General features: G+C 69.0%; 187 protein-coding genes, 6 tRNA genes, 3 rRNA genes, 9 pseudogenes and 1 riboswitch (2 of these 206 cut by a window edge). Of the genes and pseudogenes, 138 read left to right on the top strand and 67 right to left on the bottom strand.

From position 1 onward, the window contains the following. The 5 genes and pseudogenes from OH809_RS13365 to OH809_RS13345 form a co-directional block, all read left to right on the top strand. Positions 1 to 115, top strand: the 3' end of a protein-coding gene (locus OH809_RS13365) for a hypothetical protein (protein WP_406422191.1). 119 nt of this gene lie to the left of the window's left edge; the window shows 115 of its 234 coding nt (coding positions 120-234); its start codon lies off the left edge, out of view; it ends in the stop codon at positions 113 to 115. Next, positions 112 to 711 carry a TetR/AcrR family transcriptional regulator gene (locus OH809_RS13360; protein ID WP_406422192.1) on the top strand — a complete coding sequence of 200 codons (600 nt, stop codon included), beginning with the start codon at positions 112 to 114 and terminating at the stop codon, positions 709 to 711. The genes OH809_RS13365 and OH809_RS13360 overlap by 4 nt, the downstream gene beginning before the upstream one ends. Positions 712 to 916: 205 nt before the next feature. Then, positions 917 to 2,251: an MFS transporter gene (locus tag OH809_RS13355; RefSeq protein ID WP_406515127.1), complete on the top strand. Its 1,335-nt coding sequence runs from the start codon at positions 917 to 919 to the stop codon at positions 2,249 to 2,251. A 278-nt stretch (positions 2,252 to 2,529) separates the two neighbouring features. Next, a complete protein-coding gene (gene cimA, locus OH809_RS13350; protein WP_406422194.1) occupies positions 2,530 to 4,137 on the top strand; it encodes a citramalate synthase in 1,608 nt (535 codons plus the stop codon). Positions 4,138 to 4,374: 237 nt separating this feature from the next. Further along, a pseudogene (locus tag OH809_RS13345) lies at positions 4,375 to 5,043 on the top strand (hypothetical protein); the annotation flags it as partial. 168 nt (positions 5,044 to 5,211) lie between these two features. Here OH809_RS13345 and OH809_RS13340 read toward each other — a convergent pair. Together OH809_RS13340 and OH809_RS13335 are read right to left on the bottom strand one after the other, a co-directional pair. Beyond that, positions 5,212 to 5,385, bottom strand: a complete 174-nt coding sequence (locus OH809_RS13340; RefSeq protein ID WP_406422195.1) for a hypothetical protein — start codon at positions 5,383 to 5,385, stop codon at positions 5,212 to 5,214. Positions 5,386 to 5,897: 512 nt separating this feature from the next. Further along, a complete protein-coding gene (locus OH809_RS13335) occupies positions 5,898 to 6,515 on the bottom strand; it encodes a YceI family protein (RefSeq protein WP_406422196.1) in 618 nt (205 codons plus the stop codon). Positions 6,516 to 6,740: 225 nt separating this feature from the next. Between OH809_RS13335 and OH809_RS13330 the strand changes: the two genes are divergently transcribed. Next, positions 6,741 to 7,265 (top strand): hypothetical protein, encoded by a 525-nt coding sequence (locus tag OH809_RS13330; RefSeq protein WP_406422197.1) that lies wholly within the window; start codon positions 6,741 to 6,743, stop codon positions 7,263 to 7,265. A gap of 66 nt (positions 7,266 to 7,331) precedes the next feature. Here OH809_RS13330 and OH809_RS13325 read toward each other — a convergent pair. From OH809_RS13325 to OH809_RS13310, 4 genes and pseudogenes are all read right to left on the bottom strand, one after another. Then, a pseudogene (locus tag OH809_RS13325) lies at positions 7,332 to 7,576 on the bottom strand (beta-1,3-glucanase family protein); the annotation flags it as partial. A gap of 157 nt (positions 7,577 to 7,733) precedes the next feature. Continuing rightward, positions 7,734 to 8,312, bottom strand: coding sequence for a cysteine dioxygenase (locus OH809_RS13320; RefSeq protein WP_406422198.1), 579 nt, complete (start codon positions 8,310 to 8,312; stop codon positions 7,734 to 7,736). Positions 8,313 to 8,393: 81 nt separating this feature from the next. Further along, positions 8,394 to 9,539: a cystathionine gamma-synthase gene (locus OH809_RS13315; RefSeq protein ID WP_406422199.1), complete on the bottom strand. Its 1,146-nt coding sequence runs from the start codon at positions 9,537 to 9,539 to the stop codon at positions 8,394 to 8,396. A gap of 69 nt (positions 9,540 to 9,608) precedes the next feature. After that, positions 9,609 to 10,535: a LysR family transcriptional regulator gene (locus tag OH809_RS13310; protein ID WP_406422200.1), complete on the bottom strand. Its 927-nt coding sequence runs from the start codon at positions 10,533 to 10,535 to the stop codon at positions 9,609 to 9,611. A 210-nt stretch (positions 10,536 to 10,745) separates the two neighbouring features. Between OH809_RS13310 and OH809_RS13305 the strand changes: the two genes are divergently transcribed. Genes OH809_RS13305 through OH809_RS13295 form a run of 3 tightly spaced genes read left to right on the top strand, consistent with a single transcriptional unit; the run spans position 10,746 to position 13,255 of the window. Continuing rightward, complete coding sequence (locus OH809_RS13305) at positions 10,746 to 11,579, top strand: ABC transporter substrate-binding protein (RefSeq protein ID WP_406422201.1); 834 nt, start codon at positions 10,746 to 10,748, stop codon at positions 11,577 to 11,579. Further along, a complete protein-coding gene (locus tag OH809_RS13300) occupies positions 11,576 to 12,430 on the top strand; it encodes an amino acid ABC transporter permease (RefSeq protein WP_406422202.1) in 855 nt (284 codons plus the stop codon). Before OH809_RS13305 ends, OH809_RS13300 begins: the two co-directional genes overlap by 4 nt. A gap of 60 nt (positions 12,431 to 12,490) precedes the next feature. Beyond that, positions 12,491 to 13,255 carry an amino acid ABC transporter ATP-binding protein gene (locus tag OH809_RS13295; RefSeq protein ID WP_406422203.1) on the top strand — a complete coding sequence of 255 codons (765 nt, stop codon included), beginning with the start codon at positions 12,491 to 12,493 and terminating at the stop codon, positions 13,253 to 13,255. 57 nt (positions 13,256 to 13,312) lie between these two features. On the opposite strand, the gene OH809_RS13290 is transcribed toward OH809_RS13295, so the two are convergent. From OH809_RS13290 to OH809_RS13280, 3 genes are all read right to left on the bottom strand, one after another. Further along, positions 13,313 to 14,080 (bottom strand): SDR family NAD(P)-dependent oxidoreductase, encoded by a 768-nt coding sequence (locus OH809_RS13290; protein WP_406422204.1) that lies wholly within the window; start codon positions 14,078 to 14,080, stop codon positions 13,313 to 13,315. Continuing rightward, on the bottom strand, positions 14,077 to 15,276 hold the full coding sequence (locus OH809_RS13285; protein WP_406515126.1) for an acyl-CoA dehydrogenase family protein: 1,200 nt from the start codon (positions 15,274 to 15,276) through the stop codon (positions 14,077 to 14,079). Before OH809_RS13285 ends, OH809_RS13290 begins: the two co-directional genes overlap by 4 nt. 145 nt (positions 15,277 to 15,421) lie before the next feature. Continuing rightward, the gene (locus OH809_RS13280) at positions 15,422 to 17,116 is read right to left on the bottom strand and encodes an AMP-binding protein (RefSeq protein ID WP_406515125.1); all 1,695 of its coding nucleotides are present in this window, start codon (positions 17,114 to 17,116) and stop codon (positions 15,422 to 15,424) included. Positions 17,117 to 17,224: 108 nt separating this feature from the next. Here OH809_RS13280 and OH809_RS13275 point away from each other — a divergent pair, with 108 nt between their 5' ends. The 6 genes from OH809_RS13275 to OH809_RS13250 all read left to right on the top strand — a co-directional run bounded on the left by OH809_RS13275 (position 17,225) and on the right by OH809_RS13250 (position 27,223). Continuing rightward, on the top strand, positions 17,225 to 18,082 hold the full coding sequence (locus tag OH809_RS13275) for a response regulator transcription factor (protein ID WP_406422207.1): 858 nt from the start codon (positions 17,225 to 17,227) through the stop codon (positions 18,080 to 18,082). Between the two features lie 23 nt (positions 18,083 to 18,105). Then, the gene (locus tag OH809_RS13270; RefSeq protein WP_406515124.1) at positions 18,106 to 18,534 is read left to right on the top strand and encodes a hypothetical protein; all 429 of its coding nucleotides are present in this window, start codon (positions 18,106 to 18,108) and stop codon (positions 18,532 to 18,534) included. A gap of 168 nt (positions 18,535 to 18,702) precedes the next feature. After that, positions 18,703 to 22,575, top strand: coding sequence for an endo-alpha-N-acetylgalactosaminidase family protein (locus OH809_RS13265; protein ID WP_406515123.1), 3,873 nt, complete (start codon positions 18,703 to 18,705; stop codon positions 22,573 to 22,575). A 148-nt stretch (positions 22,576 to 22,723) separates the two neighbouring features. Continuing rightward, complete coding sequence (locus OH809_RS13260) at positions 22,724 to 25,057, top strand: polysaccharide lyase 8 family protein (protein ID WP_406425215.1); 2,334 nt, start codon at positions 22,724 to 22,726, stop codon at positions 25,055 to 25,057. A 315-nt stretch (positions 25,058 to 25,372) separates the two neighbouring features. Further along, a complete protein-coding gene (locus tag OH809_RS13255; RefSeq protein WP_406422210.1) occupies positions 25,373 to 26,956 on the top strand; it encodes an acyl-CoA carboxylase subunit beta in 1,584 nt (527 codons plus the stop codon). A 63-nt stretch (positions 26,957 to 27,019) separates the two neighbouring features. Then, positions 27,020 to 27,223 (top strand): acyl-CoA carboxylase subunit epsilon, encoded by a 204-nt coding sequence (locus OH809_RS13250; protein WP_266981129.1) that lies wholly within the window; start codon positions 27,020 to 27,022, stop codon positions 27,221 to 27,223. Between the two features lie 127 nt (positions 27,224 to 27,350). Here OH809_RS13250 and OH809_RS13245 read toward each other — a convergent pair whose 3' ends face one another. The 8 genes from OH809_RS13245 to OH809_RS13210 all read right to left on the bottom strand — a co-directional run bounded on the left by OH809_RS13245 (position 27,351) and on the right by OH809_RS13210 (position 37,918). After that, positions 27,351 to 27,932, bottom strand: coding sequence for an ATP/GTP-binding protein (locus OH809_RS13245; RefSeq protein WP_014048542.1), 582 nt, complete (start codon positions 27,930 to 27,932; stop codon positions 27,351 to 27,353). Continuing rightward, a complete protein-coding gene (locus OH809_RS13240; RefSeq protein WP_406422211.1) occupies positions 27,913 to 28,569 on the bottom strand; it encodes a DUF742 domain-containing protein in 657 nt (218 codons plus the stop codon). Before OH809_RS13240 ends, OH809_RS13245 begins: the two co-directional genes overlap by 20 nt. Before the next feature lie 89 nt (positions 28,570 to 28,658). Then, positions 28,659 to 29,072, bottom strand: coding sequence for a roadblock/LC7 domain-containing protein (locus OH809_RS13235; RefSeq protein ID WP_006127847.1), 414 nt, complete (start codon positions 29,070 to 29,072; stop codon positions 28,659 to 28,661). 10 nt (positions 29,073 to 29,082) lie between these two features. Next, the gene (locus OH809_RS13230; RefSeq protein WP_406422212.1) at positions 29,083 to 32,268 is read right to left on the bottom strand and encodes a nitrate- and nitrite sensing domain-containing protein; all 3,186 of its coding nucleotides are present in this window, start codon (positions 32,266 to 32,268) and stop codon (positions 29,083 to 29,085) included. 359 nt (positions 32,269 to 32,627) lie between these two features. After that, on the bottom strand, positions 32,628 to 33,209 hold the full coding sequence (locus tag OH809_RS13225) for an ATP/GTP-binding protein (protein WP_073738725.1): 582 nt from the start codon (positions 33,207 to 33,209) through the stop codon (positions 32,628 to 32,630). After that, complete coding sequence (locus tag OH809_RS13220; protein WP_266981123.1) at positions 33,190 to 33,597, bottom strand: DUF742 domain-containing protein; 408 nt, start codon at positions 33,595 to 33,597, stop codon at positions 33,190 to 33,192. Before OH809_RS13220 ends, OH809_RS13225 begins: the two co-directional genes overlap by 20 nt. A 133-nt stretch (positions 33,598 to 33,730) precedes the next feature. Beyond that, positions 33,731 to 34,144 (bottom strand): roadblock/LC7 domain-containing protein, encoded by a 414-nt coding sequence (locus tag OH809_RS13215; protein WP_006127850.1) that lies wholly within the window; start codon positions 34,142 to 34,144, stop codon positions 33,731 to 33,733. A 9-nt stretch (positions 34,145 to 34,153) separates the two neighbouring features. Beyond that, positions 34,154 to 37,918: a nitrate- and nitrite sensing domain-containing protein gene (locus tag OH809_RS13210; protein ID WP_406515122.1), complete on the bottom strand. Its 3,765-nt coding sequence runs from the start codon at positions 37,916 to 37,918 to the stop codon at positions 34,154 to 34,156. A gap of 579 nt (positions 37,919 to 38,497) precedes the next feature. Between OH809_RS13210 and OH809_RS13205 the strand changes: the two genes are divergently transcribed. The 3 genes from OH809_RS13205 to gltX all read left to right on the top strand — a co-directional run bounded on the left by OH809_RS13205 (position 38,498) and on the right by gltX (position 41,058). Continuing rightward, positions 38,498 to 38,692 (top strand): hypothetical protein, encoded by a 195-nt coding sequence (locus OH809_RS13205; protein WP_327244164.1) that lies wholly within the window; start codon positions 38,498 to 38,500, stop codon positions 38,690 to 38,692. A gap of 82 nt (positions 38,693 to 38,774) precedes the next feature. Next, entirely contained in the window at positions 38,775 to 39,560 is a 786-nt protein-coding gene (locus OH809_RS13200; RefSeq protein ID WP_406422214.1) for a fumarylacetoacetate hydrolase family protein, read from the top strand. Further along, positions 39,553 to 41,058, top strand: coding sequence for a glutamate--tRNA ligase (gene gltX, locus OH809_RS13195; RefSeq protein ID WP_406422215.1), 1,506 nt, complete (start codon positions 39,553 to 39,555; stop codon positions 41,056 to 41,058). The genes OH809_RS13200 and gltX overlap by 8 nt, the downstream gene beginning before the upstream one ends. A gap of 105 nt (positions 41,059 to 41,163) precedes the next feature. On the opposite strand, the gene OH809_RS13190 is transcribed toward gltX, so the two are convergent. Then, the gene (locus OH809_RS13190; RefSeq protein WP_406515121.1) at positions 41,164 to 42,093 is read right to left on the bottom strand and encodes a LysR substrate-binding domain-containing protein; all 930 of its coding nucleotides are present in this window, start codon (positions 42,091 to 42,093) and stop codon (positions 41,164 to 41,166) included. 85 nt (positions 42,094 to 42,178) lie between these two features. Here OH809_RS13190 and OH809_RS13185 point away from each other — a divergent pair, with 85 nt between their 5' ends. The 7 genes from OH809_RS13185 to OH809_RS13155 all read left to right on the top strand — a co-directional run bounded on the left by OH809_RS13185 (position 42,179) and on the right by OH809_RS13155 (position 44,863). Beyond that, positions 42,179 to 43,294, top strand: coding sequence for a YeiH family protein (locus OH809_RS13185; protein WP_406515120.1), 1,116 nt, complete (start codon positions 42,179 to 42,181; stop codon positions 43,292 to 43,294). Positions 43,295 to 43,573: 279 nt separating this feature from the next. Next, entirely contained in the window at positions 43,574 to 44,293 is a 720-nt protein-coding gene (locus tag OH809_RS13180) for an HAD family hydrolase (protein WP_406515119.1), read from the top strand. An 87-nt stretch (positions 44,294 to 44,380) separates the two neighbouring features. Continuing rightward, positions 44,381 to 44,452: transfer RNA gene (locus OH809_RS13175), tRNA-Gln, on the top strand. 24 nt (positions 44,453 to 44,476) lie between these two features. Beyond that, positions 44,477 to 44,549 (top strand) — tRNA-Glu (locus OH809_RS13170). A gap of 60 nt (positions 44,550 to 44,609) precedes the next feature. Then, positions 44,610 to 44,682, top strand: a tRNA-Glu gene (locus tag OH809_RS13165). A gap of 12 nt (positions 44,683 to 44,694) precedes the next feature. Continuing rightward, positions 44,695 to 44,766, top strand: a tRNA-Gln gene (locus OH809_RS13160). Positions 44,767 to 44,790: 24 nt separating this feature from the next. Next, a tRNA-Glu gene (locus OH809_RS13155) sits at positions 44,791 to 44,863 on the top strand. 71 nt (positions 44,864 to 44,934) lie between these two features. Here the strand turns inward: OH809_RS13155 and OH809_RS13150 are convergent. Further along, a pseudogene (locus OH809_RS13150) lies at positions 44,935 to 45,105 on the bottom strand (transcriptional regulator); the annotation flags it as partial. Here OH809_RS13150 and OH809_RS13145 point away from each other — a divergent pair. Further along, positions 45,098 to 45,589 carry a DUF4188 domain-containing protein gene (locus tag OH809_RS13145; protein ID WP_406515118.1) on the top strand — a complete coding sequence of 164 codons (492 nt, stop codon included), beginning with the start codon at positions 45,098 to 45,100 and terminating at the stop codon, positions 45,587 to 45,589. The pseudogene OH809_RS13150 and the gene OH809_RS13145 sit on opposite strands and share 8 nt — an antisense overlap. Before the next feature lie 128 nt (positions 45,590 to 45,717). Here OH809_RS13145 and ndgR read toward each other — a convergent pair whose 3' ends face one another. Continuing rightward, complete coding sequence (gene ndgR, locus OH809_RS13140; RefSeq protein WP_014048551.1) at positions 45,718 to 46,434, bottom strand: IclR family transcriptional regulator NdgR; 717 nt, start codon at positions 46,432 to 46,434, stop codon at positions 45,718 to 45,720. Positions 46,435 to 46,609: 175 nt separating this feature from the next. Between ndgR and leuC the strand changes: the two genes are divergently transcribed. The 4 genes from leuC to OH809_RS13120 all read left to right on the top strand — a co-directional run bounded on the left by leuC (position 46,610) and on the right by OH809_RS13120 (position 49,751). Continuing rightward, complete coding sequence (gene leuC / locus OH809_RS13135; protein ID WP_406515117.1) at positions 46,610 to 48,034, top strand: 3-isopropylmalate dehydratase large subunit; 1,425 nt, start codon at positions 46,610 to 46,612, stop codon at positions 48,032 to 48,034. A gap of 5 nt (positions 48,035 to 48,039) precedes the next feature. Next, positions 48,040 to 48,633, top strand: coding sequence for a 3-isopropylmalate dehydratase small subunit (leuD, locus tag OH809_RS13130; RefSeq protein ID WP_406422220.1), 594 nt, complete (start codon positions 48,040 to 48,042; stop codon positions 48,631 to 48,633). 104 nt (positions 48,634 to 48,737) lie between these two features. Next, positions 48,738 to 48,965 (top strand): hypothetical protein, encoded by a 228-nt coding sequence (locus tag OH809_RS13125; RefSeq protein WP_406422221.1) that lies wholly within the window; start codon positions 48,738 to 48,740, stop codon positions 48,963 to 48,965. Positions 48,966 to 49,109: 144 nt separating this feature from the next. Then, complete coding sequence (locus tag OH809_RS13120; protein WP_406422222.1) at positions 49,110 to 49,751, top strand: HU family DNA-binding protein; 642 nt, start codon at positions 49,110 to 49,112, stop codon at positions 49,749 to 49,751. A gap of 111 nt (positions 49,752 to 49,862) precedes the next feature. On the opposite strand, the gene OH809_RS13115 is transcribed toward OH809_RS13120, so the two are convergent. After that, the gene (locus tag OH809_RS13115; protein ID WP_037689929.1) at positions 49,863 to 50,066 is read right to left on the bottom strand and encodes a hypothetical protein; all 204 of its coding nucleotides are present in this window, start codon (positions 50,064 to 50,066) and stop codon (positions 49,863 to 49,865) included. A gap of 10 nt (positions 50,067 to 50,076) precedes the next feature. Beyond that, positions 50,077 to 50,694, bottom strand: coding sequence for a 2-phospho-L-lactate guanylyltransferase (gene cofC / locus OH809_RS13110; protein ID WP_406515116.1), 618 nt, complete (start codon positions 50,692 to 50,694; stop codon positions 50,077 to 50,079). Positions 50,695 to 50,924: 230 nt separating this feature from the next. On the opposite strand from cofC, the gene OH809_RS13105 reads away from it, so the two are divergent. Genes OH809_RS13105 through OH809_RS13095 form a run of 3 tightly spaced genes read left to right on the top strand, consistent with a single transcriptional unit; the run spans position 50,925 to position 53,902 of the window. Continuing rightward, complete coding sequence (locus tag OH809_RS13105; RefSeq protein ID WP_406422224.1) at positions 50,925 to 51,677, top strand: lysophospholipid acyltransferase family protein; 753 nt, start codon at positions 50,925 to 50,927, stop codon at positions 51,675 to 51,677. Further along, positions 51,674 to 52,684, top strand: a complete 1,011-nt coding sequence (locus OH809_RS13100; RefSeq protein WP_406422225.1) for an NAD(P)H-dependent glycerol-3-phosphate dehydrogenase — start codon at positions 51,674 to 51,676, stop codon at positions 52,682 to 52,684. Before OH809_RS13105 ends, OH809_RS13100 begins: the two co-directional genes overlap by 4 nt. Positions 52,685 to 52,744: 60 nt before the next feature. Then, entirely contained in the window at positions 52,745 to 53,902 is a 1,158-nt protein-coding gene (locus tag OH809_RS13095; RefSeq protein ID WP_406515115.1) for a D-alanine--D-alanine ligase family protein, read from the top strand. A 7-nt stretch (positions 53,903 to 53,909) separates the two neighbouring features. Here the strand turns inward: OH809_RS13095 and OH809_RS13090 are convergent, their stop codons facing one another. Beyond that, on the bottom strand, positions 53,910 to 54,398 hold the full coding sequence (locus OH809_RS13090) for a DUF3515 domain-containing protein (RefSeq protein ID WP_406515114.1): 489 nt from the start codon (positions 54,396 to 54,398) through the stop codon (positions 53,910 to 53,912). A 20-nt stretch (positions 54,399 to 54,418) separates the two neighbouring features. Next, positions 54,419 to 54,652, bottom strand: coding sequence for an Lrp/AsnC family transcriptional regulator (locus OH809_RS13085; protein WP_406422228.1), 234 nt, complete (start codon positions 54,650 to 54,652; stop codon positions 54,419 to 54,421). A gap of 320 nt (positions 54,653 to 54,972) precedes the next feature. Here OH809_RS13085 and OH809_RS13080 point away from each other — a divergent pair, with 320 nt between their 5' ends. Together OH809_RS13080 and thiD are read left to right on the top strand one after the other, a co-directional pair. Then, complete coding sequence (locus OH809_RS13080; protein ID WP_406515113.1) at positions 54,973 to 55,944, top strand: thiamine-phosphate kinase; 972 nt, start codon at positions 54,973 to 54,975, stop codon at positions 55,942 to 55,944. A gap of 10 nt (positions 55,945 to 55,954) precedes the next feature. Beyond that, positions 55,955 to 56,770: a bifunctional hydroxymethylpyrimidine kinase/phosphomethylpyrimidine kinase gene (thiD, locus tag OH809_RS13075; protein ID WP_406515112.1), complete on the top strand. Its 816-nt coding sequence runs from the start codon at positions 55,955 to 55,957 to the stop codon at positions 56,768 to 56,770. A gap of 99 nt (positions 56,771 to 56,869) precedes the next feature. Here thiD and rpmB read toward each other — a convergent pair whose 3' ends face one another. Further along, the gene (gene rpmB, locus OH809_RS13070) at positions 56,870 to 57,055 is read right to left on the bottom strand and encodes a 50S ribosomal protein L28 (protein ID WP_030928661.1); all 186 of its coding nucleotides are present in this window, start codon (positions 57,053 to 57,055) and stop codon (positions 56,870 to 56,872) included. Positions 57,056 to 57,312: 257 nt separating this feature from the next. Here rpmB and OH809_RS13065 point away from each other — a divergent pair, with 257 nt between their 5' ends. From OH809_RS13065 to mutM, 9 genes are all read left to right on the top strand, one after another. Then, positions 57,313 to 58,950, top strand: a complete 1,638-nt coding sequence (locus OH809_RS13065; protein ID WP_406422231.1) for a DAK2 domain-containing protein — start codon at positions 57,313 to 57,315, stop codon at positions 58,948 to 58,950. 247 nt (positions 58,951 to 59,197) lie between these two features. Then, positions 59,198 to 61,471, top strand: coding sequence for an ATP-dependent DNA helicase RecG (gene recG / locus OH809_RS13060; protein WP_406422232.1), 2,274 nt, complete (start codon positions 59,198 to 59,200; stop codon positions 61,469 to 61,471). A gap of 104 nt (positions 61,472 to 61,575) precedes the next feature. Further along, positions 61,576 to 62,160, top strand: coding sequence for a 16S rRNA (guanine(966)-N(2))-methyltransferase RsmD (rsmD, locus tag OH809_RS13055; protein ID WP_406422233.1), 585 nt, complete (start codon positions 61,576 to 61,578; stop codon positions 62,158 to 62,160). 26 nt (positions 62,161 to 62,186) lie between these two features. Further along, the gene (coaD, locus tag OH809_RS13050; protein WP_366134445.1) at positions 62,187 to 62,666 is read left to right on the top strand and encodes a pantetheine-phosphate adenylyltransferase; all 480 of its coding nucleotides are present in this window, start codon (positions 62,187 to 62,189) and stop codon (positions 62,664 to 62,666) included. A gap of 98 nt (positions 62,667 to 62,764) precedes the next feature. Further along, positions 62,765 to 63,835 carry a cell division initiation protein gene (locus OH809_RS13045; RefSeq protein ID WP_406515111.1) on the top strand — a complete coding sequence of 357 codons (1,071 nt, stop codon included), beginning with the start codon at positions 62,765 to 62,767 and terminating at the stop codon, positions 63,833 to 63,835. Between the two features lie 180 nt (positions 63,836 to 64,015). Further along, positions 64,016 to 64,687 carry a YceD family protein gene (locus OH809_RS13040; protein WP_406422235.1) on the top strand — a complete coding sequence of 224 codons (672 nt, stop codon included), beginning with the start codon at positions 64,016 to 64,018 and terminating at the stop codon, positions 64,685 to 64,687. A gap of 2 nt (positions 64,688 to 64,689) precedes the next feature. Beyond that, the gene (gene rpmF, locus OH809_RS13035; protein WP_003965982.1) at positions 64,690 to 64,863 is read left to right on the top strand and encodes a 50S ribosomal protein L32; all 174 of its coding nucleotides are present in this window, start codon (positions 64,690 to 64,692) and stop codon (positions 64,861 to 64,863) included. Between the two features lie 19 nt (positions 64,864 to 64,882). Beyond that, positions 64,883 to 65,707: a ribonuclease III gene (rnc, locus tag OH809_RS13030; RefSeq protein ID WP_406422236.1), complete on the top strand. Its 825-nt coding sequence runs from the start codon at positions 64,883 to 64,885 to the stop codon at positions 65,705 to 65,707. 158 nt (positions 65,708 to 65,865) lie between these two features. Next, a complete protein-coding gene (mutM, locus tag OH809_RS13025; protein ID WP_406422237.1) occupies positions 65,866 to 66,735 on the top strand; it encodes a bifunctional DNA-formamidopyrimidine glycosylase/DNA-(apurinic or apyrimidinic site) lyase in 870 nt (289 codons plus the stop codon). Here mutM and OH809_RS13020 read toward each other — a convergent pair. After that, positions 66,725 to 67,129, bottom strand: coding sequence for a winged helix-turn-helix transcriptional regulator (locus OH809_RS13020; protein ID WP_406515110.1), 405 nt, complete (start codon positions 67,127 to 67,129; stop codon positions 66,725 to 66,727). The genes mutM and OH809_RS13020 overlap by 11 nt on opposite strands. Before the next feature lie 117 nt (positions 67,130 to 67,246). Continuing rightward, positions 67,247 to 68,179 (bottom strand): CAP domain-containing protein, encoded by a 933-nt coding sequence (locus OH809_RS13015; RefSeq protein ID WP_406515109.1) that lies wholly within the window; start codon positions 68,177 to 68,179, stop codon positions 67,247 to 67,249. 148 nt (positions 68,180 to 68,327) lie between these two features. On the opposite strand from OH809_RS13015, the gene OH809_RS13010 reads away from it, so the two are divergent. From OH809_RS13010 to OH809_RS12995, 4 genes are all read left to right on the top strand, one after another. Continuing rightward, a complete protein-coding gene (locus tag OH809_RS13010; protein WP_093778642.1) occupies positions 68,328 to 68,609 on the top strand; it encodes an acylphosphatase in 282 nt (93 codons plus the stop codon). A 439-nt stretch (positions 68,610 to 69,048) separates the two neighbouring features. Continuing rightward, positions 69,049 to 69,261, top strand: coding sequence for a hypothetical protein (locus OH809_RS13005; protein WP_018551753.1), 213 nt, complete (start codon positions 69,049 to 69,051; stop codon positions 69,259 to 69,261). A gap of 305 nt (positions 69,262 to 69,566) precedes the next feature. Then, on the top strand, positions 69,567 to 73,433 hold the full coding sequence (locus tag OH809_RS13000) for an AAA family ATPase (RefSeq protein ID WP_406515108.1): 3,867 nt from the start codon (positions 69,567 to 69,569) through the stop codon (positions 73,431 to 73,433). A gap of 207 nt (positions 73,434 to 73,640) precedes the next feature. Beyond that, entirely contained in the window at positions 73,641 to 75,059 is a 1,419-nt protein-coding gene (locus OH809_RS12995; RefSeq protein WP_406422241.1) for a sugar porter family MFS transporter, read from the top strand. Between the two features lie 252 nt (positions 75,060 to 75,311). Here OH809_RS12995 and OH809_RS12990 read toward each other — a convergent pair whose 3' ends face one another. Continuing rightward, positions 75,312 to 76,448 carry an LLM class flavin-dependent oxidoreductase gene (locus OH809_RS12990; protein WP_406422242.1) on the bottom strand — a complete coding sequence of 379 codons (1,137 nt, stop codon included), beginning with the start codon at positions 76,446 to 76,448 and terminating at the stop codon, positions 75,312 to 75,314. A gap of 58 nt (positions 76,449 to 76,506) precedes the next feature. Continuing rightward, positions 76,507 to 76,939, bottom strand: a pseudogene (locus OH809_RS12985) (cytosine permease); the annotation flags it as partial. Positions 76,940 to 77,186: 247 nt separating this feature from the next. Here OH809_RS12985 and ftsY point away from each other — a divergent pair. Beyond that, positions 77,187 to 78,398, top strand: a complete 1,212-nt coding sequence (ftsY, locus tag OH809_RS12980) for a signal recognition particle-docking protein FtsY (protein ID WP_406422243.1) — start codon at positions 77,187 to 77,189, stop codon at positions 78,396 to 78,398. Between the two features lie 159 nt (positions 78,399 to 78,557). On the opposite strand, the gene OH809_RS12975 is transcribed toward ftsY, so the two are convergent. Then, complete coding sequence (locus tag OH809_RS12975; RefSeq protein WP_406422244.1) at positions 78,558 to 79,205, bottom strand: bifunctional DNA primase/polymerase; 648 nt, start codon at positions 79,203 to 79,205, stop codon at positions 78,558 to 78,560. A gap of 425 nt (positions 79,206 to 79,630) precedes the next feature. On the opposite strand from OH809_RS12975, the gene OH809_RS12970 reads away from it, so the two are divergent. From OH809_RS12970 to ftsH, 6 genes are all read left to right on the top strand, one after another. Then, positions 79,631 to 81,106, top strand: coding sequence for a hypothetical protein (locus OH809_RS12970; RefSeq protein ID WP_406515107.1), 1,476 nt, complete (start codon positions 79,631 to 79,633; stop codon positions 81,104 to 81,106). Positions 81,107 to 81,462: 356 nt separating this feature from the next. Continuing rightward, positions 81,463 to 82,818 carry an ammonium transporter gene (locus OH809_RS12965; RefSeq protein WP_406422246.1) on the top strand — a complete coding sequence of 452 codons (1,356 nt, stop codon included), beginning with the start codon at positions 81,463 to 81,465 and terminating at the stop codon, positions 82,816 to 82,818. Beyond that, positions 82,815 to 83,153, top strand: coding sequence for a P-II family nitrogen regulator (locus OH809_RS12960; RefSeq protein ID WP_406422247.1), 339 nt, complete (start codon positions 82,815 to 82,817; stop codon positions 83,151 to 83,153). The genes OH809_RS12965 and OH809_RS12960 overlap by 4 nt, the downstream gene beginning before the upstream one ends. Positions 83,154 to 83,184: 31 nt before the next feature. Continuing rightward, entirely contained in the window at positions 83,185 to 85,638 is a 2,454-nt protein-coding gene (locus OH809_RS12955; protein WP_406515106.1) for a [protein-PII] uridylyltransferase, read from the top strand. A gap of 235 nt (positions 85,639 to 85,873) precedes the next feature. Continuing rightward, positions 85,874 to 87,424, top strand: a complete 1,551-nt coding sequence (gene ffh / locus OH809_RS12950; RefSeq protein WP_406422249.1) for a signal recognition particle protein — start codon at positions 85,874 to 85,876, stop codon at positions 87,422 to 87,424. 191 nt (positions 87,425 to 87,615) lie between these two features. Next, positions 87,616 to 89,529: an ATP-dependent zinc metalloprotease FtsH gene (ftsH, locus tag OH809_RS12945; RefSeq protein WP_406422250.1), complete on the top strand. Its 1,914-nt coding sequence runs from the start codon at positions 87,616 to 87,618 to the stop codon at positions 89,527 to 89,529. Positions 89,530 to 89,556: 27 nt separating this feature from the next. Here the strand turns inward: ftsH and OH809_RS12940 are convergent, their stop codons facing one another. Then, positions 89,557 to 90,426, bottom strand: coding sequence for a methyltransferase domain-containing protein (locus tag OH809_RS12940; RefSeq protein WP_406422251.1), 870 nt, complete (start codon positions 90,424 to 90,426; stop codon positions 89,557 to 89,559). A 228-nt stretch (positions 90,427 to 90,654) separates the two neighbouring features. Here OH809_RS12940 and proS point away from each other — a divergent pair, with 228 nt between their 5' ends. The 18 genes from proS (at position 90,655) to OH809_RS12850 (ending at position 105,083) form a co-directional block, all read left to right on the top strand. Continuing rightward, positions 90,655 to 92,070: a proline--tRNA ligase gene (gene proS / locus OH809_RS12935; protein ID WP_406422252.1), complete on the top strand. Its 1,416-nt coding sequence runs from the start codon at positions 90,655 to 90,657 to the stop codon at positions 92,068 to 92,070. Between the two features lie 226 nt (positions 92,071 to 92,296). Continuing rightward, on the top strand, positions 92,297 to 92,890 hold the full coding sequence (locus OH809_RS12930; RefSeq protein WP_406515105.1) for a hypothetical protein: 594 nt from the start codon (positions 92,297 to 92,299) through the stop codon (positions 92,888 to 92,890). Between the two features lie 157 nt (positions 92,891 to 93,047). Continuing rightward, positions 93,048 to 93,491 (top strand): 30S ribosomal protein S16, encoded by a 444-nt coding sequence (gene rpsP / locus OH809_RS12925; RefSeq protein ID WP_037689851.1) that lies wholly within the window; start codon positions 93,048 to 93,050, stop codon positions 93,489 to 93,491. 2 nt (positions 93,492 to 93,493) lie between these two features. Then, entirely contained in the window at positions 93,494 to 93,733 is a 240-nt protein-coding gene (locus tag OH809_RS12920) for an RNA-binding protein (protein WP_005311361.1), read from the top strand. Positions 93,734 to 93,812: 79 nt separating this feature from the next. After that, positions 93,813 to 94,382, top strand: coding sequence for a ribosome maturation factor RimM (gene rimM, locus OH809_RS12915; RefSeq protein ID WP_406422253.1), 570 nt, complete (start codon positions 93,813 to 93,815; stop codon positions 94,380 to 94,382). Continuing rightward, positions 94,382 to 95,203 carry a tRNA (guanosine(37)-N1)-methyltransferase TrmD gene (trmD, locus tag OH809_RS12910; protein WP_406422254.1) on the top strand — a complete coding sequence of 274 codons (822 nt, stop codon included), beginning with the start codon at positions 94,382 to 94,384 and terminating at the stop codon, positions 95,201 to 95,203. The genes rimM and trmD overlap by 1 nt, the downstream gene beginning before the upstream one ends. 128 nt (positions 95,204 to 95,331) lie before the next feature. Beyond that, positions 95,332 to 95,682, top strand: a complete 351-nt coding sequence (gene rplS / locus OH809_RS12905; RefSeq protein WP_093899094.1) for a 50S ribosomal protein L19 — start codon at positions 95,332 to 95,334, stop codon at positions 95,680 to 95,682. Positions 95,683 to 95,727: 45 nt separating this feature from the next. Next, positions 95,728 to 96,495 carry a signal peptidase I gene (lepB, locus tag OH809_RS12900; RefSeq protein WP_406422255.1) on the top strand — a complete coding sequence of 256 codons (768 nt, stop codon included), beginning with the start codon at positions 95,728 to 95,730 and terminating at the stop codon, positions 96,493 to 96,495. Continuing rightward, entirely contained in the window at positions 96,488 to 97,558 is a 1,071-nt protein-coding gene (gene lepB, locus OH809_RS12895) for a signal peptidase I (protein WP_406515104.1), read from the top strand. Before lepB (OH809_RS12900) ends, lepB (OH809_RS12895) begins: the two co-directional genes overlap by 8 nt. Beyond that, positions 97,464 to 98,357: a signal peptidase I gene (gene lepB / locus OH809_RS12890; protein WP_406425217.1), complete on the top strand. Its 894-nt coding sequence runs from the start codon at positions 97,464 to 97,466 to the stop codon at positions 98,355 to 98,357. Before lepB (OH809_RS12895) ends, lepB (OH809_RS12890) begins: the two co-directional genes overlap by 95 nt. 51 nt (positions 98,358 to 98,408) lie before the next feature. Beyond that, positions 98,409 to 99,158: a signal peptidase I gene (lepB, locus tag OH809_RS12885; protein ID WP_406422257.1), complete on the top strand. Its 750-nt coding sequence runs from the start codon at positions 98,409 to 98,411 to the stop codon at positions 99,156 to 99,158. Next, a complete protein-coding gene (locus OH809_RS12880) occupies positions 99,148 to 99,636 on the top strand; it encodes an NUDIX hydrolase (protein ID WP_406515103.1) in 489 nt (162 codons plus the stop codon). The genes lepB (OH809_RS12885) and OH809_RS12880 overlap by 11 nt, the downstream gene beginning before the upstream one ends. Positions 99,637 to 99,700: 64 nt before the next feature. Beyond that, on the top strand, positions 99,701 to 100,009 hold the full coding sequence (locus OH809_RS12875) for a DUF2469 domain-containing protein (protein WP_003965949.1): 309 nt from the start codon (positions 99,701 to 99,703) through the stop codon (positions 100,007 to 100,009). A gap of 121 nt (positions 100,010 to 100,130) precedes the next feature. Beyond that, positions 100,131 to 100,490, top strand: coding sequence for a YraN family protein (locus OH809_RS12870; protein ID WP_406422259.1), 360 nt, complete (start codon positions 100,131 to 100,133; stop codon positions 100,488 to 100,490). Then, positions 100,490 to 102,115: a YifB family Mg chelatase-like AAA ATPase gene (locus tag OH809_RS12865; protein ID WP_406515102.1), complete on the top strand. Its 1,626-nt coding sequence runs from the start codon at positions 100,490 to 100,492 to the stop codon at positions 102,113 to 102,115. The genes OH809_RS12870 and OH809_RS12865 overlap by 1 nt, the downstream gene beginning before the upstream one ends. Then, complete coding sequence (gene dprA / locus OH809_RS12860; RefSeq protein WP_406515101.1) at positions 102,112 to 103,353, top strand: DNA-processing protein DprA; 1,242 nt, start codon at positions 102,112 to 102,114, stop codon at positions 103,351 to 103,353. The genes OH809_RS12865 and dprA overlap by 4 nt, the downstream gene beginning before the upstream one ends. A gap of 241 nt (positions 103,354 to 103,594) precedes the next feature. Then, positions 103,595 to 104,431 (top strand): RNA polymerase sigma factor WhiG, encoded by an 837-nt coding sequence (gene whiG / locus OH809_RS12855; protein WP_266981018.1) that lies wholly within the window; start codon positions 103,595 to 103,597, stop codon positions 104,429 to 104,431. Positions 104,432 to 104,525: 94 nt separating this feature from the next. After that, positions 104,526 to 105,083, top strand: a complete 558-nt coding sequence (locus tag OH809_RS12850) for a TetR/AcrR family transcriptional regulator (RefSeq protein WP_406425219.1) — start codon at positions 104,526 to 104,528, stop codon at positions 105,081 to 105,083. A 206-nt stretch (positions 105,084 to 105,289) separates the two neighbouring features. On the opposite strand, the pseudogene OH809_RS12845 reads toward OH809_RS12850, so the two are convergent. Further along, a pseudogene (locus tag OH809_RS12845) lies at positions 105,290 to 105,652 on the bottom strand (murein hydrolase activator EnvC family protein); the annotation flags it as partial. Positions 105,653 to 106,005: 353 nt separating this feature from the next. Here OH809_RS12845 and rpsB point away from each other — a divergent pair. From rpsB to OH809_RS12820, 5 genes are all read left to right on the top strand, one after another. Beyond that, the gene (gene rpsB, locus OH809_RS12840; protein ID WP_406422262.1) at positions 106,006 to 106,947 is read left to right on the top strand and encodes a 30S ribosomal protein S2; all 942 of its coding nucleotides are present in this window, start codon (positions 106,006 to 106,008) and stop codon (positions 106,945 to 106,947) included. A gap of 102 nt (positions 106,948 to 107,049) precedes the next feature. Beyond that, positions 107,050 to 107,886 carry a translation elongation factor Ts gene (gene tsf / locus OH809_RS12835; RefSeq protein ID WP_406422263.1) on the top strand — a complete coding sequence of 279 codons (837 nt, stop codon included), beginning with the start codon at positions 107,050 to 107,052 and terminating at the stop codon, positions 107,884 to 107,886. 159 nt (positions 107,887 to 108,045) lie between these two features. Next, positions 108,046 to 108,822, top strand: a complete 777-nt coding sequence (gene pyrH / locus OH809_RS12830; protein ID WP_266981013.1) for a UMP kinase — start codon at positions 108,046 to 108,048, stop codon at positions 108,820 to 108,822. 181 nt (positions 108,823 to 109,003) lie between these two features. After that, entirely contained in the window at positions 109,004 to 109,561 is a 558-nt protein-coding gene (frr, locus tag OH809_RS12825; RefSeq protein WP_406422264.1) for a ribosome recycling factor, read from the top strand. After that, positions 109,561 to 110,646 (top strand): phosphatidate cytidylyltransferase, encoded by a 1,086-nt coding sequence (locus OH809_RS12820; protein ID WP_406422265.1) that lies wholly within the window; start codon positions 109,561 to 109,563, stop codon positions 110,644 to 110,646. Before frr ends, OH809_RS12820 begins: the two co-directional genes overlap by 1 nt. Before the next feature lie 226 nt (positions 110,647 to 110,872). Here OH809_RS12820 and OH809_RS12815 read toward each other — a convergent pair whose 3' ends face one another. Both OH809_RS12815 and OH809_RS12810 read right to left on the bottom strand, forming a co-directional pair. After that, positions 110,873 to 111,115, bottom strand: coding sequence for a hypothetical protein (locus tag OH809_RS12815; RefSeq protein ID WP_406515100.1), 243 nt, complete (start codon positions 111,113 to 111,115; stop codon positions 110,873 to 110,875). Positions 111,116 to 111,248: 133 nt separating this feature from the next. Then, complete coding sequence (locus OH809_RS12810; protein ID WP_406425221.1) at positions 111,249 to 111,452, bottom strand: DUF6233 domain-containing protein; 204 nt, start codon at positions 111,450 to 111,452, stop codon at positions 111,249 to 111,251. A 312-nt stretch (positions 111,453 to 111,764) separates the two neighbouring features. Between OH809_RS12810 and rlmN the strand changes: the two genes are divergently transcribed. From rlmN to OH809_RS12780, 6 genes are all read left to right on the top strand, one after another. Beyond that, complete coding sequence (rlmN, locus tag OH809_RS12805; protein ID WP_406422267.1) at positions 111,765 to 112,871, top strand: 23S rRNA (adenine(2503)-C(2))-methyltransferase RlmN; 1,107 nt, start codon at positions 111,765 to 111,767, stop codon at positions 112,869 to 112,871. A gap of 41 nt (positions 112,872 to 112,912) precedes the next feature. Continuing rightward, a riboswitch (TPP riboswitch) is annotated at positions 112,913 to 113,029 on the top strand. Between the two features lie 73 nt (positions 113,030 to 113,102). Further along, on the top strand, positions 113,103 to 114,224 hold the full coding sequence (locus tag OH809_RS12800; protein ID WP_406422268.1) for a thiamine ABC transporter substrate binding subunit: 1,122 nt from the start codon (positions 113,103 to 113,105) through the stop codon (positions 114,222 to 114,224). Between the two features lie 116 nt (positions 114,225 to 114,340). After that, positions 114,341 to 115,990, top strand: a complete 1,650-nt coding sequence (locus OH809_RS12795; protein WP_406515099.1) for an ABC transporter permease — start codon at positions 114,341 to 114,343, stop codon at positions 115,988 to 115,990. 22 nt (positions 115,991 to 116,012) lie between these two features. Then, positions 116,013 to 117,038 (top strand): ABC transporter ATP-binding protein, encoded by a 1,026-nt coding sequence (locus OH809_RS12790; protein WP_406422270.1) that lies wholly within the window; start codon positions 116,013 to 116,015, stop codon positions 117,036 to 117,038. Positions 117,039 to 117,116: 78 nt separating this feature from the next. Continuing rightward, complete coding sequence (locus OH809_RS12785) at positions 117,117 to 117,479, top strand: ArsR/SmtB family transcription factor (RefSeq protein WP_406422271.1); 363 nt, start codon at positions 117,117 to 117,119, stop codon at positions 117,477 to 117,479. Beyond that, positions 117,472 to 117,924, top strand: a complete 453-nt coding sequence (locus tag OH809_RS12780) for an SRPBCC domain-containing protein (protein ID WP_406422272.1) — start codon at positions 117,472 to 117,474, stop codon at positions 117,922 to 117,924. Before OH809_RS12785 ends, OH809_RS12780 begins: the two co-directional genes overlap by 8 nt. A gap of 24 nt (positions 117,925 to 117,948) precedes the next feature. On the opposite strand, the gene OH809_RS12775 is transcribed toward OH809_RS12780, so the two are convergent. From OH809_RS12775 to OH809_RS12760, 4 genes are all read right to left on the bottom strand, one after another. Beyond that, the gene (locus tag OH809_RS12775) at positions 117,949 to 119,133 is read right to left on the bottom strand and encodes a hypothetical protein (RefSeq protein WP_406422273.1); all 1,185 of its coding nucleotides are present in this window, start codon (positions 119,131 to 119,133) and stop codon (positions 117,949 to 117,951) included. After that, positions 119,115 to 119,852, bottom strand: coding sequence for an ABC transporter ATP-binding protein (locus tag OH809_RS12770; protein ID WP_406422274.1), 738 nt, complete (start codon positions 119,850 to 119,852; stop codon positions 119,115 to 119,117). Before OH809_RS12770 ends, OH809_RS12775 begins: the two co-directional genes overlap by 19 nt. A gap of 279 nt (positions 119,853 to 120,131) precedes the next feature. Beyond that, positions 120,132 to 121,511 carry an aspartate aminotransferase family protein gene (locus OH809_RS12765; RefSeq protein WP_266980987.1) on the bottom strand — a complete coding sequence of 460 codons (1,380 nt, stop codon included), beginning with the start codon at positions 121,509 to 121,511 and terminating at the stop codon, positions 120,132 to 120,134. Next, entirely contained in the window at positions 121,496 to 122,002 is a 507-nt protein-coding gene (locus tag OH809_RS12760) for an Lrp/AsnC family transcriptional regulator (protein WP_406422275.1), read from the bottom strand. The genes OH809_RS12765 and OH809_RS12760 overlap by 16 nt, the downstream gene beginning before the upstream one ends. A 163-nt stretch (positions 122,003 to 122,165) precedes the next feature. Between OH809_RS12760 and OH809_RS12755 the strand changes: the two genes are divergently transcribed. The 3 genes from OH809_RS12755 to OH809_RS12745 all read left to right on the top strand — a co-directional run bounded on the left by OH809_RS12755 (position 122,166) and on the right by OH809_RS12745 (position 125,551). Further along, positions 122,166 to 123,605 (top strand): gamma-aminobutyraldehyde dehydrogenase, encoded by a 1,440-nt coding sequence (locus OH809_RS12755; RefSeq protein WP_406422276.1) that lies wholly within the window; start codon positions 122,166 to 122,168, stop codon positions 123,603 to 123,605. A gap of 183 nt (positions 123,606 to 123,788) precedes the next feature. Then, entirely contained in the window at positions 123,789 to 124,952 is a 1,164-nt protein-coding gene (locus tag OH809_RS12750; RefSeq protein WP_406425223.1) for a PotD/PotF family extracellular solute-binding protein, read from the top strand. A gap of 53 nt (positions 124,953 to 125,005) precedes the next feature. Continuing rightward, positions 125,006 to 125,551, top strand: a complete 546-nt coding sequence (locus OH809_RS12745) for a hypothetical protein (RefSeq protein WP_406422277.1) — start codon at positions 125,006 to 125,008, stop codon at positions 125,549 to 125,551. A 6-nt stretch (positions 125,552 to 125,557) separates the two neighbouring features. On the opposite strand, the pseudogene OH809_RS12740 reads toward OH809_RS12745, so the two are convergent. The 4 genes and pseudogenes from OH809_RS12740 to OH809_RS12725 form a co-directional block, all read right to left on the bottom strand. Then, a pseudogene (locus OH809_RS12740) lies at positions 125,558 to 126,028 on the bottom strand (histidine kinase); the annotation flags it as partial. Between the two features lie 13 nt (positions 126,029 to 126,041). After that, positions 126,042 to 126,902, bottom strand: coding sequence for an SAM-dependent methyltransferase (locus OH809_RS12735; protein ID WP_406425225.1), 861 nt, complete (start codon positions 126,900 to 126,902; stop codon positions 126,042 to 126,044). A gap of 10 nt (positions 126,903 to 126,912) precedes the next feature. Further along, positions 126,913 to 127,617 carry a glycerophosphodiester phosphodiesterase gene (locus OH809_RS12730; RefSeq protein ID WP_406422278.1) on the bottom strand — a complete coding sequence of 235 codons (705 nt, stop codon included), beginning with the start codon at positions 127,615 to 127,617 and terminating at the stop codon, positions 126,913 to 126,915. Positions 127,618 to 127,640: 23 nt separating this feature from the next. Next, complete coding sequence (locus OH809_RS12725; RefSeq protein ID WP_406422279.1) at positions 127,641 to 128,675, bottom strand: adenosine deaminase; 1,035 nt, start codon at positions 128,673 to 128,675, stop codon at positions 127,641 to 127,643. A 133-nt stretch (positions 128,676 to 128,808) separates the two neighbouring features. Here OH809_RS12725 and OH809_RS12720 point away from each other — a divergent pair, with 133 nt between their 5' ends. Further along, entirely contained in the window at positions 128,809 to 129,537 is a 729-nt protein-coding gene (locus tag OH809_RS12720) for a DUF4190 domain-containing protein (RefSeq protein ID WP_406422280.1), read from the top strand. Between the two features lie 73 nt (positions 129,538 to 129,610). Here OH809_RS12720 and OH809_RS12715 read toward each other — a convergent pair whose 3' ends face one another. Continuing rightward, positions 129,611 to 130,171, bottom strand: a complete 561-nt coding sequence (locus OH809_RS12715; protein WP_406422281.1) for an NADAR family protein — start codon at positions 130,169 to 130,171, stop codon at positions 129,611 to 129,613. A 206-nt stretch (positions 130,172 to 130,377) separates the two neighbouring features. Here OH809_RS12715 and OH809_RS12710 point away from each other — a divergent pair, with 206 nt between their 5' ends. Genes OH809_RS12710 through OH809_RS12685 form a run of 6 tightly spaced genes read left to right on the top strand, consistent with a single transcriptional unit; the run spans position 130,378 to position 137,563 of the window. Then, positions 130,378 to 131,892 (top strand): gamma-aminobutyraldehyde dehydrogenase, encoded by a 1,515-nt coding sequence (locus tag OH809_RS12710; RefSeq protein ID WP_406422282.1) that lies wholly within the window; start codon positions 130,378 to 130,380, stop codon positions 131,890 to 131,892. A 43-nt stretch (positions 131,893 to 131,935) separates the two neighbouring features. Then, complete coding sequence (locus OH809_RS12705) at positions 131,936 to 133,186, top strand: PotD/PotF family extracellular solute-binding protein (RefSeq protein ID WP_406422283.1); 1,251 nt, start codon at positions 131,936 to 131,938, stop codon at positions 133,184 to 133,186. A gap of 55 nt (positions 133,187 to 133,241) precedes the next feature. After that, on the top strand, positions 133,242 to 134,393 hold the full coding sequence (locus tag OH809_RS12700; protein ID WP_406422284.1) for an ABC transporter ATP-binding protein: 1,152 nt from the start codon (positions 133,242 to 133,244) through the stop codon (positions 134,391 to 134,393). Continuing rightward, on the top strand, positions 134,390 to 135,322 hold the full coding sequence (locus OH809_RS12695; protein ID WP_406422285.1) for an ABC transporter permease: 933 nt from the start codon (positions 134,390 to 134,392) through the stop codon (positions 135,320 to 135,322). The genes OH809_RS12700 and OH809_RS12695 overlap by 4 nt, the downstream gene beginning before the upstream one ends. Beyond that, a complete protein-coding gene (locus OH809_RS12690; RefSeq protein WP_406422286.1) occupies positions 135,322 to 136,125 on the top strand; it encodes an ABC transporter permease in 804 nt (267 codons plus the stop codon). Before OH809_RS12695 ends, OH809_RS12690 begins: the two co-directional genes overlap by 1 nt. Positions 136,126 to 136,147: 22 nt before the next feature. Then, a complete protein-coding gene (locus OH809_RS12685) occupies positions 136,148 to 137,563 on the top strand; it encodes an NAD(P)/FAD-dependent oxidoreductase (RefSeq protein ID WP_406422287.1) in 1,416 nt (471 codons plus the stop codon). 102 nt (positions 137,564 to 137,665) lie between these two features. Here OH809_RS12685 and OH809_RS12680 read toward each other — a convergent pair whose 3' ends face one another. Further along, a complete protein-coding gene (locus OH809_RS12680; protein WP_406422288.1) occupies positions 137,666 to 138,256 on the bottom strand; it encodes a phosphatase PAP2 family protein in 591 nt (196 codons plus the stop codon). A 357-nt stretch (positions 138,257 to 138,613) separates the two neighbouring features. Next, the gene (gene gabT / locus OH809_RS12675; RefSeq protein WP_359106193.1) at positions 138,614 to 139,954 is read right to left on the bottom strand and encodes a 4-aminobutyrate--2-oxoglutarate transaminase; all 1,341 of its coding nucleotides are present in this window, start codon (positions 139,952 to 139,954) and stop codon (positions 138,614 to 138,616) included. Between the two features lie 266 nt (positions 139,955 to 140,220). Between gabT and OH809_RS12670 the strand changes: the two genes are divergently transcribed. The 3 genes from OH809_RS12670 (at position 140,221) to OH809_RS12660 (ending at position 146,036) form a co-directional block, all read left to right on the top strand. Beyond that, positions 140,221 to 142,650, top strand: coding sequence for an ATP/GTP-binding protein (locus tag OH809_RS12670; protein ID WP_406422289.1), 2,430 nt, complete (start codon positions 140,221 to 140,223; stop codon positions 142,648 to 142,650). A gap of 173 nt (positions 142,651 to 142,823) precedes the next feature. Then, on the top strand, positions 142,824 to 144,395 hold the full coding sequence (locus OH809_RS12665) for a PucR family transcriptional regulator (protein WP_406422290.1): 1,572 nt from the start codon (positions 142,824 to 142,826) through the stop codon (positions 144,393 to 144,395). A 195-nt stretch (positions 144,396 to 144,590) separates the two neighbouring features. Next, positions 144,591 to 146,036 carry an aldehyde dehydrogenase family protein gene (locus OH809_RS12660; RefSeq protein WP_037689742.1) on the top strand — a complete coding sequence of 482 codons (1,446 nt, stop codon included), beginning with the start codon at positions 144,591 to 144,593 and terminating at the stop codon, positions 146,034 to 146,036. Positions 146,037 to 146,549: 513 nt separating this feature from the next. Here the strand turns inward: OH809_RS12660 and OH809_RS12655 are convergent. The 3 genes from OH809_RS12655 to OH809_RS12645 all read right to left on the bottom strand — a co-directional run bounded on the left by OH809_RS12655 (position 146,550) and on the right by OH809_RS12645 (position 154,681). Beyond that, positions 146,550 to 147,572 carry a hypothetical protein gene (locus OH809_RS12655; protein WP_406422291.1) on the bottom strand — a complete coding sequence of 341 codons (1,023 nt, stop codon included), beginning with the start codon at positions 147,570 to 147,572 and terminating at the stop codon, positions 146,550 to 146,552. Between the two features lie 2,134 nt (positions 147,573 to 149,706). After that, positions 149,707 to 150,090, bottom strand: a complete 384-nt coding sequence (locus OH809_RS12650; protein WP_406422292.1) for a DUF6233 domain-containing protein — start codon at positions 150,088 to 150,090, stop codon at positions 149,707 to 149,709. Between the two features lie 319 nt (positions 150,091 to 150,409). Next, the gene (locus OH809_RS12645) at positions 150,410 to 154,681 is read right to left on the bottom strand and encodes an FG-GAP-like repeat-containing protein (RefSeq protein WP_406422293.1); all 4,272 of its coding nucleotides are present in this window, start codon (positions 154,679 to 154,681) and stop codon (positions 150,410 to 150,412) included. A 752-nt stretch (positions 154,682 to 155,433) separates the two neighbouring features. Between OH809_RS12645 and OH809_RS12640 the strand changes: the two genes are divergently transcribed. The 9 genes and pseudogenes from OH809_RS12640 (at position 155,434) to OH809_RS12600 (ending at position 166,411) form a co-directional block, all read left to right on the top strand. Beyond that, positions 155,434 to 157,380, top strand: a complete 1,947-nt coding sequence (locus OH809_RS12640) for an acyl-CoA dehydrogenase family protein (protein WP_406422294.1) — start codon at positions 155,434 to 155,436, stop codon at positions 157,378 to 157,380. Between the two features lie 99 nt (positions 157,381 to 157,479). Continuing rightward, a pseudogene (locus tag OH809_RS12635) lies at positions 157,480 to 157,686 on the top strand (3-phosphoshikimate 1-carboxyvinyltransferase); the annotation flags it as partial. A 23-nt stretch (positions 157,687 to 157,709) separates the two neighbouring features. Next, entirely contained in the window at positions 157,710 to 158,894 is a 1,185-nt protein-coding gene (locus OH809_RS12630; protein WP_406422295.1) for a hypothetical protein, read from the top strand. Further along, entirely contained in the window at positions 158,891 to 160,144 is a 1,254-nt protein-coding gene (dxr, locus tag OH809_RS12625; protein WP_406422296.1) for a 1-deoxy-D-xylulose-5-phosphate reductoisomerase, read from the top strand. Before OH809_RS12630 ends, dxr begins: the two co-directional genes overlap by 4 nt. Beyond that, complete coding sequence (locus OH809_RS12620) at positions 160,141 to 161,451, top strand: M50 family metallopeptidase (RefSeq protein ID WP_406422297.1); 1,311 nt, start codon at positions 160,141 to 160,143, stop codon at positions 161,449 to 161,451. The genes dxr and OH809_RS12620 overlap by 4 nt, the downstream gene beginning before the upstream one ends. Positions 161,452 to 161,732: 281 nt before the next feature. Next, complete coding sequence (gene ispG, locus OH809_RS12615; RefSeq protein WP_406422298.1) at positions 161,733 to 162,887, top strand: flavodoxin-dependent (E)-4-hydroxy-3-methylbut-2-enyl-diphosphate synthase; 1,155 nt, start codon at positions 161,733 to 161,735, stop codon at positions 162,885 to 162,887. A gap of 190 nt (positions 162,888 to 163,077) precedes the next feature. Then, a complete protein-coding gene (locus OH809_RS12610; RefSeq protein ID WP_406422299.1) occupies positions 163,078 to 163,923 on the top strand; it encodes a GNAT family N-acetyltransferase in 846 nt (281 codons plus the stop codon). Positions 163,924 to 164,061: 138 nt separating this feature from the next. Then, positions 164,062 to 164,637 (top strand): GNAT family N-acetyltransferase, encoded by a 576-nt coding sequence (locus tag OH809_RS12605; protein ID WP_406422300.1) that lies wholly within the window; start codon positions 164,062 to 164,064, stop codon positions 164,635 to 164,637. Between the two features lie 73 nt (positions 164,638 to 164,710). Then, positions 164,711 to 166,411, top strand: coding sequence for a proline--tRNA ligase (locus OH809_RS12600; RefSeq protein ID WP_406422301.1), 1,701 nt, complete (start codon positions 164,711 to 164,713; stop codon positions 166,409 to 166,411). Between the two features lie 74 nt (positions 166,412 to 166,485). On the opposite strand, the gene OH809_RS12595 is transcribed toward OH809_RS12600, so the two are convergent. The 3 genes from OH809_RS12595 to OH809_RS12585 form a co-directional block, all read right to left on the bottom strand. Beyond that, positions 166,486 to 167,391 carry an aminoglycoside phosphotransferase family protein gene (locus OH809_RS12595; RefSeq protein WP_406422302.1) on the bottom strand — a complete coding sequence of 302 codons (906 nt, stop codon included), beginning with the start codon at positions 167,389 to 167,391 and terminating at the stop codon, positions 166,486 to 166,488. Positions 167,392 to 167,563: 172 nt separating this feature from the next. Then, positions 167,564 to 168,001, bottom strand: coding sequence for a ferritin-like domain-containing protein (locus tag OH809_RS12590; protein WP_406422303.1), 438 nt, complete (start codon positions 167,999 to 168,001; stop codon positions 167,564 to 167,566). Next, a complete protein-coding gene (locus OH809_RS12585; RefSeq protein WP_406422304.1) occupies positions 167,998 to 168,612 on the bottom strand; it encodes a hypothetical protein in 615 nt (204 codons plus the stop codon). The genes OH809_RS12590 and OH809_RS12585 overlap by 4 nt, the downstream gene beginning before the upstream one ends. A gap of 177 nt (positions 168,613 to 168,789) precedes the next feature. Here OH809_RS12585 and rimP point away from each other — a divergent pair, with 177 nt between their 5' ends. The 9 genes and pseudogenes from rimP (at position 168,790) to OH809_RS12540 (ending at position 178,183) form a co-directional block, all read left to right on the top strand. Then, on the top strand, positions 168,790 to 169,287 hold the full coding sequence (gene rimP, locus OH809_RS12580) for a ribosome maturation factor RimP (RefSeq protein WP_266980914.1): 498 nt from the start codon (positions 168,790 to 168,792) through the stop codon (positions 169,285 to 169,287). A gap of 2 nt (positions 169,288 to 169,289) precedes the next feature. Beyond that, positions 169,290 to 170,330, top strand: coding sequence for a transcription termination factor NusA (nusA, locus tag OH809_RS12575; RefSeq protein ID WP_406422305.1), 1,041 nt, complete (start codon positions 169,290 to 169,292; stop codon positions 170,328 to 170,330). 217 nt (positions 170,331 to 170,547) lie between these two features. Continuing rightward, complete coding sequence (locus tag OH809_RS12570; RefSeq protein ID WP_406422306.1) at positions 170,548 to 170,826, top strand: YlxR family protein; 279 nt, start codon at positions 170,548 to 170,550, stop codon at positions 170,824 to 170,826. Between the two features lie 149 nt (positions 170,827 to 170,975). Further along, a complete protein-coding gene (gene infB, locus OH809_RS12565; protein WP_406422307.1) occupies positions 170,976 to 174,083 on the top strand; it encodes a translation initiation factor IF-2 in 3,108 nt (1,035 codons plus the stop codon). A 137-nt stretch (positions 174,084 to 174,220) separates the two neighbouring features. Then, positions 174,221 to 174,514 carry a DUF503 domain-containing protein gene (locus OH809_RS12560; protein ID WP_406422308.1) on the top strand — a complete coding sequence of 98 codons (294 nt, stop codon included), beginning with the start codon at positions 174,221 to 174,223 and terminating at the stop codon, positions 174,512 to 174,514. 101 nt (positions 174,515 to 174,615) lie between these two features. Next, positions 174,616 to 175,080 (top strand): 30S ribosome-binding factor RbfA, encoded by a 465-nt coding sequence (rbfA, locus tag OH809_RS12555; RefSeq protein WP_406422309.1) that lies wholly within the window; start codon positions 174,616 to 174,618, stop codon positions 175,078 to 175,080. After that, positions 175,077 to 176,033, top strand: coding sequence for a tRNA pseudouridine(55) synthase TruB (gene truB, locus OH809_RS12550; protein ID WP_406422310.1), 957 nt, complete (start codon positions 175,077 to 175,079; stop codon positions 176,031 to 176,033). Before rbfA ends, truB begins: the two co-directional genes overlap by 4 nt. 403 nt (positions 176,034 to 176,436) lie before the next feature. Next, positions 176,437 to 177,186, top strand: a pseudogene (locus OH809_RS12545) (serine protease); the annotation flags it as partial. Positions 177,187 to 177,229: 43 nt separating this feature from the next. Further along, complete coding sequence (locus OH809_RS12540) at positions 177,230 to 178,183, top strand: bifunctional riboflavin kinase/FAD synthetase (protein WP_406422311.1); 954 nt, start codon at positions 177,230 to 177,232, stop codon at positions 178,181 to 178,183. Positions 178,184 to 178,253: 70 nt separating this feature from the next. Here OH809_RS12540 and OH809_RS12535 read toward each other — a convergent pair whose 3' ends face one another. The 9 genes from OH809_RS12535 to eccE all read right to left on the bottom strand — a co-directional run bounded on the left by OH809_RS12535 (position 178,254) and on the right by eccE (position 189,689). Next, positions 178,254 to 179,249, bottom strand: coding sequence for an oligopeptide/dipeptide ABC transporter ATP-binding protein (locus tag OH809_RS12535; protein ID WP_406422312.1), 996 nt, complete (start codon positions 179,247 to 179,249; stop codon positions 178,254 to 178,256). Further along, complete coding sequence (locus OH809_RS12530) at positions 179,246 to 180,274, bottom strand: ABC transporter ATP-binding protein (protein WP_406422313.1); 1,029 nt, start codon at positions 180,272 to 180,274, stop codon at positions 179,246 to 179,248. The genes OH809_RS12535 and OH809_RS12530 overlap by 4 nt, the downstream gene beginning before the upstream one ends. Continuing rightward, on the bottom strand, positions 180,271 to 181,206 hold the full coding sequence (locus OH809_RS12525; protein ID WP_406422314.1) for an ABC transporter permease: 936 nt from the start codon (positions 181,204 to 181,206) through the stop codon (positions 180,271 to 180,273). The genes OH809_RS12530 and OH809_RS12525 overlap by 4 nt, the downstream gene beginning before the upstream one ends. Continuing rightward, positions 181,203 to 182,285: an ABC transporter permease gene (locus OH809_RS12520; RefSeq protein WP_398958278.1), complete on the bottom strand. Its 1,083-nt coding sequence runs from the start codon at positions 182,283 to 182,285 to the stop codon at positions 181,203 to 181,205. The genes OH809_RS12525 and OH809_RS12520 overlap by 4 nt, the downstream gene beginning before the upstream one ends. A gap of 94 nt (positions 182,286 to 182,379) precedes the next feature. Further along, entirely contained in the window at positions 182,380 to 184,257 is a 1,878-nt protein-coding gene (locus OH809_RS12515; RefSeq protein WP_406422315.1) for an ABC transporter substrate-binding protein, read from the bottom strand. A gap of 197 nt (positions 184,258 to 184,454) precedes the next feature. Continuing rightward, the gene (locus OH809_RS12510; RefSeq protein ID WP_406422316.1) at positions 184,455 to 186,995 is read right to left on the bottom strand and encodes an SCO5717 family growth-regulating ATPase; all 2,541 of its coding nucleotides are present in this window, start codon (positions 186,993 to 186,995) and stop codon (positions 184,455 to 184,457) included. Between the two features lie 327 nt (positions 186,996 to 187,322). Beyond that, positions 187,323 to 187,556, bottom strand: coding sequence for a DUF397 domain-containing protein (locus OH809_RS12505; RefSeq protein ID WP_406384356.1), 234 nt, complete (start codon positions 187,554 to 187,556; stop codon positions 187,323 to 187,325). A gap of 85 nt (positions 187,557 to 187,641) precedes the next feature. Further along, the gene (locus OH809_RS12500) at positions 187,642 to 188,352 is read right to left on the bottom strand and encodes a hypothetical protein (protein WP_406422318.1); all 711 of its coding nucleotides are present in this window, start codon (positions 188,350 to 188,352) and stop codon (positions 187,642 to 187,644) included. Next, positions 188,349 to 189,689, bottom strand: a complete 1,341-nt coding sequence (gene eccE / locus OH809_RS12495) for a type VII secretion protein EccE (RefSeq protein WP_406422319.1) — start codon at positions 189,687 to 189,689, stop codon at positions 188,349 to 188,351. Before eccE ends, OH809_RS12500 begins: the two co-directional genes overlap by 4 nt. A gap of 182 nt (positions 189,690 to 189,871) precedes the next feature. Here eccE and eccB point away from each other — a divergent pair, with 182 nt between their 5' ends. The 8 genes from eccB (at position 189,872) to OH809_RS12455 (ending at position 199,457) form a co-directional block, all read left to right on the top strand. Further along, positions 189,872 to 191,401 (top strand): type VII secretion protein EccB, encoded by a 1,530-nt coding sequence (gene eccB, locus OH809_RS12490; protein ID WP_406422320.1) that lies wholly within the window; start codon positions 189,872 to 189,874, stop codon positions 191,399 to 191,401. 13 nt (positions 191,402 to 191,414) lie between these two features. Beyond that, entirely contained in the window at positions 191,415 to 192,671 is a 1,257-nt protein-coding gene (mycP, locus tag OH809_RS12485; RefSeq protein ID WP_406422321.1) for a type VII secretion-associated serine protease mycosin, read from the top strand. A 166-nt stretch (positions 192,672 to 192,837) separates the two neighbouring features. Then, positions 192,838 to 193,311, top strand: a complete 474-nt coding sequence (locus OH809_RS12480; RefSeq protein WP_406425227.1) for a hypothetical protein — start codon at positions 192,838 to 192,840, stop codon at positions 193,309 to 193,311. A gap of 1,764 nt (positions 193,312 to 195,075) precedes the next feature. Next, entirely contained in the window at positions 195,076 to 196,335 is a 1,260-nt protein-coding gene (locus OH809_RS12475) for a S8 family serine peptidase (protein ID WP_406422322.1), read from the top strand. 79 nt (positions 196,336 to 196,414) lie between these two features. Then, on the top strand, positions 196,415 to 196,774 hold the full coding sequence (locus OH809_RS12470; protein WP_406422323.1) for a WXG100 family type VII secretion target: 360 nt from the start codon (positions 196,415 to 196,417) through the stop codon (positions 196,772 to 196,774). A 64-nt stretch (positions 196,775 to 196,838) separates the two neighbouring features. Further along, positions 196,839 to 197,141, top strand: coding sequence for a WXG100 family type VII secretion target (locus OH809_RS12465; RefSeq protein WP_406422324.1), 303 nt, complete (start codon positions 196,839 to 196,841; stop codon positions 197,139 to 197,141). A gap of 246 nt (positions 197,142 to 197,387) precedes the next feature. Then, a complete protein-coding gene (locus OH809_RS12460; protein WP_406425229.1) occupies positions 197,388 to 197,600 on the top strand; it encodes a WXG100 family type VII secretion target in 213 nt (70 codons plus the stop codon). Positions 197,601 to 197,951: 351 nt separating this feature from the next. Continuing rightward, complete coding sequence (locus OH809_RS12455; RefSeq protein ID WP_406516242.1) at positions 197,952 to 199,457, top strand: ISL3 family transposase; 1,506 nt, start codon at positions 197,952 to 197,954, stop codon at positions 199,455 to 199,457. 215 nt (positions 199,458 to 199,672) lie between these two features. On the opposite strand, the gene eccCa is transcribed toward OH809_RS12455, so the two are convergent. After that, positions 199,673 to 203,647, bottom strand: coding sequence for a type VII secretion protein EccCa (gene eccCa / locus OH809_RS12450; protein WP_406422325.1), 3,975 nt, complete (start codon positions 203,645 to 203,647; stop codon positions 199,673 to 199,675). A gap of 233 nt (positions 203,648 to 203,880) precedes the next feature. On the opposite strand from eccCa, the gene eccD reads away from it, so the two are divergent. The 6 genes from eccD (at position 203,881) to OH809_RS12420 (ending at position 211,135) form a co-directional block, all read left to right on the top strand. Next, entirely contained in the window at positions 203,881 to 205,383 is a 1,503-nt protein-coding gene (eccD, locus tag OH809_RS12445) for a type VII secretion integral membrane protein EccD (protein ID WP_406422326.1), read from the top strand. 280 nt (positions 205,384 to 205,663) lie between these two features. After that, on the top strand, positions 205,664 to 205,954 hold the full coding sequence (rpsO, locus tag OH809_RS12440) for a 30S ribosomal protein S15 (protein ID WP_406422327.1): 291 nt from the start codon (positions 205,664 to 205,666) through the stop codon (positions 205,952 to 205,954). A gap of 308 nt (positions 205,955 to 206,262) precedes the next feature. Beyond that, on the top strand, positions 206,263 to 208,476 hold the full coding sequence (locus tag OH809_RS12435; RefSeq protein ID WP_406422328.1) for a polyribonucleotide nucleotidyltransferase: 2,214 nt from the start codon (positions 206,263 to 206,265) through the stop codon (positions 208,474 to 208,476). Further along, the gene (locus OH809_RS12430; protein WP_406422329.1) at positions 208,473 to 209,852 is read left to right on the top strand and encodes a M16 family metallopeptidase; all 1,380 of its coding nucleotides are present in this window, start codon (positions 208,473 to 208,475) and stop codon (positions 209,850 to 209,852) included. The genes OH809_RS12435 and OH809_RS12430 overlap by 4 nt, the downstream gene beginning before the upstream one ends. Positions 209,853 to 209,876: 24 nt before the next feature. Then, entirely contained in the window at positions 209,877 to 210,629 is a 753-nt protein-coding gene (gene dapB / locus OH809_RS12425) for a 4-hydroxy-tetrahydrodipicolinate reductase (RefSeq protein ID WP_406422330.1), read from the top strand. 14 nt (positions 210,630 to 210,643) lie between these two features. After that, positions 210,644 to 211,135 carry a hypothetical protein gene (locus OH809_RS12420; RefSeq protein ID WP_406422331.1) on the top strand — a complete coding sequence of 164 codons (492 nt, stop codon included), beginning with the start codon at positions 210,644 to 210,646 and terminating at the stop codon, positions 211,133 to 211,135. A 188-nt stretch (positions 211,136 to 211,323) separates the two neighbouring features. Here the strand turns inward: OH809_RS12420 and OH809_RS12415 are convergent. After that, positions 211,324 to 211,404 (bottom strand): annotated as a pseudogene (locus OH809_RS12415) (recombinase); the annotation flags it as partial. Between the two features lie 71 nt (positions 211,405 to 211,475). Here OH809_RS12415 and OH809_RS12410 point away from each other — a divergent pair. Beyond that, a complete protein-coding gene (locus OH809_RS12410) occupies positions 211,476 to 212,009 on the top strand; it encodes a putative immunity protein (RefSeq protein ID WP_406422332.1) in 534 nt (177 codons plus the stop codon). Positions 212,010 to 212,514: 505 nt separating this feature from the next. Here OH809_RS12410 and OH809_RS12405 read toward each other — a convergent pair. Both OH809_RS12405 and OH809_RS12400 read right to left on the bottom strand, forming a co-directional pair. Further along, positions 212,515 to 213,066: a hypothetical protein gene (locus tag OH809_RS12405; protein ID WP_406422333.1), complete on the bottom strand. Its 552-nt coding sequence runs from the start codon at positions 213,064 to 213,066 to the stop codon at positions 212,515 to 212,517. 93 nt (positions 213,067 to 213,159) lie between these two features. Continuing rightward, positions 213,160 to 213,396, bottom strand: a complete 237-nt coding sequence (locus OH809_RS12400) for a hypothetical protein (protein WP_406422334.1) — start codon at positions 213,394 to 213,396, stop codon at positions 213,160 to 213,162. Between the two features lie 186 nt (positions 213,397 to 213,582). Here OH809_RS12400 and thyX point away from each other — a divergent pair, with 186 nt between their 5' ends. The 3 genes from thyX to OH809_RS12385 all read left to right on the top strand — a co-directional run bounded on the left by thyX (position 213,583) and on the right by OH809_RS12385 (position 217,185). Then, positions 213,583 to 214,320, top strand: a complete 738-nt coding sequence (gene thyX, locus OH809_RS12395; RefSeq protein WP_406422335.1) for an FAD-dependent thymidylate synthase — start codon at positions 213,583 to 213,585, stop codon at positions 214,318 to 214,320. Positions 214,321 to 214,472: 152 nt separating this feature from the next. Then, positions 214,473 to 215,372, top strand: coding sequence for a 4-hydroxy-tetrahydrodipicolinate synthase (gene dapA / locus OH809_RS12390; RefSeq protein WP_406422336.1), 900 nt, complete (start codon positions 214,473 to 214,475; stop codon positions 215,370 to 215,372). A 127-nt stretch (positions 215,373 to 215,499) separates the two neighbouring features. Beyond that, a complete protein-coding gene (locus tag OH809_RS12385; RefSeq protein ID WP_406422337.1) occupies positions 215,500 to 217,185 on the top strand; it encodes a ribonuclease J in 1,686 nt (561 codons plus the stop codon). A 144-nt stretch (positions 217,186 to 217,329) separates the two neighbouring features. On the opposite strand, the gene OH809_RS12380 is transcribed toward OH809_RS12385, so the two are convergent. Then, the gene (locus tag OH809_RS12380) at positions 217,330 to 217,743 is read right to left on the bottom strand and encodes a hypothetical protein (protein WP_406422338.1); all 414 of its coding nucleotides are present in this window, start codon (positions 217,741 to 217,743) and stop codon (positions 217,330 to 217,332) included. An 87-nt stretch (positions 217,744 to 217,830) separates the two neighbouring features. Between OH809_RS12380 and OH809_RS12375 the strand changes: the two genes are divergently transcribed. From OH809_RS12375 to OH809_RS12360, 4 genes are all read left to right on the top strand, one after another. Then, positions 217,831 to 219,356, top strand: a 16S ribosomal RNA gene (locus tag OH809_RS12375). Between the two features lie 299 nt (positions 219,357 to 219,655). After that, positions 219,656 to 222,780 (top strand): 23S ribosomal RNA (locus OH809_RS12370). 79 nt (positions 222,781 to 222,859) lie between these two features. Further along, a 5S ribosomal RNA gene (gene rrf, locus OH809_RS12365) occupies positions 222,860 to 222,976 on the top strand. The 16S, 23S and 5S rRNA genes sit together here with 1 tRNA gene alongside, the layout of an rRNA operon. Before the next feature lie 182 nt (positions 222,977 to 223,158). Continuing rightward, a tRNA-Thr gene (locus OH809_RS12360) sits at positions 223,159 to 223,231 on the top strand. 44 nt (positions 223,232 to 223,275) lie between these two features. Here the strand turns inward: OH809_RS12360 and OH809_RS12355 are convergent. Continuing rightward, positions 223,276 to 224,181, bottom strand: coding sequence for an oxidoreductase (locus tag OH809_RS12355; RefSeq protein ID WP_406422339.1), 906 nt, complete (start codon positions 224,179 to 224,181; stop codon positions 223,276 to 223,278). 41 nt (positions 224,182 to 224,222) lie between these two features. After that, complete coding sequence (locus OH809_RS12350) at positions 224,223 to 226,838, bottom strand: SpoIIE family protein phosphatase (RefSeq protein WP_406422340.1); 2,616 nt, start codon at positions 226,836 to 226,838, stop codon at positions 224,223 to 224,225. A 413-nt stretch (positions 226,839 to 227,251) separates the two neighbouring features. Here OH809_RS12350 and OH809_RS12345 point away from each other — a divergent pair, with 413 nt between their 5' ends. Then, a protein-coding gene (locus OH809_RS12345; protein WP_406422341.1) for a HAMP domain-containing protein crosses the window boundary here: on the top strand, positions 227,252 to 230,686 show its 5' portion. The gene runs 1,995 nt beyond the window's last position; the window shows 3,435 of its 5,430 coding nt (coding positions 1-3,435); it begins with the start codon at positions 227,252 to 227,254; its stop codon lies beyond the right edge, outside the window.

Raw genomic sequence — 230,686 nt, 5'->3', positions numbered from 1 at the left:
CACCGCGATCGTCCCGGACGAGGACCCGGACCGCACGCCCACGGTCTGCTTCGACGAGCGGACCGGGCACCTGGACATTCCGGCGGACGGATGGACCGGGGGAGCTGCCCGATGACCCCCGCCCCGCGCCGCCGCAACACCGCCCCGCCCCGCGAGGAGGTGCTGGCTGCCGCCATGGCCAGCATCGCCGAGCGCGGGCTCGACGGGCTCACCATGGCCGGGCTCGGCCGTGACGTCTCCATGAGCAGCGGTCATCTCCTCTACTACTTCCGCACCAAGGACGAGCTGCTCCTGCAGACCCTGGAGTGGAGCGAGGGCCGGCTCGGCGCCGAGCGGCGGGAGTTGCTGGCCCGGCAGACATCCGTTCGCGAGCGGCTCGACGCGTACGTCGATCTGTACATCCCCGACGGCCACCGCGACCCGCACTGGACGCTCTGGCTGGAGGTCTGGAACCGCTCGCAGAACGCTGACGCCGACGCGCGCGCCCGGCAGGTCGCGATCGAGGGGGCCTGGCACCGGGACCTCGTGGCGCTGCTGGCGGAGGGCGGATCGCGCGGGGAGTTCCGGGCCGTGGACGCCGATCGGTTCGCGACCCGGCTGCGCGCCCTGCTCGACGGGTTCAGCATCCATGTGGCGATCGGCCTGCCGGGCACCGACCGGGGCGGGATCCTCACTCACGTACGGGAGTTCCTGGACGAGGCGCTCGGCTGACACCACCGATCGCCACCCCAGCGGCGGTCGGCTCCGCATCGGCGCGAGCGCGTCCGGCCGCAACCCGCCGCCGATCGGGTGCGGCGGACTGCCCGTACCGAAGCGGCCGTTCCCCCGACCGTGAACGAAGCGCACGTAAGTACGCGCGATCGTTGCCTCGTGCACGGTTGTTACGTTCCCGGCCGGTGGGGCACGGTGACAGACCATGGGACGAGAGCAGTGGAAGAAGATCTGGGTCGGCTCCGCCGGCAACATGGTCGAGTGGTTCGACTGGTTCGTGTACGCGACCTTCGCGGTCTACTTCGCGGACTCGTTCTTCCCCGAAGGCAATGAGACCGCCAATCTCATGAACACCATGGGCATCTTCGCCGTCGGCTTCTTCATGCGGCCGGTCGGCGGCTGGATGCTCGGCCGGATCGGTGACCGCAGAGGGCGCAAGGCCGCGCTGACGCTCACTGTCACCCTCATGTCGGCCTCGGCGATCCTCATCGCCGTCGCGCCGACGTACGCCGTGGCCGGCTACGGCGGCGTCGCCGTCCTGCTCGTGGCCCGGCTGCTCCAGGGCCTCTCCGTCGGCGGCGAGTACGCCGCCAGCGCCACGTACCTCACCGAGGCGTCCGCACCCCGCCGGCGCGGCTTCGCCTCCAGCTTCCAGTACGTGTCCATGACCGCCGGGCAGCTCGTCGGCCTCGGTCTCCAGATCGTCCTGCAGCGCACCATGTCCGATGCCGCCCTGCACAGTTGGGGCTGGCGCATCCCGTTCATCGTCGGGGCGCTCGGCGCGGCCACCGTCTTCTATCTGCGCCGCTCCATGCTGGAGACCGAGGTGTACGCGGAGTCGGGCGCCGCCGACCAGGAGGACCGCGGCACGCTCAAGGCGCTGTGGCAGCACAAGCGCGAGGCGTTCCTGGTGATGGCGCTGACCATGGGCGGGACCGTCGCGTACTACACGTACACGACCTACCTCACCAAGTTCCTCTCGAAGAGCGCAGGCATGGAGAAGTCCACGGCCTCGCTCGTCAGCTTCTGCGCCCTGCTCGTCTTCATGTGCATCCAGCCGCTCGCGGGCATGCTGTCCGACCGGATCGGCCGCCGCCCGCTGCTGATCACGTTCGCGGTCGGATCGACCTTCCTGACCGTGCCGATCATGACCATGCTGAAGCACGCGGGCACCTTCTGGCCCGCGTTCGGGTTGGCGCTGCTCGCCCTGGTCGTGGTCACGGGCTACACCTCGATCAACGCCTGCGTGAAGGCCGAGCTCTTCCCGACCGGCATCCGCGCGCTGGGCGTCGCCCTCCCGTACGCCCTCGCCAACGCCCTCTTCGGCGGCACCGCCGAATACGTGGCGCTCTGGTTCAAGAAGGCCGGCATGGAGTCCGGCTTCTACTGGTACGTAGCGGGCTGCGCCGCGGTCTCCCTGGTCGTCTATCTGACGATGCGCGAGACCCGCGACATCGACCTGGACCGGGTCGGCACGGTGGCTCCCGAGGACAGGCGGACGGAGCCGGCCGGAGCGACGAGCGTCACGCCCGCATCCTGAGACGGCCGACGGTGCGGGGGCAGCGCTGTGCGAGACTGCCTCCGTGTCCTCGTTCGTCATGATTATTGGCAACAGGCGCGCCGGTCCGCAGTGACCGTCCCGTACCACCACATACGGAGCGGCCACCGTGCCCCAGACCCGCGCGCAGACCTCTCGCACCCGCGAGGGGTTTTTTCGTTTTCCGGCCCTCACCTCGGCCGGGGCGATGCGCGCGGGATGATGGGGGCAAGTGGAGCCCAATCGTCCGGATCCACTCATCCGACAGGAGTCAGACCAGCATGACCACCAAGGCCAAGCCCACCGACGACAGCTTCCATGTCTTCGACACCACACTGCGCGACGGTGCACAGCGTGAAGGCATCAACCTGACGGTCGCGGACAAGCTGACCATTGCCCGGCACCTGGACGACTTCGGCGTGGGCTACATCGAGGGCGGCTGGCCCGGCGCCAACCCCCGCGACACGGAGTTCTTCGCCCGGGCCCAGCAGGAGATCGAGTTCAAGAACGCCGAGCTGGTCGCCTTCGGCGCGACCCGCAGGGCCGGTGCCAAGGCGTCGGAGGACCCCCAGGTCAAGGCGCTGCTGGAGTCCGGAGCCCCGGTGATCACGCTGGTCGCCAAGTCGCACGACCGGCATGTGGAACTCGCCCTGCGCACCACCCTCGAAGAGAACCTGGAGATGGTCCGCGACACCGTCTCCTACCTGCGCGAACAGGGCCGCCGGGTCTTCGTCGACTGCGAGCACTTCTTCGACGGCTACCGCGCCAACCCCGAGTACGCCAAGGACGTAGTCAGGACCGCCCACGGGGCCGGCGCCGACGTCGTCATCCTCTGCGACACCAACGGCGGGATGCTCCCCGCCCAGGTCCAGGCCGTCGTCTCCACCGTCCTCGCGGACACCGGCGCGCGGCTCGGCATCCACGCCCAGGACGACACCGGCTGCGCCGTCGCCAACACCCTGGCCGCCGTCGACGCGGGCGCCACGCACGTCCAGTGCACCGCCAACGGGTACGGCGAGCGGGTCGGCAACGCCAACCTCTTCCCCGTCGTCGCCGCCCTGGAACTCAAGTACGGCAAAAGCGTCCTCCCCGAGGGCGCACTCGCCGAAATGACCCGTATCTCGCACGCCATCGCCGAGGTCGTCAACCTCACGCCCTCCACCCACCAGCCCTATGTGGGTGTTTCCGCCTTCGCCCACAAGGCCGGGCTGCACGCCTCCGCCATCAAGGTCGACCCCGACCTCTACCAGCACATCGATCCGGCGCTGGTCGGCAACACCATGCGGATGCTCGTCTCCGACATGGCGGGCCGCGCCTCCATCGAGCTCAAGGGCAAGGAGCTCGGTATCGACCTCGGGGGCAATCGCGAGCTCGTCGGCCGGGTCGTGGAGCGGGTCAAGGAGCGTGAGCTCAAGGGCTACACGTACGAAGCCGCAGACGCCTCCTTCGAACTGCTGCTGCGCGCCGAGGCCGAGGGCCGGGTACGCCGCTACTTCCGTACGGAGTCCTGGCGCGCGATCGTCGAGGACCGACCCGACGGCACGCACGCCAACGAGGCGACCGTGAAGCTCTGGGCGAAGGGCGAGCGGATCGTCGCCACCGCCGAGGGCAACGGCCCGGTCAACGCCCTCGACCGGGCGCTGCGCGTCGGCCTGGAGCGGATCTACCCGCAGCTCGCCAAGCTGGAGCTGGTCGACTACAAGGTCCGCATCCTGGAAGGCCGCACCGGCACCGAGTCCACCACCCGCGTGCTGATCACCACGGGCGACGGCACCGGTGACTGGGCGACCGTCGGCGTCGCGGAGAACGTCATCGCCGCGTCCTGGCAGGCGCTGGAGGACGCGTACACCTACGGTCTGCTGCGGGCCGGGGTCGAGCCCACGGATTAGTCGCGCGGTCCGGTACGGGCCCACGGCATGGTCGCCGTGGGCCCGCACCGGACCGGTTCGCTCACTTACGGCCTCCCCACGACAGGGAGTGGGCTCCCTGTCGTGGGGAGGCCGTTACCGGAGATGCCACTTCTGAGTGGCTGCTCCGGTGCACGTCCAGATCTGGGCGCGCGCCGTTCGCCGTCGACGATCCTGGACGGGATCAAGAAGGATGCCGCCTCGGCCACGTACTCCACGGACTTCCACCCGGCGGAGGCGGGCGCCGACGACGCGATGCGCGCGGACTACGAGCGGGCACTCGACTCGTACGAGAGCGCCAAGTCGGCCATGGACAAGGCACAGCACCCGTCCGACGTGCGCGCCGTCACCCAGGCCCTGGAGGACGGCCGCTTCTCCCTTGCCGTCCTGGAAGCCCGCCGCACGGGCCGCGCACTCCCGGACCGTCGCCCGCCGTGCCTCTTCGACCCGCGCCACGGCCCTTCGGTGACCGACGCCATCTGGACCCCGTCCGGCGGTGCGCCGCGCGAAGTCCCGGTCTGCGCGGTCGACGAGATCCGGCTGCGCGACGGCGAGGACCCGCTGAGCCGCACGGTCGACACGGGCGACGGCCGCCGCCGCCCCTACTGGGAGGCGGGCCCGGCTTATGGCCCCTGGGCAGGCGGCTACTTCGGCGGCGGCATGCTTCCCGGTCTGCTGGTGGGCACCCTGCTCGGCTCGATGCTCTCGTCCCCGGCCTACGCGGCGGACTACGGCGGTGGCGACTTCGGCGGTGGCGACTACTCGGGCGGCGACTACTCCGGCTCCGACTTCGACGCGTCCGACTTCGGCGGCGGGGGAGACGGCGGAGGGTTCGGTGGGGGTGGCGATTTCGGCGGTGGCGGCGATTTCGGTGGCGGCGGCTTCTGAGAGTCCTTGCTGCCCACCCGCCGGCTCCGTCGGCCACCGCGCAGCAGTGAGGGCGCCCGCACAGCCGCTGTGCCGCGGTTGCGGGCGCCCTTGTATTCCCTGGATCAGCGTCCTGCCCGAGCCCGGCCTACGGGGGGCAGGGGCAGCGCATCAGCGGGGGAGCTGTTGCTACAGGTTCTGGTCGATCTGCATCTCCCGGACATTGTCGTCACGGTGCGTCTTGTCATTCTTGATGGTGTACGTCGTCGACGGGCCGGTGCCGCTGACCTTGGTGATCTCGCCCTGGCACTTCTTGTTGTCCTCGTCCCGGTACTCCACGCGCTGACCCTCGTTGTGCTGCATTGACTTCTCCACTTCTCGATCTCGACCGGCAAGGGCCGCCCTGGCTCTTCAGCCCGGGCTGCCCCGTCCGGCGCCCGCTTCTCGTCGCGGTGCGCTATGCCAGATCACACCGTGTCCGGGCAACCAGCGACTCCAGAGAGCCCATTGGGGTCAACTTCCGGGCGAATCCCGTGTCGTCCCCCGTGTCCCCTTTGTGTCAGTTGCCCGGAGTTCATTGCAGCACCGCCAGGCCGAACCCCTGTGCGTCGATGGCTGGCCAGCGACTCCTTCACGCAGGTCACTCTCACGGGTGAAGCATTGCCAAGTCCGAGGAAACTTCATCCAGTGTGAAGGTCTCAGCCCTACCGTGATGAAACGTCCGCATCCCGTGAAGTCGCTGGGGGTCGCCCGTGGGCTTGACTGTTGTACGAGACCTCCGTGACGCCCGACGGCCCACCAGTGCCGAGCGCCCGCCTTCCTCCCCGGCGGGGGAATGGAAGGCGGGCGCGCTCGGGCCGGAGGACTTCCGGGGATCAGGCCTGCGGGGCTGCCTTGATCGCGGAGATGTCGAAGTTCAGCTTGACCTTGTCGCTGACCATCACGCCGCCGGTCTCCAGCGCCGCGTTCCAGGTCAGGCCCCAGTCGGAGCGGAGGATGTCCGCGCTGCCCTCGAAGCCGACGCGCTCATTGCCGTAGACATCGGTGGCGGAGCCGTTGAACTCCAGGTCGATGGCGAGCGGGCGCGTGACGTCCTTGATGGTGAGGTCACCGGTGATCTGGTACTTGTCGCCGCCGAGCTGCTCGGCCTGCGTGGAGCGGAACGTCATGAGGGGGAACTTCTCGGCGTCGAAGAAGTCGCCGCTGACCAGGTGGCCGTCACGGTCGGCGATGCCGGTGTCGACGCTGGCGATCTTCACGTCGATGGAGGCGGCGGAGTTCTTCGGGTCCGCGCCGTCCAGCGTCAGGCTGCCCTCGTGCGCCCCGAAGGAGCCACGCACGTTGGTGACCATGGCGTGACGCACGGTGAAGCCGATGCTGCTGTGGGCCGGGTCGATGACGTACTCGCCGGTCACAGCAGCCAGGGCCGGGTCCACGGCGACGGTGGCGGGGGCGGACGGGGTGGCGGTGGACTTGCGGTTGAACAGAGCCATGGCTCCTCCTCGGGGGACGTGATCGAGCGGCAGTCGAAGTGGATGTTTAACCTTCAACGAGATTGACTGTAGACGCATCTTGTTCAAAGTTCAACATCAAGGAGCCGATTCGTTTCCGGAAGGGGCGACGTTCACCTCGCGGTCATGCGAGGCCCTCTGGCGGACGCGCGTAGAACTCGGGCACTATCTCTCTGCCCCAGTTGTCATGAGCAGGAGGAGTCTCCCATGGTGTCCCGTATGACCCTGCGCCCCGTCCTGACCGCCCTCGCCCTCGTCCTCGGCGCCCTCTTCGCCCCCGGAGTCGGCGCCCTCGGCAGCGGCGCCACCGAGGCGCACGCCGTCACCAAGCTCACGCACGCGCAGGCGACATCGATGTTCCGCGCGTCGGGCATCACCTGGTCGTCCTCGGGCGGCTGCTCCGACCGGAACAACCCCACCTGCACCTCGTTCGAACAGCTGAACCAGGCCACCGCCCAGGGCGCCCAGACCCTCAAGAGCGCCACGGGCTGCGCCCTCAACATCACCGGCGGCACCGAGACCGGGCACGCCAGCGGTACGTATTCGCACTGGAACGGCTACAAGCTCGACTTCGGCAAGTCCACCTGTCTCACCAACTACGTCCACGGTGTCTTCAGCTACATAGGGCTCCGCGGTGACGGCGCCCCCCAGTACAAGTCCGCCTCCGGCAACATCTACGCGGACGAGGGCAACCACTGGGACGTGACGTACTACAACTGCGGCGGCTGCTGAGTCCGTACGCGCGGGTGCTCCTGTCCGGCGACCGGACGGGGGCACCCGCAGTTCTCTGCCGGGACTTCAGGAACCCACGCTCACCGTGAACCGCCGCGGGTTGCCGTCGTTCGCGGCGCCCGAGACGTCCGGCTGGCCGTCGGGGCGTACGTCCCGTACGGGAAGGCGTAGCCGATCGGGGTGTTGGCGTGGACCACGCGTGACCAGTGGTTGGTCGCTGCGCCCTGGTAGTAGTCGCCCGAAGAGGTGCCGTTCGGCTGGTCGGGGTGGGTGAGCATCAGGGAGCGGTTGAAACCGGCCGCGAGCCGCGCCCCCCGACGCACAAGCCGGGAACCCGGGGCGAACCCTCTGACGAGGCAACCGTCGACCATGACCGAAACCCGCCGGTCAACGGCCCACGGTTCGGTGAAACCGCGGTTGGCGGGTTCGCAGCCGGACGCGGCTCGTCGGCGGCATACCGGATGCGGTTTATCCGAAGGACTCGCCGCGCACCCCCGCATTTCCTACGGGGTATCGGTACAGCCTGCGCACGCTGGTACCGAGCCGGGAGATATCGGCGCCGTAGACGTGGATGGCAATGACCGTGGAGTCACCGGCGTTGCGCACCGAGTGGATGTCACCCGGCGGTGCGAAACCGACGGCGGTACCGGCCGGGTTGACCGTCCGCCCGGCGGGCACGAGCCGGATGGGTCCGTCGAGGCCGCGCATTTCGTAGCGCTCCTCGGTCTCGGCGCCTTCGTGGACCCCGGCGACGCACCACGCCACATGGTCGTGGATCGGGGTGCGCTGCCCGGGTTCCCAGACGAGTACGACCAGAGAGAAACTTCCGTCGTCCTCGGCGTGCACCACATGCTGGCGATAGCGGTCGGGGTCGCCGGCACGGAACTGCGGCGGCACCAGGTCGGGCAGGGCCAGGAACGGCTCGAGCCGAGCCGCGACCAGGTGTGCGGTCTCGGCCGGGGTGCGTTCCAGCCGCACGGTGTCGCGTACTGCCTCGACGAGCTCGTCCAGTCGCGTCGAAGGCGCAGTGGCGATGGGGAATGCCATGGTGTCCCTCTCCTTTGGGGCTGTTGGGGGGCCCGGACACGATGGGCGGTGTGGGCGGCTGCGGGACCGGCGCCCCGCGGCTCAGGACAGCGCCTGGGCCAGGTCGGCGATGAGATCGTCGGCGTTCTCGATGCCCACCGAGATCCGCACCAGGTCGGCCGGAACCTCCAGCGGGGTCCCGGCCGCGGAGGCATGCGTCATACGGGCCGGGTGCTCGATGAGCGACTCCACGCCGCCGAGGGACTCCGCCAGCGTGAACAGCTGGGTCCGCTCGCACACGTCGAGCGCGCCACGCTCACCTCCGGCGAGACGGAAGGAGACCATGCCGCCGAAGCGGCGCATCTGCTTGACCGCGACCTCATGGCCCGGGTGGCCGGGCAGCCCGGGGTAGAGGACCTGCGTCACTCGCGGGTGCTGGGCGAGCATCGCCGCCACCCGTTCGGCGTTGTCGCAGTGCCGGTCCATGCGTACACCCAGGGTCTTGACGCCACGCAGCGTCAGCCAGGCGTCGAAGGGACCGGGGATTGCCCCGACCGCGAACTGGTGGAAGCGGATCTTCTCCCCGAGTTCCTCGTCTCGTACCACCACCGCCCCGCCGATCACATCGGAGTGGCCGCCGATGTACTTCGTGGTGGAGTGCATCACGAGGTCCGCGCCGAGCGTCAGCGGCTGCTGCAGGTACGGCGAGGCGAAGGTGTTGTCGACCGCGAGCAGCGCGCCCGCCTCATGGGCGATGCCGGCCAGCGCGGCGATGTCGTTGACGCCGAGCAGCGGATTGGTGGGGGTCTCACACCAGATGAGCCGGGTCTCGGAGCGTACGGCGGCCCGTACCGCGTCGAGATCGCGGAGCGGGACGGGGGTGTACGACAGCCCCCAGCCCGCGAGCACCTTGCGGAACAGCCGCAGGCTGCCGCCGTAGGCGTCGTCCGGGATGACCACATGGTCGCCGGGGGCGCAGACGGCGCGGACCGCGGTGTCCTCGGCCGCGAGTCCGCTGGCGTAGGACGTCGCACATGTGCCGGACTCCAGGGCGGCGAGGCACTCCTCGAGAGCGGTGCGAGTGGGGTTGCCCGCGCGGCTGTAGTCGTAGCCGCCGCGCAGCCGCCCGACCGCGTCCTGCTGGTAGGTCGAGGTCTGGTGGATGGGCGGGACCACTGCTCCCGTGGTCTGGTCGGGGGCCTGACCGGCGTGGATGGCGAGGGTTTCGAAGGCGTGAGGCTGATCCATGCTCAGCAGCGTGCCTGCCCGCATCTATACGGTCTACTGAGGAAGTTTTGCGATCCATCAAGAATCTGCTTATTGATGCGTGATCCGGCAGCCGGGGCGAAGCTCGGCCGCAGCGTGTCGCAGCGCGTCCAGCATGACCCTGATGGCCGGTACTTCTTGATGGCCGGCAAGGGTGTAGGCGGACACTCTGCGGTGGTCCGCGGGGACGACCGGACGTCCTGCGACTTTGGGGTGGCGCATGAACGACAGCACCATGCTGGGCATGAGCGCGATGCCCGTTCCCGCGGCCACCAGGCTCTGCACCGCGAGGTTGTCGTCGGTGGTGTACGCGATGTCCGGCTCGAAACCCGCCTCGGCGCAGGCCGCCACGAAGTGACCGCGACAGCGCAGACATCCCGCGATCCAACGCTCGTGCGTGAACTGCTGCAGCTCCACGGTGCGGCGCCGTGCGAGCGGATGCCCGGCCGGCAGCAACACCACCAACGGATCGTCGAGCAACGGCACTTCGATCAGGTCCTGTTCGATCTGCTGCTCGGCCGCGCCGCCGTAGGAGAACGCCAGGGTGATGTCGCAGTCGCCGCGGCCGAGCGCGTTGAGGGACAGCGGCGGCTCCTGTTCCTGCAGCTCGATGCGGATCCCCGGGTGGTGTGCGGTGATGCGGGCGACCGCAGCGGGCAGCAGGGCCGCGTTGGCGCTGGGGAACGCGCAGACGCGTATCCGCCCGGCCTTCAGGCGGGTGATCGCGTTCATCTGCTCGTGCGCGGCCTCGATCTGCCCCAGGATGCCTGAGGCGTGGCGCGCCAGCACCTCGCCGGCGTCCGTCAGCTGCAGCCCGCGGCCCACCCGGACGAACAGCGGCGTTCCGACGGCTCGTTCAAGGGCCTTCATCTGCTGGCTGATGGCCGGCTGGGTGTAGCCCCGACTCCGGGCCGCTGCCGCGTAGGAGCCGGTGCGTACGACCTCGGCGAACGTCTGGACGTGCCGTGAGTCAAACATGCGCCAACAGTAAGGAGAGTTTGGGGAGGGGTAAAGAAGATCAACGCTGGACTTCCTTTCCGACCTGCGCCACGGTGGGCCGACCTACCGCTCGCCTCGAGATCGCGGCATCGGGTCACCACTCCGATCCGTGCGTCTTGATACGTCCACGTCTGGCTGCGGCTCCTTACCAGCAGCGTGACCGTCCCTCCACGCACAAGGGGAAGCCCTGTGAACTCGTACGGAAGACTCGCCCGCCGCTCCGCCCCCCTCGCACTCGTCGCCTGCCTGGCCCTGGTGACCACGGCCTGCAGCAGCGGCAGCGGGGGAGCGACCACAGCGGGCGGGGTGAAGCTGGTCAAGGCCGGCCAACTGACCACCTGCACCCACCTGCCCTACCCGCCCTTCCAGTCGGAGCAGAACGGCAAGGTCGTCGGCTTCGACGTCGCCATGATCGACCTGGTCGCCAAGGACCTCGGCGTCAAGCAGACCATCGTCGACAAGTCCTTCGAGACCATCAAGACGGGTGCCGACCTCAATGCCGGCATCTGCGATGTGGCCGCCGCCGGCATGACCATCACCGACGAGCGCAAGCGGAACCTCGACTTCTCGACCCCCTATTTCAACGCCACTCAGGCGCTGCTCGCGCGGAAGGGGGTGACCGCCGGGTCACTGGACGAGATCAAGGCCGGGAAGGTGAAGCTGGGTTCCCAGTCGGCCACGACCGGCGAGGACCAGGCGCACGCGCACGGTCTGGACCCTCAGTCGTTCGAGAGCTCCGACGCCGAGCTGAACGGGCTGCGCACCGGGCAGGTTGATGTGGTCATCCAGGACTATCCGGTGGTTGAGAACTGGCTCAAGGACCCCGCGATCGCAGCCCGGCTCAAGCTGGTCGGCACCGTGCAGACCGGCGAACGGTACGGCTTCGCGGTGAAGAAGGGCGGCAATCCCAAGCTGCTCGCGGCGATCGACAAGGCGATCGAGAAGGCCGAACAGGACGGGGCGTACAAGAAACTCTACGAGCAGTGGATCGGCCCGATGCCCGAGGAGACGATGGCCCGGTGAGCGCCGCCCAGACCTCCACCACGCCGACCCGGCCGGAGAAGCAGACCGCGCCGCGGCCCGCACTGTCCCCACGCCGCCGGCGCCGCATCGTCCGCGGGATCCAGTACGCGCTCCTGGCCGTTGCCGTGCTCCTCGTCGGCACCCTCGCCGACTGGCATCAGCTGCAGCACCAGTTCCTCGAACTCTCCGTGGCCCGGCAGATGTTCCCGGACCTGATCACCGTGGCGCTGATCAACACCGTGGCGTACACCCTGTCCGGATTCGGGGTCGGTCTCGTCCTCGGCCTGGTGATCGCCTTGATGCGGTTGTCCTCGGTGGCGCCCTACCGCTGGCTGGCTTGCGTCTACATCGAGTTCTTCCGCGGCCTGCCCGCCCTGCTGATCTTCATCTTCATCGGAGTCGGCGTTCCGCTCGCCTTCCCCGGCGTGATGATCCCCGGCGGCGCCTACGGGCAGGTGGCCGTCGCTCTCGGCCTGGTCGCGGCAGCCTACATGGCCGAGACCATCAGGGCCGGCATCCAGGCCGTGCCGCGCGGTCAGATGGAGGCGGCGCGGACACTTGGTATGTCACGCGGCCTGGCCATGCGCTCGATCGTCATTCCGCAGGCTTTCCGGATCATCGTGCCGCCCCTCACCAATGAACTGGTGCTGCTGTTCAAGGACTCCTCTCTCGTGTTGTTCCTGGGCGTCACGCTGGAGACCCGTGAACTCACCAAGTTCGGGCGTGACCTGGCCAGTGAAACCGCCAACACCACTCCGATCTTCATCGCCGGTCTGTGCTATCTGCTCATCACCATCCCCCTGGGATATGTGGTGCGTCGCCTGGAGGCACGCCACGCGAAAGCCAGATGACCGGTGGAAGCCACGCAGGCCCTGAGCGATACCACAACCGGAAGAGGCGAAGGCACACACATGACGGCAGCGATCAAGATCCAAGGACTGCACAAATCGTTCGGTGATCTGGAGGTGTTGCGGGGCGTCGACTTCACCATCGAATCCGGCGAGGTGGTCTGCGTCATCGGCCCGTCCGGGTCGGGGAAGTCCACACTGCTGCGTTGTGCGAACCTCCTTGAACAGCCCACCGAGGGACGGGTAGTCGTCGGCGGCACGGACACCACCGACCCGGATGTGGACATCGACCGGGTACGACGCCGCATCGGCATGGTCTTCCAGCAGTTCAACCTCTTCCCGCACCTGAGTGTGCTGGAGAACCTGACGATCGCTCAGCGACGGGTGCTCCGAAGCGGGAAGGACGATGCCGTACGCGTGGCACGGGAGAACCTCGTCCGGGTCGGACTCGCCGACAAAGCGGACAGTTACCCCGCGCAGCTCTCCGGCGGACAGCAGCAGCGGGTGGCGATCGCCCGGGCGCTGTCGATGGGACCGGAGCTGATGTTGTTCGACGAGCCGACCAGCGCACTCGATCCGGAACTCGTCGGCGATGTGCTGAGCGTGATGCGTGGTCTCGCCGATGAGGGCATGACCATGATGGTCGTCACCCACGAGATGGGCTTCGCACGGGATGTCGCCGACCGCGTGGTCTTCATGGACGGCGGCGTGGTCGTCGAGCAGGGCCGCCCCGATGAGGTACTGGGGGCCCCGCAGCATCCGCGGACCCGTGCCTTCCTCGCCCGTGTCATCCACCCGGGCGAGGCGGGTGCCGCCGCGCCTCGATAGCGTGGCGCGGCGGAGGCTTTCTGTCGTGCCCGTCGGGCGTGGGGGACTTCGGCCGGATCAGCGCGGTGCCATGCGGATGGCGCCGTCGAGCCGGATGACCTCGCCGTTGAGCATCGGGTTGGCCACGATGTGGCGGACCAGTGACGCGAACTCGGCCGGATCGCCGAGTCGTGCCGGGTGCGGCACCTGCTGGGCCAGGGAATCCCGCGCCTCCTGTGGCAGCCCGGCCATCAGCGGAGTGTCGAAGAGCCCTGGTGCGACCGTGACCAAGCGGATCTGGTGCTGCGCCAGTTCCCGCGCGGCCGGAAGCGTCAGTCCCGCCACGCCGGCCTTCGATGCGGCGTAGGCGGCCTGCCCGATCTGCCCGTCGAACGCCGCGATCGACGCGGTGGCGATGAGCACGCCTCGCTCGCCGGCCACCGCTTCGGCCTCGGTGATGCGCTGGGCGGCGAGCCGGAAGACGTTGAACGTACCGACGAGATTGACGTGCACCACTCGCGCGAAGTCCTGGAGGGGCAGTGGTGCGCCGCGTGACAGGAGTTTGCCCGGGGTCGCAACGCCGGCGCAGTTCACGGCGATGCGCAGCGTGCCGAGTCCGGAGGCCGCGTCCACGGCTGCCTGTACCGCGTCGGGGTCCGTCACATCACAGGGGACGAACAACACCTTGCCCAAGCGGGACAGTTCGGCCGCGACATCGGCGCCCGGTGACGAGGGGAGATCGGCGATGACCACGTGGGCTCCGGCGGTGAGGAGCTCCGTGGCGACGGCGCGGCCGAGACCACTGGCGCCGCCGGTCACCAGGGCGACTGATGCGGTGGGGTTCATGGCCAGACTTTCGTGTGCGCAGCGGACAGAACATGTGCGGCCGGTCCGGAGTTGCCGCGGGCGAGGTCCCGGCTGATGACCAGGCGCTGGATCTGGTTGGTGCCCTCGAAGATCTGCATGACCTTGGCTTCCCGCATGTAGCGCTCGACCGGGAAGTCGCGGGTGTAGCCGGCGCCGCCGAAGATCTGGACCGCTTCGGTGGTCACCCGCATCGCGGCGTCGGTGGCGACCAGCTTGGCGATGCTGGCCTGCCTGCCGTACGGCAGTCCGGCGTCCTTGCGCCGCGCCGCGGCCAGAACGGTCGCCCGGGCGGACTCGACGGCGGCTTCCATGTCGGCGAGCAGGAAGGCGATCGCCTGGTGATCGATGATCGCCCGGCCGAAGGTCTCCCGCTGCTGTGCGTAGGCCAGGGCGTCGTCCAGCGCGCCCTGGGCCAGGCCGACGGCCACCGCGGCGATCCCGAGTCGGCCCGCGTCCAGGCCGGCGAATGCGATGGCCAGACCGTGACCCTCCTCGCCGATCAGTCGGTCGGCCGACACCCGGACGTCCTCCAGGCGCAGGGTTGCGGTGGCCGAGCCGGTCAGGCCCATTTTCCGCTCGGGCGGATCGGCTTCCAGACCGCGTGTCTCGGCCGGGACCAGGAAACAGGAGATGCCCCGGGAACGGTCGTCCGAGGTGCGCGCCATGACCGTGTAGAAGTCCGCGTGCCCACCGTGCGTCGTCCACGCCTTCGCGCCGCGCAACACGTACACGTCGCCTTCGCGTCGGGCACGGGTGCGCATGACGGCAGGGTCGGAGCCTGCGTGCGCCTCCGACAGGCAGTAGGCCCCGAGCAGGTCGCCCTCCAGCAACTGCGGCAGCAGACGCCGGCGCTGCTCCTCCATGCCATGGGTGGCCAGCGGGAAGCAGGACAGGGCATGCACGCTCATGCCGACCGCCACGCTCGCCCAGCGCGCCGCGACCTCCTCGATGACTTGCAGGTACACCTCGTACGGCTGTCCGCCTCCGCCGTACTCGACGGGATACGGCAGGCCGAGGAGCCCGGCCTGGCTCAGCGTGCGGAAAACGTCGCGGGGGAACCGCTCCTCGGCCTCGTGCTCCGCGGCACGTGGTGCCAGGTAGCCGTCGGCGATCTCGCGTGTCAGGTCGAGCAGGTCTGCTGCCTCCGCAGTCGGCAGCAGGCGTGAAACTGGCATGGGCGCGATCTCCTTGAATCCCGTGATGAGGTGCTGAGGTGTGATGAGGCGCTGAGGCCTGAAGGTGACTGAGGCGCTGGGGAGACTTCTGGGGCCCGGGGCCGAGGAGGAATGACCCCTCCGACTTCTCCGAGGCGCTGCGGTGTCAGTGGGGGAGGAGCTCCCGGCGGCGCTGCTCGCGCAGGACGAAGCGCTGGATCTTGCCGCTGGGGGTCTTCGGGAGCCGGTCGGTGAAGTGGATGACGCGCGGGTGGGCGTGCGCGGCGAATCTGCGTTTGACCAGCTGCTGCAGCTCCGTGACGAGTGCCTCGTCGCCGACCGTGCCGGGGCGGAGGACGACGAAGGCCTCGATCACCTCGCCGCGCAGCGCGTCGGGCACTCCCACGGCTGCGGCATCGATCACGAGGTCGTGCTGCAGCAGAACGCTCTCGACGTCGAAGGGGCCAATACGATAGCCGGCCATGATGATGACGTCGTCGTCACGGGCGGAGAAGAAGAAGCAGCCGTCCTCGTCCCTGGTTCCGGCATCGCCGGTGAGGTACCACTGGCCATCGTCCGTGAAACGTTCGGCGGTCTTCTCGGGGGCGTCGCTGTAGCCCGAGAACCACATCAGCGGGCTGTCGGCAACCCCGATCGCGACACGGCCGGCGGTACCCGCCGGGGCGGGCTCGTCCCGGTCGTCGTGCAGGACCTCGGCCGCCCAGCCGGGTAGCGGCTTGCCCATGGAGCCCGGCCGGACCGCGGACCGTATCTCGTCGGCCCAGCCGTTGACGATGACCATCCCGTGTTCGGTCTGCCCGTAGTGGTCCCGCAAGGCGATGCCGAACGTCTGCTGGGCCCAGGTGATGACCTCGGGGGTGAGCGGTTCTCCGGCGGAGGAGGCGGTGCGCAGCCGCAGGCCGTCGGGTGAGAGTTCTGGAGCACTGCGCAAAGTGCGGTAGACGGTGGGCGCGGCGGCGAAGTTCGTGACCCCCAGCTCGCGCATGACCTGCCAGGTCAGGGCCGGGGAGAAGCCGGAGCGCAGCAGGAGGCTGCGGGTGCCCGCGGCCAGCGGGCCGAGGATGGCGTAGTACAGACCGTAGGCCCAACCGGGGTCGGCAGCGTTCCAGAACACGTCGTCGGGCCGGACGTCCAGGCCGTACTCCAGATAGATCTGGAAGGACGCCAGCGCCTTGATCGGGACGGGGACGCCCTTCGGCGTGCCCGTGGTGCCGGAAGTGAACAACTGGACCAGCGTCCCGCCTCCGCCGCGGGCGATCGCCCGGCCCTCCGGCTCGTCGCCGCTGTACGAGCCGAGCAGCCGGTCGAAGGACAGCTCGCCCGTCCCCGGCTCGCCGCCCGCGACCACGATCTGCCACGGGGCGTCGGCCGGAATGTCCTCGCCGGGGGCGAGCTTGCCGCGTTGGCCGGCGTCCACGACGACGGTCTTCGCCGCACTGGCCTCCAGCCGCAGTGCGATGGCCGGCGGAGCGAACGCGGTGAACAGCGGCACGTGCACCGCTCCACGGCGCCAGATGCCCAGCAGAGCCACGACCAGTTCGGCGGACTTGCCCATCAGCACGGCGACCTTGTCGCCGGGAGCGACGCCCAGGCCGGCCAGAGCGGCGGCGAACCGCGCCGAGTCACGGCGGAGCTGCCCATAGGTGAGATCCCGGGTGGACAGATCCGCCTCGACGACGGTGAAGGCCACCTGGTCCGCGGGGTGCCGGTCACACAGCAGCTCCGCAGCGCAGGCATCGGGAGAATCGAAGAGAGCCAGCAGCTCTTGCAGCCGTTCCGTCGCAGCCGCCGGACCGGCAGATTCTCCGTGCTCAGAGACCGATTGACCATTTCGGGTCACGACCATCCCCTTCCTGACTCGGGTAGCCGACACTTTGCGGTGGCGTTACGACGACTTATGCTCCGGGTCACGTGGATGGCCGACTACCCCCGGAAAGGGGCAGAGACCATGCAGTCCAATTCGGATATATCGATGCGCCCCGATGACGGGGACGCCTTCCGGCAGGCCCTTCGACTGGCCCAGCAGCGCACGGATCTCCCCGTCGTGTTCGGCGGCCCGGTCCAGGGCGGAGTGCTGAACCTGACGCAGTTCATCGGGGTCCGGACGACAGGGCTACGAGGGCTCAATGTCATCGCCGCCACCGGCCTGGGCGGACACGTCCTGCAGCTGCGGCGACCCGCCGCCGTGGCCGACTACAGGACGGCCGACTCCATCACCCACGATTACGACGCTCCGGTACTAGCGGAACGCATCCGCTCCGTCGTCGCCGTCCCCGTCGTCGTGAGCGGTGCGGTGCGCGGAGTGCTGTACGGAGCGTCGCGTGGCCCGGCACTGCTTGGGGATCGAGTGACGGACGCAGTGGTCGGCGTCTCGCGGCAGATGTCGAGCGAGCTCGCTGTGCGGGACGAAGTCGACCGGCGGCTGAAGTTCCGGCAGGCCTCGGAGGCCAACAAGGCCCACATCACCAGCAGGGTCGCGGCCGAGGAGGTGCGCGAAGTGCATGCGGAGCTACGCGTCATCGCCCAGGCCATGACGGACGACGCGCTGCGGGACCGGCTGCTCGACGTCTCCCGACGCCTGGCCGGCCTCGGTGCGGCGCCGGAGCCGACCTCGCCGCTGTCGCCCCGGGAGATCGACGTGCTTGCACAAGTGGCCCTGGGGTGCAGCAACACGGAAGTCGGCTCGCGCCTGTCCCTGCGGCCCGAGACGGTCAAGGCATATCTGCGGAGCGCCATGCGCAAGCTCGATGCCCGCACGCGGTTCGAGGCCGTGGTCGCCGCGCGCCGCCGCAGCCTGCTGCCCTAGGCAACCCTGGCGGCCTCCCGCCGATGCGTGCGGGGGAGCGCAGATGCCGCAGCGCCACGGGCTGCGCGCTGAACATCACCAGCGGCACCGAGACCGGGGCCGGGGCGGGCGAGCGGTGCTCCGGTGCCGGGGCACGGCGGGCCGCCCCGACCCGGGCTCAGGCCCTCACGCTCGCCCGCCCCATGCTCGTCCCCAACGACCCGAGCCCGCCGCTGTTTTGTGTCCGCAGGCGCCACGGCAACGACGGAGCACGCGCTGTGCACACGACGGAGGAGAAGCATCTGGAGCGACTGCGGCACATCAAGGAACTGCTCACCGGCCGTGGAATCGACACCTCTGCCGTACGGCTCTCCTGCTACAGCGGCGCCGGCTTCACCGACGGCCCGTGGAATGCGCAGGCCAGAGGTGAGGTAGTCCTCGTGGATCTGCGGCGGCTGTACGCGGCGGAGTGAACGCCGAGCGGATCCTGAACGTCAGGCCGGGGCGCGGTGCGTGAGGCGGCGTGAGTCGATGGACGTGAACCGTCCACTTGGACTTACGCATCGCGGTTGTTGGACTGGAGGGCCCCACGGGGCCGTACGTCGTTGACGGTGTCCGGGCACGGGGACTACTCAGGGCACATGTCGCGAAGATTCACTTCGGCGGGCGCTGTCGCCGCCGCCTCAGCCGCCGTCCTGGCGCTGGTGGGGACCGCGCTCCCCGCCACAGCCGCCGCCCCCTCTCCCGCCGCAGTCGAGTCGGCCGTACCCGCGGACGCCGCCGTCATCCGGTCGGCGCAGCTCTCGGTCGCCGTCGCCGACGACTTCCCGCGCGTCCTGGCGTACACCGACCGGGCCAGCGGCGACCAGCTGTCCGGTTCCACGAAACCGGTCACCGAGGTCACCCTCAACGGCACCGCACACGCCGTGAAGCTCAAGGCTGCACCGGAGGTCACCGATACGACCGCCCGCTACACGCTGACCTTCCCCGATCTGCCCGGCATCGAGATCGACGCCTCGCTCTCCGTCTCCGGGCGCGCCACCACCTTCAAGGTGACGGCTGTCCGCGACACCGAGGCGTTCCGGGTCGGCACCATCGACATCCCCGGCCACGACCTGGTCTCCGTCGGCTCCACCGACACCGGCGCCGCCACCGCCTTCACGCGGCTGGACAACGACTCGACGAAGACCGCCGACGTCTTCGCCAAGGTCACCGCGGACACCGTCGCCGACAAGGCGCCGGTCGGTGCCTCGTACGCGATCGTCAACACCGGCTCGCTCGCGGCGGCCATCGAGTCCAACTCTTCGTACGACAAGCCGTCCGGCGCCACCGGCGGCGACGATGCCCGGTTCTGGCACCAGGCCCGCAAGGCCGACGACGGCAGCGTCCGGGTCGGCGTCTGGTCCGGGCAGTGGACCTACCGCGGCGCCGGAGCGCCGGAGCCGGAGAGCGGCGCGGACCTGCCCTGGGCGAAGGTCGTCGTCACGCCCGACGCCAACGGCGACAAGACCGTCGACTGGCAGGACGGCGCCGTCGCGTTCCGCACCATCGGCGTGATCGCACCCGGCAGCGACGACACCGCGGACCGGGTCGTCACCCACATCCCGTTCAACTTCGCCAGCCAGGCCACCCACCCCTTCCTTCGGACCCTCGACGACGTCAAGCGGGTCTCGTTGTCCACGGACGGCCTCGGGCAGATGGCGATCCTCAAGGGGTACGCCTCCGAGGGGCACGACTCCGCCCACCCCGACTACGGCGGCAACTACAACAAGCGCGCCGGCGGGCTGAAGGACCTCAACACCCTGCTGAAGGACGGCAAGAAGTGGGGTGCCACCTTCGGCGTCCACGTCAATGCCACCGAGGCGTACGCGGAGGCCAATGCCTTCGACGAGAAGCTCGTCGACAAGACCAGGCCTGGCTGGAACTGGCTCGGCCAGAGCTACTACATCGACCAGCGCCGCGACATCAACAGCGGCGACCTGGCCAAGCGCTTCCAGCAACTGCGCGACGAGACCGACCGCAACCTGAGCTTCCTCTACATCGACGTCTACTACTCGCACGGCTGGATCGCCGACAAGACCCTCCAGTCCGTGCAGAAGCAGGGCTGGAACGTCGCCACCGAGTGGGCCGACAAGTTCGAGCGCGGCTCGCTCTGGTCGCACTGGGCCAATGACCTCGACTACGGCGGCGCCACCAACAAGGGCCTCAATTCGCAGATCATCCGGTTCATCCGGAACGGCGAGAAGGACGTCTGGAACAACAACCCGGTCCTCGGCCAGACCGCCATCAGCGAATTCGAGGGCTGGACCGGCGAGACCGACTGGAACGCCTTCTACGACAACATCTGGCAGCGCAACCTGCCCGCCAAGTACCTTCAGCACCAGAAGATCACCCGCTGGGACGGCAACGACATCACCTTCACCGGTGATGTCCGGGGCACCGTCGAGGACGGCAAGCGGACCTTCTACGACAACGGCCGCAAGGTGCTGAGCGGCACCGACTACCTGCTGCCGTGGGACGGCGGGAAGAAGCTCTACCACTACAGCAAGTCCGGTGGTACGAGCAGCTGGGCCGTGCCGTCCACGGCGACGTACACCGTCTACAAGCTCACCGACAACGGCCGGGTCAAGGCCGGAACGGTCAAGCCCGTCGACGGGAGGATCACGCTGACGGCCACCGCCGGACAGCCGTATGTCCTCTACCCGGACCACGCACCCGCCGCCGCCGACCCGAAGTGGGGCCAGGGCACCCCGGTCGACGACCCCGGCTTCAACGACAACGGGCTCGACGCCTGGTCGAAGACCGGCATCGCCGCCCGCGACACCGACGGCCAGGGGCGCAACAGCGCCAAGCTCTCCGGCACCGGCACGGCGGCTCTCTCGCAGAGCATCACCGGCCTCGAGCCCGGCAAGCGCTACACCGCCTCCGCACTGATCGAGGTCGAGCCAGGCAAGACCCGGCACACGACGCTCACGGCCGGCGGGAAGTCCGTCGCCGTGGACCGCTCGACCATCAAGGACAACGTCGCCGCATCGGACTGGCACGGCAGGTACTTCCAGCGGGCCAAGGTGAATTTCACCGCCCCCGCGAGCGGCCGCACCACCTTCCGCGTCGAAGCGGCCGGGGGAAGCGCCGCCACCGTGCGGGCCGATGATGTACGCATCGTCGCCAACGCCCCGGCGACGAAGAAGAACACCGTCGTGTACGAGGACTTCGAGGACGTCGACCAGGGCTGGGGCCCCTTCCTCAAGGGCGACGCGGGCGGTTCCACCGACCCCCGCACCGTCATCTCCCAGCTGCACGCCCCGTACACCCAGGCCGGCTGGAACGGGAAGCTCGTCGACGACGTGATCGGCGGCAAGGAGTCCCTCAAGGCCCACGAGGAGAACGGCGGGCTCGTCTACCGGACCGCGCCCTGGACCGTACCGATGGCCGACGGCCACCGCTACAAGGTGGAGTACGACTACCAGTCCAGCCACGCCGGTGCCTACGAGTGGGTCGACGGATACGACCGGATCACGGCCGACGGCACCCCCGACTCGGTCGAGACCCGCACCACGGCGATCGGCCAGCAGCGCACCACGGGACACTTCTCCGAGACCGTCACGGCGGGCTGCGGTGACACCTGGACCGGGCTGCGCAAGCGTGACGACGCACCCGACGGTGCCGACTTCGTCCTGGACGGGTTCACCGTGACCGACCTCGGCGCCGCCCCGGCCGGTGAGATGGCCGCCTGCGGAACGCTCAGCGTCGACCCGGCCGCGGAGACCCTGGAGCCGGGCGTCGCAAGCGTCGTCGAGGCGAGCTTCACCAACTACGAGGCGACGCCGGTCACCGGCGTCTCGGTGAGCCTCACCGTCCCGGACGGCTGGAAGGCGGAGCCCGTGGGTGCGGTCACCTTCGACTCGGTCGCGGCGGGCGCCAAGGCCACCGCCGGCTGGCGGGTCACTCCGCCGGTGGACGCCAAGTACCAGACGTACAACCTGAGTTCCGAGGTGACCTACACGGTCGGCGGCGCGAAGCGGACCCTCGGCGCGCAGACGTCCGTACGGACGCTGCCGCCGCCGCCCACCACGGACAGCTGGGCCAGCGACCTGGACTGGACCACCGCCAGCAACGGCTGGGGACCGGTCGAGCGTGACCTCTCCAACGGTGAGACGGGCGCCGGCGACGGCTCCCCGCTGACGATCGGCGGCACCGTCTACGCCAAGGGCCTGGGCAGCCACGCCCCCGCGAAGATCCGCTACTACCTGGGAGGCCAGTGCACCTCGTTCACCGCCGAGGTCGGCGTGGACGATGTCCAGAAGAGCGCGGGCAGCGTGCAGTTCAGCGTCACGGCCGACGGCACGGAGAAGGTGAAGTCACCGGTGCTGAAGGCGGCCGACACCGCCTGGTCGCTCACGGCGGACGTCACCGGTGCGAAGTACGTCGAGCTGGTCGTCGGGGACGGCGGCGACGGCAACGGCAACGACCACGCGGACTGGGGCAACGCGCGGTTCCACTGCGGGAGCTGACCGGGCGATCGGTGAGCACTGAGCAATGAGCGGGAAGGGGGCGGGGCCGGTCTCGGCCCCGCCCCCTTCCCGTTCCCACGGGCGCGTGCTAAACCGGCGGGCGCCCGGTCCACACCACTGAGGTTCCGGAGGTCTTGTTGTGCCACTCCTGCCCGCCTGGTCCCGCCGTGTCTTTCTGGCCACCAGTACCGCCACCGCACTCGGCCTGGCCCTCCCCGGACAGGCCCACGCCGCCGACGCACCCGCCGACGAGTTCGACACCCTCCGGCTGCGCTGGGTCGATCTCGCGCTCGGCACCGGATACGACGCCGTCGCCGAGCCCTACGCCTCTCGGCTCGCCGAGACCGGTGGACTCGCCGCGGGGTTCCGCGCCACCATGGCCCCCGCCGCGGCCTCCCTCTGGGCCGACCGTCCCTTCGACCCGCCGTCCGGCATCACCGCGAGCTACAGCCGTCTGTGGACGATGACCCAGGCGTACGCCCAGCAGGGCACCGGCCACACCGGTGACACCGCGCTCCTCGCCGACATCGTCCGGGGCCTCGACCACCTCGCCGCGACGATCTTCAACCCCGCCACCACCCGGTACGGCAATTGGTGGGAATGGCAGATCGGCAGCCCACGCCTCCTCATGGACATCGTCGCCGTCCTCCACGACCACCTCAGCGAGGAACAGCGGCAGGCCGCCTGCGCCGCGGTGGACCACTTCATCCCCGACGCCATGCTCGGCGACTACAGCGGCACGTCCACCGGCGCCAACCGCGTCGATCTCTGCCGTTCCGTCGCCCTGCGCGGCATCCTCGGCCGCGACCCCGTGAAGACCGCCCTGGCCCGCGACGCCCTCTCGCCCGTTTTCCCGTACGTGACGAAGGGGGACGGCCTCTACGCCGACGGGTCGTTCGTCCAGCACACCTGGGTCGCCTACTCGGGAACGTACGGGCAGGTCATGCTCGACGGCCTCGGCCGGCTCTTCGCACTGCTCGCCGGGTCCAGCTGGGCCGTCACCGACCCCAACCGGCAGATCATCCTCGACAGTGTCGAGCACGCCTACGCGCCGCTCATCCACGACGGTCTGATGATGGACAGCGTCAACGGCCGCGCCATCAGCCGGGGGCTGCTCAGGAGCGACGAGCGCAAGGTCATGCGGAGCGACCATTTCCACGGGCAGGGCCTGATCGCAGCCATCGCGCTCCTCGCCGGTGGCGCCTCAGCCGCCGAGCGCGACCGGTGGAACGGCATGGTGAAGGGGTGGATCGAACGGGACACCGTCACTCCGGTCCTCACCGCGCCGCAGTTCGGTGTCGCCGATCTGTCCCGGCTGGCGGCCGTCGCCGCCGATGCCGTCCCCGCCGCCCCCGAACCCGTCGGGCACACGCTCTTCACCGCCATGGACCGGGCCGTGCACCGCCGCCCGGGCTGGGTCGCCAACCTCTCCATGGCGTCGGAGCGGATCAGCTCGTACGAATGCGGCAACGGGGAGAACCCGCGCGGCTGGCACACCGGGGCCGGGATGCTCTATTGGTGGCAGGGGCGTTCGGGAGGCGACCAGTACACCGACTGGTTCTGGCCGACCGTCGACTGGTACCGCCTGCCCGGCACCACCGTTTCGACCAAGCGCCTCACCGACCGCGCGGGTGGCGAATGGGGCGAACCCCGGCCCGCCGTCCAGTGGGTCGGCGGCACGCACGACGGCGAGTTCGCCGCCGTGGGGCAGCACGTCAGGGGCCTGGGATCCACCCTGCAGGCCCGCAAATCCTGGTTCTGCGCCGCCGATACGGTCATCTGTCTCGGCGCGGGGATCAGCGCCGCCGACGGGGTCCCGGTCGAGACGATCGTCGACAACCGCAACCTCGGTCCTGAACCCTCCGCCGCGTTCACCCTCGACGGCGGGGACCGTCCGCGCTGGGCACACCTCGACGGACACGGCGGCTGGGTGCTGCCCGGCGGCGCGGCCCTGCGGACGCTGCGGGAGGCCAGGACCGGAGCCTGGTCCGACATCAACACCACCAGCTCCACCGAGCAGCGGACCCGCCACTGGCAGACCCTCTGGCTCGACCACGGCACCGACCCCACCGACGCCACGTATCTCTATCTGCTGATGCCGGGCGCCTCATGCCGCACGCTCGCCGCCCGCGCGGCGGACCGGCAGTGGCTGACTGTCCTGGCCAACACCGCGGACCGGCAGGGCGTCGCCGTCCGTTCGCTGGGGCTGACCGCCGCCAACTTCTGGCAGCCGGGCACGGCGGGCCCGCTCTCCGTCACGGCCCCGGCGAGCGTGCTCGTACGGGAGGGGCGTCATTCGACCACGGTGTGCGTGAGCGGGCCCGACCGGAGTGGGACGCCCGTGGACGTGGTGTGGGAGCGTCCGGTGCGTGAGGTCGTCGCCACCGACCCGGGGATCGAGGTGCGCGCCACCGGCCGCCACCTGGTCCTGCGGGTCGCACCGGGTACGGCAGGCGCTAGCCTTCGCTGTGAGGTCCGCTAGGGCCTTCCTTCCGGATCCTGCCGGGCTCTCCGATCCGGAAAGATCCGAAGGATTGGCCCGACAGGCCCTGGGCCGGCGGGTCCGGACCACCGCTCCTGCGTGCGGTACGCACAAACGGCCCACACGCCCGGGGTGACGGGCTCGTGCGGTACACGACAGTCCCGCTTTGTGGAGCTCTCACAAAGCGGGACCGTATTCCCCTGGTGGTTCGCCTGCATGGGGCAACGGTTCTGTCCGGCTCCGCCAGGAAACGGGTCAGTAGACTGTACGGAGTCGACGGCAGGATTTTCTTGGCCGGGTTCGTAGGGTCGACACATGACCGTTGTGGACGAAACCCCGGGCGAGCCGAGTGACACCCGTGGCCGGGTGGCCGAACTGCTGGTGCTGCGCGAGCAGGCCCGGCGCGGACCGAGTGACCGGGCGACCGAGGCCCAGCACGCCAAGGGCAAGCTCACGGCGCGTGAGCGCATCGAGTTGCTCCTGGACCCGGATTCGTTCAAGGAGGTCGAGCAGCTGCGCCGGCACCGGGCGACCGGGTTCGGCCTGGAGGAGAAGAAGCCGTACACCGACGGTGTCATCACCGGCTGGGGCACGGTCGAGGGCCGCACGGTCTTCGTCTACGCACACGACTTCCGGATCTTCGGCGGCGCGCTGGGCGAGGCCCACGCCACCAAGATTCACAAGATCATGGACATGGCGATCTCGGCGGGCGCCCCGCTGGTCTCGCTGAACGACGGCGCCGGCGCCCGCATCCAGGAGGGCGTCAGCGCGCTCGCCGGATACGGCGGCATCTTCCAGCGCAATACGCGCGCCTCCGGCGTCATCCCGCAGATCTCCGTGATGCTCGGCCCGTGCGCGGGCGGCGCGGCCTACAGCCCCGCCCTCACCGACTTCGTCTTCATGGTCCGCGAGACCTCCCAGATGTTCATCACCGGGCCGGACGTCGTGAAGGCGGTCACCGGTGAGGAGATCTCGCAGAACGGCCTCGGCGGCGCCGATGTGCACGCCGAGACCTCGGGCGTCGCGCACTTCGCGTACGACGACGAGGAGACCTGTATCGCCGAGGTGCGGTACCTGCTGTCGATGCTCCCGTCCAACAACCGGGAGAACCCGCCCACCGTGGCGAGCGACGACCCGGCCGACCGGCGCGGCGACGTCCTGCTCGACCTGGTGCCGGCCGACGGCAACCGCCCGTACGACATGCACAAGGTCATCGAGGAGCTCGTCGACGACGGCGACTACCTGGAGATCCACGAGCGCTGGGCCCGCAACATCATCTGCGCCCTGGCCCGGCTCGACGGTCAGGTCGTCGGCATTGTGGCCAACCAGCCGCAGTCCCTCGCCGGTGTCCTGGACATCGAGGCGTCGGAGAAGGCGGCCCGTTTCGTTCAGATGTGTGATGCATTCAACATTCCCATCATCACCCTTTTGGACGTACCCGGCTTCCTGCCCGGCGTCGATCAGGAGCACGGTGGAATCATTCGGCACGGTGCGAAGCTGCTCTACGCGTACTGCAACGCCACGGTGCCGAGGATCTCGCTGATCCTGCGCAAGGCTTACGGCGGTGCGTACATCGTGATGGACAGCCAGTCCATCGGGGCGGACCTGACCTACGCCTGGCCCACCAACGAGATCGCTGTGATGGGCGCCGAAGGTGCCGCCAACGTCATCTTCCGTCGGCAGATCGCCGACGCCGAGGACCCGGAGGCCATGCGGATCCGTATGGTCAAGGAATACAAGGCCGAACTGATGCATCCGTACTACGCCGCCGAGCGCGGCCTGGTCGACGACGTGATCGACCCTGCCGAGACCCGCGAGGTACTGATCGCCTCGCTCGCGATGCTCCGGTCCAAGCACGCCGATCTGCCGTCCCGCAAGCACGGGAACCCCCCGCAGTAACCGCGGCTGCCGCACCACCGCGCACAGTCCGCCACGTACTGCCGAAAAGACGGAGACACATCCATGAGCGCTGTTCCTGCCGAGTCCGTGCTGCGCGTCGAGAAGGGTCTTGCCGACCCCGAGGAACTGGCCGCCATAACCGCGGTCCTGCTCGCCCGCGCCGCAGCCACGTCCGCCGCCCCGGCCCACCGGGGCCGTACCTCCGCGGGCTGGCGCCGTCTGGAGCGCACCCCGGGCTTCCGCGCCCCGCACTCCTGGCAGGGCTGAGACCCTCTGTCCTCGATCGCCGGACGGGCTTGGAATCAAGCCCGTCCGGCGATTCGTTTCAGCCCCGCAACGCGGAAGGCCCCGCACTCCCGAAGGAGTGCGGGGCCTTCCGCATGGCTGCCGGAGGTTACCGCAGGCGGGCCATCAGCGCATGCTCGACCAAGGTGATGAGCGCGCTCTTGGCATCCGCACGGTGGCGGGCGTCCGTGGTCAGGATCGGGGTGTCGGGGCCGATCTGCAGGGCCTCGCGCACCTCGTCCGGTGTGTACGGCTGGTGTCCGTCGAAGCCGTTGAGTGCGATGACGAAGGGCAGGCCGCTGTTCTCGAAGTAGTCGACGGCCGGGAAGCAGTCGGCGAGACGCCGGGTGTCCACCAGGACGACGGCGCCGATCGCGCCGCGGACCAGGTCGTCCCACATGAACCAGAACCGGTCCTGACCGGGGGTACCGAAGAGGTACAGGATCAGGTCCTGGTCCAGGGTGATGCGGCCGAAGTCCATGGCCACCGTCGTGGTGGTCTTGTCCCCGGTGTGCGTCAGATCGTCGATGCCCGCGGACGCGGACGTCATCACGGCTTCGGTACGCAGCGGGTTGATCTCCGAAACGGCACCGACGAACGTGGTCTTACCCACGCCGAAGCCCCCTGCCACCACGATCTTCGCGGAGGTAGTGGAGCGGGCTGCTCCGCCGCTAGAGCTTGCGAAGTCCACTGAGCACCCTTTCGAGCAGTGTCACATCTGGCTGGCCGCCGGCGGACTCGTCGCCGCCGGGCTGATGGATAGCGACGAGTCCGGCCTCGGCCAGGTCGGCTACGAGGATTCGGGCAACGCCGAGGGGGATCGAGAGAAGCGCCGAGATCTCGGCGACCGACTTGATCTCGAAGCACAGCCGGCAGATCCGCTGGTGCTCGGGCAACTGCCCTTGCAGCCGGGACGGATCGGCCGTGGTACTGACCAACGCCTCAATGGCGAGCTGGTATCGCGGTCGGGTCCGGCCGCCGGTCATGGCGTACGGACGGACCAGCGGGTTGTGCGCCGCCGGTGCGGCGGGCTCGGCGGCCCGCCGCGGCTGCACCGGCTGAATCCGGGGCTGCTGGGGCGCACCCAACCGGTGCGGCCGCTGAGGGTGCTGCGGCTGCTGCGGCTGTTGGGGCCACCCACCGTCCTGGGCCTGCGGCCACCCGCCGCCCTGTGCCTGTCGGGGCGGATACGGCTGCTGAGGCGGCTGATAGGGCTGCTGCGAGCCCTGTCTGCTGGGCGTGGAGGGGAAGTTGAAACGATTGTCCCCGTGCTCACCCGGTACCTGCTGGCCACCGTCGTACTGGTGTCCGCTTGAGGGTGTTGCCACGTTTCCTCCTCCGACTGCCGGTCCTGGTCCCAGTGGGGCCGCGCCACCGCACCTTATGGCGCGGTGGCGCGAAACGCACCGCCTGTCTATTAGTTAAGAAGACTTCCCTGCAGTTCGGCACGGAGATCGGGTGTCAGGACACTGCCCGCACGGTCGACCAGAAGTGCCATTTCGTACCCAACCAGACCGATATCGGCGTCCGGATGTGCAAGAACTGCCAGCGAAGATCCGTCAGAGATGGACATGATGAAGAGGAATCCGCGCTCCATCTCCACAACGGTCTGGTTCACGGCGCCGCCCTCGAAGATCCGCGAGGCGCCCGCGGTCAGCGAAGTCAGGCCGGAAGCAACGGCCGCCAGCTGGTCGGCACGGTCGCGCGGGAATCCTTCGGACATGGCCAGCAGGAGTCCGTCGGCGGAGACCACCACCGTGTGCGACACCCCGGGGGTGTTGTCCACGAAGTTGGTGATCAACCAGTTGAGATTTTGCGCCGCCTGGCTCATCGGGCTCACACTAACGCTCCTGGTTGTAGGTAGTACTTGCGTCCGAACCAGCGTTACGTCCCCGCTGAATGCCCCGGCGCAGGTTGCTCAACCTGCCCCGGACGTCCTCAGGGGCGCGGGAGACCTGAGGGCCGCCCTGCTGGGTCTGCTCCGCCGTGCCCTCGACCAGATTGGCCTTGGGCACCCGCCGGGGAAGTCCGGACGGGGTGACCCCGCCCGCCTTCGGCTCCCGGAGCTTGTCGGCCCGCTCCCAGCGCTCGTCGTTCGTCGAGCGCCAGTCGTCGGAGCCGTTCCCGTCCTGCTGCGCGGGCGACGACCGCTGCGGCAACTCCTGCTGTCGCGGCGGCTGCTGCTCGGCTGAGACGGGCTGGTCGTTTCCGCGGCCGCTGGGTTGCCAGTGCTGCTGACCGCCCCGGCGCGGCAGACCGGCATCGGTCAGCTCGTGGCCGGCGTTCGGGGTGGGACCCGGACGGTCGAAGCCTACGCGCTCCTGCGGCTCCGCGGGAGCGCTGGGGACAGATTCCGGTTCGGCCTGCGATGTGGGCTCGTACGCGTCCTGGTACGTGCCCTGATCTGCCCACTCTTCCTGGCGGGGCTGGGCCGTGAACTGTTCCTCGTAACCCTGCTGAGCGCTCTCCCGGGTGGCGTATGCCACCTCCGGATAGCCGTCCTGCGGTGCGTAGTCGGAGTGCTCCGGATGGCCGGTGTCGCCGCGGTACGGGTCGTAGGAACTGTCGTACGTGGCCTGCGCGTACTGCTCCTGCTGCGGCTCCTGTGCGTACGGGGCCTGCGCGTGCGCGCCCTCGGTGTACGAGGTGTCCGGGAAGGAGGCGTCCGCGAACTGCGGGCGCTCACCGCCCGTCTGGGCCTCCAGCGCCGCCCGGCGCTCCTCACGCATCAGCGAGCGGCCCACCGGGTCCAGCTGCGCGGCGTCGGTCGGCTGCTCGTACCGGGAGTCGTCGAAGCCGAGTTCGGCCGCCGTACGCAGCCGGGGCTGCTGCGGCTCCGGCTCGAACGACGACTGCTGCGGGATGATCGAGGAGACGGTGAAGTCGTCCTGAGAGCCCGCGGAGCCGAGGCTCTCGCCCCCGCCGCCGTGGGTGATCGCGTCCGGCAGCATGACCAGCGAGGTGGTTCCGGCCTGTTCGCCCGAGGGGCGCAGCTGGACCCGGATGCCGTGCCGGTCGGCGAGCCGGCCGACCACGAAGAGCCCCATCCGCTGGGAGACCGCGGCGTCCACGGTCGGCGGGTTGGCCAGCTTGTGGTTGATGTCCGCGAAGTCCTCGGCGGTGAGGCCGATGCCCTTGTCGTGGATCTCGATCATCACGCGGCGGTCCGGCAGCCGGGTGGCGGTGACGCGGACCTTGGTCTGCGGCGAGGAGAACGTGGTGGCGTTCTCCAGCAGTTCGGCAAGCAGGTGCACGAGGTTGGTGACGGCCTGACCGTGGATCTCGGTCTCCGGGACACCGGAGAGCTCGATGCGCTCGTACGACTCCACCTCGGAGGAGGCGGCCCGCAGGACATCGACCAGCGGAACCGGCTGGTTCCAGCGGCGGCCCGGCTCCTCGCCGGCGAGGACGAGGAGGTTCTCGCCGTTGCGGCGCATACGGGTCGCGAGGTGGTCGAGCTGGAAGAGGCTCTCCAGCTGGTCCGGGTCGGCCTCGTTGTTCTCCAGGTCGGTGATGAGGGTCAGCTGGCCCTCGATCAGCGACTGGTTGCGGCGCGACAGGTTGGTGAAGATCGCGTTGACGTTGCCCCGCAGCATGGCCTGCTCTGCCGCGAGCCGCACCGCCTCGCGGTGCACCTGGTCGAAGGCGCGGGCAACCTCGCCGATCTCGTCCCGGCTGGTGATCGGAATGGGCTGGACCCGGGTGTCGACCCGGCCCGGCTCGGTCCGCGACAACTGGTCGACCAGCATCGGCAGCCGTTGCTCGGCGATCCCGAAGGCGGCGGTACGCAGCTGGCGCATGGAGCGGCTCATCTGGCGGGCCATGAGTCCGGCCAGGAAGAACGCGGCCAGCAGGGCGACCAGCACGATCGCGGCGTTGACGACGGCGTCGGTCCTGGCGCTGGACGAGATGTCCGCGGCCTCGGCCACCGCCTTGTCGACGAGCTCGTCCTCGACCGTGGTGTAGCCGTCGAACTTGGCGGTCGCGGCGGCCATCCAGGTCTCGGGTGTGATGCCCTTGGCGGCCAGCTTCTCGGGCGACTTGCCCTGACCGATCTGCTGGGCCATCCCGTCGAAGACCGAGCCGTCGATGCTGGGCGGCGCGACGAACGGCACACCGGCCGCGTCGGCCTGCTCCCTGGCGGTCTTCAGCTTCTTCGCACCCTCGGCCGCCTCGGCGGCCATGACCTGCTGCAGCCGCGTGGAGTCGGCCTCCGTACCACCGGAGACGAACTCGCCGAGGGCGATCTGCTCCAGGTAGTTGTACGAGCCGAACGCCTTGACCTGGGCGTCGAACTTGGGGCCCTCCTGGCTCGGGCGCACCAGCAGGTGCATACCGATGGAGCGCTGAAGCGATTCTGCTGCCTTGGCCAACTCGATCGCGTAGACCGTACGGCCGTAGCTGGTGATGTTGCCGGTGCCGAGGCCGAGTTCGTTGCAGAACTCCATCAGGGAGTGCTGAACCTTGACGTAGCCCTCTTCCGTCTTCACCGGGTCCATGGCCTCGGCGTAGGCGGCCTTGCGCAGGTCGGGGAGTTTGGGCTCCTCCTGCTTGAACAGCTGGAGACGGCGCTCCAGGCCCTGCGTCTTCGGCATGTCCTGCACGGCGTCGTCGAACTCGGCGGCGGCGGCGTCGGTGGTGGCACGCACCTGGGAGACGATCGCGGCGTCACGCTTGTTCGACAACAGGGACTGCGCGGAGAGGTCACGCTCGTTGAGCAGTGCCTGCCCGTACTCCGAGGCCGCGCGGACGATCAGCGCGGTCTTCTCGGCGTCCTCGGCCTCTTTCCACGTGTCGATCGACCCCTTCACCTGGAAGCCGCCCATGATGAGGCCGACCAGTACAGGGATCAGAAGGATGGCGTTCAGCCGGGTGGGCACCCGCCAGTTGCGGGGGGACAGCCGGCTGGTGCTGCCACCGGCCGGTGCCTGTACGGACACATCGGCGGGTGATGCCGCGGTGCGCGGCGGCGGGGTGAAATTGTCCCGCTCCGGCTGAACTGCGGAGCCCTCGTTGCTACGCCTCACTCGACCAACAACCTCTCGGCGTCGGCACCTACGCTGTGCCGTTTTTCGTTCAGGGCCGTACTACTCGGGAGTTTCGTCGAATTGCAGCACGCGGACCGGCCGCGTTCCAAACACTCGGAATGAGCCATTCCGAGTGGTCCAAGCCTCAGATAAAACGGGCATAAAGAACGAGCCCCGTCAAAAGGCGGGGCTCATGTGAGCACAGTGATACCGGCCGAACGCATCGGGTGTCGAAGCCCGGGTAATTCTCTGTCGAAACGTTATGAACACGGGGGCGGATCGTGTCAAAGGACACAGTCCACCCCCGTGCGACTACGGCAACTGCCGTATGCCCATACCGACTTGCGGCGAGCTTTCGGCTACTTCAGCCGGGCCATCAGCGCGTGCTCCACGAGCGTGATCAGACCGCTCTTCGCATCGCCGCGGTGGCGGGCATCCGTTGTGATGATCGGGGTGTCGGGGCCGATCTGCAGGGCCTCGCGCACCTCGTCCGGTGTGTACGGCTGGTGTCCGTCGAAGCCGTTGAGTGCGATGACGAAGGGCAGGCCGCTGTTCTCGAAGTAGTCGACGGCCGGGAAGCAGTCGGCGAGACGCCGGGTGTCCACCAGGACGACGGCGCCGATCGCGCCGCGGACCAGGTCGTCCCACATGAACCAGAACCGGTCCTGACCGGGGGTACCGAAGAGGTACAGGATCAGGTCCTGGTCCAGGGTGATGCGGCCGAAGTCCATGGCCACCGTCGTGGTGGTCTTGCCGCCGGTGTGCGTCAGATCGTCGATGCCCGCGGACGCGGACGTCATCACGGCTTCGGTACGCAGCGGGTTGATCTCCGAAACGGCACCGACGAACGTGGTCTTACCCACGCCGAAACCGCCCGCCACCACGATCTTCGCCGAGGTGGTGGCCCGGGCCGCACCGCCGCTAGAGCTTGCGAAGTCCACTGAGCACCCTTTCGAGCAGTGTCACATCCGGCGCGCCGCCGGCCTCTCCGTTGCCCGGCTGGTGGATGGCCACCATGCCGGCTTCCGCCAGATCCGCGACGAGAATCCGGGCCACACCGAGCGGCATCGACAGCAGCGCCGATACTTCGGCCACCGACTTGACCTCACGGCAGAGGTGGCAGATCCGCTGGTGCTCCGGGAGCAGCGTCGCCAGATGCGCCGGGTCGGCCGTGGTGGAGACCAGGGCCTCTATGGCGAGCTGGTAGCGCGGCCGGGTCCGGCCACCGGTCATGGCATAGGGACGGACCAGCGGCTGGTCGCCTTCACCTTCGTACGACGCGTGGTGCAGTGCGCCGTACGGATCGGGTGAGGCGGGTGGCGGGGTCATGAATCCTCCGGGCGTGACAGCAAGGGGTCGGCTTGCCGTCTGAAGGGGCCGGTGGGGGGGTGAAACGGCCGGACGGGCGAGGGTTGGAGTGCGGTACCTGGGGCAATCGTGTCGGTCACCGGTTCATCGCCGCCTAGTGGAGCAGGCTGCCCTGGAGTTCGGCGCGGAGGTCCGGGGTGAGGACCGTTCCCGCGCGGTCGACCAGGAGAGCCATCTCGTACCCGACCAGACCGATGTCGGCGTCCGGATGGGCGAGCACGGCCAGTGAGGAGCCGTCCGAGATGGACATCAGGAAGAGGAACCCGCGTTCCATCTCCACCACGGTCTGGCTGACGGCGCCGCCCTCGAAGATCCGGGAGGCGCCCGCGGTCAGCGAGGTGAGCCCGGAGGCGACCGCCGCCAGCTGGTCGGCGCGGTCGCGCGGGAATCCTTCGGACATCGCCAGCAGCAGGCCGTCTGCGGAAACCACCACCGTGTGGGACACCCCAGGGGTGTTGTCCACGAAGTTGGTGATCAACCAGTTCAGATTCTGCGCGGCCTGACTCATCGGGCTCAACTAACGCTCCTGCTGGTGAGTGGGGCCGAGTGGGAAACTGCCGGTCGACGGGCCGTTGTTGGCCTGCCGACCCTGCTGGATACCCCGGCGGAGATTGGTCAGGCGCCCGCGCACATCATCGGGCGCACGCGAAACCTGAGGACCGGACTGGTGGTTCTGCTGCTGGGCAGTGCCCGGCACCAGATTGGCACGCGGCACCCGGCGAGGCAGTCCGGAAGTGGTGATTCCGCCTGCTGCGGGCTTCTTGGCCCGCTCTGCCTGCCGTACGAGTTCGTCGTTCGGCGAGGCACGCCAGGAGCTGGTGGTGCCGGTGTCGCCCGCGCCGCGGCGCGGCATGGGGGGAGCGGAACGCTCAGGGGCGGACTGCTGAGGGGCGCCCGGCGCCTGCGGCTCGGCGGACGGCTGCTGGCCGCCCTGCTGCGGGCCGTGGAACCAGTTCGTCTCCAGCGTGTCGTACAGCGGCGTACGACCGTCCCCGAGACCTGCCGGAGGCAGTGCCTCGGGCTGGGGCTGGGGCGGCAGCACCGGGCGGTACTGCGCCTCGGGGGCGGGAGCGGCGGCCGGACGCGGCGCGCCGAAGTCCTCGGCGTCCCGGCCGCGCTGACGCGGCCCGGGCATCCCCTGGTCCTGGGAGGACAGCGGGACACCGAAGTCCGGGTGGGCGAACTGCGCGGTGCTCGCGAAGTCCTGGTTCTGCGGGGCCGGGGCCGAGAAGTCCGGGTGGGCGAACTGCGCGGTGCTCGCGAAGTCCTGGTTCTGCGGGGCCGGGGCCGAGAAGTCCGGGCGGGCGAACTCGGCGGTGGAGCCGGGCCCCTGCCGGTCGTCCATCGGCGGGCGCCGGTCCATGGACGGATTCATCGGCTGCTGGAACTGGCCGGTGGACTCGGGCTCCTCGTGACCGCGCGGGGCGTCGAGCGGAGAACGCCGCGGGACCGACGGGTCCTCAGTGCCCCAGCTGGTGGTCTGCGGGCGCTGCGGCTGCGGGTTGCCACCGGGCAACTCGGCACGCGGACCGCCGACGGGCGGCAGCTGACGGCCGGGGTTGCCCGGACCGCCGGGCCGCTGGAAGCCGCCCTGGCCGTCGGGAGCGTTGTACCGGGGCTGCTGCGGGGTCTGCGCACCCGGACCGTTCTGCTGACCCGGCCGGTTCTGACCGAACAGGTTGGCCTGACCCGACTCCGTACGACCGGAATCGCCCTGGTTGCCGCGGGCGCCGAGCCGGGCACCCCCGCCGAAGGCGCCGGAGAGCCCGCCGCCCTGACGCGGCAGATCCTGCCACGAAGCGTCCTGCGGGCCGGTGTTCGACAGCCCGGAGTTCTGGAAACCGGCGTTCTGCTGACCCTGCTGGTTCGGCTGGCCCTGCTGAGGCGGCTGGTTTGGCTGCTGGCGGGGACCGTTGTCGCGCCCCGGCAGCGCGGCCCGCGGACCGGAGCCCGCACCGACCTGCCCGCGCTGTTCACCGGGAGCCGCGCCGAGACCGCGCGCCGGGGCGGCCGGAGCACCGCCGGGACCCGGACGGTTGCCGTTGCCCGCGCCGTTGCCGCCGGCGAGCAGACCGCCAGGGGCGGACTGCTGCTGACCCGGCGTCTGCTTCGAGGCCGGCTGCTTGCCGCCGTGCGCGACATCGACGGGGAGCATGACCAGTGCGGTCGTGCCACCGGAGTCGGACGGCCGCAGCTGGATCCGGATGCCGTGACGCAGGGACAGCCGGCCGACCACGAACAGACCCATGCGGCGGGAGACGGAGACGTCCACGGTGGGCGGCGACGCGAGCCGCTCGTTGATCGCCGCGAGGTCCTCGGGGGAGAGGCCGATGCCGGTGTCGTGGATCTCCACGAGCACCCGGCCGTCGGGCAGTGCGTGACCGGTGACCCGGACCTTCGTCTGCGGCGAGGAGAACGACGTGGCGTTCTCCAGCAGCTCGGCGAGCAGGTGCACGAGGTCGTTGACCACGCGGCCGGCCACCTCGGTGGCGGGCACCGCGGCCAGTTCGATGCGCTCGTACTGCTCCACTTCGGAGGCGGCGGCACGGAGCACGTCGACCAGCGGGACGGGGCGGGTCCACCGACGGCCCGGCTCCTCGCCCGCGAGGACGAGGAGGTTCTCGCCGTTACGGCGCATACGGGTCGCGAGGTGGTCGAGCTTGAAGAGCGAGGACAACTGGTCCGGGTCGGCCTCGCGCGACTCCAGCTCGGAGATGAGCGAGAGCTGACGCTGGATGAGACCCTGCGAACGCCGCGAGAGGTTGGTGAACATCGCGTTGACGTTGCCCCGCAGGAGGGCCTGCTCGGCGGCGAGGCGGACGGCCTCGCGGTGCACGTCGTCGAAGGCCGAGGCCACCTGGCCGATCTCGTCCCGGGAGTGCACACCGACCGACTCGACCGAGGTGTCGACGTCCTGCGGGTCCGACTCGGAGAGCTGCTTGACGAGTTCGGGCAGCCGGTCCTGGGCGACCCGGGTCGCGGTGTCCTGCAGCCGCCGCAGCGAGCGGATCATGGACCGGGCGACGACGAAGGCACCGACCAGGGAGACACCGAGCACCAGCAGGATGAGCGCACCGCTGATGATGGCTTCGCGCTTCGAGGCGTCGCGGAGCTCGCGGGCCTTGCCCTCCATGCCGCTGAGGAGGGTGTCCTCGATTCTCTTCATCTCCTGGATCTTGGTGGAGCTCTGTTCGTACCAGTCCAGGTAGGAACGCCGCGGCGCCCCCTTCATGCCGTCGGCGGTGTCGAGCACCTTCGAGGCGTAGGCGTCGGCGGCCTTGATCTCCGGGTTGCCGTTCTTCAGCGACGTCGTCAGCTGGTCGGCGTTCTGACCGCTGGCCGCGTAGGTCGCACTGAACGCCTCCATGGCCAGCCTCTCCTTGCGGAGGGCGGCACGGCCGAACTGCTTGTCGTTCTCGTCGAGGTGCGATTCCTTCAGGGTGCCGCCCCCGCCCGGCAGGGCCGCGGCGATGATCGCCCGCTCGACCGACGCGTACTCCTTGGCGGAGGAGAAGGCCGCCAGGGCGCGGGTCCGCTTGATCATCTCCGGGTTGCTGGTCGCCTGCGCCATGTCCTGCGAGAGGCTCAGCAGCGAGGTGATCAGCTGGCTGTACTGGTCGACGGTCCGGAGACTCGGGCTGCCGTGCTCGTACGCCGTCTTGCGGATGTCCTGGATCTGGCCGAGCTGGTTGGCGATCTGGCTGACGCTCGCGTGGATCGACTCCAGGGCGTCGTCGCCCCGGGCGTCGTCGATCCCGTACGTCGCCTGCAGGAAGGCGGTCTTCGCCCGGTCGGTCCTCTTGCGCGGCTCGGTGACCTTGAAGTCGTCGGCCTTGACGCCGTTGGACAGCGGACCCGCCGACCGGTCGCGCTCCTCCTGGAGCGCCTGGGCGAGCGTGGTCGCCTGCTTGGTCATCTTGGTGAGCAGCTGCATGTGGTCCAGCTGCTGGATGTCGTTCATGGAGTCGTTGATGCGCAGACCACCCAGGGTGGTCGCGGCGACTACCGGAAGAGCGAGCAGGGAGACCAGGCGCGTACTGATGCGCCAGTTGCGCAGAGCCACGCGCGAACCCGTGCTGACGGGCTCCCGGGGCTTGAGCGGGGTGACCGGGTCGGCTCCGCTGTTCGCCGTGGCACCTGAGCGCGGAGCGCGGTCGCCGTTGTCGCCGGCCGCGGCCGGTCCCGGGTTCTGGGCGTGCTGGGGCGAGGAACCGCGGTCGGTCCCGCCGCGCGGCTCCTGTTCCGCCGCAGCGCTGCCATCCCTCTTGAAACGTCCCTGCACTAGCGTCGCAACCTCTGGACCAGGCGTCCCTCCGCGTAGACGGGCGGGACGGTGTCGGCGTCGTGGGGCGTTGTACCCGCCCCATGGTGGTCGTGAGTGACCGGCGCTCTTCCCCTTCCCGCCGCCACTCGGCGCTGCGTTGCGCCCCCTGCGCGCCGGCCTGAAACCCGCGGCGGTGCGTGGAATTCCAGCACAGTGCCGGATCTCCAACAAGGCCCGCGTATCGGGCTGTGACCTGGGTGACACGTTGTGATGGCCGAGTCACCAACCGTGGAGAGTGTTCATGGTCAAAGCGGGCGATAGGGAGCGAAACAGGTGGGAGCGAGGAGTGTCCCAGTCGAGGCGATCGGGAGCGGAATGATTCATTCAGTGGTGCAATGTCCGTTTCCCTGACCTGAGTCGACCGCCTGAAATGAGGTAATTGTCAACGCGATCGTGAGCAAACTCACATCATGATCGCCGTCTCTTCCGGGGATCCGGAGGGAATTGGATGTTTAGCCTGGCGCTTTACAGGGATGGCAAATCCGACAACCGGCGCCCCTCCGGGCGGCGCCCGTACCGACAGGGTCCGAACGGCAGATGAAGACGACGATGATGTTCCGCAACATTGCCAACCCCCGGCGCACCACGCTGGCGCACCTCAAGGACGCCGAAGCGCTGCAGACGCCGGAGCAGCCGGAGCACGCCGTCGACCTGCCGACACAGACGGCCAACCCGCGTCGCACCGTCCTCATGGTGGCCCCGGCGGCAGCAGCCGCCTCGACCGCCGGGTAATGGGCGCGGTTGTCCCCCTCACCCGCGTTAGCCTGGAGCGTCAGTCTTCAGCCAGCCAGCAAGTGAGGGGCGACAGCATCCCGTGCGCATCGCCAGGTTCTCCATCGACGGCAATGTCGCCTTCGGCGCGGTCGAGGGCGACGGCACCGTCGGCTCCGGTGACCTCGTCCTCGACATCATCAAGGGCATTCCGTACGCCGACTTCGAGCTCTCCGGCACCAAGGTCCCGCTGAGCAAGGTCCGGCTTCTGCCGCCCGTGCTCCCCAACAAAGTCGTGGCCATCGGCCGCAACTACGCGGAGCACGCCGCCGAACTCGGCAACGAGGTCCCGGACGTGCCGGTCGCCTTCTTCAAGCCCACCACCTCGGTGATCGGCTCCGGGGACGCCATCGAGTACCCCTCCTTCTCCAACGAAGTGCACTACGAGGCCGAGCTGGCCGTCGTCATCGGCCGTATGTGCCGCGAAGTGCCGCGTGAGCGAGTCAAGGACGTCATCTTCGGCTACACCTGCGCCAACGACGTCACCGCCCGCGATGCCCAGAAGCGTGAGAAGCAGTGGGCCCGGGCCAAGGGCTTCGACACTTCCTGCCCGCTCGGCCCCTGGGTGGAGACCGACCTCGACCCCAGCGACCTCGCCATCCAGGCCACGGTCAACGGCGAGCAACGCCAGCTGGGCCGTACGAGCGAAATGATCCGCTCCATCGAGGACCTGGTCGTCCACATCACGGAGGCCATGACGCTGCTCCCGGGCGACGTGATCCTCACCGGCACCCCGGCAGGGGTCGGGCCCCTGCACGTCGGCGACGAGGTCGCCGTCACCATCGAAGGCATCGGCACTCTCACCAACAAGGTGATCAAGCGTGGCTAACACGAACTCCCCCAAGCTCTCGGCTCCGCTCGAGCAGGCCCCCCGCGTACGTTTCTGTCCCTCCCCGACCGGCAACCCCCACGTGGGCCTGGTCCGCACCGCCCTGTTCAACTGGGCGTTCGCCCGGCACCACGGCGGCACCCTGGTCTTCCGCATCGAGGACACCGACGCGGCGCGCGACTCCGAGGAGTCGTACAACCAGCTGCTCGACTCGATGCGCTGGCTCGGCTTCGACTGGGACGAGGGTCCCGAGGTCGGCGGCCCGCACGCCCCGTACCGGCAGTCGCAGCGCATGGACATCTACAAGGATGTCGCCGAGAAGCTCCTGACCGGCGGGTACGCGTACCACTGCTACTGCACCACCGAGGAGCTCGACGAGCGCCGCGAAGCCGCCCGCGCCGCCGGCAAGCCGTCCGGCTACGACGGCCACTGCCGTGACCTGACCGCCGAGCAGATCGCCGCGTACGAGGCCGAGGGCCGGATGTCCATCGTCCGCTTCCGGATGCCCGACGAGGCGATCACCTTCACGGACCTGGTCCGCGGTGAGATCACCGTCCAGCCGGAGAATGTGCCGGACTACGGCATCGTCCGGGCCAACGGCGCCCCGCTCTACACGCTCGTCAACCCGGTCGACGACGCGCTGATGGAGATCACCCACGTCCTGCGCGGTGAGGACCTGCTCTCCTCCACCCCGCGCCAGCTCGCGCTCTACAAGGCGCTGATCGAGCTCGGCATCGCCAAGGACACCCCCGCGTTCGGCCACCTCCCGTACGTCATGGGCGAGGGCAACAAGAAGCTCTCCAAGCGCGATCCGCAGGCCTCGCTCAACCTCTACCGTGAGCGCGGCTTCGTCCCCGAGGGGCTGCTCAACTACCTCTCGTTGCTCGGCTGGTCGATCGCCGAGGACCGCGACATCTTTTCCATCGAGGAGATGGTGGCCGCGTTCGACATCAAGGATGTCAACGCCAACCCGGCGCGCTTCGACCTGAAGAAGTGCGAGCACATCAACGCCGAGCACATCCGCATGCTCGATGTGAAGACCTTCACCGAGGCGTGCGGCCCCTGGCTGAAGGCGCCGTTCGCCCCGTGGGCCCCGGAGGCCTTCGACGCCGCGCGGTTCGAGGCCATCGCCCCGCACGCCCAGACCCGCGTCACCGTCCTCTCGGACATCACGGCCAACGTCGACTTCCTCTTCCTCGACGAGCCGGTCGAGGACGAGGCGTCCTGGAACAAGGCGATGAAGGAGGGCTCCGACGCCCTGCTCGTCACCGCCCGCGCCAAGCTGATCGGCGCCGAGTGGAACGCCGAGGCGCTCAAGAACGCGATCCTCGCCGCGGGCGAGGAGCACGGCCTGAAGCTCGGCAAGGCCCAGGCCCCGCTCCGCGTCGCCGTCACCGGCCGTACGGTCGGCCTGCCGCTCTTCGAGTCCCTGGAGATCCTGGGCCGCGAGAAGACGATCGCCCGCATCGACGCGGCACTGGCCAAGCTGGCCGCGTAACGGTTGCCGGTCACACGATGGGGTGGTCGCTCGGGCAGAGCGGCCACCCCATCTGTATTCGGTTGGATTCTCCTTGTACGGCCGGACCCTGCCTCTGCCCGCGCACTACCGGTGCTTGGCCACCCGGAGCAGATGAAGGGCCGGCTCCGGTAGTTCGCGGCCCTTGGGCCAGACCGCGTGCAGGACGCGGTCCAGCCGGACAACGGGGCTGACCTCGACCTCTACCAGGCGGCCTGATGCCACGTCCTCGCGCACGGCGAGCGCGGAGAGCACCGCGGGGGCCAGACCCCGGGCTGCCGCGCTGCGCAGGGGGGCGGTGGAACCGAGCTCAAGGACCGGGACGGCGATTCCGTCGTACGGACGCAGCGCCCGCTCCAGCGTCTCCCGGGTACCGGAGCCCGCCTCGCGCAGCAGCAGCGGGGTGTCGGCCAGCTCACGTCCAGTCAGGGCGCTGCGACGGTGTGTCCAGGGGTGGCCGGGGGCCACCACGACCGCGAGCCGGTCACGCCCCACCGCTGAGCGGTGCAGATCGTCGGGGACCTGCGGGCCCTCGATAAAACCCAGATCGCAGCCCCCGCGGCGTAGTGCCTCGACCACGCCCCAGCTGTTGGTCACCGTCAGCCCGACGTGGGCGTCCGGGGCGCTGTCCCGCAAGGTGACGAGCCAGCCGGGCATCAGCTCTTCCGCGATGGTCAGACTGGCGGCGACATGCAGTCGGCTGTCCTGCCGCGACCGCAGCGCGGCGGCCCCTTCGACCAGCGCTGCGGCCTGTTCGAGCACCGCCCGCGCCCAGTCGGTCACCACCGCTCCGGCCGGGGTGAGCCGGGATCCCGCGGTGGAGCGGTCCAGGAGCTGCAGCCCGAGACGGCGCTCCAGCGTGCGCATCCGCGCGCTGGCCGACGGCTGGCTGATGAGCAGCCGCGCCGCCGCCCTGCCCAGGCTGCCGGTCTCCGCCACGGTGACAAGCAGTTGCAGTGACTGCAGGTCGGGCAGCGGGCGCTGCCCGCTGTCCCAGTTCTCGCCGCGCTCGCTCATAGGAAACCCTTCATAGGGCAACCCTATGACCTGGGCTCCGATTCGCGTCTACCGGGCGGCGTGGATCCCCCACACGCTGGTGATCATGACTCTGGACACGGATCACCCCCAGTCACCACCCCCTGGGCGACAGTCGGCGAAGCCATCACGCGGAGGCAGCGCGTCCGCACCGGGCCCGGTGCGCCGCAACGCTCCCGGCCTCGCGCTCGCCCTCGTCGGGCTCGGGCTGGCCGAGGGGGTGCACGCCCTGCTGCCCGCCGTGCCGATGCTGACCGCCGCTGTCGTGCTCGGAGTCGTGGCGGCGCATCTTCCCGGGGTGCATCCGTTCGTACGCGGCCGGGGCCGTGCAGGGCTCTCGATGGCGGGAAAGCGGCTGATGCGCGCCGGCATCGTGCTGCTCGGGCTGAAGCTCAGCATCGGCGATGTCCTCGGGCTCGGCTGGGCGACGGTGACCATGGTGCTCGGCGTGGTCCTCGTGACCTTCTTCGGAACCTGGTGGCTCGGCCGGAAGCTGGGACTGCCCGGCGACCAGCCGCTGCTGATCGCCACCGGCTACTCGATCTGCGGCGCCTCGGCGGTCAGCGCGGTCAGCAGTGCGCTCGGCAAGGAGGACGACGACGAGCAGCTCGCGGCCGACGTGGCGACCGCGGTCGCGCTGGTCACCCTGTGCGGGACCCTCGCCATCGCGATCCTGCCGCTGCTGCACCATCCGCTGGGCCTGGACACTGTTCAGTTCGGCCGCTGGGTGGGCGCCGGCGTCCACGACGTCGGCCAGGTCGTGGCCACCGCCCAGACGGCCGGACCGACCGCGCTCGGCGAGGCCGTGATGGTCAAGCTGATCCGGGTGGCGATGCTCGCACCGCTGGTCGCCGGGGTCGCTGTGGCCTACCGGCGGCGGGCTCACGAAGCGGCCGGCGGCCGGCAGGCGGTGGGCACCCGCCGCCCGGCCCTGATACCGCTGTTCGTGATCGGCTTCCTGGCGATGACGGCCCTGCGCAGCACGGGTCTGCTGCCCGCCGGAGTGCTCGATGCCGCCGACACCGCGCAGGAACTTCTGCTGGCCGCGGCACTGTTCGGTCTCGGCAGCGCCGTACATCTGCCGTCGCTCGCCCGTTCCGGAGCCAGGACGGCCATGCTCGGCCTCGCCTCCTGGGTGGTTATCGCGTCGGTGAGTTACGCGGGCGTCCTGCTCACCACCTGAGCGAGCCACACCGGGTCCCAGCGCCGTGGCGCCCCGTGGCGGATCGGGACCTTTCTCGGTGCGGGCCACGGCATCGTCCAATTCGGCAGCCGGATCCCGCAGCTGGACACCATCCAGCTGGATACGGATCACGCTCCGTCTTCGTCGATGGCGAGTCCCAACTCGCCAAGTACCGCACTGTGCTCGATCGCATGCGGGCTTGCGCCCTCGGGCCGTCGCTCCGGCTCCGGAGTGGCTGTGACGCCCCCTTGCCCGCCCTGTGACCGGTAGCCTCGCCGCATGCCGATCCGAGCCGTGCTCTGGGACATCGACGACACGATCTTCGACTACACGGGTGCCGACCGCGTCGGCATGCGCAAGCATCTCGAACAGGAGGGTCTGCCCGACGAATACGGCTCCGCCGAGGAGGCCCTCGTCGCGTGGCGGGCGATCACCGATACGCACTGGGCGCGGTTCGCCGCCGGGGAGACGGACTTCCAGGGGCAGCGCCGGGACAGGGTCCGGGAGTTCCTGTCGCGGGCCCTGACGGACGCCGAGGCCGACGACTGGTTCGCTCGCCACGTGGCCCACTACGAGGCCGCCTGGTCGCTTTTCCCCGACGCGGTGCCGGCCCTGGATCTGCTGGCCAACCACTACCGGCACGCGGTGCTGTCGAACTCCAGCATCCATAACCAGGACCGCAAGCTGCGCACGCTCGGCGTGCGGGAGCGGTTCGAGGCCGTGGTGTGCGCCGTGGAACTGGGCGTCTCCAAGCCCGAGGCCGGCGCGTTCCATGCCGCCTGTGAGGCGCTCGGGCTGGAGCCGCAGGACGTCGTGTACGTCGGAGACCACCCGGACATCGACGCAGCCGGGGCGGTGGCGGCGGGGCTGAAGGGGATCTGGCTGGACCGGGGCGGGCGCGGCGGACGGCCCGAACTGGAGCGCATCACCGGTCTCGATGAGCTCCCCGGACTGCTGGCGGACGATACCCGTTTTGGAGCGCCGGACACCTTCGGGTAATGTTCTTCCTGCGCCGCCCGAGCGGGCCGGAAGATCCGGTCGGGAAGCGCAAGCCGAACAAAATCCCCTCTGGGGGTTGAGTTTTGGTGGGCTATGGTGTAATTGGCAACACTACGGTTTCTGGTACCGTCATTCTAGGTTCGAGTCCTGGTAGCCCAGCGCAGATCTTCATCTGTACAACACGCCCCCGTTGTGTAGCGGCCTAGCACGCTGCCCTCTCACGGCAGTAGCGCCGGTTCGAATCCGGTCGGGGGTACAGATCCTTCCCGCGAGATCATCTGGGTCGCACCCACGATTTCGATGCAGGATCGCTAGGGCCCCCGTTGTGTAGCGGCCTAGCACGCTGCCCTCTCACGGCAGTAGCGCCGGTTCGAATCCGGTCGGGGGTACGGGTTTCACCATGGGCTATGGTGTAATTGGCAACACTACGGTTTCTGGTACCGTCATTCTAGGTTCGAGTCCTGGTAGCCCAGCGCAGATCTTCATCTGTACAACACGCCCCCGTTGTGTAGCGGCCTAGCACGCTGCCCTCTCACGGCAGTAGCGCCGGTTCGAATCCGGTCGGGGGTACAACAGAGCAAGGAACCAAGGGCCCTTCACTTCGGTGAGGGCCCTTGGTCGTGTGCCCGGGCCCGTCGGACTCAGAGTCCGTACCGCCGGTTCGACTCCTCCTCCTGGGCCAGCCGGCGCAGCGACAGCAACAGCGGTTCGTACAGCACGACCGAGGCCACCGCCATCTCCACCTGCTCCGCTCCTGCCGGATAGGACTCCATCATGTCCAGGTCGCGGACCGCGACTTGCTCCATGAGGCGGGGGGATACCGGGGCGGCCGAGGGGGACGTGGTCGTCCTGCTCATCGGGATGCGCATCAATCACTTCTGGGGCGTGCACCACTGGCTGCCGGTCTTTGCGGCAATGCCGCGCATGCTGCGGGAGTTGAGCCGGAACAGGAGCCGCGGGCTGCTCGGCTGCACCCTGCTGTCCGGATCGCCGAGGACGTACTACGTCGTCCAGTACTGGGAGTCGAAGGAGAAGCTCTACGCGTACGCCGCCGCGCCCGACATGTTCCACCGCAAGGCCTGGGCGATGATGAACCGCAAGGAGAAGAAGTCCCGGCAGCACGTGGGGCTGTGGCACGAGACATACATCGCGCCCGCGGGGTCGTACGAATCGATCTACGCCGACATGCCGCCGTACGGACTGGCTGCGGCGACGGGCGTGCTGCCGATCGAGGGGCGGGGACGCCGGGCGGCGGACCGTCTCGCGCACCGCTCATCCAGGGAGCGGAAGGGCTGAGAGGGGGCCGTCACGACGCTGGGACGGCCGGGGAACGATTTCTTGCTGTGCTGTGCTGTGCTGTGCTGTGCTTGTGCGGCAGGGCGGTCCGGCGGGTCCGAGTGCCGTGCCTGTAGGTGATCCGTACGTCAGCCGGTGCGGCGCAGGGCCTCGCTCAGCCGGGCCGCCGAGTCGATGACCGCCTGGGCGTGCATCCGGCCCGGGTGGCGGGTCAGCCGCTCGATCGGTCCGGAGACCGAGACCGCGGCGACCACCCGGTTCGACGGCCCGCGTACCGGCGCCGAGACCGAGGCGACGCCCGGCTCCCGCTCGCCGATCGACTGGGCCCAGCCCCGGCGGCGCACGCCCGAGAGCGCCGTCGCCGTGAAGCGGGCGCCCTGGAGGCCGCGGTGCAGGCGCTCCGGCTCCTCCCAGGCCATCAGGATCTGGGCCGAGGAGCCCGCCTTCATGGTCAGGGTGGAGCCCACCGGTACGGTGTCCCGCAGTCCGGACAGCCGCTCCGCCGCAGCCACGCAGATCCGCATGTCGCCCTGCCGGCGGTAGAGCTGCGCGCTCTCGCCGGTGATGTCCCGCAGATGCGTGAGCACCGGGCCGGCCGTCGCCAGCAGGCGGTCCTCGCCTGCCGCGGCCGCGAGCTCCGCCAGTCGGGGGCCGAGGATGAATCGGCCCTGCATGTCCCTCGCCACCATCCGGTGGTGTTCCAGTGCCACAGCCAGTCGATGAGCTGTGGGTCGTGCAAGCCCGGTCGCCGCGACCAGCCCGGCGAGGGTGGCCGGGCCGGACTCCAGGGCGCTCAATACCAGAGCCGCCTTGTCGAGAACGCCGACGCCGCTAGAATTGTCCATACGACGATACTCGCGTCTCACTCTGTGAAACGCAAGTTCAATTTCCGGCGGAAGTTGCGAACCTGTAGGGGCGGCCGCACAACGGCCCGTAGCCACCGCCCCGTACGGGGGTCCGGACGGCAGCGCACCGAAATCTCTAGTTGGGCCGGCGAAGACGCCGGCCGGAGGGAAAGCGATGGGTAGGACACTCGCGGAGAAGGTCTGGGACGACCACGTCGTCCGGCGCGCGGACGGCGAGCCCGATCTTCTCTTCATCGATCTGCACCTGCTGCACGAGGTGACCAGCCCCCAGGCCTTCGACGGCCTCCGGCAGGCCGGACGCCGGGTGCGGCGCCTCGACCTCACCATCGCCACCGAGGATCACAACACCCCGACCCTCGACATCGACAAGCCGATCGCCGACCCGGTCTCCCGCGCCCAGTTGGAGACCCTGCGCAAGAACTGCGCGGAGTTCGGCGTACGGCTGCACCCGCTGGGCGACGTCGAGCAGGGCGTCGTGCACGTGGTCGGCCCGCAGCTGGGGCTGACCCAGCCCGGCACCACGGTCGTCTGCGGCGACTCCCACACCTCCACGCACGGCGCTTTCGGCGCGCTGGCGTTCGGTATCGGCACCAGCCAGGTCGAGCACGTCCTGGCCACGCAGACGCTGCCGCTGGCCCGCCCGAAGACCATGGCGATCACCATCGGCGGCGAACTGCCCGACGGTGTCACGGCCAAGGACCTGATCCTCGCGATCATCGCCCGGATCGGCACCGGCGGCGGCCAGGGCTACATCCTCGAATACCGCGGCTCCGCCATCGAGAAGCTCTCGATGGAAGCCCGGATGACCATCTGCAACATGTCGATCGAGGCAGGCGCCCGGGCCGGCATGATCGCCCCGGACGAGACCACGTTCGACTATCTGAAGGGCCGCGACCACGCCCCTCAGGGCGAGGACTGGGACGCCGCCGTCGCGTACTGGAAGACGCTGCGCACGGACGACGACGCGGTCTTCGACGCCGAGGTCGTCATCGACGCCGCCGAACTGGCGCCGTTCGTCACCTGGGGCACCAACCCCGGCCAGGGCGCGCCCCTGTCGGGACACGTCCCCGACCCGGCTTCGTACGAGGACGCCTCGGAGCGGAACGCCGCCGAAAAGGCCCTGGAATACATGGGGTTGACCGCCGGACAGCCGCTGCGCGAGATCAACGTCGACACCGTCTTCGTAGGCTCCTGCACCAACGGCCGGATCGAGGACCTGCGCAACGCGGCCGCGATCCTGGACGGCCGCAAAGTCGCCGACGGCGTACGGATGCTGGTCGTCCCGGGCTCGGTCCGGGTCGCCCTGCAGGCCGTCGAGGAGGGCCTGAACAAGGTCTTCACCGCGGCCGGCGCGGAATGGCGGCACGCGGGCTGCTCGATGTGTCTCGGCATGAACCCCGACCAGCTGGCCCCCGGCGAGCGCTCCGCGTCGACCTCGAACCGTAACTTCGAGGGCCGGCAGGGCAAGGGCGGCCGTACCCACCTGGTCTCCCCGCAGGTCGCCGCCGCCACCGCCGTGCTGGGCCATCTGGCCTCGCCGGCCGACCTGTCCGACGCCCTTACGTCCGCCGGAGTCTGAGAACCATGGAAGCTTTCACCGCACACACCGGCCGGGCCGTCCCGCTGCGCCGCAGCAACGTCGACACCGACCAGATCATCCCCGCCCACTGGCTGAAGAAGGTCACCCGCGACGGCTTCGAGGACGGGCTCTTCGAGGCATGGCGCAAGGACCCCGAGTTCGTCCTCAACCGGCCCGAGCGGGACGGCGCAACGGTCCTGGTGGCCGGTCCCGACTTCGGTACCGGGTCCTCCCGTGAACACGCCGTCTGGGCCCTGCAGAACTACGGCTTCAAGGCGGTCATCTCCTCCCGGTTCGCCGACATCTTCCGCGGCAACTCGCTGAAGAACGGGCTGCTGACCGTGGTCCTCGACCAGAAGGTCGTCGACGCACTGTGGGAGCTGACCGAGGCCGACCCGGCCGCCGCGGTCACCGTCGACCTGGAGGCACGCCAGGTCCGAGCCGAGGGCATCACCGCCGACTTCGAGCTCGACGCGAACGCCCGCTGGCGACTGCTGAACGGGCTGGACGACATCAGCCTCACCCTTCAGAACGAAGCGGACATCGCGACTTATGAGGTGGCAAGGCCGACCTTCAAGCCGCGTACAATTAACGCCTGAGCAGCGCGTTTCCAGTACTGCGCCCCCTGCCTTCTGGTAGGGGGCGCAGTCGCTTGTTGAGACCCCATCGGGCGACAACTCGCCCCAGATGGCACAATCGGTGCATGGAACGCGACAGCCAACTCAAGCTTTACGGCCAAGTCGCCGACCGATTGAAGGAAGCGCACACAACAGTGCGCGCACTGCAAGTCCCGGAGGGCGTACGGATGGCGCTGTCCCGGAAGCTGTTGGTCATCACGGCCGCGGCGAAGCATGATCTCCCGGATGCGGCAAGGCGTCTGGACCGGTTGATGAAGGACCTCGATGAGGGCCGATTCCCCGAAGGTGACTGACCTCTGCGGAACTGCGCAGTGGTCGACTTCGTTGCGGCACTAGGGTGATTAGCCCGTTTCGTGTTTGATTTGCGGTATATATCTGCCTAACGTGCGAAAACGCTTGAACGCTTACGTTCTGGCAATGTCTCCGAAGGGGAAGACGTGAACAAGGCACAGCTCGTAGAAGCGATTGCCGACAAGGTCGGCGGCCGTCAGCAGGCCGCGGACGCGGTCGACGCGGTACTCGACGCGATCGTCCGTGCAGTTGTCGCGGGGGACCGGGTCTCGGTCACCGGTTTCGGCTCGTTCGAGAAGGTCGACCGCCCGGCCCGCTACGCCCGCAACCCGCAGACGGGTGAGCGCGTGCGGGTCAAGAAGACCTCGGTGCCCCGTTTCCGCGCGGGACAGGGCTTCAAGGACCTGGTCAGCGGCTCGAAGAAGCTCCCCAAGCACGATGTGGCCGTGAAGAAGGCGCCCAAGGGCAGCCTCTCGGGTGGTGTTTCCGCCCGTGCGACCACCAAGGCCGCGGCCAAGAAGGCCGCCGCCAAGAAGGCCGCGGTGAAGAAGGTCACCGCCAAGAAGACCGTGACGGCGGCGAAGACCGCCGCGGCCAAGAAGGTCACCGCGAAGAAGACCACGGCAGCCGCGAAGACCACCGCAGCGGCCAAGAAGACGACGGCTGCCAAGAAGGCCGTCGCCGCCAAGACCGCGCCCGCCAAGAAGGCCGCGGCGAAGAAGGCGCCCGCGAAGAAGGCCACGGCGCGCAAGACCACGGCCAAGAAGGCCGTCGCACGGAAGAAGTGAGACCGAGCAGCGCAGGGCTACTCACACGCGCCGGGCCGGGCTCCCCTGGGGGAGCCCGGCCCGCGGGCTGTCCGGGGAGCGTTGAGCGGCCCCGTGGGCCGGACGCGCCCTTCAGAACGTCTGCAGCGTCACCAGGGTGATTCGCAGGGTCGCTCCCTCGCCCTCCACCTCGATCCGCACCCGCTGCCCCGGGCGCAGCAACCGCAGGCCACCCGCGTCGAAGGCGGGGGCGTCGAATTCCACCGGGGTGCCGTCGTCGAGCAGCACACTGCCGGTGCGGGTCTCGGGGTCGTACGTGTACGAGGTCGCCTGCATGAACGGCAGCCTATCGGTCCCTCGCGGGCACTTCCGCGGCCAAGCTGCCCGCCGTGTGCGGACCCACCCCGAGGGCCAGCGCGGCCCGCAGATCGGCGCCGGTGTCCACGTCCTGGCGGACCGAGTCGATACCGGCCGGGACTATTTCCACCGCGCCGGAGGCAAGATGCCGAGCCCGGGACGGACCACCGAAAGCCGGACGCAATTCCACCCCCGCCGAAGCCGACAGAAAAGTCGTGCCGATTCCTGCCGCATCCGTAACAAATGCGCGCGGAAATTCAGCGGCGAATTCGAGCACCCGGGCCAATTCCGCGGGACGCAGCGCGGGCAGATCCGCGTTGAGCGCGGCGAGTGCCGCGGCGGGCCTTCGGTCGCGTATCGCCCGCTCCCCGTGGGCCAGCGCGGCATTGAGCCCGGCGGTCGGCCGGTCGGGAACGATGCGCGCGCCGAGCGCCGAGAGCGCGCCCCCGGCCACCGGGTCGTCCGTGACGACCACCACATCCCGTACCGCCCGGCAGGCCAGCGCGGCGGCCACGGTGTCCTGGGCGAAGGCCAGAGCGAGCCGGGGGCGCAGCAAGGGGCCCGTTGCCTGCGTCAGTCTGCTCTTGGCCCGTGCCAGCGGCTTCAACGGGACGACCAGGGACCACAGCCCGGTCCGGTCGGTGTTCGTGGCGATCTCCCCCCTCGGTGCGCATCGCCGCTTATTCTCGCCTGCCGGTACGACAACGCGGTGCGACAACCAGAAGGGGAGGCCCCGGGGGCGGGGCGTACGGTGTTCTCGACAGAGCAGGGGCCTGGGGTGACACTTGACCGCCACAGGCAGGCAAACATGTCAGGTCCGTAGAGGAAGGTGTCCGAGTGTCCGGCCGCAGAATCGGCTTCTGGTACCGCCTGGCGGCGGTCATCGCAAAACCGCCGCTGGTGGTTCTGTTCAAGCGTGACTGGCGGGGAATGGAGCACATTCCGGCCGAAGGCGGATTCATCACTGCGGTCAATCACAACTCGTATCTGGACCCGCTCTCCTACGGTCATTTCCAGTACAACACCGGCCGGGTGCCGCGGCTCCTCGCCAAGGCGGGGCTCTTCAAGACACCCTTTGTCGGAATGATGCTGCGTGGCACCGGACAGATCCCCGTGTACCGCGAGACGACCAATGCGCTGGACGCCTTCCGGGCCGCCGTCGACGCCATCGAGCGCGGCGAATGCGTCGCCTTCTATCCGGAGGGGACCCTCACCCGCGACCCCGACATGTGGCCGATGGCCGGCAAGACCGGAGCCGCCCGCGTCGCGTTGATGACGAAGGCCCCGGTCATCCCCGTTGCCCAGTGGGGCGCGAACCTGGTGATGCCGCCGTACGCCAAGGAGAAGAAGCTCCGACTCTTCCCGCGCAAGACCCTCCAGGTGCAGGCCGGTCCACCCGTCGACCTCTCCCGGTTCTACGACAAGGAGCCGACGCCCGACGTCCTGCGCGAGGCGACCGAGGTCATCATGGCCGCGGTGACCGCACAGCTGGAGGACGTCCGCGGCGAGAAGGCGCCCGCCGAGCTCTACGACCACCACAAGGCGCGTGCCGAACAGCGGCGCAAGGCCGAAGGAGAGGGACCCAAGTGACGCACCCCGTAAAAGCAGCCGTCTTCGGAACCGGCTCATGGGGTACGGCCTTCGGCATGATCCTCGCCGACGCCGGCTGCCAGGTCACCCTCTGGGGCCGCCGCGCCGAGGTCGCCGAGGCCATCAACACGACTCGTACCAACCCCGAATATCTGCCGGGAATTGAACTCCCCGAGTCCATCCGGGCCACCACCGACGCCGCCCGGGCGCTGCGCGGCGCCGACTTCGCCGTACTCGTCGTGCCCTCCCAGACGCTGCGCGCCAACCTCGCCGACTGGGCCCCGCACCTCGACCCCGACACCGTCCTCGTCTCGTTGATGAAGGGCGTCGAACTCGGCACCGCGAAGCGGATGAGCGAGGTCATCGAGGACGTCACCAAGGTCTCCGCAGACCGCATCGCCGTCGTCACCGGACCCAACCTGGCCAAGGAGATCGCCGAACGCCGCCCCGCAGCGGCCGTCGTCGCCTGCCAGGACGAGTCGGTGGCCCAGCGCCTCCAGGCCGCCTGCCACACCCCGTACTTCCGCCCGTACACCAACACCGATGTGGTCGGCTGCGAGCTCGGCGGCGCGGTGAAGAACGTCATCGGTCTCGCTGTCGGCATCGCCGACGGGATGGGGCTCGGCGACAACGCCAAGGGCTCGCTCATCACCCGCGGCCTCGCCGAGACCACCCGGCTCGGTCTCGCCATGGGCGCCGACCCGCTGACGTTCTCCGGACTCGCGGGCCTCGGCGACCTCGTGGCGACGTGCTCCTCGCCGCTGTCGCGCAACCACACCTTCGGCACCAACCTCGGCCGCGGCATGACGCTGGAAGAGACCATCGCCGTCACCAAGCAGACCGCCGAGGGCGTCAAGTCCTGTGAATCGGTGCTCGATCTGGCGCGCCGGCACGGCGTCGACATGCCCATCACGGAGACGGTCGTCTCCATCGTCCACGAGGGCAAGCCGCCGATGGTCGCTCTGGGCGAGCTGATGTCGCGCAGCGCGAAGGCCGAGCGGCACTGACGCCCGACCGGCCCCGGTGACACTGACGCGACCCGTACCAGCAGGTACGCTCAACGCGATATGAGCAGCGAGAACCTCCCCCAGAGCCCGGAGCAGCAGCTCCGCAAGCCGCGCGTGGCCGTCGTGTTCGGCGGCCGCAGCTCCGAACACGGTATTTCGGTCGTCACGGCAGGTGCCGTCCTGAACGCCATCGACCGGACGAAGTACGACGTCCTGCCGATCGGCATCACGACGGACGGCCGCTGGGCGCTCACCGCCGACGAGCCCGCACGCATGGCCATCACGGACCGGAAGATGCCGGACGTGGCTCAACTGGCCGAGTCCTCCGAGGGCGGCGTGGTGCTCTCCGTCGACCCCGGCAGCCGCGAAGTGGTCTACAGCGAGCCCGGCTCGGTGCCCAAGGCGCTCGGCGAGGTCGACGTCGTCTTCCCCGTCCTGCACGGGCCGTACGGCGAGGACGGCACGCTTCAGGGGCTCCTGGAGCTGTCCGGCGTGCCGTACGTGGGTGCCGGTGTGCTCGCCTCGGCGGTCGGCCAGGACAAGGAATACATGAAGCGGGTGTTCACGTCGTTCGGGCTGCCCGTCGGCCCGTACGTCGTCGTCCGCCCCCGCGAATGGGACAACGACCGCCTCGCCGCCCGCAAGCGCATCGTGGACTTCGCCGGGGAACACGGCTGGCCGCTCTTCGTCAAGCCCGCGCGGGCCGGCTCGTCCATCGGCATCACCAAGGTCGACGACCTCTCCGGACTCGACGAGGCGATCGAGGAAGCCCGCCGCCACGACCCCAAGTTCCTCGTCGAGTCGCTGCTGCGTGGCCGCGAGATCGAGTGCGGGGTGCTGGAGTTCGAGGACGGACCGCGTGCCAGCGTGCCCGCCGAGATCCCGCCGGTCACCTCGCACGACTTCTACGACTTCGAGGCCAAGTACATCGACTCGGCGTCCGGGATCGTGCCCGCCCCGCTCACCGAGGAGCAGACCGCCGAGGTCCAGCGGCTCGCGATCGACGCGTTCGAGGCGGCGTCCTGCGAGGGCCTGGTGCGCGCCGACTTCTTCCTCACCGAGGACGGCACGTTCGTCATCAACGAGATCAACACGCTGCCGGGCTTCACCCCGATCTCCATGTACCCGCGGATGTGGCAGGAGAGCGGTGTGAGCTACCAGGAGCTGGTCGACCGGCTGATCCAGGCGGCGTTGACCCGGCCCACCGGCCTGCGCTGACCCGGCGCTACACGCTACTGGGGACCGTCTTCCTGACGGCTGCGGCGAACGCCGCCAGCGGGCTGGCGTCATGGGCGTACGCCGTCGAGAGCGTCACCTCGACATACGCCTTGCGATAGGTCGTGGTGAAGCGCGGACCGGCGTCCTCCGGCTGCTCCAGCAGCCAGTTGACGCCGTCCGCGTCGGTCCCCTTGGCCATGGGATCGTCCATCTTCGCGGGCCGGTCGACACCGCAGCGCAGTACGATCGCCCCGTCCCCCCATGAGGCGGTCAGCACGGACTTCGGCCCGGAGTCGTCACGGTTCTGTCCGGCAACGGTCTCCGGCAGCTCCTTGTGCAGGGCACCGCAGTAGGCTGCGACTTCCGGCATCGGGGTGGGGACCGTGATCGACGCCGCGACGTCCGTTGTGGAACAGCCCGCCGTGGCCAGCACCAGAACGGCAGCGGACGGACCGAGAAACACGGGGCGGCGGAGCCGGCGGCGGAAGGACGTCACCGGCCCAGCGTAGACGGGGGCTACAGGTGGACGACCGGGCAGGTCAGTGTTCTGGTGATGCCTTCCACCTGCTGGACCTTGGCGACCACCATGCGGCCGAGCTCATCGACTGTGTCGGCCTGCGAGCGCACGATCACGTCGTAGGGGCCGGTGACGTCCTCTGCCTGGATCACTCCCGGGATTTTCGCGATGGTCTCGGCGACGGTCGACGCCTTGCCCACCTCGGTCTGAATAAGGATGTACGCCTGTACCACGGAACCTCCAGGGCGGCCACGAGGATCATGTGGGGGAAAGAGACGCCACGGTATCGCGTTGCCGAGGGCGGCGGGGAGACCTGTGGAACGGATGACGTCCACAGCGTGGCGCACGGATGCCATGAGTTGACGTATGCCTTGACAGTACCGACAGCACTGAAGGCCCGCGACCGCAAGCGCAGCGGTGCGGACGAGGGACAGGCATGCCGGTGACAACGGGGGCAGACTGCTCCCGGCGGCGGCCGGGCCACGGCCCGGACCACCGGCCGCCGACCCAGACCGGACGTCCGTCCGGCGCGACAGATGAGAGGTGAGACTCGGTGAAGGGAACCGTGGGCGAGTTGGGGGAGTTCGGGCTCATCAAGGAGCTCACGTCCCGGCTCACCAGCACTCCGGCGGTACGGCTCGGACCTGGCGACGACGCCGCGGTCGTGGCCGCTCCCGACCGCAGGGTCGTGGCCAGTACGGACATCCTGTTGGAGGGACGGCACTTCCGCCGCGACTGGTCGACGGCGTACGACGTCGGACGCAAGGCCGCCGCACAGAACCTCGCCGACATCGCCGCCATGGGCGCCGTCCCCACCGCGCTGCTGCTCGGCCTGGTCGTCCCGGCCGAACTCCCGGTCACCTGGGCGGGCGAGTTGATGGACGGCATCCGTGACGAGTGCCAGGTCGCGGGGGCGGCCGTGGTCGGCGGTGACGTCGTCGGCGGGGAGACCATCACCGTCGCGATCACCGCACTCGGCGATCTGCGCAACCACGAACCCGTCACCCGGGCCGGTGCCCGACCCGGCGATGTCGTCGCCGTCACCGGCTGGCTCGGCTGGTCCGCCGCCGGGTACGCGGTCCTGTCCCGCGGCTTCCGCTCGCCGCGCGCCTTCGTCGAGGCCCACCGGCGCCCCGAACCGCCGTACCACGCGGGCCCCGCGGCCGCCGGACTCGGCGCCACCGCCATGACGGACGTCAGTGACGGACTCGTCGCCGACCTCGGACACATTGCCGAGGCCAGCCAGGTCCGGATCGATCTGCGGTCCGGGCTGATCGACATCCCCTCGCAGATGTCCGACATCGGCCAGGCGGTCGGCGTGGACCCGCTCCAGTGGGTGCTCACCGGGGGAGAGGACCATGCGATCGTCGCGACCTTCCCCCAGGACGTGAAGCTGCCCGCCCGCTGGAAGGTGATCGGCGAGGTCCTCAACCCGTCGGTGCTGCCCCAGGTGACGGTCGACGGGGCCCCGTGGACCAGCAAGGGTGGCTGGGACCACTTCGGCGGCATCGAGGACGCCCGGTAGATTGAGGCGTATGCCCGTATCTTCTGCCGCACCGCAGGTACCGCTCGTCCCACCCCGTGTGCTCACCGTCGCCGGATCCGACTCCGGCGGCGGTGCGGGCATCCAGGCCGACCTCAAGACGATGCTGGCGCTCGGCGTGCACGGCATGAGCGTGATCACCGCGGTGACCGCGCAGAACTCGCTGGGTGTCCAGGGGGCATGGGAGCTGCCCGTGGAGGCGGTACGGACCCAGTACCGCAGCGTCGTCGACGACATCGGCGTCCAGGCGGTGAAGACCGGCATGCTCGCGTCGGCCGCCCTCGTCGAGACCGTCGCCGCACTTCTCGCGGGAACGGACGCCCCGGTGGTCGTCGACCCGGTGGGGGTCTCCAAGCACGGTGATCCACTGCTCGCTGCCGAAGCCCTCGATTCCGTACGGACGAAACTGCTGCCGGTCGCCACGGTGGCAACCCCCAACCTGGACGAGGTGGCGCAGCTCACCGGCGTGACGGTCACGGACGAGACCGGAATGAGGCAGGCCGCGGCGGAGATCCTGGGATACGGGCCGCGCTGGGTCGTCATCAAGGGCGGTCACCTGCCCGGCGAACCGGTCGACCTCCTCACGGACGGCACCGAGGAGCACTGGCTGCGCGCCCCCCGCCACGACAACCGGCACACGCACGGCACGGGCTGCACCCTCGCCTCCGCGATCGCCTGCGGGCTGGCCCGGGGCAACGACGTACCGGCGGCCGTACGGGCCGCGAAGGCGTACGTCACCGGGGCGATCGCGGCGGGCTTCCCACTGGGCACCGGGATCGGCCCGGTCCGGCACGGCTGGCAGCTGTAACGACCTCTCCGCGACGGGGAGTGGGGCACAGCAAAAAGCCGGTCCACCGAGGTGGACCGGCTTTTTGGGCAACCGGAAGGCTGCGCTACGACGGGAACGTCAGCGCGCGACCTTGCCGGCCTTGATGCACGAGGTGCAGACGTTGAGCCGCTTCGGCGTCCGACCGACCACGGCACGCACGCGCTGGATGTTGGGATTCCAGCGACGGGACGTACGGCGGTGCGAGTGCGAAATGTTGTTGCCGAAGCCCGGCCCCTTGCCGCAGACGTCGCAGTTGGCAGCCACGGGTCACTCCAAAGACTTCAGGTGCACTTACAGTGAATTCCGGCGCGCCGGAATCATTTGACTGAAGTGGCGGTACCGGAGGAAAGGCCCGACTCTCATCGGGCAACCGAAGCAGCATACAACGGCTGCGTCGGTGGAACGAAACTACCATGGGTTTCCCCGCCGTCTGCCCTGCCCCTGTCCCCGCCGGACGCACCGGGCGGGACTAGTCTGCGGTTCAGTCAGCCCGCACGGCCGCTCTCCAGGAGGAACACCAGGTGCCGCAGACCGCCGACGACATGAACGCCGTCGCGGTGCGTACCTGGTGCTCACTGGCGCTGGAGGCGTTGGGCCGGGAGCGTGAGGCGATCGACGCGATCAACGTCTACCCCGTCGCGGACGGGGACACCGGCACCAACCTCTATCTGACGGTGGAATCGGCGGCGGCCGCCGTCGAGGCGGTCTTCGCCGCCCACGAGACCGGTACGTCCGTGCCCGCCCTCGCCGATGTCGTACGAGCCATGGCACACGGGGCGCTGATCGGCGCCCGCGGCAACTCCGGCACGATCCTTGCGCAGCTGTTGCGCGGCATGGCGGAGGTGCTGGCCGACGGGCACGATGCGGACCATCTGCGCCGCGCCCTGACCCGGGCCGCCGAGGCCGCCCGGCAGGCCGTCGCGCACCCTGTCGAGGGCACGGTGCTGACCGTGGCCTCGGCGGCCGCCGAGGCCGCCGGGTGCACGGCGGGCGACCCGAGACCGGAAGCGGTCGCGCAGGCGGCGTACGAAGGGGCGCGTACGGCACTGGACGCGACCCCCGGGCAGCTCGCCGTCCTCGGGCGGGCGGGAGTCGTCGACGCCGGAGGCCGTGGCCTGGTGACCGTCCTGGGGGCGCTTGTCGAGGCGGTCTCCGGTGAGGCGCCCGCACGCGGGACCTGGGTGACGCCCGACATCGCCCCCGTGACCGCTGCCGTCGCCGACGACTGCGCGGCAGGCGGCCCGGCGGACGGACCCGCCTTCGAGGTGATCTATCTCCTGGAGGCCCGGGACGACGCCGTCGACCGGCTGCGGGCCCGGCTCGACGGGCTCGGCGACTCGCTTGTCGTGGTCGGCGGCGACGGGCTGTGGAACGTCCACGTCCATGTCGACGACGCCGGTGCGGCGGTGGAGGCCGGGGTCGAGGCGGGCAGACCGTACCGGATCCGGATCACCCACTTCGGCGCCGACCGGGTCCACCCCCGCCACAGCGAGCCCGCCCAGCGCGGTGTCGTCGTGGTGGTCCCGGGCGACGGGCTCTCCGGGCTGTGCACGGAGGCCGGCGCGACCACGGTGCTCGCCCGCCCCGGAGAGCCGCCCGCCAGCGGTGAACTGGTCGATGCGATCCGTCGCGCCCACGCCCGCGAGGTGGTCCTCCTGCCCAACGACGCGGAGCTGCGCCACACGGCCGCGGCGGCCGCGGAGCAGGCCCGAACGGAAGGCATCAGGGTCGCCCTGATCCCGACCCGCGCCGCCGTCCAGGGCATCGCGGCGCTCGCCGTCCACGAACCGGACCGCAGCTTCGACGAGGACGTGGTGGCGATGACCGCCGCGGCCGGCGCCACCCGGTACGCCGAACTGGCCGTCGCCGAGCGGCAGTCGTGGACCATGGCGGGCATCTGCCAGGCCGGCGACATCCTGGGGCTGATCGACGGCGATGTGGCGGTCATCGGCGAGGACGTGCCCGGCACGGCCCGGGCCGTCCTCGACCGGATGCTGTCGGCGGGCGGTGAACTCGTGACGCTGGTCCTGGGCGAGGACGTGCCGGACAGCCTGGCGGAGGCACTGCAGGAGCATGTGCGCGAGGGGTACCTGGCGGTGGACACGGTGGTGTACCGGGGCGGCCGCCAGTGCGCTCCGCTGCTGATCGGGGTGGAGTAGGACAACCCGCCCCCGGGGCCGGGTTGTCCTCGATCGCCGGCCGGGCGGCGACATCGAGTCCGTCCAGCGATCGACGGCGCAACGGTCACCGCGGATGTCATCGTCGCAGCGCCGTTGGAGGACGGGCGACGGGGCGGGCCGGGCGATCGCGAGCGAGGAGCCGGGGACCGGTCCCAGTGGCGCGCAGACGTTTCCGACCAGGGGATTCCGGTGGTGCGGGCGACTTCTGTCAGTGGCGTGGTGTGCAATGGATCGCGTGTCCGCGTTCGATGAACCCCTGAAGAAGCTGCTCGGCGGTGCCACCGCGAAGGTGATGGCCGAGCACCTCGACCTGCACACGGTCGGTGATCTGCTGCACCACTACCCGCGGCGGTACGAGGAGCGCGGCCAGCTCACCGCGCTGGCGGACCTCCCGCTGGACGAGCACGTGACCGTCGTCGCCCAGGTCGCCGACGCGCGGATCATGGTGTTCAACAACGGCAGGGGCAAGCGCCTGGAGGTGACCCTCACCGACGGCAGCGGCCGGCTGCAGCTGGTCTTCTTCGGCCACGGCGTGCACAAGCCGCACAAGGAGCTCCTGCCGGGCCGCCGGGCGATGTTCGCGGGCAAGGTCTCCGTCTTCAACCGGAAGATGCAGCTCGCGCACCCCACGTACCAGCTGCTCGACACCGCGGACGCCGACGAGGCCACGGAGGCGGTGGACGCCTTCGCCGGGCGGCTGCTGCCCATCTATCCCGCCTGCAAGCAGCTCGACTCCTGGCGGATCGCCAAGGCCGTCGACACCGTGCTGCCCAGCGCCCGGGACGCCGTTGACCCGCTGCCGCTCCCGCTGCGCGAGGGGCGTGGCTTCACCCCGCTGCCCGAGGCACTGCTGAAGATCCACCGCCCGCAGACCAAGGCGGACATCGCCGACGCCAGGGACCGGCTGAAGTGGGACGAGGCGTTCGTCCTGCAGGTCGCGCTCGCCCGCCGACGGTACGCGGACACCCAGCTCCCGGCGGTGGCACGCAGGCCAGGGCACGGCGGGCTGCTCGACGCCTTCGACGCCAAACTGCCGTTCACCCTCACCGAGGGCCAGGAGAAGGTCTCCAAGGAGATCTTCGACGACCTGGCGACCGAGCACCCGATGCACCGGCTGCTGCAGGGCGAAGTCGGGTCCGGGAAGACCATGGTCGCGCTGCGCGCCATGCTCGCCGTCGTCGACGCGGGCGGACAGGCCGCGATGCTCGCCCCCACCGAGGTGCTCGCCCAGCAGCACCACCGCTCCATCACCGAAATGATGGGCGAGCTCGCCGAAAACTGGGGGCTGTGGCGCGAAGCGCCTCCTCAGGAGGGGCGGCGGTCGGGCGACGGGCGGGCGCTGGACGGCTCCGACCTCGGTACGAAGGTGGTGCTGCTGACCGGGTCCATGGGGATGGCGGCCCGCCGTCAGGCGTTGCTGGACCTGGTCACCGGCGAGGCCGGGATCGTGATCGGCACGCATGCGCTGATCGAGGACAAGGTGCAGTTCCACGACCTGGGGCTGGTCGTCGTCGACGAGCAGCACCGCTTCGGCGTGGAACAGCGCGACGCGCTGCGGTCCAAGGGGAAGCAGCCGCCGCACCTGCTGGTGATGACCGCCACCCCCATTCCCCGTACGGTCGCGATGACGGTCTTCGGCGACCTGGAGACGTCCGTCCTGGACCAGCTGCCGGCGGGCCGCTCGCCGATCGCCAGCCATGTCGTCCCCGCCAAGGACAAGCCGCACTTCCTCAGCCGCGCCTGGGAGCGGGTCCGCGAGGAGGTCGGGAACGGGCATCAGGCATACGTCGTCTGCCCCCGGATCGGTGACGACGCCGACGACGAGGCCGAGAAGAAGAACAGGAAGAAGGCCGCGGAGAAGGCAGCCGAGGAGGACGGGGAGAAGCGCCCGCCGCTCGCGGTCCTGGAGATCGCCGAACAGCTCGCCAAGGGCGCCCTGGCCGGTCTGCGCATCGAGGTGCTGCACGGCAGGATGAACCCCGACGACAAGGACGACGTGATGCGCCGCTTCGCCGCGGGCCAGGTCGACGTCCTGGTCGCGACGACCGTCATCGAGGTCGGGGTCAACGTCCCCAACGCCACCGCGATGGTGATCATGGACGCCGACCGGTTCGGCGTCTCCCAGCTCCACCAGCTCCGCGGCCGGGTCGGCCGGGGCTCCGCCGCCGGCCTCTGCCTGCTCGTCAGCGAGGCGCACGAGGCGAGCCCCGCCCGCGCCCGGCTCTCCGCCGTCGCCGCCACCCTCGACGGCTTCGAACTGTCCCGGATCGACCTCGAACAGCGCCGCGAGGGCGATGTCCTCGGCCAGGCCCAGTCCGGGGTCCGCACGTCCCTGAGGGTGCTCTCCGTCATCGACGACGAGGAGGTCATCGCCGCAGCCCGCGAGGAGGCCGTGACGATCGTCGCAGCGGATCCGGACCTGGACCGCCTCCCGGAGCTGCGCACCGCGCTGGCCGCCCTGCTCGACAAGGAGCGCGAGGAGTACCTCGACAAGGGCTGAGCGCACGGGGCCCCCGGGCCCCGGCGGGCCGGACGCCATATCGTGGGATGCACGGCGCCCGCCCCACCCCGGCGGGCCACCCCCGACCCGAGGATCAGACACCCATGACCCGCGTGATCGCCGGCTCGGCCGGCGGACGCCGCCTGGCCGTCCCGCCCGGCTCCGGCACCCGCCCCACCTCCGACCGCGCACGCGAGGGCCTGTTCTCCACCTGGGAAGCGCTCCTGGGCACCCTGGAGGGCATCCGAATCGCGGATCTGTACGCGGGCTCGGGCGCCGTCGGTCTCGAAGCGCTCTCCCGCGGCGCGGTCCACGCCCTGCTCGTCGAGGCCGACACCAAGGCCGCCCGCACGGTCCGGGACAACGTCCGTACGCTCGGTCTGCCCGGCGCCGAAGTCCGTACCGGCAAAGCCGAACAGATCATGACAGGACCGACGCCCGCGGACCCGTACGACGTGGTCTTCCTGGATCCGCCGTACGCCGTCACCGATGGCGACCTTGGCGAGATACTGCTCACACTCCGTGCTCAGGGCTGGCTCACCGACGATGCCCTCGTCACCGTGGAACGGAGCACCAGAGGCGGAGAATTCAACTGGCCCAAGGGATTCGAGCCACTGCGGGCCCGTCGCTACGGCGAGGGAACGCTTTGGTACGGTCGCGCCGCCTCTACGTGCGAAGACGCACGATGACCGCACCGGAGAGCGAGGGACTCAAGTTGCGCCGCGCCGTCTGTCCGGGGTCGTTCGACCCCATCACCAATGGACACCTCGACATCATTGGCCGCGCCTCGAAGCTGTACGACGTCGTACATGTCGCGGTGATGATCAACCAGTCCAAGAAGGGCCTGTTCACGATCGACGAGCGGATCGAGCTGATCCGTCAGGTCACCGCGGACTTCGGCAACGTCGAGGTCGAGTCCTTCCACGGCCTCCTGGTCGACTTCTGCAAGCAGCGCGACATCCCGGCGATCGTGAAGGGCCTGCGGGCCGTCAGCGACTTCGACTACGAGCTGCAGATGGCCCAGATGAACAACGGCCTCTCCGGGGTCGAGACGCTCTTCGTGCCGACAAATCCCACGTACAGCTTCCTGTCGTCCTCCCTGGTCAAGGAGGTCGCGGCCTGGGGCGGCGACGTCTCGCACCTGCTGCCGCCGCTGGTCCACGAGGCACTCGTCGAACGTCTCGCCCAGCAGTGATGCACTGACAGTCCGTCACCCGGTGTCGGACGGGCGCCGACTGGCCGTACAGTCGTCCCGTCCGTCTCCAATCAGCAGTAGAGAGTGGCGAGCACACGGTGGACGTGCAGAAGAAGCTCGACGAGATCGTCGAAGCGGTCAGGAACGCCCGGTCCATGCCCATGTCGGCGTCGTGCGTGGTCAACCGCGCCGATCTGCTCGCCATGCTCGAAGAGGTACGTGAAGCCCTCCCCGGCTCACTTGCCCACGCCCAGGAACTCATCGGCGGCCGGGAGCAGATGGTCGAGCAGGCCCGACAGGAGGCCGAGCGGATCATCGAGACCGCCCACGCCCAGCGCGGCTCACTGATCTCCGACACCGAGATCGCCCGGCAGTCCCGGACCGAGGCCGACCGCATCCTCGACGAGGCCCGCCAGGAGGCCGACGAGGTACGCGCCGAGGCCGACGAGTACGTCGACAGCAAGCTCGCCAACTTCGAGGTCGTCCTCACCAAGACCATCGGCTCCGTCGACCGGGGCCGCGAGAAGCTCCTCGGCCGTGGCCAGGGCTTCGACGAGCAGGGGTACGAGGATCCCGACTTCGCCGAGGCCCCCGAGCGCAGCGCCGACCCGGAGACGCTCCGGCGCCGCGCCGACGAGTACGTGGACACCAAGCTCGGCGCGTTCGAGGCCGTGCTCGCCAAGACCCTGGAAGCGGTCGGCCGCGGCCGGCAGAAGCTGCACGGCCGGGTCGCCACCGACGAGCTCGGCGCGCACATGGCCGCCCAGGATGCCGCGGGCAGCCAGGGCCACACCAGCGACGATGACCACTGGGCCGGTCTCGCCGAGCTCGCCACCCCGGAGCCGCAGCCGGTGCCCCAGCAGGTCCAGCCGCACTTCCCGGCACAGGCGCAGCCGAGCTACGCGGAGACGTACGCGTACCAGGAGCAGCCGCAGCAGGACATGTACGGGTACCAGCAGCAGCCGGACCCGTACGCCGCCTATCAGCAGCAGGGCTACGACGAGGGCCAGGCACAGCTGCAGCCGCAGGGGTACGACGGCTGGCAGCAGCCGATGGCGGCGCACCAGCCCCTTCCGCCGCAGGGCGAGAGCGCCCTCGACGAGACCAGCCTCTTCGACACCAGCATGATCGACATCGATCAGCTCCGCCGGTACGAGCAGGAGCGCTGACCGGGGCGACCCGGACACAGACCGACCGGTTCCGGCCGGTTCGGGACCGGAATCGGACCCGGTTGGGAGCAGGGTAACGCGTCCAGTATCCTGGTTCTTCGGTCGCGCGTAGATCTGCGATCCCGGCTGCTCGCTTCGACTCCGATCCGGTCGGCCCCTCCCCACGGTGCGCTTTGCGCCATGCGTACGATTTCGAAAGCAGGAAAAGCCCTGAACGGCCACCTCGACCACCGAAACCCTCTCGTGTTCGATACGCACGAGCTGGGTCGGCGTCCCGGTGCCCTCCTGCGGCTGACCCGCTCGGTGGACGCGCCCCAGGACCTCGGTATCGACGGGGTCATCGGTGTGCCGGAAGACGCACCCGTGGAGCTGGAGCTCCGCCTCGAATCGGTCATGGAAGGGGTGCTCGTCACAGGCACCGCCCGTGCGTCGGCCGAGGGGGAGTGCGTAAGGTGTCTGGAGCCGCTGCGCCAAGAGGTTGCGGCGGACTTCCAGGAGATGTTCTCGTACCCTGACGCCGATGACCGGGGCCGCAGCAAGGCGGCGGACCCGGCCGACGACGCCGAGGACGACGAGGACAGGCTCTTCATCGAGGACGGCTTGTTCGACCTCGAACCAGTGCTGCGTGATGCGGTGGTGCTCGCACTGCCGATGCAGCCGGTGTGCCGGGAGACCTGTGCCGGCCTGTGTTCCGAATGCGGGATCAGGCTGGACGAGAACCCCGGTCACCACCACGATGCCGTCGACATCCGTTGGGCGGCATTGCAAGGACTCGCCGAGACCGTTCAGGACGGCGAGAAGGACAACATGGGCGGCGCCGAAGCGGGCGTCGACGAGAAGCAGGAGAAGTAGCCGTGGCTGTTCCGAAGCGGAAGATGTCGCGCAGCAACACGCGCCACCGCCGGTCGCAGTGGAAGGCTGCGGTCCCCACCCTGGTTTCGTGCGAGCGTTGCCAGGAGCCGAAGCTGCAGCACATCGCGTGCCCCAGCTGCGGCACGTACAACAAGCGCCAGGTCCTCGAAGTCTGAGCGGCTGGTGAGAGGCCCGATGTCTGAGTTGTCCCACGCCAAGAAGCAGGCAGACAACGTCAACACAGCCTCGTCCCACACGCTTCTGGAAGGGCGGCTCGGGTATCACCTTGAGTCCGCCCTTCTGGTGCGTGCGCTGACCCACCGTTCGTACGCATACGAGAACGGCGGCCTGCCCACCAACGAGCGGCTCGAATTCCTCGGGGATTCGGTACTCGGCCTGGTGGTCACGGACACGCTGTACCGTACCCACCCCGACCTGCCCGAAGGCCAGCTGGCCAAGTTGCGGGCCGCGGTGGTCAACTCGCGTGCACTTGCGGAGGTGGGCCGCGGCCTCGACCTCGGCTCCTTCATCCGGCTCGGCCGGGGCGAAGAGGGTACGGGCGGCAGGGACAAGGCATCCATCCTCGCCGACACGCTTGAAGCGGTGATCGGCGCGGTCTATCTCGATCAAGGCCTCAGTGCGGCCTCGGAGCTGGTCCACCGGCTCTTCGACCCGCTGATCGACAGGTCCTCCAACCTCGGCGCCGGCCTGGACTGGAAGACCAGCCTCCAGGAGCTCACCGCGAGCGAGAGCCTCGGAGTCCCCGAGTACCTCGTCACGGAGACCGGCCCGGACCACGAGAAGACCTTTACTGCTGCTGCTCGCGTCGGTGGTGTCTCGTACGGCACCGGCACCGGCCGTAGCAAGAAGGAAGCGGAGCAGCAGGCGGCGGAGTCCGCCTGGCGCGAGATCAGCGCCGCTGCGGAGCAGCGGGAGGCCGCGGCGAAGGCCGCAGCCGACGGAGGGGCCGCCGACACCCCTGCCGGCCCGTTGCCGTCCACGGACGTCACTCCGGCCTGACCTGGGAACCCCTCGGTGCCTCGTGCGCCGGGGGGTTCTCCCTGTCCGGACCCGGGGCGTGACCGCACAGTCACGCCGCGGGGGCGTCCGGCGGATCGGCCGTACACCCCCCAATTGCCGGTCGGTCTAAACTGTTCAGTCTCTTGAGGAGCCACTCCGTGCCCGAGCTGCCTGAGGTCGAAGTCGTACGGCGCGGTCTCGATCGCTGGGTCACCGGCCGCACGGTCGGTGAGGTCGAGGTCCTGCACCCGCGCGCGGTCCGCCGCCATCTCGCGGGTTCCACGGACTTCGCGGCCCGGCTCAGGGGCAGCCGCTTCGGTACGGCCATGCGCCGCGGCAAGTACCTGTGGGTTCCGCTGGACGACGACTCCTCCTCGCTCCTCGGCCACCTCGGCATGAGCGGTCAGCTGCTCGTACAGCCGCAGGACACCCCCGACGAGAAGCATCTCCGGATCCGGATCCGCTTCGACGACGCCCTCGGCACCGAGCTGCGCTTCGTCGACCAGCGGACCTTCGGCGGGCTCTCCGTCCACGAGAACACCCCGGACGGGCTGCCCGACACCATCGCGCACATCGCCCGCGACCCCCTGGACCCCGCCTTCGACGACGCGGCGTTCGACACCGCTCTGCGTCTGCGCCGGACGACGGTCAAGCGTGCCCTTCTCGACCAGGCGCTGATCAGCGGCGTCGGCAACATCTACGCGGACGAGGCGCTCTGGCGCGCCAGGCTGCACTACGACCGGCCCACCGCGACCCTGACCCGGCCCAGGTCGGCCGAGCTGCTCGGCCATGTCCGCGACGTGATGAACGCGGCGCTCGCGCAGGGCGGCACCAGCTTCGACAGCCTCTACGTCAATGTGAACGGCGAGTCGGGCTACTTCGACCGGTCGCTCGACGCGTACGGGCGCGAGGACGAGCCCTGCCACCGCTGCGGTACGGCGATGCGCCGCCGCCCGTGGATGAACCGCTCCAGCTACTACTGCCCGAGCTGCCAGCGGCCGCCGCGGGCCAACACGCCTAGAGCGTGACCTCGCGCGCCTCGTCGTAACGGCTGCGGGCGTCGAGGACCTCGGGCATCCGGCCCTCGACGAGCTGGATCAGCCCGAGCAGCCGGCCGGCGACCTCGCGTCCCAGCGGGGTCAGCTCGTAGTCGACGCGCGGCGGATTGGTGGGCTGCGCCTCCCGGAGGACGAGGCCGTCCCGCTCCAGTGCGTGAAGCGTCTGGGAGAGCATCTTCTCGCTCACCCCGTCGACCCTGCGGCGCAGTTCGTTGAAGCGGGCGCCCGTCTCGTACAGCGCGGTCAGCGTCAGGCTGCCCCAGCGCCCGGTGACGTGCTCCAGGGTGCCGCGCGAGGGGCACCGCCGGGAGAACACGTCGAAGGGCAGGCTGTCGGCGCCGTCCCGCGGGGGGGTCTCGTCCACGAGAAACAGCTTACGCCCGCACAGCGCTCTCTTTTGGAGTGCGCTGTGCGAGCGTAAGTGATGAGGCAGAAGTGCGGCCCATGCGCTCCAGAAGGAATCCTGGAGGGCCCGGAAGGATCAGAAGCCGAAGTCCTGGGTCCACCAGGGGCCGCCGGAGCCGAAGTGCACTCCCACGCCGAGGGTCTCGTAGTCACAGTTGAGAATGTTTGTGCGGTGGCCGTCGCTGTTCATCCAGGAGTCCATCACGGCCTGTGCGTCCGCCTGGCCGCGGGCGATGTTCTCGCCGCCGAGCCCCGTCACACCGGCCTTCGACGCGCGGTCCCAGGGGGTCCGGCCGCCGGGGTCGGTGTGGTCGAAGAAGCCGCGGGCCGCCATGTCGTCACTGAAGTTCTGGGCGAGCGAGGTGAGCGGGGCACTGGCCGTGACCGGGCTGCAGCCGACCTTCGCGCGCTCCTGGTTGACCAGCGCGAGCACGGCGGCCTGGGCGGAGGTGTCGCCGGCCGGGGTCGTGGCCCTGCGCGCCGGAGCGGCGGCAGATGTCGTCGGCGCCGCCGAGGCCGTGGCGGACGGCGCGGAACCGGTCGTCCCGGCCGCCGCGGGCGCCTTCGTCCTCTCCGTCCGCTCGGCCGTCTTCGAAGGGGGGGCGGACGGCGTGGCCGAGGTGCTGGGGGAGCCCGACCGCTCGGACTTCCGGGGCCCCGCGGAACGCTCGGTGCTGCGGCCGGCCTCGGCCGACGCGATACCGCGGCCGGCCGGAGCGGTGGTGGAGCCGCCCTGCGTCAGCAGGTCCGGCGCTCCCTGGGAGCGGACCTGGTCGGCGGCCGCGCCACCGGTCACGTGGTACGTGCCGCCGCCGGGCAGCAGACCCGAAGCCACGGCCACGGCTCCGACGGCCATCGCAGCGGAGACGCCGATCAGTCCCGTACGCACGGGCATGCCGGACCGCTTCCTGCGGCGCGCGCCGCGGTGCGCGCGGGCATTCGCGGCCGCGGACGTGTCAGTGGCCGAACCTGCCACGGGACCTGCGGCGGAGCGTCGATGGCGTCCCATCTGCTGTCCCCTTCCGGCGGTCTGGACGCCAGGATCGGCGTCAATACGCCTCACCCGATCGAGTGAGGCTCTGGTTTCGACGGGACTGTACGCCATGGCTCAACAGGGTGAAGTGACCCTTGAGCAATTGGCCGGTTAGCGTTCGGCCATGAACGAAGATGTACGACTCACCGCCTGGGTGCGCGGCCGAGTACAGCAAGTAGGGTTCCGCTGGTTCACCAGGGCAAATGCTTTGGAGATCGGTGGCCTCACCGGATTCGCCCTCAATCTCGACGACGGTCGAGTGCAAGTTGTCGCCGAGGGACAACGTGAGAATTGCCACCGCCTGCTGGAGTGGCTGCGCTCCGACGACACACCCGGACGCGTGGATGGAGTCACTGAGATCTGGGACACCCCGCGCGGCGGTTACGAGGGGTTTGCCATCCGCTGATCCCGTTCCGAATGAGGTCCGAATTCGGGGTCGTGTTCGGACCGTGTTCGACAGGCGGCGAGGGGTGACGAGAAGGGCCGCTCATCTGCGTACACATGAAATGACCTGCGGAAGGACCGGACAGTTGCCAAGATTCGGTTGCCGTGCCAGGCTGCGGCAGTAAGGATGATCTCCACGCCCCCCAGGGCCCCGCAGGAGAGTCGCGCCGCGTGATCGTCAAGCCGCGCGCCCCCGGGTCACCCGCGTCTACGGGGTGTGATCGTGTTGACCGTCAAACTTTTTGGTGAGACGCTGAAAACCCCGCGCACCTTAGCTGTTTGGCAGAGTTCTTTGGCAGCAGAACCGCAGTGATGACAGAGCACTGCCGAGCACCGCGGGTGCGATTCCCTCACGACCCACACCGCATCGGTCGGTCACTCAGTGTGGAGGACCATCCATCATGGCAAAGGCGCTTCTCGGTTACGTCGGCGGTTCCGACCCGCGACTCCTCGCCGAGATGCGACGGCTCCAGCAGCGCGTCCAGGACCTGGAATCCGAGCTCGTACGGATCCAGGACGAGAATGACGCGCTCAACGCCGCCGCCCAGCACCAAGAGTCGCTGCTCGACAGCATCGACATCGACGTACCTCAGGCGGAGCCGGCGCTGACCTGACCGAGGGCCCACAGGGGCCGGTCGGGCTGCTCGCGTCAGCCGTCTGAGTTCATCACCGGATCGTCACCGGAATCGTCACCGGATCATTGAAGATCATCACTGTGATCTGTCGCCTTCTTGATCCGCCGCGTTCTTTGATCCGTCACGCAGCACTGCGCAAGATTTGCAAGGGGCGCTTCGGCGTCCCTTCTTTCTTTTCCCCGACTGCGACAGACCCGCCCCGGACGTACACCTCTTCCCTTACGGTCTGATGTGCCCTGCACCTTCATCAGCGAAACCGAGAGCGAAAGGTAGAGTCCGGCGGCGTGCATCTCAAGGCCCTGACCCTGCGTGGTTTCAAGTCGTTCGCCTCCGCCACGACCCTGCGGTTCGAACCGGGGATCACCTGCGTCGTCGGTCCCAACGGTTCCGGCAAATCCAATGTGGTGGATGCGCTCTCCTGGGTCATGGGTGAGCAAGGAGCCAAATCCCTGCGCGGCGGCAAGATGGAGGACGTGATCTTCGCCGGCACCACCGGGCGGCCGCCGCTCGGACGCGCCGAGGTGTCGCTGACCATTGACAATTCCGACGGTGCGCTGCCTATCGAGTACGCCGAAGTGACGATCACGCGGATCATGTTCCGCAACGGCGGCAGCGAATACCAGATCAATGGCGACACCTGCCGGCTCCTCGACATCCAGGAACTTCTCTCCGACTCCGGTATCGGCCGGGAGATGCACGTCATCGTCGGACAGGGCCAGCTGGACTCCGTACTCCATGCCGATCCGATGGGGCGCCGCGCATTCATCGAAGAAGCCGCTGGAGTGCTCAAGCACCGCAAGCGGAAAGAGAAGGCGCTGCGGAAGCTGGACGCGATGGGAGCCAATCTGGCCCGTGTCCAGGACCTCACGGACGAACTGCGGCGGCAGTTGAAGCCGTTGGGCCGGCAGGCGGCCGTCGCCCGGCGGGCCGCCGTCATCCAGGCCGATCTGCGCGACGCGAGGCTGCGGCTGCTCGCCGACGACCTGGTGCGGCTGCACGACGCGCTGCGCAGCGAGATCGCCGACGAAGCGGCGCTGAAGCAGCGTCGGGAGGCGGCGGAGGCGGAGCTGAAGGCGGCCCTGACGCGTGAGGCGGAGCTTGAGGACGAGGTACGACGGCTGACGCCGCGCCTCGCGCGGGCCCAGCAGACCTGGTACGAGCTGTCGCAGCTCGCCGAGCGCGTACGCGGCACGATCTCGTTGGCTGACGCCCGGGTGAAGAGCGCCACCGCCGCGCCCGAGGAGGAGCGGCGCGGTACGGGATTCAGGGACCCGGAAAGCATGGAGCGCGAGGCCGCCCGGATCCGGGAGCAGGAGGCGGAGCTGGAGGCCGCGCTGGCGGCGGCGGAACACGCGCTGGAGGACACCGCTGCCCACCGGGCCGAGCTGGAGCGGGAGTTGGCGGCCGAGGAGCGCAGGCTCAAGGGCGCGGCCCGCGCCATCGCCGACCGGCGCGAAGGGCTCGCCCGGCTGACCGGGCAGGTCAACGCGGCGCGCAGCCGGGCCGGTTCGGCGCAGGCGGAGATCGACCGGCTGGCCGCCTCGCGTGACGAGGCGCAGGAGCGGGCGGTCAGGGCGCAGGAGGAGTACGAGCAGCTCAAGGCCGAGGTGGAGGGGCTGGACGCGGGTGACGCGGAGCTGGGTGAGCGCCACGACGCCGCCAAGCGGGAGCTCGTCGAGGCGGAGTCGGCCCTCTCCGCGGCCCGGGAGGCCGCCACCGGCTCGGAACGGAAGCGGGCGGCGGTCGCGGCCCGGCACGACGCCCTGGCCCTGGGCCTGCGCCGCAAGGACGGCACGGGCGCGCTGCTCGCCTCGCGCGACAGCCTGTCGGGCCTGCTCGGCCCGGCCGCGGAACTGCTGACGGTGGCTCCGGGCCACGAGGTTGCGGTCGCGGCGGCACTGGGCGCGGCGGCGGACGCGGTGGCGGTGACGGACCCGGCTACGGCAGCGAACGCCATCCGGCTGCTGCGCAAGCAGGACGCGGGGCGGGCGGCGTTGCTGTTGGGGGGTGCGAGCGCGGATGCGGGTGCGGGGCCGGAGGCTGATATGGGGCAGGTGCCCGTCCAGGGCGGGGCCGCGACGCAGCAGGCACCCGGGCAGGGTTGGGCGCCCGCCGCGGCCGGGGACGTCCCGGGCCGGACCGCCGAGTCCGGTGCGGGGCACGTAGCAGGACAGGCTGCCGGGCAGGACCGGGCGGCCCACACCGGTGCGGCGCACGCGCCCGGCCACCACGCCGGCCACGTACCCGCGCCGGGTCCGGCCCGCTCTTCCGCGCCCGACGACCCGCCCCACGGCTTTGCCGGCCGCCCCGAGGCACTCGGTCACGTGCTCCGCGCCGCTGCCCCGGACGCCCCGCCCGCAGTCGCCGATCTTGTCCGCGGACCCGCTGAGCTGATGCCTGCCGTGCGCCGGCTCGTGGGTGGCATGGTCGTCGTCCCCACCCTGGAGGACGCCGAGGATCTGGTTGACGCGCACCCCGAGCTGACCGCCGTGACCGGTGAAGGAGACGTCCTCGGGGCGCACTTCGCGCACGGCGGTTCCGCCGGGGCGCCCAGCCTGCTCGAAGTGCAGGCCTCCGTCGACGAGGCCGCCGCCGAACTGGCGGACCTCGCCGTCCGGTGCACCGAGCTGGCCGAGGCCCAGCGGCTCGCGGGGGAGCGACGCAGTGCCTGCGCCGCGCTCGGCGAGGAGCTGGGGGAGCGGCGCAGGGCCGCCGAGCGGGAGAAGTCAGGGGTGGCCCAGCAGCTCGGCCGGCTCGCCGGGCAGGCCCGCGGAGCCGTGGGCGAGGCCGAGCGGTCGGCCGCCTCCGCCGCCCGCGCCCAGGACGCCCTGGAGCGGGCGACCGAGGAGGCCGAGGAACTGGCCGAACGGCTGCTCGTCGCAGAGGAGATGCCGGTCGAGGAGGAGCCGGACAACTCCGTGCGCGACCGGCTCGCCGCCGACGGTGCCAATGCCCGCCAGACCGAGATGGAGGCCCGACTCCAGGTCCGTACCCACGAGGAACGGGTCAAGGGACTCGCCGGGCGTGCGGACTCCCTCGACCGCGGTGCCCGCGCCGAACGCGAGGCCCGTGCCCGTGCCGAGCGGCGTCGCGCCCGGCTGCGCCACGAGGCCGCGGTGGCCTCGGCCGTCGCCTCCGGTGCCCGTCAGCTCCTCGCCCATGTCGAGGTGTCCGTCGAACGGGCCGGGCAGGAGCGGGCCGCCGCCGAGGCGGCGAAGGCGGAGCGCGAGCAGGAACTGATCGTCGAGCGTGGCCACGGACGTGAGCTCAAGGGCGAGCTGGACAAGCTGACCGACTCCGTCCACCGTGGTGAGGTGCTCGGCGCCGAGAAGCGGCTGCGGATAGAGCAGCTGGAGGCGAAGGCCCTTGAGGAGCTGGGCGTGGAGCCGGCCGGGCTGGCCGCCGAATACGGCCCCGACCAGCTGGTGCCTCCGTTGCCGGCCGCGGAGGGTGAGGAGCTGCCGGAGGACCCGGAGCACCCGCGCAACCAGCCGAAGCCGTTCGTCAGGGCGGAGCAGGAGAAGCGGCTGAAATCCGCCGAACGGGCGTATCAGCAACTCGGGAAGGTGAATCCGCTCGCCCTTGAGGAGTTCTCGGCACTGGAGGAGCGGCACAAGTTCCTCTCCGAGCAGCTCGAAGACCTGAAGAAGACCCGGGCCGATCTGATGCAGGTCATCAAGGAGGTCGACGAGCGGGTCGAGCAGGTGTTCACGGAGGCGTACCGGGACACGGCCCGTGAGTTCGAGGGCGTCTTCTCACGGCTCTTCCCGGGCGGTGAGGGGCGGCTCATCCTGACCGATCCGGACAACATGCTGGCGACCGGGGTCGATGTCGAGGCGCGCCCGCCGGGCAAGAAGGTCAAGCGGCTCTCCCTGCTCTCGGGCGGCGAGAGGTCTCTGACAGCTGTGGCGTTGCTGGTCTCGATCTTCAAGGCCCGGCCGAGTCCGTTCTATGTGATGGACGAGGTCGAGGCGGCGCTCGACGACACCAATCTGCAGCGGCTGATCCGGATCATGGAGGAGCTCCAGGAGAGCTCGCAGCTCATCGTGATCACGCATCAGAAGCGGACGATGGAGGTCGCGGACGCGCTGTACGGCGTCTCGATGCAGGGTGACGGGGTCTCCAAGGTCATCAGCCAGCGGCTCCGCTGAGGCTTTACTAAATCTTCAAGCCTTCAACGCACCTTTTGGGTGGTCCTGGGTAGATGTCGGCTCGTATTCGACGTTTGACTTCGAAACTTGAACACATAATCTCTGAAGCGTCGTTTTTAACTTCAAGTGGTGGCGCCTGTGGAGGTATGCGCCACTTGGAGGAGTTCCCCCCACGCCTGACGACGCGGCCAGGCAACAGGAGTTCATGTGACCAGCACATCGCAGACACCGGGATCCGGAGCCCGCGCGGCCCATCCGGAACACCTCGGCCACGTCATCTTCATTACGGCAGCCGCTGCGATGGGCGGTTTCCTCTTCGGCTACGACAGCGCCGTGATCAACGGCGCCGTCGAGGCGATCCGGGACCGCTACGCCATCGGCTCCGGAACGCTGGCCCAGGTGATCGCCATCGCCCTGATCGGCTGCGCCATCGGCGCCGCCACAGCGGGCCGTATCGCCGACCGGATCGGCCGCATCCGCTGCATGCGGATCGCCTCGGTACTCTTCACCATCAGCGCGATCGGCTCCGCGCTCCCGTTCGCCCTCTGGGACCTGGCCTTCTGGCGGATCATCGGCGGCTTCGCCATCGGCATGGCCTCGGTCATCGGCCCGGCCTATATCGCCGAGGTCTCGCCGGCCGCCTACCGTGGCCGGCTCGGCTCCTTCCAGCAGGCCGCGATCGTCATCGGCATCGCCATCTCGCAGCTGGTGAACTTCGGCATTCTGCAGCTCGCCGACGGCAAGCAGCGCGGAACGATCGGCGGCCTCGAGGCCTGGCAGTGGATGCTCGGCGTCATGGTCGTTCCGGCGCTCCTCTACGGCCTGCTGTCGTTCGCGATCCCCGAGTCGCCGCGCTACCTGATCTCCGTCGGCAAGAACGAGCGGGCCAAGAAGATCCTCTCCGAGGTCGAGGGCAAGGAAGTCGACCTCGACGCCCGCGTGGCCGAGATCCAAACAGCCATGCACCGCGAGCACAAGTCCACCTTCAAGGACCTGCTCGGCAGCCGCTTCGGCTTCCTGCCGATCGTCTGGGTCGGAATCGGTCTCTCGGTGTTCCAGCAACTCGTCGGCATCAACGTGGCGTTCTACTACTCGGCGACGCTGTGGCAGTCCGTCGGTATCGACCCGACCACCTCGTTCTTCTGGTCGTTCACCACATCGATCGTCAACATCATCGGTACGGTGATCGCGATGGTCCTGGTCGACCGAGTGGGCCGCAAACCGCTCGCGCTCGCCGGTTCCACCGGCATGGCGATCGCACTGGCCTGTGAGGCCTGGGCCTTCTCCGCCGAGCTGGTCAACGGCAAACTCCCCACCACCCAGGGCGTTGTCGCCCTCATCGCGGCCCACGTCTTCGTGCTCTTCTTCGCCCTCTCATGGGGTGTGGTGGTCTGGGTCTTCCTCGGCGAGATGTTCCCGAACAAGATCCGCGCCGCCGCGCTCGGTGTCGCCGCGTCCGCCCAGTGGATCGCCAACTGGGCGATCACCGCGAGCTTCCCGAGCCTGGCCGACTGGAACCTGTCGGGCACCTACATCATCTACGCATGCTTCGCCGTGCTCTCGATCCCCTTCGTGCTCAAGTTCGTGAAGGAGACCAAGGGCAAGGCGTTGGAGGAGATGGGCTAATCCCCGCTGCCCCTCTCCTCGACGCGTCCCCGGCCCGCGGGCCGGGGACGCGCGTCCGTCCCTGCGTACGTCAGCCGGCGATCGCCCCGCAGAACAGCCGCAGGCTGCGCCACCGTTCCTGGGCGGTGAGCAGGAGTGAGTCCTGTCTCACCGGCACGCCCCGAACGGTCTTGGGCGCACTGGTCCTCCGCTTTCGCGTCCCGGTCGGCGACGCATATCCCGTATGCGCTCCGTCCCGGGCGGGCGGAATTCCTACGACCTGGCCATGTGGGTGTGGCCAGAGGCGACGGGGAGGCCCCGAACCATCTCGCTGGTGATACGGGGGCCCCGACTGCTGACGCCACACCCGGCGTCCCAGATCGCACCGAATACGTTACGCACACCCCGCCGGGCATACCCGCAGCTCGTCACACCGTTCACCCAATCGTATCCACGTTCGCCAAAACGATGTGCTTGCCCAGCAGTTGTGAACCCCTCCCCGACCGGCATTCCGCCGCACAACGGATGCAGCACCAGACTGTCGGCGTCCAGCGCGGCCAGCTGCTCCGGGGTGACGATCCGGTAGACCCCTTCGTCCCGCAGCTCCGCCACCGTCGTGGCCGCCGAGCGCACGGCTGACCGGATGTCCTTCGACTGCCAGGAGGCGTAGGTCCGCGCCTCGTGCAGGAAGTGCTCGCCGTACCGGTCCCATGTCCGCTCCGGATCCTCCGACACGTGCAGCAACGGCGTCTTCGCCGCCGGCATCATGCAGAAGCCCTCCGTCCCGTGCTCCGCGCGCCGCTCGTGGTAGTACGCCTCGAGTTCCGGCAGATGAGCGCTGGGGAAGAACGGCAGCCCCAGCCGGGCCGCCCGCCGCGCCGCCGCCCGCGAACTGCCACCGACCAGCAGCAGCGGATGCGGCCGGGTGTACGGGCGCGGGGTGACCCGGACGATACGGCCGCGGTACGGGAACGGCTCACCGGTCCACGCCTGCAACAGGGCCTCCAGCAGCTCGTCCTGGAGCCGGCCGCGCCTGCCCCATTCGACGCCCGCCTGTTCGCACTCCTCGGGCCGGTAGCCGATGCCCGCGACCGTGACCAGCCGGCCCGCGCTCAGCAGGTCGAGGACCGCGATGTCCTCTGCCAGCCGCAGCGGATCGTGCAACGGCCCGATGACCGCCGAGACCGTGACCGCGATCCGGCGGGTGGCGCCGAATACCGACCCGGCGAAGACGAAGGGAGAGGGCAGCCAGGAATTGGCGGCGCCGTGGTGCTCCTCGGTCTGCACGGTGTCCACGCCGTGCGCGTCTGCGTACGCGGCCATCTCGAGCGCCGCACGGTATCGGTCCGACAAGGACGCGGGGGTGGCATCGGGATCGACGAGATTGAACCGGACCACTGTGAAGGCCATGACGCGTGTCCCCTTCGCCGGGCGGGCTTGGCGAGGCGGGACAGTAGCTGACATGGCGTCAGAAGTGTAGGGGTGTGTCGTCCTGCCCGGTGGGCCGCGGCAGCAGTGCGTACAGCCCCCCCGGAGGGGGCGATCGTGGCGGCCCAGCCCGGACCGTTGCGGCCGATCCAGATGGCGGCGAGCGGGCCGGAGAACCATGTCACGCCCGTGAACAGCAGCCCCGCCGTCAGCCCCGCACCCCACGCCGCGACAGTGGGCACGGCGAAGCCGCCCGTGTACCAGTAGGCGTCTGCGGGGCAGGTGTCCAGCAGCGCCGCCGCATCGTACGTACGTCCCCGCACCTGATCCACTCCGAATACGCCGATCCACGCCGAGAACGTCACGGCGAGCAAGGCCGGAAAGGAGATGAACGAATCCAGGAAACTCGTCGCCACGATCATCAGCAGCCCCCCCCCCAGAAGGAGACTGATCGCGGCATTCACGCCGACCGCCGGCTGAATCCGCAGACGAGGTACGCCGACCAGGTGCAGCACAGCCGCAGCGCGCCTACGCCGAGCCAGGCGGAGGAGGGTGCGGACCCGGCCGGTGCGCTCGCTGTCGGGGACAGGTTCCAGGCCGCGGGTCTCCACGAGCAGGATCGTATCCTTACCGCCAAAAGGGCCATAACGACCTGCCGGATCCCGGAGTGGTCCTCCGGGGCCGCCACCCGGTGGGCATGTGACTGATACTGGGTGGGTTATGGAATTCGTCATCCTTGCTGTAGTCATCGCCGCCCTGGTCGTGGCCGGCCTGATCAGCGGGCTCGTGGTCAGCGGCCGCAAGAAGAAGCAGCTGCCCCCGGCACCGTCGAGCACGCCGACCCTCACTCCCGCCGAACCCCATGTCGGCGAGGAAGCCGAGCCACCGCGCGAGGAACCGCGCCGCACCATCGAGGAGGCCGGTCCCCCCGGCGTCGAGGCTCCCGCCGAGGAAGCCCCGGCAGTCGCCGAGCCGGCGGCGCCCGCAGTCCCCGCGCTGGAGATTCCGGAGCCCACCGCGGGCCGTCTCGTACGGCTGCGCGCCCGGCTCGCCCGCTCGCAGAGCACCCTCGGCAAGGGACTGCTCACGCTCCTGTCCCGCGACAACCTCGACGAGGACACCTGGGAGGAGATCGAGGACACCCTCCTCACCGCGGATGTCGGCGTCGCCCCCACCCAGGAGCTGGTGGAGCGGCTCCGCGAGCGCGTCCGTGTCCTCGGTACCCGTACCCCCGAGGGGCTGCGGACCCTGCTGCGCGAGGAGCTCCTCACCCTGCTCGGCACCGACTTCGACCGTGCGGTCAAGACGGAGAGCGGCGTCGACACGCCCGGCGTCGTGATGGTCGTCGGCGTCAACGGCACCGGCAAGACCACCACCACGGGCAAGCTGGCCCGGGTCCTCGTCGCCGACGGCCGCAGCGTCGTGCTCGGCGCGGCCGACACCTTCCGCGCCGCCGCCACCGAACAGCTCCAGACGTGGGGCGAGCGTGTCGGCGCCCGCACCGTGCGCGGACCCGAGGGCGGCGACCCGGCGTCGGTCGCCTTCGAGGCGGTGAAGGAAGGCATCGCCGAGGGGGCCGATGTCGTCCTCATCGACACCGCCGGCCGGCTGCACACCAAGACCGGGCTCATGGACGAGCTCGGCAAGGTCAAACGCGTCGTCGAGAAGCACGGCCCGCTCGACGAGATCCTGCTTGTCCTCGACGCCACGACCGGACAGAACGGCCTGGTTCAGGCACGGGTGTTCGCCGAGGTCGTCGACATCACCGGCATCGTCCTCACCAAGTTGGACGGCACCGCCAAGGGCGGCATCGTCATCGCCGTCCAGCGCGAACTGGGCGTACCGGTGAAGCTCGTGGGTCTCGGCGAGGGACCGGACGACCTGGCTCCCTTCGAGCCGGAGGCGTTCGTCGACGCACTGATCGGCGACTGACGGGCCGATTGCGGCTCCTCCGCCCCCGAACGCCGGGCGGGCTCGACAGCGAGCCCGCCCGGCGTCGTCGTTCCCGCCAGGAGCTGCCAGGGCTTTTGGCCGACGCGGCGAGCGGGCGTGCTGGGCGGTGCGACGGGGCGAAGCTTGTCGGGAGGGGCACTACGAGCGATGGCAGATGTACGCCAGGGTGCCCAGCAGCAGCCGCGCCTGCGGCGGCGTGGCCGTCGTGTCCAGGACCGGCGGACGTAGCCAGCGGACCGGCCCGAGACCGCCCTCGTCCGACGGCGGTGCGGTGATGTGGCAGCCGTGCCCCAGCGCCCGCAGATCCAGATCCGCGTCGTCCCAGCCCATCCGGTACAGCAGCTGCGGAAGTTCGGCGGTGGCGCCCGGCGCAACGAAGAACTGCGTCCTCCCGGACGGCGTCACGGCCACCGGGCCCAGCGGCAGCCCCATCCGCTCCAGCCGCACCAGCGCCCGCCGCCCGGCCTGTTCGGCGACGTCGAGCACGTCGAACGTGCGCCCCACCGGCAGCAGCATCGAAGCGCCTGGCACCTCCGCCCATGCGCGTGCCGCCGTGTCCAGCGTGGCGCCCGCCGGCACCTCGTCCGCGAACTCCAGCGGATGAGCGCCGGGGGAGAGGCAGGCGGCGTCCCCGCAGGAGCACCTCCCGGCCGAGGCCCGCGCCCCCGGCGCGACGGCCCAGCCCCACAGTCCTGTGTACTCGGCCACCGCGGTGCACTCGGCCGCACGGCCTCGACGCCGTGAGCCGGATCGCATCTCCCGGATGCCGCCGATCGTGAAGCCCATGCCCCCTCCAACGGGTCCGGCTCGCCGGTGGTTACGACGCGGAATACGGTTGTGACACTCCGTCGCCTCGTCGATCCGGCAGCGCCCGGATGGTGCCCGGAGTCGTGCGACACGAGCCACGCGCCCCTGCGCGCATCACTGCGTCGGCTGCTGATCGTCGTCTGTCAAGTGAATCGCGCCGGACGGCAGGCGCGTTCATTCGAAGGGGTGGCGAATGGTGGCGTTTCTGTGAATGCCGTCGCAGGCGCGGTGATCGTGGGATTACCGTCGGTACGCGAACCGTGGAAGTGTGTGCGCCTGTGGGTATGCCGGAGGCATCCCGATTTCTTGTTCGATGGGTGTGCAACCTCCGTACGGACGGCTTCGGCTCACGGCATTCTGATAGTGGTTCGCGCGACAGTATCCAGCAGGATGGGGGCGTTCCAGTGAGTGGCAGCGGCGCAGGCGATTCGAATGCCGGTAAGCGCCCCAACGGGCAATTGGGATCATGGTTCGTGCGCAGTGGCTGGTCGAAGGGCGAGCTGGCGCGGCAGGTGAACCGCAGGGCGCGCCAGATGGGTGCCCACCACATCAGCACCGACACCTCCCGGGTGCGGCGCTGGCTCGACGGCGAGCAGCCGCGCGAACCGATCCCGCGCATCCTCTCCGAGCTCTTCTCCGAGCGCTTCGGCACCGTCGTCACCGTCGAGGACATCGGGCTGCGCTCCGCCCATCAGTCACCGTCGGTGTCCGGCGTCGACCTGCCCTGGGCGGGCCCGCAGACCGTCGCCCTGCTCAGCGAGTTCTCCCGCAGTGACCTGATGCTCGCCCGCCGCGGCTTCCTCGGCACCTCGCTCGTCCTCGCCGCGGGCCCGGCCCTCATCGAACCCATGCAGCGCTGGCTGGTGCCGGTCGCCGCCGCGGCACCCGCGGCGCCCGAGTCGCAGTCCGCCGCCCGGCGCCCCTCCCGGCTCTCAGGCCCCGAGCTCGACCTGCTGGAATCCACCACAGTGATGTTCCGCCGGTGGGACGCGCAGTGCGGCGGCGGACTGCGACGCAAGGCCGTCGTGGGCCAGCTTCACGAGGTGACCGACCTGTTGCAGGAACCACAGCCCGCGGCCACCGCCAAGCGGCTCTTCCGGTGTGCGGCCGAACTCGCCGAACTGGCGGGCTGGATGAGTTACGACGTCGGTCTCCAGCCCACGGCCCAGAAGTACTTCGTCCTCGCGCTGCACGCCGCGAAGGAGGCGGGCGACAAACCGCTGGGCAGTTATGTCCTGTCCAGCATGAGCCGCCAGATGATCCACCTCGGACGGCCCGACGACGCCCTCGAACTCATCCATCTCGCCCAGTACGGCAGCCGGGACTGCGCCACCCCGCGCACCCAGGCCATGCTGTATGCGATGGAGGCCCGCGCGTATGCCAACATGGGCCAGCCCAGCAAGTGCAAGCGAGCCGTCCGAATGGCCGAGGACACCTTCCTCGACGCCAGGATCGACGGCGAGCCGGAGCCCGACTGGATCCGCTTCTTCTCCGAGGCCGAACTCAACGGCGAGAACTCCCACTCGTACCGTGACCTCGCCTATGTGGCCGGACGCAGCCCCACGTACGCCTCGCTCGCCGAGCCGATCATGGAGAAGGCCGTCGAGCTCTTCGGTGAGGACGACGAGCACCAGCGGTCGTACGCGCTGAACCTGATCGGCCTCGCCACCGTGCATCTCCTCAAGCGCGAGCCCGAACAGTCCACGGTGCTCGCCGAGCGGGCCCTGCGGGTCGCCAAGAAGGTCCGCTCCGAGCGCGTCAGCACCCGGCTGCGCAAGACCGTCGACACCGCTGCCAGGGACTTCGGCGAGATTCCCGCGGTTGCCGAACTCACCGATCTCCTCACCGAGCAGCTGCCCGAGACCGCCGAAGCGGCCTGACCGGGCACCCCCTCACTCCGGCCACGACGACCACCCTGCACAGACCGACTTCGGCTCCCCCTTGCCAGGTCAGCGGGTGATCGGCGTGGCCGGTTCGCGTTCCCGTTCCCGTACTCCAGAGTTGTCACCACACCGTATGCGGCCACGGCCGCAGGGTAGGCCCGGCCCCGGATACGCCACTCGCGGTTCATGGGGACGTAACACGCCACACCTCTTCGTCACTGCGGCGAAACACCGTGCGGCATCGGCGGAAACCGCGCTGGGCGAATCTCATGGCGCATAACCGGCCCGCACCTTTTCCACCGTGGTCCCCACGTTTCGCCCCACGCGGCCGCACCGACGACGAGGAGACGCCGATGCCCCCAGGCATCACGACGCTTGCCGCAGACGCCCCGACGCTGTCTGCCGCCAACACAGGATTCATGCTCATCTGCTCGGCCCTGGTGATGATCATGACCCCGGCCCTGGCCTTCTTCTACGGAGGCATGGTCCGCGTCAAGAGCACCCTCAACATGCTGATGATGAGCTTCATCAGCCTCGGGATCGTCACGATCCTGTGGGTGCTCTACGGATTCAGCCTCGCCTTCGGCACCGACATCGGCTCGTTCATCGGCTGGAGCTCGGACTTCGCCGGCCTGAGCGGGATCGGCATCACACAGCTCTGGGACGGCCACAGCATCCCGATCTATGTGTTCGCCGTCTTCCAGCTGATGTTCGCCATCATCACTCCGGCCCTGATCAGTGGCGCTCTCGCCGACCGCGTCAAGTTCACCTCCTGGTCCCTGTTCATCGCCCTGTGGGTGACCGTCGTCTACTTCCCGGTCGCGCACTGGGTCTGGGGCGCCGGCGGCTGGCTCTACGAGCTCGGCGTCATCGACTTCGCCGGTGGTACGGCCGTCCACATCAACGCCGGTGCGGCAGCCCTCGGCGTGATCCTCGTCATCGGCAAGCGCGTCGGCTTCAAGAAGGACCCGATGCGGCCGCACAGCCTGCCGCTCGTCATGCTCGGCGCGGGTCTGCTGTGGTTCGGCTGGTTCGGCTTCAACGCCGGCTCGTGGCTCGGCAACGACGACGGCGTCGGCGCGGTCATGTTCGTCAACACGCAGGTCGCCACCGCCGCCGCGATGCTCGCGTGGCTCGGCTACGAGAAGATCCGCCACGGCTCCTTCACCACCCTCGGCGCCGCCTCCGGCGCGGTCGCCGGACTCGTCGCCATCACCCCGTCCGGCGGTGCGGTCAGCCCGCTCGGCGCCATCGCCGTCGGTGCGATCGCCGGTGTCCTCTGCGCCATGGCGGTCGGCCTCAAGTACAAGTTCGGCTACGACGACTCCTTGGACGTCGTCGGCGTCCACCTCGTCGGCGGTGTCGCGGGCTCGCTCCTCGTCGGCTTCTTCGCCACCGGCGGTGTCCAGTCCGACGCCAAGGGCCTCTTCTACGGCGGTGGCTTCGACCAGCTCGGCAAGCAGGCCGTCGGAGTCTTCGCGGTCCTCGCGTACTCTCTGGTCGTCTCCGCGGTCCTCGCCTTCCTCCTCGACAAGACGATCGGCATGCGGGTCGACGAGGACGACGAGATCTCCGGCATCGACCAGGTCGAACACGCCGAGACCGCGTACGACTTCAGCGGCGCCGGCGGCGGTGCGGCCCCGCGTACGGCCTCCACACCGGCACCGGAGACCACGGCAGCAGCGCAGACCAAGAAGGTGGACGCATGAAGCTCATCACGGCAGTCGTGAAGCCGCACCGGCTCGACGAGATCAAGGAGGCCCTCCAGGCCTTCGGCATCCAGGGCCTCACGGTCACGGAGGCCAGCGGATACGGGCGCCAGCGCGGCCACACCGAGGTCTACCGGGGCGCCGAGTACACCGTCGACCTCGTCCCCAAGATCCGTATCGAGGTCCTCGTCGAGGACGAGGACGCCGAACACCTCATCGATGTCGTGGTCAAGGCCGCCCGAACCGGCAAGATCGGAGACGGCAAGGTCTGGAGCGTTCCCGTCGAGACAGCCGTACGGGTCCGCACCGGCGAACGCGGCCCGGACGCACTCTGACCGACGGCCTCGCAAACTGAAAGGCAGCTGGGTGACGAGCACCGAAGTGACCACCGAATCCGAAGACTCGGGACCCAGCGGCTACGCGGCGGCCCGGCTGCGCCTCCTCCAGGAGAAGGCGCAGCCCGGGCCGCCGCTCCGTGCGGCCCTCGCCTCACTCACCGACGACTGGCTGACCGCCCTGTTCACCACCGCCGCCGAACAGACCGGCGTCCGCGGCGCCGCCCTCGTCGCCGTCGGCGGCTACGGCCGCGGCGAACTCTCCCCGCGCAGCGACCTCGACCTCGTGCTCCTGCACGACGGCAGCGCCGACGCCGGAGCCATCGCCTCCCTCGCCGACCGCATCTGGTACCCCGTCTGGGACCTCGGCCTCGCCCTCGACCACTCCGTACGGACCCCCGGCGAAGCTCGGAAGACGGCTGCCGACGACCTCAAGGTGCAGCTCGGACTGCTCGACGCCCGGCCCGTCGGCGGAGACCTCGGCCTGGTCGCCGCGATGCGCACCACGATCCTCGCCGACTGGCGGAACCAGGCTCCCAAACGGCTTCCCGCCCTCGACGAACTCTGCCGCGAACGCGCCGAGCGCCAGGGCGAGCTCCAGTTCCTCCTCGAGCCCGACCTGAAAGAGGCCCGCGGCGGCCTGCGCGACGCCACCGCCCTGCGCGCGGTTGCCGCCTCCTGGGTCGCCGACGCCCCCCGCGAAGGCCTCGCCGAGGCCCGCCGCATCCTCCTCGACGCCCGCGACGTCCTGCACCTGACCACGGGCCGCGCCACCGACCGCCTCGCCCTCCAGGAACAGGACCAGGTCGCCACCGCCCTCGGCCTCCTCGACGCCGACGCACTGCTGCGCCAGGTGTACGAGGCCGCGCGCACCGTCTCGTACGCCACCGACGTCACCTGGCGCGAGGTCAACCGCGTCCTGCGCGCCCGGTCCGTACGCCCCCGGCTGCGCGCCATGCTGGGCGGCGGCAAGACCGCCGCCGAACGCACTCCGCTCGCCGAAGGCGTCGTCGAGGCCGACGGCGAGGTGGTCCTCGCCCGCACCGCCCGCCCCGAACACGACGCCGTGCTCGTCCTGCGCGCCGCCGCCGCGGCCGCCCAGTCCGAACTGCCGATTTCCCGCCACGTCGTGCGCCGCCTCGCCGCAGCCGCCCGCCCGCTGCCCGTGCCCTGGCCCGCCGAGGCCCGTGAGGAACTCGTCACCCTGCTCGGCGCGGGCGAGGCCACCATCCCCGTCTGGGAGGCCCTCGAAGCGGAAGGGCTGGTCACCCGGCTGCTGCCCGACTGGGAACGCGTCCACTGCCGCCCGCAGCGCAACCCCGTCCACACCTGGACCGTCGACCGTCACCTCGTCGAAGCGGCTGTCCGCGCCTCCTCGCTCACCCGCCGCGTCGGCCGCCCCGACCTCCTGCTCGTCGCCGCCCTGCTCCACGACATCGGCAAGGGCTGGCCAGGCGACCACTCCGTCGCCGGGGAGGTCATCGCCCGCGACGTCGCCGCCCGGATCGGCTTCGACCAGCACGACGTGGGCGTCATCGCCACCCTCGTACGCCATCATCTGCTGCTCGTCGAGACCGCCACCCGCCGCGACCTCGACGACCCGGCCACCGTCCGCTCCGTCGCCACCGCCGTCGGCAGCGGATCCACGCTGGAACTCCTGCACGCCCTCACCGAGGCCGACGCGCTCGCCACCGGACCCGCCGCCTGGTCCACCTGGCGCGCCTCCCTCGTTGCCGACCTCGTCACACGCGTCGCCGCGGTCCTCGCCGGCGAGGCAACCGCCGATCCGGAACCCGTCGCACCCGGTGCCGAACAGGAACGGCTGGCCATCGAGGCGCTGCGCACCGGCGAACCCGTCCTCGCCCTGCACGCCCAGGCCGAGACCCCGGACGAGGACGGCGAACCGGAGCCCATCGGTGTCGAACTCCTCATCGCCCTCCCCGACCGTCCGGGCGTCCTGCCCGCCGCCGCCGGAGTCCTCGCCCTGCACCGTCTGACCGTCCGCGCGGCCGACCTGCGTGCCGTCGAACTCCCCACCGAGCTCGGCGAGTGCGCCGACGTGCTGCTGCTCAGCTGGCGGGTGGCGGCGGAGTACGGCTCCCTGCCGCAGGCAGCCCGGCTCCGCGCCGATCTCGTACGCGCCCTGGACGGTTCCCTCGACATCCCGGCCCGCCTCGCCGAACGCGAAGCCACCTACCCGAGGCGCCGCGGGGTGAAGGCACCACCACCGCGGGTGACGGTCGCGGCGGCGGGCTCAAGGCTGGCGACCGTGATCGAGGTACGCGCCCAGGACGCCCCCGGGCTGCTGCACCGGATCGGGCGGGCGCTGGAACAGAGCGCGGTACGGGTGCGCAGCGCCCACGTGTCGACACTCGGCGCGAACGCGGTTGATGCCTTCTACGTCACGGATACGGACGGGGAGCCGCTGCCCGAGGAGACCGCAGCCGCGGTGGCGAAGGTGGTGGAGGCCACCTTGCGGGAGTGACCTGCGACAGGCCCGATCGTTGGATAAGCAGCTGATCCCTGACTCTACGGGGATGTCCCACCCGCCCAGCAGGTCGTAAGGATCGTCAAGGGCTGCTCCCCGCCCATGCGGGGATCCATGTGACATGGCTCCTGTCCGGCTTAATTCCCCCGGGCAGGAGCCATCGTTTCTTCCGAGCCGGATACCCTGGGGTACCGAATCCATTTACCCCCGACCCTGAGGACCGACGAGCGCCGTGTTCGATACTCTCTCCGACCGCCTTGCCGCGACTTTCAAGAACCTCAGGGGCAAGGGCCGCTTGTCCGAGGCGGACATCGACGCCACGGCCCGCGAGATCCGTATCGCGCTGCTCGAGGCCGATGTCGCGCTGCCCGTCGTGCGCGCTTTCATCGCCAACGTCAAGGAGCGGGCGCGCGGCGTCGAGGTCTCCCAGGCGCTGAACCCCGCCCAGCAGGTCGTCAAGATCGTCAACGAGGAGCTTGTCGGCATCCTCGGTGGCGAGACCCGGCGGCTGCGGTTCGCCAAGAACCCGCCCACCGTGATCATGCTCGCGGGTCTGCAGGGTGCCGGTAAGACCACCCTCGCCGGAAAGCTCGGCCTCTGGCTCCAGGGCCAGGGCCACTCCCCGCTGCTTGTCGCCTGTGACCTCCAGCGCCCCAACGCCGTCAACCAGCTGAGCGTCGTCGCCGACCGCGCCGGTGTGGCGGTCTACGCCCCGCAGCCGGGCAACGGCGTCGGTGACCCGGTCCAGGTCGCCAAGGACTCCATCGAGCACGCCCGCTCCAAGCAGTACGACGTGGTCATCGTCGACACCGCCGGCCGCCTCGGTATCGACGAGGAGCTGATGCAGCAGGCCGCGGACATCCGCGATGCCGTCAGCCCCGACGAGATCCTCTTCGTCGTCGACGCGATGATCGGCCAGGACGCGGTCAACACCGCCGAGGCCTTCCGCGACGGTGTCGGCTTCGACGGCGTGGTGCTCTCCAAGCTCGACGGTGACGCTCGCGGTGGTGCGGCCCTGTCGATCGCCCACGTCACGGGCAAGCAGGTCATGTTCGCGTCGAACGGTGAGAAGCTCGAGGACTTCGACGCCTTCCACCCCGACCGCATGGCGTCCCGCATCCTCGACATGGGTGACCTGCTCACCCTGATCGAGCAGGCGGAGAAGACCTTCAGCCAGGAAGAGGCCGCCAAAATGGCCTCCAAGCTGGCGTCCAGCAAGGGCAAGGACTTCACACTCGACGACTTCCTGGCCCAGATGGAGCAGGTCAGGAAGATGGGCTCCATCTCCAAGCTGCTCGGCATGCTGCCCGGCATGGGGCAGATCAAGGACCAGATCAACAACATCGACGAGCGCGACGTGGACCGTACCGCCGCGATCATCAAGTCGATGACGCCGCACGAGCGCCAGGAACCGACGATCATCAACGGCTCGCGCCGGGCCCGTATCGCCAAGGGCTCCGGTGTCGAGGTGTCCGCCGTGAAGAACCTGGTGGAGCGGTTCTTCGATGCGCGCAAGATGATGTCGAAGATGGCGCAGGGCGGCGGCATGCCCGGCATGCCGGGCATGCCCGGCATGGGTGGCGGCGCGGGTCGGCAGAAGAAGCAGGTCAAGCAGGCCAAGGGCAAGCGCAAGAGCGGCAACCCGATGAAGCGGAAGGCCGAGGAGCAGGCCGCGGCCGCCCGTCGCGAGCAGGCGGCGGCGCAGGGTGGCGCGTTCGGTCTTCCGGCGCAGGAGGACCAGAACTTCGAGCTTCCCGACGCGTTCAAGAAGTTCACGGGCTGACACCCGACGCCCTCAGGGGCACACGGGTAAGGGGCATTCGCCATGGGCGGGTGCCCCTTACCCGTGCCACCCGGCTGCGCGCCCATATTCCGTCGGCGTCCCTCCACGGGCCCAGTGGACCGCTCCTCCGGGGGCTTTGATCGTATTTCTCCTTTAATGTCGGCTCAACGGCTGTCGGCAGAGGAGCGCGCGTGACCAATCCCGTACCGCCACGCGATCGGACCGACCAGCCGTGGCGCTCCGAAGGTGCCCCACCGCCCACGCCGCCGGGCCGGAAGATGCCGGGCGGCTGGGGCCGACTGCTGCTGACCGCGCTGGCCGTCTACCTGATCGCCAACCTGGTGCTGTCCTTCTTCAACGGCAGGAACGGGCCGACCATCGCGTACACGGAGTTCAGCAAGCAGGTCACGGCGGGCAACGTCTCCAAGATCTACTCCAAGGGCGATGCCATCCAGGGGCAGCTCAAGAAGGAGGCGAAGGTCCCCGGCACCGACAACACGTACACGAAGTTCGTCACCCAGCGGCCCGCGTTCGCCGACGACAACCTCTGGGCCGAGCTGGTCAAGGAGGATGTCACCGTCACCGCCGAGCCGGTAGTCAAGCAACGCAGTTTCCTCGCCAACCTGCTGATCTCGCTGGCGCCGATGCTGGTGCTCGTCCTGCTCTGGGTGTTCATCGCCCGGCGGATGTCCCGGGGTATGGGCGGCGGGATGGGCGGCTTCGGCCGCAAGGCCCCGCCCAAACCGGTCGAACTGGAGGCGGGCAAGCGCACCACCTTCGAGGATGTGGCCGGCATCGACGAGGTCGAGGGCGAACTCAACGACGTCGTCGACTTCCTGAAGAACCCGCAGCAGTACCGGAGGATGGGCGCCCGGATGCCCGGGGGAGTGCTGCTCGCGGGTCCGCCCGGCACCGGCAAGACGCTCCTGGCGCGGGCCGTCGCCGGCGAGGCGGGCGTGCCGTTCTTCTCCGCCTCCGCCTCCGAGTTCATCGAGATGATCGTCGGCGTCGGTGCCGGCCGGGTACGGGAACTGTTCGCGGAGGCCCGCAAGGTCGCCCCCGCCATCGTCTTCATCGACGAGATCGACACCATCGGCCGGGCCCGCGGCGGCGGCTCCGGCATGGGCGGCCATGACGAGCGCGAACAGACGCTGAACCAGATCCTCACCGAGATGGACGGCTTCTCCGGATCGGAAGGCGTCGTCGTCCTCGCCGCGACCAACCGCGCCGACGTCCTCGACCCCGCCCTCACCCGGCCAGGCCGCTTCGACCGCATCGTCCAGGTGAGCCCTCCCGACCGGACCGGCCGGGAGGCCATCCTGAAGATCCACACCCGGCAGATCCCGCTCTCCGATGACGTGAGTCTCGCCCAGGTGGCGCGGACGACCCCCGGCATGACCGGTGCCGACCTCGCCAACCTCGCCAACGAAGCCGCGCTTCTCGCCGTCAAGCGCAAGCAGTCCGAGGTCAGCCAGACCGACCTGTCGGAAGCCCTGGAGAAGGTCCAGCTCGGAGCCGAACGACCGCTCGTCATGCCGGTGGAGGAGCGGCGCAGGACCGCGTACCACGAGAGCGGCCACGCCCTGCTCGGCATGGTCCAGCCGGGCGCCGACCCCGTGCGCAAGGTGACCATCGTTCCGCGCGGCCGGGCCCTCGGCGTCACTCTCTCGACGCCGGACGCCGACAAGTACGCGTACACCGAGCAGTATCTGCGCGGCCGCATCATCGGCGCCCTCGGCGGCATGGCCGCGGAACAGCTGGTCTACGAAGTGGTCACCACGGGCTCGGAGAGTGACCTGGAACAGGTCACCAATCTGGCGCGCGGAATGGTCGGACGCTGGGGGATGAGCAGCAAGGTCGGCAGGCTGACGGCGATCCCCGGAGACGTCCAGCAGGCGTACGGACTCTCGGCGGCGCCGGCCACGCTGGACGCCGTGGACGACGAGATGCGGCGCATCGTCGACGAGTGCTACGTCGAGGCGCAGCGGCTGCTGCGCGAGCACCGGGAGAAGCTGGACGCGCTGGCGTCGGCGCTGCTGCAGAACGAGACGCTGGACGAGGAGGCGGCCTACCGGGCGGCCGGCATCCCGCGCCTGGCCAAGTAGGACCGCCCCACCGCGTTCGCACCTGCTTCAGGAGGTGCAGACGAGATAGCGGAAGACATTCGGCATCCACACCGTGCCGTCCTGGCGCCGATGCGCGTGGAGTGCCTCCGCGACCTCCTTCTCCACCTGGGAGCGGTCCGTCGCCCGCACCGCCGCATCGAACAGCCGCGTCGACAGCAGCCCGCGCACCGCACTGTCCAGGTCCGCGTAGCCGAACGGGCACGCCACCCGCCCCGAGCCGTTCGGATTCAGTCCGGCCCGGAACGCCACGTCCTCCAGATCGTCCCTGCGCGCCGGGCGCCAGCCGCCCGCGCGGGGCGCCCGCGCCCCGTCGGTGAGCCGGGCCGCCACCCGGAGCACCGCCGCGGTCGCGCACCGCTCGGGGGGACCCCAGCCGGTCAGCACCACCGAGCTGCCCCGGGCGAGCAGCGCCACGGCGGACTCCAGGGAGGGCAGCAGCCCTTCGGAGTCGCCCGCCGAGCAGCCGATCGGGGTGAACACGGTGAGCAGGTTGTACGGGACACCGTCGGCCGGTGCGGCGGCGGACGGATCACCGGCGAAGAGCTGGGGCAGCCCGGCCGGGGCCGGATCGGGACCGCCGTCCCACGCCGCTTCCGGCAGCAGCCGTTCGCGGGCCAGGTCAACGCGTTCACGGTCGGTGTCGACGCCGGTGACGCGCGCCCCGCGGGCGGCCGCGATCAGCAGCGCGAGCCCGGAGCCGCAGCCGAGGGAGAGCATCCGCGTACCGGCTCCGACTTCGAGCCGGTCGTACACCGCTTCGTACAGCGGCGCGAGCATCCGCTCCTGGATCTCGGCCCAGTCACGAGCATGGGTTCCGGGGTCCACCGGGGCGGACGGATTCGTCTGCCGGTGCTGCCGGACGAGCGTTGGTGTCATGGAAAGCGCCCCAATCCGCCGAGAGGTAGGTCGTTCCCGAGTGATGGACGGCCCCCGTGTGTGCGTGCCCGCACTCCCCCCGTATGTCAGAGAACTGCGCATCCGCGGCCGCGTCCAGAGGGGGGAGGGCAATGGTTGTGCGCCTCGGTGGTGCGCCCCCGCAGACAGTCGGCCGTGACCGGTCCCGTCACTCCGTGGGAAAGGCGATGTCGCCGTACGATGCGCGCCATGGCAAAGGCACCCGTTCTCACACCCCAGGCCGAGGACTTTCCCCGCTGGTACCAGGATCTGATCAATAAGGCCGAACTCGCGGACAACGGCCCGGTGCGCGGCACCATGGTCATCCGACCGTACGGATACGGCCTGTGGGAGCGGATGCAGCAGGAGATGGATACCCGCATCAAACACGCGGGCGCCCAGAACGCCTACTTCCCGCTCTTCATCCCCCAGTCTTACCTGACCCGCGAGGCCGAGCACGTCGAGGGCTTCGCACCCGAGCTGGCCATCGTCACCCACGGCGGCGGGAAGGACCTCGAAGAGCCCGTGGTGGTGCGGCCGACGTCCGAAACGATCATCAATGAGTACTTCTCGAAATGGGTGCAGAGCTACCGGGATCTGCCCCTGCTGATCAACCAGTGGGCGAACGTAGTCCGCTGGGAGATGCGCCCGCGGGTCTTTCTCCGTACGACCGAATTCCTCTGGCAGGAGGGCCACACGGCCCACGCGACCTACGAGGACGCCCGCGACTACGCCGCGTACATCCACCGGGACGTCTATGCGGACTTCATGACCCAGGTCCTCGGCATCGATGTGGTGCTCGGCCGCAAGCCCCCGAGCGAACGGTTCGCGGGCGCCATCAACACCCTCACGCTCGAATCGATGATGGGCGACGGCAAGGCCCTGCAAATGGGTACGAGCCATGAGCTCGGCACCAATTTCGCCAAGGCGTTCCACACCGAGTACCTGTCCCGGGAGGGCAGGCAGGAGCTGGTCTGGCAGACCTCCTGGGGCACCTCGACCCGGATGGTCGGCGGCCTGATCATGTCCCACGGTGACGACCGGGGGCTCCGCGTCCCGCCGCGGCTCGCCGCCGTGCAGGTGGTCGTCCTCGCGATCAAGGAGGACGACGCGGTGCTGACCGCGGTCCGCGAGATCGGCGACCGGCTGCGGGAGGCCGGGATCAGGGTCCAGATCGACGACCGCACCGACACCCCGTTCGGCCGCCGCGCGGTCGACTGGGAGCTGAAGGGGGTGCCCGTACGGATCGAGATCGGTCCGCGCGACCTGGAGAACGGCACCGCGATGCTGGCCCGCCGCATCCCCGGCGGGAAGGAGCCGGTCGCGATCGAGGCACTGCCGGCCCTGCTCCCGGCGGTCCTGGAGGAGGACCAGGCGACGCTGTTGCGCGAGTCCCGGGCCCGCCGCGAGTCCCGCACCAGCGAGGTGTCCACCGTCGACGAGGCCGCGGAGGCGGCGGCCGCGGGCGGCTGGGCGCGTATTGCGTGGGACGTCCTCGGCCCGGCGGGGGAGGCGCAGCTCGCGGAGCACGGGGCGTCGGTACGGTGTCTGGTGGCCGAGGACGGGTCGGTGCCGGAGTCGGACGACGCCCCGGGTACTGTCGCCGTCGTGGCCCGGGCCTACTGACGCCCCGGGGCTCGCGGAACCGTCGGAACCCCGGCGCGGAGGCACTGTCTACGCACCGGGGCGTATCCGCCACTACGCACCACCTTGGTGTGAGCTGTGAGAGTTATCCACAGATCTGCGCACCCGCCCTCGTCGGGGTGCATCAACGGCAACTGACTGGTACGTGCAAATTATTTGGGATGCCCCGGAATAGGAACACCAGGGCACTCGCGCTCGTTGTCACGACGTGAGCACGACACCACCTGTACTTGCCGCAGAGCTGGCACAGGCGTGGGCCGACATTCAGCGGTACCACCCCGAGCTGCCCGATCTTGCCGCGCCAGAGTCCCTGATCGGAGAGTCCTCGTCCGCCTGTGGCGCCGAGCTCTCCTTCGAGCGACTGCTGCATGAGGCAGTCCATGGAATCGCCGCCGCACGAGGTGTCCGCGACACCTCTCGCGCCGGCCGCTACCACAACCGCAGATTCCTCGCGATCGCCGAGGAGCTGGGCCTCGACCATGCCGAGGAGCCCCACCCCAGCAGTGGCTTCTCGCTGGTCACGCTCAATCCCGAGGCGAAGCGCAGGTACCGCCCGACGATCGAGCGGCTGCAGCGCGCCCTCAAGGCGCACACGATCGCCACCGCCGCCGACACCAAGCGCTCCTTCCGTGGGCCCGCCGCCCGGCACGGCTCCTCCGGCGGAGGCGTGCGGGTCAAGGCCGTCTGCGACTGCGGACGCAACGTCCGGGTCGTTCCCTCGGTCCTTGCCCAGGCGCCGATCGTCTGCGGTGGCTGCGGGAAGCCGTTCCGTATCCCGGAAGCAGCGGTCGCGGTGGGGTGACCCGAGGTGGTGTGGCACAATGGCAAGCTGTACTCGACAGTCGCACAGGACCCCTCTCTCCTCCGGCTGACGCGTCCATCGGGCACCCGAGTACCGCAACCCCACGTGGCATCTTCGTTGTGCCCAACCACGTCATAGACCAGGAGACACCACTTCCGTGGCAGTCAAGATCAAGCTGAAGCGTCTGGGCAAGATCCGTTCGCCTCACTACCGCATCGTCGTCGCCGACTCCCGTACCCGCCGTGACGGCCGGGCCATCGAGGAGATCGGCCTGTACCACCCGGTGCAGAACCCCTCGCGCATCGAGGTCAACTCGGAGCGTGCGCAGTACTGGCTGTCTGTCGGCGCCCAGCCGACCGAGCCGGTTCTCGCGATCCTGAAGCTCACCGGTGACTGGCAGGCCCACAAGGGTCTCCCGGCCCCCGCGCCGCTGCTGCAGCCGGAGCCCAAGGCCGACAAGCGCGCCCTGTTCGAGGCCCTGGCCAAGGACACCGGCGAGGAGTCCAAGGGCGAGGCCATCACGCAGAAGGCGAAGAAGTCCGACAAGAAGGCTGACGAGGCTGCTGACGCTGCCGCGCCGGCCGAGTCGACCGAGGCCTGAGCATGCTCGAGGAGGCTCTCGAGCACCTCGTGAAAGGCATCGTCGACAACCCTGACGATGTGCAGGTCGCCTCGCGCAACCTGCGCCGTGGTCGTGTGCTGGAGGTCCGGGTTCACCCCGATGACCTCGGCAAGGTGATCGGCCGCAACGGCCGCACCGCACGCGCACTGCGAACTGTCGTGGGCGCCATCGGCGGCCGTGGCATCCGTGTCGACCTCGTCGACGTGGACCAGGTTCGCTGACAGAGTTGAACACCGGCACGGGCCGGGGAGGGCCATGCGCCCGCCCCGGCCCGTCGTCGTATGACAGGAGAGACACAAGGTGCAGCTGGTAGTTGCGCGGATCGGCCGCGCCCACGGCATCAAGGGCGAGGTCACCGTCGAGGTACGCACGGACGAGCCGGAACTCAGGCTCGGCCCCGGGGCCGTACTCACCACCGACCCGGCCGCGAACGGACCGCTGACGATCGAGACCGGCCGGGTGCACAGTGGCAGGCTGCTGCTGCGTTTCGAGGGCGTACGGGACCGTACGGCGGCCGAGGCACTCCGGAACACCCTACTGATCGCCGACGTCGACCCGGCGGAACTTCCGGAGGACCCCGAGGAGTTCTACGACCACCAGCTCATCGACCTTGATGTGGTCCTCGCCGACGGCACCGGGATCGGCCGGATCACCGAGATCTCGCACCTGCCGTCCCAGGACCTCTTCATCGTGGAGCGCCCGGACGGCAGCGAGGTGATGATCCCGTTCGTCGAGGAGATCGTCACCGAGATCGATCTGGAGGAGCAGCGCGCGGTCATCACCCCGCCGCCCGGTCTGATCGACGACAGCCAGGCCGTGGTCGCCTCCGCGCGGGACGACGAGGTCGTCGAACAGGAGAACGAAGCCTGATGAGGCTCGACGTCGTCACGATCTTCCCCGAGTATCTGGAACCGCTGAACGTCTCGCTCGTCGGCAAGGCCCGCGCCCGCGGCCGCCTCGATGTGCACGTGCACGATCTGCGGGACTGGACGTACGACCGGCACAACACGGTCGACGACACCCCGTACGGCGGCGGTCCCGGCATGGTCATGAAGACCGGGCCGTGGGGCGACGCCCTGGACGAGGCGCTGGCGGACGGGTACGAGGCGGGGGCGCACTCCCCGGTGCTCGTGGTGCCCACGCCCAGCGGCCGCCCGTTCACCCAGAAGCTCGCCGTGGAGCTCTCCGAGCAACCATGGCTGATCTTCACCCCGGCCCGCTACGAGGGCATCGACCGCCGGGTGATGGACGAGTACGCCACCCGGATGCCGGTCGTCGAGGTCTCCATCGGCGACTACGTGCTGGCCGGCGGGGAAGCCGCTGTACTTGTGATCACGGAGGCGGTGGCCCGGCTGCTGCCCGGCGTGCTCGGCAACGCCGAGTCGCACCGCGACGACTCCTTCGCCCCCGGCGCCATGGCCGATTTGCTGGAGGGCCCGGTCTTCACCAAGCCCCCCGAGTGGCGCGGCCGGGGCATTCCGGACGTCCTGCTCAGCGGTCATCACGGGAAGATCGCGCGCTGGCGGCGGGACGAGGCGTTCCGCCGCACCGCGCTCAACCGCCCCGATCTGATCGAGCGCTGCGAGGCGAGCGCCTTCGACAAGAAGGACCGTGAGATCCTCTCCATCCTCGGCTGGTCCCCGGAGCCCGGTGGCCGATTTTGGCGCAGGCCCGAAGCCGTGGAAGAATGAGCCGCTGCTGTACGTCCGGTGTGCGCCCCTGCCACAGGGGGAACGACGCCCGCCCGACGCGATCAGCACCCCATCTCCTTACGATCTCCCGTCGATGACCTGTGGCATCGGCGAAGAAAGCAGACAACATGGCTTCCCTGCTCGATGGCGTCAACGCCGCTTCCCTGCGTACGGACGTCCCGGCGTTCCGTCCCGGTGACACCGTCAACGTCCACGTGCGAGTGATCGAGGGCAACCGCTCCCGTATCCAGCAGTTCAAGGGCGTAGTCATCCGCCGCCAGGGCTCTGGCGTCAGCGAGACCTTCACGGTCCGCAAGGTCTCCTTCAGCGTCGGCGTCGAGCGCACCTTCCCGGTGCACAGCCCGATCTTCGAGAAGATCGAGCTCGTCACCCGCGGTGACGTCCGTCGCGCCAAGCTGTACTACCTCCGTGAGCTGCGCGGCAAGGCCGCGAAGATCAAGGAGAAGCGCGACAACTGAGCTAGCTCCCAGCTCCACGGCTCGGCCGGATAAGCTCTGGCCCCGATGGACACGGAAGCAAAGCACCCGGAGCGCGACGGCTCTTCCGCACCCGAAGCAGGGGCGGAGGAGAGGTCGCGCTCTTCGCGTATCCCGGACCGGTTCGCCTCGTTGTCGTGGCGGCGTGCAGCCTTCCTCGGCGCCGTCTGCTCGGTCTTCCTGCTGCTCTTCAGTACCTATGTGCTGCAGCCGTTCCTGATCCCCAGTGGCTCGATGGAGTCCACCCTGCGGGTGGGGGACCGGGTGCTCGTCAACAAACTGGCGTACCGTTTCGGCTCCGTACCGCACCGCGGTGACGTGGTGGTCTTCGACGGCACCGGATCCTTCGTCCAGGTGGCACCGGCCGAGAACCCCGTCACCGGGCTGCTGCACGGCGCGGCAGCGTCCCTGGGGCTGGCGGAACCTGCCGAGACCGACTTCGTGAAGCGGGTGGTGGGCGTGGGGGGCGACCGGGTGGTCTGCTGCGACAAGCGGGGCAGGATCGAGGTGAACGGGCAGCCGGTGGACGAGGAGTATCTCCATTCCGGCGACGACCCGTCCCGGGTGGCCTTCGACATCGTCGTCCCCGACGGCAGGCTCTGGATGATGGGCGACCACCGGAGCAACTCCCGCGACTCCCGTGACCATCTGGGAGAGCCCGGCGGCGGCATGGTGCCGGTCGGCATGGTCATCGGCCGGGTGGACTGGATCGGCTGGCCGCTGGGCCGGCTGGGCTCGATCCCGGAGACCGGCGCCTTCGACTCCGTACGGGAACCTGGCGGGACACATGGGTAACCGCGGACGGGCAAGCGGCGCGTCCGACGCCGACGCTCCGCTGCCGACCGGCACCAGGCCGACGGCCGCGCGCTCGCTGCCGACCCGGGCGGAGCGGCGCAAGCTGGCACGCCGGGTCAAACGGCGGCGGCGCAGGTCCGCTGTGAAGGAGATACCCCTCCTCATCACCGTGGCGCTGCTCATCGCACTCGTCCTCAAGACGTTCCTGGTGCAGGCCTTCGTGATCCCGTCCGGGTCGATGGAGCAGACGATCCGGATCGGCGACCGGGTGCTGGTGGACAAGCTGACGCCCTGGTTCGGATCCAGGCCCCAGCGCGGCGACGTGGTCGTCTTCAAGGACCCGGGGAACTGGCTGCGACAGGAGAACGTCGCGAAGAAGGATCCACCCGTCGTCGTCAAACAGGTGAAGGAAGTGCTGACCTTCATCGGGCTGCTGCCGTCCGACGACGAACAGGATCTGATCAAGCGGGTGGTCGCCGTCGGCGGTGACACCGTGAAGTGCTGCGACAAGGACGGCAGGGTCACCGTCAACGGCGTACCGCTCGACGAGCCCTATCTGCATCCGGGCAATCCGCCCTCCATGCTCAAATTCGAGGTAAAGGTTCCGGCCGGCCGAATCTTCGTCATGGGCGACCACCGCTCCAATTCCGCCGATTCGCGCTTCCACCTGGACGAGCCGGGTCACGGCACGGTCTCCGAGGACGAGGTCGTGGGACGGGCTGTCGTCATCGCCTGGCCCTTCGGGCACTGGCGGAGACTGGAAGAGCCCGAGACGTTCGCTTCGGTCCCGGACGCGCGCGCCGGGACGTCGGTGGCGTCCGCACCGTCGAATAGTGTGTCGTCCCAGGACCTCAATGGAAAGGTCCGGCTCCCGACCCCTGCGGAACTCCCGCTCGTTATGGGAGTGGTGGGCCTGCACCGACTAAGGGGCAGGCGGTGGCACGGAGTGAGGAGTGGATGTGGGGGATTTGGCGGTCGGCGCACGATCCGGACACGACGAACCCGAGGACCGGCCCGAGAGCGAAAGGTCTGCCGGGGCGACGCCGGGCCGGGCGGAGAGTGACGGCGACTCCCCGGACGGTGGTGGTAGGGCTCCGGGGAAGCCACGCTCCTTCTGGAAGGAACTGCCCCTCCTCATCGGCATCGCGCTGATTCTGGCGCTGCTGATCAAGACGTTTCTGGTGCAGGCGTTCTCGATTCCCTCGGACTCGATGCAGAACACGCTCCAGCGGGGCGACCGGGTGCTGGTCGACAAGCTGACCCCCTGGTTCGGCTCCGAGCCGCAGCGCGGCGAGGTCGTGGTCTTCCACGACCCGGGCGGCTGGCTGGTGGACGGCGAGTCGACGCCGCAACCCAACATCGCGCAGAAGTTCCTCAGCTTCATCGGACTGATGCCGTCCGCCGAGGAGAAGGACCTGATCAAGCGGGTTATCGCGGTCGGCGGCGACACGGTGGAGTGCAGGAAGAACGGGCCGGTCGTTGTCAACGGCAAGGCGCTGGACGAGCAGTCGTTCATCTACCCGGGGAACACCCCGTGCAACGACGAGCCGTTCGGTCCGATCAAGGTGCCCGAGGGCCGTATCTGGGTGATGGGCGACCACCGCCAGAACTCCCTGGACTCCCGCTACCACCAGGAGCTGCCCGGTCAGGGCACGGTCTCCACGGACGAGGTGGTCGGCCGGGCCATCGTGGTGGCATGGCCGATCAACCGCTGGGCGACCCTGCCGGTCCCGAGTACCTTCGACCAGCCGGGGCTGAACGCCGCGATGGGGCTGGCGCCGGGAGCACTCGGTGTGGCCGGAGCGCTGCCCCTCGTGTTGTGGCGTCGCAAGAGGCTGACCGCCGGGCGTACTGCCGGGTAGGGTGCCGACTCGGATCAGCGATTGTCGATCTCCGAGGTGGGGGACGCTGGGATGAGTGGAACAGGACGTACGGGTGACGGCCACGGTCGGCTCGGCAGCATGCTGTCGGGGCTGGCCGTGGCCGTCGGCTGTGTGCTCTTCCTCGGCGGGTTCGCCTGGGCGGCGGTGGTGTACAAGCCGTACACCGTGCCGACCGAGTCGATGACGCCGACGGTGAACGCGGGTGACCGGGTGCTCGCGGAGCGGGTGGACGGCGCCGAGGTGCGCCGCGGTGACGTGGTGGTCTTCAAGGACCCCGCGTGGGGCGACATGCCCATGGTGAAGCGGGTCGTGGGCATCGGTGGCGACAGGATCGCCTGCTGCGAGAAGAACGGCCGGCTCACCGTCAACGGCAAGCCCATTGAGGAACCGTATCTGCAGACCAAGGGCCTCGCCTCGGTGAAGAACTTCAGGGCGGAGGTGCCCAAGGGGCAGCTCTTCCTCCTCGGGGACGAGCGCAGCGGCTCCCTGGACTCCCGGGTCCACCTCGACGATCCGGGGCAGGGTTCGGTACCGCGCAGTGCCGTGCAGGCCCGGGTGGACGCCATCGCATGGCCGATGAACGGGATGATCGAGCGACCGCAGGCGTTCGCGGACCTTCCCGGCGGGGTGTCGAAGCCCGGACCGCTGAAGCTGCAGCTAGGGGCCGTGGTGGCGGGTGTGGTGCTCATCGTCGGCGGCGCGGCGTACGGGCCGATCGCGGCGCGGTCCGCACGGAGCAGGCGCGGACAGGGCGGGAAGGTGCCTGCGGGTGCCCGCTGAGACCCGCAAGGTCGCCCGGGTGATCCTGCTCGACCCCGACGACCGCATTCTGCTGATGCACGGCTACGAACCGGACAACCCCGACATCACCTGGTGGTTCACGCCCGGAGGCGGCCTGGAGGGCGACGAGACCCGCGAGGAGGCCGCGCTGCGCGAGCTCGCCGAGGAGACCGGGATCACGGACGTCGAGCTCGGGCCCGTGCTCTGGCAGCGCATCTGCTCCTTCCCGTTCGACGGCCGGCGCTGGGACCAGGACGAGTGGTACTACCTGGTACGAACCACGCAGACCGACACGGATCTGAGCGGGCTCACCGGGCTGGAACAGCGCAGTGTCTCGGGCCTGAGGTGGTGGACCTACGCCGAACTGTCGGTGGCGCGTGAGACGGTGTATCCGACCAGGCTCGCCGGGCTGCTGCGCACGCTGCTCGACGAGGGTCCGCCGCGTACGCCGGTGGTTCTGGCCCCCGAAATCGTCTAAGCCTTCGGGGGCGCGGGAGCCTGGCGCACAATAGGTGGACGCACGGCTGAAGGGGAACATGCCAATGAGCGCCGAGGACCTCGAAAAGTACGAGACCGAGATGGAGCTGAAGCTCTACCGGGAGTACCGAGATGTCGTCGGTCTGTTCAAATACGTGATCGAGACCGAACGGCGCTTCTACCTCACCAACGACTACGAGATGCAGGTGCACTCGGTTCAGGGTGAGGTCTTCTTTGAGGTGTCCATGGCGGACGCGTGGGTCTGGGACATGTACCGGCCCGCCCGGTTCGTCAAACAGGTACGCGTCCTGACCTTCAAGGACGTCAACATCGAAGAACTCAACAAGAGCGATCTCGAACTCCCGGGCGGCTGAGCCGCTCCGGCGGTCGCCGGTCCGTCCGGGTGGCCGAGTTGTCCACAACCGCTGAGTTGTCCACCAAGATCCACCAGCGGGGCTCGGACGCGTCAGAGTCGGTGCCGGAGGTGGTGCCGACATGAACGCACGGGGGGCACTCGGGCGGTACGGCGAGGATCTGGCGGCGCGGCTGCTGACCGACGCCGGCATGGCCGTACTGGAACGGAACTGGCGCTGTCGCGCCGGTGAGATCGACATCGTCGCGATGGACGGGGACGCGCTGGTCGTCTGCGAGGTCAAGACCCGCAGGGCGGGGGCGTTCGAGCATCCGATGGCAGCCGTCAGCCCGGTCAAGGCGGACCGGTTGCGGCGGCTCGCCGAGATCTGGCTCGACCGGAACGGCGGCCCGCCGCCGGGCGGGGTGCGGATCGATCTGATCGGCGTGGTGCTGCCCGGACGGGGCGCGCCGGTCGTCGAGCATGCGCGCGGGGTGGCCTGATGGGGTTCGCGCGGGCGTGCTCGGTGGCGCTGGTCGGCGTCGAAGGCGTGGTGGTGGAGGTCCAGGCGGACCTGGAGCCGGGGGTGGCGGCGTTCACCCTGGTCGGTCTGCCGGACAAGAGCCTGGTGGAGAGCCGGGACCGGGTCAGGGCCGCCGTGGTCAACTCCGGGGCCGAGTGGCCGCAGAAGAAACTCACGGTCGGGCTCTCCCCGGCTTCCGTGCCCAAAGGAGGCAGCGGCTTCGATCTCGCTGTCGCGTGTGCCGTACTCGGCGCGGCCGAGCGGATCGATCCCTCGGCCATCTCCGATGTGGTGATGATCGGGGAACTCGGCCTCGACGGCCGGGTGCGGCCGGTCCGCGGTGTGCTGCCTGCCGTGCTCGCCGCGGCGGAGGCGGGGTACCGGAAGGTCGTCGTGCCGGAACAGACCGCGGGCGAGGCGGCGCTGGTGCCCGGCGTCTCGGTCCTCGGGGTGCGGAGCCTGCGGCAGTTGATCGCCGTGCTCAGCGACGAGCCGGTACCCGACGAGCGGGAGGGTGACGAGGAGGGACGCCCCTCCACGATGCTGGCGGGGCTGATGGTGCCGGGCGCGGGCATCGGTACCGGACTGGCACGGGTCTGCGCACAGGGCGAGGGACCTCACCCGGACCTGTCGGACGTCGCCGGCCAGGAGACGCCGCGTCTGGCCCTCGCGGTCGCAGCGGCGGGCGGGCACCATCTGCTGCTCTCCGGACCCCCGGGCGCGGGCAAGACCATGCTGGCCGAGCGGCTGTCCGCGATTCTGCCGACGCTGACCCGGCAGGAATCCCTGGAGGTGACCGCGGTGCACTCGGTGGCGGGCATTCTGCCGCCGGGCGAACCGCTGGTCACCCGGGCGCCCTACTGCGCACCGCACCACTCGGCGACGATGCAGTCGCTGGTCGGCGGGGGGAACGGATTGCCGAGGCCCGGGGCGGTCTCGCTGGCCCACAGAGGTGTGCTGTTCCTGGACGAGGCGCCGGAGTTCTCCGTCCGGGCGCTCGACGCGCTGCGCCAGCCGTTGGAGTCGGGGCATGTGGTGGTGGCGCGCAGCGCCGTGGTGGTGCGGCTGCCCGCCAGATTTCTGATGGTGCTGGCGGCCAATCCCTGCCCCTGCGGGCGCCACACCCTCATCGGCGCCGGTTGCGAATGCCCGCCCTCTTCGGTCCGCCGCTACCAGGCGAGACTCTCCGGGCCACTGCTCGACCGGGTGGATCTGCGGGTGGTCGTCGCACCGGTCACGCGCGAGGACCTGATGGGCCGGGGAGGCCGGGGCGAGTCCACGGCCGTCGTCGCGGCGCAGGTACGGGAAGCCAGGGCCCGGGCGGCAGAACGACTTGCGGGCACGGGATGGACCACCAACAGCGAGGTACCGGGCCATGAGCTGCGAACCCGGCTGCTCACGGCGCCGGGGGCGCTCATGGAGGCCGAACGCGACATGGAGCGGGGGCTGCTCACCGCGCGGGGACTCGACCGGGTGCTGCGGGTGGCGTGGACCGTCGCCGATCTGCGCGGCGCGGATCGCCCGGAGGCGTCCGATATCGCGGTGGCGCTGGAACTGCGGACCGGGATCGCCCGGGGAGCCTTGGCCCGGGGCGGGGCGTCATGACGCCGGAGTCGGTGGGAGACCGCGAATCAGGGCGTGGGCAGGAGGCGGTGGGCGGCCGGCAACCGGTACGTGCGCCGGGGACGGTGGGGGAGCGGGAGCGGCTGGCACGGGCTGCGCTGACCCGCGTGCTGGAGCCGGGGGACGAGCACGGTGGCCGCTGGCTGCGCCAAGTCGGCGCCGTCGAGCTGATGCGGCGGCTCACGTCCCGGGACGGGACCGCGGAAGAGCTGAGCGGCATGACGCCGAAGCGGCTCGCCGGATACCGCTTGCGGGTCGGGTCCGCCGAGCCCGAGCGGGACCTGGCGGCGGTCGCCGCGGTGGGCGGCCGCCTGGTCTGTCCCGGTGACCGGGAGTGGCCCAGCCAGCTCGACGACCTGGGCGACTCCAGGCCGACCGCGCTCTGGGTGCGGGGCCGGTCCGATCTGCGGCTCTGGGCGCTGCGTTCCGTCGCCGTGGTCGGCGCCCGCGCCTGCACACCGTACGGGGCGCATATGGCGGCGAGCCTCGCTTCCGGGCTGGCGGAGCTGGGGTGGGTGGTCGTGTCGGGCGCCGCGTTCGGGGTGGACGGGGCGGCACACCGTGGCGCACTCGCGGCCGGCGGGGCGACGATGGCGGTCCTGGCCTGCGGCGTCGACGTCGCCTATCCCCGAGGTCATGCCGAGCTGATCGGACGCGTGGCGGAACAGGGTCTGGTCATCGGCGAGTTGCCGCCGTCCGATCATCCGACACGCAGCAGATTTATCCTTCGGAACAGGGTGATTGCCGCGTTGACGCGGGGAACGGTCGTGGTGGAGGCGCAATACCGCAGCGGCTCGCTGGTCACAGCGCGCAGGGCTCAGCAGCTCGGCCGCTTCACCATAGGGGTTCCGGGACCCGCCACCAGCGGGCTGTCGGCCGGTGTCCATGAACTGCTCCGGGGCGAAGGCGTCCTGGTCACGGACGCCTCGGAGGTGGCCGAACTGGTGGGGGACATCGGTGATCTCGCTCCCGCCCGACGCGGCCCTCTGCTTCCCAGGGACCTGTTGGACGCCGTCTGCGCCCGGATCCTCGACGCCCTGCCCTCCCGCGGTTCCGTCAACGCGAGGGACATCGCCCGCACCGCGGGGACCGGCGCCGACGAAGCGCTCGGCAGGTTGTACGAACTCCACTCACTGGGGTTCGTCGAACGTGATGGCGATGGATGGCAGTTGACGCGGCGGTCGGCCTGCGATGGGAACGCGCGGCGAGGCGGTCCTTGACCTGGAGTATTCGGGTGAAAAGGTGATGCCGATGACCTCGGCGGATCCTTCAGTAACCCCTCCGGGGCCGCTGCACAGGCGACGGGCCCGGAGCGTAGTCGTGTCCGTTCCCCCAGAAGTACCCGGCGCCGATGCTCTATCCTGCGCGCACCGCGACGCTTCAGTCACGCTACGCTCACAAGGAATCCGGCTCAGACACAAGTCCCCCAGCACTTCACAGCAGAACGGCTCAAGGCACCACATGCCCCAGCACACCTCCGGGTCTGACCGCGCAGCAGTGCCACCCGCTGCGCGTGGCACTGTGCGCCCCCCTGCCCCCTCCTCGCTCGACGAGTTGTGGCGTTCGTACAAGTCCACGGGCGACGGCCGGCTGCGGGAGCAGCTGATCCTTCACTACTCGCCGCTGGTGAAGTACGTCGCGGGCCGGGTGAGCGTGGGACTGCCGTCCAATGTCGAGCAGGCGGACTTCGTCTCCTCGGGAGTCTTCGGACTGATCGACGCGATCGAGAAGTTCGACATCGAACGGGCCATCAAGTTCGAGACGTACGCGATCACGCGCATCCGCGGCGCGATGATCGACGAGCTCCGGGCGCTCGACTGGATCCCGCGCTCCGTACGGCAGAAGGCGCGGGCCGTGGAGCGCGCCTACGCGACACTGGAGGCGCAGCTGCGGCGTACCCCGTCCGAGGCGGAGGTCGCGGCGGAGATGGGCATCGCCCTGGAAGAACTGCATGCGGTTTTCAGCCAGTTGTCGCTGGCGAACGTGGTCGCGCTGGAGGAGCTGCTGCATGTCGGCGGCGAGGGCGGCGACCGGCTGAGCCTGATGGACACGCTTGAGGACACCGCCGCCGACAATCCGGTGGAGGTCGCCGAGGACCGTGAGCTCCGCCGACTGCTCGCCCGGGCGATCAACACGCTCCCGGACCGCGAGAAGACGGTCGTCACCCTCTACTACTACGAGGGGCTCACTCTTGCCGAGATCGGCAACGTGCTCGGGGTGACCGAGAGCCGGGTCAGCCAGATCCACACCAAGTCGGTGCTGCAGCTCCGCGCGAAACTGGCCGACGCGGGACGTTGAGCAGGCGTCCGGCCGGACGATGTTGGCTGCCCGCGCCCCTCTCGAACACCTGCCGCCGTAGAGTGGATCCGTGCCCAGGATTCGAGCGGCCTCCGTGGCCGAGCACCGGACCATGCAGCGCGGCGCCCTCCTGGACGCTGCCCGCTCCTTGCTGTCCGAGGGCGGTACGGAGGCGTTGACCTTCCCCGCTCTCGCCGAGCGCACGGGCCTTGCACGGTCCTCCGTCTACGAGTACTTCCGTTCCCGCGCGGCCGTCGTCGAGGAGCTGTGCGCCGTCGACTTCCCCGTCTGGGCGGCCGAGGTCGAGAACGCGATGGAGCGGGCGCAGACGCCCGAGGGAAAGATCGAGGCGTATGTACGCCGCCAGCTCGATCTGGTCGGGGACCGGCAGCACCGCGCTGTCGTCGCCATCTCGGCGAGCGAGCTGGACACGGGCGCACGGGAGAAGATCCGGGCAGCGCACGGCGGGCTGATCGCCATGATCGTCGAGGCGCTCGGTGACCTCGGCCATGAACAGCCGAGGCTGGCGGCGATGCTGCTGCAGGGCTCGGTGGACGCAGCCGTGCGCCGTATAGAACTGGGCGTGGCGGAGGCGCCCGGGGTGATCGCTGACACCGCCGTCGCCATGATCCTGCGGGGCGTACGGGGCTGACGCCCGTAGCCGGCCGCCGTCGCGACGAGGAGCACGGCAGGATCTGCGTACCCGACGGCGCCCGGCGCCCGCGGCTCCGGTACGCCGAACACCGGCAGCAGCCGCGAAGGACCCCGCCGCAACAGCGCCGGAGGCAGCAGCGACAGCGGATCCAGATACGCGTCACCACGCCGCAGCCCCCAGTGGAGACACCCGGACTCGCAGTGGAACGGCCCGGCCTCCATGACCGCGACCGTCTGGCCGGCGCGGACCTCGTCACCTTCCGAGACCAGCGCCCGCACCGGCTCGTACGTCGTGCGCAGCGGCGGATCACCGGTCCCCGCCACCTCGATCGCCAGCACCCCCCGTCCCGCGACGCGCCCCGCGAACGAGACCCGGCCACCGGCGGCGGCTTGCACCCGGGCACCCGGCGTGGTGGCGAGGTCGACGCCACGGTGCCCCCGCCCGTAGGTGCCGGCCGGCGGCTCCCACCCCCGTACGACCACGGGCCGCCCCGCAAGCGGCCACGCGCGCCCGCCGTCCGGCGTGGGGTCGTCCGCGGCGGCGGCGTCGCCCGCACCGCACAGCATCGTGAGCACGGCCATGAACGTCGCCACGAGCGCCGCCCGGACCCGGCGAGCCGTCGGTTCAGGTGTGTATCGCATGACCCGAACCGTTCCCCACCCGGCGGATCCGTGGGGATCATGGACCGGATCTGTGGACTACTCGCCGGTTGTGGACAGCGCCGTCACCCGGCACTCGACGGGTCCCGTACACTTCTTGTGGCGATCCGGGTCACCGGGTCGACTTCGCACGCCCCGCCACCTCCCTCTCTGCGGACGGTGGCCGCGCTCCTCGGTCCCTTGTGGCACGGCGCGTCGGGGCGTCAGGCGCGACCGCAATCCTGCGGTCGCGACAACCGAGTACCTCAAGGAGTACGGCCATGGCCGTCGTCACGATGCGGGAGCTGCTGGAGAGCGGCGTCCACTTCGGTCACCAGACCCGTCGCTGGAACCCGAAGATGAAGCGCTTCATCTTCACCGAGCGCAACGGCATCTACATCATCGACCTGCTCCAGTCGCTGTCGTACATCGACCGCGCCTACGAGTTCGTCAAGGAGACCGTCGCGCACGGCGGCTCCATCATGTTCGTGGGTACGAAGAAGCAGGCCCAGGAGGCCATCGCCGAGCAGGCGACGCGCGTCGGCATGCCGTACGTCAACCAGCGGTGGCTCGGTGGCATGCTCACCAACTTCTCCACCGTCTACAAGCGCCTTCAGCGTCTGAAGGAGCTTGAGCAGATCGACTTCGAGGACGTGGCCGCCTCCGGCCTCACCAAGAAGGAGCTCCTGGTCCTCTCCCGCGAGAAGGCCAAGCTGGAGAAGACCCTCGGTGGTATCCGCGAGATGCAGAAGGTGCCCAGCGCCGTCTGGATCGTCGACACCAAGAAGGAGCACATCGCCGTCGGTGAGGCGCGCAAGCTCCACATCCCGGTCGTCGCGATCCTCGACACCAACTGCGACCCCGACGAGGTCGACTACAAGATCCCGGGCAACGACGACGCGATCCGCTCCGTCACCCTGCTCACCCGCGTGATCGCCGACGCCGTCGCCGAGGGCCTCATCGCCCGTTCCGGCGCTGCGACCGGCGACTCGAAGCCGGGCGACAAGGCTGCCGGTGAGCCGCTCGCCGAGTGGGAGCGCGACCTGCTCGAGGGCGACAAGAAGGCAGACGCCGAGGTGCAGACGTCCGCCGAGTCCGAGAAGGTCGCTGACGCCGCCGAGGCGCCGGCCGAGGCCGCTGCCGAGTCTCCGGCCGCGGACGCTGCCGAGTCTCCGGCCGCGGACGCTGCCGAGGCTCCGGCCGCGGACGCCGAGCAGGCCTGACAACTCCGTCACGGCTGAATGACGGCGGGGGCCGGTGCCGCAGGCACTGCCCCCGCCGTTCACCCGTAGATCTTTCAGACTTCGAGAGAGAAACACAGACTCATGGCGAACTACACCGCCGCTGACGTCAAGAAGCTCCGCGAGCTCACCGGCGCCGGCATGATGGACTGCAAGAAGGCGCTCGACGAGGCCGACGGCAACGTCGACAAGGCCGTCGAGGAGCTCCGTATCAAGGGTCAGAAGGGCGTCGCCAAGCGCGAGGGCCGTTCTGCCGAGAACGGTGCCGTCGTCTCCCTCATCTCCGAGGACAAGACCTCCGGCGTCCTGCTCGAGCTGAAGTGCGAGACGGACTTCGTCGCCAAGGGCGAGAAGTTCCTGGCCGTCGCCGACGCTCTCGCCGCCCACGTCGCCGCGACCTCGCCGGCCGATCTGGCCACGCTGCTCGCCTCCGAGATCGAGGCCGGCAAGACTGTTCAGGCCTACGTCGACGAGGCCAACGCCAACCTCGGCGAGAAGATCGTCCTGGACCGCTTCGCGCAGTTCACCGGCGGTTACGTGGCTGCGTACATGCACCGCACCATGCCCGACCTCCCGCCGCAGGTCGGCGTCCTGGTCGAGCTGGACAAGGAGAACGCCGAGGTCGCCAAGGACGTCGCGCAGCACATCGCCGCCTTCGCCCCGAAGTACCTCAACCGCGACGAGGTCCCGGCCGAGACGGTCGAGAACGAGCGTCGTGTCGCCGAGGCCACCTCTCGCGAGGAGGGCAAGCCCGAGGCCGCCCTTCCGAAGATCGTCGAGGGTCGCGTCAACGGCTTCTTCAAGGACGTCGTCGTCCTGGAGCAGGCCTTCGCCAAGGACAACAAGAAGTCCGTCCAGAAGGTCCTGGACGAGGCTGGTGTCACCCTGAAGCGCTTCTCGCGCATCAAGGTCGGCATCTGAGTCCGTCCGCGAAAAACGGTGGACCCCGATAGGGTCTGGTGCAGTCGTCGGCCGCACACCCGCCGTACGACCGCAGATCTGACGAGGAGGCCATTGCCGCTGAGGGACACCAGACCCACCGGCAATGGCCTTCTTCGTATGTGCACGAGGAGAATCTCCATGAACAAGGGCGCGGACGCCGCCAAAGGTGACCACAAGCGCGAGGACGGCAAGGTGGCCGGACGCTTCATGCTGAAGCTGTCCGGGGAGGCATTCGCCGGCGGCGGGGGCCTCGGCGTCGACCCCGATGTCGTACACGCCATCGCCCGGGAAATCGCGGCTGTCGTCCGGGGCGGTGCGGAAATCGCGGTTGTCATCGGCGGCGGCAACTTCTTCCGCGGCGCCGAGCTCCAGCAGCGGGGCATGGACCGGGCCCGGTCCGACTACATGGGCATGCTCGGCACCGTCATGAACTGCCTGGCGCTCCAGGACTTCCTGGAGAAGGAGGGCATCGACTCCCGCGTCCAGACCGCCATCACCATGGGGCAGGTCGCGGAACCGTACATCCCGCTGCGCGCCGTGCGCCACCTGGAGAAGGGACGCGTCGTCATCTTCGGCGCCGGTATGGGCATGCCGTACTTCTCCACCGACACCACCGCCGCCCAGCGCGCCCTGGAGATCGACGCCGAGGGTCTGCTCATGGGCAAGAACGGGGTGGACGGGGTCTACGACTCCGACCCGAAGACCAACCCCGACGCGGTGAAGTTCGACGCGCTGGAGTACAGCGAGGTGCTCGCCCGCGATCTCAAGATTGCCGACGCCACCGCCATCACGCTCTGCCGTGACAACCAGCTGCCGATCCTCGTCTTCGAGCTGACCGCGGCCGGCAATATCGCCCGCGCCGTCAAGGGTGAGAAGATCGGCACGCTCGTGAGCGACCAGGGCACCCGGGCCTGACAACCGGGGGGCCGCCCGGGGGAATCCCCCGACGGCCCCGGGGCCGACCGGGGACACCCGGGGGACGGTCCCGAAGGATGGACAACGGCCTGCCGGTCGGACACCGTGCAGGTGAGGACGCGACGCAGGACCCGCCGGGCCCGAGCACGCCGGGCCCACTCAAGACACGCAGGAGCACGTGGTGATCGAAGAAACCCTCCTCGAGGCCGAGGAGAAGATGGAGAAGGCCGTCGTCGTCGCGAAGGAGGACTTCGCCGCGATCCGTACCGGCCGTGCGCACCCGGCGATGTTCAACAAGATCGTCGCCGACTACTACGGCGCGCTGACCCCGATCAACCAGCTCGCCTCGTTCTCGGTGCCCGAGCCGCGCATGGCCGTCGTGACGCCGTTCGACAAGAGCGCGCTGCGCAACATCGAGCAGGCCATCCGCGACTCGGATCTCGGCGTCAACCCGAGCAACGACGGCAATATCATCCGGGTGACCTTCCCGGACCTCACCGAGGAGCGTCGGCGCGACTACATCAAGGTCGCGAAGGCGAAGGCCGAGGACTCCAAGATCTCCATCCGGGCCGTGCGCCGCAAGGCCAAGGAGACCCTGGACAAGCTGGTCAAGGACAAGGAGTCCGGCGAGGACGAGGTGCGTCGCGCCGAGAAGGAACTCGACGACACCACTGCGAAGTACGTCGCGCAGGTCGACGAGCTGCTCAAGCACAAGGAAGCCGAGCTGCTCGAAGTCTGATGAACGACTCTTCCTGGGGCGCCCCGCAGGGAGCCGGCTACGGGAGTACGCCCGAGATGAGGGCTGCCCCGGCAGGTCCTGTACACGATGTGCATGACGCCCAGCAGACTCGGCCCATGCCCATCGTGCCGGACGTTCCCGATGCAGGTAGAGACGCTGACGACCGTGATGACCGGTACGGGGGAGCCGTCGGCCGGCGCGGCGGTCCCCCGTACCGTGACGAGAAGCCGCAGGAGCCCATGTCCACCGCGCCGCCGCCCCCGCAGAAGAAACGTGCGGGCCGTGACCTGCGAGCCGCCATAGGGGTCGGTGTGGGGCTCGGGGCCGTCATCGCCGCCTCGCTCTTCATCGTGAAGGCCGTCTTCATCGGCGTGATAGCGATCGCCGTCGTCGTCGGCCTCTGGGAGCTCACCTCCCGGCTGCAGGAGCGCAAGGGCATCAAGGCACCGCTCGTACCGCTCGCGATCGGCGGCGCGGCGATGATCGTGGCCGGCTATGTGCGCGGAGCCGAGGGCGCCTGGGTCGCCATGGCCCTGACCGCCCTGGCGGTGCTCGTCTGGCGGATGACCGAGCCGCCCGAGGGGTACCTCAAGGACGTCACGGCCGGTGTTTTCGCCGCGTTCTACGTACCCTTCCTGGCCACCTTCGTCGCGATGCTGCTGAGCGCCGACGACGGGCCGCAGCGGGTCCTCACCTTCCTCCTGCTGACCGTCGTCAGCGACACGGGCGCGTACGCGGTCGGCTGGCGCTTCGGGAAGCACAAGCTCGCGCCACGGATCAGCCCCGGGAAGACCCGCGAGGGACTGTTCGGAGCGGTCGCCTTCGCGATGGTCGCCGGTGCGCTGTGCATGCAGTTCCTGATCGACGACGGCACCTGGTGGCAGGGGCTGCTGCTCGGCCTGGCGGTCGCTGCCAGCGCCACTCTGGGCGACCTGGGCGAGTCCATGATCAAGCGGGATCTCGGGATCAAGGACATGGGCACGCTGCTCCCCGGTCACGGCGGGATCATGGACCGACTGGACTCGCTGCTGCCGACCGCTCCGGTGGTCTGGCTCCTGCTGGTGCTTTTCGTCGGCTCCAGCTGAGAAGCCGGGCCGGCGCCCAGCCTGACCTGCGTTTTTATGAGTGAGGGTCCGTGATCCACAGGATGGCGGGCCCTCACTCCTCTGTCTGCGCGATGAGCCGGACTCGGCAGGCGCAGGCTTCCGCGGGGTGATGTCGAACGATGCGAGGGGCCGCGGTCCGAGGTACGGGAAGGCGTGCAGCCGGAGTTGTGTCTCCGTCGTCGCCCGAGACGCCGGGGGACAGCCCTTAGGCCGCGCCGTATTCGTGCGGTCTCCCGCCCTGCCACTTCACCCACCGGGGGTCGTCCAGCACGTCATCGGCGTCCGGCAGTCCGGCGCGGCGCAGGAACTCGACCACGTCGGCGTCGCTGTGAGCGAGGCCCGCGGTCTGAGCGCGGATCGTGACCCGACGGCCACCCGCTCCCGCTGCTCGGTGCACGGTGATCGGTACGTCACACGTGTCCTCGGGGTCCGACAGCTCGTGGCTCAAAGCACTCCTGGCTCTCTTGGCTTTCTGTCAGGCCGGCGCTACGGGCAAGCCGCGATGCCGTCCTCTGTAAGGCCGACCGGCAATTGGAGGGGCGGCGTCACGGGGCTGGGGCACGCACCTCGCGGCGTTGTCGTCAATCACCTTGGCTCCGCCATGGCCCAATCCTCCGCCTTGCGATGCACGCACCCCAGCCCCGCTCCTTCACCCACCCCCCATTGCCGGTCGGCCTAAGTGCGCGCAGGGCCTGATCGCGCCGCGTCGTCCGCGTTCTCTGTCCGCTCATGCCACAGTCGCCCGTGCGGACGGCGTCGGTCTGGGGCGCGCCACCCGCGTTCATCCGGCTCGGCGGTGGTGCGATCTGTTCGCCCGGCCGACACGCCTGCCACTCGCGCACGATGCGCAGGTCACTGGACGAGAGAGATTTTCGGACACATATTCGATTCTAAGTGGCGGTGGGCTGCTGTGCGCACCACGTGCGTGTCGTGCGATCGGTCACGGTCCGCGGGCGCGGCCGGGCCGTCTGTGGGCCGTCGGGGCCGCCAATGGCGACCGGCAAGGAGCACCGTCGACCGGGCGCGGTCGCACCCTGTCCCGCCTGAGCCGGCGACGACTGCTGGCACCACGGCGTGTCTGCGACACTGGAGAAACCATGCCTAAGCCCGGAGAACTCACTTTCGTCGCGCCCCGCGGAGCCAAGAAGCCGCCGCGGCACCTCGCCGACCTCACGCCCGCCGAGCGCAAGGAAGCCATCGCCGCGATCGGCGAGAAGCCGTTCCGCGCGCAGCAGCTGTCACAGCACTACTTCGCGCGGTACGCGCACGACCCGGCCGAGTGGACCAACATCCCGGCCGGTTCACGGGACAAGCTCGCCGAGGCGATGTTCCCCGACCTGATGTCCGTGGTCCGGCACATCAGCTGCGACGACGACACCACCCGTAAGACGCTGTGGAAGCTGCACGACGGGACGCTGGTCGAGTCCGTCCTGATGCGCTACCCGGAGCGGGTGACGATGTGCATCTCGTCGCAGGCCGGATGCGGGATGAACTGCCCGTTCTGCGCGACGGGGCAGGCCGGTCTGGACCGCAACCTGTCGACCGCCGAGATCGTCCACCAGATCGTGGACGGCATGCGGGCGTTGCGTGACGGGGAGGTTCCGGGCGGGCCCGCGCGGCTCTCCAACATCGTCTTCATGGGCATGGGCGAGCCGCTCGCCAACTACAAGAGGGTGGTTGGCGCGATTCGCCGGCTGACCGACCCGGAGCCGGACGGTCTCGGTCTTTCGCAGCGCGGCATCACCGTCTCCACCGTGGGCCTGGTGCCGGCCATGCTGCGCTTTGCCGACGAGGGCTTCAAGTGCCGCCTCGCCGTCTCGCTGCACGCGCCGGACGACGAGCTGCGGGACACGCTCGTGCCGGTGAACACGCGCTGGAAGGTACGCGAGGTGCTGGACGCGGCGTGGGAGTACGCGGAGAAGTCCGGCCGTCGGATCTCCATCGAGTACGCGCTGATCCGCGACATCAACGACCAGGCCTGGCGCGGTGACCTGCTCGGCCGACTCCTCAAAGGCAAGCGCGTCCATGTCAACCTGATCCCGCTCAACCCGACGCCCGGCTCGAAGTGGACCGCTTCCCGGCCCGAGGACGAGAAGGCGTTCGTCGATGCGATCGCCTCCCACGGAGTGCCCGTGACCGTGCGGGACACCCGCGGCCAGGAGATCGACGGGGCCTGCGGGCAGCTGGCGGCATCCGAGCGCTGAGGCCGAAAGGGCCCGTGTAACCTGGGCCCGAAATCAACTTCATATTCCGACAGGGGAGCGCCACAGCGCTGAGAGTGCGGCACCGAGGACAGGTTGGCCGCAGACCCTCTGAACCTCGCCCGGGTCATTCCGGGTAGGAAGTTCGGTCATCAACTCATGCTGTTGCGCCCTGCCCGCTTCTCCAAGGGCAGGGCCGCGTCTCTTCCTGGTCAAACCCAGGAGGAATTCATAATGAGCACCACCCGCACCACGCGCGGGACCAAGCAGCTCGCGGCGACGGCCCTCGCCGCCGCGCTCGGCGTCACGGCACTGGCCGGCTGCGGCAGTTCCGACGACTCGGCGTCAGGGGCCGGTGACACGAAGGGCTCCGGCTCCAAGACCGTGACCCTTGTCAGCCACGACTCGTTCAACGCCTCCAAGGACGTGCTGAAGGCGTTCACGCAGGAGACCGGCTACACGGTCAAGGTGCTGAAGAGCGGTGACGCAGGCGCTGCCCTCAACCAGGAGATCCTGACCAAGGGCTCCCCGCGAGGTGATGTGTTCTTCGGCGTCGACAACACGCTGCTCTCCCGGGCCCTCGACAACGGACTGTTCACCCCGTACGAGGCGAAGGGCATCGACCGGGTCGCGGCAGACGCCCAGCTGGACGCGGCCAAGCACCGGGTCACTCCGATCGACACCGGCGACATCTGCATCAACTACGACAAGAAGTACTTCGCCGACAAGAAGCTCGCGCCGCCGAAGACCTTCGACGACCTGGCGAAGCCCGCGTACAAGAACCTTCTCGTCACCGAGAACGCCGCGACCTCGTCGCCCGGTCTCGGCTTCCTCCTCGGCACCGTCGCCACCTACGGCGAGAGCGGATACCAGGACTACTGGAAGAAGCTGAAGAGCAACGGCGTGAAGGTGGTCGACGGCTGGGAGCAGGCGTACAACGAGGAGTTCTCCGGGTCCGCGGGCGGCACGAAGGCCAAGGCGGACCGGCCGCTCGTCGTCTCGTACGCCTCCAGCCCGCCGGTCGAGGTGCTCTACGCGAAGCCGCAGCCGAGCGAGGCTCCGACCGGTGTCGCGACAGGGACGTGCTTCCGTCAGATCGAGTTCGCCGGTCTGCTGAACGGCGCGAAGAACGAGGCGGGCGGCAAGGCGCTGCTGGACTTCCTGATCAGCAAGAAGTTCCAGGAGGACATGCCGCTCAACATGTTCGTGAACCCCGTCACCAAGGACGCGAAGCTGCCGGAGCTCTTCACGGAGTTCGGCGCTACGGTCGACAGGCCCACCACCGTGGCCCCGGACGCCATCGCCAAGAACCGTGAGCAGTGGGTCCAGTCGTGGTCCTCGCTCGTAGTGAAGTAGCGAAGAGTCCCGTACGCGGTCCGGGCGCGGGCGGGAAGGGTTCGCGCGCCCGGTCCGGGCTCGCGGATCCCCGGCGCGCGGGGGCGTGGCGGGGGAGCGTGGTGCGGCTCGGTCTGATGGCCGTGCCCGTCACGTTCTTCGCGCTGTTCTTCGCCTACCCCGTCGTCGCGATCGTCGGCCGCGGGCTGAAGGCCGACGGCGCCTGGCAGTTCGGCCGGATCGGCGAGGTGCTGACCCGGCCGGACATCCTCGACGTCCTCTGGTTCACTACCTGGCAGGCCCTCGCGTCGACCGCGCTGACCCTGTTGATCGCGCTGCCCGGTGCGTATGTCTTCGCCCGCTTCGACTTCCCCTGCAAGCAGGTGCTGCGGGCGGTCGTCACCGTGCCGTTCGTCCTGCCGACCGTTGTCGTGGGGACGGCCTTCCTGGCGCTGCTGGGGCGCGGCGGTTTCCTCGACGAACTGGCGGGCGTGCGTCTCGACACCACGGTGTGGGCGATCCTGCTCGCCCATGTCTTCTTCAACTACGCGGTCGTCGTGCGGACCGTCGGCGGACTGTGGTCGCAGCTCGACCCGCGGCAGGAGGAGGCAGCCCGGGTGCTGGGCGCCGGGCGGTTCGCGGCGTGGCGGCGGGTCACTCTGCCGGCCCTCGCGCCCGCGGTGGCCGCCGCTGGGCTGATGGTCTTCCTCTTCACGTTCACCTCCTTCGGGGTCGTACAGATCCTCGGCGGTCCGGCCTACTCCACGCTGGAGGTCGAGATCTACCGGCAGACCGCCCAGCTCCTCGACCTTTCGACAGCCGCCGTGCTGACGCTGGTTCAGTTCGCCGCGGTCGGCGCGATCCTGGCCGTGCACGCGTGGACCGTGCGGCGCAGGGAAACGGCGCTGAAGCTGGTCGATCCGGCGCAGACCTCCCGCAGGCCGCGCGGCACCGGGCAGTGGGCGCTGCTCGGCGGGGTCCTGCTGACGGTGCTGGTGTTGATCCTGCTGCCGCTCGGTGTGCTCGTGGAACGTTCGCTGGACACCCCCGGCGGCTACGGCTTCGGCTACTACCGCGCCCTGCAGTCCGCGGAGGCGAGCGGCAGCACGTTCCTGGTCGCACCTCTCGAAGCGATCGGGAACTCAATGCAGTACGCGCTGGTCGCGACTGTGATCGCGCTGATCGTCGGCGGGCTGGCGGCGGCCGCGCTGACGCTCCCCCAGCCTCGAACGGACTCGGCCGGGGGGACCCCCCTGGCCGGGCGGCTGGCCCGGGGTTTCGACGCGCTGCTGATGCTGCCTCTCGGGGTGTCCGCCGTCACCGTCGGCTTCGGTTTTCTGATCACGCTGGACAGGCCCCCGCTGGACCTGCGGACTTCGTGGATCCTGGTGCCGCTCGCCCAGGCGCTGGTCGGCGTTCCCTTTGTCGTACGGACGATGCTGCCGGTCCTGCGGGCGGTGGACGGGCGGCTCCGGGAGGCGGCGGCGGTGCTCGGGGCGTCGCGGCTGCGGGCCTGGCGCGAGGTCGATCTGCCGCTGGTGCGAAGAGCGGTGCTGGTCGCGGCGGGCTTCGCGTTCGCCGTGTCGCTCGGCGAGTTCGGGGCGACGGTGTTCATCGCGCGGCCCGACAACCCGACCCTGCCGGTGGCCGTGGCGCGGCTGCTGGGACGGTCCGGGGAGCTCAACTACGGGCAGGCGATGGCGCTCAGCACGATTCTGATGCTGGTGTGCGCGGTGTCGCTGCTGCTGCTCGAACGTATCCGCCCCGACCGGTCCGGGGAGTTCTGACGATGCTCGGGGTGTTCTGGACATGCTGACACTGGAATCCGCCACGGTCCTCTTCGGGAAGCGGGCGGCGCTCGACGCGGTGGATCTGAGGGTCGCGGACCACGAGATCGTCTGCGTCCTGGGGCCCAGCGGCAGCGGCAAGTCGACCCTGTTGCGCGTGGTCGCCGGACTGCACCCGCCGGACGGCGGCCGGGTGCTCCTCGACGGCGTCGACCAGACCGGCGTTCCGGTGCACCGGCGCGGTCTCGGCCTGATGTTCCAGGATCATCAGCTCTTTCCGCACCGGGACGTCGGCGCCAACGTCGCCTTCGGGCTGCGCATGCGCGGTGTCACACGCGGCGACCAGGACCGCAGGGTCGCCGAACTCCTCGAACTGGTGGGCTTGCCCGGCGCCGAACGGCGGGCCGTCGCCGCGCTGTCCGGCGGCGAACAGCAGCGTGTCGCCCTCGCGCGGGCGCTCGCCCCGCGGCCGAAGCTGCTGATGCTGGACGAGCCGCTCGGCCAGCTGGACCGCAGTCTGCGCGAACGCCTCGTCGTCGAACTGCGCACCCTGTTCGCCCGGTTGGGGACGACGGTGCTCGCCGTCACTCACGACCAGGGCGAGGCCTTCGCCCTCGCCGACCGGGTCATCGTGATGCGCGACGGGCGGATCGCCCAGGCGGGCACCCCGTTGGAGGTCTGGCAGCGCCCCGCCTCCGCCTTCGTCGCCCGGTTCCTCGGCTTCGACAACGTGGTGGACGCGACGGTGACCGGCGCGGCGGCCGGTACGGCGTGGGGAAAGGTGCCGGTGATGGAGGGCTCGCCGCAGGGCCCGTGCGCTCTGCTGGTGCGTCCGGCGGGCGTACTGCTCGGATCCCCGGAGTCAGGGCTGCGCTGCACGGTCGGCGCGCGCACCTTCCGGGGCAACCATGTCTCCGTGACCCTCCACCCCGAGAGCGGACCGCTCCTGGAGGCGGAGTGCCCGCTGCGGCACACCCCTCAGGAGGGCGCGTCGGTGGGTGTGACCTTCGACGCGTCGGAGACAGTGGTACTACCCGCGGCGTTCTAGGCGCGGCGCGCCGCGGCTGACGGGGCAGCTCCGCGCTATATTAAACACATCGGTTAATTAACGAGGTGGTTAAGGAGCATGACTGAAGCGGACCGGCTCAGCACCGTCTTCGCGGCTCTGGCCGACCCGACCCGTCGCGCGATCCTCGCGCGGCTGGCCGTGGGCGAGGCCACGGTCACCGAACTTGCCGAGCCGTTCGACATGAGCCTCCCCGCGGTTTCCCGGCATCTGAAGGTGCTGGAGCGCGCCGGGCTGATCACGCGCGGCCGGTCGGCGCAGTGGCGGCCGTGCAGGCTGGAGGCGGCGCCGCTGGCGGACGCCACGGAGTGGCTGGACCATTACAGAACGTTCTGGGAGAGCGGTTTCGACCGCCTCGGGGAACACCTCAAGCAGCTTCAGAAGATCCGGAACGACTCCGAAAAGGACAGGGACCATGACTGAATCGGCACGCGAGGGCATCGACATCACCCGTATTTTCGACGCCTCGCGGGAACTCGTCTTCGAGGCCTGGACGACCCCCGAGCACTTCGCCGCCTGGTACGGCGGGGACGCCGAGGTGCCGCTCGACCGGGTGTCGATGGATGTCCGGCCGGGCGGCAGGTGGAGCCTGGTCGTCGTGGTGCCGGGCACCGAGATGCCGTTCCACGGTGTCTACCGGGAGGTGGTCGCACCCGAGCGGCTCGTCTTCACGCTGAAGGACGCCACCGCACCCGACGACATCGAGGGCGAGATCGTCACCGTCACGTTCACCGATCGCGGCGACAGGACCACCGAGATGGTCTTCCAGCAGCGCGGCGGCAACCTCACGGCCGAGCAGTACGCGGCGGCGGAGGACGGCTGGGAGGCGTTCTTCGACGCGCTGGTCAGCCGGCTCGCAACGATCTGAACCGCTCGGCCGGCCAGCGGCCCGTCAGCCGGTCAGCGGCAGCGCGGCCAATTCGGCGATCGCCCAGGTGATCGGGGCGAATACGACCAGCAGAATGCCGACCCGCAGGGCCGTCGCTGCCCGCAGCGCCGAGGCCGGCGCACCGAGCCGCAGCAGCGTCTGAGCCAGGTGGGCGCGGGCCTGCTTCGCCTCCAGGGCGGAGGTCAGCAGCGTCGCCGTCGTGCAGCCCAGTACGAGTACGGCGCCGAGCGCGGTGAGCGGGCCGAAGGGACGAGGTCCCGTCCCGTACAGCGCGAACGCCGCGATCACCGCGGAGAGCACCGCGCAGACCACACCCAGCGGCCGGCCGATCCGGCGCGCCTCGTCCATCAGCACCCTTCCGGCCAGCAGACGTACGGCTCCGGGACGCACCGCCTGCAGCAGCTGTCCGCAGAGGTGAGTCAGTCCGGGACCCGCCATGGCCAGACCGATTGCCGTCAGCGACCACCCCGCCAGCACCCACACCGGGGTGGCGTCGGGAATTCCCGGCAGGGGGAACGGGCTGCCCGCGCCATCAAGGCTCGCGTACGCCTCGACCGCGAGACCGGCTGCCGTCAGCGCCACGCCCCACGGCAGTCCGGTCGGCGGAGCCGCCGGAGCCGGGATCTGCTCGTCCGGCACGATGTCCTGCGTGCCGTCCTCCGGCACCGCCGCCTGTAGCGGCCGGGTGCGCAGCGCCATCGCGCTCGCCGCCGCCGCGGCCACCGGCACCAGCGTCAGCAGAACAAGGGCTGCGGCCACCGGCAACGGGGCTCCTGCGCCCAGCAGTTCGGCCGCCGCACCGTCGAACGGCAGCCCGGTCAGATCGCCGCGCAGATGCAGGAAGAAGAGCAGCGCCACCATCGACCCGAGGGCGCAGGACATGGCGGTGGAGAACGCGGCCAGCACGCCGAGCCGGACCGGCCCCAGACCGACGGCGGACAGCCCCGGACGCGGGCGGGTGCTCGGGTCCGTACGGGCCACCGCGACCGCGAACTGCACAGTGGCGGCCAGCGGCACGAAGCACCACAGCAGCCGCAGCACCGAGACGGTCGAGTACGCCGGATGCGTCGACGCGTATGCCAGGGTGCACAGCAGCAGGAAGCCGACCCCGGCCGAGGCGGCCGCGACCAGCAGTCGCCGTACCAGGACCAGCGGATGGGTACCGCGGGCTAGACGGAGAGCGAGCACGCCGCGTGGCCTTCCGTATCGGACGCGGCGGGCAGGGCGACGGTGGCGACGCGGCGGCCGTCCAGCAGCGGGACCGTGCGGTCTGCCAGCGAGGCGACCTCCACGTCATGGGTGGCGAGCACGACCGTGATGCCGTGCGAGCGGGCCGCGCTCGTCAGTGTCCGCAGCACGTGGGTGCGGTCCGTGCGGTGCAGCGTCGCGGTCGGCTCGTCGGCGAAGATCACCGTGGGTGAGCCGGCCAGCGCGCGGGCGACGGCGATCCGCTGGCGCTGCCCCTGGAGCAGCATGTGCGGCCGCTTCTTGGCGCACATGCCGATGTCGAGCCGCTCCAGCCACTCCATGGCGGCCTTCTTCGCGGCCCGGTGCGAGGTGCCGCGCAGCAGCAGGGGAAGCGCTGCGTTCTCCCAGGTGTTCAGCTCCGGTACGAGCTGGGGATCGGGTGCGATCCAGCCGAACCGGTCACGGCGCAGCCGCTCGCGCAGCCGCGGACCCATGGTGTGGACCGGGACGCTGTTGAACCACACCTCGCCCTGCTGAGGCACCAGTTGGCCGGAGAGGCAGTGCAGCAGAGTCGTCTTGCCGCTGCCTCGCGGGCCGGTCACGGCGAGGATCTCGCCGTCGTGGACCTCCAGGGAGATCCCGCCGAGCGCGGGTGAGCCGTTGTGGGAGTGGTGCAGGGAACGCGCCCAGATCACGTCGTTGTCCGGCGGGGCCACCATGGCGTACACCTCGGTTCAGATCAGATTTCCCGTCCCCCGTACGGGGGAACGAAGAGGGGGCCGATCGGTCACTCGGCACCGTAAGGATTCGGACCGCGGTGTGCGCACAGCACGTGGCCCGGGTGCGCTTCTTCCCACTCGAATGGGCGCATCCGGGCCGTGTGGACCGTATGAAATGACCGCTGGAATGCGGTCGACTGGTGATCGGGCCGGGGTCAATCGGTCAATCGATCCGTGGTCGATCAGCCGATCGACCCGCGGCCCGGATCACCGTCCCTCTCAGAGCTTCGTCCAGGCCTCCGTCAGGACGCTCCGGAGGATGCCCTCGATCTCGTCGAACGTCGACTGGTCGGAGATCAGCGGCGGCGCGAGCTGGACGACCGGGTCGCCGCGGTCGTCGGCCCGGCAGTACAGACCGTTGTCGTACAGCGCCTTGGAGAGGAAGCCGTAGAGAACGCGCTCGGTCTCCTCGTCGGTGAACGTCTCCTTGGTGGCCTTGTCCTTCACCAGCTCGATGCCGTAGAAGAAGCCGTTGCCGCGGACGTCGCCGACGATCGGCAGGTCGTGCAGCTTCTGCAGCGTCGTGAAGAACGCGTTCTCGTTGTCCAGGACGTGCTGGTTGAGGCCCTCGCGCTCGAAGATGTCGAGGTTGGCGAGGCCGACAGCTGCGGAGACCGGGTGCCCGCCGAAGGTGTAGCCGTGCAGGAAGGTGTTGCCGCCCTCGTAGAACGGCTCGGCGATGCGGTCCGAGACGATGCAGGCGCCGATCGGGGAGTAGCCCGACGTCATGCCCTTGGCACAGGTGATCATGTCCGGCACGTAGCCGAACTTGTCGCAGGCGAACATCGTGCCGAGGCGGCCGAAGGCGCAGATGACCTCGTCGGAGACGAGCAGCACGTCGTACTTGTCACAGATCTCGCGGACCCGCTGGAAGTACCCGGGCGGCGGCGGGAAGCAGCCACCGGCGTTCTGTACCGGCTCCAGGAAGACCGCGGCGACCGTCTCCGGTCCCTCGAAGAGGATCTCCTGTTCGATCTGGTCGGCGGCCCAGCGGCCGAAGGCCTCCGGGTCGTCGCCGTGGATCGGGGCACGGTAGATGTTGGTGTTCGGCACCTTGTGCGCGCCGGGGACCAGCGGCTCGAAGGGGGCCTTCAGGGCCGGCAGGCCGGTGATGGACAGGGCGCCCTGCGGGGTGCCGTGGTAGGCGACCGCACGCGAGATGACCTTGTACTTGGTCGGCTTGCCCTTGAGCTTGAAGTACTGCTTGGCAAGCTTCCAGGCGGTCTCGACGGCCTCGCCGCCGCCGGTGGTGAAGAAGACCTTGTTGAGGTCGCCCGGCGCGTAGTCGGCGAGCCGCTCGGCCAGTTCGACGGCCTTCGGGTGGGCGTAGGACCACACCGGGAAGAAGGCCAGCTCCTGGCCCTGCTTGTAGGCCGCTTCGGCGAGCTCGTGACGGCCGTGACCGGCGTTGACCACGAACAGGCCGGACAGGCCGTCGAGGTAGCGCTTGCCCTGGTCGTCATAGATGTAGGTGCCCTCGCCACGCACGATGGTGGGAACGGGCGCGTTCTCGTAGTCCGACATGCGGGTGAAGTGCATCCACAGGTGGTCGTACGCGGTTCGGCTGAGGTCCTTGCTCACGGCTATCGGGTTCCCCACATATAGGTCTGTTTCTTGAGCTTCAGGTAGACGAAACTCTCGGTGGAGCGCACGCCGGGGATGGCCCGGATGCGTTTGTTGATCGTTTCCAGCAGGTGGTCGTCGTCCTCGCAGACGATCTCCACCATCAGGTCGAAGGAGCCCGCGGTCATCACCACGTACTCGCACTCGGCCATGGCCGACAGGGCTTCCGCGACGGGATCGAGGTCGCCTTCGACATTGATGCCGACCATCGCCTGCCGCCGGAACCCCACGGTGAGCGGGTCCGTGACGGCGACGATCTGCATCACGCCCTGATCGAGCAGCTTCTGGACGCGCTGCCGCACGGCCGCCTCGGAGAGGCCGACGGCCTTGCCGATCGCGGCGTACGGACGACGCCCGTCCTCCTGGAGCTGCTCGATGATTGCGAGGGAGACGGCATCGACCGTTGGTGACGATCCGTTCCCGGTCCTGGAGTCTGCGCTGCGACTGGCCACGCGTCCACTGTGCACCGAGACTCGTCTGTCTTGCAACCCTCAATCGATGAAATTCGTTGTCTGAGGGTCTAGATCTCACTGAATCCGAAGTTCTCGGCGGTTGGGTATGTCGAAAGCGATACCGCTGCGACTAGGCTGGACATCTCACCCATTGGACGTGTCGACAGGAGGGGTGGTTGTGACCACCGAGGTGCGCCGTCTGCGCAACTACATCAACGGGGAGTTCCGGGACGCCGCGGACGGGCGGACCATCGACGTGGTCAACCCGGCGACGGAAGAGGTCTACGCGACCTCCCCGCTCTCCGGCCAGGCCGATGTCGATGCCGCCATGGACGCCGCCGCGGCGGCCTTCCCTGCCTGGCGCGACATCACGCCCGCCGAGCGCCAGAAGGCCCTGCTGAAGATCGCGGACGCGTTCGAGGCGCGGGCGGAGGAGCTGATCGCCGCCGAGTCCGAGAACACCGGCAAGCCGATCGAGCTCACCCGCACCGAAGAGATCCCGCCGATGGTGGACCAGATCCGCTTCTTCGCGGGCGCGGCACGGATGCTCGAAGGCCGCTCGGCCGGCGAGTACATGGCGGGGATGACTTCCATCGTCCGCCGCGAGCCGGTCGGCGTCTGCGCGCAGGTTGCGCCGTGGAACTACCCGATGATGATGGCCGTGTGGAAGTTCGCCCCGGCGCTCGCCGCGGGCAACACCGTCGTCATCAAGCCGTCCGACACCACCCCGGCGTCGACCGTGCTGATCGCCGAGATCATCGGCGACATCCTGCCCAAGGGCGTCTTCAACGTCATCTGCGGCGACCGGGACACCGGCCGCGCGATGGTCGAGCACCGGACCCCGGCGATGGCCTCCATCACCGGTTCGGTACGGGCCGGCATGCAGGTCGCCGAGTCCGCCGCCAAGGACGTCAAGCGCGTTCACCTGGAGCTCGGCGGCAAGGCGCCCGTCGTCGTCTTCGAGGACTCCGACATCGCCAAGGCCGTCGAGGGCATCTCCGTCGCGGGCTTCTTCAACGCGGGTCAGGACTGTACGGCCGCGACCCGCGTCCTCGTCCACGAGTCGATCCACGACGAGTTCGTCACCGCGCTCGCCAAGGCCGCCGCCGACACGAAGACCGGGCAGCCGGACGACGAGGACGTGCTCTACGGCCCGCTCAACAACGCCAACCAGCTGAAGCAGGTCAGCGGGTTCATCGACCGGCTGCCCACGCACGCCAAGGTCGAGGCGGGCGGCCACCGGGTCGGCGAGAAGGGCTACTTCTACGCCCCGACCGTCGTCTCCGGTCTGCAGCAGGACGACGAGATCATCCAGAACGAGGTCTTCGGACCGGTGATCACGGTCCAGTCGTTCACCGACGAGAACCAGGCCGTGGAGTACGCGAACGGCGTCGAGTACGCCCTCGCCTCCTCGGTGTGGACCAAGGACCATGCCCGCGCGATGCGCATGTCCAAGAATCTCGACTTCGGCTGTGTGTGGATCAACACCCACATCCCGCTCGTCGCCGAGATGCCGCACGGCGGATTCAAGAAGTCCGGCTACGGCAAGGACCTCTCCGCGTACGGCTTCGAGGACTACACGCGCATCAAGCACGTCATGACCTCGCTCGACGACTGACACCGACGCGGTGGTGACGGCCCCTCGAATGCGCGACTTCGAGGGGCCGTTCCCGTGTCCGCCGCCTGACGGGGCATCGACAGGGTGTGCGGGAGAGGCCCGCTCTGCTGGACGGTTGGTCCATTGTCCGCCGCGTTCCCGGCCGGGCATCCTGCGCAGGTGCGAGCGATCCCGAACAACCCCATGTCCCGCCGGTCCCTGCTGCGCGCCTTCGGGGCGGGAGCGGCCGGTGTCACGCTGGCCGGCTGCGGAGTGCCTGCCGCCTATGTGCAGCCCGGCGACCGCGCCGGACGCGACTCCTCCGGCAGCGATCACACGCTGCACTTCGCCAACTGGCCCCTCTACATCGACGTCGACGACAAGAACGCGTCGAAGCGGCCCACCCTCGACGCGTTCAGCAAGCGGACCGGGATCTCCGTCACGTACACCGAGGAGATCAACGACAACGACGAGTTCTTCGGGAAGATCAGCCCGGCGCTGATGAACCACCAGGAGACCGGCCGGGACCTGATCGTCGTCAGCGACTGGATGGCCGCCCGGTTCGTACGGCTCGGCTGGGCGCAGGAGATGGACCGGGCCAAGCAGCCCAACGTAGCCAAGTACCTCGATCCGCAGCTGCGTTCACCCGCCTTCGACAAGGGCCGGATGCACAGCGTCCCCTGGCAGTCCGGGATCACCGGCATCGCGTACAACCGCAAGAAGCTCGGCCGCGAGATCAGGAGCCTGAGCGATCTGTGGGCGGACGACCTGAGCGGCAAGGTGACACTGCTGTCCGGGCTCGACGAGTCCTTGGCCCTTCTGATGCAGGGCAACGGCGTCGACGTCACCCGCTGGAAGCGCGACGACTTCTACGAGGTGTGTGACCAGGTGGAGAAACTGGTGAAGAAGAAGCACATCCGCCGCTTCACCGGCAACGACTACATCAAGGACCTGTCGACCGGCGATGTACTCGCCTGCCAGGCCTACTCCGGCGACGTCATCCAGCTCCAGGCCGACAACCCGGAGATCGAGTTCGTGGTGCCCGAGGAGGGTGGCGAGCTCTGGGCGGAGTCCCTCATGATCCCCAACCTCGCCCGCCACAAGCGCAACGCCGAGAAGCTCATCGACTACTACTACGAGCCCGAGGTCGCCGCGGAGCTGGCGACCTGGGTCAACTACGTCTGCCCCGTCCCCGCCGCCCGCGAGGTGCTGGCCTCCTCCAAGGACGAGGAGACCGCCGCGCTTGCCGAGGAACCGCTGATCTTCCCCGACGAGGCGATGCGCAAGCGGCTGGCGATCGCCCGCGACATCACGTCCGAGGAGCGCACCGAGTTCGCGAAGAAGTGGAACTCCATCGTCGGGTTGTGAGGCCGTTCCGGGGTGGCGTAAAGGGTGCGTAAACACGGGCGTACGCTGCGGACATGAGCGAGCGAAGAGCCCTGCTGAGGCGCATACGCGTGTGGTTGGTCGTCTTTATCGTCTGTCTGGTGCTGAGCGGGCTGACGGCCTTCCCGCTCGTCCATGAACTCCATTGGGCCGAGGACCTGCTGAGGTCCTCGGCCTCTCCCGTGCCCGAACACTTCCCGGCCCTCATGGAGTGGATCACCCGGGTCCGGACGGGCCTCGACGAGGCCGACGCGACGTACCCCTTCGTGCTGTACGGCACCGACTGGCTGGCTTTCGCGCATCTCGTCATCGCCGTCGCGTTCTACGGACCGTACCGCGACCCGGTCCGCAACATCTGGGTCGTCGAGTTCGGCATGATTGCCTGTGCCGGGATCATCCCGCTCGCGCTGATCTGCGGACCGATCCGGGACATTCCGTTCTGGTGGTCGGTCATCGACATGTCGTTCGGTGTCTTCGGAGTGCTTCCGCTGCTCGTCGCCCGCCGGATGATCAAGCGGCTGGAAGCGCTGGGCCGGACGCCGGACCCGGTGGCCGGGCCGGCGTCCGCAGCAACGGTCTGAGTCACTCGGCCGACGGGGCACCGAAGGCGGCCACCACGATGTCTCGCGCAGCACGCCGGGCATCCGGCGCAGCTGCACCACGGCGTCCCGGCCCGTCTCCGAAATCGCGTCGAACGCCGCCTCGGCGCGCTCCGGCGACGTACGGACCGCGACCGGTCCGGCCTCCGCCTGCACGGTCATCAGGCTCACCGCGTGCGACAGGATGTCGTGCATCTCCCGTGCGATCCGGGTCCGTTCGCGCGACGCCGCCTGCTCGGCCTCGATCCGGTGCGTCAGCTCCAGCTGCCGGGAGGCGACCAGCGGCAGCACGGTCAAGGTGGTCAGCAAGTACGCCGTTCATGTCGCGTCCGGCAGCTCCGTGGCACGCGGGACGACGAACGGCATGGTCACCGCGGCCTGCACCAGCAGTGCGACGGTGAGGTCCACGGTCCGGGGGCCGGCCCCGAGCACCCTCGGGGCCAGGTCTCCTATGTGCATGCTGTCGGCGCCGTCAGGGCTTCCGGGCGACGGCGCCGAACTGGGCGACCACCGGCGCCGTGGTTCCCGGGGCGGTCCGCCACCGCGCACACGAGACGATGCCCGGCTCGACAAGCTCCAGACCCTCCAGGAACGTGGCGAACTCGGCGCGGCTGCGGGCGGTGATCGGCGGGGTGGCGTTCTCGTTCCAGAACCGCATCGCCGCCTCGTTGCCCTCGCCGCTCAGTTCCAGGGTGGGGTGGGTGAGTACCAGATAGCTGCCGGACGGCATCGCGTCCATCAGCGTCCGTACGATCTTCCGTGCCTCGTCCGTGTCGAGGACGAAGTTCAGGATGCCGAGCATCATGACCGCGACCGGCTTCTTCAGATCGAGTGTCGGTTCGATGCCCCGCAGGATCTGTTCCGGGTGGCGGGCGTCCGCATCGATGTACTCGGTCGCACCCTCCGGTGAGCTGATGAGCAGCGCGCGGGCGTGCGCCAGCACGATCGGGTCGTTGTCGACATAGACGATGCGGGCGGCGGGCGCGATGCGCTGGGCGACCTCATGGGTGTTGTCGGCCGTCGGCAGACCGGTGCCTATGTCCAGGAACTGCCCGATCCCCGCGTCACCCGCCAGATGCCGGACCGCCCGCCCCAGGAACGCCCGGTCGGCGCGGGCCACTTCACCGATGCTCGGATACAGGGAGGTGACATGGTCGCCGACCGCGCGGTCGACGGGGTAATTGTCCTTGCCGCCCAGCCAGTGGTTCCAGACACGGGCGTTGTGCGCGATGTCGGAACGGACTCGGGCGGGACGGGGGCTGCTGTGCGGATCGGTCACATCTGCTCCTCGGGCACCATTTTCCCTCACCAGTGGCGAGGCACCACCCATGATGCCGGATCGATCAAGAAAGCTCAGCGGACCGGGAGTTGGCGAGCAGACCGTGCAGGGCGTCGACCCGGTTGGTGGTGATCGAGTCGACGCCGTGTCCGATCAGACGGCGCATCGTGCGCTTGGTGTCGGCCGTCCAGGCGGAGACCAGCAGCCCGTCCCGGTGGATACGGTCCGTCAGTTCCCGGTTCACCAGCCCGAACCGGTAGTTCAGCCAGCGGGGCTTCACCACGTCCAGGAGGGCGGAGCGCGGCGGGGCGAGTGTGGTCCAGGTGAGGGCGATCTCGGCGGACGGATCCGCGGCGCGCACCCGCAGCATGGCCTCGGGGCCCGCGCAGTAGTACGTACGCTCCCCGGCCCCGCACTCGCGGACCAGGCCGATGGTCTTCCGTACCGACTCGTCGGTGGAGCCGGGCAGATCGAGCATGAGGCGGTGCGCCCCGGCGGCGAGCAGCGCCTCGCGCAGGGTGGGCACACCGCCCGCGGTCAGCTCGGTGAGCTCCTGGTGGGTGAGCCGGTCCAGCCTGCGCTCGTGGCCCCACAGCCGCTCCAGCGTGGCGTCGTGCAGCAGGACCGGCACCCCGTCGCGGGTGACCCGGACGTCGATCTCGACCGCGTCCGCCCCCCGTTCGATGGCGGAGCGGATCGAGGGGAGGGTGTTCTCGCGGACACGGTACGGATCGCCGCGGTGAGCTACGACGGTGACAGAGGTGGCCATGGGGCCATTGTCACCATCGGCGGTCACCGGCCGGTGCGCTGCAGCCAGTCCGTCGTGTACGTGTCGATCTCGGCGACCAGCGTCCGCTTGCCGGCCGGGTCGAGGTACGAGGCCTCCACCGCGTTCTTCGCGAGCGCGGCCAGACCTTGCTCGTCCAGACCGAGGAGGCGGGCCGCCACCCCGTACTCGTTGTTGAGGTCGGTGCCGAACATCGGCGGGTCGTCGCTGTTGATGGTGACCAGGACTCCGGCGTCGACCATCTCCTTGACCGGGTGCAGGTCGAGATCGGTCACGGCGCGGGTTGCGATGTTCGAGGTCGGGCAGACCTCCAGCGCGATCCGGTGCTCGGCGAGGTGGTCGAGGAGCCTGCGGTCCCGGGTGGCGCTGGTGCCGTGGCCGATGCGCTCGGCGCGCAGTTCGGTGAGGGCGTCCCAGATCGTCTCAGGACCCGTGGTCTCCCCGGCGTGCGGGACGGAGTGCAGCCCCTCGGCGATCGCCCGGTCGAAGTAGGGCTTGAACTGCGGTCGGGGCACGCCGATCTCCGGACCACCGAGGCCGAACGCGACGAGGCCCTCCGGCCGCAGGTCCACCGCGAGCCGGGTGGTCTCCGCGGCGGCTTCCATCCCGGCCTCGCCGGGAATGTCGAAGGTCCAGCGCAGGACGACCCCGAGCTCGGCCTCGGCGGCCTTGCGGGCGTCCTCTATCGCCTCCATGAACCCCTGCTCCGGAATGCCGCGCCGGGTCGAGCTGAACGGGGTGACAGTCAGTTCCGCGTACCGGATGTTCTGCCGGGCCATGTCACGGGCGACCTCGAAGGTCAGCAGCCGGACGTCCTCCGGGGTGCGGACCAGGTCCACGACGGAGAGATAGACGTCGATGAAGTGGCCGAAATCGGTGAAGGAGAAGTAGTCGGCCAGCGCCTCGGGGTCGGTGGGGACCTTGGAGTCCGGGTGATGGGCGGCCAGTTCGGCGACGATGCGGGGCGAGGCGGATCCGACATGGTGGACATGCAGTTCGGCCTTGGGCAGCCCCGCGATGAAGGGGTGCAGATCGGTCATCGGATCCTCCGGAGGCATGACGTGGAGCGGTCAGGGCACGGGACGGCCCGGCGTGGGACGGGGATCATCGTAGGCCGGAGCGGCGGTTGCGGGGGCGGGCCGTAGCATGACGGGACCACGATGGGGGAGGCCCATGTCAGAGAACACAGAGCAGCCTGCAGACGGGGCTGCGCCACGCGATCCGTGGGCTCCGCCGGACAACAGGGTGCCGCTGGAGAAGCAGACTGGTGACCCGCGCCCGCCCGCTGTGCACGACCAGCAGACGGTCACCTCGATGCCGGCCGCAGGAACGGGGCCGGCGCCCACGGCGGGGTTCGGCGCCGCACCGGGGACCGGCCCCTTTGCCGCACCGGGTGCCGGCCCCCTGCCCGGAGCGGGACAGGCGCCCGGGGTCGTACCGCCGCCGCCGATCGCGCCGAACGGTCCCGGACAGCAAGTCCCTCCGGCAGGACAGTACGGATACCCGGCCGCACCCGTTCCGCAGTACGGCGGTTATCCGGGATACCCCGGCTACGGCCAGGCGGCCTGGGGCGGACCGGCGCCCGCGAACGGGCTCGGTATCGCGTCGATGGTGCTCGGCATCATCGCCGTGACCGGCTTCTGCATGTGGGGGCTCGGGGTCGTCCTCGGCGTCCTCGCGCTGATCTTCGGTCTCATAGGCCGTGGCCGGGTCAACCGGGGTGAGGCGAACAACGGCGGCGTCGCACTGGCCGGCATCATCCTGGGCTCGCTCGGCATCGTGATCAGCGGAGCGTTCCTGGGCTTCCTGATCTGGGGCGTGACCCACGACTTCAACAACGACGACAGCTACCCAGGAGACGACACGTACGGAACGTCCCTGGTCGTGGACGGCACGCGATAGAGGCAGGAATGCCGCCGCACAGAGCACGGCCCGCGGGGCGGTGGGGAGAACCCCGACCGCCCGGCGGGCCTTTTCATATCGCGTCGGGCACGGCGCGCAGCCGTGTTCGCGCCTCCATGAGGGCGAACCCCAGCAGATTCAGCCCCCGCCAGCGCGCCGGATCCTCCGCTCGCGGGTCGTCCGCCGCCAGTCCGATGCCCCAGATCCTGTCCAGGGGGCTCGCCTCGACCAGCACCCGGTCCCCGGTGTTCAGCAGGAACGCGCGCAGCCCGGCGTCCTGGCCGAACTTGTGGACACTGCCCGCCACCACCAGGGCGAACCGCTCCCGCTCCCACACCGTGTCGTCGAAGGCGCGGACCAGCCGGCCTTCCTTCTTCGCCGCCGCGGGGCTGCTCGCGGACAGCGCACGGCGCTCCGCCTCCGCGTCGCCGAAGAGCCGCGCCTTGCCGGCCATCATCCAGTGCTCGGCCGACGCGTACGTCACCCCGTCGACCGTGAACGGCGAAGGCCACCACTGGCTGAGGCAGCTCGCGCCGATCCGCCCGTCCGGCCGAGGGCGGTGTCCCCAGAACGGCAGGTACTTCACTTTCTCCCCGCGACGGGTCCGCGCCACGAGCTCGCTCAGGTGTTCCATGACATGCGAGTGTGGCATCCGCCACTGACACTCCGTACGTGGATTTCCGCGGCGACGCGACACATGGTCGACAGATTCCGTCGCGTAACCAAAAGGCAACAACGGAATCACTTGTTGGGCTCGGTCTCCTCTGTCAGGATCGGCACTCAAATCGAGCAGAAGCTACGCCGCCCCGGTTCACGGAGACAGCGGCGGAGGAGAGTGTCATGGGCAACGGCTTCCACGTGCGGGACCGCTTCGCGGCCGGCGCACAGTACATCGGCGGAAAGCTGCGCTCCGGCACATCGGGACGCAGCCACGACGTCGTGAACCCGGCTACGGGCGAGATCGTCTACACCTACGAACTGGCGGGCACCGCCGATGTCGACGCGGCTGTCGCGGCCGCCCGCGAGGCGTTCCCCGGCTGGTCGGGTGCCACCCCGGCCGAGCGGTCCGAGGCGATGCACCGGTTCGCCGCCGTCCTCGCGGAGCAGGCCGACGACTTCGCGTACGCCGAGTCGCTCCAGTGCGGCAAGCCCATCAAGCTCTCCACCGAGTTCGACGTGCCCGGCACCGTCGACAACACCTCCTTCTTCGCCGGCGCCGCCCGCCACCTGGAGGGCAAGGCCGCCGGGGAGTACGACGGCGACCACACCTCGTACGTACGCCGCGAGGCCATCGGCGTCGTCGGCTCGATCGCCCCCTGGAACTACCCGCTCCAGATGGCCGCCTGGAAGGTCCTCCCGGCGGTCGCGGCGGGCAACACGATCGTGCTGAAGCCCGCCGAGATCACCCCGCTGACCTCGCTGATGTTCGCCCAGGCGGCCACCGAGGCAGGTATCCCGGACGGTGTGATCAACATCGTCACCGGAGCGGGCAAGGACGCCGGCGAACATCTCGTCGGACACCCGGACGTCGTGATGACCTCCTTCACCGGCTCCACCGCCGTCGGCAAGCGGGTCGCGGAGATCGCCACCGCCACCGTCAAGCGCCTCCATCTCGAACTCGGCGGCAAGGCCCCCTTCCTGGTCTTCGACGACGCCGACCTGGAGGCCGCTGTCAACGGCGCGGTCGCCGGAGCGCTCATCAACACCGGCCAGGACTGCACCGCCGCCACCCGCGCCTACGTCCAGAGGCCGCTCTACGACGCCTTCGTTCAGGGCGTCGCCTCGCTGATGGAGACCGTCCGGCTCGGCGACCCCTTCGACCCGTCGACCGACCTCGGCCCGCTGATCAGCCACGCCCAGCGGGACCGGGTCGCCGGCTTCGTCGAGCGCGCCCGTGCGTACGCCACCGTCGTCACCGGCGGTGAGGTCCCCGGCGGTGACCTCGCGGACGGTGCCTACTACCGGCCGACGCTCGTCGCGGGCGCCGCCCAGGACAGCGAGATCGTCCAGTCGGAGATCTTCGGCCCGGTCCTGGTCGTGCTGCCCTTCGACACCGACGACGAGGGCATCGCCCTCGCCAACGACACCCCGTACGGACTCGCCGCCTCCGCCTGGAGCCGCGACCTGTACCGGGCGGGCCGCGCCACCCGCGAGATCAAGGCGGGCTGCGTCTGGATCAACGACCACATCCCGATCATCAGCGAGATGCCGCACGGCGGATACAAGGCCAGCGGCTTCGGCAAAGACATGTCGGTGTACTCATTCGAGGAGTACACACAGGTCAAGCACGTGATGTACGACAACACCGCGGTTGCCCGGAAGGACTGGCACCGCACGATCTTCGGGGACCGATAGCCAGATCGGACAACGGCCACACCCACCCGAAAGGGCAACGCGCATGGAACAGTACGAGCCGGAGCACCTCTCCGCGGCCCAACTGGCAGCGATGCGGCGCAGTCTTACCAGCGGCAGGGGTGCCCTCACCCGCCGTTCGTGGCTGCGCGCCTCCGGCATGGGCGCGCTCGCGCTCGGCGGCCTGGGCACGCTGAGCGCGTGCGGCATCCCGCCCGCGAAGCGGGAAGGGGACGCGGCGGCGGCCTCCGACGACCACTCGGCCAAGGAGAAGCAGATCAACTTCTCCAACTGGACCGAGTACATGGACGTCACCGACGACGGCAAGCACCGGCCCACCCTGGAGGCGTTCACGAAACGCACCGGGATCAAGGTCAAGTACACCGAGGACATCAACGACAACGTCGAGTTCTTCGGCAAGATCAAGCCGCAGCTCGCGGCCGGCCAGGACACCGGCCGCGACATGATCTGCGTCACCGACTGGCTGGCCGCCCGCATCGTCCGCCTCGGCTGGGCGCAGAAGCTCGACGCGTCGAACCTGCCGCACGCCTACGCCAACCTCTCGGCCCAGTTCCGCTCCCCCGACTGGGACCCCGGCCGCGCCTACTCGTACCCGTGGGCGGGCATTCCCACCGTCATCGCCTACAACTCCAAGGCGACCGGAGGCCGCAAAGTCGATTCCGTGAGCCAGCTGCTCGACGACCCGAAGCTCAAGGGACGGGTCAGCTTCCTCTCGGAGATGCGCGACTCCATCGGCATGACCCTGCTCGACATGGGCAAGGACCCCGGTACCTTCACCGACGCCGACTACGACGCCGCGATCGGCCGGCTCCAGAAGGGCGTCGACAAGAACCAGATCCGGCGCTTCACCGGCAACGACTACACGGCCGACCTCGACAAGGGCGACATCGCCGCCTGCGTCGCCTGGGCGGGTGACATCATCCAGCTCCAGGCCGGAAACCCGGACATCAAGTACGCCATCCCGGCCGCCGGTTACATCATTTCCAGCGACAACCTGCTCGTCCCGGTGAAGGCCCGGCACAAGACCAACGCCGAGAAGCTCATCGACTACTACTACGAACCGTCGGTCGCCGCCAAGCTCGCCGCGTACATCAACTTCGTCTGTCCGGTCGACGGAGTCCGCGACGAACTGGCGAAGATCGACCAGGCGATGGCCGACAACGTACTGATCCTTCCCGACAAGGAGATGGCGGCCCGGTCGCACGCCTTCCGCTCGCTGACCTCCAAGGAAGAGACGGCGTACGAAGAGAAGTTCGCCAAGCTCATCGGCGCCTGACCGACCCGCCTTTCCTTCCCCCGATCTCCCCCTGACACCACTGGGACTGCGACCCATGACACAGCAGCAGACAGAAGGCGGCGACGTCCGCCTCACCGGGATCAGCAAGACGTACGGCTCCTTCAAAGCCGTCCAGCCGCTCGATCTGACCGTTCCGCAGGGTTCCTTCTTCGCCCTGCTCGGGGCGTCCGGCTGCGGCAAGACCACCACCCTGCGGATGATCGCGGGGCTGGAGGAGGCCACCACCGGCACCATCTCGCTGGGCGGCCGGGACATCACCGACCTGCCTCCGTACAAGCGGCCCGTCAACACCGTCTTCCAGAGCTACGCGCTCTTCCCGCACCTCGACGTCACCGAGAACGTCGCCTTCGGTCTGCGCCGGCGCGGCATCAAGTCGGTCAAGAAGCAGGTCGACGACATGCTGGACCTCGTCCAGCTCGGCGACTTCGCGAAGCGCAAACCGCACCAGCTCTCCGGTGGCCAGCAGCAGCGCGTCGCCGTCGCCCGCGCCCTGATCAACCACCCGCAGGTGCTCCTGCTCGACGAGCCGCTCGGCGCCCTCGACCTCAAACTGCGCCGCCAGATGCAGCTGGAGCTCAAGCGCATCCAGACCGAGGTCGGCATCACGTTCATCCATGTCACCCACGACCAGGAGGAGGCCATGACCATGGCCGACACCGTCGCGGTGATGAACGCGGGCCGCGTCGAACAGCTCGGCGCCCCGGCCGATCTGTACGAGAATCCGAAGACGACGTTCGTCGCCAACTTCCTCGGCACCTCCAACCTCATCGAGGGCGAGATCACCGAGGCCGGCGAGGACATCCTGGTCGGTGCGGGCGGCATGACGCTGCGGCTGCCCGCCGGACGGTGTCAGGCCCCCACCGCCCGTGGCGGCAAGCTGCTGCTCGGCGTCCGTCCGGAGAAGATCTCCCTCGCCCACGCCGACGACGCGGACTCCATAGCCGCCGGACGCAACCGGGTCACCGGCCGGATCACCGACTCCAGCTTCATCGGTGTCTCCACGCAGTACGTGGTGGAGAGCCCGGCCGGCAAGGCGCTTCAGGTGTACGAGCAGAACATCGAGCGCGACACCCGGCTCACCCCGGGAGCCGAGGTCGTCCTGCACTGGAACCCCGCGCACACCTTCGGCCTCGACGCGGCCCAGGACATCGACGCAGGCGTGGAGACGGTGGAGGACGCGACGTGACCGTCACCGAAGCGCCGCCCGCGCCGCCCACAGACCCCGCCGAACTCCCGGTATGCAAGGCCTCCACCCGCAAGCGGCTCGTGCCGTACTGGCTGCTGCTCCCCGGCATCCTGTGGCTCGTCGTCTTCTTTGCGCTGCCGATGGTCTACCAGGCGTCGACCTCCGTACAGACCGGATCCCTGGAGAAGGGGTTCGAGGTCACCTGGCACTTCCAGACCTACTGGGACGCGCTGTCCGAGTACTACCCGCAGTTCATCCGGTCCCTGCTGTACGCGGGCACCGCGACGATCCTGTGCCTGCTGCTCGGCTACCCGCTCGCGTATCTCATCGCGTTCAAGGCGGGCCGCTGGCGCAACGTGGTGCTCGTGCTGGTCATCGCGCCGTTCTTCACCAGCTTCCTGATCCGTACGCTGGCCTGGAAGACGATCCTCGCGGACAGCGGTGCGGTCGTCGACGTGCTGAACACCCTGCACGTCCTGGACGTCACCAGCTGGCTCGGCTGGACCGAGAACAACCGGGTGCTGGCCACGCCGATGGCGGTGGTCTGCGGTCTGACGTACAACTTCCTGCCGTTCATGATCCTGCCGCTCTACACCTCGCTGGAGCGGATCGACGGCAGGCTGCACGAGGCGGCCGGCGACCTGTTCGCCACCCCCGCCACCACCTTCCGCAAGGTGACGTTCCCGCTCTCCATGCCGGGCGTCGTCTCCGGCACGCTGCTGACCTTCATCCCGGCCAGCGGTGACTACGTCAACGCGGAACTGCTGGGCTCCACCGACACCAAGATGGTCGGCAGCGTCATCCAGACCCAGTTCCTGCGCGTCCTCGACTACCCGATGGCGGCCGCGCTCTCCTTCATCCTCATGGCGGTCGTCCTGCTGATGGTCACCGTCTACATCCGCCGCTCCGGGACGGAGGACCTGGTCTGATGTCCGTACTGCGCTGGCTCCGCCGCCATCTGATCGCCATCGCGGGTCTGCTGACCCTCGGGTACATGATTCTGCCGAACATCGTCGTCATGGTGTTCTCCTTCAACAAGCCGAACGGGCGCTTCAACTACGCCTGGCAGCGCTTTTCACTGGACGCCTGGAAGGACCCCTGCGGCGTCGCCGACATGTGCGGCTCGCTCTCGCTCTCCCTCCAGATAGCCACCTGGGCGACCATCGGCGCGACCGCGCTCGGCACGATGATCGCCTTCGCACTGGTCCGCTACCGCTTCCGGGCGCGCGGCGCGATCAACTCGCTGATCTTCCTGCCGATGGCGATGCCCGAGGTCGTCATGGCCGCCTCGCTGCTCACGCTCTTCCTCAACATGGGTGCGCAGCTCGGTTTCTGGACGATCCTCATCGCGCACATCATGTTCTGCCTGAGTTTCGTCGTGACGGCGGTCAAGGCGCGCGTGATGTCGATGGACCCGAGGCTGGAGGAGGCGGCCCGCGATCTGTACGCGGGCCCCGTGCAGACGTTCCTGCGGGTGACCCTGCCGATCGCCGCCCCCGGAATCGCCGCGGGAGCGCTGCTCGCCTTCGCGCTCTCCTTCGACGATTTCATCATCACCAATTTCAACGCGGGCTCGACCGTGACCTTCCCCATGTTCGTCTGGGGTTCGGCACAGCGCGGCACACCCGTGCAGATCAACGTCATCGGCACGGCGATGTTCATCATTGCCGTACTGGTGGTTGTCGCCGGCCAGCTGATCGCGAACCGGCGGAAGAACAGCGCACGACCCTGAAGTCCTGAAGGAGTTGGAAACCATGGCCCCAGTTGCCATGCGTACTGCTGCACAATCACTCTCCGGCGCCCGGCCGGTCTCGTTCTGGCTGGACGACCCCGGCAGGCCCGACGCGCTTCCCGCGCTCACCGGCGACGAACACTGCGACCTGCTCGTCATCGGCGGCGGATACAGCGGACTGTGGACCGCGCTGATCGCCAAGGAACGCGACCCGGAACGGGACGTCGTACTGATCGAGGGGCACGAGGTGGGCTGGGCCGCCTCGGGCCGCAACGGCGGATTCTGCGCCGCTTCCCTCACCCATGGCCTCCCCAACGGCCTGGAACGCTGGCCCGACGAGATCAAGAAGCTGGAGGAGATGGGCGAGCAGAACCTCGACGCCATCGAGGCGGCTGTCGCCCGCTACTCCATCGACTGCGAGTTCGAGCGCACCGGCGAGATCGATGTCGCCACGGAACCCCACCAGCTCGAAGAACTCCGGGAATGGCACCGGGAAGCGGAGCAACTCGGCTTCACCGGAGTGGAATTCCTCGATCAGGACGCACTGCGCGCGGAGGTCGGCTCACCGACATTCCTGGGTGGGCTCTGGGACCGGCGCGGGGTCGCCATGCTGCACCCCGCCAAGCTCGCCTGGGGGCTGAAGCGGGCCTGCCTCGATCTGGGCGTACGGGTGTACGAGCACACTCGGGGCCTCGAACTGGCCAGGACCGCCACCGGGATGGCGGTCCGCACGCCGTACGGGAAGGTCCTCGCCCGACGGGTCGCGCTGGGCACGAATATCTTCCCGTCGCTGGTGAAGCGAGTGCGTCCGTACACCGTCCCGGTCTACGACTACGCGTTGATGACCGAACCGCTCACCGCCGACCAGCTCGCCTCCATCGGCTGGAAGAACCGGCAGGGGCTCGGCGACAGCGCCAACCAGTTCCACTACTTCCGGCTCTCGGCGGACAACCGGATCCTATGGGGCGGCTATGACGCGATCTATCCGTACGGTGGCCGGCTGAGCGCCGATCTCGACCAGCGGCCGGAGACGTTCCTCAAGCTCGCGACCCAGTTCTTCGACTGCTTCCCGCAGTTGGCCGGGGTGCGTTTCAGCCACGCCTGGGGCGGTGCGATCGACACCTGTTCCCGCTTCTCCGCCTTCTTCGGTACGGCCCATCAGGGGCGGGTCGCCTACGCCGCCGGATTCACCGGGCTCGGTGTCGGAGCAACCCGGTTCGGCGCCGATGTGATGCTCGACCTGCTGTCCGGCGAAAGGACCGAGCGGACCGGTCTGGAAATGGTGCGCACCAAGCCGATGCCGTTCCCGCCGGAACCGTTCGCCTGGGCCGGGATCGAACTCACCAAGAGGTCCCTGGCCAGGGCGGACAGCAATGGCGGACACCGCAATCTGTGGCTGCGGACGATGGACCGCCTGGGGCTCGGCTTCGACAGCTGACCGGGCCGCGAGCCGGGACGCTCCCGGGGTGCGCGGACCGATGACGTGGTCGATCAACTGGGACCGCTTCGACAACGGGGAGTTCTCGAAGAATTTCGACGCCTACTCCGTCGGCTGACACCGCCGTGAGGAACAGCTCGACCAGCTGAGCGCCAGGAGGAGTAGCCCGCTCAGGCACCAGCTGCCGAGCACATCCAGCGGCCAGTGATAGCCGCGCAGCACCAGACCGATGCCCGTCGCCACTGTCAGCAGGACAGCGGCGACGGGCATCGTCCATGACCACTTCGACCGCCCTGCCGGACCTGTGCGCGGTGCGAGCAGCAGCGCGGCGGCCCCGTACGCCACCGCGGCCGTCGCCGCATGGCCCGACGGGTAGTAGCCGGTCGCCTCGGTCAGCGGCCCCGGACGGGCGATCAAGTCCTTGAGCGGGACGATCAGCGCGGGTACCGCAGCCATGGCGAGCGCCGCGGACAGCGGCGCACGGCGTGCGCCACGCAGCAGCGCGTAGACGATCGCGCACCCCAGGACCGGGAGCGCGACCTGCATGTTGCCGAGATCGGCGAGGAATTCGGTGAGCCGGGCGGGACCGTGTCCGACGACGGTCCGGCCGATCCGCTCGTCCAGCCCGCGCAGCGGGCCGTCGGCCGCGACCTGCCAGGTGAGGAGCGCGAAGACCGTGAGCAGCGACGACACCAGCGAAAGGAGAAAAGCCGACCGCCCCGGAACAGGGGGGGTGGTTCCGGGGCGACCGTCTGGATCGGTTTGCCGCGCGCCCCGGGGGGTTTGGGGCGAGCGGCCATCCGATCGGTGAGGAGTTCCGGAGCCAGAGGCTCCAGTGGTGTGCGCGAAGGCACGGCCAGGACGGTGCTGGGGAAGCTCCGGCCCGGCGTCGCCAGCAGTCCCCTGCGGGCGGGGTGTTTCTCTCATCTGCAGAAACCGTACGGCAGCCGACGGGGGACCGACAGCCGGAATCGGATCCCGCCATCGGCCCCCCACACCTTCTTCACAGACCCTCACGTGGGCCCGGTCAGGATCGGCGCCGGGACCGGATCAGATCTGGGTGAAAGCCTGCTCGATGACGTCGAGGCCCTCGTTCAGCAGGTCCTCGCCGATCACCAGCGGCGGCAGGAAGCGCAGCACATTGCCGTACGTGCCACAGGTGAGGACGAGCACACCCTCGGCGTGGCAGGCCTTCGCGAGCTTCGCGGTGGCCTCCGGGTTCGGGTCCTTCGTGCCGGACTTCACCAGCTCGATCGCGATCATCGCGCCGCGGCCGCGGATGTCACCGATGACATCGCCGTTCGGCAGCTTCGCCTGCATCTCGGCGAGGCGGCCCTTCATGACCTCCTCGATGCGCTTCGCCTTCCCGTTCAGGTCCAGCTCACGCATGGTCTCGATGGCGCCGAGCGCACCCGCGCAGGCCACCGGGTTACCGCCGTACGTACCGCCGAGGCCGCCCGCGTGCGCGGCGTCCATGATCTCGGCGCGGCCGGTCACTGCGGAGAGCGGCAGACCGCCCGCGATGCCCTTGGCGGTGGTGATCAGGTCGGGGACGATGCCCTCGTCCTCACAGGCGAACCACTGGCCGGTACGGCAGAAGCCGGACTGGATCTCGTCCGCGACGAAGACGATGCCGTTGTCCTTGGCGAACTGCGCGATGGCGGGGAGGAAGCCCTTCGCCGGCTCGATGAAGCCGCCCTCGCCGAGCACCGGCTCGATGATGATCGCGGCGACGTTGTCGGCACCGATCTGCTTGGTGATCTGGTCGATGGCCTGGGCGGACGCCTCGGCACCGGCATTCTCCGCACCGGTCGGCCAGCGGTAGCCGTACGCCACCGGGACGCGGTAGACCTCGGGCGCGAACGGACCGAAGCCCTGCTTGTACGGCATGTTCTTGGCGGTCAGCGCCATCGTGAGGTTCGTCCGGCCGTGGTAACCGTGGTCGAAGACGACGACGGCGGTGCGCTTGGTGTAGGCACGGGCGATCTTCACGGCGTTCTCGACGGCCTCGGCGCCGGAGTTGAACAGCGCGGACTTCTTGGCGTGGTCGCCCGGCGTCAGCTCGGCGAGCTGCTCACAGACCTCGACGTACCCCTCGTACGGCGTGACCATGAAACAGGTGTGGGTGAAGTCGGCCAGCTGCGCGGACGCGCGGCGTACGACAGCCTCGGCGGAGGCGCCGACCGAGGTCACGGCGATGCCGGAGCCGAAGTCGATCAGGCGGTTGCCGTCCACGTCCTCGATGATCCCGCCACCGGCACGGGCGGTGAACACCGGCAGGGTGGAGCCCACACCTGCGGCGACCGTCGCGAGACGGCGGGCCTGCAGCTCCACCGACTTCGGGCCGGGAATGGCAGTGACGACGCGGCGCTCCTGCGGAATTGCGGTCATGCGGGGCTCCTGGGGGTGTTTCGGACGCTTCTCTCTGCAGGCTAGGGGCGAGGCCGGGGGTCCGGCATGTTCCGTTCGGGAGAAGTGGCGGTTCGCGGTTGTCCGTCACGGACATAGCGACCGGCATGGCCCTCGGCCCGGCAACAGGTGCGGGACATCCCGCTCGACAGCGTCTGACGGGGTGGTACGGGGCACTAGATTGAGGGGATCGGGCGCCCGCGCCCGGAGTTACCGGTCGGCGCTGGTCAGGGGACGAGGGACAGCACATGGACACCGAGGGCACGTACCACTCACGCGGCACCCGCTCCGGTCATTCGGTACCGCGCCCGGCCGGCCCACCACCGCCCGTGCTGCCGCCCATGCCGGGCCACGCACCGGTCTCCGGGCCCTCCCTCGGCGACTGGCTGCGCATCCCCAGGCCCATCGCGGAACCGGGCGTCTGGCGGTTCGGCCACACCTCCCGGCCCGCCCAGGAAGAGGAGCGCACGCCCGACCGCACCCTGCTCAGCGGAGCCGTGATCTCCCTGCTGGCCTCCATCCTCGTCTGGTCGCTCTGGCGCAACGGATACATCCCGTACTGGCGGGTCCCGCTGAAGCTCTTCACCCCCGACGGCTGGTGGGGACCGTTCGGCGATCAGCCGCTGACCCATGGGGCCGTGCGGGCACTCGACATATACCGCCTCCTGATCATCGGAGCCATCTTCTACGGGTTCGGCCGCTTGGGTAACTGGCGCGCCGCGTTCGAACGATGGGTCGGGGGCCGGGGACCCGCCGCCCGGGCCGGCGGCGCCGCGGTCGGCGCCCTGCTGGTCTGGATCCTCGTATGGAACGGGACCGTGCCGGGCATGGAGCTCACCTTCAGCTTCGCCGCACCGTGGCTGGGCACCGACCGCACCGTGACCACCGCGGTGACGTACACGCTGTACGCCCTGATCACCCTGGTGATCGTGTGGCCGTTCGCGAAGCTCGGACGATGGGCGGAACTGCGCCGCCGGACCTCCGGCGGCAACGGACCGCAGCACCCGCCGACGGCCCACGCCGCCACCACCGGGCGTGCGAACGACAACGTGCACGGCGGCACGGCCCAGGACACGGTCCGCGGCACCGAAGGCCGCACGGACGACGGCGCGGACGATCCGGCCGAGTGGCCCGACCTGCGCGCCGCCGGACAGAACCAGGTCGCCGCCAAGCTCTCCCAGGAGGCGCGGTCGGGCCGGATGAACGACGTCGACTACGCCCGTATCCGACGTGCCTGGACGTCCGTACGCGCCGACAGCAGCCGGCTCTCCGCCTTCACCGACACCGTGCTGCGCAACGGCGCCGCCGCCTGCACCCACCCCTCCGGCGCACGTGATCTCCCGGTCCGTGCCGCCCGGCACGATCTGCTGGTCGACCAGGTCAGACTCGGCACCGTCGACGACAGCGAACGCAACCCCTACGCACGCCGCGGCAACGGCATCGCCCTCGACCCCGGGCTGCTCGGCACGTCCCTGTTGGCGGTCGGGCCGCCGGGGGCGGGCAAGAGCCGCGCGCTGATCCGGCCGGTCGTCGAATCCCTCGCCCTCCAGGCGCTCGCCGGGCGCGCCGCCGTCGTCGCGGTGTGCGCCGCCGGAACCCAGCTCGGCGCCGACGCGGGCTTCGACGTCGTGGTCAAGCTCGGCGACCCGTCCTCCGTCCACGATCTCGACCTGTACGGAGGCACCACCGACCCCGACGAAGCCGCTGCCGTGCTGGCCGAGGGGCTTGTCGGTGATCTCCAGGAGGTGGACAGCCGACGCGCCGCCACTGCCCTCTCCCAGCTCCTCGGTCCCTACCGCGCCGCCCACGGCCGCTTCCCCTCCGTCCCGGAGCTGCGGGAACTGCTCGACGGCGTACCGGAGACGCTCTCCGCCCTGCGCGAGGCCCTCGACGCCACGGGCCGGCAGGACATGCACCGCGAACTGGACGCGCGCACCCGCCAGTCCGGCGCCCCCGGCGACGCCGGACCCGCGCTCGCCGACCGGGTCGCGCTCCTCGACCGGCCCGCGTTCGCCGATTTCTTCGACACCACCGGCAAGGCCCGCCCCTTCTCCCTGCGGGCCCTGGAACACCCACTGAGGGTCCGCATCGACCTGCCCGAACGCGGCCACGCCGAGGCGTCACGAATGCTGGCCCGCCTTGTCCTCGCCCAGTTCACAGCGAGCGCCGCCACCCGCACGGACCGCTCGCTCTTCGCCTGCCTCGTCCTCGACGACGCGACCCGCACCCTGACCCCCGACACCGTCCGCGGAATCCAGCGGCTGCGCTCCGCGCACGCCGGAGCCGTGTTCACGCTGCGCACCCTCGACGACGTCCCGGAGAACCTCCACACGGCGCTGCTCGGCGCCGCCGGCTGCCGGATGGCGTTCTCCGGGATCACCACCTGGGACGGCAAGAAGTTCGCCGAGGCGTGGGGCACGGAATGGGTCGAGACGAGGGATATCACCCAGCGCACGGTTTTCGCCGACCAGCCGATGACCCGGGCCATCCACGCCTTCCGCAAACTGGTCACCGGGAAGGCCGTGACCACGGACGCGGTGACCGTACGCCAGGTCGAACGCGAACGCTGGTCCGCCTCCGAACTGGCCCATCGCGTTCCGGCCGGACACGCGGTGCTGTCCCTCACGACTGTACGAGGGGACCACGCGCCGCCCCTGCTGGTGAACCTGAACGGCTGAACCGTGTCCGTGCGGCCTCGACGTGCGGATTGGGTCCTCCGCAGCGGGTCCGGGGGGCGGGACTGTGCCGTACCTCTGGGAGCGGTTACGGCGGACCCTGCCGCCCTGGCAGAATCGGGAGGAGCCGTTCGTACGGGACGGCAAAATCGACTCCTGAAGGTCCCGCGGTCTCCATGCCCCCCACTCTCGCCTCGCTCGTCCAGCACTCGGCGCTCAAACTCACGGTGCGTGCGGGGGCGGACCGGCTCGACCAGCCCGTGCGCTGGGCGCATGCCAGCGAGCTCGCCGACCCCGTCCCTTACATGGAGGGTGGAGAACTCCTTCTCGTCACCGCCACCAACCTCGACGCGGAGAACCCCGAAGCGATGCGACGGTACGTGCGACGGCTGGCCGGCGCCGGAGTCGTCGGGCTGGGCTTCGCCGTGGGCGTCAACTACGACGACGTACCCCAGCCGCTGATCGACGCCGGGGAGGAGGCCGGGCTGCCGATCCTGGAAGTGCCGCGCCGCACCCCGTTCCTCGCCATCGCCAAGGCTGTTTCGTCGGAGATCGCCGCCGACCAGTACCGGGCGGTGACAGCGGGGTTCGAGGCCCAGCGGGATCTGACCAAGGCCGCACTCGCGGGGGACGGACCCGCCGAACTCCTCGCCCGGCTCGCCGCGCAGGTCGACGGCTGGGCCGCGCTGTACGACGCCTCCGGTGCCGTCGTGGCCGCCGCCCCCGACTGGGCCGCCCGGCGTGCCGCCCGGCTCACCCCCGATGTGGAGCGCCTGCGAGAGCGCCCTGCTCCGGCGAGCGTGGTCGTCGGCGACACCGACGACCGGGTCGAGCTCCAGAGCCTGGGCACCGGCCGCAGGGCCCGGGGCGCCCTGGCCGTGGGCACCGGTTCGGCTCTCGGCACCGCCGAGCGGTACGCCGTGCACTCGGCCGTCGCCCTGCTGACACTCACCACCGCCCGCTCGCGCTCCCTCCAGGGCGCTGAGCAGCGGCTCGGCGCGGCGGTGCTGCGGATGCTCCTGGCCGGCCAGCCGGACCACGCGCGGGCCGTCGCCGGGGATCTGTACGGAGGGCTGCTCGATGCTCCTTTCCGGCTGCTGATCGCGGAGGCGACCGAGCCGTCGACACCGGCGCTGCTCGGTGAGGCGATGGAGACGGCGGCCTCCCGGGCCGGCGAGACGCTGTTGACGGTTCCCGAGGGCGAGCGGCTCGTGGTCCTCGCCGCGGACGGTGGTGCGGCTGTCGCCGCGTGCATGGCATATGCGGGGGCACAGGACGAGCGGACGCCACGCGACCAGAAGACGCCCGAGGAGGGGGAAGTGGTGGTCGGGCTGTCCGCACCGGCGGGTCCGATCGCCGTCTCCGCCGCATACAAGCAGGCCGAACAGGCACTCTCGGTCGCCCGCCGCCGGGGCAGGGCCCTCGTCGAGCACGAAGAGCTGGCGGCCGGCTCGGTTCTGCCACTGCTCGCGGACGACGCGGTGCGGGCCTTCGCGGACGGCATGCTCCGCGCCCTGTACGAGCACGACGCGAAGGGGCGCGGCGACCTGGTCGCCTCGCTGCGCGCCTGGCTCTCCCACCACGGTCAGTGGGATGCGGCCGCAGCCGACCTGGGCGTGCACCGCCACACCCTGCGCTACCGGATGCGGCGTGTGGAGGAGATCCTCGGCCGCTCCCTGGACGACCCGGATGTCCGGATGGAACTGTGGCTGGCACTGAAGGTCACCAGCTCCCCGTCGGCGCCGTGAAACGGAGCCCGGCCGGCGCCTGAGGACGCCCCGCGCGCGGGGCGGTTGCGGCAAACCGTTCTGACGGGCGCGGTCATCCGACAAACCGGCGCATGCCTGCCGCCCTTCGCTCCATGGCGGACAAGCGCCAGGCCGACGGCCCGGCCCTACGGTGGGGGGCAAGACACCCCACGACTCCGAAGGGCCGGAACCTCCATGACTTCCACCCACGCCTTCTGGCTCGCCGGCCGCCAGGCCACCGGCGAGGACAGCTTCGACGTCACCAACCCCTGGGACGGCCGTCTCGTCGGTACGGTCAGCGTGCCGACCGACGCGCAGATCGAGGAGGCCGTTGCCGCCGCGCACGCCGTGCGCGAGGAGTTCGCCGCGACGCCCGCCCACGTCCGCGCCGCCGCCCTCGACCACGTCGTACGGCGTCTCGTGGAGCGCACCGAGGAGATCGCCCAGCTGATCTCCGCCGAGAACGGCAAGCCCATCAAGTGGGCGCGCGGCGAGGTCGGCCGCGCCGTCTCCGTGTTCCGGTTCGCCTCCGAGGAGGCCCGTCGCTTCAACGGCGGCGACGCCCAGCGCCTCGACACCGACGCCGGTGGCACGGGCCGTCTCGGGCTGACCCGGCGCTTCCCGCGCGGCACGGTCCTCGGTATCGCGCCCTTCAACTTCCCGCTGAACCTGAGCGCCCACAAGGTCGCCCCAGCCATTGCCGTCGGCGCCCCGATCATCCTGAAGCCCGCCCCGGCCACCCCGATCTCGTCGCTGATCCTCGGCGAGCTGCTGGCCGAGACCGACCTCCCGGCCGGTTCGTGGTCCGTGCTCACGGTGCCCAACGACCGTATGCCCGCCCTCGTCCAGGACGAGCGCCTGCCCGTGATCTCCTTCACGGGTTCCGGCCCGGTCGGCTACTCCATCCTGGAGTCGGTGCCGCGCAAGCACTGCACCCTGGAGCTGGGCGGCAACGGTGCGGCGGTCGTCCTCGGCGACTACGCCTCCGACGAGGACCTGGACTGGGCCGCGAGCCGGATCGCGACCTTCTCCAACTACCAGGGCGGCCAGTCCTGCATCTCGGTGCAGCGCGTCATCGCGGACGCCTCGGTCTACGACCGGCTCGTCCCGAAGATCGTCGCGGCCGTCGAGGCCCAGGTCACCGGCGACCCGTCCGACGCTGCCACCGACGTCGGCCCGCTCGTCAGCGAGGACGCCGCCAAGCGCGTCGAGTCCTGGGTGGACGAGGCTGTGCAGGCAGGCGCCCAGCTGCTCACCGGAGGCAAGCGGGACGGTGCCACCTACGCGCCGACCGTGCTTGCGGAACTCCCGGACGGCGTCAAGCTCTCCTGCGAGGAGGTCTTCGGACCGGTCCTGTCCGTACAGAAGGTGGACGGCGAGGCCGAGGCCTTCGCCTCGGTCAACTCCTCGAAGTACGGCCTGCAGGCAGGTGTGTTCACCCACGACCTGCAGACCGCGTTCCGTGCGCACCGGGCCCTTGAGGTCGGTGGCGTGATCATCGGCGACGTCCCGTCCTACCGCGCGGACCAGATGCCGTACGGCGGAGCCAAGCAGTCCGGCGTCGGCCGTGAGGGTGTTCGCTACGCGATGGACGACTACACCTACGAGCGCGTGCTGGTTCTCACCGGCCTCGCCCTGTAGCCCGTAAGCAGGATCGAACCGATCCACCGGAGCCGCCTGTAATCCGCCTGGACAGCACGACAGCAGGCGGCAGACGAACGGCCGGAGCCCACTGTGCGGGGGCTCCGGCCGTTCCTGCGTATCCGCACTCTGATCTGCAAGTATCGCTAGATCTTGGCTAGTTCAAACGGGTGGCTGGGAAAACGGTGGGAAAACGGAGCTAGTCTCCCGCCATGGCGAGCATCGTTCCGCGTAGGAACCAGGCCGGGGAGATCCACAGCTACCAGGTGCGGTGGAAGGACGGCGGCACACGGTCCGATAGGTGACAGTCCGAGCGCTTCGACGACGAGGACTCGGCCAAGGTCTTCAAGGATGCCGCGTTGACGAGGCCGGGCAGCACTGGCCCCCGGTTGGGTGAAGGGCAAGGGCTACATCGACCCGACGGCTGCGGACGAGCTGTGCCACCGCCCGGGTTGATACTGCAACCGCATGTGGCGTGGCGGTTGGCGTCGCACTCTGCGAGCGGCCGCCGTGTCAGTGGCAGCCCATGGTGGTGGCAACCTTGTTCAGGACAGCGCGCTTGATTGCCGCGTACTGGGCATCCGTACCCGAGGCGAATACGTGTACATACCTGCTCCTGCGGCCTTCGGCGCACACGAGAGCCGTGACGGCATCGCGGTCGTAGCGGAGGTCCTCACCCGTCAGCTTCAGGGGCCTGCCGGGCGACACCAGGACTTCGGCCCGTACGCCGGTCGGCGAGAACGCGTCCAGGGTCGCCTTGTCACGCAGGACAACCGCCGCGAAGAGCCCCAGGTCGAGCTCGTCCTCGCCGTCTTCGAGTACCGAGCACCTGCTGACCGGGGCGTCACCGAAAGCGCCGAGCTGGGACACCTCCCCGCCGGCCCACCTCCGTACGGTCTTGGCGTCTGCCACGCCGCAGGGCGACTCTCCTCGGGAAAGACGTACCGGCTTCAGCGCGGGCCAGTCGAAGCTCTTGGGCATGGGGAAGGGCTTGCCTCCGCACTTGGCGATCTGGGCATTGCCGACGGCGAGCAGGGTCCTGGCAGCGAGGTCCGCAGTGGCGCGCAGGTCCGCCTCCGCGCCGGGGACGTTGACGTTCACCAGCTTGCTCCGGCACTGCGGCAGATGGAGCCAGCCGTCCACGCGGTCGCCGTTCGCTTTTATCATCCCGGGCAGGTCGTGGGGCAGTGAGAACCTGCCGAGGCTCCACCACAGATGCGACTTGAGAGGTGTCTTCATCACGGTGGCGCTGAGCCGCCAGTCGCCCCTCTGCACCGTGCACTCCGGGTCGCCCCAACCGTCTTTGTCCTCCGTGACTTTCCAGGATCCGTCGCCCGACGGGGCCGCCTTCGTCAGGAGCGACCGGTCGATGGAGCCCCAGCACGCGCGGTCCGGCAGACCGCTCCAGGGCCACTTGTCGCCCACCGTGGCCCAGACAGCGACAAGCAGCGCGGCCGTTCCCAGTGCGACAGCTGCCCAGAGCCGCTTGATGCGTAGGACGCTGCTGCCAGTCTTCCCTGGTTCGAATTCCCCCATGGCTGCTGAACCTAAGGCTTGATCCGTTGACACAGCAACCGCGTCCGAGGCCGCACGCCCAGATGCGGTTGCAGTATGAGGACTTGTCCGGCCGATCATGTTGGAGGTTGGTCGGGGCGGTCAGGCATCATGCCCCGGTGGCAGGCATCAAGAGCCGGGCTCCCCGTCGCGCCGCGCGCACGGCCGGGAGCCCGGCGGCACCGCTCGTGGTCCGGCTCCTCGTCCATCAGCCGGCGGATGCAGTTGTTGATCCGGGCGGCGGCAGGGCGCAGCAGGCCGTGAGGCCGGGAGCGGGCAGGCATGGCTCCACGGTAGGGGCGGGGTCCGACACCGGGCAGAACCGTGCCCCCCGCCAGCCCTGTACGGGCCGACGTTACCGAGGTTGGTAACCGGGGTGATCAGTAACTTCAGGGCCGAGAACAGCATTCTGCGCAGCATGGCCTGCCACACGTTCAGGTTTGAGTGAGTCCTGGTTCTATAAGCGCCGCAACCACAGTCCCGCGAACGGGCCGTGAGCCGCAAGTAGTTGACGGACGCGGTGGAGGCGGAGTTCGCCAGGTCCGGCGGCACCCAATGGCCGCGGAAGCGACATTGTGACCATGCCTCACACTGCCAGAGGCACGATTACCTCTAATCGCCCCTGGCAGCCTGGTAAGGGCCAGCGTGCAACTTCCAGGACTGCACAGATAGAGGTTTAAGGGGCGACCTCGGGGCCCCGGTTCATCAAATGGCTCAGCTTGCCGGGCATTCGAGTGAGGCGCAGGCTTGGGGTACGGGAGGAACCGTCCCATGGGCGTCAAGACCTTGGCGCATCAGTCCAGTAAGGGCAAGCAGAACGCCGCAGATTCACAGGATGAGGGTCACCATCATGAGCAGAGCCTCAAGACGACACGTCCCCGGCTGTATAGGCGCAACGGCCTTGGTTTCGGCTCTTGCCTTTTCGACGGCCGCTCCTATCGCCGGAGCGGAAGAGCAGGCCCCAATAGCTGCCACATCACAGACCGCTGCAACAAAGGGGTCCGTTGGCAAGGCTCAGCAAAAGACCGAGCCGACCGCCATAAAGTGCTACCGCAACCACCGCCAGGTGCCTTGCCCCTACTACAGGCAGTCCAACGCCTTGAGGTATCCGGCCAAGGTCACGTATCCGGCCAATGTTACGAGTCCGGTCCGGGTCACGGCGCCGACTCAGGTCACGGCGCCGACTCAGGTCACGGCGCCGACTCAGGTCACGGCGCCGACTCAGGTCACGGCGCCGACTCAGGTCACGGCGCCGACTCAGGTCACGGCGCCGACTCAGGTCACGGCGCCGACTCAGGTCACGGCGCCGACTCAGGTCACGGCGCCGACTCAGGTCACGGCGCCGACTCAGGTCACGGCGCCGACTCAGGTCACGGCGCCGACTCAGGTCACGGCGCCGACTCAGGTCACGGCGCCGACTCAGGTCACGGCGCCGACTCAGGTCACGGCGCCGACTCAGGTCACGGCGCCGACTCAGGTCACGGCCCCGACTCAGGTCACGGCCCCGACTCAGGTCACGGCCCCGACTCAGGTCACGGCCCCGACTCAGGTCACGGCCCCGACCCAGGCCACGGCCCCGGAGCAGGTTACGGCCCCGACTCAGGTTACGGCGCCGGAGCAGGTCACGGCGCCGGAGCAGGTCACGGCGCCGGAGCAGGTCACGGCGCCGGAGCAGGTCACGGCCCCGGAGCAGGTCACGGCCCCGGAGCAGGACCAGGGCCAGAGCGCGGACCAGGGCCAGAGCGCGGACCAGGGCCAGAGCGCGGACCAGGGCCAGAGCGCGGACCAGGGCCAGAGCGCGGACCAGGGCCAGAGCGCGGACCAGGGCCAGAGCGCGGACCAGGGCCAGAGCGCGGACCAGGGCTAGCCTAGTCAGGACTCCTCGCCCGGGTGCAGGACGGCCTTCTTCGCCTCGCCCGGGTGGGCCCAGCCCTCTGCGGTGTACGGGGCGCCCAGCGCCTGCTCCTTCGCCTCCGCAGAAGCTCGCGCCAGTCTGATCAGGTCATCACTCGGTTTTTGCCACGGTGCGGATCCTAAGCCTGGACGCGGAGCGTCGCACCGGCAGAGCTCGTCATGGCGCGTGTCTTCGCCCCCGCCGTCCCCCGTTGGCGGGGGCTCACTCTTGCCTGCCGAGCACAGTGTCCGGCCGGCACACCTCGCAGGCCGGGGTCCCTTCGGCCCGAGCGGCAGCGGCCTCCTCCCGACTGACTGCTCGCAGCTGTCTCCCCGCCCAGCAGTCGCCGTGGTGGACCTCGGCCCGTGAGACGCCGATGCCGGTGTCGGTGATGCCCCAGTCCGGGGTGTGCGGGCGTGGGCGCTGCTCCTCGCTCGGCCGTTCCGTGGGCTGCCGCTTTCCCTGCCCGCGCTGCTCCCCGCCTCGCTGCTTCCCACGCTCCCGCTGCTCGACTTCGCCGATCCGCTGGCGTACCCGGGCCAGCAGCATGACGAGGAACGTCTCCAGAGTGCGGAGGCGTGGCAGGTCAGGAGGTAGGTCGTACATGCGTTCGAGTCTACGCGGTGGGAATGTGTAGCGCGCTTGACATTGCCCCTGGGGGATGCCGAGCCACGTCCTAAATTTAGGAGGTGGGCCCGCAGGAGGCGGCATCTGCTCAGCCCGGTGCAGCCCGCCGATCTCTGCCCCGTCCTCCACGACAATCACTCCTTTCCCTCCGTGATCCAGAACCAGGATTCAAGCGACGCCGAGGCAAGGCCGAGATCGAGGAATCCCTGCCCTCTTCCCGGGCGTTCAACTGCGAACGGCCCGTCCTGGTGATATCAGGACGGGCCGCAGCGTGGGTTCAGTCAGGACCCAGTTGGTGTCAGTTCTGCTGCTCCAGGAAGTAGGCGCGCTCGCGGACCCAGCTCCCGGTTGGAGAGGTCCAGCTGCCTACCGCCGGGTTGAGCTTGCCATCGGCCTTTGTCGTCCAGGTGAACATCCGCTCGCTGTCGTCGTCGTAACCGTAGAAGGCGCCGAAGTCGTCGCGGCCGTCCCCGTTGAAGTCGCCCGTGACGATCTTCATATGTTCCCGCCACATGTTCCCGGCGGGCGTGCTCCACGCCTCGTACGTGGTGGTGAAGGTGCCGTTGGCATTGCTCGGGAAAGTCCTGATGGCGTCATGGCCGTCCACATAGTCGTACCAAGCGGCCACGTCATCGCGCCCGTCACCGTTGAAGTCACCCGCGTGGAGCGTGGTACGGGCCCAGTCGCCCCACGTGGTGGAGCTCCAAGAGGAAACGGGAACGAACTTGCCGTCGGCGGTGGAGCTGAATGTCCAGAGTTTCTCGCTGCCGTCCGCGTATCCGTAGAACGAGACGAGGTCGTCGCGGCCGTCACCGTTGAAGTCACCAGTAACGGTCTTCGCCCGCGACTGCTCCCAGCTGTTGACCGATGTCCAGTAGCTGACCGGACTGTTGAAGCCGCCCTTCACTGTGCTGGTAAAGGTCCAGATGGTGTCGTGCTTGTCGGCGTAGTCGTACCAGACGGCTATGTCGTCGCGCCCGTCACCGTTGAAGTCCCCGCTGTAGGGAGTCATCCGGTCGAAGGTCCAGCTGCCCGGGGCGACGTTCCAGGACTTGAAGGGTGCGTTGAAGGTGCCGTCGCCCTTGCCTGTCCAGGTGAACAGGGCGACCGCGCCCGTGTCGTACCCGTACACGGCGGCGACATCGCCGATGCCGTCGCCGTTGTAGTCGCCGGTGAGCCGCTTCATGTGCTCGGCCCAAAAGCTGTCCGGGTCCACGGTCCACGCCGTCTTGGGCGCCTGGAAGGTGCCGTCGGAGTTGGTTGCGAAGGTGTGGATCGCGTCGTGGCCGTCGGCGTAGTCGTACCAGTCGGCCATGTCGCTGCGGCCGTCGCTGTTGTAGTCGTGGCGGATGGCTGTGCCGCTGCTCCACTGGGACTGGCCCTTGGCGTTGTGGATGGCCAGGTTTCCGCGGTCCTGGAGGACGGCGTAGCCTTCGGCGCCGGTGGTCTTGGAGTCCCACAGCACAGTGGTGCCGTCGGCCTTGTAGACCACGAGGTTGCCCTTGGCCTGCATGACCGCTTTTGCGCCGATGTTTCCGGCGGTGTTCGTCGACCACAGGCGGGTTCCGGCGTTGGAGGTGATCTCCAGGTCGCCGTCGGTCTTCATGGTGAGTTTGGCAGAGCGTGAGGTGTAGGACTGTCCGCCCGCGAGCGTGGTCCCGGCGGGGATGCGGGTTCCGCCGACGGCACCGTCGATCGGGAACGCGGTGCCGAAGGAGAATACGGAGCTGGTGTCCTTGCCGGGCCAGCCGGTCATGGTGTTGTCGATCTTGCGGCCCCAGAGGTCAGGCACACCGTCACCAGTGACGTCGCCGACCGAACCCACCGTCGGGTAGGCGTTGGCCTTGAATCCGGAGCCGATCTTCACGCGGTCTGCGCTGCTGCCCCAGGTGGTCGGGTCGAGGTAGCCGTTGACGCCCTTCTTGCCGTAGGCGCGCCAGATGTCGCCGGTGGTGGTGTCGCGCATCCACAGATCTGCGATCTTGTCGCCGTTGAGGTCGCCGGGTGCGATCACGGTGAACTCGTCCCAGTCGCCGCTGCCGACGAGTACCGGTTCGCGGACGTCGAGTGTGTAGGACGCGCGGTTGCCGTAGTAGGCCCAGAGGTGTTTGCCCTGTTTGGCCAGGAGATCGGGTTGCGTGTCGCCGTTGATGTCGCCGGTCGCGATGATCTGTTCGGCGTTGTACCAGTGGTCGTCACCAGTCCATTTGTCGTCGCCGATGCAGCCGAGCTCTTCGTCCACGACCGGGCAGGAGACAGTCAATTCGGTGTAGTCGTCACCGATCACGCCGCTGCCGTTGTTGGGGTAGGTCCACAGCTTCTTCTTCTTGTCGACGGAGTCGTACTCAAGGCCGACCAAGTCGTTGTAGCCGTCCTGGCCCCAGTCGCCGCGCGAGTCCACGCTGGCATCGGCGAAGGACCGGCCGCCGTTAGTGGCCGCGGCGAAGTCGCCGTTGCCCTGGCCGGCGTAGGTGAGCAAGGTCCCGTTGGAGTCGATGCTCCAGATATCGCTGTTTGCGTCTCCGTTGAGGTCGGTCGGCCCGTCGCGATCCTGGGAGCGGCCTGCGTAGTAGAGGTAAGTGGCAGTGTCGGACCGATTGCCGGCTTTGTCGACGCTGTAGGCATAGACAAAGTGTGGGCCGTAGCCGGGCGGGTGCACCGGAGCGGGAACGCCGGGTCGTGAGTCGTTGATGTCCGGTGCGTAGTCGGTCCACCAGACATAGTGGTCGACGTCCGTCACCCCGTTCGGGCCGAAGGTGAATGTGCCGGTCTCACGGGCCTTGCCGGTTACGGAGGGCCAGCCGTTGTCGCCAGGCGGGAACTTGTTGCCTTCGGAGGTGATCACCGGTGGTTTGCTGGGACGGGTACGGTCGATGGTGAATGCACAGGAAGCGGACCAGGGGGAGTAGGCGTTGTCCTGGTCCTTGGCGCGCGCCTTCCAGGTCCAGCTACCGGTCGGGAGATCGGCGTCCGGGACCACCCAGGTGGTGATCTTTCCCTTGGTGGCGGGCAGGGTCTGTGTGGCCGAGGCGGTATTGGTGCCCGACTTGAACAGTTGGAACTCGGCGGTGAGGTTGCCCGCGTCCTTGTCGTCGAACTTGGCGTAGAGGCTGACCCGCGTGTTGCCGATCAGGCCGCCGGTCTTGCAGTCGGTGCGGGGATTGGTGCCCAACGCCGTTGGTTTCTTGGGGGGGTTGTTGTACTTCGTCTCCAGGACGGCGGTCTTGGCGTCGAACTTCTTCCAGCCAAAGGTGTCGTTCTCGTTGCCTGCGTAGAGGCCCAGAGTGATGTTCGACCGGCCCTTGTCAGCCGCCTCACGGACCTTGGCCGTCGTGTTGAACTCAAGGTTGCCGGCCGCGCAGTCCTTGCTCCAGCCCTTCGCATCGTTGACGGTCGTCACCGGATCCTGGTCGAGCTTGGCCGGCTGATTGTTCCACGTGGTCTTCTTTGTGATGCCGCCGACGCGCCACAGTTCGACCGGGCGGCTCTGGCAGGACCACGACCAGGTGTTACGAATCCGGAAGGTCGACTCCTTGACCTGCGCCCCCTTCACATCACTGGTGTCCAACTGGAAGAAGGAGCGGGACAGGCCATCAGTCTCGTTCTCGTAGCCGACCCGGACGACCTCCTTGGTGTTCCAGTAGGAGGTGTTCGGGTACTTCTGGTAGACCCGCGTCCAGTTCTGCCTCTCTCCCCAGGCCCATGAGGGGTCGATGAACACCGGATACTTGGTGTCTTGGCCGGTCAGCAGGGCTTGGTCCGGCTTGATCTCCAGCGTGTCGCCGGTGACGCTCGTTGGCATCTGCGCGTCCTGCGCGCCTGGCGCCGGATCGAAGGAGTCGGCAGGGGAGCTGTCCGCTGCCACCGTCACAGCGCGAGCCGCAGGACTCACACCAGAGGTGATTGAGGTGGAGTCCCACATCAGTGGGGACGGGCTGGTGAAGACCGTCTGGCCAGCCGGGTTGACGGCGGCCACGGTTCCGGTGTCAGTGTCGGTCGATACGTCCAGACCCACGGTGCTGAGCTTGTACTTCAGCGTGGTCAGCTCGGGATTCTGCGCGGCTTGGGCAGTTTTGACGACCAGTAGCTGAGAGAAGCCTTCGATCTCGGCCTTGAGTTGGAGATCCACGCCAGGCAGCACCTCGGCGTACGTAGCGACGTTCTCGGCGAGCGTCGGCTTGGGCAGCGCTTTGGGCCAGGTCAACGAGAGCGACCGGCCGTCCTTGACGCCGGTGAGCAGCGGGCCACTGCCGCCACCCGAGAAGGTCACATCCACGCTGGATGCCTTGGGGATGACCGTGCCGTTCGTCGCGAAGACCAAGTTGGCATCGGTAGGGATCCACGCTCCGTCCCGCAGCAGCCGCACCGGCGTGTTGTAGCGCTTGACCGACCAGGTGCCGTCAGGCAAGGCCCAGGTGTCGGTCGACTCCGTTCGCACGGAGGTCAGCTCGTACGGCGCGCCGGTGGCCTTCGCCTGTTCGAGCGCGTACTCCTCCTCGCTCTTGGAACCGTCCGCAACAGGATCCGAGGCCGTTGCTGCCGAAGCAGTAGCGACGGCTGGCGAGGGCAATAAAGAAGCCCCGGAGGTGGTAATTCCGCTTATGAGGGCCACGGATATGACCCGGAAAATCCAGCGTCTTCGCGACTCGCGCCCGAATGGTCTCGCTTGTGGCATAGAAACCTCTCAATGTCCGATATCCGGGCGAGACTCTATCGATGATGCGAAGTTTTTCATACCCGTTCCCAGCTGCTGTTTTGTCGTGATCGTGACACTTGAGCCTGGTTTTTCCAAGGACCGTCTTTGGATTCCCGCTGTTACTTTGCGCCGACCACTTCTTTAGAACCCGTTGAATTGAGGGGTGGGTTGTGAGAAATTTCGCTAGACCTGGTTCCGCTGTATTCGTCGCCGCCGTTCTAGCTGGAGTTCTTCCCGGGATGGCGGTTGCGGTGCCATCAGAAGGCAGGGCGAAAACTCCTGCGATGAGACAGCCGAAGGCCGCCTCAGTCGAAAGAGTTAAGACGGGGCCGCCGATTGGCGTTCCATCGGTCCCCGGACGCCTTCAGCCGAAGATCTCGCCCACCGTGCGGGGGCTCCGGCCGTTCCTGCTTCCCTCTCGACCCGACCCGACCGCAGTTCGCCCGCTGAACGTGCCACCGGAGTGGCTCTCGACCCGATCGGCGTCCGGGGGCTGGTGAGACCGGCAGGAATCGGGTACATACGGACGAGTAGCACCGGTTGGTATGCCTCAGGAGCCGCGCATGCGCGCTCCGCGCGGACCGGCCGGGTCCGCCCACCCGACAACGCGGCGAGGTGAGCTCCTCATGTCCGCACCATCCGCTCCGAAGAACACGCCCAAGGTCACCGAGCGTGAAGCGCGTCAAGTGGCCGAAGCCGCACGCGAGCAGGACTGGCGCAAGCCCAGTTTCGCCAAGGAACTCTTCCTCGGCCGCTTCCGGCTGGACCTGATTCATCCGCATCCACTGCCGCCCGGCGACGACGTCCGGCGCGGCGAGGCGTTCCTCGCCCGGTTGCGCGACTTCTGCGAAACCAAGATCGACGGCGCTCTGATCGAGCGTGAGGCGAAGATCCCCGACGAGGTCATCAACGGCCTCAAGGAGCTCGGCGCCCTCGGGATGAAGATCGACCCGAAGTACGGCGGCCTGGGACTGACCCAGGTCTACTACAACAGGGCGCTCGCCCTGGTCGGCTCCGCCAACCCGGCGATCGGCGCGCTGCTCTCCGCCCACCAGTCCATCGGCGTACCGCAGCCGCTGAAGCTCTTCGGCAGCCAGGAGCAGAAGGACACGTTCCTTCCCCGGCTCGCCCGCACCGACATCTCGGCGTTTCTCCTCACCGAACCGGATGTCGGCTCCGACCCTGCCCGGCTCGCCACCTCGGCCGTTCCGGACGGTCCCGACTACATCCTCGACGGTGTGAAGCTGTGGACGACCAATGGCGTCGTCGCCGACCTGCTGGTCGTCATGGCCCGCGTCCCGAAGTCGGTCGGCCACAAGGGCGGCATCACCGCGTTCGTCGTCGAGGCGGACGCCCCGGGCATCACCGTGGAGAACCGCAACGCCTTCATGGGGCTGCGCGGGCTCGAGAACGGCGTGACCCGCTTCCACCGCGTCCGGGTCCCGGCCGCCAACCGTATCGGCCCCGAGGGAGCCGGTCTCAAGATCGCCCTCACCACGCTCAACACGGGCCGGCTGTCGCTCCCCGCCATGTGCGTCGGAGCGGGAAAGTGGTGCCTGAAGATCGCCCGCGAATGGTCGGCGGTCCGCGAACAGTGGGGCAGGCCGGTTGCCCGGCACGAAGCCGTCGGTGCCAAGATCTCTTTCATCGCGGCCACCACATTCGCCCTGGAAGCAGTTGTCGACCTCGCCTCGCAGATGGCGGACGAGGATCGCAACGACATCCGCATCGAGGCAGCCCTGGCCAAGCTGTACGGCTCCGAGATGGGCTGTCTCATGGCCGACGAACTGGTCCAGATCCGAGGCGGCCGGGGCTTCGAGACCGCCGACTCCCTCGCCGCCAGGGGCGAACGGGCCGTCCCCGCCGAACAGCTCCTCCGCGACCTGCGGATCAACCGGATCTTCGAGGGCTCGACAGAGATCATGCATCTGCTGATCGCCCGCGAGGCCGTCGACGCTCACCTGAAAGTCGCCGGAGACCTTATCGACCCCGACAAGCCCCTCTCGGTCAAGGCGAAGGCGGGAGCGAACGCGGCCGGCTTCTACGCCCGATGGTTGCCCAAGCTTGTCGCCGGACCAGGGCAACTGCCGCGCACCTACAACGAGTTCCATCCGTCCGGGCACCCGGACCTGTCCACCCATCTGCGCTACGTCGAACGCTCTGCCCGCAAACTGGCCCGCTCCACCTTCTACGCGATGTCGCGCTGGCAGGGACGCATGGAGACCAAGCAGGGCTTTCTCGGCAGGATCGTCGACATCGGTGCCGAACTCTTCGCGATGAGCGCCGCCTGCGTCCGTGCCGAACTTCTGCGCACCACCGACGAGCACGGCCGGGAGGCCTACCAACTCGCCGACGCCTTCTGCCACCAGTCCCGCATTCGCGTCGAGGAACTCTTCACCCGCCTGTGGTCCAACACCGACCAGCTCGACCGACGCGTGGTCGACGGCGTCCTCTCCGGCGCGTACCTCTGGTTGGAGCAGGGCGTCGTCGACCCGAGCGGCGAGGGCCCCTGGATTGCCGATGCCACCCCCGGCCCGGCAACCAAGGACAACGTCCACCGTCCCATCCGCTGACCGCTCGTCCATCGAGCCGGTCAGTCGGGCCGGGCGGGAGGCGTCCACTCGCTGGACGCTCCCCGCCCGGCCGTGTGCCGCACGGCAGGATGGGGTCCCGTGACCGTCATCGACATCCCCGGTTCCAAGTCCGTCACCGCACGCGCCCTGTTCCCGGCTGCTGCCGCGGACGGAGTCGGCACCCTCGTGCGCCCCCTGCGCCCGGATGACACCGAGGGCTTTGCCGAGGGCCTGTCGCGCCTCGGTTACGAGGCCGCGCAGGAAGCGGACCGCCGGCACATCGGGGGCTGCCCGGCCGGACCCGCGCAGTGGGCCAAGTTCCGCGCATCATGATCTCCGCACTCGCCCAGCTGATCCGGCACGCCCCGACTGCCGTCGTCCCGGCACTGCTGGACCGTCTCGAAACACAGCAGCGCGAGGAGCTCCTCGCCGGCCACACCACGGCACCGGCCGTCGCCGAGTACGTACTCGACGGCGGAAGCACCGGCGACCGAGTCGCTCTGGCGCGCAACAAGCAGACCGAACGAGGCGTACTGCTCAGGCTGTTGGAACACCAGGAGTACGAGGTGGACCGAGCGGTGTATGCCCACCGGCGCACCACCGGCATCATGCGTCGCGCCATCGCTCCTGCCGCACATGTACCCGAGCTGGGCACCCGGGAGCTCATCTCACTGTTGAGAGGCCATCAACGCGTTCGCCACGCCTTGCGGATCCTGGACGCCCCGCACCGCCTCGACCTCGGTCTGCTGGTGGCCGAGCACCGGCGTGAGCCACTGCCCCCGGGCGCCGTCGAGGCGCTGATCCTGAGCGATGAGTGCCCGCGCGAGGTGGTGCTCGCGCTTCTCGACACCCGGGGGACTCGCTCGTACAGCCGCTGGTGGTACCGCCCGGCCGTGCGAGCGGTCAGGACCGGCGCGATCACCCCCGCCGAACTGGTCCGACACCATGCCCCGGTCGACCGCACCCTGCTGCTGCCTGCCGTCGAGGTACGAGGAGGGCTGCGGTGGAACGACGCCGAGCGGGCTGCGGTGCAGCGCGAGATCGACCGCGTCCTGTCCCCGCCCGACATGGGGCGCCGAGGCGCCGCCCGGACCCGTGGTCGCGACCTGGCACCCATGGGAGGCCGAGCCCACCGGCTCAGGGACGCCGTACTCGCGGACCTCGCACACATCGAGGGGTGGTCGCAAACGGCCCGGCGCAAGCAGGCTCTGGTCGCCGGCCTGCTCACCGGCGACGACGTGATCCTCCACGGCGCCCCTGCGCTCCGGGCCCTGGACGAGAGATGGTGGCTCGGTCACCTGGAATGCTTCGATCTGCCCGGAGCCGTCACAGCCGCCCATGCTCGCGCCACGGCGCTCACCCGCGCCGCCCTCGGCGAGGACGCCGACGGCTGGTGGGCCGCCGCCCAGAGGCTGCCGGAATTCACAGGAACGCTTCCTGAGCTGCTCCTCCCGGAGTCTCCGGGGACGCGCTGTCCGCCTGCCGGGCCGATGCGGCAACAATGGGGGGCATGAGCGACAGCCCTGCCCCCCTCGCCGACCCGCACCTCGTCTTCGATGCAGTGGAAGGACGCCGGGATCTCGTCATCCTCGGCTCCACCGGGTCCATCGGCACCCAGGCCATCGACCTGGTGTTGCGTAACCCCGACCGCTTCCGCGTCACCGCGCTCTCCGCCGCGGGAGGGCGGGTTGCTCTCCTCGCAGAGCAGGCACGGCAACTGAGGGTGCGTACCGTCGCCGTCGCCGTACCGGACGCGGTGCCGGCCCTCCGCGAAGCGCTGCGCGAGCAGTACGGTGCCGGGGAACCGCTTCCTGAGATCCTGGCGGGGCCGGACGCCGCTACGCAGCTGGCCGGGAGCGCCTGCCACACCGTGCTCAACGGAATCACCGGCTCGATCGGTCTGGCCCCCACGCTCGCCGCGCTGGAGGCCGGCCGGACGCTCGCCCTCGCCAACAAGGAATCGCTGATCGTGGGCGGGCCGCTGGTGAAGGCCGTGGCCAAGCCGGGCCAGATCATCCCGGTCGACTCCGAGCACGCCGCGCTCTTCCAGGCGCTCGCCGCCGGCACCCGGGCCGATGTCCGGAAGCTTGTCGTCACCGCATCCGGCGGCCCGTTCCGGGGACGGACGAAGAGCGAGCTGGCGAGCGTCACGCGTGAGCAGGCGCTCGCGCACCCCACCTGGGCCATGGGCCCGGTGATCACGATCAACTCCGCCACCCTGGTCAACAAGGGACTGGAGGTCATCGAGGCGCATCTCCTCTACGACATCCCGTTCGAGCGGATCGAGGTCGTCGTCCACCCCCAGTCGTACGTTCACTCCATGGTGGAGTTCACCGACGGCTCCACCCTCGCCCAGGCCACCCCGCCGGACATGCGCGGACCGATCGCCATCGGCCTGGGCTGGCCGGAGCGCATCCCTGACGCGGCACCCGCTTTCGACTGGTCGAAGGCGTCCAGCTGGGAGTTCTTCCCGCTCGACAACGACGCCTTCCCGTCCGTGGGCCTGGCCCGACACGTAGGAACGCTCGGCGGCACCGCCCCGGCGGTGTTCAACGCCGCGAACGAGGAATGTGTGGACGCTTTCCTGTCGGGACAGCTGCCGTTCAACGGAATCATGGATACGGTCACGGCGGTGGTGGCCGAACACGGCACCCCTCCCACGGGAACTTCACTCACGGTCGCAGACGTCCTGGAAGCGGAGAGCTGGGCAAGGGCCCGGGCTCGGGAACTCTCGGCGAAAGCGACAGCGGAGGCGCGCGCATGAGTATTACGACGGTCCTGTTGACGATTGTGGGCATCGTCGTCTTCGCCATCGGCCTGCTGTTCTCGATCGCCTGGCACGAGCTGGGACACCTGTCGACCGCGAAGCTCTTCGGGATCCGCGTCCCGCAGTACATGGTCGGTTTCGGCCCGACCATCTGGTCGCGGAAGAAGGGCGACACGGAGTACGGGATCAAGGCGATCCCGGCCGGTGGCTACATCCGCATGATCGGCATGTTCCCGCCCGGTCCGGACGGACGGATCGAGGCGCGCTCCACCTCGCCGTGGCGAGGAATGATCGAGGACGCCCGAGAAGCTGCTTTCGAGGAACTCGAACCGGGTGACGAGAAGCGCCTTTTCTACACGCGCAAGCCATGGAAGCGCGTGATCGTCATGTTCGCCGGACCGTTCATGAACCTGGTCCTGGCCGTCGCGATCTTCCTCGGCGTGGCGATGACCTTCGGCTTCCAGACGCAGACCACCGAGGTCGCGGGCGTCCAGAAATGCGTGATCGCGCAGAGCGAGAAGCGGGACAGCTGCAAGAAGACCGACCCGGTCTCGCCCGCGCAGGCCGCCGGACTGAAGAAGGGCGACAAGATCGTCGCCTTCAACGGTCAGAAGGTGGACGACTGGGCCACCCTCTCCGACCGGATCCGCGACACCATCGGCCCCGCCACCATCACCGTCGAGCGCGACGGCCAGGAGACGACGCTCCACGCCGTGCTGCAGAAGAACGTGGTGGCCAAGAAGGACTCCAAGGGTGAGGTGATCCCCGGCAAGTACGTCCCGGCCGGGTATCTCGGCTTCGCCGCCCAGACCGAGATCGTCCCCCTCTCCTTCGGCGACTCGGTCGTCCGCATGGGAGACATGATCCAGAACGGCGTCGACTCGATCATCGCCCTCCCGTCCAAGATCCCGGACCTGTGGAGCGCGGCCTTCGGCGACGGCGAGCGAGCGGCCGACTCCCCGGTCGGCGTCGTGGGCGCGGCCAGGATCGGCGGCGAGGTGATGACGCTGGACGTCCCGGCGACGAACCAGATCGCGATGATGCTGTTCCTGCTGGCCGGCTTCAACCTCTCGCTGTTCCTCTTCAACATGCTGCCCCTGCTGCCGCTCGACGGCGGGCACATCGCGGGAGCCCTCTGGGAGTCCCTGCGCCGCAATGTGGCGCGGGTCTTCAAGCGCCCCGACCCCGGCCCCTTCGACGTGGCCAAGCTGATGCCGGTCGCCTATGTCGTCGCCGGCGTCTTCATCTGCTTCACACTGCTCGTCCTGGTGGCCGACATCGTCAATCCGGTCAAGATCTCCTGACCGCCCTGAGGTAACCAACGGCCGGCCCGGGACATGGGCCGGCCCGGAGCGTCGACCGGTCCGGCGCGCCCATGGGCCTGGCGCCCGCCCGGCCTGTCGCGCCGCTGCCACGCGTCGCGCCGGGCGCACCACAGACGGTGACCGGGCATCTGATGTCCGGGCGCCTCTGTCTGTGCGGACTTCGGGATGCGGTGTGCTCCGGGTTCCCCGGTGCCGTAACCTCGAAGATCGGAGCCCGCCGATCTCGGGACCTTGATCCACACCTTGGGGATGCTCAGCGCATGACTGCGATTTCTCTCGGAATGCCGTCCGTTCCGACCAAGCTCGCCGACCGGAGGGTCAGCCGCAAGATCCAGGTCGGGTCGGTGGCGGTCGGTGGGGATGCGCCGGTGTCGGTGCAGTCGATGACCACGACCCGTACGTCGGACATCGGTGCGACGTTGCAGCAGATCGCGGAGTTGACGGCGTCGGGCTGTCAGATCGTGCGGGTGGCGTGTCCGACGCAGGATGATGCGGATGCGCTCGCGACGATTGCCAGGAAGTCGCAGATTCCGGTGATCGCGGATATTCATTTCCAGCCGAAGTATGTGTTCGCGGCGATTGATGCGGGCTGTGCGGCGGTGCGGGTGAATCCGGGGAACATCAAGCAGTTCGACGACAAGGTGAAGGAGATCGCGCGGGCCGCGAATGATGCGGGGACGCCGATCCGGATCGGTGTGAACGCGGGTTCGCTGGATGCGCGGCTGCTGAAGAAGTACGGGAAGGCGACTCCGGAGGCGTTGGTGGAGTCGGCTTTGTGGGAGGCGTCGCTCTTCGAGGAGCACGGTTTCCGGGACATCAAGATCTCGGTGAAGCACAACGATCCGGTGGTGATGGTCAATGCGTACCGTCAGCTGGCGGCTCAGTGTGATTACCCGTTGCACTTGGGGGTGACGGAGGCGGGTCCGGCGTTCCAGGGGACGATCAAGTCGGCGGTGGCGTTCGGTGCGTTGCTGAGCGAGGGGATCGGGGACACGATCCGGGTGTCGTTGTCGGCGCCGCCGGCCGAGGAGGTCAAGGTCGGGCTGCAGATTCTGGAGTCGTTGAATCTGAAGCAGCGGCGGCTGGAGATCGTGTCGTGTCCGTCGTGCGGTCGGGCGCAGGTGGATGTGTACAAGCTGGCGGATCAGGTGTCGGCGGGTCTTGAGGGCATGGAGGTGCCGTTGCGGGTCGCCGTGATGGGCTGTGTCGTCAATGGTCCGGGTGAGGCCCGTGAGGCGGATCTGGGTGTGGCGTCCGGGAACGGCAAGGGGCAGATCTTCGTCAAGGGCGAGGTCATCAAGACGGTTCCCGAGTCGAAGATCGTCGAGACGCTCATCGAAGAAGCCCTGAAGATCGCCGAGCAGATGGAGAAGGACGGCATCGCCTCCGGCGAGCCCGAGGTCTCCATCAGCTGAGGCCGAAGTGGCTGAGGCCGAATTCTTGCTTCTGTGACCGTGCCCCGTCCGACGAACAAGCCGTCGGGCGGGGCACGGTCGTGAGAGACCTCACGGTGGCCGTGGATGCTGCTGACGGGCATGGGGCGGCGCCTGCCAGCCTCTTTCGGTACAGTGCGGAAATCAGCAGACCGCATGGTGAGGCCCCCTTGTGTTGACGCAGACCACCACCCGGGTCCTCGAACCCAGCGACCTCGGCGCCGCGCTCGCCATCCTGGAGAGCGACCCCGTCGCCAATGCCTTCGTGACGTCCCGGGTCCAGATCGCAGGGCTCGATCCCTGGCGCCTCGGCGGCGAGATGTGGGGCTGGTACGCGGACGGCAGACTGCGTTCGCTCTGCTACTCCGGTGCCAATCTCGTACCCATCTGTGCCACCCCGGAGGCCATCAGGGCGTTCGCAGACCGGGCCCGTCGGGCCGGCCGCCGCTGTTCCTCGATCGTGGGTCCCGCCGAGCCCACCGCCCAGCTCTGGCAGCTGCTCGAACCGGGCTGGGGTCCCGCCCGCGAGGTCAGGGCCAACCAGCCGCTCATGGTCACCGAGAGCCCCGCCGCCGGCGTGACGCCCGACCCGCTGGTACGCCGCATCCGCAAGGACGAGATAGAGGTCCTGATGCCGGCCTGCGTGGCCATGTTCACCGAGGAGGTGGGCATTTCGCCGCTGGCCGGTGACGGCGGACTCCTCTACCAGGCACGCGTCGCCGAACTCATCGGCACCGGCCGCTCCTTCGCCCGTATCGAGGACGGCAAGGTCGTCTTCAAGGCGGAGATCGGCGCTGCCACCCCGCAGGCCTGCCAGATCCAGGGCGTCTGGGTCGCCCCCGAACACCGTGGCCGCGGCCTCTCCGAGACCGGGATGGCAGCGGTCCTGCGCTACGCACTGGCCGATGTCGCACCGGTCGTCAGCCTCTACGTGAACGACTACAACACCGCGGCCCGCCGGGCATACACCCGGGTCGGCTTCCGTGAGGTCGGCGCGTTCATGAGCGTGCTCTTCTGACCGGGACGAAGTGGCCGGGGGCGGAACGGCCCCGCCGGAGTGCCCGCTCGACGCAGCCGCCGGCAGCGCTCCTCCCCGTAACGGCGAGCACTCCTGACACGTATCCCACAGCCCGGCGCGGACAGTAGGGTTCGGCGCATGGCAGCTGATTCAGGGGGCGGCGCCCGCACTCCCAGTGTTCTGGTCGGGCCGATCGATCTCGCCGCGCGGGTGGACGAGGCGCTTGCCGTGCAGGCCGTCGCCTTCGGTCTCGGTCACGACGAGGTCCAGGTACGTCGCCATATCGTCCTCAGGCACCTCGAGCACCCCTGCGCCCGCGCCCTCGGCGCCACGACCGCGACCGGCCGGCTTGTCGGGTTCGTCTACGGCATGCCCAACGAACGCGGCCACTGGTGGTCCACCGTCGTCGAGCCCTATCTGCGGGCCACCGGCTCCGAGGACTGGCTCGACGACTCCTTCGTGATCACCGAACTGCATGTCCATCCGGAGTTCCAGAACCGGGGCATCGGCCGCAACCTGATCACCACCATCACGGACGCCGTCGATCAGCCGCGCTCCATCCTCTCCGCCATCGACACCGAGAGCCCGGCACGTGGTCTGTATCGCACCCTCGGCTACCGGGACCTGGCCCGGCAGGTGGTGTTTCCCAGCGCTCCCAAGCCGTACGCGGTGATGGGAGCGCCTCTTCCGCTGCGCCGCCGGGACCGGGGCTGAACCAATCGATTTCCGCCCGCCCCCGCCACCCGGCTAACCTCCTGCACATCACCCTTCCGAGCAGGAGTTCATCATGGCCCAGGTCCAGCGCATGTCCCGATTGATGATCAAGACACTGCGCGACGACCCGGCGGACGCCGAGACGCTCAACCACAAGCTGCTCGTCCGGGCCGGGTACGTACGTCGCACCGCGGCCGGCATCTGGACCTGGCTGCCCCTGGGCAAGAAGGTCCTGGAGAACATCACCCGCGTCGTGCGCGAGGAGATGGACGCCATCGGCGGCCAGGAAGTCCTGCTGCCCGCACTGCTGCCCAAGGAGTCGTACGACGCGAGCGGCCGCTACGACGAGTACGGCGACCTGCTCTTCCGGCTCAAGGACCGCAAGGGCGCCGAGTACCTCCTCGGCCCCACCCACGAAGAGATCTTCACCCAGGTCGTCAAGGATCAGATCACGTCCTACAAGGACCTACCCGTGATCCTGTACCAGATCCAGACCAAGTACCGCGACGAGGCCCGCCCCCGCGCCGGTGTGCTGCGCGGCCGCGAGTTCCAGATGAAGGACTCGTACTCCTTCGACACCACCGACGAGGGTCTCATCGAGGCCTACCAGCTGCACCGCGCCGCCTACATCCGCATCTTCGAGCGGCTCGGTCTCGACCACCGCATCGTCTCCGCGGTCTCCGGTGCGATGGGCGGCTCGGCGTCCGAGGAGTTCCTGGCACCCGCCCCGGCCGGTGAGGACACTTTCGTCGACTGCCCCGCCTGCGACTACGCGGCCAACACGGAGGCCGTGACCTTCAAGGCCACCCCCGTGGACGGCTCGGCGCACGGTCCCGTCGAGGAGCTGGACACCCCCGACACCCCGACCATCGAGACGCTCGCGGCGCACCTCGATGTCCCGGCCTCCGCGACGCTGAAGAACCTCCTGGTCAAGGTCGACGGCGAAATCGTCGCCGTGGGCGTGCCCGGCGACCGCGAGGTCGACCTCGGCAAGCTCGGCGAGCACCTCGCCCCCGCCGTGGTCGAGCTGGTCACCGCGGAGGACTTCGAGGGCCGTCCCGACCTGGTACGTGGCTATGTCGGCCCGCAGGGTCTGGAGAAGGTCCGCTACGTCGCCGACCCGCGCATCGCCCCCGGCACCGCCTGGATCACCGGCGCCAACAAGCCCGGCACCCACGCGAAGAACGTCGTCTGCGGCCGCGACTTCGAGGTCGACGACTACCTCGATGTCGTCGTGGTCGAGGCGGGCGACCCGTGCCCCAAGTGCGGCACCGGCCTCAAGCTGGACCGTGCCATCGAGATCGGCCACATCTTCCAGCTGGGCCGCAAGTTCGCGGACGCCTTCCAGCTCGATGTGCTCGGCCAGAACGGCAAGCCGGTCCGGGTCACCATGGGCTCGTACGGCATCGGCGTCTCCCGCGCTGTTGCCGCTCTCGCCGAGCAGACCGCCGACGCGCAGGGTCTCTGCTGGCCCCGCGAGATCGCCCCGGCCGACGTCCACCTGGTCGCCGCGGGCAAGGCGCTCCAGACCGAGCTGGCCCTCGATGTCGCCGAGAAGCTCGGCGCCGCGGGCGTCCGGGTCCTGGTCGACGACCGTGCGGGCGTCTCGCCCGGTGTGAAGTTCACCGACGCCGAGCTGATCGGTGTCCCGAAGATCCTGGTCGCGGGCCGCCGCTCGGCCGAGGGCGTCCTGGAGCTCAAGGACCGCCGTACGGGCGAGCGCGAGGAGCTCACGGTCGACGAGGCGATCGCCCGTCTCGTGGCCCAGGGCTGACACCCGGAATCGCCGAGGGCCCCCGTGCTGTCCGACAGCACGGGGGCCCTCGGCCGTTCTGCGGGGCCGGGGCCCTACAGCCAGCCCGCGAACTCCAGCGACAGTTCGCCTTCCTGACGACGGCCGACGGTCAGCGCGCGGGTGCCCGACTCCACCGCACGGAACAACGTCCAGCCGTGGAGCCGGTCCCGGTCCACGTCCAGTGAATCCGCGAGCCTGTTGATCCGGCGACGGGCCGTCACGGGGCCGCCCGGGGAGGCGATGAGGTCGTCCACCCGGTCCCGCACCAGCCGCGCCAGGTCGTAGGCACGCTCGCCGACCAGCGGCTCAGGGCCGACCGTCAGCCAGGGCGCCCGTTCCCCCGCCAGCACCTTGCTCTGGCGGAAGTTGCCGTGCAGCAGCAGGACTTCGGGGGAGTGGGCGACGAGCTCCTCCCGCGCGGCCAGGGCCGCGGAGACCAGCGGTTCGAGCGCCGGGTCGGCCGCGGCGGCGGCCCGCATCGGGTCCGTGCACCGGCCGGTCCGCTCGGCGACCGTCTCGAAGGAGTGCCCGCTGGGCGGCTCGACCCACAGCCGTCGTACCGTACCCGCCGCCTCCAGGAGTGCCTTCGCCTCCGGCAGCGATCGCAGCGACACCTCGGGATGCAGCCGTTCCAGCAGCAGTGCGTCGCCGCCGGAGCCGAGAAGCCGGACCGCCCCCCAGCCGTTCCAGTGCGCCAGCGCCGCCTGCTCCAGCTCGGGCGCCGCCCCGGCGGGAGCGATCTTGAGCACGGCCGGGGTGCCGTCGGCGCGGCGCACCAGCAGAACCAGGCTGCTGCGCCCACCGGGGGCAGCCACACGCTCGACAGTCAGTTCCGGCCCGTTGGCGGACAGCGACTCGTTGATCAGCTCGGGGAGCCGCGCGAGCCAGTCGGCGGCGGCCGCCTCCCCGTGCACCTCGCCGAGCGCTCGCACCAGACGCTGCGGCGGTTCGAAACCCATACGTGCTGTGTTCCCTTTCAGAGCCTTCATGAGTGCGTCGGACCGGTCCCGGTCTTCGCGTCGGTCACGTCCGTCGCACCGGTCCCGGTCTTCGCGTCGGTCACGTCCGTCGCACCGGTCCCGGTCTTCGCGTCGGTGATGCCCGTCGCATCAGCCCTGCAGGCCCGCCCGCTCAGGCGGTGCCGTCGGCGGACCGCTCGGTGAGTCCGGGAAAGGTTACGCCGCTGCCCCGCCAGCGGACCGCACGCACCGCGGCCTCTCTCAGTGCGTCTGCGGCCTCTCGCCTGAGCGGCCCCCCGGCAGCCCGTACGAGATCGGAGTAGACGCCCGCGATCCGGTCCTCCAGCACGGCGGCGAGCTTCACCGCTGCTGCCGAATCCGGCACCGCGAACGGCAGAGCGTACGCGGACTCCGCCGCCACCGGCTCACCGCCCAGGTCGCGTACGGTCCGCACCAGTGCGTCGCGCCGGGCCCGGTGCTGGCGGTAGGCGGCCGTCGCCTCCGCCCGGCGACCGCCGGCGACCCGGCCGCCGACCACCCCGTACCCGTACACCGCCGCATGCTCGGCGGCGAGCGATGCCTGCGCCGCCTGCAGCGTCTGCGCACTCATGACGAGGTCTCCTTGGCCAGTTCGGTCAACAGGTAGGCGTGGGCTGCGCCGGCGGCCGCGATCGACGCGAGCAGCCGGGCCAGCTCGGGTGGCGCTGTCAGGAGCGTCGCCGTGTGGGCGTCAGCGGTGCGGCGTTCCGACGCCGCCAGTTCCTTGACGGCGGTCTTGGCGTCGGCGGGGGGTGAACCCGAAACGGTCGGCGAACCTGAGGGGGCGGGTGGACCCGAAACGGCCGGTGCCCGGTCCGCGCCGCGCATCGCAGTCGTGCCCGCGGTTTCGCCGGCACCCGGCCGCGCCGTCCTGTCCGCCCCGGGCGACAGCGCCTCCGTATGGGCCCGTACGGCGTCCCGCAGCGGTGCGAGCCCGGCCGCGGTCGCCGGATGGGCCGTGACGACCTGCTCGTACCGGGCGAGCAGGGTGCCGCTCGTCCGCGCGGCCGTCATCCGCAGCGTGCTCTCTGCCTCCGCCGCCGCCTCCCGCGCACCGGCCGGCGCAGAACCCTTTCGGCCCTCGCCGCTGTCGCCGTCCCCGCAGCCGGACAGCGCCGCCCCCAGGGCGATCGCCCCCGTTACGGTGAGCGCACCCCTGCGCGTCGTCCCCGTGCGCCGCACCTGTTCTCCTTCGGGCGTTGATCTGTCCTGACTGGATCTGTCCTGAAGTGATCACCGGAGGTGAGCGTACCTGCGGCTGAGCGGTCGGCGGACGGCAACACCCCTCGGGACCGGATACCCTTTGACCTGACACGCGACGAACCACACAACAGCACACGCGGCCGAGGAGTCACCCGGATGAGCACCACCCAGAGCGAGAGGCTGCGCGGGCTGCTCGAACCGCTCGTCAGCGCCAAGCAGCTGGATCTTGAAGAGATCGAGGTGTCCCGGGCCGGCCGCCGACGTGTGCTGCGCATCGTCGTGGATTCCGACGAGGGCGTGGAGCTCGACGCCTGCGCGGAGCTGAGCCGCGCGATCTCCGAGAAGCTCGACGAGACCGACGCGATGGGTGAGGACGAGTACGTCCTCGAAGTGAGCTCTCCCGGTGCCGACCGTCCGCTGACGGAGCACCGCCACTACGTACGCGCCACCGGTCGCCTGGCCAAGCTGCAGCTGCATGAGGGCGGCGAGCTGGTCGCCCGCATCATCGCTGTCGACGACGAGGGGCTCGACCTCGAAGTACCGGGCGTCAAGGGCCGCAAGCCCACGTCCCGCAGGGTCTCCTTCGACGGGATCGCCAAGGCGCGCGTGGAGATCGAATTCAACCGCAAGGACAAGAAGGAAGAGGAGGCGTAGCCGTGGACATCGATGTGAAGCTCTTGAGGGGCTTGGCACAGGACAAGGAGATCCCCTTCGACGTGCTCGTCGAGGCGATCGAGTCGGCCCTCCTCATCGCCTACCACCGCACCGACGGGAGCTACCGCCGTGCGCGCGTGGAGCTCGACGGGCGCGGCCATGTGACGGTGTGGGCGAAGGAGGACCCGGCCGACCTCGAAGAGGGCCAGGAGCCGAAGGAGTTCGACGACACCCCGTCCGGCTTCGGCCGGATCGCCGCGAGCACCGCCAAGCAGGTCATCCTGCAGCGGCTGCGCGACGCCGAGGACGACAAGACGTTCGGCGAATACGCGGGCCACGAGGGCGATGTCGTCACCGGTGTCGTCCAGCAGGGCAAGGACCCGAAGAACGTCCTGGTCGACATCGGCAAGCTCGAAGCGATCCTGCCGGTGCAGGAGCAGGTGCCGGGCGAGGAGTACACCCACGGGCTGCGGCTGCGTACGTATGTCGTGCGCGTCGCCAAGGGCGTCCGCGGCCCGTCCGTGACCCTCTCCCGGACGCACCCCAACCTGGTGAAGAAGCTCTTCGCGCTGGAGGTCCCGGAGATCGCCGACGGTTCCGTCGAGATCTGCGCGATCGCCCGCGAGGCCGGCCACCGCACCAAGATCGCGGTCCGTTCGACCCGCTCGGGTCTGAACGCCAAGGGCGCCTGCATCGGGCCGATGGGCGGCCGTGTTCGTAATGTCATGGCCGAGCTGCACGGCGAGAAGATCGACATCGTGGACTGGTCGGACGACCCGGCCGAGATGGTGGCCAACGCGCTGTCGCCCGCCCGGGTGAGCAAGGTCGAGGTCGTGGACCTCGGAGCGCGGTCCGCCCGGGTCACGGTCCCCGACTACCAGCTCTCGCTCGCCATCGGCAAGGAGGGCCAGAACGCCCGCCTCGCCGCCCGCCTCACCGGCTGGCGCATCGACATCCGTCCGGACACCGAGACCGACGCCGAGCGGGACATCGCCGACCGCGAGCGGGCCGAGCGGGCCCGGGACCGGTCCGAGCGCGGCTGAACCGGTACCGGACCGGTACCGGTCCGAGGGGTGGACCGGCGCCCGTCCGGACGATGGACCGAATCGGTCCGGAGACCGGCCGGGCCCGGGCCCGGAGTACGGGACCGACGCCGGTCCCGGGGAATAAATCCACGCGGAATGCCGCTGAGATCACGACAACGTCCGTTCGATTTTTGCCCCAAAGGGGTGAGGTCGGTGCGGGGAGGTAGACTTAACCGTGTCTGGCCGGACGCACGCCCGCGCTTGCCCTGAGCGAACCTGCGTGGGATGCCGGGAGCGAGCGGCCAAGAGCGAGCTGCTGCGCATCGTGGTGGATAAGGACGCGTGCGTCCCCGATCCTCGCGGTACGCTGCCCGGCCGGGGTGCATATGTGCACCCCGTCACTGTCTGTCTCGACCTGGCGGTTCGCCGTCGGGCATTCCCCCGGGCCTTCAAGGCCAAGGGGCCGTTCGATTCCGCGGCACTGCAGCGGTATGTCGAGCGGGTGACACCGTAAGAAACGAGAACGGCACGGGACCCCGTGCGGTCAGGTACCTCGCGAGTTGGAAGTAGGTCGAGATTGCGATGAGCACTCGATGAGTACGCGATGAGTACGCCCATGAAGTAGCGACGGTCCGGCGGTAACCCGGACCTAAAAGGAGCGAAGTGGCTAAGGTCCGGGTATACGAACTCGCCAAGGAGTTCGGCGTCGAGAGCAAGGTCGTCATGGCCAAGCTCCAAGAACTCGGTGAGTTCGTCCGTTCGGCGTCCTCGACGATCGAGGCGCCGGTTGTACGCAAGTTGACTGACGCACTGCAGGGGCCCGGCGGCAACGCCGGCAAGTCCGCTGCGAAGCCTGGCGCGCCCCGCAAGGCCGCGCCCGTAAAGCCCGCAGCGCCCTCCCCGGCCGCTGCGGCACGTCCCGCTGCCCCGAAGCCCGGCGCCCCGGCCCCCAGGCCGGCCGCAGCCGAGGCCCCCAGCAGCACCCCTTCCGCTGCCGCGCCTTCCGCGCCGTCGGCGGGCCCGCGTCCGGGTCCGAAGCCCGCGCCGAAGCCCGCTCCGGTCACCCCGGTGCCCGCGGCAGAGTTCTCCGCTCCGGCCCCGGCCCAGCCGGCCGCGCCGCAGCAGGCCCCGCGTCCCTCGGGTGCCACCCCCGGTCCTCGCCCCGCCCGTCCGGCCCCGGCCGGCGGTCAGCGTGACGGCGGCCGTGGTGGCGAGCGTGACGGTGGCCGTGGCGGCGACCGTCCGGCCCGTCCCGCAGGCCAGGGCGCCCCGCGCCCCGGCGGCGCCCGTCCGGCCGGTCCCCGTCCGGGCAACAACCCCTTCACCTCCGGTGGCTCGACGGGCATGGCCCGTCCGCAGGCACCCCGTCCCGGTGGCGCACCGCGTCCCGGTGGCGGCCAGGAGCGTCCCGGCGCCCCGCGTCCGCAGGGCGGCCCCGGTGGCGCCCCGCGTCCGCAGGGCCAGGGCGGTGCCCGTCCGACTCCCGGCGGCATGCCCCGTCCGCAGGCTCCGCGTCCGGGCGGTGCGCCCGGTGGTAACCGTCCGAACCCGGGCATGATGCCGCAGCGTCCCGCTGCCGGTCCGCGTCCCGGTGGTGGCCCCGGCGGTGGCCGTGGTCCCGGTGGCGGCGCAGGCCGTCCCGGTGGCGGTGGCGGTGCAGGTCGTCCCGGCGGCGGCTTCGCCGGTCGTCCGGCCGGTCCCGGTGGCGGTGGCGGCGGTTTCGCCGGTCGTCCCGGTGGCGGCGGTGGCGGTGGCGGCGCAGGCCGTCCCGGTGGTGGTGGCGGCGGCTTCGGCGGTCGTCCCGGCTTCGGTGGACGTCCCGGCGGCCCCGGTGGCCGTGGTGGCACACAGGGTGCGTTCGGCCGTCCCGGCGGTCCCGCGCGTCGTGGTCGCAAGTCGAAGCGGCAGAGGCGCCAGGAGTACGAGGCCATGCAGGCCCCGTCGGTGGGCGGCGTCATGCTGCCCCGCGGCAACGGGCAGGCTGTCCGTCTGTCGCGCGGTGCCTCCCTCACCGACTTCGCGGAGAAGATCAACGCCAACCCGGCGTCGCTCGTCGCCGTGATGATGAACCTCGGCGAGATGGTCACCGCCACGCAGTCGGTCTCGGACGAGACGCTGAAGCTGCTGGCCGAGGAGATGAACTACGTCCTCGAGATCGTCAGCCCCGAGGAGGAGGACCGCGAGCTGCTCGAGTCCTTCGACATCGAGTTCGGCGAGGACGAGGGCGGCGAAGAGGCTCTGGTCTCGCGTCCGCCGGTCGTGACCGTCATGGGTCACGTCGACCACGGTAAGACCCGACTGCTGGACGCGATCCGCAAGACGAACGTCGTTGCGGGCGAGGCCGGCGGCATCACGCAGCACATCGGTGCGTACCAGGTCTCCTCCGAGGTCAACGGTGAGGACCGCAGGATCACCTTCATCGACACCCCGGGTCACGAGGCGTTCACCGCCATGCGTGCCCGTGGTGCGAAGTCCACCGACATCGCGATCCTCGTGGTGGCGGCGAACGACGGTGTGATGCCCCAGACGATCGAGGCGCTGAACCACGCCAAGGCGGCCGACGTGCCGATCGTGGTCGCGGTCAACAAGATCGACGTCGAGGGTGCCGACCCGACCAAGGTGCGCGGTCAGCTCACCGAGTTCGGGCTGGTGGCCGAGGAGTACGGCGGCGACACGATGTTCGTCGACATCTCCGCCAAGCAGGGCCTCAACATCGAGGCTCTTCTGGAGGCCGTCGTCCTCACCGCCGACGCCTCGCTCGACCTGCGGGCCAACCCGGAGCAGGACGCGCAGGGTATTGCGATCGAGTCCCACCTCGACCGCGGCCGCGGTGCCGTTGCGACCGTCCTGGTCCAGCGAGGCACGCTGCGGGTCGGCGACACGATGGTGGTCGGCGACGCGTACGGCCGAGTCCGCGCGATGCTCGACGACAAGGGCGAGAACGTCGAGGAGGCGGGTCCGTCGACCCCCGTCCTCGTACTCGGTCTCACCAATGTCCCGGGCGCCGGCGACAACTTCCTGGTCGTCGACGAGGACCGTACGGCCCGTCAGATCGCCGAGAAGCGTGCCGCCCGTGAGCGCAACGCCAACTTCGCCCGCAAGGGTGTCCGGTTCTCCCTGGAGAACCTCGACGAGGCGCTCAAGGCCGGTCTGGTCCAGGAACTCAACCTCATCATCAAGGGCGACGCGTCCGGTTCGGTGGAGGCTCTCGAGTCCTCGCTGCTCCAGCTCGACGTCGGTGACGAGGTCGACATCCGGGTCCTGCACCGCGGTGTGGGTGCGGTCACCGAGTCGGACATCGACCTGGCGACCGGCTCCGACGCCATCGTGATCGGCTTCAACGTGCGCGCCGCAGGGCGTGCGCAGCAGATGGCCGAGCGCGAAGGTGTGGACGTCCGGTACTACTCGGTCATCTACCAGGCGATCGAAGAGATCGAAGCGGCCCTCAAGGGCATGCTCAAGCCGGAGTACGAAGAGGTCGAGCTCGGTACGGCGGAGATCCGCGAGATCTTCCGCTCGTCCAAGCTGGGCAACATCGCCGGTGTGCTGGTCCGGTCCGGCGAGGTCAAGCGCAACACCAAGGCGCGCCTGCTGCGCGATGGCAAGGTCATCGCGGAGAACCTCAACATCTCCGGTCTGCGCCGCTTCAAGGACGACGTCACCGAGATCCGCGAAGGCTTCGAGGGCGGTATCAACCTCGGAAACTTCAACGACATCAAGATCGACGACGTCATCGCGACGTACGAGATGCGCGAGAAGCCGCGAGGCTGACCCGTACCTCAACAGTCGGGGCCGGTCGACGGGTCGTATTTCCGTCGATCGGCCCCGGCCGTTCCGTGTACGGTTCTTGTGTCCCTGCCAAGCGCTGGCAGGGCGCGAACCCGAACCGGCGGGACATCCGGACATCCATGTATGTGGGGACACTGTCCTTCGATCTGCTCCTCGGCGACGTACGGTCGTTGAAGGAGAAACGCTCCATCGTCCGTCCGATCGTCGCCGAGCTCCAGCGCAAGTACGCGGTGAGTGCGGCGGAGACGGGCGGACAGGATCTCCATCGCAGGGCCGAGATCGGTCTTGCCGTGGTCTCCGGGGACACCGGACACCTCATGGACGTACTGGACCGGTGCGAGCGGCTGGTGGCCGCCCGGCCCGAGGTGGAGCTGCTGTCGGTTCGGCGGCGGCTGCACAGCGACGAAGACTGAACAACGTCAGAACTGCTCGACGTGAAATCGTCCGACGCGAAAGCGCAGGACGCCGGAAGCGTCGGAGCGTAAGCAACCCCAGAAGGAAGAGTGACGGACCGGTGAGCGACAACGCGCGGGCCCGAAAGCTGGCCGATCGCATCCAGGTCGTGGTCGCGGAGACCCTGGACCGGCGTATCAAGGATCCGCGGCTCGGATTCGTGACGATCACGGACGCCCGGGTCACCGGCGACCTGCGGGAGGCCACGGTCTTCTACACGGTCTACGGCGACGACGAGGAGCGGGCGGCCTCCGCCGCGGCGCTGGAGAGCGCCAAGGGTGTGCTCCGGTCCGAGGTCGGCCGGCAGACCGGGGTCCGGTTCACGCCGACCCTGGCCTTCGTCCCCGACGCCCTGCCGGACAACGCACGCACCATCGATGATCTCCTCGACAAGGCGCGGGCCAAGGACGCTCAGGTGCGCGAGGTGTCGACCGGTGCGAAGTACGCGGGCGACGCCGACCCGTACCGCAAGCCGGAGGATGCCACCGACGAGTCCGACGAGAACGAGGGCTCAGCCTCCGAATGACACAGCAGAACAAGACGCCCGGTCAGAGGAGCGGGAGCGAAGCGACCTCGGGCAAGGGCGGCGGCGGGCGACGGGAGGGCGGGCTTGTCATCGTCGACAAGCCGTCCGGCTTCACTTCGCACGACGTCGTCGCCAAGATGCGCGGCATCGCCCGCACCCGCCGCGTCGGCCACGCCGGCACGCTGGACCCGATGGCGACGGGCGTTCTCGTGCTCGGCGTCGAGAAGGCCACCAAGCTGCTCGGTCACCTCGCGCTGACCGAGAAGGAGTACCTCGGCACGATCCGCCTCGGCCAGGACACCGTCACGGACGACGCGGAGGGCGAGATCACGTCGTCCACCGACGCGTCGGGCGTCACGCGTGAGGGCATCGACGCGGGTGTCGCGGCACTGACCGGCGCGATCATGCAGGTGCCGTCCAAGGTCAGCGCCATCAAGATCGACGGCAAGCGGTCGTACGCACGGGTGCGCGGCGGCGAGGAGTTCGAGATCCCGGCCCGGCCGGTGACCATCTCGTCCTTCAACGTCTACGACGTCCGTGAGGCGGTCGCGGAGGACGGGACCCCGGTCGTCGACCTGGTCGTCTCCGTCGTCTGCTCCTCCGGTACGTACATCCGTGCCCTCGCCCGCGATCTCGGCGGCGGGCTCGGCGTCGGCGGACATCTGACCGCGCTGCGGCGCACCCGCGTCGGTCCGTATGGTCTCGATGCGGCGCGGACGCTCGATCAGCATCAGGAGAAGCTGACCGTGATGCCGGTCGCGGAGGCCGCCGCCGCGGCGTTCCCGCGCTGGGACGTGGACGAGAAGCGGGCCAAGCTGCTGCTGAACGGCGTGCGGCTGGACATGCCCTCCTACCCGCCGGGGCCGGTCGCGGTCTTCGGGCCCGACGGGACCTTCCTGGTGCTCGTCGAGGAGCAGAAGGGCAAGGCCAAGAGCCTCGCCGTCTTCGCCTGACGGCACGGGTTCCGCCGGTCCCTGATCCGGGTCCCCATCGTGGAGCGGGCAGCCCCCGTGCCCGCTCCACGATTCCGCTCCGGTGTCTGTCCACCGGAACCCGCTGAATCACCTGAATGGGCAGGCGCTCGGAGTGACTCAGGGGTGCACTCGGGGGCGCTTTTGCTCCGAGTGCTTCTCGCGCCGATCATCGCCGACCTAACGTCGGACCATGGGAAGCGGGGACCGGTCGACGCTGGTACGAATTTGCGATCCGGCCGGCCGGCTGCGAGGGACCGGGTTCGTCGCGGACGACCGCGGCACGGTCGTGACCAGTCATGAAGCGGTCGACGGACTTGCCCGGCTCGTCCTGTACGGAACAGGTGACCGGAGCCGCTCCGTCGGGGCCGAGGCGATCACCGCGCTCCCGGAGCTGGACCTCGCCGTCGCCCTGCCGACGCATCGCGAGCCGGTGATCGGCGCGTTCCGGGACCGGCTCACCCGGCCCGGGGACGGTGCGGGTGAGGCGCTGCGCTCCCTCGCCGGGATCGACGCCCCGGCGCTGGCCCTGCACGCGGCCGGGCTGGTACAGGCGGACGCCGACAGCCATCCGGACGGCGGCGCGCACGCGGCCGCGTACCTCGACCGCAGGCTGGAGCACGGGCCCGCCGCCCGCGCCCTGCTGCTGCCCCTGGTGTCCGGCCTGCTGCGGGACCGGCCCGTTCCCGCGCCCGTGCGCGGCGCGCTCGCCCGGGTGCTCGCCGCGCCGGGTACGCCCGCCTCCGTAGTGCTGCGGGTGCTGCTGGAAGTCCTGCTGGAGTTCGAGCAGGGCGCTCACCGGGACCCGGTCGTCCTCGACGCGCTGCTCTGCGCGGCGGCCGCCGGATCCGACCGGCGTGCGCCGGTCCGTACCCGGGCGCTCGTCCACCGCACCGGGATACTGCTGGTCCGCACCCCTGAGGGCGCCGCCCGTTTCGACCGCCGGCTGGTCGAACTGGCCCGGGACGTGCCCGGATTTGCGGAGTCGGTCACCGGGTGGCCGGCCGATGCCCCACAGGAGTGGGCGGCGGTCGTCGGCCCCGGTGCGCGGCGGACCGTGGAGGCGGTGCCCACGGCGATGCCGATGCCGATGCAGGGCGCGGGTCGTGGGCATGGCAGTCTTAGACCTGCATAAGAGATACACCCACGTACACAGGTTCGGGCGAGGAGCGGTCAGAGTGCAGCGCTGGCGTGGCTTGGAGGACATCCCCCAGGACTGGGGACGCAGCGTCGTCACCATCGGCTCCTACGACGGGGTGCACCGCGGACACCAGCTGATCATCGGCAGAGCCGTCGACCGGGCGCGCGAGCTCGGCGTGCCGTCGGTCGTCGTGACCTTCGACCCGCACCCCAGCGAGGTCGTACGGCCCGGCAGCCACCCGCCCCTGCTCGCCCCGCACCACCGGCGCGCGGAGCTGATGGCCGAGCTGGGCGTGGACGCGCTGCTGATCCTGCCGTTCACCACCGAGTTCTCGAAGCTGGCGCCCGCCGACTTCATCGTGAAGGTGCTGGTCGACAAGGTGCATGCTCAGCTGGTCATCGAGGGCCCCAACTTCCGTTTCGGTCACAGGGCCGCGGGGAACGTGCAGCTGCTCACCGAGTTCGGCGCGACGTACGACTACGGCGTCGAGGTCATCGATCTGGTTCTGAGCGGCGAGGCGGGCGGCGGCGAGCCGTTCTCCTCCACTCTCACCCGCAGGCTCGTCGCCGAGGGCGATGTGGCGGGCGCAGCCGAGGTCCTGGGCCGCCCGCACCGGGTCGAGGGCATCGTCGTCCGCGGCGCGCAGCGCGGCCGCGCACTGGGCTTCCCGACGGCGAACGTGGAGACCCTGCCGCACACCGCGATCCCCGCCGACGGCGTGTACGCGGGCTGGCTGAACGTGGACGACGAGGCCATGCCCGCCGCGATCTCGGTCGGCACGAACCCGCAGTTCGACGGCACGGAGCGGACGGTCGAGGCGTACGCGATCGACCGCGTCGGTCTTGATCTGTACGGGCTCCATGTCTCCGTCGACTTCCTCGCGTACGTCCGCGGGATGCAGAAGTTCGACTCGATAGACGACCTGCTGGTGGCGATGGCCGCGGATGTGAAGCGGGCCGGCGAGCTGACCGCGGCGTACGACCGCGGCTGACCTTCCTCGGGTACGGCTCCGGCCGGGACCGCGGGCAGCGGTCCCGGCCGGAGCCGTAGAGGGCGCGGCCTTACACCTCCACGCCCGCCATCGCGTTCGCCCAGTGACACGCCACCTGCGTCTCCCCGCTGCCCGCGAGCACCGGAAGATCCTTCGTGCGGCAGGCATCCGCCACCCCCGCCCGCTCGGCCTCGCCCGACGCGAGGACCTGGCAGCGGACGTGGAACCGGCAGCCGGACGGCACCTTGGCCGGGTCCGGCGGCTCGCCCGTGAGGATCACCGGATCGCCCTCGGCCTCGGGCAGCACCGACAGCAGTGCCCGGGTGTACGGATGCTGCGGAGCCGTGAGGATCTGCTCGACCCCGCCCGTCTCCACGATCCGGCCGAGATACATCACCGCGACCCGGTCGGCGATGTTCCACGCCAGCCCCAGGTCGTGCGTGACCACCAGTGCGGACAGTCCCAGTTCGTCCCTCAGCCGCAGCAGCAGGGCCAGGATCTCACCGCGCACCGAGGCGTCGAGCGAGGCGACGGGTTCGTCGGCAACGATGAGTTCCGGTTCCAGGACGAGGGCGCCCGCGATCACGACGCGCTGGCGCTGACCGCCCGAGAGCTCGTGCGGATAGCGCAGGAAGAACCGCTCGGGAGGCCGCAGCCCCGCCCGCGACAGCGCCTCCGCGACCGCCGTCCGCTCATCACCCGCGTACCCGTGGATCCGCAGCCCCTCCGCGACCGCGTCGTACACCGTGTGCCGCGGGTTGAGCGAGCCGCTGGGGTCCTGCAGCACGAGCTGGACGCGCTTGCGGTACGCCTTCAGGGCACGGCCCGAGTAGTCGAGCGGCTTGCCGCCGAACGTGACCCGGCCGGACGTCGGGGGGACGAGCCCCAGCAGGGAGCGCGCCAGCGTCGTCTTGCCGCACCCGGACTCGCCGACCAGCGCGACGATCTCGCCGGGCCGGATGTCCAGGTCGACACCGTCCACCGCGCGCGCCGTCGCGGCTCCGCGCCGGCCGGGGAAGGCGACCTTCAGTTCCTCCGCGCTCAGCAGGGGAGTGGGGGTGGTCATGTTGTGCTCCTTGCTTCCTCGGCACCCTGCCGGGGCGCGGCGCCGGCCGCCCCCGGTTCCACCAGCACACAGGCGGCCCGCCGCAGGGCATCCGACTCCCGGAGCTCCTGGTCCTGCGTGGTGCAGGAGTCCAGCGCCACCGGACAGCGCGGATGGAACGTGCAGCCGGCGGGCAGCGCCGACGGGTCAGGCGGATCGCCGGGCAGCCCGCGGGGCGCGAACCGGGACGCCGGGTCCCCGATGCGCGGGAACGCGCCCGACAGCGCCTTGCTGTACGGATGGTGCGCGTCCTCGTAGACCTGGGACGCCGGGCCCTCCTCCACGACCCGGCCCGCGTACATCACCGCGAGCCGGTCACAGGTGTCCGAGAGCACGGCCAGGTCATGGCTGATCATGATCAGACCCAGGTCCTGCTCGGACACCAGCTGCTCGATCAGGCGCAGGATCTGGGCCTGGATCATCACATCGAGGGCGGTCGTCGGCTCGTCGGCGATGATCAGGCCCGGATCGCAGGCGAGCGCCATCGCGATCATGACGCGCTGTCGCTGCCCTCCGGAGAGCTCGTGCGGATAGGAGTCGGCGCGGGAGGCCGGCAGTCCCACCTGCTCCAGGAGTTCGCCGGCCTTCTTCTTCGCCCCGGACGGGGTGGCCTTCCTGTGCAGCAGGATCGGCTCGGCGATCTGGTCCCCGATGCGGTGCACGGCGTTCAGCGAATGCATCGCGCCCTGGAACACGATCGAGGCGCCTGCCCAGCGCACCGCCCTGACCTGGCCCCACTTCATGGTGAGGACGTCCTCGCCGTTCAGCAGGATCTGGCCGGAGACCTTCGTCCCGGCGGGCAGCAGCCGCAGCAGTGCCAGCGCCAGCGTGGACTTGCCGCAGCCCGACTCCCCGGCGATGCCGAGCTTCTGGCCCGCGTCGACGGTGAGGTTCACGCCACGGACCGCGCGGGCACCGCCGGCGTACGTGACCGAGAGGTCGCGGACGTCAAGCAGGGGCGCTTTCTGTGTGCTCGGTGTATTCAACGGGCCACCCCCAGCCTGGGGTTGAGGACGGACTCGATCGCGCGGCCGCACAGAGTGAACGACAGGGCCACCAGGGCGATGGCGACACCGGGCGGTGCCAGGTACCACCAGTCGCCCGCGCTCACCGCGCCCGCCTCACGTGCGTCCTGGAGCATGCCGCCCCAGGAGGTGACGGTCGGGTCGCCGAGGCCGAGGAAGGCGAGCGTGGCCTCGGTGAGGATTGCGCTGGAGATCACGAGCGTGGTCTGCGCGAGCACCAGCGGCATCACGTTCGGCAGCACATGGCGGGTCATGATGTGCCCGTGCCCGCCGCCGAGCGCGCGGGCACGCTCGATGTACGGACGTGACTCCACGGCGAGCGTCTGGGCACGGACGAGGCGGGCCGTGGTCGGCCAGGTCGTGACGCCGATCGCGATGATGATCGTCCAGATGGAGCGGTCCATCACGGTGGCGAGCGCGATCGCGAGAACCAGGGTCGGCATCACCAGGAACCAGTCGGTGACGCGCATCAGAACCGTCGAGTACCAGCCGTGGAAGTGGCCCGCGACGATCCCGACGACCGTGCCGATCGCCACGCACAGGAACGCGGCGAGCAGCCCCACGGTAAGCGAGACGCGCGCACCCCACACCAGGAGTGCCAGGACGCTGCGTCCGAACTGGTCGGTACCGAGCGGGAATTCTCCGCTGGGCGATTCGAGGGCGCCGCCCGGTGCGGCGGTGACGCTCTGCGAGTCGGCGCCGGCCAGCGTGGGCGCGAACACGGCGGTCAGCGCGATCAGGATGAGCCCGGCCAGCCCCCACAGGCCGCCCCGGTGTGTGCGGTACTCCCGCCAGAAGCGGGCCAGGGACTGGCGCTTACGGGCCCGGGCCAGGGCGCGCGGGTTCGTGGTCACGCCCGCTTCGTTCTGCACGGGCAATGGTTCGGTCGTCATCGGCCCACCCGGGGATCAAGCAGCGGATACAGCACGTCGGCGAGGGTGTTCGCCAGGATCACCGCAGTGGCGAAGACGAAGAACAGCCCTTGGACGAGGGGAAGGTCGGGAACGCTCAGCCCCTGGTAGAAGAGACCGCCGAGACCGGGCCAGGAGAACACCGTCTCGACCAGGATCTGGCCCGCCACCACATGCCCCAGGTTCACGAACATCAGTGTGAATGTCGGCAGCATCGCGTTCGGGACGGCGTGCTTGCGCCGTACGACATCGTCACGGAGCCCCTTTGCGCGGGCCGTCGTCAGATAGTCGCTGCCCATCTCGTCGAGGAGCGAGGAACGCATCACGAGGAGCGTCTGCGCATAGCCGACCGCGACCAGTGTGATCACGGGAAGCACCAGGTGATGGGCGACATCGATGACGTACGCGAAGCCGGTCTCCCCGCCCGACTCCAGGCCCCCCGTCGGGAACATGCCTGGGATCGGGCCGATGCCCACCGAGAAGACGATGATGAGCAGCAGACCGAGCCAGAACGAGGGCACCGAGTAGAGCGTGAGCGCGAACGCGGTGTTGAAGCGGTCGCTGCGGGAGCCGTTGCGCCAGGCCGTACGGGTGCCCAGCCAGATGCCGAGCGCCGTGTAGAGGACGTATGCCGTGCCGGTGAGCAGCAGCGTTGCCGGGAGCGCCTCGGTGATCTTGTCGATGACGGGGGCGTGGAACTGGAACGAGGTACCGAAGTCCCCGGTCAGCGCGTCACCCACGTAACTCGTGAACTGCTTCCAGAGCGGCTGGTCGAGGCCGAACTGGTGTCGGAGCGAATCCAGCTGCTCGGCGGAGACGCGGCGGCCGCCGGTCATCTGCTTCACAGGGTCGCTGGGGATGAGCCGGAAGAGGAAGAAGCTGGTGACCAGAACGGCGAACAGTGAGACGACCGCTCCCGCGATCTTGGCTGCCACGTACTGGAGATAGGCCTTGGTGTTGCGCGCCCGTGGGCCGCGGGCGGCCGACGGCCCGGCCGGAGCCGGGCCGTCGGTGTCCGCATCCGCGTTCTGCACGAGCGCCGGAGTGCTGTCAGCTGTCATGGGGAACTCTCGTTACTCGTGCTGCACTTGGAGGGACCGGCAGGGAGGGTGTCGCGACCCCGCGCTGCCGGTCCCTCTCATCCCGTTCGCGTGATTATTCGCGGTCCTCCGCCGTGGTGCGGCGGCGACGCGTGATGAGGAACCCGCCACCGGCGAGCACCACCACGGCGACGACGATGCCGATGACGACACCGGTGGAGTCGCCGCCGCTGTCACTGCCCGAACCGCTCTTGCCGTCAACCGCCGGAACGGCCGACCACCAACTCCAGTACCCGTCCTGGCCGTAGATGTTGCCGGCCGCCTTGGGCATGGTGGTGATGGACTTGATCTGGTCCGTCCGGTACGCCTCGACCGCGTTCGGGTACGCGATGATGTTCATGTACCCGGAGTCGTACAACCACGACTCCATCTGCTTGACGGTGTCCGCCCGCTTGGCCGGGTCGTACTCGGCGAGCTGCTTCTTGTACAGCTCGTCGTACGTCTTGTCGCAGATGAAGTTGTCCGTGGCGGCGCTCTCCTTGGCCTTGGCGGGCAGGGCGGAGCAGGTGTGGATGCCGAGGACGAAGTCCGGGTCCGGGTTGACGGACCAGCCGTCGAACGCGAGGTCGTACTCGCCGGCGTACCAGGGCACGGAGACGTCGTCGAGGCAGTCCACCTTCAGCCCGATGCCGAGCTTGCCCCACCACTCCTTGAGGTACTTGCCGATCGCCTTGTCGTTGGGGTCCGTGGCGTGGCACAGGATGCGCAGGTCGAGCGGCTTGCCGTCCTTGCCGACACGCTGGTCGCCCTTGAGCTTGTAGCCCGCCTGGTCGAGCAGCTTGGCCGCCCGGGCCGGGTCGTACGCCAGCTTCTGGCTGTCGGACGGCTGCCAGAAGTAGTCCCCGTAGCGCGGCGGGATGTACCCCTGGCCCTCGACGGCGTGCCCCTGGAAGACCTTGTCAATGATGGTCTTGCGGTCGACCGAGAGGAAGAGCGCCTGGCGCACCTTCTGGTCGAGCAGGGCCTTGTTGCCGTTGCCGAACTTCTTGCCGTCCTTGGTCTGCGCGCCCGGGTTGGTCGCCAGTGCGAAGAAGCGGCGGCCCGGCCCCTCGTTGACCTTGATGTTCTTGTCACCCTTGAGGGACGCGGCCTGGGCGGGCGTCAGCGCGGGGGCGCCCGCGACGAATGACACCTCACCCTTGCGCAGCGCGGCGACCGCGGCGTCCTGGTCCTTGTACGTCTTGAAGACCAGCTCGTCGAACTTGGGCGCACCGCGCCAGAAGTTCTTGTTGGCCTTGAGCTTCACATACTGGTCGACCTTGTAGTCGGTCAGGATGAACGGCCCGTTCCCCACGATGGGGAACTTCGTGTCGTTGTTGAACTTCGAGAAGTCCCCGACCTTCTCCCAGACGTGCTGGGGAACGATCGGTACATCGAGCGCGGCCATGGTGGCCTGCGGTTCCTTGAGCTCGATGACCAGCTTGTCCGGGCTGGGTGCCGTGACCTTCTTGAAGTTGGCGACGAAGTTGCCGTTCGAGGTGGCGGCGCCCTCGTCGGTCATCATCTTGTTGAAGGTCCACGCCGCGTCCTCGGCGGTGGCCTGCTGCCCGTCCGACCACTTGGAGTTGGACCGAATGGTGTACGTCCAGGTCAACTTGTCCGCGGACGGCTCCCACTTGGTGGCGAGGCCGGGGATCGTGTGGTTGTCCTTGGCGTCGTAATTGGTGAGGAAGTCGTACATGAGCCGCTGGACGCTGGTGCTCATGAGCCGCTGAGCGAGGAACGGGCTCAGCGAGTCGACGCTCTGCGCGACCGCGACAGTCAGCGTCGTCCTGCCGTTGTCGGCGGCCCGTGCCTGCTGAGGCGCGGCGCCGAGGGGCATCCCCGGGACGATCGACCCGGCGGCCAGGGCAAGGGCCGCGGCACCGGAAGCCAGGAGGGTACGCAGACGTGAGCGTGGCTGAGCGGAGGGTGGTGGGACTCTTGTGACCATGGACGGGGACCTCGCGTCATGACTCGCACGGAGAAGGCGGGTTGATCTCTGGTTCGCCAGCTGGTGAAGCGAAGGTTTATCAGCGGTGGTCGAGCCGCGTCAACGGTGTGTCAAATGGCGTGTGGGCTGCAGGAATGCGAAGAGGACCCGCACCGTGGGAACGGCGCGGGCCCTCATTGGTTGAGACCTCTGATGCCTTACTGCTGAGGCGCTGGCGGCAGCTGCTGCCAGCCGTTCTGCTGCCCGCCGGGGCCCGATTGCGGCGGGTAGGGCTGCTGGGTCTGCCGGCCGCCGTACGGCTGCTGGGGCGGGTACGGCTGTCCCGGGCCCTGGGGCTGCTGGGGCTGCTGGGGCGGATACGGCTGACCCGGCTGCTGCGGTGCGTACTGCTGCTGACCGGGCATCTGGTGTCCGGGCATCGGCGGAGCGTACTGCGGCGGAGGGTTGCTGCCGTCCGAGGTCCACAGCCCCTGCTGCTGCTGGGCGCGGGCGAAGTCCTCGGCCACCATCGCGGAGAGGTTGAAGTACGCCTCACGCGTCTTCGGACGCATCATGTCGAGGTCGACCTCGGCACCGGCAGACAGATGCTCGTCGAACGGCACGACGACCACGCCCCGGCAGCGCGTCTCGAAGTGCTGCACGATGTCATCGACCTTGATCATTTTGCCGGTCTCGCGGACCCCGGAGATGACGGTGATGGACCGCTGCACCAGATCCGCGTATCCGTGCGCCGAGAGCCAGTCCAGTGTGGTGGAGGCGCTGGACGCACCGTCGACCGACGGGGTCGAGATGATGATCAACTGATCGGCGAGGTCCAGCACTCCGCGCATCGCGCTGTAGAGCAGACCGGTGCCCGAGTCGGTGAGGATGATCGGGTACTGCCGGCCGAGGACGTCGATCGCGCGCCGGTAGTCCTCGTCGTTGAAGGTCGTCGAGACCGCCGGGTCCACGTCGTTGGCGATGATCTCCAGGCCGGACGGCGCCTGCGAGGTGAAGCGGCGGATGTCCATGTACGAGTTGAGGTACGGGATCGCCTGGACCAGATCACGGATGGTCGCCCCGGTCTCGCGGCGCACCCGGCGGCCGAGCGTGCCGGCGTCCGGGTTGGCGTCGATGGCGAGGATCTTGTCCTGCCGCTCGGTGGCCAGGGTCGCGCCCAGCGCGGTGGTCGTCGTGGTCTTGCCGACGCCGCCCTTGAGGCTGATGACCGCTATCCGGTAGCAGGACAGCACGGGTGTACGGATCAGGTCGAGCTTGCGCTGCCGCTCGGCCTCTTCCTTCTTGCTGCCCAGCTTGAAGCGGGATGCGGCGGACGGTGTGCGGCTGCTCTTCGCCTTCTGCTTGCCCCGGACCAGACGGTCGGAGGAGAGCTCGACGGCCGCCGTGTAGCCGAGCGGAGCACCCGGTACGGACCGCTCGCGCTGGTCATGCGTGACCGCCGTCGGCCAGGCCGCCCCGGTCCGCGGATCTACGGGCGGTCCCTGCGGCGGATATTGCTGCTGGGGCTGTTGCTGTGGCAGCTGCTGGTGGGAGGGCGGCTGCGGGGCGACCGGCGCGGGCAGGTGGGAAGCACCCTGGACCGGCGGCTGGGGTGCCTGGGGCTGGGGCTGGGGTGTCTGCGGGAATCCGTAACCGCCCTCTGGTGCCTCCTGCTGTGCGGGCCACTGGGGTGCCTGCGGTGACGGGGGGAATCCGTAACTGCCCTGCTGCGGCGGTGTTCCTTGAGCAGGCGGCTGGGCGGGCTGCGGGAACTGCGGTGCCTGGGGCGCCTGCGGTGTCTGTGCAGCGTTCGGGAATCCGTAACCACCGGGCGCCTCGCTCGCCGGAGCGGGAGCCGGAGCTGTCGCGGGCCACTGCGGCGCCGGCTGGGGCGCGTTGGGCTGCGGAGTGGCGGGCTGGAATGAGGGCGGCAGCGGCGGCAGACCGCCTTGCGCGGGCGGCGCCGGGGTCCACGGGGTCGGTGCGGCCGGGGGCGTGGCGTCCTGAGGTGCCGGAGCGGGAGCGGCAGCCGCGGGCACGGAGTCGGCGGGCGCGTCGGACGGAGCGCCGGCGCCGTCATCCGGAGCCTCCTCGGCAACGGAGTCCGTACCGTCGTCGGCCGCCGCGTCGGAAGGCTGTGCGGCATCGGTCCGGCTGGGCTGCTCGGGCTGCTCGGACCGGACGGAATCCGACGGTACGGAATCGGCTCCTGCCGTCGCACCCGCGTCCGTACCGACCGGGTCGCCGACAGGGCCTTCGGAACCGGCACCGGATCCGACCCGCACCCCGTCCGCAGCCGCCTCCCGCTCCGCGATCTCGCGCTTCAGCGCGGCAGGTGAGAACCGCATGGTCGCGCCGCTCTCCACATCACCGCCCCCGAACGGATCCGGCGCACCGTTCCCCGCGCCCTCCGCAGGGGCGGGCGAAGGAGCGGCGGCGGAAGCGGCAGGAGGCGTCTGACCCACAGGGGCCACAGGCGGAGCGGGCGCAGGCGCGGGTGGCGCCGGGGTCCAGTCGGGTTCGAAGCCGCCCCCCGCCGGCAGCCCGGGTGCGGACACAGGCGCCCCATTGGGCGGCGGAGGCGGCGCCAGGTGCGTTCCGGCCCCGCCCGACGAGTCCTCCGACGCGTTCTGCGTGTACCAGGCGGGCGGGGTGTAGTCGATGGTGAACTCACCCGTCATCTCGGCGGGCTCCGCGTCGGACGACTCGTCGACGGGCCTGCTCCAGCCCCCTCGGATTTCGTCCCGATCGCCGTTCACTTTGCCTCCTGGTGTGGTCGAGCACCCTTGTGCCGTGGTGGGTGGGGGCGACCGTTCCCGTTTCCGATCCGCCCGGCTCTCCCCCTTGGGACGCGCATCGCCTGCCCGCAGGTTCTTCTGCTGCCCCCGACCCACCCTAATCGTCATCGGGCTCACTGCGGCAGGCCGTACCGCACGGCAGGAACTGGCCAGTAGGTCACGCACCGCCCTCAAGTGCCCCGAGTACGGCAGAGCACACGGACCGAAACGGTCAATTCGATACATATCCGAGCGTGATGAAAGGGTGGCCGCCGTGTTCGGACAGCCACCCTTTCACCCGACCATTGCCTACGTGAGGTCGAACTCACCGTCCCGTGCGCCCAGTACGAAGGCGCGCCACTCGGCCTCCGTGTACCGCAACACGGTCTCCGGGTCCAGCGACGAGCGCATGGCGACTGCACCGCCCGGCAGATGCGCGATCTCGACCCGTTCCTCGACGTCCTCGGTCCCCGGTGCGCTCAGCCACTCCACATCCGAGATGTCGAGAGCGTAGAGCTCTTCCTTTTCCTGCTGGGTGCCCATGTCGGCGTCCCTTCGATCGAACCGTGTCGTTCCCCGGCCATCCTCCCTGGAAGCGGCAGGCCCGGGGTTGCGAACGAAACAGTATTCAGTCCATCCGGCGGGCAGTGCCCAGCAGGCCGTTCTCGATATCCGTCGCGCTGGTCATCACCCAGTGGCGCTCGCGGCCCGCCACCCAGAGCGTCACACCGTCCGCCAGGGTGGGCAGGGCCTCGCTCTCGGCCCGAGCGAGCCCCAGGATCCGGCCGATCTGGTCCGCCTCGGCGGGCGAGACCCGCTGGATACCCACGAGCGTCGAAGCCCGCATCAACCGGGGCGCCACAGGACTCAGATAGGGCAGCAGCGTCAGCACCGACTGCCATGGCGAGGACACCACCCGGCCACGGGGCGGGCGCATGCCACAGTCGCGCACCACCACCACCGGGCTGCCCACGGTCGCTCCGGTCGGCGGAACCCGGCCCACGTCATGGAGGGAGATGCACTCAAGACCCGCACCCGCGGCTTGCGCCAGAGTGGTCCACGCCTGGGTGCGCCCGGTCTCGACCGCTACCCGCGCACCCGTAGCTGCCGCGCGCAGCGCCAGCACCTGCGCGGTCCACAGGCCGCCGATCAACAGGACGTCGTACGGCGCCGGGCGGTGGAACCCGATCATCTGCGGGCGCCCCTCGGCATCGCTGCCGATGATCACGCCGTCGTCCCCGACCGGCAAGGACAGCGCGCCCAGGTGCTCCTTCGCCAGGGTGTGCCCCGCGTGGCGAGGGCCGCGCAGTCCCCGCCTCCGCTCGGTGCGATTCGTCACTGTGCGCCTCCCAGCGGGAGCGTCGCCAGCACGCCCGGCAGCTGCTCGCGGTCCAGTCGCACCAGGCCGACCTTGGCGTGCCGTGCGGCTTGCTCCAATGTCCTTCGCACCCCGACCAGTTCGGTATCGGAGCCGCCGGTGATCCGTACGTGACCTGACACGGACACATCGCCCTGGTGTGAACCGCGTCGCACCGTCAGGCTGAAGGTCGTCGCATACGCGGGGACCGAGGTCAGCAGCGATACGAGGCGTGGGAGAGGAGTCGCCCCCCGGCCCAACTCGGGCCAGCGGGCCACCGCATAGGCGGTGTGCCAACGGTCGTCGCACCGCCAGACCCTCGATGTCTCCATCGTCCGCCGCTGCGGCGCGGCATCCCGGCGTCCGGCGCGGGCCGACAGGATGGGATTGGCACACGCGGATGTCGCCACGGCGGAGTGCAGCTCTTCCTGGTCCAGCACCACGGCCCGGAATCCGGCGCCGGTGATCCGGCTCGCCACATGGTCCGCGACCCGAACCAGACAGCGCTGAGCTCCGCCGATTCCGCCCCCGCGCGCCTCGACCGCCTCCCGGCACAGTTCCGGATCCAGTTTCACAGCCACCCAGGTCATCCGCAGCGCGGTCGCCCCGGTCTGCTCCTGAAGGGGGGCGTAGGAGAGCCGCGCCGCCGACTGCTGCGGCAGATGCTGCGCCGGAGCGGGGCGTACCTGCTGCACGAGCTGCGCGGACTCCAGCACGATGTCGTCCACCGAGAGGGCATCGCCCAGGAGGGACAGCGGGAGCGCCCGCGCACCGAGCGCCTGGCGGAGCGATTCACCGCTGGCCTCGACCCGTACGACAGCGGTCAGGAACGTGCCGTCCCCGAGCATGCCCACCGTGCGGCGGTCCCGGTCGACGTAGATGTACGGAGCGAATCCCGGCACACTTTCCGCCACCGGCGCCAGCTGCGGCTCCGCGTCCACGGCGGACGCCACGGCGGTCCGCCTGCGATCGCGGAGGGAGAGTGTCGTCGACAGCCAGTCCTGCACGGCGCGGCCCCGGCGACGTACCACCGCGAGAAGCACCAGCAGGCAGGCGCCCGCGACTGCGGGAACCAGCCAGGGACCGCCGAGCACGGCACCCACCGCGGCGACCGCCAGGGCCGCCTCGACGAGCACCATCTGCCGCAGTACGGGACCGATGCGACCGGTCCGCGAGATCGGCCGCAGAGTTGTCGCCGCAGGGGCGTTCACCGACGGGGCGGGTGCTGCGCCGTCCGGCTCGTTGCCGCGTTGCCGTCGGGAAGGGCTGGACGTTCGATGGGTAGACCGCCCCGTGCGCTCGCGCGTCGCTGCACCCATCGCCGCGTTGCCCCCTCGTATCCGTATGTACCGTTTTTTCACGGGTGTTGACCGGGCGATCACCCTACCTGAGCAGTGACGGTCAAGCGCCAACAGGCATAGTAGGGGGCCCAGTCGACGACAGTGGCCCACGGCCTGTGTGGGAACCTGGTCGCCCACTGGGGAAAAGGGGCAGCGGACAGATGGCATCACGGCGGGACGAACTCAACGCCTACACCTTCGCGAAGCGGAGGTTGATCGCGCAGTTCCTGCAACCCAACCCGACCGGCTCGGAGGAGGGTGCACCGCGCCCCCTGCGTGCGGTGGTGCCCGGTACGATCGTCGGCGTCGTCATCCTCGCGGCGTTCGGGGCCTGGGGGATGTTCAAGCCCGTAGCACCCCAGAAATGGGACACCCCCTATGAGAACGTCATCATCGCCAGCAAATCCACCACGCGCTATGTGGTGTTGAAGACCGATGGCAAGACGCAGCTCCACCCGGTGCTGAACATGTCCAGCGCCAAGCTCCTCCTTGCCCCGGACAAGGGCAAGGTCATCAACGTCGACGAATCGGTTCTCGACAGCGGCAAGATCGCGCACGGCGCCACGCTTGGCATCCCGTACGCCCCCGACCGGCTGCCGGACAAGGACGAAGCCGGCTCGAAGAAGCGGTGGGCCGTCTGCGAGCGGCCCGGCGAGGGCGGCAGGGCCATCCAGAAGGCGGCGTTCGTCTTCGCGGAGCGCGAACAGAAGAAGACCGAGGGCGCGGGCCGACTGCACGGCGGCGAGCTGATGTACGTCGAGGGACCGGGACCGGACAGAACCCGCTACATCGTGGACGCCGCGGGCAAGGCGTACAAGGTGAAGAAGGACGAACTGCTGCTGCGCACCCTGGTCGGCGACGGCCGCGCCCCCCAGCGGGTCTCCGCCGCGTGGCTGGACACCCTGCACACCGGAGACGCGGTCGACTTCCTGACCGTCCCCGGAACCCCCGGCGACGACGCGGGCATCCCGGGGAAGCTGCCGCCCGAGGCGAACAAGGTGGGCATGGTCCTCGCGGCGACATCCGGCACCAAGACCCAGCAGTACGTGGTCCTGCCCGGCCGGGTCGCCCCCGTATCGGACTTCGTCGCGAAGCTCCTGCTCAGCAGCCGCGCCCTGGCCAACCTCCAGGACGGCAAGGAGAAGCCTGTCAGCGCCGGAGCGTTCGAGCCCGGCGAGGTCTTCGGACAGGACATGGACTGGCCCACGAGCGCGCCGACGCCCGTCAACTCCGCGAGCGCCGCGGCCGGCAGTCGTAACACCGTGTGCAACGTCCTGCGCGGTGTCGCCACGAAGAACGGGGCCAGCACGCTCAGCACGTGGGCGGGCAAGAGCTTCCCCGCGACGCTCCCCACCGGCTCCAGCAGCGCCTACGTCACCCCCGGATCCGGACAGCTCTTCCGGCAGTTCAAGGGGTCCAGCGCTGACTCCGGCCCCCTCTTCCTGGTCACCGACACCGGTCTGCGCTATGCCATGCAGTCCAACGGCGACAGCGTGCAGGACGACTCCGGCATCGGCGAATCAGGTTCGAAGGAGGAGAGGGCGCAGCGGCAGCAGGAGGCGCAACAAGCGCAGAACCGGCTCGGATACAAGGACGTCGTGCCCGCGCCCATCCCGGCCGCCTGGTCCTCGTTCCTGCCCACGGGGCCACGCCTGTCGACTGGCGCGGCCCGTCAGCCGCAGGGTTCCTGAGGAGCGCATCCACATGACGACGCACTCCTCTCCGTACCGGCGTCCGCTGACAGCCGCAGCCGCCACCGCCGTCCTCTTCGTCACGCTGCCCGTACTGCCCGCGGCCGCGGACGACTCCACCCAGTGCACCTTCCCCTCGAAGAAGTACGCGGGCCGTCCCTGGGCATTGCAGCGCGTCCTGATGGACGAGCTGTGGAAGCAGTCCACCGGCGAGGGCGTACGGGTGGCCGTCATCGATACGGGCGTGGATGTCAAAAACCCTCAGCTCAAGGGGGCCGTGGACGTCAGGAGCGGCAGCAACTTCCTACCGAAGAACCTCGAGGACGAGAACGGCACCAAGATCGAGCGCGGCAAGGAGAACGGCACCACCGACGTGGTCGGTCACGGCACGAAGGTCGCCGGAATCATCGCCGCGCGAGAGGTGAAGGGCACCGGCTTCACCGGCCTGGCTCCGGACGCGACGATCATTCCGATCCAGCAGAACGACGCCGAGGGCCACGGAACGGCCGAATCGCTGGCCGCCTCCATCCGCTACGCAGCCGACGTCGCCGACGCGGACGTCATCAACATCTCCCAGGACACGGCCAACGCGGTGAAGCCCGCGGGCGTTCTGAAGCAGGCGGTGGACGCCGCCCTGGCCAAGAACATTGTGATCGTCGCCTCTGCCGGCAACGACGGGCTGGACGGCAACGTCAAGGAGACCTACCCGGCCTCGTACGACGGTGTCCTGGCCGTGGCCGCGTCGGACCGCAACAACGAACGGGCGGCTTTCTCCCAGTCCGGCGAGTTCGTGGGCGTGGCCGCCCCCGGCGTGGACATGATCTCGACGGTGCCCGGCGGCGGACACTGCGCCGACAACGGCACCAGCTTCTCGGCCCCGTACGTCGCGGGAGTCGCCGCCCTCATCAAGGCCAAGCACCAGGGCTGGACGCAGAAACAGATCGTCGCCCAGATCCAGCAGACGGCGGAACGCTCGGTCGCGGGACACGATCGTCTGGTGGGCTGGGGCGTCGTCGACCCGGTGCGTGCCCTGACCGAGGACGACAAGCCCATCGAACGCCCGGTGGCGAACGAAGGTGTGAGCAAGGGCGAAGCGCCGACACCGGCTGAACTCCACCTGGGCGAAACGGCGGACGAACGCAACGCACGCCTGGCGACGTACGTGGTGGTGGGCGGGGCAGTGCTGGTCGCCGCCATAGCGGGTGTCGCCGTGGCCGTGCGCGATACCCGACGGCGGTCCAGGCGCCTGGGAAGAGTGGGCCATGCTTGACGCGGCCGTCAACCGGGAATCGGTCTGCGGAAGTTACGTGATGGACAAGAGAGTTGGTCCTCTCGTAGCCGGTGGCTAGAGTTTGTGGAATGAGGTCAGACTTGTTCACGCGGGTGCGACAGCAACGAGTGCCAGTCTGAGCAAACGGGGAATCGGGGAGGGCAGGATCGTGACCGGTCCAGGCGGTGGCGGGGGAGGCTCGGGCGACCTCCGGCGTGGTGTTGGTGCGCTGGAGACGTTCAGGGGGCGTGTCAACACGCTGCTCGCGGAGCTCGAGGGTTCGGCAGCCGGCAAGTCGAAGATTGCGGCGCAGACGGTGTCGCGCGCTGCCTTGAGTGGTCAGAACGCGTGCTTCGCGGAGGCGGACGGGCTGTACACGCAGTACAACCGCGTGCACGAGGAGCTCGTCTCGCTCTCCAAGTCGCTCGGCGACCAGATCGAATACTTGAGCCTCGGCGTGCACGCGGCGGCCGTCGGCTTCGACAACGTGGAAGACGACGTGCGGCGCCGGTTCTATGAGATCCGAGCTCGCCTGGACAAGGAGCACGAGAAGGCGCAGGGCGAGAAGGCCGACAAACCCGAGCAGCCGCGCTCCGACAGCAAGACCGGCTCTGCCTATGACGACTTGGGTGATAGCTGATGAGTGACGACAAGCAGCCGGAGCTGACCCCCAAGGAACAGCAGGCGCAGGACCAGCAACGCGTCCAGGCCCAACTGATCGTCACTGACGTCAACCGGCAGGTCCAGAACGTCATGGAGTCATTCGGCTTCGGGCGTTCGGGCTCCTCAGGACGGACTTCGTTCGAGGGCCACGAGCTCAACGCGATGATCGACCTGATCGAGAACTCCAATCCGGAGCACCTCGAAGACGCGGGTCAGGCGCTCCTGAAGGCAAGGACGGCCATCAAGGAGGCCGCGGACGAACTGGGCGACTTCATCGGGGATGTCGACTGGGAGGGCGAGTCCGGAATTGCCTTCCGTGACTGGGGCAACGGCCTGGTCGCCCACGCCATGAAGCTGAGCGATTTCGCGGAGGCGGCCGGGACACAGATCACGGTCGCGGGCACGGGCCTCGCATCGGTGCGCAAGTCCCTGCCGCCGCGCGACAACCGCCTGGACCGCAAGTCCGTCGAGGACATCGAGGCCCCGAAGCGGATCGATGGCAACCCGGAGTACGCCGCGGCGGTAAAGGTCGAGAAGGACCGCCAGGAGGCCATCAACCAGGCGAACAGGCTGGCTTCGTACTACTCGGTTTCGGAGGAGACACTGGCGGCGCAGGAGCCGCCGCGGTTCGATAAGAAGCTTGATGTTGCGATGCCGAGGCCATCAGGACGGCAGCGCGGACAGATCGAGTCAGGGACCTCATCGTCGGCAGATTCCGCTCCGTCAGGCGGCGGAACCTCGCGAGGCGTGTCGGAGCATACGGCGAGTGGCGGTCCGGGTTCTACCGCAAGCGCCCGTCCCAATGAGGCATTTGGGTTGGTCGCGCCCGTCCTGGACAAGAGTACGTCGACAGAGATCGACAGCATCACCGTGCCGTCGGCCCCCGTGACCGATTCCGGTCCGTCCCCCACGCCTTCGACCACAAGTCCTGCAGGTCCGGGCGGAGGTTCGACTCAGCCCATGGCAAATGGCTTTGTGAACCCCGTGACAGGTGGCTCGCGGTGGTCTAAGGGATCAACAGGCGTACCCAGGGCAGTCGGGCAGCCCGGGGGCGGCGGGTTCAGAGCCGGCGGCTCCACTGGCCGTGACCCTGCGGCGAATGGCCGCGCCGGAGCGCCGGTGGGGCGTCCGGCTCCCATGGGCGGGGGTTCGGCCTCAGGGACATCCGGACGCGGGGGCGGTCAGTCCCCTGTTGCCGGTCGATCTGGTGTGACTGGCGGCAGGCCCGCGGTAGGAGGTCCTGCAGGTAGGACCGGAACTTCCGGCCCGCTTGCCGGTCGAGGAAGCGGCATCGTAGGCGGGACTCCGCAGCGCGCCGTTCCGGGCGCAGGTACGCCCGGGGGGGCTCGTGGTGTTCCGCGCGGCACGGTCATCGGAGCCGGGGTAGCGGCACAAACGGGCGGCTCTGCTGGTGGCGCCAGCCGGCGGGGAGTCATCGGAGCCGGCGGAACGAGCAGCGCGTCCCGCCCTGGCGGGCGAGGCACTCCCAGCACCAACGGAGTTGTGGGCACACCCCGTGGCGGCGCTGCGGGATTCGGTGCAGGTACGAGAGGTTTCACCGCTGGGGGTGCAGGTCTTGTGCGTGGCCCTGTGGGTCGGCGGGACTCTGAGGATGAAGACCAGGACCGAGTATCGACCCGTCCGGACTACCTGACAGAAGACGAAGAGACATGGGCGGCTGGACGGCGTGGAGCCGTGCCTCCGGTGATCGAGTAGGTACAGGGAAGGTTCGGAAGTCAGAATGACAGAAGGAATGAACCAGACTCCGAGGAGCATTGCTCCTCAGGGTTTGTCGGGACGCCTGGTCGGCATTCTGGCTGTGGCGGCCGCTTGGAGCCTGGGCATTGCCGGGGTAGCTCCATCAGCGGTTGCCGCAGACGTGCAGTCGAAGCAGTGGTACCTCGGACCCATGCGTGCTGAAGAGATGTGGAAGACAACCACAGGTGAGGGCGTAAAGGTTGCTGTCATCGACACGGGCGTCAATTCGTCTACACCGTCACTGAAGGGTCAGGTTCTCAAAGGGCTTGATGCCACGGGTGCCGAGGGAGATGAGACCGACGATTATGACGGGCACGGCACCACCATGGCTGAGTTGATCGCTGGCACAGGCCGGGGCGGAGGATTGAAAGGTCTTGCCCCGGGGGCGAAGATCGTCCCGATGAGAATCGCTGATACTCAGTTTCAGAATAAGCATTCCGTGAATGCGTACGACGCCGCCGACTCGATCCGGGCTGCTGCCGACAGCGATGTAAAAATCATCAGCATGTCGTTCGGTAGCGAGTTCAAAATGGATCGAGAAATCGAAGCGGTGAAATATGCTCAAAGTAAAGGGAAGTTGTTCTTCGCGGCCGTTGGTAATGAATCCAAGGAAGGCAATAAATCGATCTACCCTGCCGCGTACCCAGAGGTTGTCGGCGTTGCTGCTACTGACCGACTAGGCAAGGTATCCGACACCTCCCAGCACGGTGATTTTGTGGATATCGCCGCACCTGGAGACGATCTGCCATTCTGGTGCGATCAGAAGTTTGAGCGATATTGTCAGGGAAATGGCGGAACCAGCGCTGCAACTGCCATCACGTCAGCCTCCGCCGCCCTGATCTGGTCCGCCCACCCCGACTGGACGGCCAACCAGGTTCTCAACGTCCTCTTCGATACGGCTGGACGAGGAGACTGGGAGAAGGGCACCCTCAGCAACTACCTCGGCCACGGCATCATCCGTCCGGCCGTCAACATCCTCAGGGGCAAGGGAAACCCCGGCGCCCCGGACATCAGCCCTCTCACCAAGGAAAAGACGTCCGGCTCCTCGGCCTCCCCAGCCCCGTCTGCACCAGCTTCGTCACAGCCCGAGAAGAAAGAAAAGGCTGACGACGCCGTCGTGGCAGGCTCCAGCAAGGAGAAGGACGACGGCACTCCGCTCGGCCTGATCATCGGCGGAGCGGTAGCGGTAATCGTGCTCGGCGGCGGAGCCTTCGCGTTGACCCGCAGGCGCCGCACCGCCTGACTGGCCGTAGGTTCTTCACCCGTACCCACCGGCGAGTGAAGCCGGACCGAACAAGAGCACCAGAAAGGAAGCCGAAAACATGGCCGATCAGAAGCTCTCAGATGCCGCTCTCCTCAAGCTGGAGGGCGAGCTCTCCACGCGGTTCGACTCCGTGAAAGGCCAGCTGAAGACGCTGCAGGCGACGATCGACAGCCTGGAAGGCGCTTGGAAGGGCATCGGCGCCGGCGCCTTCAACACGAAGCAGGAAGAGATCAACCAGAAGATGGTCAGCATCGCCCATCGGCTCCTCAATTACCAGGAGGCCATCAAGGCGGCGCGAACAATTTCGGGCAACACCGAAGACGAAATCAAGCAGGCCCTCCAGGGCGTCGACGTCGTCAGCGGTTACTCGGGTGATGCGACCGCGGAGGCCAGGACCTCGAACCTCAACAACTTCTGACCTTGCCGCGCCCGTACTACGTACGAGGCCTTCATACCAAACCTAGATAAAACGGGAGGACCGCATGCCGAACAACAACGACGGCACGATGGTTGTCACTTACTCGAGCCTGGATCTCGCAGCCGGTGCCATTGACCGGCAGAGCAAGCAGCTCCAAGAGGACCTTGCGTCCATCAAGCGGATGATCGCCAATGTGTCCGAGCTCTGGGTGGGCGAAGCCAAGAGTGCCTATGACACCGCTCAGCGCGGCTGGGACAACGACGCCACGGCGATTCACACCGCCCTGAGCGAGATCTCCCGCAAGGTGCGCGAGGCTGGAGCTGCCTACCACGCCGGCGACAAGCGGGCGAGGGCCAACTTCGAGTAGAACTCGGCAGAACACAGGACAGGGTGGGCACGCACGGGAGGTGCCCACCCTGATCTATGCCGTGGGCCGTTTGGAGTGCCACGGCACCCCGAACGAACCGAGGAGGCGCGTCACTCGTACGTACCCAACGGCGAGAAAGCCGGACCGAACAACCAAGCCACAGTGGTTGTCGCTTACGCAAGCCTGGACCTGGCTGCCAGGGCCATCGACCGGCAGAGCGAGCAGCTTTAAGAGGACCTTGCGTCGATCAAGCGGATGATTGCCCATGTGTCCGAGCTCTGGGTGGGCGAGGCCAGGGAGGCGTGTGACGCGGCTCAGGCCGGCTGGGACCGCGACGCCACGGCGATTCTCACCGCCTTGAGCGAGATCGCTCGCAAGGTGCGCAAGGCGGACTTCGAGTCAGCGTGCGCCCCTGTCCGAGAATTGAGCAGGGGCACTGTCAGCAGGGCTGGATCCTGACAGGGCGCACACCACCATGTCCCTCAGGATTCGGCAGGGACGATGGCACTCACCAGGCTGTCTGCTATACCTCGACGTAACGGCCCTTTGCCCGGCGCCCCTTCCGGCCTGGTGACCATAAGTCGATCACTGCCAACTTAAGCACGGACACGGGTGGTTGACCGAGGCCACACCAGGCATCCGACGCTTCCCGGGCGCAGGGAAATCAGTTGGGTCGCGCGGTCGGGAGTTCGCAGCGACATCCGGAAACGGGTCTGTACAGCGAACGGCTCTGTCCCGTAATCGGTGGTGACCGTACGTCACTGTGTGTCAGGCTGGGGCGTGCTTGAGGTCAATGCCCTTGTGGGTGTGGTGTTTTCGGGTCTGTCTGCCCTGGTCATCGAGGGTGTGGCGGATGAGGGTGAGCTGGTCCGGGTGGTGGCGCGTACTCGCGATGATCCGGTGCCGTGTCCGGTGTGCGGGACGCCGACCGGGCGGGTGCACGGCTTTCACGGCCGGACGGTGGCGGACGTGGCGGTGGACGGCAGGCGGGTGGTGGTGTCGGTGAGGGTGCGGCGCCTGGTGTGCCCGGTGCTGGGCTGTCCGCGGCAGACGTTTCGTGAGCAGGTGCCCGGCCTGCTGGGGCGCTACCAGCGCCGGACGAACCGGCTCGCCGACCAACTCGGCAGCGTAGTCAAGGAGTTAGCGGGCCGGGCGGGCGCCCGCCTCTCCCGGGCTCTGGCCACCGCGGTGTCGCGCTCGACCGCCCTGCGGACGCTCATGCGACTGCCGCTGCCTCCGCGCCGGGTGCCGCGGGTGCTGGGCGTGGACGACTTCGCGCTCAAGCGCCGCCACCGGTACGCCACCATCGTGATCAACGCCGAGACCGGCGAGCGGATCGACGTACTCCCCGACCGCAGCGCGGACACCCTTGAGGCGTGGCTGCGCGAACATCCCGGCGCTGAGATCGTCTGCCGGGACGGCTCAGGCGCCTACGGCGAGGCCATACGCCGGGCCCTGCCCGCCGCGGTGCAGGTCAGCGACCGGTGGCACCTGTGGCACAACCTCTGCGACAAGGCCCTGGCCGAGGTCCGCTCCCACAGCTCCTGCTGGGCCACCGTCAACCCACCCCGCCCCGAGGGAGCACGCGGGCAGACCACCCGCGAACGCTGGCACCAGGTCCACGACCTCCTCGGCAAGGGCGTCGGCCTGCTCGAATGCGCCCGCCGCCTGAACCTCGCCCTCAACACCGTCAAGCGCTACGCCCGCACCCAGGAGCCCAACGCCCTGCGCCGGGCCCCGCAGTACCGGCCCACCCTCGTCGACCCCTACCGCGACCACCTGCGCGCCCGCCGGGCCGCGGACCCCGCCGTCCCCGTGCTTCAGCTCTTCCGCGAGATCAAGGAACTGGGCTACACCGGCAGCCTCAATCTTCTCTACCGCTACATCACCCAGGGCCGGGCCGAGGGCGACCGGCCCGTCATCACCCCGCGCCGCCTCGCCCGCCTTCTCCTCACCCACCCCGACAACCTGCGGGACAAGGACGCCGAACTCCTGTGTGAACTCACCGCCGCCTGCCCCGAGATGACCGAACTCGCGCGTCTCGTCAAGGAGTTCGCTGAACTCCTCACCCCCGCCACCGGCAACGACACCAAGCTCACTGAGTGGATCACAGCCGTCCGCGCCTGCAACCTGCCCCACCTGCACACCTTCGCGAACGGCCTCGAACTCGACCGCGCCGCGGTCAACGCCGGCCTCACTCACCCCCACCACAACGGCCGCACCGAGGGCGTCAACACACGCACCAAGAGGATCATGAGACAGATGCACGGCCGAGCCGGATTTCCCCTGCTCCGCCACCGCATCCTCCTCCAATGACCACCACATAGCGCTACCACCGATTACGGGACAGAGCCCAGCGAACGGTAGGACCGCGCCTCCTGTGTGACGCAGGTGCCGCACTGCTGGAATCACCTCAGCCCAGGGGCGGCAGCCGGGCCAGCCGCCGCCCCGTTTCCGGCGTGGAGAGCGCGCGGAGTACGAAGCGGGCGGGACGAGCCACACCGGGCTGCCCCGCTGCCCCGCCCGCGGCGCTACCGCTCCCCGTCCATGAGCCCCGACTGCACCAGCGGATTCCCCCGCCGCCGCGTGACGAAGACCCCGCGCCCCGGGGGCATCGGGCGTGGTCGTACGTTGCCGAGGACGTCCCCCTCGATGGGGTCACCCGAGAGCATCAGGCCCTGCGCGCCCAGCTCCATGATGCGCTGCATGAACGGCTCGTACAGGGCCCGTCCGGCCCCCGCCGTGCTACGGGCGATGATGAACCGGACGCCGACGTCACGTGAGAACGGCAGCATCTCCGTGAGCTTGGCCATCGGGTTCCCGCTGGACGTGGAGACCAGGTCGTAGTCGTCGACGACCACGTACACCGTCGGGCCGCTCCACCAGCTGCGTTCGCGCAGCTCCTGTGCCGTGACGTCGGGCGACGGCGTACGGCGCTTCATCAGGTCGTACAGCGCGTCCATGTGGTGCTCCATGTTGTTGGACATGGGCACGTACTCCGCCAGGTGCGTCGCAGGGGTGACGTCCAGGAGCGCTCGCCGGTTGTCGATGACGAAGAACTTGCAGGTGTTCCCGTCGTACCTCTCGGTCAGCTGCTTGATGAGCAGCCGCAGCAGATTGGACTTGCCGGACTCGCTCTCGCCGAACACCAGGAAGAACGGGTCGCGCTCGAAGTCGAGGAAGACCGGCTCCAGGTTGTTCTCGTCGATACCGAACGCGATGCCCCGCTCCGGATGCGCGTAGCCCGCGGGCAGCTCGTGCACCGGGAGTTCGCGGGGCAGCAGCCGGACCGCCGGGGCGGGCGCCGCGGTCCAGTGCCGGGCGACCTCCTGGTTCATGGCCGCCGTCGCCTCGGAGAGGTCGCTGTCGGAGTTGATGCCGTCGATTCGCGGTACCGCGGCCATGAAGTGCAGCTTCTCCGGCGTGAGACCACGACCGGGCACGCCGGCCGGCACGTTGACCGCGGCCTTGCGGTCCAGTTCGGAGTCCATGACGTCACCGAGCCGCAGTTCGAGCCGGTTCATCAGGTGGTCCTTGAGGTTGGCCCGGACCTCCATGGAGCGCGACGCCGTGACGATCAGGTGGATGCCGTATCCGAGGCCGCGTGCCGCGATGTCCACGGCCGCCGCTTCCAGGCCCTCGTAGTCCGTACGGAAGTTGCCCCAGCCGTCGATGATCAGGAAGACGTCGCCCCACGGCTGGTCCGTGACCGAGATGTCGCCGCGCGCCCGCAGCCTGCGGAAGGTGGCGATGGAGTCGATGCCCGCGCTGCGGAAGTACTCCTCGCGCCGCGCCATGATCCCGTACACCTCGGAGACCGTACGCCGCACCCGCTCCGGGTCGAGCCGGGAGGCGATCCCGCCGACGTGCGGCAGACCGGAGACCGAGGCCATACCGCCGCCACCGAAGTCGAGTCCGTAGAACTGGACCTCCTGGGGCGTGTGGGTGAGTGCGAAGCCCGCGATGAGTGTGCGCAGCAGCGTGGACTTGCCGGACTGCGGACCACCGGTGATCTGCATGTGGCCTGCCGCACCGGAGAAGTCCCGGTAGAGCGTGTCGCGCCGCTGTTCGTACGGCTTGTCGACCACACCCAGCGGTACGACGAGGCGGCCCGACCCTTCGAATCCGGACTGGGTCAGCCCACGGCCCTCGACCGCGGAGAGTCCCGGCAGGAGCTCGTCCAGCGACGGCGGGTTGTCCAGCGGAGGGAGCCACACCTGGTGCGCGGAGGCCCCCCGGCCCTCCAGCCGGCGCACGATCACATCGAGCACCGTGTCGGCCAGGGCGTCGTCCTCCGGTGTACGCGCGTCGGGCACCAAGGCCCCGGTCTGCGGGCTCGGCTGTACGTACTGCACCGGCACCGGAGCCGCCGTGAACACCACCGGCCTGCGGTCCACCGGCAGAGGGCCGGAGGATACGGCCGACTGGGGGCCCGAGCGGTACACCCCGGAGACGTACGCGGCCTTGAAGCGCACCATCTCGTCCGTGCCGTACTTCAGGTAGCCGGAACCGGGGACGTTGGGCAGGTGGTAGGCATCGGGCACACCCAGCGCCGCCCGGGACTCGCCCGCCGAGAACGTGCGCAGGCCGATCCGGTAGGACAGATAGGTCTCCAGACCGCGCAGCCGCCCCTCTTCGAGGCGCTGCGAGGCCAGCAGCAGATGGACGCCCAGCGAACGGCCGATGCGTCCGATCTGCACGAACATCTCGATGAAGTCGGGCTTGGCGGTCAGCAGTTCGCTGAACTCGTCGATGACCAGGACGAGGGAGGGGATGGGCTGCAGCGGGGCTCCCGCGGCGCGTGCCTTCTCGTAGTCGTGGATGTTGGCGTAGTTGCCCGCGTCGCGCAGCATCTCCTGGCGGCGGTTGAGCTCACCGCTGATGGAGTCACCCATGCGGTCCACCAGCGTCAGGTCGTCCGCGAGGTTGGTGATCACCGCTGCGACGTGGGGCATCTGTGCCATGCCGGCGAAGGTGGCACCGCCCTTGAAGTCCGCGAGGACGAAGTTGAGCGTCTCCGAGGTGTGGGTCACGGCAAGGCCGAGTACGAGCGTACGCAGCAGTTCGGACTTGCCGGAACCGGTGGCGCCGACGCACAGGCCGTGCGGTCCCATGCCCTCCTGCGCCGCTTCCTTGAGGTCCAGCATCACGGGGCTGCCGTCCTCGCCGACGCCGATCGGGACGCGCAGCCGCTCCGCCTGGGAGCGGGCCCGCCAGGTCCTGCTGACGTCGATCGAGGCCGCGTCACCGAGGTTCAGCAGATCGGTGAATTCGAGATTGGCGAGCAGCGGTTCGTCGTCGTCCCCGCCCGAGGCGACATGGAGCGGCGCCAGTTGCCGGGCCAGTGCTTCGGCGGCCTCATGGCTGAGCAGGTCGGGAAGGCCGTCGTAGACCAGACCGTGCCCGGACTCGAGCCGCAGCGAATGGGGGTGCACCACGACGGACAGGCCGCCGCGTGCCCCGTTGACCTCACCCGGTACGACCTCGACGACCGTCACGCCCTGGAGGCCTTCGGCCGCGGCGAGCGCCGACACGGGCGATACGGACTGGCCGTCGAGCACGACGACGACATGAGGCTGGTCCATGAGGGGCTGGCCATCGGGCTGGAAGCGCGGCCGGCCCTCGAGCCGGCCCGCGAGCATTTCCTCCAGCTCCGCGACGCTCGTGGTGATCAGACGGCGGACGCCGGCACCGTCGATGAAATCCGGGGCCTGGACGTGCGGAAGCCACTTCGCCCATTCCCAGCGCGCGGCAGCGTCCTGGTCCGTCGCGACGGCGATGATCAGGTCCTCGGGGGAGTGCAGCGAGGCGAGCGAACCGACCATCGCGCGGGCCGTGGAGCGGACGGACTCCGCTTCGCCGCTGATCGTCAGGTGGTAGAAGGCGCGCAGCGAGACCGCCATGGGCAGGCCGTCCAGCGTGCTGTGGGTCGTCAGGAACTGCTGCATCGCCCCCGCGGTCAGCGGCTCCAGCTCATCGACCGGCGCGGTCTCGGGCGCGATGAGCGGCGTGGCGAGTTCCTGACTGCCCAGGCCGATGCGTACCTGCGCGAAGTCGGCGTCACCGACGCGGCGCTCCCACACCCGGCTGCCCTCGGCGACAAGCGCCCACAACTGGTCCGGGGACGGGTGGAGATAGAACTGTGCGTCGCGCTGTTTGCCGGCTGTCTTCAGCACGGCGCGTCTGGTTTGCGTCAGATACTTCAGATAGTCACGCCGCATGTCGGCGAGCTGCCCCTGGGTGCCCCGACGGAAGCGGACCATCATCGCAACGGCCATGGCGACCGTCGACGCGATCATGATCATGCCCATGATCCGCATGATCGGGTTCGGGGTCATGAAGAAGAAGACGACGGAACCACCCATGCCGAGCATCGGCAGCAGCTGCATCATCACCCCCTCCTGCTGGCCGCGAGGCAGCTCGGGCGGAGGTTGCAACTGCACCTGCTCGTCCGGTACTTCGGAGGGCAGGGCCCGCGGTGGGCGCTTGACGACGATCTGGCTCACAGCTCACCAATTCCCTTGCCGGACAGAACTGTTCGTATCGGCGCCCCCGTGGCGACGGGCTCCATCCGCGGGAGGATCCTACTGACGTACAGGATGACCCGGGAGCGGTAGGGTGTCGCGACGCGTGTAAGCATTCGCTAACTACCGCAAGGAAACGGTCATTCGGGGCGCGAGCGAGGTCCGCGATCCCGGGTTCGTTTCAGGAGAACGATGAGGGGGAGCAGCAGGTGACTATGACGGCCCAAGCGGCGGCCACCGGACAAGGTCGGCCGGGTCCCGGAGTTCCGGCCGGCAACGGAACCGGTTTCTGCCGGGTCACGGTCGTCGCGCCCGACAGCCGCGTCGACGTGGCGCTGCCCGATGACATCCCCGTCGCAGACCTGTACCCGGAGATCCTCCGGCTGTCGGGACAGAGCCCCGCCCAGGGCGCTCCGGTCGGCTATCACCTGGTACGCCGCGACGGCACCGTCCTCGACAGCGGGCGCACCCTGGCCGGTCAGCGCATCCTCGACGGTGAACTGCTGTCCCTGCGTCCCTTCTCCGAGTCGCTGCCCCCCGCGGTCTTCGACGACGTCTCCGACGCCGTCGCCACCGCCGTCGCCCGGGACCGCACTCTCTGGGGCGACAGCCTCATGCGCGGAGCCGGGCTCTTCGGCGGGTCGCTCCTGCTGGTCCTGCTCGGTTTCGTGCTGTGGACCTCCGGCCCCCGGCACGACATGCACGGCCTGCCGGGCGTCCTTGCCGCCGTCATCGCCGTACTCGCTCTCGCGCTCGCCTGCGTACGCACGCGCGTGTACGACGACCGGGGATCGTCCACAGCTCTGGGGATCGGCGCGTTCACGAACGCCGCGGTCTCCGGTGCCGGGCTGCTGCCGCTCGGCGAGGGCCAGGGCATCGGCAGGCTCCAGTTCCTGCTCGCCTGCGCCGCCGTGCTGGTGGCGGCGGTAATCCTCATGATCGCCGCCCCCGGCGGGGACGGTCTCTTCGTCGCGTTCGTGTTCGCCGCCGCCGTCGGCCTGCTGGTGACCTTCGTCGCGATCATGACCGGCATGGAGCCTGCCGAGACTGCGGCGGTGTGCGCCCCGCTCTCCGTGGGTGTCCTCGCCTTCCTGCCAGGTCTCTCCACCCGCTTCGCCCGCCTCCCCATCGGCTTCGAGCCGCCCCGTACCACCGTCGGTGACTACGGGACGTCCGAACCGGCGCCGCAGGGCCCGGTCGACGCCGACCGCATTGCCGCCCAGGCGCGGCGCGGCCACGAACTGCTCGTCGGCCTGGTCGGCGGATGTGCGCTGGTGGCCGTGGGCGCCGCAGCCGTCCTGGGGTTCTCGGACAACATCTGGGGCCAGTTGTTGGCGCTTGCCACCGGAGTCGCCATGCTGATGCGCTCCCACCTGTTCCGCTACACGGCCCAGGTCGGCTGCGCCCTGGCGGCGGGTCTCGGCGCACTAGTGCTCCTGGGCCTCGGCCTGTCCCTCAATCCGCCGACCGAAATGCTGCACGAGGCCGTCGCGGGGGACAGCACCGCGCTCGACATCCGTACGATCTGGCTCACCGCAGCCGTCGCGGGCGGCGCCGCCCTGATCACTGCCATAGGGCTGATCGTGCCGCGCAAGGGAGTCACCCCGTTCTGGGGGCGCTTCCTGGAGATCGCCGAAGCGTGCGTGCTCCTGACGCTGATGCCCCTGTGCCTCGCCGTTTTCGATCTTTACCACTCGATCCGCGCCCTCACCAGCTGACCCTGCGGGCCCGCCCGGTCAAACCCAGCTCGGCCGGGCAAAAACAAGCCCGTGGGGCGATCGAGAACAAAGCGGCCCCCCGGCCGCTCCCGGGCCACCGCGCCCCGGCCGAACCGGCTCCGCCGGCCTGGTACGCTGTGTGACGGCCGTTTGTGTACGCGCCCCCGGATCATCCTGAGGGCTGCGCTCATCGGACCTTCGCCCCCGAGTAACGGAAGACCCCCTGAGATCAAGACCAGGGGCACTCGCGGGCGCATCGAACATCAAAGAGGAGTACCGCGTGTCGCTCGACGCCGCTACGAAGAAGCAGATCATGTCCGAGTTCGCCACCAAGGAGGGTGACACCGGTTCCCCCGAGGTCCAGGTGGCCATGCTCTCCCGCCGGATCTCGGACCTGACGGAGCACCTCAAGATCCACAAGCACGACCACCACTCCCGTCGTGGTCTGCTGATCCTGGTCGGTCAGCGTCGCCGCCTCCTGCAGTACCTGGCCAAGAAGGACATCCAGCGCTTCCGTGCCCTGGTCGACCGCCTCGGCATCCGCCGCGGTGCGGCCGGCGGCGCCAAGTAAGACGCCGTGAAGGGAGCGGTTCCCACGACTGAGGGAGCCGCTCCCTTTGCTGTATGCACGGGACGTGTCCGGCTCGCCCGGACGACCGGAATGCCAAGCTGAGCCGATTCTCAGTAACCTGGTCCCAGAACGTCCTACAGACGAGCGAGAAGCAGCCTCCCCGCCGCCGGTCCTCGGTAGTGGCCCCCGGACACAGCAACCCGGGTGCTTCGATCGAAGACCGGCCCGCCGATGGAGGGCTTCTCCGCACCGTCCCCCGCCACACGGGCGTGGGGGCGAGAAGACGATATGTATCGGAGAAAACGCTAGTGGAGAACGAGACCCACTACGCCGAGGCCGTTATCGACAACGGAACCTTCGGCACCCGCACCATCCGCTTCGAGACGGGCCGCCTGGCCAAGCAGGCCGCCGGCTCCGCCGTTGCGTACCTGGACGACGACACCATGGTGCTGTCGGCCACCACCGCGTCCAAGAAGCCCAAGGACCAGCTGGACTTCTTCCCCCTCACGGTCGACGTCGAGGAGCGGCAGTACGCCGCCGGCAAGATCCCCGGCTCCTTCTTCCGCCGCGAGGGCCGCCCCTCCGAGGACGCCATCCTCACCTGCCGCCTGATCGACCGGCCGCTGCGCCCCTCCTTCAAGAAGGGCCTGCGCAACGAGATCCAGATCGTCGAGACGATCATGGCGCTCAACCCCGACCACCTGTACGACGTGGTCGCGATCAACGCCGCCTCCTGCTCCACGCAGCTGGCGGGCCTGCCCTTCTCCGGCCCGATCGGTGGCACCCGTGTCGCCCTGATCAAGGGCCAGTGGGTCGCGTTCCCGACGCACACCGAGCTCGAGGACGCCGTCTTCGACATGGTCGTCGCCGGTCGCGTCCTCGAGGACGGCGATGTCGCGATCATGATGGTCGAGGCCGAGGCCACCGAGAAGACCATCCAGCTCGTCAAGGACGGCGCCGAGGCCCCGACCGAAGAGATCGTCGCCGCGGGTCTCGAGGCCGCGAAGCCGTTCATCAAGGCCCTCTGCAAGGCCCAGTCGGACCTCGCCGCCAAGGCTGCCAAGCCCACCGGCGACTTCCCGGTCTTCCTCGACTACCAGGACGACGTCCTGGAGGCGCTCACCGCCGCCGTCAGCACCGAGCTCGCCAAGGCGCTCACCATCGCTGGCAAGCAGGAGCGCGAGGCGGAGCTGGACCGCATCAAGGAGATCGCCGGCGAGAAGCTGCTCCCGCAGTTCGAGGGCCGCGAGAAGGAGGTCTCCGGTGCCTACCGCGCGCTGACCAAGAAGCTGGTCCGCGAGCGCGTCATCAAGGACAAGGTCCGCATCGACGGCCGTGGCGTCACGGACATCCGTACGCTCGCCGCCGAGGTCGAGGCCATCCCGCGCGTGCACGGCTCGGCGCTGTTCGAGCGTGGCGAGACCCAGATCCTGGGCGTCACCACCCTCAACATGCTCCGCATGGAGCAGCAGCTGGACACCCTCTCCCCGGTGACCCGCAAGCGCTACATGCACAACTACAACTTCCCGCCGTACTCCGTCGGTGAGACCGGCCGCGTGGGCTCGCCCAAGCGCCGCGAGATCGGCCACGGTGCGCTCGCCGAGCGCGCCATCGTGCCGGTGCTGCCGTCGCGCGAGGAGTTCCCCTACGCGATCCGTCAGGTCTCCGAGGCGCTGGGCTCCAACGGCTCGACGTCCATGGGCTCGGTCTGCGCCTCCACCATGTCGCTGCTGAACGCCGGTGTGCCGCTCAAGGCCGCCGTCGCCGGCATCGCCATGGGGCTGATCTCCCAGGAGATCGACGGCAAGACCCACTACGTCGCCCTGACCGACATCCTCGGTGCCGAGGACGCGTTCGGTGACATGGACTTCAAGGTCGCCGGTACGAAGCAGTTCGTCACCGCGCTGCAGCTCGACACCAAGCTCGACGGCATCCCCGCCTCGGTCCTGGCAGCCGCGCTGAAGCAGGCCCGCGACGCCCGCCTCCACATCCTCGATGTGATGAACGAGGCCATCGACGTCCCGGACGAGATGTCCCCGAACGCCCCGCGGATCATCACGGTCAAGATCCCGGTGGACAAGATCGGCGAGGTCATCGGCCCCAAGGGCAAGATGATCAACCAGATCCAGGAGGACACCGGCGCCGACATCACGATCGAGGACGACGGCACCATCTACATCGGTGCCCAGCAGGGCTCGCAGGCCGAGGCCGCCCGCGCCACGATCAACGCGATCGCCAACCCGACCATGCCGGAGGTCGGCGAGCGTTACCTGGGTACGGTCGTCAAGACCACCACCTTCGGTGCGTTCGTCTCCCTCATGCCGGGCAAGGACGGCCTGCTGCACATCTCGCAGATCCGCAAGCTCGCCGGTGGCAAGCGTGTGGAGAACGTCGAGGACGTGGTCGCGGTCGGAGCCAAGGTCCAGGTCGAGATCGCCGAGATCGACTCCCGCGGCAAGCTCTCCCTCATCCCCGTGATCGAGGGCGAAGAGGACGAGAAGAAGGACGACGCCGCCAAGTGACGTCCCGTAGTTCCGTGACGACGGCCCGCGCCTCCTTCGAGGCGCGGGCCGTCGCCCGTACCCAAACGCTTCTCAAGGGCAGCAACGGCATCGGCACCGTCCGCCGCACGGTCCTCCCCGGCGGTCTGCGGATCGTCACCGAGACCCTGCCCTCCGTACGCTCCGCCACCTTCGGGATCTGGGCCAACGTCGGATCACGCGACGAGACACCCACGCTGAACGGCGCGACGCACTACCTCGAGCATCTCCTCTTCAAGGGCACGGACCGGCGCAGTGCCCTCGACATATCGTCCGCGATCGACGCGGTCGGCGGCGAGATGAACGCCTTCACGGCGAAGGAGTACACCTGCTATTACGCGCGGGTCCTCGACACCGACCTGCCGCTGGCCATCGATGTCGTCTGCGACATGCTGACCGGCTCACTGATCGCCCCCGAGGATGTCGACGCCGAGCGCGGCGTCATCCTCGAAGAGATCGCGATGACCGAGGACGACCCGGGCGACTGCGTGCACGACCTGTTCGCGCACACGATGCTCGGCGACACCCCCCTCGGCCGCCCGGTCCTCGGCACCGTCGACACGGTCAACGCGCTCAGTCGCGGCCAGATCGCCCGCTTCTACAAGAAGCACTACGACCCGACCCGCCTGGTCGTCGCCGCGGCGGGCAATGTCGACCACGCCACGGTCGTCCGCCAGGTCCGCCGGGCCTTCGAGCGTGCCGGCGCGCTGACCCGCACCGACGCCGTCCCGGTCGCACCGCGCCAGGGATCCCGCACCCTGCGCACCGCAGGCCGGGTCGAGGTACTGAACCGCAAGACCGAGCAGGCCCACGTCGTCCTCGGCATGCCCGGTCTGGCCCGCACCGACGAGCGCCGCTGGGCACTCGGGGTACTCAACACCGCCCTCGGCGGCGGCATGAGCTCCCGCCTCTTCCAGGAGGTACGGGAGAAGCGAGGCCTCGCCTACAGCGTGTATTCGTACACCTCCGGCTTCGCCGACTGCGGACTCTTCGGCGTGTACGCGGGCTGCCGGCCCAGCCAGGTCCACGATGTCCTGAAGATCTGCCGTGACGAGCTCGACCGGGTAGCGTCCGACGGACTGAGCGACGAGGAGATCGGCCGCGCCATCGGCCAGCTCTCCGGCTCCACCGTCCTCGGCCTGGAGGACACCGGTGCGCTGATGAACCGTATCGGCAAGAGCGAGCTGTGCTGGGGCGAACACATGTCGGTCGACGACCTGCTGTCCCGGATGGCGCAGGTCACCCCCGATGACGTCCGGGCGGTGGCCGGCGAAGTCCTCGGACAGCGACCGTCGCTCTCCGTCATCGGTGCGCTCAAGGACAAGCAGGCCGGCCGCCTCGACGAAGCGGTCTCCTAACTCCACCCGTAAGGAAGCAGAGCAATGAGCAAGCTGCGCGTGGCCGTTCTCGGCGCCAACGGCCGCATCGGATCAGAAGCCGTACGAGCCGTCGAGGCCGCCGACGACATGGAACTGGTGGCCGCTCTCGGCCGGGGCGACAAGCTGGAGACCCTCGTCGAGAACGACGCCCAGGTCGTGGTCGAACTCACCACGCCCGGGTCGGTGATGGGGAACCTCGACTTCTGCATCCGGCACGGCATCCACGCGGTCGTCGGCACAACCGGCTGGACCGACGAACGGCTCGCGCAGCTGAACACCTGGCTCTCCGGCTCCCCGGAGACCGGTGTGCTCATCGCGCCGAACTTCTCCATCGGCGCAGTCCTCACCATGAAGTTCGCCGAGCAGGCAGCCCGCTACTTCGAGTCCGTCGAGGTCATCGAACTGCACCACCCCAACAAGGTCGACGCCCCGTCCGGCACCGCCACCCGCACCGCCCAGCTGATCGCCGAGGCCCGGCGGAAGGCCGGCTGCGCCCCGCAGCCGGACGCCACGGCCACGGCGCTCGACGGCGCCCGCGGTGCGGACGTGGACGGGGTGCGGGTCCACGCGATCCGGCTCCGTGGCCTCCTGGCCCACCAGGAAGTGCTGCTCGGCGGCGAGGGAGAGACCCTCACCATCCGCCACGACTCCCTGCACCACAGCAGCTTCATGCCGGGCATCCTGCTCGGCGCACGCCGCGTGGCGACCACCCCGGGCCTCACCTTCGGCCTGGAACACTTCCTCGACCTGAACTGACTGAGCCCACCGCCATGCGCGCAAAGATCACTTATCTCGTCACCGCTGCCGTCCTGGTCTTCTACTTCGTCCTGGTCGGCAGCCGTGGCCTGCTCCTCATCGAGCACGGCACGCTGATCACGGTCACCTTCGGGGTCGCGGTGCTGATCCTGCCGGTGATCGGCATCTGGTTCCTCTGGAAGAACACCCAGTTCGTCCGCAGGGCCAACGCCCTCGCTGCGGAGTTGGACTCCGAGGGCGGCCTGCCGGTCGACGAACTGGTCCGCACCCCGGGAGGCCGTATCGACCGCGACTCGGCCGACGCCGTGTTCGCACGGCGCCGCGAGGAGACCGAGGATTCCCCGGACGACTGGCGCTGCTGGTTCCGCCTCGCCGTCGCCTACCAGGACGCCCGGGACACCCCTCGCGCCCGCAAGGCCATGCAGCGCGCCATCGCCCTGCACATGAACCCGACCCCGACGGGCGCACCGGGCTCGTCCGCCACCTCGGTCCCGTCCGGCGACTGAGGACATCGTTCGAGCGCGTACGGCGACCGAGGACAGAACCGGCCGCCGTGCGCCAAGTCCATGCCGCAGCCGAGACGGGCGTCTCGCGCACGACGGATCGCACGCGGGTACGCACCGTCGCGAGGACGTTGAAGCAGCAGCCGGCCAACGGGGTCGTCGGGGTCGTGCACGCCGGCGCCGATCTGGAGCTTCACGCCGTTGCCGATGAGCTCGTCGACGATGTCGCGGGCGTCCTGGATGGATCGGGCCAGCCGGTCGAGTTCGGTCACCACGAGGATGTCGCCGGCCCGCACGCAGCGAGTGCCTCACGACACCCGGCGACCTGCGGCAAGATGGAGCCGTGCCAACTGAGTCGGACAAGATTGAGCTGAGCGAACACGAACTTCGTGAGATCGCGGGCTATGCGGCTGATTGTGCGCGCAGGGCGCTGTCGATCTTCGAACAGAGTCTTCCTGCTGACACGCGCCCTCGCGACGCCATCGATGCAGCACGCGTTTTCGCTGAGGGCGGCCGACGCACGGCCGCTCTGCGACAGAGCGGTTGGGCGGCGTTCAGAGCAGCGCAGGAAGCCGATTCACCCGCTGCGGTCGACGCGGCACGAGCGGCAAGCCATGCGGCCGGCGCCGCGTTTCTTCATCCCCTGGCAAATGCTCATCAGGTGAAGCACATTCTCGGTGCGGCAGCGCATGCGGCGCGTGCAGAAGAGCTGGCATTCGGAGAAGACCAGAGTGTCACTGCGGGGACCCTTGAATGGGCGCGTCATCACGCACCGCCATCGGTCACCGCGGTGCTCGGCCGTTTTCCCGCCGCACCTTCCGGAGGCGGGCGCGTGGGAGAGTTCATTCGCGATCTCGACGCCGCTCTCCGCGCCTGAGAGGGCGATCAGATGCCACAGGCCCCGGGCGGACCCCGCCAGAGGCGGCCGGCACTGCGCGCACCCGCGAGGGATGACAGCCCAGCGCGCGGGCGATCACCCGACCAGGATCACCACGTCCCCACCGCTCCCACAGCTCGACTTCCTGTTCGCGCGAGAATCCCACGCCCACCTCCGACCGGCATCATCCACAACGGGTGATGCATCGACCGGTTGAGACCGCCTCCAGTGTGAGGACGCTCGTCCGCCTTGCGAAGCACCGCTTCTGACGCCGTGCGCCGATCCGCCACGAATTACCGGACAACCCTTAGACCGGCCGGCAATTGGGGGGTGGCGTCACGGGGCTGGGGCACGCACCTCGCGGTGTTGTCGTCCATCACCATGTTCCCCGAGCTCTCGGCTTCGCTCGAGCAGGGGAGGCCCATTCGCCGTGGCTCAATCCTCCGCCTTGCGATGCACGCACCCCAGCCCCGCTCCTTCACCCACCCCCACTTGTTGGTCGGTCTTAACCGCGCCGGTACTCGTCCCCCCACGCCTCGATCGTGTCGGCGGCCCGGTCGAACGCCTCGCCACGCCCGAGGAAGTCCGCATTGCAGTCGGTGAGCAGCGGCGGCACGGCCTCGCCACCCTTCCGTACGACGATCAGAGCCTGACCCTGCACGGTGCGTGGGAACCCGAGCCACCTCACCGGCTGCTGCACCGTACGGACCGTGGCGGCCCGGTCCCACGGCACGGTCGTCGTCACCAAGAAGCCCACCCGCCGCACCCCGTGCCGGCTCACCCAGGCACCCATTCGCAGCAGTCGCAGGGCGCAGAAGATCACCACAAGGGCGAGCCCGACACAGAGGGCAGCCCCGGGCAACGCCCCGGCAAACGCGATGATCATGCCCGCGATGAGCACGAACGAGGCGAGCAACAACAGGGTGGCCGCCGTTGCGACCCGCCACGGCCCGGGGCGGTAGGGGCGCCGCCAGCTGTCGTGGTCGTCGAACGGCAGCGCAATGTCCTCAGCGCTCGCGTCAAACGCGCGGTCGGCCGTCAGAAAGGGCAGGGGCACGACTGATCCTCACTCACAAGCATGCTCGATTGCTGTGTCCGGTGAGGCTACCGAGCAGGCCCCCGCCCCTACCACCCCAGGGGTCCGTACGAGTCAGCGGTGGGCGGCCTCGGTCTGCTGGCTGTGCGACGGAGCCTGCTCCGGGGCGAGGGCGGGAAGGCCGAGGAGCAGCGATCCGGCGAGACCGGCGATCACGGTCAGCCCCACGAGGGAGTGGGCCGCCAGCTGCGAGACGGTGGCGCGCTCCCGGGGCGGCGGGGCGACATTGCTGCGGAATCGGTCGGCCTCGGCTACGAAAGCGAACGGGACGGCTTCACGCCGGCGGAACATGAGGAAACTCTCCTTGAGATCTGATAGGGACGGTGCTACCGAGTCAGACGCACGGCGGGCCCGTTCGGTGCCCCGAATCGCCGAATTCGCCGAAGAAATCCTCGGACGGACCTTCTGAGGCACGTTGTCAGTGGCGGCCCGTAGAGTGGGCGCCGCCCGAGCGACGCAATTGGAAGGACCCCGCCGGTGACCGAGACCCCCGAGCCCGTAAAGCCCAGCTTCCGCAGCGAGGTGACCGTCGAGCTGGTGAAGCACTCCGCGGCCGACTCCGACGTCCTCTTCGCCGCCCGTGTCTCCACGGCCGGAGAGCAGTCCCTCGAAGAGGTCACCAAGGACCCGGAGCGCTCGAAAGGGCTCATCAACTTCCTGATGCGGGACCGTCACGGATCCCCGTTCGAGCACAACTCGATGACGTTCTTCATCAGCGCACCGATCTTCGTGTTCCGCGAGTTCATGCGCCACCGCGTCGGCTGGTCGTACAACGAGGAATCGGGCCGCTACAGGGAGCTGGAGCCGGTCTTCTACGTCCCCGGTGAGGCCCGCAAGCTCGTCCAGCAGGGCCGCCCCGGCAAGTACGAGTTCGTCGAGGGCACCGCGGCCCAGCAGGAGCTCACCGGCCGCGTGATGGAGGACTCGTACCGCCAGGCGTACGAGGCGTACCAGGAGATGCTCGCCGCCGGCGTCGCACGCGAGGTCGCCCGGGCCGTGCTCCCGGTCGGCCTGTTCTCGTCGATGTACGCCACGTGCAACGCACGCTCGCTGATGCACTTCCTCGGTCTGCGCACCCAGCACGAGCTGGCGAAGGTCCCGTCCTTCCCGCAGCGTGAGATCGAAATGGTCGGCGAGCAGATGGAGGAGCACTGGGCGAGGCTCATGCCGCTCACCCATGCAGCCTTCAACAAGAATGGACGCGTAGCCCCGTAAGCGGTGTCCGTATTGCGACGTTTCGTGAAGTTCATCTAGGCTGATCAAACGGACCCGGCACTGCTTGAACCCCCGAGCAGGCAGTGCCGGGCTCCTCTCCCTTGTCCCCCCGAGGGACCACCGGGCGCTGAGCAGCGAGTAGCGTGTTACCCATGGCTCCGATCTCCACTCCGCAGACTCCCTTCGGGCGGGTCCTCACCGCGATGGTCACGCCCTTCACGGCGGACGGCGCACTCGACCTCGACGGTGCCCAGCGGCTCGCCGCCCACCTGGTGGACGCAGGCAATGACGGCCTGATCATCAACGGCACCACCGGCGAGTCCCCGACCACCAGTGACGCGGAGAAAGACCAGCTCGTACGGGCGGTCCTGGAAGCTGTAGGGGACCGGGCCCATGTCGTCGCCGGCATCGGCACCAACGACACCCGCCACAGCATCGAGCTCGCCCGCACGGCTGAGGGCTCCGGCGCCCACGGCCTTCTCGCGGTCACGCCGTACTACAACAAGCCGCCGCAGGAAGGCATCTTCCGCCACTTCACGGCGATCGCGGACGCCACCGGTCTCCCGGTGATGCTCTACGACATTCCCGGCCGCAGCGGTGTGCCGATCGACACAGAGACGCTGGTCCGGCTCGCTGAGCACCCGCGTATCGTCGCCAACAAGGACGCCAAGGGCGACCTCGGCCGCGCAAGCTGGGCCATCGCCCGGTCCGGCCTCGCCTGGTACTCGGGCGACGACATGTTGAACCTTCCGCTGCTCTCGGTCGGCGCAGTCGGCTTCGTCTCCGTCGTCGGTCATGTCGTCACCCCCGACCTGCGCGCCCTCATCGAGGCGTATCTCGGCGGCGACGTCCAGAAGGCCACCGAGATCCACCAGAAGCTCCTGCCGGTCTTCACCGGCATGTTCCGCACCCAGGGTGTGATCACCACCAAGGCCGCGCTGGCGCTCCAGGGCCTGCCCGCAGGCCCGCTGCGCCTTCCTCTGGTGGAACTCACCGCACAGGAAGCGGCCCAGCTCAAGATCGACCTCGCCGCCGGTGGGGTACAGCTGTAACCACAGACTTCACAACTGAATAAGCGAAGAACACTCACAAGAGCGACGTCAGAGAACAGCAAGTGCACGAATGACATGGACGCCACGTGCCTCAGCGGTACGTGGCGTGCGTGGTAAGGAGAGTCTTTTGAGTCATCCGCATCCTGAACTCGGCACCCCGCCGAAGCTCCCGAAGGGCGGCCTCCGCGTCACCCCGCTCGGCGGCCTCGGCGAAATCGGCCGCAACATGACGGTTTTCGAGTACGGCGGCCGCCTGCTCATCGTCGACTGCGGAGTGCTCTTCCCCGAGGAGGAGCAGCCCGGAATCGACCTGATCCTGCCGGACTTCTCCACGATCCGGGACCGCCTCGACGACGTCGAGGGCATCGTCCTCACGCACGGCCACGAGGACCACATCGGTGGCGTCCCGTATCTGTTGCGCCTGAAGCCGGACATCCCGCTCATCGGCTCCAAGCTGACCCTCGCACTCATCGAGGCGAAGCTTCAGGAGCACCGGATCCGTCCGTACACCCTTGAGGTGGCGGAAGGCCAGCGCGAGCGCATCGGCGTCTTCGACTGCGAGTTCATCGCGGTCAACCACTCCATCCCGGATGCCCTCGCGGTCGCCATCCGCACCCCCGCGGGCATGGCCGTCGCGACCGGTGACTTCAAGATGGACCAGCTCCCGCTGGACGGCCGTCTCACCGACCTGCACGCCTTCGCCCGGCTGAGCGAGGAAGGCATCGACCTCCTCCTCTCCGACTCGACGAATGCAGAGGTGCCCGGCTTCGTACCGCCCGAGCGGGACATCTCCAACGTCCTGCGCACGGTCTTCGCGAACGCCCAGAAGCGCATCATCGTGGCGAGCTTCGCCAGCCACGTGCACCGCATTCAGCAGATCCTGGACGCGGCACACGAGTACGGCCGCCGGGTCGCCTTCGTCGGCCGCTCGATGGTCCGCAACATGGGTATCGCCCGCGACCTCGGTTATCTGCAGGTCCCCGCGGGCCTGGTCGTCGATGTCAAGACCCTCGACGACCTGCCGGACGACGAGGTCGTGCTGGTCTGCACGGGCTCGCAGGGCGAGCCGATGGCCGCGCTGTCCCGGATGGCCAACCGCGACCACCAGATCCGGATCGTCCAGGGCGACACGGTGATCCTGGCGTCGTCCTTGATCCCGGGCAATGAGAACGCCGTCTACCGCGTGATCAACGGCCTGACCCGCTGGGGTGCCCATGTCGTCCACAAGGGCAACGCCAAGGTCCATGTCTCGGGCCACGCTTCGGCCGGCGAACTGCTGTACTTCTACAACATCTGCAAGCCGAAGAACCTGATGCCGGTGCACGGCGAATGGCGCCACCTGCGGGCCAACGCCGAACTGGGCGCCCTTACGGGTGTTCCCAAGGACCACATCGTCATCGCCGAGGACGGCGTCGTGGTCGACCTCATCGACGGCAAGGCCAAGATCGTCGGCAAGGTCCAGGCGGGTTACGTCTACGTCGACGGCCTCTCGGTCGGAGACGTCACCGAGATCTCCCTCAAGGACCGCCGCATTCTCGGCGAAGAAGGCATCATTTCGGTCTTCATCGTGGTCGACAGCTCATCCGGCAAGATCACGGGCGGCCCCGACATCCATGCCAGGGGTTCCGGTATCGACGACGCGGCATTCAGCGCCGTCGTACCGAAGATCGAGGAAGCGATCAACAAGTCCGCCCAGGACGGCGTGATGGAGCCGCACCAGCTGCAGCAGCTCGTCCGCCGCACGGTGGGCAAGTGGGTCTCCGACACCTACCGTCGGCGCCCGATGATCCTCCCTGTCGTCGTGGAGGTCTGACCCTCCGACAGGCGCGAACTCCGGAGCGGGGCTCCCGATTTGCATCGGGCGCCCCGCTCCAGTATGTTTACGGCTCCGCCTGACCGGGAAGCAGCCCGCGCACTCGTGCGCAGCGGCCGCCCTGAGCAGGTCGGAAATTCCGACTCAGAACTTCTGATAAAGTCGGATCCGCCGAAAGGCAAAGGCCACTCCAAAGGCCACCGGAATCAAATTCGGACCGGAAACGGAAACGAAAAAGAGTCTGGTAAGGTTGGAACCGCCGGAAAGGGAAACGCGAAAGCGAAGAACTGGAAAGCGCAGTAACAAATCTTCTGCTTCGCAGAGGGCCCGCTTCGACCGGGAATCGGACACGAAAGAGTCTGATAGAGTCGGAAACGCAAGACCGAAGGGAAAGCCCGGAGGAAAGCCCGAGAGGGTGAGTACAAAGGAAGCGTCCGTTCCTTGAGAACTCAACAGCGTGCCAAAAGTCAACGCCAGATATGTTGATACCCCGGCCTGCTTCGGCAGGTTGGAGGTTCCTTTGAAAGTCCTGCCGGGCCTCACGGTTCCGGTAGGCAATTACACAGCGAGGACGCTGTGAACGATCGGTCCTATTCCGACCGGTCGTTCCGCTCTCGTGTGTGTCATCCCGATTACGGGAGAACATTCACGGAGAGTTTGATCCTGGCTCAGGACGAACGCTGGCGGCGTGCTTAACACATGCAAGTCGAACGATGAAGCCCTTCGGGGTGGATTAGTGGCGAACGGGTGAGTAACACGTGGGCAATCTGCCCTTCACTCTGGGACAAGCCCTGGAAACGGGGTCTAATACCGGATAACACTCTGTCCCGCATGGGACGGGGTTAAAAGCTCCGGCGGTGAAGGATGAGCCCGCGGCCTATCAGCTTGTTGGTGGGGTGATGGCCTACCAAGGCGACGACGGGTAGCCGGCCTGAGAGGGCGACCGGCCACACTGGGACTGAGACACGGCCCAGACTCCTACGGGAGGCAGCAGTGGGGAATATTGCACAATGGGCGAAAGCCTGATGCAGCGACGCCGCGTGAGGGATGACGGCCTTCGGGTTGTAAACCTCTTTCAGCAGGGAAGAAGCGAAAGTGACGGTACCTGCAGAAGAAGCGCCGGCTAACTACGTGCCAGCAGCCGCGGTAATACGTAGGGCGCAAGCGTTGTCCGGAATTATTGGGCGTAAAGAGCTCGTAGGCGGCTTGTTGCGTCGGTTGTGAAAGCCCGGGGCTTAACCCCGGGTCTGCAGTCGATACGGGCAGGCTAGAGTGTGGTAGGGGAGATCGGAATTCCTGGTGTAGCGGTGAAATGCGCAGATATCAGGAGGAACACCGGTGGCGAAGGCGGATCTCTGGGCCATTACTGACGCTGAGGAGCGAAAGCGTGGGGAGCGAACAGGATTAGATACCCTGGTAGTCCACGCCGTAAACGTTGGGAACTAGGTGTTGGCGACATTCCACGTCGTCGGTGCCGCAGCTAACGCATTAAGTTCCCCGCCTGGGGAGTACGGCCGCAAGGCTAAAACTCAAAGGAATTGACGGGGGCCCGCACAAGCAGCGGAGCATGTGGCTTAATTCGACGCAACGCGAAGAACCTTACCAAGGCTTGACATATACCGGAAAGCATCAGAGATGGTGCCCCCCTTGTGGTCGGTATACAGGTGGTGCATGGCTGTCGTCAGCTCGTGTCGTGAGATGTTGGGTTAAGTCCCGCAACGAGCGCAACCCTTGTTCTGTGTTGCCAGCATGCCCTTCGGGGTGATGGGGACTCACAGGAGACTGCCGGGGTCAACTCGGAGGAAGGTGGGGACGACGTCAAGTCATCATGCCCCTTATGTCTTGGGCTGCACACGTGCTACAATGGTCGGTACAATGAGCTGCGATGCCGCGAGGCGGAGCGAATCTCAAAAAGCCGGTCTCAGTTCGGATTGGGGTCTGCAACTCGACCCCATGAAGTCGGAGTTGCTAGTAATCGCAGATCAGCATTGCTGCGGTGAATACGTTCCCGGGCCTTGTACACACCGCCCGTCACGTCACGAAAGTCGGTAACACCCGAAGCCGGTGGCCCAACCCCTTGTGGGAGGGAGCTGTCGAAGGTGGGACTGGCGATTGGGACGAAGTCGTAACAAGGTAGCCGTACCGGAAGGTGCGGCTGGATCACCTCCTTTCTAAGGAGCACTTCTTACCAAGCTTGCTTGGTCAGAGGCCACTACGTCGGCAAATGTTCGACGGTGGTAGCTCATGGGTGGAACGTTGACTATTCGGCACGACAGGTTGTTTTTCACTAGTACTGCTTCGGCGTGGAACGTGGGAAGGGATCGGTTGTGTCGGGCACGTTGTTGGGTATCTGAGGGTACGGCCGTATGGTCGCCTTCAGTTGCCGGCCCCAGTGAACTCACCTGATAAGGGTGGGGTGATGGGTGGCTGGTCGTTGTTTGAGAACTGCACAGTGGACGCGAGCATCTGTGGCCAAGTTTTTAAGGGCGCACGGTGGATGCCTTGGCACCAGGAACCGATGAAGGACGTGGGAGGCCACGATAGGCCCCGGGGAGCTGTCAACCGAGCTTTGATCCGGGGGTGTCCGAATGGGGAAACCCGGCAGTCGTCATGGGCTGTCACCCGCTGCTGAACACATAGGCAGTGTGGAGGGAACGAGGGGAAGTGAAACATCTCAGTACCCTCAGGAAGAGAAAACAACCGTGATTCCGGGAGTAGTGGCGAGCGAAACTGGATGAGGCCAAACCGTATGCGTGTGATACCCGGCAGGGGTTGCGCATGCGGGGTTGTGGGATCTCTTTTTCACGGTCTGCCGGCCGTGAGACGAGTCAGAAACCGTTGATGTAGGCGAAGGACATGCGAAAGGTCCGGCGTAGAGGGTAAGACCCCCGTAGCTGAAACATTGACGGCTCGTTTAAGAGACACCCAAGTAGCACGGGGCCCGAGAAATCCCGTGTGAATCTGGCGGGACCACCCGCTAAGCCTAAATATTCCCTGGTGACCGATAGCGGATAGTACCGTGAGGGAATGGTGAAAAGTACCGCGGGAGCGGAGTGAAATAGTACCTGAAACCGTGTGCCTACAAGCCGTGGGAGCGTCGCTGTTGTTCTTCGGAGCAACAGTCGTGACTGCGTGCCTTTTGAAGAATGAGCCTGCGAGTTTGCGGTGTGTTGCGAGGTTAACCCGTGTGGGGAAGCCGTAGCGAAAGCGAGTCCGAATAGGGCGTTTTAGTAGCACGCTCAAGACCCGAAGCGGAGTGATCTAGCCATGGGCAGGTTGAAGCGGAGGTAAGACTTCGTGGAGGACCGAACCCACCAGGGTTGAAAACCTGGGGGATGACCTGTGGTTAGGGGTGAAAGGCCAATCAAACTCCGTGATAGCTGGTTCTCCCCGAAATGCATTTAGGTGCAGCGTCGTGTGTTTCTTGCCGGAGGTAGAGCACTGGATAGGCGATGGGCCCTACCGGGTTACTGACCTTAGCCAAACTCCGAATGCCGGTAAGTGAGAGCACGGCAGTGAGACTGTGGGGGATAAGCTCCATGGTCGAGAGGGAAACAGCCCAGAGCATCGACTAAGGCCCCTAAGCGTACGCTAAGTGGGAAAGGATGTGGAGTCGCAGAGACAACCAGGAGGTTGGCTTAGAAGCAGCCACCCTTGAAAGAGTGCGTAATAGCTCACTGGTCAAGTGATTCCGCGCCGACAATGTAGCGGGGCTCAAGCGTACCGCCGAAGTCGTGTCATTCCAGCGTATAGGGCCAACGCCTGCTGGGATGGGTAGGGGAGCGTCGTGTGCCGGGTGAAGCAGCCGCGGAAGCGAGTTGTGGACGGTTCACGAGTGAGAATGCAGGCATGAGTAGCGATACACACGTGAGAAACGTGTGCGCCGATTGACTAAGGGTTCCTGGGTCAAGCTGATCTGCCCAGGGTAAGTCGGGACCTAAGGCGAGGCCGACAGGCGTAGTCGATGGACAACCGGTTGATATTCCGGTACCCGCTTTGAAACGCCCAATACTGAATCAGGCGATGCTAAGTCCGTGAAGCCGGCCCGATCTCTTCGGAGTTGAGGGTAGTGGTGGAGCCGACGAACCAGACTTGTACTAGGTAAGCGATGGGGTGACGCAGGAAGGTAGTCCAGCCCGGGCGGTGGTAGTCCCGGGGTAAGGGTGTAGGGCGTGTGGTAGGCAAATCCGTCACACATGAGTCTGAGACCTGATGCCGAGCCGATTGTGGCGAAGTGGATGATCCTATGCTGTCGAGAAAAGCCTCTAGCGAGTTTCATGGCGGCCCGTACCCTAAACCGACTCAGGTGGTCAGGTAGAGAATACCGAGGCGTTCGGGTGAACTATGGTTAAGGAACTCGGCAAAATGCCCCCGTAACTTCGGGAGAAGGGGGGCCATCACTGGTGATTGGATTTACTCCATGAGCTGGGGGTGGCCGCAGAGACCAGCGAGAAGCGACTGTTTACTAAAAACACAGGTCCGTGCGAAGCCGTAAGGCGATGTATACGGACTGACGCCTGCCCGGTGCTGGAACGTTAAGGGGACCGGTTAGCTGACTTTCGGGTCGGCGAAGCTGAGAACTTAAGCGCCAGTAAACGGCGGTGGTAACTATAACCATCCTAAGGTAGCGAAATTCCTTGTCGGGTAAGTTCCGACCTGCACGAATGGCGTAACGACTTCTCGACTGTCTCAACCATAGGCCCGGTGAAATTGCACTACGAGTAAAGATGCTCGTTTCGCGCAGCAGGACGGAAAGACCCCGGGACCTTTACTACAGTTTGATATTGGTGTTCGGTTCGGCTTGTGTAGGATAGGTGGGAGACTTTGAAGCAGCCACGCCAGTGGTTGTGGAGTCGCCGTTGAAATACCACTCTGGTCGTGCTGGATGTCTAACCTGGGTCCGTGATCCGGATCAGGGACAGTGTCTGATGGGTAGTTTAACTGGGGCGGTTGCCTCCTAAAGAGTAACGGAGGCGCCCAAAGGTTCCCTCAGCCTGGTTGGCAATCAGGTGTTGAGTGTAAGTGCACAAGGGAGCTTGACTGTGAGACCGACGGGTCGAGCAGGGACGAAAGTCGGGACTAGTGATCCGGCAGTGGCTTGTGGAAGCGCTGTCGCTCAACGGATAAAAGGTACCCCGGGGATAACAGGCTGATCTTCCCCAAGAGTCCATATCGACGGGATGGTTTGGCACCTCGATGTCGGCTCGTCGCATCCTGGGGCTGGAGTCGGTCCCAAGGGTTGGGCTGTTCGCCCATTAAAGCGGTACGCGAGCTGGGTTTAGAACGTCGTGAGACAGTTCGGTCCCTATCCGCTGCGCGCGTAGGAATATTGAGAAGGGCTGTCCCTAGTACGAGAGGACCGGGACGGACGAACCTCTGGTGTGCCAGTTGTCCTGCCAAGGGCATGGCTGGTTGGCTACGTTCGGAAAGGATAACCGCTGAAAGCATCTAAGCGGGAAGCCTGCTTCGAGATGAGTATTCCCACCCCCTTTGAGGGGTTAAGGCTCCCAGTAGACGACTGGGTTGATAGGCCAGATGTGGAAGCCTGGTAACGGGTGGAGCTGACTGGTACTAATAGGCCGAGGGCTTGTCCTCAGTTGCTCGCGTCCACTGTGTTAGTTCTGAAATAACGAACGGCCGTGTTGTTGCCCGGTGTTGGTTAATTTCATAGTGTTTCGGTGGTCATTGCGTTAGGGAAACGCCCGGTTACATTCCGAACCCGGAAGCTAAGCCTTTCAGCGCCGATGGTACTGCAGGGGGGACCCTGTGGGAGAGTAGGACGCCGCCGAACAATTATTCCGGGAAAGCCCCGCACCTCTGGTGCGGGGCTTTTCTGCGTTCCCGGGGCCGGCTGTCGTCGCGTCCCTGCAGTGCCTGCTGCTTTGCGTGGCTGGTCTTTCGGACGTCCTCGCGCGTGGTTATGCATTTCCCCGAATTCGGGGTATGCTTTATCTCGTTGCCGCAGGGCAGTAGGCCCCAATAGCTCAGTCGGTAGAGCGTCTCCATGGTAAGGAGAAGGTCTACGGTTCGATTCCGTATTGGGGCTCAGCCAAAGCGAAAGGCCCCCACCATTGGTGGGGGCCTTTCGCTTTACCCATGGAGCGAGTCGAGGCGAGCCAGTTCGTCTGCTGAAAGGCGCAGCGCGGCCGCGGCCACGTTCTCCACGAGGTGGTCCGGATTGCCGGTCCCAGGGATGGCCAGTACGTGCGGGCCCTGTTGCAGGGTCCAGGCCAGGCGGATCTGTGCGACCGTCGCGCTGTGCGCGCGGGCGATGGTGCGCAACACCTCGTCGCCGCCCCAGCCGGCGGCACTGGCCCCCTGCTCGCGGCCTTCGCCTGCGATGGCGAAGAAGGGCACGAACGCGATGCCCTGCTCTCCGCAGAGCCGCAGGATGGCGTCGGCATCCGTGGACCTGGACTGGAGGCCGTAGCGGTTCTGTACGCAGACCACCGGGGCCACGGACCGTGCCTCGACGAGGTGTTCGCTGTTGATGTTGGAGATGCCGAGGTGGCGGATGAGGCCGGCCTCGCGGAGCTCGGCCAAGGCACTGAAGTGCTCGGAGACCGAATCCTGGCCCATGAGACGGAGATTGACCACATCGAGGTGGTCGCGGCCCAGTTGGCGCAGATTCTCCTCCACCTGGCCGCGCAGCTCCTCCGGCCGGGCGTGGGGCTGCCATGCGCCCGACGGGTCCCGGACCGGGCCGACCTTGGTGGTGATGACCAAGTCCTTGGGATACGGCGCAAGTGCCCGGTTGATCAGCTCGTTGGCCGAGCGCAGCGACGAGAAATAGAACGCTGCGGTGTCGATGTGGTTCACACCGAGCTCGATCGCGCGCCGGAGCACTCCGATCGACTGCTCACGGTTGCTCGGCGTACCGAGGTCGAAGGCGGCGCTTCCGGTCAGGCGCATTGCGCCGAAACCGAGACGGTTGACGGTCAGGTCGCCGAGCTGCCACGTGCCCGCGGTATCCGCGGTGATCGTCTCTGAAGCCATGATCCGGAGTCTGTCAGAGGCGACTCACCGATGAAGCGCAGTCAGACGGCGGGCGGTTCAGGGACACGCATGGCCAGGATGGCCATGTCGTCGGAGGCGGGGTCGGCGGCGAAGCGCTCCACCGCCCGCAGGACACGGCCCGCCACCGCCCCGGCCGTCAGGCCCGTACATCCTGTGAGCACATCGGCCAGACCGTCGTCTCCGAGCATGCGAGTGCCTTCGCGGCGTTCCGTGACGCCGTCCGTCACGCACAGCAGGACGTCGCCCGGGGCGAGGGTGACGGTCTGTTCGTACAGTTCGAGGTCCTCGATGACGCCCAGCAGCGGCTGCGGTTCGGCCGCGGCCTCGACCGTGCCGTCCTGGCGCAGGCGCAGGGGAAGGGGATGCCCGGCGCACACCACCTTCAGCAGGGCGCTGCCGTCCTCCTGGGGCCACAGCTCCCCGTAGAGCAGGGTGAGGAAACGACTGCGGGAGCCCTCGTCGAGGATCGCCGCGTTGAGGCGCTCCAGGACGGCAGGACCGCCGAAGCCCTCGCGGGCGAGCAGGCGCAGGGCGTGGCGCGCCAGCCCTGTGACGGCCGCGGCCTCCGGGCCCGTACCGCAGACGTCGCCGATGGCGAAACCGTAGGCGCCGTCGCGGATCGGAAAGACGTCGTAGAAGTCGCCACCGACCTCGTTGCCCTCGCCCGCCGCCCGGTAGATGACCTCGATCTCGACATTGGGGACGTCGGGCAGGCCCGGGGGCAGCAGGCTGCGCTGGAGGGACTGGCTGATCGCCATGCGCTCCGAGTAGAGGCGGGCGTTGTCGAGGGCGAGCGCGGCGCGGCGGGACAGGTCCTCGGCGAGTTCGAGGATCTCTTGACGGAAGTGGTCGTCGGACGGCTTGCCGAGCGTGAGCATGCCGATGACGCGGTTGCGGGCGACGAGAGGGAGGACCACTGTCTCGCCTCCCACCGCAGCCGCGGTGGCCAGGGTCGTACGGATGCCGGAGCCGAGACCGTCTGGCTGGTCGCGGCCGAGACTGCGCATGGAGGCGCGCAGGGCGGCCTCGTGGGCTGCCTCGGAGGGGGCGGCCCAGACACGGGCGCCAGGGGTCGGCACGGGGTCCGGCGGGGAGATCTTGGAGAGCAGGGCCTTGAGGCCGTCGATGAGTTCCTCGTCCTCGTGGAGGACGTACGAGAGGTACGGCTCCGAGGACTGGTCGGCGATTGTGTAGACGGCGCACCAAGTGGCCAGGGTGGGGACCGTCATCTGGGCCATCAGGGCAAGGGTCTGGTCCCGGTCGAGGGTACCGGCGAGGAGGTCGGACGCCTCGACGAGGAAGGACAGCGAACCGCGGCGGAGCCGTTCCAGTTCGCCGAGGCGGGCCGATTCGACGGCGAGCGCGATACGGTCCGCGGCGAACTGGAGGCGCAGGGCCTCCTCGTTGGTGTACCGGCCGGGCGATTCCGTCGCGACGCCCAGCGACCCCGTGAGGCGTCCTTCGACCTTCAGCGGGACGGTCACGACGGAGCGCATACCGGTGTCGCTGAGCAGCGGCACGGCGCCGGGGACGACCGTGAGGTCTTCGTGCACGGCCGGCATCCGGGCGGAGCCGTACCGACCCGTGCCTGCTTCCACGGGGACGCGGGCGAAGCGCTGACGGGCGGACGGGAGGCCGGTCGTGGCCCGGACCTCCAGCTCGGTCTCGTCGTCGGTGGCCAGCAGCAGGAAGGCCGAATCCGCGTCGAGCATGTCGCGGGCCCGTTCGACGGTGCGCTGGAGCAGCCCGTCGAGGTCGTCGGGGGCGGGGGAGCCGATGAACACCTCGAAGGGGTCCGTCGTGCGGCTCTCGGAGCCCGCGTCGGTGACCGGGGCGCGCACCGGTGTCTGGAGCACGGCACGTTCGTGGTCGCGGACCAGAAGACAGACCGTGGACGGTTCGCCCTGGGTGTCGCGGACTCTGAGGTGGGAGGCGTACACGGGAATGGTGCGGCCGTCGGCGCCCCGGATGCCGTAACTGCCTTCCCAGCGGGAGAGCTGGAGCGCGTCGGCGATTCCGGTGCTGGTGCCGGGGGTGTGCGGCCAGGCGGTGAAGTCGGTGAGCTGTTTGCCGGTGACCTGTTCCGCGGTGTGGCCGAAGAGGAACGCGGCGTCATCGTTCCACCCGGTGATGGAACCGGAGTGGTCGATCTGTACGACGGCGACCCGGACGCGCTCGTCCGCGACCGGGAGGAGGTCGATGGGGAGCAGCGGGCCCGCGGAACGGATGCCCACCGGGCGCTCGGGAAGATCGAGCTGGAACCAGACCTGTTTGTGCGCCGGGGTGTACTCGACGCCCCACCGGGAAGCGAGTGCCGCGCAGAGCAGCAGACCGCGGCCGCCCTCACGATCGGGGCTGCCGAAGTCGAGTCCGGTGCTCTGGAGCGGGATCTCCCGCTCCGGGTAGTGGTCGGAGACCTCGACCCGGACGCCGTCCTCCGTGCGCAGGCACAGCACGTCGGCGGCGGTGCCTGCATGCACCACGGCATTGGTCACGAGCTCGCTGGTGAGCACGACCGCGTCGTCGACGATGTCGGTGTACCCCCACCCCTGCAGGGTGTCACGGACAAAGGCGCGGGCGGTCGCGACGGAGCGCCCGACCGGGTCGAAGGTGGCAGCCGCGCGAGCGGTGATCACAGCACTCCCCATATGGTGTCTCGTCGCTTCCCCGAGTCCTGTGCCCGTTTCTCGCCGCTTCGATTCGCCTGCCAGGCTAGACGCTAGCTCTCGGTGTCGGGTACACGAGGGCCGACTTCGGCCAAGCGCGACCAGGAAACGGTGTCCGGTCGGACAAGTGTGGTCTTCCCAACGGAGGGATGCGGGACAACCGTTGGAGGTTCCACCTCGATCAGTTCCAGCCTGGTAGCTTTCAACGATTTGACGTCCGCATGGTCACCCGTCGACGGTGGACTGTGGCGGTGAGCCAATGTGGAACTGGGCAAGATCCCAGGCAAGGCCCGAGCGATTCGGTCAACCCCTGCGGGAGGGACACGGTGGAGTCTGGCGTGGCGGCGCGGGGATCAGGAACGCGCACAAAAGGCGGACAGTCCGTGAAGAAACAGCGCAATGGAACCATCGAAGTGGACGCCGCGGCGCTCAACAGACTGCTGGCCGGCCTGGTGGCGATGCGCGACGGGAATTTCCGCAGGCGTCTGACCGTCTCGGGCGAGGGGCCGATGGCGGAGATCTCGGCGGTCTTCAACGAGGTTGCCGACCGCAATCTCCACCTCACCGGCGAGCTGGCCCGGGTACGTCGCGTGGTGGGGCGTGAGGGGAAGCTCACCGAGCGCCTTGAGACCGGGGCCTGCGAGGGCTCCTGGGCCGCGGCCATCGATGCCTCGAACGAGCTGGTCGACGACCTGGCGCGGCCGGTCTCGGAGGTCGGGCGGGTGCTGTCGGCGGTGGCCGACGGTGATCTGGAACAGCGGATGGAACTCCGGTCGCACACGGCCGACGAGACCGTGCGACCGCTGCGCGGCGAGTTCTTGAAGGTGGCCCGTACGGTCAACAACCTGGTCGACCAGCTGTCGGCATTCACCGAGCAGGTGACGCGGGTCGCGGTCGAGGTGGGTACCGAGGGCAAGCTGGGCGGACAGGCCCAGGTGCGCGGAATGTCCGGTTCCTGGAAGGACCTCACGGACTCCGTCAACACCATGGCGTACCGGCTGACCGCACAGGTGCGGGACATCGCCCTGGTGACGACGGCGGTGGCCAAGGGCGATCTGTCGCGGAAGGTCACCGTCCACGTGGCCGGCGAGATGCTGCAGCTGAAGAACACCGTCAACACGATGGTCGACCAGCTGTCGTCGTTCTCCTCCGAGGTGACCCGGGTCGCCCGTGAGGTGGGCACGGAGGGTGAGCTCGGTGGGCAGGCGACGGTGCCTGGTGTGGCCGGCGTGTGGAAGGACCTCACCGACTCCGTCAACACGATGGCCGGGAACCTCACCTCGCAGGTGCGCGGGATCGCGGAGGTGACGACGGCGGTCGCCAGTGGCGACCTGTCGCAGAAGGTCACCGTGAGCGCCCGCGGCGAGGTGGCGCAGCTCGCCGAGACGATCAACCAGATGACCGAGACGCTGCGGACCTTCGCGGACGAAGTGACGCGGGTGGCCAGCGAGGTCGGTGGCGAGGGGCTGCTCGGCGGTCAGGCGCAGGTGCCGGGTGCGGCGGGCACCTGGAAGGACCTCACCGACTCGGTGAACACGGTCTTCCGGAACCTGACGACACAGGTGCGGGACATCGCGCAGGTGACCACGGCGGTGGCCAGCGGGGACATGACGCAGAAGGTCACCGTGGATGTGGCCGGCGAGATGCTGGAGCTGAAGAACACCGTCAACACGATGGTGGACCAGCTCCAGTCCTTCGGTTCGGAAGTGACCCGGGTCGCCCGGGAGGTCGGTGTCGAGGGCCGGCTGGGCGGTCAGGCCGAGGTGCCGGGTGCGGCGGGTACGTGGAAGGACCTCACGGACTCGGTGAACACGGCGTTCCGGAACCTGACGGGTCAGGTGCGGGACATCGCGCAGGTGACGACCGCGGTCGCGAACGGTGATCTGTCGCAGAAGGTCACCGTGGATGTGGCCGGCGAGATGCTGGAGCTGAAGAACACCGTCAACACGATGGTGGCGCAGCTGTCGTCCTTCGCCGACCAGGTGACCCGGATGGCGCGGGACGTGGGCACGGAAGGCCGCCTGGGCGGTCAGGCGCGGGTCGACGGCGTCTCCGGTACCTGGAAGGAGCTCACCGACTCCGTCAACTTCATGGCCGGGAACCTGACTTCCCAGGTGCGTCAGATCGCCCAGGTGACCACGGCGGTCGCCCGGGGCGATCTGTCGCAGAAGATCGACGTGGACGCCCGCGGCGAGATCCTCGAACTGAAGAACACCATCAACACGATGGTGGACCAGCTCTCCGCCTTCGCCGACCAGGTGACCAGGGTGGCACGCGAGGTGGGCACCGACGGTCGGCTCGGCGGCCAGGCGCAGGTCCCCGGCGTGGCCGGGGTGTGGCGCGATCTGACCGACTCGGTGAACGGCATGGCGGGGAACCTCACCGCTCAGGTCCGTAACATCGCGCAGGTCGCCACCGCGGTGGCGCGCGGTGACCTGTCGCAGAAGATCGACGTGGACGCCCGCGGCGAGATCCTGGAGCTGAAGAACACCCTCAACACGATGGTGGACCAGCTCTCGAACTTCGCCGAGCAGGTGACGCGGGTCGCCCGTGAGGTGGGTACGGAAGGCATCCTGGGCGGCCAGGCCGAGGTGCAGGGTGTGTCCGGTACGTGGAAGGACCTCACCCAGTCCGTCAACGGCATGGCGAACAACTTGACCTTGCAGGTCCGCAACATCGCCGAGGTCACCACCGCGGTCGCCAAGGGCGATCTCTCCAAGAAGATCACCGTCGACGCCAAGGGCGAGATCCTCGAACTGGTGACGACCGTCAACACGATGGTCGACCAGCTGCTCAACTTCGCCGACGAGGTGACGCGAGTCGCCCGTGAGGTGGGTACCGAGGGCATCCTGGGCGGTCAGGCACGGGTGCGCGGCGCGACCGGCATCTGGAAGGACCTCAGCGACAACGTCAACCTGATGGCCAACAACCTGACCAGCCAGGTGCGGAACATCTCCCGGGTCTCGTCCGCGGTCGCCAACGGCGATCTGACCAAGAAGGTCACCGTCGAGGCGCGTGGCGAGGTCGCCGAGCTCGCCGACACCGTCAACACGATGGTGACGACGCTGTCCTCGTTCGCCGACGAGGTGACGCGAGTCGCCCGCGAGGTGGGTACCGAGGGCGAGCTCGGCGGTCAGGCGCGGGTGCCGGGAGTCTCCGGTACGTGGAAGGACCTCACCGAGTCGGTGAACTCGATGGCGTCCAACCTGACCGGTCAGGTGCGCCAGATCGCCACGGTCACCACCGCCATCGCCAAGGGCGATCTCACCAAGAAGATCGACATCGACGCGCGCGGTGAGATCCAGGAGCTGAAGAACACCATCAACACGATGGTCGACCAGCTGTCGTCCTTCGCCGAGCAGGTGACCCGGGTGGCCCGTGAGGTGGGCACCGAGGGTCAGCTGGGCGGTCAGGCGCGGGTCCGGGACGTCGACGGAACCTGGCGCGATCTCACCGAGTCCGTGAACGAGATGGCCGGGAACCTGACCCGTCAGGTGCGGGCCATCGCGGCCGTCGCCACCGCGGTGACCCGCGGCGATCTCAACCTCAAGATCGATGTGGACGCGGCCGGTGAGATCCAGGCCCTGCAGGACAACATCAACACGATGATCGCCAACCTGCGCGACACCACTGCCACCAACAAGGAGCAGGACTGGCTCAAGGGCAACCTCGCCCGGATCTCCGGTCTGATGCAGGGACGCCGTGATCTCGACGACGTCGCCTCGCTGATCATGAGCGAGCTGACCCCGGTCGTCTCGGCACAGCACGGGGCGTTCTTCCTGGCCGTGCCCACCGGTGACACCGACGCGGTGGTGGCG

It is taken from the genome of Streptomyces sp. NBC_00873 (assembly GCF_045207415.1).
Classification (GTDB): domain Bacteria; phylum Actinomycetota; class Actinomycetes; order Streptomycetales; family Streptomycetaceae; genus Streptomyces.
This window is presented reverse-complemented; position numbering and strand designations above follow the sequence as displayed.

Excerpts from the sequence above, each read along its gene's own strand:
- OH809_RS13360 (WP_406422192.1), top strand. The coding sequence starts at position 112 with ATGACCCCCGCCCCGCGCCGCCGCAACACCGCCCCGCCCCGCGAGGAG.
- OH809_RS13355 (WP_406515127.1), top strand. The coding sequence starts at position 917 with ATGGGACGAGAGCAGTGGAAGAAGATCTGGGTCGGCTCCGCCGGCAAC.
- cimA (WP_406422194.1), top strand. The coding sequence starts at position 2,530 with ATGACCACCAAGGCCAAGCCCACCGACGACAGCTTCCATGTCTTCGAC.
- OH809_RS13340 (WP_406422195.1), bottom strand. The coding sequence starts at position 5,385 with ATGCAGCACAACGAGGGTCAGCGCGTGGAGTACCGGGACGAGGACAAC.
- OH809_RS13335 (WP_406422196.1), bottom strand. The coding sequence starts at position 6,515 with ATGGCTCTGTTCAACCGCAAGTCCACCGCCACCCCGTCCGCCCCCGCC.
- OH809_RS13330 (WP_406422197.1), top strand. The coding sequence starts at position 6,741 with ATGGTGTCCCGTATGACCCTGCGCCCCGTCCTGACCGCCCTCGCCCTC.
- OH809_RS13320 (WP_406422198.1), bottom strand. The coding sequence starts at position 8,312 with ATGGCATTCCCCATCGCCACTGCGCCTTCGACGCGACTGGACGAGCTC.
- OH809_RS13315 (WP_406422199.1), bottom strand. The coding sequence starts at position 9,539 with ATGGATCAGCCTCACGCCTTCGAAACCCTCGCCATCCACGCCGGTCAG.
- OH809_RS13310 (WP_406422200.1), bottom strand. The coding sequence starts at position 10,535 with ATGTTTGACTCACGGCACGTCCAGACGTTCGCCGAGGTCGTACGCACC.
- OH809_RS13295 (WP_406422203.1), top strand. The coding sequence starts at position 12,491 with ATGACGGCAGCGATCAAGATCCAAGGACTGCACAAATCGTTCGGTGAT.
- OH809_RS13290 (WP_406422204.1), bottom strand. The coding sequence starts at position 14,080 with ATGAACCCCACCGCATCAGTCGCCCTGGTGACCGGCGGCGCCAGTGGT.
- OH809_RS13285 (WP_406515126.1), bottom strand. The coding sequence starts at position 15,276 with ATGCCAGTTTCACGCCTGCTGCCGACTGCGGAGGCAGCAGACCTGCTC.
- OH809_RS13275 (WP_406422207.1), top strand. The coding sequence starts at position 17,225 with ATGCAGTCCAATTCGGATATATCGATGCGCCCCGATGACGGGGACGCC.
- OH809_RS13270 (WP_406515124.1), top strand. The coding sequence starts at position 18,106 with ATGCGTGCGGGGGAGCGCAGATGCCGCAGCGCCACGGGCTGCGCGCTG.
- OH809_RS13265 (WP_406515123.1), top strand. The coding sequence starts at position 18,703 with ATGTCGCGAAGATTCACTTCGGCGGGCGCTGTCGCCGCCGCCTCAGCC.
- OH809_RS13255 (WP_406422210.1), top strand. The coding sequence starts at position 25,373 with ATGACCGTTGTGGACGAAACCCCGGGCGAGCCGAGTGACACCCGTGGC.
- OH809_RS13250 (WP_266981129.1), top strand. The coding sequence starts at position 27,020 with ATGAGCGCTGTTCCTGCCGAGTCCGTGCTGCGCGTCGAGAAGGGTCTT.
- OH809_RS13235 (WP_006127847.1), bottom strand. The coding sequence starts at position 29,072 with ATGAGCCAGGCGGCGCAAAATCTCAACTGGTTGATCACCAACTTCGTG.
- OH809_RS13220 (WP_266981123.1), bottom strand. The coding sequence starts at position 33,597 with ATGACCCCGCCACCCGCCTCACCCGATCCGTACGGCGCACTGCACCAC.
- OH809_RS13215 (WP_006127850.1), bottom strand. The coding sequence starts at position 34,144 with ATGAGTCAGGCCGCGCAGAATCTGAACTGGTTGATCACCAACTTCGTG.
- OH809_RS13205 (WP_327244164.1), top strand. The coding sequence starts at position 38,498 with ATGAAGACGACGATGATGTTCCGCAACATTGCCAACCCCCGGCGCACC.
- OH809_RS13190 (WP_406515121.1), bottom strand. The coding sequence starts at position 42,093 with ATGAGCGAGCGCGGCGAGAACTGGGACAGCGGGCAGCGCCCGCTGCCC.
- OH809_RS13185 (WP_406515120.1), top strand. The coding sequence starts at position 42,179 with ATGACTCTGGACACGGATCACCCCCAGTCACCACCCCCTGGGCGACAG.
- OH809_RS13180 (WP_406515119.1), top strand. The coding sequence starts at position 43,574 with ATGCCGATCCGAGCCGTGCTCTGGGACATCGACGACACGATCTTCGAC.
- OH809_RS13145 (WP_406515118.1), top strand. The coding sequence starts at position 45,098 with ATGAGGCGGGGGGATACCGGGGCGGCCGAGGGGGACGTGGTCGTCCTG.
- ndgR (WP_014048551.1), bottom strand. The coding sequence starts at position 46,434 with ATGGACAATTCTAGCGGCGTCGGCGTTCTCGACAAGGCGGCTCTGGTA.
- leuC (WP_406515117.1), top strand. The coding sequence starts at position 46,610 with ATGGGTAGGACACTCGCGGAGAAGGTCTGGGACGACCACGTCGTCCGG.
- leuD (WP_406422220.1), top strand. The coding sequence starts at position 48,040 with ATGGAAGCTTTCACCGCACACACCGGCCGGGCCGTCCCGCTGCGCCGC.
- OH809_RS13125 (WP_406422221.1), top strand. The coding sequence starts at position 48,738 with ATGGAACGCGACAGCCAACTCAAGCTTTACGGCCAAGTCGCCGACCGA.
- OH809_RS13115 (WP_037689929.1), bottom strand. The coding sequence starts at position 50,066 with ATGCAGGCGACCTCGTACACGTACGACCCCGAGACCCGCACCGGCAGT.
- OH809_RS13095 (WP_406515115.1), top strand. The coding sequence starts at position 52,745 with ATGAGCAGCGAGAACCTCCCCCAGAGCCCGGAGCAGCAGCTCCGCAAG.
- thiD (WP_406515112.1), top strand. The coding sequence starts at position 55,955 with ATGCCCGTATCTTCTGCCGCACCGCAGGTACCGCTCGTCCCACCCCGT.
- recG (WP_406422232.1), top strand. The coding sequence starts at position 59,198 with ATGGATCGCGTGTCCGCGTTCGATGAACCCCTGAAGAAGCTGCTCGGC.
- rsmD (WP_406422233.1), top strand. The coding sequence starts at position 61,576 with ATGACCCGCGTGATCGCCGGCTCGGCCGGCGGACGCCGCCTGGCCGTC.
- OH809_RS13040 (WP_406422235.1), top strand. The coding sequence starts at position 64,016 with ATGCGTACGATTTCGAAAGCAGGAAAAGCCCTGAACGGCCACCTCGAC.
- rnc (WP_406422236.1), top strand. The coding sequence starts at position 64,883 with ATGTCTGAGTTGTCCCACGCCAAGAAGCAGGCAGACAACGTCAACACA.
- OH809_RS13015 (WP_406515109.1), bottom strand. The coding sequence starts at position 68,179 with ATGGGACGCCATCGACGCTCCGCCGCAGGTCCCGTGGCAGGTTCGGCC.
- OH809_RS13010 (WP_093778642.1), top strand. The coding sequence starts at position 68,328 with ATGAACGAAGATGTACGACTCACCGCCTGGGTGCGCGGCCGAGTACAG.
- OH809_RS13005 (WP_018551753.1), top strand. The coding sequence starts at position 69,049 with ATGGCAAAGGCGCTTCTCGGTTACGTCGGCGGTTCCGACCCGCGACTC.
- OH809_RS12990 (WP_406422242.1), bottom strand. The coding sequence starts at position 76,448 with ATGGCCTTCACAGTGGTCCGGTTCAATCTCGTCGATCCCGATGCCACC.
- ftsY (WP_406422243.1), top strand. The coding sequence starts at position 77,187 with ATGGAATTCGTCATCCTTGCTGTAGTCATCGCCGCCCTGGTCGTGGCC.
- OH809_RS12975 (WP_406422244.1), bottom strand. The coding sequence starts at position 79,205 with ATGGGCTTCACGATCGGCGGCATCCGGGAGATGCGATCCGGCTCACGG.
- OH809_RS12965 (WP_406422246.1), top strand. The coding sequence starts at position 81,463 with ATGCCCCCAGGCATCACGACGCTTGCCGCAGACGCCCCGACGCTGTCT.
- OH809_RS12960 (WP_406422247.1), top strand. The coding sequence starts at position 82,815 with ATGAAGCTCATCACGGCAGTCGTGAAGCCGCACCGGCTCGACGAGATC.
- OH809_RS12940 (WP_406422251.1), bottom strand. The coding sequence starts at position 90,426 with ATGACACCAACGCTCGTCCGGCAGCACCGGCAGACGAATCCGTCCGCC.
- proS (WP_406422252.1), top strand. The coding sequence starts at position 90,655 with ATGGCAAAGGCACCCGTTCTCACACCCCAGGCCGAGGACTTTCCCCGC.
- OH809_RS12920 (WP_005311361.1), top strand. The coding sequence starts at position 93,494 with ATGCTCGAGGAGGCTCTCGAGCACCTCGTGAAAGGCATCGTCGACAAC.
- trmD (WP_406422254.1), top strand. The coding sequence starts at position 94,382 with ATGAGGCTCGACGTCGTCACGATCTTCCCCGAGTATCTGGAACCGCTG.
- rplS (WP_093899094.1), top strand. The coding sequence starts at position 95,332 with ATGGCTTCCCTGCTCGATGGCGTCAACGCCGCTTCCCTGCGTACGGAC.
- lepB (WP_406422255.1), top strand. The coding sequence starts at position 95,728 with ATGGACACGGAAGCAAAGCACCCGGAGCGCGACGGCTCTTCCGCACCC.
- lepB (WP_406515104.1), top strand. The coding sequence starts at position 96,488 with ATGGGTAACCGCGGACGGGCAAGCGGCGCGTCCGACGCCGACGCTCCG.
- lepB (WP_406422257.1), top strand. The coding sequence starts at position 98,409 with ATGAGTGGAACAGGACGTACGGGTGACGGCCACGGTCGGCTCGGCAGC.
- OH809_RS12875 (WP_003965949.1), top strand. The coding sequence starts at position 99,701 with ATGAGCGCCGAGGACCTCGAAAAGTACGAGACCGAGATGGAGCTGAAG.
- OH809_RS12870 (WP_406422259.1), top strand. The coding sequence starts at position 100,131 with ATGAACGCACGGGGGGCACTCGGGCGGTACGGCGAGGATCTGGCGGCG.
- OH809_RS12865 (WP_406515102.1), top strand. The coding sequence starts at position 100,490 with ATGGGGTTCGCGCGGGCGTGCTCGGTGGCGCTGGTCGGCGTCGAAGGC.
- dprA (WP_406515101.1), top strand. The coding sequence starts at position 102,112 with ATGACGCCGGAGTCGGTGGGAGACCGCGAATCAGGGCGTGGGCAGGAG.
- whiG (WP_266981018.1), top strand. The coding sequence starts at position 103,595 with ATGCCCCAGCACACCTCCGGGTCTGACCGCGCAGCAGTGCCACCCGCT.
- rpsB (WP_406422262.1), top strand. The coding sequence starts at position 106,006 with ATGGCCGTCGTCACGATGCGGGAGCTGCTGGAGAGCGGCGTCCACTTC.
- tsf (WP_406422263.1), top strand. The coding sequence starts at position 107,050 with ATGGCGAACTACACCGCCGCTGACGTCAAGAAGCTCCGCGAGCTCACC.
- pyrH (WP_266981013.1), top strand. The coding sequence starts at position 108,046 with ATGAACAAGGGCGCGGACGCCGCCAAAGGTGACCACAAGCGCGAGGAC.
- OH809_RS12820 (WP_406422265.1), top strand. The coding sequence starts at position 109,561 with ATGAACGACTCTTCCTGGGGCGCCCCGCAGGGAGCCGGCTACGGGAGT.
- OH809_RS12810 (WP_406425221.1), bottom strand. The coding sequence starts at position 111,452 with ATGAACGCGGGTGGCGCGCCCCAGACCGACGCCGTCCGCACGGGCGAC.
- rlmN (WP_406422267.1), top strand. The coding sequence starts at position 111,765 with ATGCCTAAGCCCGGAGAACTCACTTTCGTCGCGCCCCGCGGAGCCAAG.
- OH809_RS12800 (WP_406422268.1), top strand. The coding sequence starts at position 113,103 with ATGAGCACCACCCGCACCACGCGCGGGACCAAGCAGCTCGCGGCGACG.
- OH809_RS12795 (WP_406515099.1), top strand. The coding sequence starts at position 114,341 with ATGGCCGTGCCCGTCACGTTCTTCGCGCTGTTCTTCGCCTACCCCGTC.
- OH809_RS12790 (WP_406422270.1), top strand. The coding sequence starts at position 116,013 with ATGCTGACACTGGAATCCGCCACGGTCCTCTTCGGGAAGCGGGCGGCG.
- OH809_RS12785 (WP_406422271.1), top strand. The coding sequence starts at position 117,117 with ATGACTGAAGCGGACCGGCTCAGCACCGTCTTCGCGGCTCTGGCCGAC.
- OH809_RS12780 (WP_406422272.1), top strand. The coding sequence starts at position 117,472 with ATGACTGAATCGGCACGCGAGGGCATCGACATCACCCGTATTTTCGAC.
- OH809_RS12770 (WP_406422274.1), bottom strand. The coding sequence starts at position 119,852 with ATGGTGGCCCCGCCGGACAACGACGTGATCTGGGCGCGTTCCCTGCAC.
- OH809_RS12750 (WP_406425223.1), top strand. The coding sequence starts at position 123,789 with ATGTCCCGCCGGTCCCTGCTGCGCGCCTTCGGGGCGGGAGCGGCCGGT.
- OH809_RS12745 (WP_406422277.1), top strand. The coding sequence starts at position 125,006 with ATGAGCGAGCGAAGAGCCCTGCTGAGGCGCATACGCGTGTGGTTGGTC.
- OH809_RS12730 (WP_406422278.1), bottom strand. The coding sequence starts at position 127,617 with ATGGCCACCTCTGTCACCGTCGTAGCTCACCGCGGCGATCCGTACCGT.
- OH809_RS12725 (WP_406422279.1), bottom strand. The coding sequence starts at position 128,675 with ATGACCGATCTGCACCCCTTCATCGCGGGGCTGCCCAAGGCCGAACTG.
- OH809_RS12720 (WP_406422280.1), top strand. The coding sequence starts at position 128,809 with ATGTCAGAGAACACAGAGCAGCCTGCAGACGGGGCTGCGCCACGCGAT.
- OH809_RS12715 (WP_406422281.1), bottom strand. The coding sequence starts at position 130,171 with ATGGAACACCTGAGCGAGCTCGTGGCGCGGACCCGTCGCGGGGAGAAA.
- OH809_RS12710 (WP_406422282.1), top strand. The coding sequence starts at position 130,378 with ATGGGCAACGGCTTCCACGTGCGGGACCGCTTCGCGGCCGGCGCACAG.
- OH809_RS12705 (WP_406422283.1), top strand. The coding sequence starts at position 131,936 with ATGGAACAGTACGAGCCGGAGCACCTCTCCGCGGCCCAACTGGCAGCG.
- OH809_RS12700 (WP_406422284.1), top strand. The coding sequence starts at position 133,242 with ATGACACAGCAGCAGACAGAAGGCGGCGACGTCCGCCTCACCGGGATC.
- OH809_RS12690 (WP_406422286.1), top strand. The coding sequence starts at position 135,322 with ATGTCCGTACTGCGCTGGCTCCGCCGCCATCTGATCGCCATCGCGGGT.
- OH809_RS12685 (WP_406422287.1), top strand. The coding sequence starts at position 136,148 with ATGGCCCCAGTTGCCATGCGTACTGCTGCACAATCACTCTCCGGCGCC.
- gabT (WP_359106193.1), bottom strand. The coding sequence starts at position 139,954 with ATGACCGCAATTCCGCAGGAGCGCCGCGTCGTCACTGCCATTCCCGGC.
- OH809_RS12670 (WP_406422289.1), top strand. The coding sequence starts at position 140,221 with ATGGACACCGAGGGCACGTACCACTCACGCGGCACCCGCTCCGGTCAT.
- OH809_RS12665 (WP_406422290.1), top strand. The coding sequence starts at position 142,824 with ATGCCCCCCACTCTCGCCTCGCTCGTCCAGCACTCGGCGCTCAAACTC.
- OH809_RS12660 (WP_037689742.1), top strand. The coding sequence starts at position 144,591 with ATGACTTCCACCCACGCCTTCTGGCTCGCCGGCCGCCAGGCCACCGGC.
- OH809_RS12655 (WP_406422291.1), bottom strand. The coding sequence starts at position 147,572 with ATGGGGGAATTCGAACCAGGGAAGACTGGCAGCAGCGTCCTACGCATC.
- OH809_RS12650 (WP_406422292.1), bottom strand. The coding sequence starts at position 150,090 with ATGTACGACCTACCTCCTGACCTGCCACGCCTCCGCACTCTGGAGACG.
- OH809_RS12640 (WP_406422294.1), top strand. The coding sequence starts at position 155,434 with ATGTCCGCACCATCCGCTCCGAAGAACACGCCCAAGGTCACCGAGCGT.
- OH809_RS12630 (WP_406422295.1), top strand. The coding sequence starts at position 157,710 with ATGATCTCCGCACTCGCCCAGCTGATCCGGCACGCCCCGACTGCCGTC.
- dxr (WP_406422296.1), top strand. The coding sequence starts at position 158,891 with ATGAGCGACAGCCCTGCCCCCCTCGCCGACCCGCACCTCGTCTTCGAT.
- OH809_RS12620 (WP_406422297.1), top strand. The coding sequence starts at position 160,141 with ATGAGTATTACGACGGTCCTGTTGACGATTGTGGGCATCGTCGTCTTC.
- ispG (WP_406422298.1), top strand. The coding sequence starts at position 161,733 with ATGACTGCGATTTCTCTCGGAATGCCGTCCGTTCCGACCAAGCTCGCC.
- OH809_RS12605 (WP_406422300.1), top strand. The coding sequence starts at position 164,062 with ATGGCAGCTGATTCAGGGGGCGGCGCCCGCACTCCCAGTGTTCTGGTC.
- OH809_RS12600 (WP_406422301.1), top strand. The coding sequence starts at position 164,711 with ATGGCCCAGGTCCAGCGCATGTCCCGATTGATGATCAAGACACTGCGC.
- OH809_RS12595 (WP_406422302.1), bottom strand. The coding sequence starts at position 167,391 with ATGGGTTTCGAACCGCCGCAGCGTCTGGTGCGAGCGCTCGGCGAGGTG.
- OH809_RS12590 (WP_406422303.1), bottom strand. The coding sequence starts at position 168,001 with ATGAGTGCGCAGACGCTGCAGGCGGCGCAGGCATCGCTCGCCGCCGAG.
- rimP (WP_266980914.1), top strand. The coding sequence starts at position 168,790 with ATGAGCACCACCCAGAGCGAGAGGCTGCGCGGGCTGCTCGAACCGCTC.
- OH809_RS12560 (WP_406422308.1), top strand. The coding sequence starts at position 174,221 with ATGTATGTGGGGACACTGTCCTTCGATCTGCTCCTCGGCGACGTACGG.
- truB (WP_406422310.1), top strand. The coding sequence starts at position 175,077 with ATGACACAGCAGAACAAGACGCCCGGTCAGAGGAGCGGGAGCGAAGCG.
- OH809_RS12535 (WP_406422312.1), bottom strand. The coding sequence starts at position 179,249 with ATGACCACCCCCACTCCCCTGCTGAGCGCGGAGGAACTGAAGGTCGCC.
- OH809_RS12525 (WP_406422314.1), bottom strand. The coding sequence starts at position 181,206 with ATGACGACCGAACCATTGCCCGTGCAGAACGAAGCGGGCGTGACCACG.
- OH809_RS12520 (WP_398958278.1), bottom strand. The coding sequence starts at position 182,285 with ATGACAGCTGACAGCACTCCGGCGCTCGTGCAGAACGCGGATGCGGAC.
- OH809_RS12515 (WP_406422315.1), bottom strand. The coding sequence starts at position 184,257 with ATGGTCACAAGAGTCCCACCACCCTCCGCTCAGCCACGCTCACGTCTG.
- OH809_RS12505 (WP_406384356.1), bottom strand. The coding sequence starts at position 187,556 with ATGGGCACCCAGCAGGAAAAGGAAGAGCTCTACGCTCTCGACATCTCG.
- eccE (WP_406422319.1), bottom strand. The coding sequence starts at position 189,689 with ATGGGTGCAGCGACGCGCGAGCGCACGGGGCGGTCTACCCATCGAACG.
- eccB (WP_406422320.1), top strand. The coding sequence starts at position 189,872 with ATGGCATCACGGCGGGACGAACTCAACGCCTACACCTTCGCGAAGCGG.
- mycP (WP_406422321.1), top strand. The coding sequence starts at position 191,415 with ATGACGACGCACTCCTCTCCGTACCGGCGTCCGCTGACAGCCGCAGCC.
- OH809_RS12475 (WP_406422322.1), top strand. The coding sequence starts at position 195,076 with ATGACAGAAGGAATGAACCAGACTCCGAGGAGCATTGCTCCTCAGGGT.
- OH809_RS12470 (WP_406422323.1), top strand. The coding sequence starts at position 196,415 with ATGGCCGATCAGAAGCTCTCAGATGCCGCTCTCCTCAAGCTGGAGGGC.
- OH809_RS12465 (WP_406422324.1), top strand. The coding sequence starts at position 196,839 with ATGCCGAACAACAACGACGGCACGATGGTTGTCACTTACTCGAGCCTG.
- eccD (WP_406422326.1), top strand. The coding sequence starts at position 203,881 with ATGACGGCCCAAGCGGCGGCCACCGGACAAGGTCGGCCGGGTCCCGGA.
- dapB (WP_406422330.1), top strand. The coding sequence starts at position 209,877 with ATGAGCAAGCTGCGCGTGGCCGTTCTCGGCGCCAACGGCCGCATCGGA.
- OH809_RS12420 (WP_406422331.1), top strand. The coding sequence starts at position 210,644 with ATGCGCGCAAAGATCACTTATCTCGTCACCGCTGCCGTCCTGGTCTTC.
- OH809_RS12400 (WP_406422334.1), bottom strand. The coding sequence starts at position 213,396 with ATGTTCCGCCGGCGTGAAGCCGTCCCGTTCGCTTTCGTAGCCGAGGCC.
- dapA (WP_406422336.1), top strand. The coding sequence starts at position 214,473 with ATGGCTCCGATCTCCACTCCGCAGACTCCCTTCGGGCGGGTCCTCACC.
- OH809_RS12355 (WP_406422339.1), bottom strand. The coding sequence starts at position 224,181 with ATGGCTTCAGAGACGATCACCGCGGATACCGCGGGCACGTGGCAGCTC.